Source organism: Burkholderia paludis (assembly GCF_000732615.1).
Taxonomy (GTDB): domain Bacteria; phylum Pseudomonadota; class Gammaproteobacteria; order Burkholderiales; family Burkholderiaceae; genus Burkholderia; species Burkholderia paludis.
Genome location: NZ_JPGL01000011.1, coordinates 1 through 227667 on the forward strand (window position 1 = coordinate 1; position 227667 = coordinate 227667).

A 227667-nucleotide genomic window follows, 5' to 3' on the forward strand; every position below is an offset into this window, starting at 1 on the left:
TACTGCCCGCGCGCCGCCTCGATGTTCAGCACCGACACGCGCAGGTCGCGGTTGTTCTTCAGCGCGATCTCGATCAGTCGCTGCAGGCGCGGATCGACGAAGAATTCGCGCCAGCCGATGGCGGTTGCCGCCTGGCCGTTCGCGCTGCGCGCGCCGGCCGCACCCGGCTGCGTCGCATAGACGCCGCTCGCCGGGTACGCCTGCGCGACGGGCGCGTCAGGCCGCTTGTAATGCGGCGCCATCGTGCAGCCCGTGGCGAACAGCGCGGCAGCCAGTGCGGCCGCGCTTGCAGTCAAAGCGTGTTTTTGCATCGTTAGTGCCCCTTCGAATCGTGTGCGTCGCCGCGATCGCGCTGCAGGTCGCCCTGCACGAGACGCCATGCGTCGTCGACGTTTTCCGTCTCGCCGCTGAAGATCGCGCGAACCCTCACGAAGAACATCGGGATCATGAAAATGGCGAGGAACGTCGCGGTAATCATCCCGCCAATCACACCTGTGCCGATTGCATGCTGGCTGGCCGAACCCGCGCCGTTGCTGATCGCGAGCGGCAGCACGCCCAGCATGAATGCGAGCGACGTCATCAGGATCGGGCGCAGCCGCAAGCGTGCCGCCTCGATCGCCGCACGCACCGGCCCCATGTTGTCCTTCGTCTGCAACTCGCGCGCGAACTCGACGATCAGGATCGCGTTCTTCGCGGACAGGCCCACGGTGGTCAGCAGGCCGACCTGGAAGAACACGTCGTTCTCGAGGCCGCGCAGCATCGTCGCGAGCAGCGCGCCGACCACGCCGAGCGGCACGACCATGATCACCGAGAACGGAATCGACCAGCTTTCATACAGTGCCGCGAGACACAGGAACACGACGAGGATCGAGATCGCGTACAGGATCGGCGCCTGCGAACCGGACTGGATTTCCTGGAACGACAGGCCCGTCCACGAATAGCCGATACCTTCCGGCAGCTTGCTCGCGAGCGCTTCCATCGCGGCCATCGCCTGGCCGGTCGACTTGCCCTCCGCGGCCTGCCCCTGGATCTCGATCGACGACACGCCGTTGTAGCGTTCGAGCTTCGGCGAACCGTACGTCCAGTGACCGGTCGCGAACGCGCTGAACGGCACCATCCCGCCCGCACTGTTGCGGACGTACCAGATGTTCATGTCTTCCGGCGTCATCCGGAACGGCGCGTCCGACTGCACATAGACCTTCTTGATCCGGCCGTCCGTATCGAGGAAGTTGTTCACGTACTGCGACGCCCACGCGATCGAGAACGTCTGGTCGATCGCGGCAGCCGTGACGCCCAGCGCATTCGCCTTCTCGCGATCGATGTCGACCTTGTACTGCGGCGTATCGTTCAGGCCGTTCGGACGCACGAGCGCCAGCGCGGGATCCTTCGCGGCCATGCCGAGCAACTGGCCGCGCGCGGCCATCAGCGCTTCGTGGCCGAGACCGGCGTTGTCCGTCAGCTCGAAGTCGAAGCCGGCCGCCGTACCGAGTTCGGGAATCGACGGCGGGTTGAACGGGATCACCATCGCGTCCTTGTACTGCGCATAGTGCGCGAAGGTCCGCCCGATCAGCGCCTGGACCTTTTGATCCGAACGCTGGCGATGCTCGTACGGTTTCAGCTTCACGAACACGAGCCCCGCGTTCTGGCCGCGGCCCGCGAAACTGAAGCCGTTGACCGTGAACACCGAATCGACCACGTCCTTCTCCCGGGTCGTCAGGTACGTGTTGATGTCGTCGAGCGTCTTGCCGGTCGTCTCCTGCGTGGAGCCGGACGGCGTCTGCACGATCATGAACATGTAACCCTGATCCTCGTCCGGCAGGAACGACTTCGGCAGGCGCACGAACATCACGCCGACCGCGACGAACACGGCCAGGTAGATCACGAGCCAGCGGCCCGAGCGGCGGATCACGTGATTCACGCCGCCCGTATAGCGATCGCGACTGCGATCGAAGGTCCGGTTGAACCAGCCGAAGAAGCCCTTCTTCTCTTCGTGATGCCCTTGCGGGATCGGCTTCAGGATCGTCGCGCACAGCGCCGGCGTCAGAATCAGCGCAACCAGCACCGACAGCACCATCGCCGACACGATCGTCAAAGAGAACTGACGATAGATCGCGCCAACCGAGCCGCCGGAGAACGCCACCGGCACGAACACCGCCGACAGCACCAGCGCCACGCCAACGAGTGCGCCGGTGATCTGGCTCATCGCCTTGCGGGTCGCCTCCTTCGGCGACAGCCCCTCCTCCGCCATCACGCGCTCGACGTTCTCAACCACCACGATCGCATCGTCCACCAGCAGGCCGATCGCAAGCACGAGGCCGAACATCGACAGCGTGTTGATCGAGAAGCCGGCGAGCCCCATGATCGCGAACGTACCGAGCAGCACCACCGGCACCGCGATCGTCGGGATGATCGTCGCCCGCAGGTTCTGCAGGAACAGGTACATCACGAGGAACACGAGCACGATGCCTTCGATCAGCGTCTTGACCACTTCCTCGATCGACAGGCGCACGAACGGCGTCGTGTCGTACGGATAGTGGACGACGAGACCGTGCGGGAAGTACTTCGACAGCTCGTCGATCTTGGCCCGCAGCGCCGTCGCGGTTGCCAGCGCGTTCGCACCGGTCGCGAGCTGAATGCCGAGGCCGGCCGTCGGCTGTCCCATGTACTTCGTGTCGAACGTGTAGTTTTCCGAACCCAGCGCCGCACGGCCGACATCCTTCAGGCGGACCTGGGACCCGTCCTGGTTGACCTTCAGCAGGATGTTGCCGAACTGCTCGGGTGTGCGCAGCAGCGTCGATTCGGTGATCGTCGCCTGCAGCACGGTGCCCGGTTTCGCCGGCGTGCCGCCGATCTGGCCGCCCGCGATCTGCACGTTCTGCTGCGTGATCGCGGCCGTCACGTCGGTCGGCGTGAGACTGTAGTTGGTCAGCTTGACGGGATCGAGCCAGATGCGCATCGAGAACTGCGAGCCGAGCAGCAGCGTCTGGCCGACGCCGTTCACGCGGCTGAGCGGATCGAGCACGTGCGACGCCACGTAGTTCGTCAGGTCCTCCTTCGACAGGCTGCCGTCCTCGGAGTTGAACGCGAACCACATCAGCCAGTTGCTGCTCGACTTCGTCACCTGCATGCCGAGCTGCTGCACGACCTGCGGCAGGTTCGGCGTCGCGAGCGACAGCTTGTTCTGCACCTGCACCTGCGCGACGTCGGGATTCGTGCCCGGCGCGAAGGTCAGCGTGATCGTCGCGTTGCCCGAGTCGTCGCTCGTCGACGACATGTACAGGAAGTTGTCGAGGCCGCTCATCTGCTGCTCGATCACCTGCGTCACCGTGTCTTCCACCGTCTTCGCGGAAGCGCCCGGATAGTTCGCCTGGATCTGGATCGTCGGCGGTGCGATCGTCGGATACTGCGCGATCGGCATCTTGAAGATCGATGCGACGCCGGCCAGCATCAGCACGATCGCGATCACCCACGCGAAAATCGGGCGATCGATAAAGAACTTGGCCATGAAACGGACTCCTTGTTATTGCGCGGCCGACGCGGCGGCCGAACTCGCAGCTGCATGGTCGGCCGTGCTCGCCGGCGCGACGCCGGACGCATTCGCGACGCCTGCCGGTGTACCGGCTCCGGCGTCCGGCGCGGACGCGAGCTGCGCGGGCACCGTCTTCACGGTTGCGCCCGGGCGCACCTTGTCGACGCCCTGCACGATCACGTGATCGCCCGCTTCCAGACCGCCTTCGACGACCCAGTTCTGGCCCTGCATGCCAACCGTCTTCAGCGGACGCGGTTCGACCTTGTTGCTCGCGTTCACGACCAGGGCGACAGCCTGCCCCTTCTGGTCATGCGTGACGCCGATCTGCGGCACCAGGAACGCGTTCTCGTTCACGCCTTCCTCAATCCGTGCACGCACGAACATTCCCGGCAGCAGCACCTTGCCCGGGTTCGGGAACACCGCGCGGATCGTCACCGAGCCGGTGGTCTGGTCAACCGTCACGTCCGAGAACTGCAGCTTGCCCTGCTCCGAATAGGTCTTGCCGTCCTCCAGGATCAGCGACACCTTCGCCGCGCCCGGGCCGGTCGTCTTCAGGCGCCCGCTCTGCACGTCCTGACGCAGCTTCAGCCCTTCGAGGCTCGACTGCGTGAGGTCGACATACACCGGGTCGAGCTGTTGCACCGTCGACATCAGCGTCGCCTGGCTCGCCTGCACGTACGCGCCCGGCGTTACCTGCGAGATGCCGACGCGGCCCGTGATCGGCGACACGACGTCGGTGTAGCCAAGGTTGATCTGCGCGGTATCGACCGCGGCCTGGCCGGCCGCGACGTCCGCCGCGGCCTGGCCTTGCGCGGCCACCGCGTTGTCGTAGTCCTGCTTGCTGACCGCGTTCGCCCCGACCAGCACCTTGTAGCGCGCAACCAGCGCGTTCTGCGTCGTCAGGTTCGCTTCAGCCTTCGCCAGCGTCGCCTTCGCGCTGTTCAGCGCGGCGATGTACGGCGCCGGGTCGATCTCGTACAGGCGCTGGCCAGCCTTGACGTCGGTGCCTTCGGTGAATTCACGGCGCAACACGATGCCATCGACCCGCGCGCGCACCTGCGCGACGAGAAACGCACTGGTGCGGCCCGGCAGTTCGGCGACGACCGGAACCGCTTGCGGCTGGACGGTGACGACGCCGACTTCCGGCGTTTGCGGCGGCGGCGCCGATTCTTTGTTCCCGCACGCGGCCAGGAAAACGGCGGCCGTTGCAGCAGTGATTAAGCGGTATGGAACCCGTTCGACGCGCATGGAGCGACCTCTCGCAAATAGACGACCTTCAATGGGAATCACCAGATCTCCTCGCGATCTGCACGCGCGGCCGGCATGCTGACGCTGCCCGTCCACCGCGAATGCCGATGCGTATTTCGGGCGTTCGATGCGCCCTGCGGAGCGTTCGTTTGCCGAACTGCTTCCGTATAAAACGAGCCGTGAGCACGCGGGCCGTCAGGCACGCGTTGCCGTGGAGGCCAACCGATCCGCTAGCTCGCGGGCCGGAACGCAGCGCCGGCGAATTCGACGAACGCGCGGGCGGCGGCCGGCATGCGCGCGATACGCGCATGCGCAAGCTTCAGCGTGACGGGCGCGAGCGGGCGAACCGGTGCGACGCGAACCAGCGTGCCGGCCGCCAGATCGGCGTCGACAAGATACGCAGGCAGCACCGCTGCGCCCATGCCGGCCACGGCCAGCCGCCGCGCCATCTCGAGATGCCCGACGCCCGGACTGCCGGGAGCCGTGTCGTGGCGAAGCGCAGCCGTCTCGCCGCCGGCTGCCGGCAGTTCGAGCCGCACGGTCGCGATATCAGGCCAGTCGACCGACGCAGCCGCACCCCCATGCGCGGCGACGTAACCCGGCGCCGCGACGCGCACGGATTCGTAGGCAGCCAGCGTATGCAGCGCATACGCACCGGAAACCGGCATGCCGTCGGTCAGGAATGCGACATCGACATCCTCGGAGGTCAGATCGACGTGCGCATCGGTCAGCGTCACGATCGGTCGCACGTCCGGAAACAGGTCGACGAAGCGATCGAGCAGCGCGCTCAATCGGCTCAGCCCGAACGCAACCGGCGCGGCAATGCGCAGTTCACCTTCGGGCTTGCTGCCCATCGCGACGAAACGACCGTCGATCTCGTCGATCGCGCCCAGAATCCGCTCCACGCGCACCAGATACAGCTCGCCGATTTCCGTCAGCGACTGATGGCAGGTGCTGCGTTGAAGCAGGCGTGCGCCGAGGCGCGTTTCCAGCGCATCGACCAGCCGGCTCGCCATCGCCGTCGACACGCGCAGCCGCGTCGCCGCCCGGCGAAATCCGCCTTCCCTTGCCACCGTCACGAATGCCCGAATCGATTGAAGTTGGTCCATTTGTCCGGATTTCCCTGCGCGGACGGCTGCCGCGACGCGCGCACCTGTCGCCACGTCGCGGCCGGCCCACAACGGTCCGGCCAATGCAGCGGCGCCGGCCCCGGCGACGCCGGGCCGGTCGACATGCTCGTGGCAGGCGCATACCGGCATGCAACGGACGCAAGCCGGCCTCGGTTGGCCCGATGCACGATCATTCGAATAGCAGTCCTGAATTCGTTCCAGCACATCCGACGGCAACACCGGCGGTGTCCGTCGAACCTGCGGCGTTCGTACCCGCACCGCCCGAGCGCACTGGAACACGTTTCTTTCAGCAGGTGCAATGGTATGAAAACCGCCGGAAAATGGCTTGCCCGATCCTGCGATTGTTTTGCCTTAATTTCCGAATTTGTGCGCCGCACACCGTGCATCGACGGGTCATGCACGCGTCGGCCATGCAGGTCAGGACGATCGGGCTAAATTCCGGCAGGTTTAGGCAATCGCGCGTCTGCGACTCGCCGTACGATGTGACCGCCTCACCGGCACCCCGGCCGCGCGCCCGACCGTGAATCGCGTTCGCGAGCCTTGCCCCGGCCACGCCGCCATCCGCTCACGCCATCTGGAGATTGACGCCCGAATGCCGCCGTTACCGCGCACCACGCCCGATCGCGACCCTCGGTCGCCGGTCCTGACGCCCTCGGTCCGGCTCGCGGACTTGATCGCCGCCTACGCGCCGCACGACGGCACGTTCGAACTCCCGGTGCGCGGCATGCGCATCGCGCGCGCATCGGCGTCGCCGCCGCACTGGCATCACGGCGTGCACCACGCATGCCTGAGCGTGGTCGGGCAAGGCGCGAAATCCCTGCGGGTCGGCGACAACGTCTATGCGATCGACGAATCGCGGATGATGGTCGCGACAGCGGACCTGCCCGTCACCGGCCGCGTCGCGCGCGGCGATCCGGCCGAGCCGTTCCTTTGCGTACAACTCGAACTCGACCCGGCCCGCATCGCGGCACTCACGCCGCGCGTGTTTCCGCGCGGGGTGCCGAGAGCCGTCGACTGCACCGCCCTCGACACGCACGACGCGCCGCCGGAAATCGTCGACGCGGTCATACGGCTGATGCAACTGATCGCACAGCCCGACGACATCGACCTGCTCGCGCCGCTGATCGTCGACGAGATCCTCATCCGGCTGCTGCGCGGCCCGTCGGGCGCGCGCGTCGCGCAGGTCGGCCAGGCCGACTCGACGACGCAACGCATCTCGCGCGCCGTTGCGTGGATTCGCGACCACTACCTCGATCCGATGACGGTCGACTCGCTCGCGCGCCAGGTGGACATGAGCCCGTCGACCTTCCATCATCACTTTCGTGCGGTCACGTCGATGAGCCCGCTACAGTGCCAGAAGGTGCTGCGACTGCAGGAGGCACGCCGCCTGATGTGCCTGTCGGCGATGGACGCGCGGCAGGCATGCCGCAGCGTCGGCTATGTGAGCGCGTCGCAATTCAGCCGCGAATACGCGCGCCTGTTCGGCGATGCGCCGGGCCGGGACGTCGTGAGGATGCGCGGCGAAGCGGTGCCGCTGCCCCGCGTCGCGCCGTAATCCGGCCGCGCGTCTGCCGGATGCCGGATGCCGGACGATGCTTGCGGCCGGCGGTGCCCGTCACGCGAGCGCGGGGGGCGCGGCCTGGCTGACGTCGACGCGCCTCGGCAGGATGCCGGCCTGGAAGAACACGTCCGCGATGCGCTGCTGATAGGCGAGCGTGTCGCGCGTGACAGGCTCGACACCGAAACGCGCGCGACGAAACGCGAGTGCCACAGCCGGCTCCGGAATCCCCCAAAGCTTCGAGAACTCGGCCGCGCCCTGTGCGCGGTTCGCATCGAGCCATCGCTGCACCGTCGTCAGCTCCGCCACCGCCACATTCAGCACGTCGGCATTGTGCTGCGCGTACGAGCGCGACGCAAAGTAATAGCCGCGATTCTCGACGAGCCCGGTACCGTCCGCGACGATGCGCGCGCCGAACGCTTGCTGAACCACCGCGAGAAACGGATCCCAGATGATCCATGCATCGACCGAACGGTTCTCGAACGCCGCTCGCGCGTCGGAAGGCGATAGCCAGACCGGCGTGATGTCCGCATAGCCGAGCTTCGCGGCCTGCAGCAGCCGGACCAGCAGGAAGTGCGTGTTCGATCCCTTCACCAGCGCGATGCGCTTGCCGCGCAGGTCGGCAAAGGTCCTGACCGGCGAATCCTTCGGAACGACGAGCGCCTCGGCTGCGGGGCCGGCCGGCGTCTGTGCGTAATAGACGAGCGGCGCGCCGGCCGCGAGCGCGAAGATCGGCGGCGCCTCGCCCACATCGCCGAAATCGATCGAGCCCGCGTTCAGCGCTTCGAGTTGCGGCGGCCCCGACGGGAATTCCGCCCACGTGACGTTCACGCCGAGTGTCGCAAGCTTGTCCTGCAGCGTGCCGCGCGCCTTCAGCAGGCTGAGCGGCCCTTTCTGGTAGCCGATGCGCAGCGTGCGCGCCCCGGCCGTACTCGCGAGCGCGAAGCCGGGATGCGCGGCGGCGCCCGCCGCGATCGCGAGGCCGGCCTGAAGGAGCCGGCGGCGATTGATGAATTGTCGATCAGCCATGTCGTGTCGGGTTCGATGACGGGGTGTGGCTTCGCGCGCAGGCATCCGGGGCGCGGTGAAGCGGGTCGAACCGATTCTAGGGGGTGGGCGCCGTGCATCGAACCAACGATGTCCGATATCGAAAGCAAGCCTGTTCATAAGGGCGCGCCGGTACGCGCGCACTCATGACGACACGACCGGCACCGGCTTCAAATGCAGGACTGCAGATTATTCGTCTCGACGAAGCGAAGCGGCGCACGCACCCGCCGTCGGTGCGTTCAGGAATGGCAGGAGGCGTGCAGCGCCGCCTCGTCGGCGGCCAGCATTTCAGGCACGCATTCGCGCAGGAAATCGACGAACGTACGGATCTTCGCGTCGAGATACTGCCGCGACGGATACAGCGTGTAGACCGTCAGCTTCTGCAGCCGGTAGTCGGGCAGCACGCGCACCAGCGCGCCGCTCGCCAGCGCGGGCACGGCAGACGACATCGGCAACGAACCGATCCCGAGGCCGGCGCGCAGCGCGGCGCCAAGCGCATCGGCGATGTTCACCTGGAAATCCGGCTGGGGCAGGTCGAATGTCTCGCGACCGTCGGGGCCGTCGAGATGCCAGCGATCGCGCGGGAACACCGGCGTGACGATCTGCAGACATGCGTGATTCGCGAGTTCGGCCACCGTGCGCGGCGTACCGCGCTCCTTCAGATACGCGGGCGATGCGCACAGCACGCTGTGCACGTCGCCGAGCCGCTGCGACACGAGCCCGGAATCGGGCAACTCCGTCGCGCTCAACTGCAGCGACACGTCGTAGCCTTCGTCGATGATGTCGGGCACGTGCTGCGACAGCGTCAGCTCGACCGCGACCGCCGGATAGCGCTGCCGGTATCGCACCACCGCCGGCACCACGTAGGCCTGCCCGAAGCTCGTGGTCGCGTGAACATGCAGCCGTCCTGACGGCTTCGCCTGGGCGTCGGCCGCCTCGGCTTCCGCTTCTTCGATATAGCCGAGGATGCGCTGGCAGCGGTCGAGATAGCGTTGCCCGGCATCGGTCAACGCGATGCGGCGCGTGCTGCGATTGAGCAGGCGTGTGCGCAGATGCGTTTCGAGCTGCGCGACCGACCGCGATGCATAGGCGGTCGTGATGTCCAGGCGATGGGCCGCGCTCGTGAAGCTCCCCTCCTCCGCGACCCGGACGAAAATGCGCATCATCTGTAACGTGTCCATCGACCTGTCCCCGGGATTGAGATCACGTCGCGCCACCGGGCGGCCATGGTGCCGGCGGCTCCGGCACTGGCCGGTCTGGCGCGAATTGTGCGGAACAGTACAGCAGCGTTGCCGGCATGTCCAGTTCGCCGTATGCAGCGTGATCCGGATGCCGAATCGTCTGGTCGAGCCGCCAGGCGTGCGGTATGTGGGCGCGACGCGAATGCGCCCGCAAGCGGGCGGCACCGGCTCGGCAAAAACGCCTTCGCGACCACGATGCCGCCCCGCGCTTCACATTCCTGTGTAGTGCATTACGAGGCGGGCGCTACGTCGAACGGATTGCCCGACACGATCGTGTCGTCGCGCTCCGCGCCGGTCGTGATCATCGACACCGGTGCGCCTGCGACCGCTTCGATACGTGCGATGAAATCCTGCGCGGCGCGCGGCAGCGCCGCACGCTCGCGGACACCCTTCACGGTGCCCTGCCAGCCGTCGAACTGCTCGTATACAGGCGTCGCGCGCGACTGCGTATCGAGGCTCGCGGGCAGATGATCGACCCGTGCGCCATCGAGCTCGTAGCCGACGCATAGCCGGATCGATTCGAAACCGTCGAGCACGTCGAGCTTGGTGAGCACCAGCGAATCGATGCCCGAGATCCTGACGGCCTGACGCAACTGCGCGGCATCGAGCCATCCGCAGCGCCGCGGACGCCCGGTATTGACGCCGAACTCTCCCCCGCGCGTGCGCAGCGTTTCGCCGGTGGCGTCGGACAGCTCGGTCAGGAACGGCCCGCCGCCGACACGCGTCGCATACGCCTTGGTCACGCCCAGCACGTGACCGAGCTTCGACGCGCCGAGCCCCGTGCCGGCTGCGGCCGCCGAGGCGACGGTGCCCGACGAGGTCACGAACGGGTACGTGCCCCAGTCGATATCGAGCATCACGGCCTGAGCCCCCTCGAACAGGATGCGCTCGCCGCGGTCGATGGCGTCGTTGAGGTCGGCCCAGACGGGGCGCACGAACGGCAGGATTTTCGGTGCGAGATCGACCAGCGTCGCCAGCATCGCGTCGCGCGAGTGCTCGGCAAGCCCCAGGCCGCGGAACCACGCGTTGTGATGGTCGACGAGCACATCGAGCTTGGCGGCGAGCCGGTCCGGCTCCGCCAGATCGGCGACCCGCAGGCCGCGACGCCCGACCTTGTCCTCGTAGGCCGGGCCGATTCCGCGCAGCGTGGTGCCGATGGGTTCCCCGCGCAGACGCTCCTGAGCCTCATCGAGCGCACGATGGATCGGCAGCACCAGCGTTGCGTTCTCCGCGATCGACAGATTGTGCGGCGTCACCGACAGCCCGAGCTCGGCAACCCGCCCGATTTCCGCGAGCAGCGCCTCCGGATCGAGCGCCACGCCATTGCCGATCACGCCGCGCTTGCCGCGGACGACGCCGCTCGGCAGCAGCGCGAGCTTGTACGTCTTGCCGCCGACGACCAGCGTATGGCCCGCGTTGTGGCCGCCGTTGTAGCGGGCGACCAGATCGGCCTGCGCCGCCAGCCAGTCCACGACGCGCCCCTTGCCTTCGTCGCCCCATTGGGCCCCCACGACCACCACGTTCGGCATGCTCTGTACTCCATGTGAGAAATTCAGACAGTCATTCGGCCAAGCCGGCCGTTTGTGTGCCATATTGGCAAAGCTGAAGCACCCGATCAAACGATTAAACCTGAACTCTCGTGTGAGTAAATTTCACGCGAAACGAATCGATGGCACGACGACTCCCTCCGTTGAACTCGCTACGCGCGTTCGAAGCGGCCGCGCGGCTCGGCAGCTTCACGCTGGCCGCCGACGAACTGTGCGTGACGCACGGCGCGATCAGCCGGCACGTTCAGCAACTGGAGGCGTGGCTCGGGCGGCCGCTGTTCGAACGCCACAACCGGCGGGTCGAGCTGACCGACGCGGGCCGCGCATACCTGGCCGAGGTCGGTGCTTCGTTCGACCGGATCGCGCTTGCCACGGCGCAGCACTTCGGCCACACACAACAGCGCGTGCTGCGCGTCAGCGCGCCGGCGACGTTTTCGTTGCGCTGGCTCGTGCCCAGGCTGTCGTCGTTCCAGGTCGCCCATCCGGCCATCGAGGTGCGCCTGTCGACGTCGAACGATCCGATCGACAAGCTGCGCGACAAGGTCGACCTGATCGTTCGCGGCGGCCCGCAGGCGATCGACGGCTACGTCGCCGAGGAATTCCTGTCCGAGGTGCGGCTGCCGGTGTGCTCGCCGAAGCTGCTGGACGGGCGCCCGTTGCTTACACCCGCCGATCTCGCCGGCTTCACGTTGCTGCACGCGGCAACCTATCCCGGCATGTGGCCGGAGTGGCTCGCGGCGGCCGGGCATCCGAATCTCGTGCCGCGACACGCGCTCACGCTCGAGCATTTCTACCTGACGCTGCAAGGCGCGCTCGACGGACTGGGCGTCGCGATGGGCCCGATCGCGCTCGTCGCGGACGACATCGCCGAAGGTCGGCTCGTACAGCCGTTCAGCGAACCGGCGCTGCCGCCGTGGCGCTACTTCACGTACGTGGCTTCCGCGCGCGCGAACGACGACGCCGTGCGGGCATTCAAGGACTGGCTGAAAGTGGCGGGCAATGCGGCTGCGTCGGGTGGGCGGAACTGACCGCATCGGCGGGCCGGTCAAGTACGCGAAGAAAGACAGGATGACGAATCGAATCACGCTTGCGTGAGAAACGCGTTTGTCTTCGTCGATGCGGGGGGAGACTGCTTGCGATCCGCGCGTTGGGACCAGGATGCACGAGGCAGGCCGCGGATCGAACCGCGGCCTGCCGCCGGACGACGGTTACTGGCTTGCGCCTACGCCGGCCTTTTTCTCTGCGTTCTGCAGGTTCTGCGGATAGTTCGGATCATTGGCCGCCGGCTTGTAACCGGCATCTTCGAGTTTCTTCAGCTCGGCAGTGTTCTTCGCACGCGCAGCCTTGTGCTCTGCCTTGCGCTGGGCCTTGGCCGCCTTGCGCGCCTGGCTCTTCGCCGCCTTGGCGTCCTGCGCAGCGGACGTGTCAGCGTCGGTCTGTGCAAAAGCAGGAACTGCCGCGCCGAACAGGAACGCGGCTGCGGTAGCAGCCAACGTGAGTTTTCTGATCTGGATTCGCATCGCTGAACTCTCTTTTCTGGTTTATCACGGATTGAAAGACCATCGAGATACCGCCCCTGTCCCGATCGGTTGTCATGTCGCGATCAGGACTTGTGCATCATAACCGCGTCGCGGAAAACCTGGCGCGAACGTGAAGACGCGATTGGGGATACACGTATGGGAGAAAACGTGGACGCCGCCCGACGGTCGGTCGGCGATGGCGCAGCGACGTGTCGCGTATCGGCGTGCCGTGCGACAGGCGCAAGCACCGACCGGTGTCGCGTGCGGATCGGTGCGGAGGACGGGTCATGGGCAGGCCGTGCGACGGAGCGTACCCGTGGTCGTCTCATGGGCGGTGTGATGTGGTTTGTCCGCACACGCGCATGCTTGGCGAGAGCCTCGCCCTGCGATGCATGCGCTCTGCAGCAGCAGGCAACCTGTGTGTCACGTTGCCGGTCGACCCGGTTCGGGCGACGGTTCCTCCCATAAACGGCCACGATTCGGTTCGAATGACGCTCAAGGCGATCGCATTGCATCGCCGTGATGCACGGTGGCCGTTCCTTAACCGGCCGCGGCATAGCTGCGCGACACGGAGGGCTATCCGGAGCCGTAAAACGCGTCGCAGGCAGATCCATGTGAGGAAAAGGACGGGCGCGTTACTTGTGGTGAGGATCCATGCCCGAATTGCGTCACGAATGTGCCAAGGGCACTCGGATGCCGCGACGCCTGTCTGGCTGGCCTCGTCCGTCGTGCGTTGCGGGAACCGCAAAGTAACACCTGTGAATCCAGCCGATGCAGTTCAAAAATGCATTTGGTCGCAACCCTGGGCACAGATTTCTGATTCGATGACTTCGTCCGCCATGCACAGCGTGCAGATCCTTTTGTGATCGTCGGGTCGGTGAGCCTTTACGGGATTCAAGGAAAAGGCGAAGGGTGAGAAGGTTCGGGATCGGCAAGCATGCTCGGTTGCGGTGAGTTCTTCGCCCTCCATCACTTCACGTTGCTCGACCGCGTCTACGAAATCGACCCATGAGCGTTTGGTTTGCTTGAGTGGCAGCGGATGCGACGGAGGTTTCCAGGGAGCCTGGTTGCCGGTTTTGGTGCCCCTGAACCACAGCATTTCCCTTCGGCTGATCCAAAGGTAGAAAGTTGGAGGACTCCGGGAGGTCGAAGCAGGTCGCTCCATTTTTCTCTGTGTACAGTCGACCGTCTGGATCTGGCATCGGGTGTGGATGACGCCTCGGAAAAAACTTGTTCGCGGACGCGACAGCACGAGTGCAAAAAACCATCCGCCTGCCGTCCGGGACGATTTCGAACTGCCGTGAGCGACACCGACGAGATTCGCATGTCAGGTAGACGATCTGTTTTGACGGTCGATCGCTGGGGCAAGCAAGGTCGAGGAACGTTTTCCTGGCTCCCATAAATGGGAACCTGTGCCTGAAAACGGTCGGTTTTCCCAGTTTTTCTCCCATAGGTTTATACGTATCAGCCGTTGTGAGTGTGTACTCACCTCTCTCGAGAGCCTTATCAGGCCTGAAGCGTGGGTGAAACAAGCCATCAGGCTGTGGATCTTCACGCGTTAGCAGGAGTATTCGCTCGCTTGCGGCACCAGAGACGGCTCCCTTTGGTAGCGGTTTATGGGGTTCGTCTTTCTGTGGCAGCACACGTGTGTTTACATCTTTTGTAAACCACGTTTACTTCTTTAACTACTTTTAGACGGCTCACAGCCTTATCAGACAAGGGTTTGGCAGGTGTTCGGTACCCATTTATGGGAGCACAGGTAGAAAGGTCTGGGGTTTCAGGTCTGTGGATTTGGGGTGAGGGGTACCGTGTTGTGGGGATTCAGGGTTGTGGATATGGGGAATGCGTAGCCGGTTATGGGAAATCAGCCCGGAAATGCATCAGGTAGCCGCCTATGGGAACGAAGACAGGTTGTCGTTTATGGGGCGTTCCTTGCGATCCATGAGCCGGCACGCGCACAGCGTTTTTCTTTCGGTAGCCGGTTATGGGATTCCGCACAGGTACCCGTTTATGGGTGCGAATTCTTGGCCTCCTGATTCCATTTTCCCGTTCCTCTCCGTCAGCACCTCCCATAGGCGGGATCGGTACCGCCCACAGGTGACCATGTATGGGGAATTTGATTGGTAGCCGGTTATGGGAGCGATTTCGAGCCACAGGTTCCAACTTGCAGTCATCGCCGAAGTAGAGGCGGATCGGAAGGTACCCGCTTATGGGAATCGATGAAGGTAGCAAGTTATGGGAGGGAGGCGCACTTCTGCTGCAGGGCATCACGAATCTGTCCGGCGATGGCGATTTCGTCCGGATGCTTCCCATGGATGGTTACCTTACCGGGTGCAAGCCACCGTCCGGTTTTTGTGTCCGGGGATGAAAGGTAGTGACTTGTGGGAGACGTTTTCGGCTAAAGGTAGATGGATATGGGGCTCCGAACAGATCGTTCGATCCTGAATTTCCCTTTTGTGTCTGAAGGTTAGCTGCGATAGTGCAAGTAGTGCTGGAGCAAGGGCGTTGCCCCTCGGCGAGAAAAGGTATAAAGTCCGCTATCAACAAGGTGACCTTATCCGGACATTACGATGCCGCGCAAGCCCGCAAGCAAAGGCTCAGACAAACAGGTTTCGCTGTTTCAGACACCAGAGCCTCCCGACTTGCTGCGCAAGGCGGTCCAGGCGATTCACATCGCGCCCAAGTCGGGGAAGATCGGTCTGCAGCAGCGCAAGATGTTCAGCTCGCTGATCAAGAACGCGCTTCGGCAGGAGGCGTTCGAGCCCGGCCGGACGAGCTTCTCGATCTCGATCGCGTCGCTTTCGCACGAGAGCGGCTTGAACAGCAACAACACGAAATACGTCAAGGATACGGTCAACTCGCTGATCAGTACCGTCGTCAACTGGGACTACCTGGCCGCGGACCGTTCGACCGTCTGGAAAGCGTCCGGCCTGCTGGCGGGTGCGGAGCTCGAGCAGTCGGTGCTGAAGTACAGCTTCTCCGACCAGATTCGCAGCGAGTTGCTCAACCCCGAAATCTACGCGCTGATCGACATGCGGATTGCCCGCGAATTCCGGCGGTCGCACTCGCTCGCGCTGTGGGAAAACACGGTGCGTTACGAAGGGATCGGCATCACCGCGAAGATCCCGCTGCCTAAATTCCGTGACCTCATTCTCGGCCAGGACAAGGCATCGCAATCGTACAAGGAATACAAGCTGTTCAAGAGCAAGGTCCTCGTGCCGTGCATTCAGGAGGTGAACGAAGTATCGGATCACACGCTCGAGCTGATCGAACACAAGTCCGGCCGGAGCGTGGAAGCCGTTCAGTTCAAGGTGACGCGCAAGCAGAGCGCCGACACGGTGGAGGACGGCGACGTCAAGAACGAAGCGCTGGTCGAGGAGGTCGCCAAGCTCGGCATTCCGCGTTCGGAAGCACGCAGGTTGATCACGCAATACGGCGTGCAGCGCATCAAGGCGGCGATCGCCTATACGCTCAATCGGACTACGAAGAAGAATGCTGCGCCGGTCGACAACGTGGCCGCGTATTTCCGCAAGGCGCTGACACACGGCTATACGCTGGCCGACGGGCAGGGAACGGAAGCGGCCGCTCCGGCGAAGGAGTCCGGCCAGAGCAAGCAGGAGCAGATTCGCGACAAATATCTGGCGGCGAAGGTCGAGGAAGCCGGCGCCTATTTCCGCGAACTGGAGATCGACGATCAGACCAGGCTGATCGAGCGCTACAACGAGACGGTGGCCGGCTCGAAGGACCTGACGCTGTCGCCGAAGAAGAAGGCGAGCAAGCTTGCGCAGACCAGTTTCTTCCGCTGGCTGGCGCTGGATACCTGGGGCGAACCGACCTCGGACGACTTGCTGGAATTCCTGCTCAAGAGCAGCCTCGCAGGCAACTGATCCAGGCCTCGCGGCCGGGTGAGCGTCGCGCGCCGGACGTCGTCGTCCGGCGCGCGGAGCAATCTCGACGCGAGGCCTTTGTCCGGTTGAGCGCTACTTTTGCGTGACCGTCGCCAGCTCGGCGACGTACGCGTCGATGACGGTCTTGAGCTTGTCGGCGAGCGCCTCCTGGTGCGACGCGTCGACGCCCTTGAGCTGCAGGTCCAGACGTCCGTCCGGATAGGTCTTCAATTGACCGATCGCTCGCGCGTCGAGCGCGAAGTCATGACGAACGCTGTAACGCGTCCGTCCCGTTTTCTTGTTGCCGTCGCTCTGCGCACGCAGGAAATTCTCGAGATCGCGGACCGATTTTTTCCGATCGATCACGGCGGTCAGCAGCCGGTCGGCCGTCGGCTCGCCCAGGCGTTCGAAGATCAGTTTCAGGAAGTACGCCGCTTGCAGGCCGACCACGTCGTTCGCGCTGGCCATCCGTTCGAGGAGTGCGTTCGGGAGCGCGTTGAGCGACAGCGTCTTGCTGATCGATGCCTTGTCCTTGCCGATTTTTTCCGCCAGCGTGTTCTGGTCGGCAAAGACCTTTTCGTCGAGGAGGCGCTTCCATGCGACCGCGTCGTCGAAGATTGTCTGGCGTTCGTGATCGTGGTTGGCCCGATATGCGATCGTGTAGAGCTGCTCGGGCGTGTGGTCCGTGCGGAACGTGGCGTTGATGGTTTCGTCGCCGTTGATGCTCGTCGCACGCAGCCGACGTTGCCCGTCGATCACGACGAGCTTGCCGGGAAACTCCGGAAGTCGCGTGACCTTGATCGGCTCGATCTGCCCTTCCCGTTTCAACGTCAGGGCGAGTTCGTGCAGGCTCGATTCCGAGTAGAACACGCGTGGGTTGAACGGGTTCGGAATGCAATCCTTGACCAGCACCTTCTGCGGCGCGCCGAGATCGGGCGTACCGGCAGGCGTGGCCGCAACCGGTGCGCTGACGGGCGCCGATTCGCCGGCGATGTTCGGTGCGGCTGCCGGCTCGGGCAGCCGCGTTTCGAGCGCTGCATTTTCCTGAGCGAGTCCGCGCAGCAGGCCGGCCGCCAGATGCAGGTTGCCGGCGGGCTTCTTGTCTTTCGATGTGTCCTTAGCCATGGGCGGCTCCGGTAGCGCGCGTCGACGCGATGTATTGGGCCATTTCCGTGACCAGCTTTTCGATCTCTGCGCGAGCTTCCTTGAGCCCCTTCAGATATCGATTGTGATGATGGATCGTCGTGCCGAGCGCGAACGTCTGACGATAGACCTCGCGTTGTGCGATCTGGCTGTCGAGCAGATGCTCCCCTATTTCTTCAGCTCTTAGAATTTTTAAAATTTCTTCACGCATTTTAGTTTTTCCATTGACACTATTCAGCATCAATGCGGAAGAAAGATTCGGGTTACGGACGGCTCGCATCGATTCGATCATGCGGATCATCGCGACGGTGCTGTACAGATCAGCCGGCGATGGAGACAGCGGTACGAGGCAAAAGTCAGCGACTTCGAGTACGGACGCAATGCGCGGATCTTCGAGGTTGCCTGGACAGTCGACGACGATCACGTCGAAGTTTGCATCCTGCTTCTTGATCTCGCCGCCGATGCCACGGCCGGCCGGTGCGAGGGAAAGAACCGTCATCGGCAAGGTGTTTTCACCACTCGTCACCCAGCGGACTGAAGTGCCTTGAGGGTCGGCATCGATCAGCGCGACCTTGTTGCCGCCGGCTTCGAACGCAGCCGCGATATTGACGGAGATGGTTGTCTTCCCGGTCCCACCTTTTTGATTGCTGACGGCGATCTTGAAAGCCATTAAATTCCTCCACGGATTTCTGCGTAATATATGCAGATATTACGAAAATGTCCAGAAAAGCCTTCGACGGGATGTATTTTTTGACGAGCGCTGTGGTTGTCACGTGACAAGTCCGCTGGATGGCCAACGAGTCCATCGCAAATGATCGTCGAATAAATACAAAAAGCATCTCCGATTCTGTTCAAAGGAGATCGTGAAAATTTGGATAGATTGAAACGGAATCAAACATCAGTGACGACATTCGAGCGTGGCGACTGGGCATCCCACTGCATCTTTTCTTCCGATTCCGCACACTGGAACTCAAGCAGTTTTAGTTCGTAGAGAGCATTCCAGGAAGCCGTTGTCACGTGACAACCGCATAAGAGCGCATGAGTTTGATCTGCGGCGCGCTATACGAGAAATGGCGTCCCGATCTCGACGGAAAGGCATCACGACACCAACTCGATATCCGATTGCGGTTCTGAGGCCCAATGGAATTATCGAGCAGCGAGGTGAGTTGTCACGTGACAATCGACTCGGCAAGCAGACCAACGTAGATGCCCGACTATTTTCAACAGGCTACTTTGGGCGAACAGTACCGTCACTGATCGGTGAGTTGAAGGAGCGATCAGGATAGGATTGGCGGACGATACCGAGTCGGTGCATTTGGTTTGCAGTGCGGGTTGGTTGTCGAGTTGTCACGTGACAACAGAAGCGCCGGATCCGGGAATCCAACTGAAAAGGTGGCCCGGGAAACCGTGTGCGAATGCATGGCTAGGTGGAGTAGCCGAAATCCCGATGGCTTTTCGGACTAATGCTCTCATTAGTGACCGCTGAATGCAGGATCAACGTAATACCCGGGATGCTCGTGAAAACATGCTCCGAGAGACCGTTGAATGATATGGCCCCATTAAAATGAGGTGCTCGGATCGGGGTTCTCACACGCCGCATTTGTCAGGGCAGGGGAGTCGCTACGATTTGAGAATTCCGTACCATTGCAAGAGTAGCCTGATGGCGCAAAGCGTCAGCCGCGCAAGCGGGCTTCAATTGACACGCAAATTTGCGCGTTAGGAACGTGTGTCTGTTCGGAGGGACCGGATCGTGAAACATTTGCGAAAAATGGGGCTCTCAAGTAAACCCTTATCTGGCAAGGGCTTGCGCGATCTTTCTCATGTTGTTTCACGGAAAGTGAGCCCGATTGCCTTCGGAAATGGGGGCGTATGGATGTGAGGCGCGTGCAGCTTGAGGATTGATGTGAATGTGGCGCAAAAGGGTTTATTTGATACGTATTTTGTGGTTTTTGATACGTAATATGGTTGAATTCACCTTCGAGGTCCATGGCTCGAGGGTGTTGTCCCAAATTTTTGCTCCCTGTCCGGTCATGGATGCGACGCGAGTTGTCACGTGACAACGCATGCTCCGGTTGATCGTTTCCTTGATCTGGCGAACCTCGCTGTATGCGGATCACCGGAAAATTCGGGGTAGACGGTTACGAGGTCGGCAAACGAGATGTGCTCTTTGAAGCAGGGCGTTGCGTCGCATATTCAAACTGGCCGGTGTGGGAGTGCCTGTCGAATGCGATGCTCGCGAGCCCGAGCGTGCGACCGACTTTGAGAGAGGGGCAACCGACGGTTCGGCAGGCACCGGTCGAAGGCACCTTTCCGGAAAGGCGCCGAGCAATCCGTCATCGAACGGCCGATTGCACGCAACTCGTCGCGCACCCTCGATTCAACCAGTTCAATCCGCTGCACGGGCGATCCGGCTATTCGGCCGGCTCCGACAAAGTCGGCACCCGATGTCTTCAGTGCGGCTCTCAGCGGTCAATAACTGGCAGCAATAGATAAGGCAGCGTCCGTCCCGCTCCGCAGACTGTCGATATCTCGTCGCGGTGAATTCCCGAACAACCGGCTGTATTCGCGGTTGAACTGGGTCGGGCTGGCATATCCGACCCTGAACGACGCGGACGCCGCGTCGAGTCTCTCCGACAGCATCAGTCGACGTGCTTCATTGAGCCGTATCCACTTCTGGTATTGCAGCGGGCTCATGCCAGTGAGCTGACGGAAGTGATGATGAAAAGTCGAACTGCTCATCTGAACCTGAGCGGCGAGATCGTCGACTCGCAAAGACTCGTCGAAGTGCATCCGCAACCATTGGATCGCCCGCGACACGCGGTGGCCCTGGCTACCGGCGGACGCAATCTGACGCAGACGAGCACCTTGATCGCTGGTCAGAAGCCTGTAGTAGATTTCCCTTTCGATATACGGCGCGAGAACGGCAATGGCGCCCGGCTCATCCAGCAACGCGAGCAGCCGGCTCAGTGCGTCGTAGAGCGGCTCGGTCATATCGCCGACGACGAGGCCACGACCCGCGGTGGCCTCATCGTGATCTGGCGCGACCTGCATCATCAGTTCGGCCATGACGCGAAAATCGAGTTTGAGCCCGAGACCGAGAAACGGCTTTTCGCGGCTGGCTTCAATGACCTGCGTCGAACCGGGCAAATCGAGCGACGTAATCAGAAAGCGGTTTGCATCGTAGATGTACATGTCGCCACTCTGAATAACCCGTTTCGCACCCTGGACGACGAGACCGAAGCTTGGCTCGACCATGCAGTCCATGGGCTGCGTCGGCGCCTCCCTGCGATGGAAGCTGAGGTTCGGAATGGCGGTGTTGAGGTGGTCGACGCCCTCGGTCCACCGCGCGACGCGCTCGGCGAGCGTCTGCCGCAGCGTGTTCTCCCGGCTGTGTCCGGGTGACTGGCGGATTGAGGAGGGGAGCGCAGCGATGGCAACGCTGCCTTGTGGGTGGGGGATGTATCGGGCAGAGGCCGGAGGCATGACTTCTTTATTCAGGTAATCGAATCGACGGGCAGGCCATCGACGAAAGGCCGGGCCGACAACGTGCTGCCGGGAGCCGGCGCGTCGCCGTGCTCCCGGAAGGCATGTGCTACAACGGGTGGAAGGGGGCTACTACTTCGTTGGCTGCGACTGGCAAAGCTGCCAGCGGCGCGATTGGGTTGCCGGCGCCGCCGCGCGTTCGTCCACCGTGCGCCACCATCGTTCGCCACGGTGCGGTTTGTCGAGGTCGAGGCGCTCGCCCATCCTGGGCGTCGACAACTCGATGCCGCGCACGAGCGCCAGCGCGGTGACGCGTTCGAACGGCTCCTGCCAGCGATGCATTGCGAGATCGAACGTGCCGTTGTGGATCGGGATCAGCCAGCGCCCGCGCAAATCGACGTGTGCCTGCACGGTTTCTTCCGGCTGCATATGCACGTACGGCCATTGCGCATCGTAGGCGCCTGTTTCGATCAGCGTGACGTCGAACGGACCGAGGCGCTCGCCGATCTCCCGGAAACCGTCGAAGTAGCCCGTATCGCCGCTGAAGAACACACGCAAGTCGTCGTCGACGATGACCCAGGATGCCCAGAGCGTGCTGTTGCCGTCAAACAGGCTGCGCCCCGAGAAGTGCTGGGCGGGGGTTGCGGTCAGCGTCAGGCCGGCCTCGTTGACACTCTGCCACCAATCGAGCTGGCGAACCTTCTTGGCGTCGATGCCCCATTCGACCAGGCGATCGCCGACGCCCAGCGTGGTCACGAACACGTCGGTGGTTGCCGCGAGCGCGAGCACCGTCTCACGGTCGAGGTGGTCGTAATGATCGTGCGACAGGATCACGCCGCGCAGCGGCGGAAGATCTTCGAGCGCAATGGGCGGCGCATGGAAACGTTTCGGGCCGATGCGCCGAAACGGCGACGCACGTTCGGCAAATACGGGATCGGTCAGCCAGAATTCGCCTCGCAGCTTGAACAGCAGCGTCGAATGGCCAAGCCGGTACAGGCTGCGATCGGGGGCCGCATCGAGATCCGCGCGGGTCAGAGGATCGACGGGCAGGCCGCCTGCAGGCACGGTATCGCGCGGCTTGTTGACCAGCATGTTCCATACGATCCCGAGCGTCTTGCCGAATCCTTCGACAGGACGCGGCGCGACATTGCTGAAGCGATGGCCATTGTGCTGAGGCGAACCGCCGGACAGCATGCGACCGCGCCTGGCGGCTGCAAAACCCAGAATGCGGTGAATCAAAACGAGAGGCGATGCCATGTCGGTTCGTCCGGAATAGAAAGTACACTAAACAGTGTAGTTTATTTTTTGGGGAAGTAAACTGCCCGGTGTAAAATTTCTGCATGGAAACCAGCACTCCCCCTCAGCGCCTCACCGATCGAAAGCGCGCGGCCATTGTCGACGCGGCCATCGAGGAATTTCTCGCCGCGGGGTACGACGCGACGAGCATGGATCGCATCGCCGCCCGCGCGGATGTGTCGAAGCGCACGGTCTATAACCACTTCCCTGGCAAGGAAACGCTGTTCGCCGCGATCCTGCAAAAGCTCTGGGATGCGACCCGGTCCGGCGGCTCGCCGGCCTATCGCGCCGACGTGCCGCTGCGCGAGCAACTGCTTGCGTTACTCGATCGCAAATTGCGCCTGATGACCGACGAGGCATTTCTTGCGCTCGCACGCGTCGCGATCGGCGCGGCCATCCATTCGCCTGACCGCGCGCGCGACATGGTCGAGCGTCTCAGCGAGCGCGAGGAAGACATGACGGTCTGGGTGCGTTCCGCTGCGGCGGCCGGGCGGCTGTCGGTCACCGATCCGGTGTTCGCCGCGCATCAGTTGCACGGCGTGGTGAAGGCGTTCGCGTTCTGGCCGCAGATCACGATGGGCCAGCCGCCGCTCGCGGCGCCGGAGCAACAGAAAGTCGCGGAATCCGCGGCGGATATGTTTCTCGCGTATTACGCGCGGCCGGACGACGGCGATGCATCGCACGCGGCACCGGGCTGACCGTGCACCGGGCATGCCGGCATGTATCGAGGCCGCGGTGCCATACGCACAACCCGTGCAGGACTCGATAAACGCAGCGCGCCGACGCGGCGGCAAAACCACCTGATCCGCGCCGGCGGGCGCGGAACCGGAACCCATGCTGGCCGGCTACCCGGCGTCGACCGGCGATACTGCCGATACACCTGAAGCCGAACGCGAGCGACGACGAATGAAGAGGCTGTTGATCGTCTACCACACGATGACCGGGGGCACGCATCAGATGGCCGAAGCGGCCGCCGGTGCGGCGCGCGAGCAACCCGGCGTCGACGTCAGGCTGCAGCGCGCGGACGCGACGAGCGCGGACGACGTGCTGGCCGCCGATGCATACCTGTTCGCGACGCCGGAGAATCTCGCGGCGATGTCCGGCCTGATGAAGGACTTTTTCGATCGCTGCTACTACGCGGCGCTCGACCGCGTGAACGGCCGCCCGTATGCGGCGATGATCTGCGCGGGCAGCGACGGGCAGAACGCGTTGCGCCAGATCGACCGGATCGCGACCGGATGGCGGTTGAAGAATGTGGCGCCGGGCCTGATCGTCTGTACTCGCGCGCAGACGCCCGAGCGCATCCTCGCGCCGAAGACGATCGACGACGACGATCTCGCCCGCTGCGCCGAACTGGGAGCGGGCCTTGCAGCGGGACTCGCGCTGGGCGTGTTCTGACGACCGGCACGGCGGTAGCGGCAACCGGGCGAGGGCGATATGGGCATACGACACATGCACGATCTCGTGCGGTACCGTTCCCATGAACACTGGGCCGGCCGAGTGCCGGAATCCTAGCTGCCTTTGACCGATCCTGAAGGCCGGTGGTATTCAGGCCAAAGCAATTTCACGAGATCGCGCGACGCGCCGTACGCATGGCAACTGTCGATCTTGAGCGGCTTTCCCGCGCTGTCGCGCTCCTCGAGCGACGACCGTCGCATGTCGACCATCGTCTGATAGGCCGTGGTGGCGATCGGGCCGAGCAATTCCTTCAGGTGCGTGCAGGTATCGCAGGACGGCAGGCGCTTGCGTACCTCGCTGTTCCAGCCGGCGCCGATGTTCAGCCCGACGAGCGCCTGTAGCGAGTCGCCGCCGCCCGGACACTGCGCATACGGATGCGACCTGAGGAACGTGGAGACGGCGCGCACCACCATGTCTGCGTCGAAAACCAGTGTCACGCCGAGATCGTGGATCGGCGCCAGCGCGGCAACCGTTCGCGTGCCGCCCGGCGGCGTGAAATCGCGGGTCTTGCGGTCCGCGAGGCAGGCCGTCACTTCGAACAGGCCGTCGCTGCGCCGATAGCCGCGCATGTCGATCTGCCGATGGTGAATCTCCTCGCGCGTGACGCCGTCATGCGAGATGTCTTGTGGGGGGACCATGTCACTGCTCCGTTTCGTACAACCGGTTCTTTTCGCAGGCAAGCGGATATCGTCGATTGACCGCACGCGCATTGAAACGGGCCGATGCGTGCAGCCGGCGACATCGATCCGGCCATACTACGCACTTTCCGGCATCCGCGTACGCAGCGGGATCGATGCGGACGCAACGAGTCGCGTACGGGTAGCGATGCGGTCGACACGCGTGGCGGCATATCGCGGGACGTTGTAACGAGCGATGGCCGTGTGCGTCACGTCGCCGCGATCGCCGGCCGGTGCGCAGTCGCGGCGGTGTCCGCGACCGGGGGCGCGGCCATGGCAGGCGACGCACGCACGCGTCACGATCGTTTTGCATTCGCTGCGCGCGGCACGCCAACATCCTGCACCGGACGTCGATGTGCGCTGCCGCCGGCGTAATCGATCCGCTTGCACGAGACTGTCCCGATTTTTGCCGATGACGGCGAACAGCGTGACTTCCGGGAGCGTATCCATATAATGCGCAACACGACCACGCGGACGCCTTTCCGGCACCCTGAATCGGGCCCATGCGGACCGGCGAGTCAGCCGGCTGTCGCGCGTACCGGTATACTTCCACTCCTGCCTTGTCCGGCATCGTGGCCGGGTGCCTGAAAACAGAGTGGCGTGTGCGATGCGGCCCCGTAGTGCTCCGCATCGGCGGCGGACGGGGTGCACGCAAGACGGCGCAGCTTTTGTGCCGCGTGGCCGCACGAACCACACCTTATATTCCTGGTGGATTGAATTTATGGGTTTTGAACAACTTGCCGAATTGCGGGCGCAGCTCGCAGCGAAGGCCAAGCAGGAGCGCAACGCAAAGCGGCCGGCAGCGCCGACGGACGCCGGCGCGAAGCCGAAGTCCGGCGACCAGCCGCGCCGCGACGCGAAGCCGCGTACCGGCACGAAGCCGGGTGCCGACGCAAAGGCGCCGCATCGCGCGAAGCCCGCTTCGGCGAAACCGTCGGCACCGGTCGATCCGGTGATCGTTGCGATCGGCAAACTGCAGCGGAAATTTCCGCGCGCGTTCCCGAAGAATCCGGCCCCCAAAGTGCCGCTCAAGGTCGGTATCTGGGACGACCTCGCACGCGAAGCACAGGCGGTCGGCCTCAACGAAGCCGAACTGCGCGAAGCCATGTCGACGTGGTGTCGCGGCAACCGTTACTGGTCGTGCCTCGTGGAAGACGCGGTACGGGTCGATCTGCAGGGTAACGAAGCAGGCCGCGTGACGCACGACGATGCGGCGCGGGCGCGCCGGTTGAAGGCACGTCGCCCCGGCAAGGGCGCGGCACAATCGGCCAAGGGTGCGCAACCGCAGCAGCCGAAGGCAGAGCAGCAGGCCGAAGCCGCTGACGCGCAGCAACCGGCGAACGCGGAAGTGCAGGCCGACGCGGCGCCGCAGGTCGAGCAGCAAACGGCCGGAAACGAGTAACGCAGACCGCGCCGTTGCGTACCGCACGGCGCGTGCCCGCATGCAGATCGCATGCGGCGAATTCCCCGACAGGCCGGCCTGCCTCGACAGAGGCGGGCCAGGACTGCTCCCGCCGGCGCCTGAGGCGTCGGACCTGCACAGACTCTCCCTCCATGCATCGCGCGGCTTGACGAAGCATATTCGTCGATCGGCACGACACATGCGATGTTTCGATCTTGCCCTTTGCGCATGACAGGGACACAGGTCTCGAGTGCAGCGATGCTTGATTTAATCAATTCGGTTTCCTGAAAATTTCATTGCAAGAATCGTTGATCGTTGCACGGGCGACCGTATCCGCGTGTCACAGCATCATGGCTCGATAGTATCGAGCGGATCGTCAGGCACCGCATACGTCGGTTCGTTCGAGCCTGCCTGCATTTCGAAAGTGACGGGGCCGTCACATAATCAGACGTCGCGGCCATCGCTCCTTACTGCCCCTTCCAACCGGATCAAGAATCCGAGACGTTCCTCTATTCTCGTCGCACACGCTGCCGCCGCACTGTTCGGCGCTACGACATCGCTTGCCAGGGCGCTGGTCGGCACGATGCCGCCGTTCATGGTCGCCGGCTTGTTTCAGCATCGGGCGGCACTTGCGCGAACGACACGCGCACACGCATCGGCATCGGCACGATCGACATCACCGGCATGCGCACGATTTTGCGTACGACGGCAATGAACCGCACACGCATCCGCATGTGCATCTGGCGATCACGCACAGCCATGCGTATTTTCCGGACATCCATCACCGTCATCGGTATTGACGGCATCGCGACGGCGACGATGCATATCGAAAGGTGACCATTTATGGGATGTGGGGCGCATCGCACGCACCCGCTTTCATCGTTGAGCGATCGCGACGGAGCGTGAGCAGGGCCCGTGCCACGGTTCGAATCCGCCGGATCAGCGAATCGCAACGAGCGATCAGGGCGCGAAGCGTGTTGCCCGGTGCTTCGCCTGTCGATCCGCATGCGCGCGGCCAGTCGATCGCTCGTATCCGGAATGCCGATACGAGCACGTCGTCGAACAGCGCATCGACATCGACAATACTCAAGCTGCAACCGATCCAGTTCGTCGCCTGCATCGAGGTCGGGATGCGGTCAGTTTGTCGCCAGGGCAACGGGTCGCTGCGCGTGACGATCGTCCAGTTCGTCATCGCGTCAGGCTTCGGCACAAGCCGGTTTTACGCAGAAGCGGGACATGGCTTCAAAACCGCATGACGGCAGGAGGGCGGAAGGTGGTTGCTCGACTGACGATGCGATGACGCACGTGGGCGGCACGGGCCGCCGCGGCGACTATGGCGCCGGGGGAAAGCAGAAACCGAAATCCTCGCAGCCGGGGCATCCCGGTGCGGGCCCTGGCGGGACGCCGAGCGCCGCTGCTGTTTCTTGCGCGAGGAATTTCTTCCAGCGCAGCCGAGCAACGTTGCGTGCGGCGAGCGCAGGAAAATGGCGAGCGAGCATGGCGGATACCGCTTCACGCCCGTCGAGACCGAGATCGCGCCACAGGTGATCGGGGCGCAGGCACGCATGCGCGATGATCGATGCGAGACAGTCGGCGTCGTCGCGGGCAACGGCGGGATTCGCGTCGTCCATCAGCCGCGTGTGCAGCGTCGTGACGAATGCCGCGTGAGCAGGCGGCAGCAATGCAATTGCGGCCATCGGCATGAGTGCCGACGCATCGGCGGACGACAGGTGCGGAAACTGCCGCGCAAGCAGGCCGGCGAGTTGCGCAGGGGACAGGCCAAGCAGCGGGAGTTCGTTGCGGCACGCGCGCGCCGCAACGAGCGCGCCGAACAGGCGCGCGTCGGGTGCATCGGCATTGGCCGCCGCGGACAGCAGCGACTGCAGCGCCCGTTGTTGTGCAGGATCGAACGCGACCGTCATCGCAAGCATCCGCATGACGGCCACGCCGTGCGAGCCGCGCGAACGCGCGACGCCAGACGGATCGCCATCGCGATCGTCACACGCTCATTCGACGCCGACGATGACGCTCGACGCCTTGAAGATCGCGGATGCGGCCGTGCCGCTCGCGAGGCCGAGGCGCGCGACGCTGTCGTTGGTGACGATCGCGACGATCTCGGCGCCGCCCGCGGCCTTGATCACGACTTCCGAATTGACCGCGCCCTTCTCGACCGTCGAGACGGTGCCCGCGACGCAGTTGCGCGCCGACACCTTGCTGCTGTCGACGTCGACCATCACGATGACCGACGACGCCTTGACGAGCGCGAACGCCTTCGTGCCGGCCGCGAGGCCCAGCGAAGCCGCGCTGCCGTGGGTAATCACGGCGACGATGTCGAGGCCGTCCTGCGTGCGGAGCGTGATTTCGTCGTTGACGGCACCGGGCTTGACGGCGCTGACCTGACCGGCGAAATGGTTGCGGGCGCTGGTTCGCATGATGGATCTCCGGAAATTGAGCCGCCCGGCGGGCGGAGAGTGAAAGACGGGAACAGCGAACCAGTTTACCGTCAATGCGCTCGCCGCGCGGCATCGGTTTGCGATGCCCGGCATTCCGGTTACGAACGACGGCGGGGCAGGCAGCGGCCCGGGCAAGGATCGTCCGACAGGCGGATCGGAGGCGGCGCGGTCTTGCCGAGAGCGTGCTGCACTGCGGGACCGACAGGAACCGCTGTGTGTCGCGAAACGCCCGCCCCGCCGTTTGGAGCCGGCGGCGCGGACCTTCGCCGCGGCGTCACTTGGCCGCAGCGGGTGTGACGGCCGGCGCACCGGCCGCCGACGTCTGCTTCGACGCATCGGACGTCGCGTCGCCCTCCCAGCCACCGCCCAGTGCGAGGAACAACCGCACCTGATCGGCCGCGACCTGTCCCTCGGCGGCCGCGACCTGCGCCTGCACGCTTGTCAGCGTGCGCGTGGCGTCGAGGTCGGAGATGAACGACTCGCGGCCGGCCACATAGAGACGATGCGTTTCGTCGGCGGAGTTGCGGGCCGATTCGTAGGCCGTGCGCAGTGCTTCCGTGCGCTGCACGTCGGCCGCGTAGGTCGCAAGGCTCGACTGCGTTTCGCGCAGCGCGTTCAGCACGACGCCGTCGAAGTGCGCGAGCGCGCCGCCGGTCGACGCTTCGGCTTCGCGCACGCGCGCACGCTGGCCGTTGACGGGGAACGACCAGCTGATCAGCGGGCCGAACGACCAGCGGTTTGTCGTCGACGAGAACAGGTCGGCGGCGACGCCGACCGAGCCGGCCGACGCACCGATGCTGACCGACGGATACAGCGCGGCGGTCGCCACGCCGATCCGCGCGGTCGCGGCGGCGAGCTGCCGCTCGGCTTCGCGCACGTCGGGGCGGCGGCGCAGCAGCGCGGCGCCGTCGCCGATCGGAATCGGCTGGCGCAGCCTCGGCAGGCGTTCGCATTCGGCGACGGCCTTCGGCAGGTCGGCCGGCGCACGCGCGAGCAGCGCGGCGAGCTGGTATTGCGCGACCTTGCGACGGCCTTCGAAGCGCGGGATGTCGGCGGCGAGCGTGCGCACCTGGGTCACGCCGCGCGTCACGTCGGTCTGGTTGCCGCGGCCGGCATCGCGCAGCCGCTGCGACAGCGCGACGCGTTGCTTCTGCAGTGCGAGCGACTGTTTCGCGACCGCCAGCTCGTCGCCGGCCGAACACGATTCGACGTACGCGCGCACGACGTCGGCGACGACCGTGATGCGCGCCAGATCGCCGGCGGCCTGGACGGCCTCGCTGTCCGCGCGCGCAGCTTCGACGCCGCGCCGCAGCTTGCCGAACAGGTCGATCTCGTACGACACGTTGATGCCGACCGCACCTTCGTTGACGACCGGCAGCTTGTTCTCGAGCAGGTACTGCTCGGCCGATTCCTGTGCGCGCTGCACGGCGGCGGTTGCGCCGCCCGAGAATCCGCCTTGCTCGTTCGCGACTTCCAGCGCCGCGCGCGAGCGCGCGAGGTTGGCCGCGGCGACGCGCAGGTCGGTGTTCGATTTCAGCGCATCGCGCACGAGCCCGTTGAGCACGGGGTCGTCGTAGAGCTGCCACCAGTTGCCGGGCACGGGATCGCGCGACACGAGCGTGCCGTTCGCGTCGTCGAGCGCATGGTTCGCGAGCGGCGCATTCACGTACGCCTGCTGCGGCAGCGTGTAATCGGGGCCGACGGACTTGCACGCGCCGAGCGCAAGCGCGAGCGGCGCGAGCGTTGCCGCGAGGCGCAGACCGTGGCGCTTCATTGCGATGCTCCCGCCGTGCTTGCGGCCGTGCCGGAAGCCGTCGATGCGGCCGATGCCGCCGCGCTTGCGCCGGCCGCCGGCTTCGCGTCGTTGCGGCGGCGCGTGTCGTCGTCGCGCATCGACACGGTCGCGGTGCGGCCCGCGATCATCCGGAAATCGTCGGGCACGTCGTCGAGCACGACGCGTACCGGCACGCGTTGCGCGAGCCGCACCCAGCTGAACGCCGGGTTCACGTTCGGCAGCAGGTTCGCGCCCTGCGTGCGGTCACGATCCTCGATCGCGGCGACGATGCTCTGCACATGGCCGCGCAGCGTGTGCGGCTCGCCCATCACGACGATGTCGACCGGCTGGCCGATGTGAATGCCGCGCAGCTTGGTTTCCTCGAAGTAGCCGTCGACGCGGAACGAATTGCGGTCGACGACCGACAGCACCGCGCGGCCGGCCGGCACGTATTCGCCGACGCGCGGCGCGCGGTCGTTCAGGTAGCCGTCCACGGGACTGACGATCGTCGTGCGCTGCAGGTTGAGCTTCGCGGTGTCGAGCGATACCTGCGCATCGGCGACGGCGGCCTCGCCCTGTTCGACGCGCGTGCGGCTTTCCTCGACCTGCTCGCTCGCGACCAGGTTGCCGAGCTGCAGGTTGCGCGCGTATTCGCGCTTCGCCTGGGCGAGCGTCGCGCGGCGCTGCGCGAGCGTGGCTTCGGCGAGCCGTTCCGCGAGCGTGTAGCGCGCCTGGTCGATCACGAACAGCACCTGGCCGCGCCGCACTTCCTGGTTGTCGGCGACCTGGACCGACGTGATGAGGCCCGTCACGTCCGGCGCGACCTGGATCACGTCGGCGCGCACGTGGCCGTCGCGCGTCCACGGCGAGAACATGTAGTAATTGACGATCCGCCACAGCACGACGGCGGCCACGACGACGACGATCAGGGTGAGCAGGATTTGCCCTGCCGAGAGCCAGGTTTTTTTCACGTTAGGTAGCCACGAGATGGTGGGAAACGATCACGACGGCGGCAAACACGAACACGTAGATGCCGAGGTCGAAGATCGAACGGTGCCAGACGAGGCGGTAGAAGCCGACGCGCTCGAGCGCGGCGCGCACGACGATGTTGATCAGGTACGCGATCAGCATCAGCACGAGCGGAGCCGGCACGAAGACGCCGAAGAGGTCGATTTCGCCGATCATGGTCGCACTCGGAAAGACGGGGTGGGGAACAGGATCATGCGTGTGCTCCGTCCTGCGCCTGCGGCGGTTGCCCCGCAGCGGCCGGATACAGCGACAGGCGCAGGCCGACGAGCGCGTGCAGCGTGTCGCGCAGCCGGCGATGCGTCGCAGGCGTGGCCGGTGCCGCAGGCGCGGCTTCGGCTTCGGCCGGCGTGGCGCCCGGCAGGGTGCGGCCGGCTACGCGGCGCAGCGCATCGTCGATCGTCGTGAGCAGTGCCGGCGGCGCGGGCTGGCGTGCGTTCGCGGCCGCGCAGCGGGCGTAGTGATCGGTGACGCCGGCCAGCACGCGATCGATCGCATCGGGCACGTCGCCCGACAGCCGGCGGCGCGAGCGGCGCAGGTCGAGCGCATTCAGCGCGATGCGCAGGTCGCGGAAGCTTTCGATGGACGGGTGGCGGTGGTCGTCGGATGCGCCGAGGCGCGGCAGCAACTGCGTGACGCGGTCGAGCATCCGCGATGCGTGATTGCGCTGGTCGTCGAGCGGCTGCGTCGATGCCGAGCGCGCGACATCCTCCCAGCCCGAGCGCAGCAGGCGCCGCACCGCGAGTTCCGCGCCGAACGGGCGCGTCGCGCGCGTCCACACGTAGGCAAACAGCAGCCCGGCGACACCCGCGAGATTGCTGTTCAGGAACACGAAGAAATCGGCGTCGTACGCACCCTGGATGCTGATGAAGGTGGCGGTGTTCACCGCGACGAGCATCGTTACCATGTTGAACTGCGGGCGCGGCAGCAGCGTGCCGATCAGGATGAACGGGCCCGCGAACATCACGACGAGCATCGCGAAATCGTGCACGTGAGGCAGCACGACGAACAGGTACAGGCCGGCGAACACGACGCTCGCGGCGGTCGACAGGAAGAACTTGAACACCAGCGGCGCCGGCTCGTCGAGCGCGGCGAAGAAGCTGCACGACACGGCCACGAGCGTGACGGCGGCGGCGCCGTCGTGCCAGCCGGACGCGATCCACAGCCAGCTCGCGAACACGATCGCGGCGGCGACGGTCAGCGTGGAGAAGAGCATCATCCCGCGATCGAAGAAGCGCTCGGTGCCGCCGAGCCGCCAGTGCCGGTAGCGCGGTTGCCAGACGCCCGATTCGTTGCCGATCAGCGCGCGCAGCGAGCGGCAGTCCTGCCAGATGTCGATGACCTGGCGCAGCCGCCACAGCGCGTTCGACAGCAGCGCGCCGTCCCAGCTCGCGAGCGCGTGGTCGGCCGGCTGCAGCGCGGCGATGCGTTCGCGCAGGCGTTCCGCGACGGGGTCGTCGATCAGGTCGCCGTCTGCACCGGACCTGACGGCGGGAAGCGGCGCATCGAACCATGTCGCGGCGTCGGCGAGCAGCTCGTCGAGCCCGGGCGGCCGGATGTGCAGGTCGCGCATCAGCGCGATCAACGGATCGGCGAGCGACGACATCAGCGGCAGGAACAGTTGCATCCGGCCCGCGAGCGCCTGCGCGCGCGCGAGGATGCGCGGGTGCGCGTGGTCGTAGCCCAGCTGGCTCAGCAGGAATTCGAGGCCCGTGATGGTCGCCGCGAGGCGTTGCCGGCATGCGGACAGCGCCTTGCCGGCAATGTGCCCGGACAGCGTTTCGCGGCCATAGAACGCGGCGTCCTTGAACCACGCGTCGGTGCGCTCGATCAGCGTCGGCGCGAGCCGGTTCGGGAAGATCGCGCTGCCGACCACGCTCGCGCACACGATGCCGAGCACGATTTCCTCGGTGCGCGCGATCGCGACGTCGAACACGGTGCCCGGATCGGTCACCGTCGGCAGCGCGATCAGCGGCATCGTGTAGCCGGCGAGCATGAACACGTAGCTGCGCGCGGTGCGGTCGGAGATCGCGAGATACAGCAGCGTGCCGCACCAGGCGGCGACGATGATCGCGAACAGCAACGGGGTCTCGACGAACGGCGGCACGAAGAAGATCGCGGCGGCCGCGCCGAGCGCGGTGCCGAGCGCGCGATACAGCGCCTTCGAGCGCGTGGCGCCGACGAACGGGTTCGACACGATGTAGACGCTCGCCATCGCCCAGTACGGGCGCGGCAACTGGAAGTACAGGCCGAGGTACAGCGCAAGCATCGACGCGGCGAACGTCTTGCCCGAGAACAGCCAGTCGCGAAGGCTCGGATAGGTCATGACGCGGGATCGGCGGCGGGCGGTGCGGGAGGTGCCGCTTCGGCGCTGTTGAACGCGTTCAGCACGCGCAGCGTCGCTTCGAGATCGGCGCGCGTGACGCCCTTGAGGACTTGCGCGCGCAGCACGCGCAGGTCCTGCTCCATCCCGGCGGTGACCGCACGGCCGGCGGCCGTCAGCGAGATCGTCTTCGCGCGGCGGTCATGCGGATCCTCGTCGCGGCGTGCGAGGCCGGCCGCGCACAGCTGGTCGAGCAGGCGCACGAGCGACGGCCCTTCGATGCCGACGTGTTCGGCGAGCGCGCCCTGCCGCACGCCTTCGCCGAGACGGCCGGCGATCAGCAGCGGCGTCGCGCAGGCCTCGGACACGTTGTACGCGTTCAGGACGCCGTCGCTGGTGCGGCGCCACTTGCGCGCGGACAGCACGAGCAGGCTGCTGACGGCGAGGCGGAGATCGTGCAGGTTGGTCATGGGCGAGATGATAGGGGCAAAAACATTCGATAGCAAACTATCGTTTTTGTCACCCGGACGACATCTCGCACGCGGTTCGGCCGGCCGGTCTGAAGCAATTTAGGCGGCGTGCCGGGGATGGTCAAGCTGTAAGCTTGCGGCCCGGAAGAACGGGCGGCCGCCGCGCTCGAATGGTCAGATGAAAGCCGTCCGGCGGGCGCGTCGAGCGGGTCAGGCGGATGCGAAGGCCGGGTTCGGGAAAACCGGCTTCGCGAAACGGCGCGCGGCGTGCATATTGTGGCTGTCGCAAGCATCCCGGAGACGCCGCACGTGACCCCCTCATCCTCGCAGTCCGCCGCCCCGGCATCGCTCGACGCATGGCTCGGCAAGACCGAAACCTTCGCCGACGACATTACCGCGTTCCCGTTGAACGCACTGGCCGCCACGCTAGACCGCCCGTCGCCGGGCGGGATCGTGCCGCCGATGTGGCACTGGCTTTACTTCCTGCCGGTCGCGCCGCTGGCCGAACTGGGCCCCGACGGCCACCCGAAGCGCGGCGGTTTCCTGCCGCCCGTGCCGCTGCCGCGCCGCATGTGGGCCGGCGGCCGCCTGACGTTCCATGCGCCGCTGCGCACGGGGCAGCGCGCGACGCGCGAATCGACGATCGCGCACCTCGAGGACAAGACCGGCCGCAGCGGCCGGCTCGTGTTCGTGACGGTGCAGCACCGGATCGAATGCGACGGCGCGCTGTGCGTCGAGGAGGAGCACGACATCGTCTATCGCGACGCGCCGCAGCCGGGCGCCCCCGCGCCGAAGCCGGTCGCGGCGCCGGCGGGCGAGACGTGGTCGCGCACCGTCACGGCCGATGCCGTGATGCTGTTCCGCTATTCGGCGCTGACCTTCAACGGGCACCGCATCCACTACGACCGCAGTTACGTGACGCAGGAGGAGGGCTATCCGGGGCTGGTCGTGCACGGCCCGCTGATCGCGACGCTGCTCGTCGATCTCGTGCACCGCGAACGGCCCGGCGCGACACTCGCGAGCTTCGCGTTTCGCGCGGTGCGCCCGACGTTCGACGGGCAGCCGTTCACGCTGTGCGGCAAGCCGTCGGACGACGGCACGACGATCGAGCTGTGGGCGAAGGATCGCGACGGCTGGCTGACGATGCAGGCCACGGCCACGCTGGCGTAACGCGGGCGTGTGATGCTCAACCAGGCAGCGCGGCAACGGCGAGCACGGCCTTGACGACTTCGTCTTCCATGCCCTTGATATCGGACGGGAAGCGGTTGCGCTGCGGGATGAATACGCTCAGCCCTTCGATCTGCGCGGTGATCAGCGCCGATCGGCGCGCGAGGTGCAGCGGCGACAGCCCGGGGTTGATCGCCGCGACGAAGCCGGCAATCATCTGGCGCTGGAACAGGTAGGCGTCCTCCATCGCCTGCCGCGCAAACTCGTGCGCGTGCGCGAGCGCCCAGAAGTTCACGAACAGGCTTTGCGTTCTCGGCAGCTTCGCATCCTCGATCAGCAGCCGCACCACCTTTTCCAGCCGCGCCTCCGGAGACAGCGCATCGTCGGTCCGGACGCTGTCGTAAGTCTTCGAATACTCCGCGATGGATTCGGCGATGATCGCCGCGTAGAGATCCTCGCGCGCGGGAAAGTAGTGTTGCAGGTTCGACAGCGCGATGCCTGCGCCGGCCGCTACCTTGCGCATCGTCAGGCCGCCGTAGCCGTCGACGAGGAAGATCTCGATCGCGCTCTCGAGAATGCGGCCCACCGTATTGCGGCCGCGCCGGGTCAGCGTGCGCGCACCGTCGGTTGCCTTCGTATCCGACGGGGATTCCGATCGACGTGGCGACGCGGGGTCCGCGCGAATGTCGTCAGGGTTCGTCGATTTCGGTTCCATCGAAGTCTCTCCTTCACGGGCAACGCGTGCCCGGCTCATCCAGATGTCAAGCTGATTGTAGGTTAAGCGACCTATCGGCTCAAGACGAACCGGTTTCGTGCGGGCGCGCGGCGGCCAGGAGACGTTGCCTGAGTTCGTTTGCGCGTGAGCTGTGCGAGATCTTTACGCGCATCGATACCTCGTTCGAGTGCCCCGATTTCCGTCTGTTTGCCGACCGGCATGCCTGTCATGCAGCCCGTTGCGACGTCATGTCGTTTGTAGGTCAATTAACCTAATAAGAAGGTAGAATGCGATGATCGGGTGTGCCGGTCAGATTTGGCGGTAACCACCTACAGCTTGCTGCGATCCGGATCAAGAAGAAAAGGCGCTCAAAATCCCGCTAAATATGCTGAATTCGATGTGACTTTTCCACGTGACGCATTGTGCCGGCGTGCAAGGGTTTCACCCGACTTGTGGCATTGAATGGCCATGCGTATAACGCTAAATAGGTCGAATGACTCAATTTAGAGGCGAGGGAGATGGCAGGGACGCAAATTCCCGGTGTGACCCGACGAACGGCGGCCGCGCTGTCGCTCGCCATGCTGCGGGCCGTCGCCAGGGCCGAACCCGGGTGCCTGCCCGATGCCGGCCGGCGCGCGTTCGGGATCGACAGTGCGATGTGCCATGCGATCGACAAGTCGCAGGGCGCGATTGTCGGCCCGAACCTCTTCGGCGTGTTCGGGAGGCCCGTCGGCAGGCTGCCGGGCTTGACGTACAGTCGGGCGCCGGCGGCGTCGACCGGCAAGTGGGACGTGCGGGAACTCGACCTGTTCCTGAAGGCGCCGGCCGTCGCGCGGCCCGGTACGTCGATGCCGTTTGCCGGCGTCGGGAACGACACGCAGCGCGCGTCGACGATCTGCTACCAGAGGGGAATGCGCTGACGCGCGTCCCGGCTGGGCCGTCAGCCAGTGGGGCGCGGTTCTCGCGACCGACGATGGCGGCGACACCTGGGTCACGCCGCGACTCGATACGCCGTAACACGCCTTTCACCAACGAGGACATTCATGTCGTTACTCAAAGACAATACCCCGCGCCGGGTGCTGCTGGTGCACGCTCATCCGGAACCTCAATCGTTCACGTCGTCGATGTTCCATGCGGCGCGCGATGTGCTGTTGCAGGCCGGCGACGAGGTCCGGACCTCGGATCTCTATGCGCTGGACTTCAATCCGGTGGCGAGCGCGTCGGATTTTGTCGCGCGCGACAACCCGGACTACCTCGTCTATGCGAAGGAGCAGCGGTCGGCGCGCGACAAGGGCGTGCTGGCGGCCGATATCGCCGAGGAAGTCGACAAGGTGCTGTGGGCCGATCTCGTGATCCTCAACTTTCCGATCTTCTGGTTCTCGACGCCTGCCATCCTGAAGGGCTGGATCGACCGCGTCTTTCTGTCGGGCCCGTTCTACGGCGGCATGCGCTTTTACGATCGCGGCGGGCTGAAGGGCAAGCGCGCGTGGGTCACGGCAACCCTCGGCGGCCGGCCGCACATGTTCGGAAAGGATGCCGTCCATGGGGAACTCGACGCGATGCTCGCGCACCTGCTGCGCGGCACGCTCGGCTACGTCGGCTTCGACGTACTCGAGCCGTTCTTCGGCTATCACATTCCGTATCTCGACGAAGCGGCGCGCGCTGAGATTTTCGATGCGTTTCGCGATCAGGTCGCGAACTGGCGCACGCGGCCGACGCTGTCGTTCCCGTCGCTGGACGATTTCGACGAACGCCTGTATCCGCGCACGGCATCGGGCGGGGCATCGCGCTGAATCGTGCGCAAGCACTGCCGTATCGCGGTGCATGCGGACCTCGACTTTCAACGTTCCCCGTACCGGAGCACATGATGTCCAGCAAGACCCCGCTCGACTCCGCGCGTTTCGCCGGATGGAGCGCCATCGTCGGCGCGTTGCTGATCTATGTCACGGCCGGCCTGTCGACGATGGCGACAGGTCTGGATACCGAACTCGTGTTCCGCGGCGACGACATGCTGGCGCTGCCCGCCGGATCCCTCGCCGCGTTCAGGTGGGCGATGGTGACGGACGTGTTCGGGTTCTATCTTTCGTTCCTGCCGGTCGGCGCGTGGCTGTGGCACGCGTTCGATCGGGAGTCCGCCGCGCAGCGGGTGACCGGCCTGGCCGCGCTGGCGATGTTCGTGACGCTCGGCGTGTGCGGCGCGGCGTTGCAGATGGCGGCGCTCGGTCCGCTTTCCGACATGTATGTGCGCGGTACGCCCGAAGCGAGGACGGCGGCGGCGGTCTCGTGGACGACGATCGCGCACGTCGCGCAACGCGGGCTCTGGTGGTTCGAAGGGCCGGTGATGGCCTTCTGGATGGCGACGACGGGCAGCCGCCTGAAGCAGGCGGCATGGGGCGGCGGCAGTCTGCTGCAGTTCCTGGCGGTGCTGGTCGGCGCATTCTTCGTGTCGGGCCTGTTTCCGCAGCTCAACGGCGTGACGGCGGGCCTCGAAATGGCCGTGGTGGTGATCCTGCCGCTGTGGATGATCCGGTTCGGCGTCGGGGCGCTGCGCCGGGCGGACGACCGCGCCATCGTCGACGGTTTCGCGCGGAGCGGCGGCCGGCCGTGATCCGTGCGTCGCCCGCCGTTCGGCGTCGAACGGTGGGCGACGAATGGGATGCCGTTTATGGGAGACCGAGTTTCGCCATGCCGTGCGCCGGCCCGACCGGGCGGCGACCGGCACGCGTTGCGGCGAACCGCTGTAAGCTGCATATCGGCCGCACACCGCACGCCGTTCGGCCAGCCCATCCACGTACTGATTCGGGAGCCCCCATCTTGGCCACCTACATTGTATTTACGCGGGAAAGCACGCAGGACCAGCATGAACTCGACGTCTACCAGAGCAAGGTCGGCGCGACGCTCGCCGGGCATCCGGTGAAGGTGCTCGCGGCCTACGGGCCGCAGGAAACGCTCGAGGGCGAGGGCCCGGAAGGCGTCGTGATCGTCGAGTTCCCGTCGAAGGAGGCCGCGCACGCGTGGTATCACGGCCCCGACTACCAGACCGTCGTCCAGCACCGGTTCAAGGGCGCGCGCTATCGCGCCGTGCTGGTCGAAGGCGTCTGAACGCCCGGCATCGGGCGCATCCTGTGGAGCCTTGCGACGCAGGACGTCCGGCCTGCCCATGAATCCATCGACTTCCGCCACCGCAGCCGTTCGCCCGCCGATGGGCCGCGCCGCGATTGCGCTGCTCGCGATCAGCGTCGCGTTGTATCTGGTTGCCATGTTTGCGGTGCCGTTCCGTACCGGCGCGCCCGATCCGCACCCATGGGCCGCCGGCTGGCAGGTGTTGCTGACCGGCTGGATGGGCGTGCTCGGCGGCATCTACGCATGGCTCGCGAATCCGCTCGTGTTCGGCGCATGGCTGCTGACGGCGAGGCGTTACCGGACGCAGGCGGTCGTACTGGCCGTGCTCGCGTTGCTGTTCGGGCTGAGCTTCCTGTCGCAGCACCAGATTGCGGTCAACGAAGCGGGAGACGTCGAACCCGTGCATCTCGACGCGATCGGCTATTGGTGCTGGCTCGCGAGTTTTACCGCGGCCGTGGTCGGCGCGGCGCTGTTGCCGGGGCGGAAGCGGTAGCGTGCGGTGCAGCCGCATGCGCTTCCACTTGTCTCATGAACGGGGCAACGCCCGAGAGCGGCACGCGGTCGGACCGCGTGCCGGATCCGCCGGTCGATCCACTGTCGCGCCTGTTCACGTGCGCAGACGAGCCGGTCGATCATGCCGGTCCGGCAATCCTCAATTGCATCCGAATCGATCGATTCGATACAGGATGTCGGCGACTACCTCCTTGTTCAGGATGTCTCCTTTCAAGGTGGAGGCTTTGACGGACGGCTGGAAATCGCGCCTGTGTTGATTGAATGATGCCGGCGCGATTTCGCGAAGCCCGCACATCGCATACAGCTTCGCTTCAACGGTTGCGTGCCTGGATTGCAGTGTCTCGACGAAGCGGGTTTGCGCGCCCGGCGTTGCCAGTATTTCCCGATAGATTTTTTCCTCCGGGCTGACGTGGCCCGCAAACCCTGTCGCTCCCAGGGAAAAGACACCGATTTCCTGGAAGCTCGCCTTCGGATCGGCTTGAGAGGGACTGGGCGCCGCAAGAATCGGGCTTGAAAGAGCCAGCAATACGACGAGAATTTTTTTCAAGGGCGGTGTTTGTTCCGTGCGGAAATATCGGAATTTCCGGTATGCCGCCACACCTCATGCGTCGACGTGTGGCGGATCAACCGTGCGCGTGCCCGCTTACCGCACGTGCGGCAGCAACGCCCGCAACCAGTACGACACCGCCACCGCGCCGCCATCCGGCGTGCCGATCGCGCGCTCGCCGAGATAGCTCGCGCGCCCCGCGCGCGGCGTCATGCGTGCGGTTTCCTGCGCGCCGTGCTCGGCCGCTTCGACAGCAGCCGCCCAGGCGCCCGCGGGTTCGCGATCGTTGTCGAGCCCGCGTTCGAACGCCGCGACGGCCGGCACCAGCGCATCGAGCATCGTCCGGTCGCCGGCGCGCGCGCCGCCCAGTTCGCTGATCGAATCCACCGCGCCGCGGAATGCCGCGGCCCAGTCGCGCGGCGACGGTTCGGCGAGGTCGGCCAGCCGGCGCGACGCGCGCAGCAGCGCGGTCGCATAGAACGGCCCCGAACTGCCGGCGATCGCGCGGCGCAACGCGGCGCCAAGCGCCGCGAGCGCACCGGCCGGCGTGCCGTACGCGGTCTCGGGCAGTGCGAGGATCGCCTGCGCGGCGCGCAGCATGCTTGCGCCGAGATCGCCGTCGCCGGCCGCCGCATCGAGATCGGTGAGCGTCTGCTCGTGATCGATCAGGGCCTGCGCGACCGCGTGCAGCGCCGGCTGCAGGCGGGCCGCCCATGCTTGCCCGGCCGCGTCGAGAGGCGTCGGCGGCGCGTCGTGCGCCGCGGCCGCCGCCACGCGGATCTGCGTATTCACGGCGCCGCCGCCGGGCCATGCGCGCGCCTGCGTCGGCGCGTCGAGCAGCGCCGCGCGTTCGTCGTTCAGCCGCAGCACCGAGATCGAACAGCCGGGCATGTTCAGCGCCGACAGGAACGTGCCGGCCCAGGCGCGCGCGACGACGATGCCGCGCCGGCTCAGGTTGTCGTACGCCGCGCGCAGCACGATCGCGAGTTCCATGTCCGGCGTCGCGCCGAGGCCGTTGACGAACAGCGCGACACGCTCGCCGCGGTCGAGTACGAGATCGGCGGCGATGCTCGACAGCAGCGTCTCGACCAGTGCGTCGGCGGGCAGCGGCGCGCGGCGTTCGATGCCCTTCTCGCCGTGGATGCCGAGGCCCAGTTCGATCTCGTGATCGGCGAGGCTGAAGCCCGATTTGTCTGCGCCCGGGATCGTGCAGCCGTCGAGTGCGACGCCCATCGTGCCGAGCTCGGCCGCGGCGTCGCGTGCGATCGCCGCGACGCGGGAGAGCGGCAGCCCGCGCGCGGCGGCCGCGCCGGCGAGCTTGTGGATCAGCACGGTGCCGGCGATCCCGCGGCGCTGGCCGCGTTCGACGCGGCCGCGCAGCGACACGTCGTCGGCGACGATGACCGTCTCGACCGGGATGCCTTCCGCCCGCGCCAGTTCGGCAGCGAGCCCGAAATTGAGCCGGTCGCCCGTGTAGTTCTTCACGATCAGCAGCGCGCCGTTCGGGCCGGCGCTCGCGCGGATCGCGGCGAGCACGGCGTCGGTGGACGGCGACGTGAAGACTTCGCCGCAGACGGCCGCGCTCAGCATCCCCTCGCCGACATAACCGCCGTGCGCGGGCTCGTGGCCGCTGCCGCCGCCGGAGAGGATCGCGACGGAGCGCTGGGCCGGCTCGGGCAGCGGCTGTCGGACGAGCACGTGCTCGTCGCCGAGGATCGCGAGATGCGGCGACTGTCGTGCGATGCCTTCCAGCATTTCGCGAACGACATCGGACGGGCGGTTGACAAGCTTTTTCATGGCCAGGGTTCCGGACGGGTGAACAACGCTCGACCGGGCCCGCTCGGGCGCCGGACGGCGTCGTGGTTTCGGAGGTTCGTACGGGCGCCCGAGTATCGGCATGGCCGGCATCGCCGGGCGCATGCGGCCACGCGGTGGAACACGGCAGGCGACGACGGGCGCGCGCGTTGCGCCACGATACATCAGGTTCGGATGTCGCGGCATGCGGTGGGGCACGATCACGGCAGGCGGCGGCCGGCCATGGCCCGCATGGCGCTACTTCGCGCTACTTCGCCGCCGTGATCGCCTTCGCGCGAATCAGCCGTGCGGCCTGGATCCGGTTCTTTCAACCCGGAAGAAAGACTTTGATTTCCTGAAGTCTTTCCTCCGGGTAGATTGATGGGCGTTGTTGCTGCAAAGATCGGGCTTGAAGGAGCGAACAATACGGGGCGACTTCTTTCACCCGCAAAGTTTCTTCCGTGCGGAAATTCCGGACGTTCCCGGGGCCGTGGGCGAAAGTGGAATCTGTATCGACTGTCTTTCTTTTCCGAATCGACGTCTGGGCGCACATGCTGTAGACAAGCTTTCCAGACGACCGAAGCGATAGCGCGGTCAGGTAAAGTCACCGACTTCGGCAGGAAAATCCCGAGCGGCTGTATGTTGCTCGATGAACATTGCGGAAGAACAGGATGCTCAAGAATCGATCGTCGGATCAGCGGCGCGAAGTGATCGAGGTCGCGAGGTTGTTGTTCGCACATGGCGCTTCGACATTCTCTTTCCGGGCGTTTCAGCTTCTATTTGCATGGATCGTGCTTCGTGGCGATGGTGCGGCCAAATATCTTGCGGCCGTGGTCGCGGCGTCCTGGATCGTCAATCTCGTGGCCTTCCCGCTGAGCGGGATGATGATCGACCGATATGGCGGGGTGAGGGCCCTGAGATTCTCGGTAACGGCATCGTTTGTGGCCGTGCTGGTGTTTTTTGGGCAGCAGCTATCGGGTGCGTTCAATCCGGTCGTTGCGGCTAGCGTATTGATAGCGATGTCTGCTCTCGACGGAATGATGTCAATTTCCCCGAATGCAATCATTGCAAGCTTTGTTCAAGGAAAGCAGCTAACCCGCTATCTTGGATACGCCGCCAGCGTAAACTCCTTGCAGGTCATCGTTGGCGCAATCATCGGGGGCGCTTCGGTCGTCGCGATCGGAGTGACGGGGGCGCTACTTCTGATTCTCGTGCTGTTTGCCGCCTCGGTATGTGCCGTGTGGTCGATGTCGTCAAGGAATTGTGTTCGGGATCGGAATGCGTCTGCTCGAGGGGTGCTCAGGGAAACTTTCATGGGGTTTCATGCGCTACTGAAAATAGACCCGGAAAAATGGCTGTGTGTTTCGTCGGTTGTAATCAATTTCGTGCTGACGCCATTTCTGTCAATAGTGATTCCGGTGTTTATAAAGTCCATGCTGCATGCACCGGTCAGCTATCTGGCCGCGGCCGAAATTCTGTTTGGCGCCGGAATGCTGCTTGGTGCATTTTCCGCGCCGAGGTTAATTGAATACGGTATGTCCCGATTGAAGATCATAATATCGGGGAATTCGATGGTGGGAGCCGGAATGGTGATCGTGATTTTCGTGAATTCCGATGCTATCCGGGGACTCGTTGTGACGACAATCGGATTCGCGCTGAGTCTCGGCAATGTTACCTGTGGCTCGCTCAGGGGATATGCCGCCCCAAATGACATTCGGGGACGGCTGGAAGCTGCAGTCTTTGCATGCTGCGTTGCGTCGATTCCGATCGGAAGCTGGGTGTTCGGATATTTCGTTGCGACCGGCTCGATCGTCTTCCTCGGGCGTGCGATGGCGATCGCAGGAGTTGCGATCATTCTGTCTCAAATCGGCTTGTTGATATCGAGGAATACAGTGCGCATATTGACAATGCCGGAGAGTGAGCTTCGAGGGCTGTATGGTCGAATGTATCCCGATGCCTTCAAGGGTTAAAGCGTTGGTGAATTCCATGAGGTGTTGATCCGACGTGCCATCGAGGATGTCGCGACACGCAGCGTGGGCGCGACTACGGCAGGCGGCGGCCGGCCGTGGCCCGCATGGCGCGACTTCGCGCTACTTCGCCGCCGTGATCGCCTTCGCGCGAATCAGCCGTGCGCGCAGCACGTTGCGGCTGATGCCGAGCAGCCGTGCGGCCTGAATCTGGTTGCGGTGGCTGAATTCGAACGCGACACGCATCACGGTGTCCTCGATGCGCTCGAACAGGTTGCCGTGATCCTCGTCGAACAGGTCGCGCAGCGCGCGTTCGAGCGCGGCCTGCGCGCCGGCGTCCGGCTCCGGCGCGCGCACGGCGTCCGGCGGCAAGCCCGGCGACGCGATGTGCAGGTCGGAGTCCTGCAGCGCATCGTGGCGGCTCACGAGCAGCGCGTGGTGGATCACGTTCTCGAGCTCGCGGATGTTGCCGGGCCAGCCGTGCGCCTCGAGCCGGCGCTCGGCGCGCGGATCGATGCTGCGCGGGCCGTAGCCGAGGCGGCTGCGGTAGTCGTCGAAGAAGTGGCGCGCGAGCGGCAGGATGTCGCCCGGACGCTCGCGCAGCGTCGGCACCGCGAGCTGCACGACGTTGAGCCGGTAGAACAGATCGCCGCGAAACTGCCCGGTCGCGACCGCCTGCTGCAGATCCACGTTGGTCGCGGCAACCACGCGCACGTCGATCGGCACGCCGGTGCGCGAACCGAGCCGCACGACCTCGCGCTCCTGCAGCACGCGCAGCAGCTTGACCTGCATCGACAGCGGCAGGTCGCCGATCTCGTCGAGAAACAGCGTGCCGCCGTTGGCAGCCTCGAACCAGCCGGGCTTCGCGCTGAAGGCGCCGGTAAACGCCCCCTTCTCGTGGCCGAACAGCTCGCTCTCGACCAGCGTCTCGGAGAACGCGCCGCAATTCACGGCGACGAACGGCCGGTCGCTGCGGCGGCTCAGGCTGTGCACGTGTCGCGCGATCAGTTCCTTGCCGGTGCCTGTCTCGCCGACGATCAGCACGTTCGCGTCGCTCGGCGCGACCAGGCGAATCCGTTCGAGCAGCGCGACCGAACGCGGATCGACGAATACCTGCGCGCGGGCGCGGATCGACGTCGCGAGCGCCGGGCGGTCGGGCATCGTGAGGACGGGCGCCGCAGCGGGCCACGCATCGGAAGGGGAATGGTTCATGAGTAGAAGCCCGGCGTCGGACAGGTTCGCTTGAGCGCCCATTCGCCAAGCTCGCGGAGCTTGTACGCGAGCGGGTCGTGGAGCGTGTGGGTGCGCAGGTTGCGCCAGTGGCGGTCGAGCCGGAGTGCGCCGTGCGTCGCGCGCGCGCCGGCGACGTCGAACATGCGCGTGCAGAGATCGAGCCCGGTGCGCGCGGCCGACACCTTCGCCGCGGCCGTCGCGAGCGCGACCTGGCCGCGCTCCGCGTGGGTGAGCGCGGTGTCGCGCGCCCATGCGGCATCGAGGCGATCGGCCGCGCGGTCGGCGAGCACGCGTGCGGCTTCGAGCCCGATCCAGAATTCTCCGTACTGGCCGAGGATGTAGGGATCGTCGCCGGTGCTCGCGACCTGCGCGGCGGGCCACGGCCGCGCCTCGTGCAGCGTGTAGTGCCGCGCGTCGTTGAACGCGGCTTCGGCGATGCCGAGATACACGTTCGTCAGCACGAGCTGCGCGACGAGCGGGCGCAGGCAAGCGAACGGCGTCGTCAGCGGGCCGGGGTCCGTCAGCAGTTCGTGACTCTCGACGCGTACCTTCTCGAACGTGACCGTGCCGCTGTCGGTCTGGCGCTGGCCGATGTTGTTCCAGTCGTCGGCGATCGCGATGCCGCTGCGCTGGGTCGGCACGGCCGCGATCAGGAACGCGCGCGTATCGGCATCGTGCGCGGACGCGATCAGCATCTGCGAATCGAGCGCTCCCGAGCAGAAGCTCTTCTGGCCGCTGAATTCGCGCCACGCGCCGTGCGAGCGGCTGATCGTGCGCTCGTCGAGCGGGTTCAGCGCATTGCCCCAGAACCACTGCTGCCGCGCGGTGCGCTCGAACCACGATTCCCATTGCGCGGGCGCGCCGAACAGCCGCACGGTCGCAAGCATCAGGTGATGGAAGCCGAACACGTGCGCGAGCGAGCTGTCGGCGGCCGCGAGCACGCGGACCACGTCGAGCGTCGTGCGCCAGTTCGCGCCGAGGCCGCCGTAAGCGGCCGGAATGCTGAGCGCGAGCAGGCCGCTGTCGCGCAGCAGGTCGCGCTCGGCCTTCGGCGTGCCGCCCTGCTGGTCGCGTTCGGCGGCGGTGCGCGCAAAGCCGGCCGCGAGGCGCTCGGCCGTCTGCAGGGCCCCGGCGTGGTCCGGTTCGTCGCGGGAGGGCGCGACGACGCGCAGGTCGGCCGCGCGTGGCGATACGGAAATGGATGTCATGGCGATGAGTGCGTCGGGTCGCTGCGCGACAACGGCCGGGCCGCGACCGGCGTGGCTGACCGGGTGCTGCGTGATCAGCAGAGTGTTCAACGTTTTGCGTAACGCTGGAAACATCGATTTCTGATAACCAATGCCGGATTGCTGCGCTGGACGCAGCGATGCGCGCCGCGTGCCTGCCGGAATCCGCGCCGAAGCGGAAAGGCGCGTGCGGCCCGCGCCGCGCTGCTGATCACGCAGCAGCGAATCAGCATGGCTGTTTCCCCGGGTTCATCTTCATGCGGAATAAGGTTGTGACGCGGCGGCTGGCACGCATATCCGCTCGCGACGATTCGCGAAAAGGCCATGACAGGCCGGCGATCGCGACGCATTTCGTCATGCAGACGATTGCCCCGGGGCCGCCGCGGACGGAGTGGCACGCTCCTTGCTGAACCCTGGCGTGACGGGTGCAGCGGCGCCCGACTCGACAATGGGAATGCAACCGATGAGCCAGACAATCAACGTGGTCGCGATATCCGGCGGCCTGCAACGACCGTCGCGCACGCTGGCGCTGACCGAGGCGATCGTCGCTTCGCTCGGCGCCGCGCTGCCGATCGACACGCGGCTGATCGAACTCGGCGAGATCGGCGGCCGACTGGGCGGCGCGCTCACGCGCGCGCAGGCGCCGGCCGACCTCGACGAGCTGATTCGCGCGATCGAGACGGCCGATGCGCTGGTTGTCGCGAGCCCCGTGTATCGCGCGTCGTATACGGGCCTGTTCAAGCATCTGTTCGATCTCGTGCATCACGAGGCACTGGCCGATGTGCCGGTGCTGCTTGCGGCCACCGGCGGCAGCGAGCGGCATGCGCTCGTGATCGACCATCAGTTGCGTCCGCTGTTCAGCTTCTTCCAGGCCCGCACGCTGCCGATCGGCGTATATGCGTCCGAAAGCGATTTCGACCGCTACCGGATCGCGAACCCGGCGCTGCGCGCGCGTATCGCGCTGGCCGTCGAGCGCGCCGTGCCGCAACTGCGCCCGCGCGCGCTTTCCGTCGCGGCCGCCTAGGCCGTCCGCGTTTTTCTTCCGACCAGGACACACTCATGAGCCATACCGACCCTTCCGCCGACGGCGTCAAGTTCGCCTACTGGGTGCCGAACGTCAGCGGCGGCCTCGTCGTCAGCACGATCGAGCAGCGCACCGACTGGAGCCTCGAATACAACCAGCAGCTCGCGCGCACGGCCGAGGCCGCCGGCTTCGAGTACGCGCTGAGCCAGATCCGCTTCACGGCCGGCTACGGCGCCGAATACCAGCACGAGTCGGTATCGTTCAGCCAGGCGCTGCTGCACGCGACGACCCGGCTCAAGGTGCTCGCCGCGATCCTGCCGGGGCCGTGGCATCCGGCCGTGGTCGCGAAGCAGCTCGCGACGATCGACCACATCTCGAACGGGCGCATCGCGATCAACGTGGTGAGCGGCTGGTTCAAGGGCGAATTCACCGCGATCGGCGAGCCGTGGCTCGAGCATGACGAGCGCTACCGGCGCTCGAAGGAGTTCATCCAGGCGCTGAAGGGCATCTGGACGCAGGACAACTTCACGTTCAAGGGCGACTTCTACCGCTTCAACGACTACACGCTGAGCCCGAAGCCGGTGCAGAAGCCGCATCCGGAGATCTTCCAGGGCGGCAGCTCGCGCGCGGCGCGCGACAACGCGGCCAGCGTGTCGGACTGGTATTTCACGAACGGCAATACGCCGGAGAACCTGAAAGCGCAGATCGACGACATCCGCGCGAAGGCGGCCGCGAACCACCATCGCGTGCGCATCGGCGTCAACGCGTTCGTGATCGCGCGCGACACCGAGGAAGAGGCGAAGGCCGTGCTCGACGACATCATCCGGCATGCGCACGTCGAGGCCGTCCACGCATTCGGCGATGCGGTGAAGCAGGCCGGCAGCGCGTCGCCGGAAGGCGAAGGCAACTGGGCGAAATCGACGTTCGAGGATCTCGTGCAGTACAACGACGGCTTCCGTACCAACCTGATCGGCACGCCGCAGCAAATCGCCGAGCGGATCGTCGCGCTGAAGGCGATCGGCGTCGATCTCGTGCTCGCGGGCTTCTTGCATTTCATCGAGGAGGTCGAGTACTTCGGCCGGCGCGTGCTGCCGCTCGTGCGCGAACTCGAGGCAAGGCGACAGGCGCTCGCTGCGTGACGCGGGGCGGGCGAAGGGGAGATGGGCGGCACGCACCGTTCGCATCCCCGGCTTGACGTTTCGGATATCGAAACAGGAGGCCGGCGGCAGCCTGCATGGCGTCGCCGGCCGGTTCATGGGCTTCACCGGACATTTCATGGCTACGGAAATCATCGAGGAAAACACGCAATTGCAGGCGGGCGCGACGCCCGTTCCCGTCATCGGCTCCGACGCCGAGGCGCTCGACGTCGCGCACCGGGTGGCGGCGCAACTGGCGGAGCACGCCGCGTTGCGCGACCGCGAGCGGAAGCTGCCGTTCGACGAGATCGAGCTGTTCTCGTCGAGCGGCCTGTGGGGCATCACCGTGCCGCGTGAGTACGGCGGCGCGGAAGTGTCGAACGTGACGCTCGCGGAAGTGATCGCGATCGTGTCGCAGGCGGACCCGTCGCTCGGCCAGATCCCGCAGAACCACTACTGCCTGATCGAGGACATCCGCCTCGAGGGCAGCGATGCGCAGAAGCGCTTCTTCTTCGACCTCGTGCTGAAGGGCACGCGCTACGGCAATGCGTTTTCCGAAGCGGGCGGCAAGGACGTGCTCGATATCCGCACGCGCGTCCGCCGCGACGGCGATGCCTTCGTGCTGAACGGCCGCAAGTTCTATTCGACCGGCACGCTGTACGCGCACTGGATCCCGGTGCTTGCGCTCGACGAATCGGACCAGGCCGTGCTCGCGTTCGTGCGGCAGGGCGCGCCGGGGCTGACCGTGGTGGACGACTGGAGCGGCTTCGGGCAGCGCACGACCGCGAGCGGCACGGTGATCGTCGAGAACGTGCGGGTGAGCCCGTTCGAGATCTTTCACACGCAGCGTTCGTACGATCGCCCGACCTTCGCGGGCCCGTTCGCGCAGATCACGACCGCCGCGATCGACCTCGGCATCGCGCGCGCCGCGCTGCAGGACACGATCGAGTTCGTGCAGCAGCACGCGCGCCCGTGGATCGACAGCGGCGTCGCGCGCGCGAGCGACGATCCGCTGACGGTCGCGCAAATTGGCGACATCGCATATCGCGTGCACGCGGCCGAGGCGCTGCTCGCGCGAGCGGGGCGCTTCGTCGACGCGGCCAAGCGCGAGCCGGACGAAGGAACGGTCGCGCAGGCGGCGATCGCGGTGGGGGAGGCGAAGATCGCGACGACCGAGGTGTCGCTGCTCGCCGCGAGCAAGCTGTTCGAGCTCGGCGGCAGCAAGTCGACGCTGGCGAAATACAACTTCGACCGCCACTGGCGCAACGCACGCGTGCACACGCTGCACGACCCGGTGCGCTGGAAGTATCACGCGATCGGCAACTACTACCTCAACGGCGTGAAGCCCGCGCGCCATTCCTGGAACTGACCGGCGCGCCGCGCACGGTTTTCCGATACGCACGGCGGCGCGCAGGCGCACATCGGCAGCGGCGACTGGCGCCGTCGCCGATGCCGCCGCCGCGCCGTTGCATTCCTGACAAGGCAGATCGATGAGTCATCCGGCAACTTCCACGCAGGCGCTGCCTGCGCACGACGCCGCACCGCAGGCGGGCGGCCTGCGGCGCAATTACCTGAGCCTGCCCGAGCTGATCGCGCAGTCGATCGGCCTCGTCGGCGTGTCGGGCGGGATCGGCGTGCTGATTCCCGCCGTGTTCGCGACGGCTGGCAACGGCACCTGGCTCGCCTACCTGTTCGCGATCGTCGCGCTGCTGTTCTCGTCGTGGAGCATCGCGGTGTTCGCGCGCGATTCCGCGTCGCCGGGCGCGCTGTATGCGTACGTGTCGGCCGGGATCGGGCCGATCTGGGGCGCCATCTGCGGCTGGTCGCTGCTGATCGCCTATGCGGTGGCCGCCGCGGGCATCCTGCAGGGGACGATCAACACGTTTCTCGTGCTCGGCCGCGAAACGGGGCTGCTCGGCGGCGCGACGCCGGTCGGCACGGTGCTCGCCCTCACGGTCGCGACCGCGTTCGCCGCGTGGTACATCGCGTTTCGCGACATCCGGCTCTCGACGCGCTTCACGCTGTTCGTCGAGCTGGCGACGCTGCTGCTGATCGCCGTCGTCGTGATCGCGACGATCGCGTTCGGCGGGCGTCCCGTCGACCACGCGCAACTGACGCTCGAAGGCGTGAAGCCCACGCAGCTCCAGCTCGGCATGGTGCTCGCATTCTTCAGCTTCACCGGCTTCGAGAGCGCGACCGTGCTCGGCGCGGAAGCGCGCGATCCATTCCGCGCGATTCCGCGCGCGGTGCTGATCAGCGTCGTCGGGCCCGCGCTGCTGTTCGTGATCGGCGCGTACGGGATGGTGAGCGCGTTCCACGGGCAGACGCCGCCGCTCGACCGGGTCGACGGCCCGCTCGCGGTGCTCGCGCATCGGCTCGGCGCCGGCTGGGTCGGCGTGCTGATCGACGCGGGCGTCGCGTTGAGCTTCTTCGCGGCGTTCTTCTCGTCGATCAACGCGGCGGCGCGCATCGTCTATACGTTCGGACGGCAGGGCGTGCTGCACGCGTCGACCGGGCGCGCGCACGCGCGGAACGCCACGCCGCACGTCGCGGTGGCGCTGATCGCGGCGCTGGCGCTGGCGACCGCGCTGGTGTTCACCGCGCGCGGCACGGCGCTGCTCGATGCGTACGGCTATCTCAGCTCGATCGCGACGTATGGCTGGCTGCTCGCCTACGTGCTGGTGGCGATCGGCGCGCCGCTCTACCTGCGCCGCCAGCGCAGGCTGCGCGCGCGGCATGTGGCGATCAGCGCGGTCGCGGTCGTGCTGCTCGCGATTCCGCTGGCAGGCAGCGTGTACCCGGTGCCGGACGGCGTCTATGCATGGCTGCCTTACGTGTTCGTCGCGCTGCTGGCGATCGGGCTCGGCTGGTTCCTGGTGCTGCGGGTGCGGTTTCCGGAGCGGTTGCGCGAACTGGAGGCCGACCTGTTGACGAAGTGACGGCGCGCGGCCGCCGGAGGCTTGCGGGCGGCCCGCGGCGGCGCCGGCCGGCGAGGGTGCCGGTCGGCCGTTTCGACGCCGCGCGGCGGGCTCACGCGCCTGCCGCCATCCTCGACGCCTCGACTGCCATCTGCACGCCGAGCCCGCCGAGCACGAGCCCCATCGCCCAGCGCTGCGCGAGCAGCAGCGTCGGGCGTCCCTGCAGGAACGTCGCGAGGCTGCCGGAGCAGATCGCCACCAGCCCGTTCGCGCAAGCGAACGCGGCGATCAGCAGCGAGCCGAGAAACAGCGACTGACCGAGCACGCTGCCGTTCCGGTAGTCGATGAACTGCGGCAGCAACGAAATGAACAGCATCGCGAGCTTCGGGTTCAGCACGCTGGTCGTCGCCCCCATCGCCAGCAGCCGGAGCGGCCGTTCGCCGGGCAGCGCGCGGATCTCGAACGGCGAGCGCCCGCCGGGCCGGACGGCCTGCCACGCCAGATACAGCAGGTAGGCCGAACCGATCGCGGCCAGCACGCTGCCCGCATGCGGCACGCTCATGAACAGCGTCGTGATGCCGAACGCCGCGCCGAACATGTAGAACAGGTATCCGATCATCACGCCGCCGAGCGAAATGAGCCCCGCCGTGCGCCCTTGCGCGATCGAGCGCGACATCACGTAGACCATGTTCGGGCCGGGCGTGACCGCGAGCATGCCGCCAATGACGAGAAATCCGTAGATCGATCCGGACGTATGCATGGTTCCGATTCCTGCAACGAGTAAGGGCTGACGGAATGGATTGTCCGGCCGTGGAGTCGAACAGTAAAACGGGATAAACTGAATTGATTGATCAGTTTTTCTGAATCGAATGAAAAAACTCGACCTCGATGTGCTCGCGATGGTGGTGGCCGTCGCGGAATCCGGATCGTTCGCGCAGGGCGCGCAGGCCGTGCATCGCTCGCCGTCGGCGGTGAGCATGCAGATCCGGGCGCTGGAGGAGGCGCTCGGCAAGCCGCTGTTCATCCGCGACACGCGCAACGTGACGGCGACCGACGACGGCCGGACGCTCGCCGAATACGGCCGCCGGATGCTGGCGATGCGCGACGAGGCGTGGGCGTCGGTGGTGCGCCCGGAGATCCGCGGGCGCGTGACGATCGGCGTGCCCGACGACTACATTTCCTCGCTGCTGCCGCAGGTGCTCGGCAAATTCGCCGCGATGCATCCGCGTGTGGAAGTGCGCGTGATCGGCCAGCCGAGCAGCGCGCTCGTGCCGATGCTGAAGGACAACACGGTCGACCTCGCGTGCCTCACGCGGATCAAGGGCGTGACCGGCGAGCTGATCCGGCTCGAGCCGCTCGTCTGGGTCGGCTCGCCGAAACGCAACGTGTGGGAGGAGCGGCCGCTGCCGGTAGCCTTTTTCACGCACGGCGGCAGCATGGCGCGCGATCACGCGGTCAAGGCGCTGAACCGGCACAACATCCCGTTCCGCATGTCGTACGAAAGCCCGAGCCACCTCGGGCTGCTCAGCATGGTGGAGGCCGGGCTGGCGGTCGCGCCGCTGGCGCGCTGCTGCATTCCCGATCATCTCGTGCAGTTGTCTGAAAGCCACGGGCTGCCGCCGCTGGGCGAACTCGAAGTCGTGCTTGCGCGCAGCGCGCAGTCCGCGCGCCCGCCGTGCGACTACCTCGCCGAGCAGATCCTGGGCGAATGGCGGACCTGACCGGCCCGGCGGCGGCGTATCAGCAGGATTCCAGCAGCCATTCGCGGAACGCGACGAGCGACGGCAGCGTTTCGTTCTCCGGCGGGTAGACGAGGTAATAGCTGCGCCGGCTGACGATCGCGTCGCCGATCGATACCAGCTCGCGGCGGCTCAGTTCGTCCTCCACCAGCACCTTCGGCACCAGCCCGATCCCGATCCCGGCGCGTACGGCCTGGATCAGGTGCGACGTCAGCTCGAAACTCGGGCCGATGCGCATCTGGCGATGGTCGAGCCGGTAGTGCGTGAACCATTCCGCCCACGCCTGCTGGTTGCTCGTCACGCCGAGCAGCGTCTGCTTCGCGGCCCACGCGGGCGTGTGGGCGTCGGCCTTGCGGCGGCTGCCGGCGTCGGGCGGCGCGATCGCGATCAGGAATTCGTTGTACAGCCGATGCGCGTGGAGGCCCGGCCAGTCGTCCGCGCCGACGGTGATGGCCGCGTCGAGCTCGTCGTTGAGGAAATCGATGCCGCCGATGCGCGAATGCAGGTGCACGGTCACGCCCGGATGCGCGGCGTAGAACCCGTGCAGGTGCGGCAGCAGCCATTTCGAGCCGAAGGTGGGCAGCGTCGCGAGCCGCAGCGTGCCGGCGCCGGCCTGGTGCGACATCGCCTGCAGCGTCGCGCCGCGGATGCGCCCGAGCGCGCCGCTCAACTCCGCGAAGTAGCGGCGCCCGACTTCCGTCAGCTTCACGGAGCGGCCCTCGCGCCGGAACAGCGGCACGCCGAGCTGATCCTCGAGCGTCTGGACCTGCCGGCTGATCGCGCTCTGGCTCAGCGACAGCTCCTCGGCGGCGCGCGTATAGCTTTCGTGCCGCGCCGCCGCCTCGAACACGAGCAGCAGCGACATCGACGGGGTGAGACGACGGTAATTCATGAGTTTTATGCAATATTCGCCGGGTGAGAATTCGTTTGTTCCTCGCGGAGATTCCAAAGATACTGGAATTCCCGGTCGCGTGGAAACTTGCTCAAAACTCATGTTTCGGTACGCGCGAATCCGCCGGCTCCACCCCTAATGCGCGTCCCTCCCATGTCGATCGCCCCGTTGCCCCGCCCCGCCAGCCCGCCCGCGAATGCTTACCGTGAGTTTCTCGCCGCGCTGCGGGCCGCCGGATTCGCCGGGGAAATTCGGACGGACCATGCGAACCGGACGGTGCAGGCCACCGACAATTCGATCTACCAGCGCCTGCCGCAAGCGGTGCTCTGCCCCGCGCATGCGGACGACGTCCGGCTGCTGGCGCGGCTGCTCGCCGAGCCCGCGCATCGCGACGTCGCGGTGGCGCCGCGCGGCGGCGGCACGGGCACCAACGGGCAGTCGCTGACCGACGGCGTGATCGTCGACCTGTCGCGCAACATGAACCGGATCCTCGAAATCGACGTCGAAGGCCGCTGGGTGCGCGTGCAGGCGGGCGTCGTCAAGGATCAGCTCAACGCGGCGCTGAAGCCGCACGGGCTGTTCTTCGCGCCGGAACTGTCGACGTCGAACCGCGCGACCGTCGGCGGGATGATCAACACCGACGCGAGCGGGCAGGGCAGCTGCACGTACGGCAAGACGCGCGATCATGTGCTCGAACTCGATTTCGTGCTGATGGGCGGCGAGCATCTGCACAGCGATGCGCTCGACGACGAGGAACTGGCGCGCCGCTGCGCGCGGCAGGATCGCGTCGGCAAGGTGTATCGCACCGCGCGGCGCATCAGCGACGACAAGGCGGCGCTGATCGACGCGAAGTTTCCGAAGCTCAACCGCTGCCTGACCGGCTACGACCTCGCGCACCTGCGCGAAGCCGACGGCCGCTTCAACCTGAACAGCGTGCTGTGCGGCGCGGAAGGCTCGCTCGGCTTCGTCGTCGAGGCAAAGCTCAACGTGCTGCCGATCCCGAAGTACTCGGTGCTGGTGAACGTGCGCTACGCGGGGTTCATGGACGCGCTGCGCGACGCGCGCGCGCTGCTCGAACACCGGCCGCTGTCGATCGAGACGGTCGATTCGAAGGTGCTGATGCTCGCGATGAAGGATTTCGTGTGGAGCGGCGTGGCCGAGTATTTTCCGCAGGACGACCGGCGGCCGACGCTCGGCATCAACCTGATCGAATTCAGCGGCGACGACGAACACGAAGTCGATGCGCGCGTCGGCGCGTTCGTCGCGCATCTGCGCACTGATACGAGCGTGGAGCGCCTCGGTCATACGCTCGCGGCCGGCGACGATGCTGTGAAGCGCGTCTATGCGATGCGCAAGCGCGCGGTCGGCCTGCTCGGCAACGTGCAGGGCGAGGCGCGCCCGCAGCCGTTCGTCGAGGACACCGCGGTGCCGCCCGAGAATCTCGCCGCGTACATCGCGGAATTCCGCGCGCTGCTCGACGGCCACGGGCTGCAGTACGGGATGTTCGGGCACGTCGATGCCGGCGTGCTGCACGTGCGCCCGGCGCTCGACATGAAGGACCCGAAGCAGGCGGCGCTGGTGCGGCCCGTGTCGGACGCGGTGGCGGCGCTCACGCAGCGGCACGGTGGTTTGCTGTGGGGCGAGCACGGCAAGGGCGTGCGCTCCGAATACGCGCCGGCGTTCTTCGGCGAGCTGTATCCGTCGCTGCAGCAGCTGAAGGCCGCGTTCGATCCGCACAACCAGTTCAACCCGGGCAAGATCGCGACGCCGCCCGACCCCGCGATGCGGCTGCTGAAGATCGACGAGGTGCCGACGCGCGGCGATCATGACCGGCAGATCGACGAGCGCGTGTGGCAAAGCTATGGCACCGCGATGCACTGCAACGGCAACGGCGCGTGCTACAACTTCGATCCGGACGACGCGATGTGTCCGTCGTGGAAGGCGACCCGCGAGCGCGTGCACTCGCCGAAGGGGCGTGCGTCGCTGATGCGCGAATGGTTGCGCCTGCAGGGGCAGGCCGGCGTCGACGTCGTCGCGGCGGCGCGCGCGCGCCAGCCGTTCCTGAGCGGCCTTGCCCGGCGCTGGCGCAACAGCCGCGCGGCGCGCGGCGGCGCAGCCGACTTCTCGCACGAGGTGTACGACGCGATGGCCGGCTGCCTCGCATGCAAGTCGTGCGCGGGGCAGTGCCCGGTGAAGGTGAACGTCCCGGAGTTCCGCTCGCGGTTTCTCGAGCTGTATCACCAGCGTTACCTGCGGCCGCTGCGCGACTACCTGATCGGCTCGCTCGAATTCACGATGCCGTGGATGGCGCGGGTGCCCGCGCTGTACAACGGGCTGATGCGTGCGGGATGGGTGCGCACGCTGCTGGAGCGGCACGTCGGCATGGTCGACAGCCCGCTCCTGAGCCGCTTCGATCTCGCAGCGGTGATCCACCGGTGGGGCGTGAAGTCGGCCGATCCGCACGCGCTTGCCGCGCTGGACGATGCGCAGCGCGCGCGCAGCGTCGTCATCGTGCAGGACACGTTCACGCGCTATTTCGACACCGAGCAGCTGGCGACGCTGATCGAGCTGGCCGCGCGCACGGGTTTCCAGGTGTGGCTCGCGCCGCTCGCGCCGAACGGCAAGGCGCTGCACGTGCAGGGCTTCCTGCGGGCGTTCGAACGGGCGGCGATCCGCAATGCCGCCCAGCTGGCCGCGCTGGCGCGCTCGGGCGTTGCGCTGGTCGGGCTCGATCCGGCGATGACGCTCACGTACCGGCAGGAATACCTGAAGGTGACGGGGCTTTCCGAGGCGCCGAAGGTCGCGCTGCCGCAGGAATGGCTGCTGGAGGCGCTGCCGGAGGCCGGGGCGGGCGGCGGCGTGCCGCGTGCGGCCGGTTCGTACCGGCTGCTGCCGCACTGTACCGAGAAGACCAATGCGCCGGACAGCGGCAAGCAATGGGTGCAGGTGTTCGCGCGACGCGGGCTGCGTTTGCAGGTTCAGGCGACCGGGTGCTGCGGGATGTCGGGCACCTACGGGCACGAGGCGCGCAATCTCGCGACGTCGAAGACGATCTATGCGCAGTCGTGGGCGGCGCACGTCGACGGGCCGGACGCGGAAGGCGAGGCGCTGGCGACCGGGTATTCGTGCCGCAGCCAGGTGAAGCGCCTGTCGTCGACGCGGGTGCGCCATCCGTTGCAGGCGCTGCTCGACCACGTTCGCGCGGCGGGGTGACGATCGGGCGGCGCGTAGCGCGCGGCCCGCGAGACGACAGCCATTCCGGCGTCGCGCGGCGGGCGTCCCGACGCGGCCGACGCATGGCCGGGCTCAGGCGTCGGCTTTTACCGTCTTGCGGGTGCGCGGCTTGTCCGCCGCGGGAAACACGCCGACGCCGCGCGGCCGTTTCGGTTCGATCCGCATCTGCCGGATCACGCGCCGGAAGTCGATCTCGTGCGCGGCCAGCGTGCCGATCAGTTTCGCGATGACCGCGAGGTGGGACGGGACGGTGCCCTTGCTCGAATAGTTGGTGATGGAACTTTCATTCATCCGGATCAGGCGGGCGAACTCGCGCGCCGTCAACTGTGCCTTCTTCAACTCCTGTTGAAATTCCGCATACGCCATTGCACACATGATGCTTCGTCTCCGTGAATCAGAAATCGGCCGGCGCGGCGCCGGCGCCGACGGGTGGCGTTCCCGTCGTGCCGGCGCCGCGGCGGATTACATCTTGACCTGGTCGAGGAAGGTCTTCTTGCCGCTCTTGTAGCCGTAGATCGAGATGATCCCGTGCGTCAGGTCGCCCTTCGAATCGAAGGTCGTCGTGCCGATCACGCCGTCGTACTTCGTCGCCGGCATCGCGGCGAGGATCCTGGCCGGATCCGTCGAGTTCGCGCGCTTCATCGCGTCGACCGCGATGTAGACCGCGTCGTACGCGAACGGTGCGTCGAACTTGATGCCCTGGTTGAAGCGCTTCTCGTACTTCGCGACGAACGCCGCGCCGCCCGGCATCTTCTCGAGCGCCGCGCCGGCTTGCGAGCACAGCACGTTGTCGGCCGCCGGGCCGGCCAGCTCGGCCAGCGAGTCGGTGCACACGCCGTCGCCCGACAGGATCTTCGCGCGCAGGCCGAGCTGCTTCGCCTGCTTCGCGAGCGGGCCGCCGGTGGCGTCCATGCCGCCGTACATGATCGCGTCCGGGTTCTCGCCCTTGATCTTCGTGAGAATCGCGCGGAAGTCGACCGCCTTGTCGTTGGTCGCGTCGTGCGACACCACCTTCAGGCCGAGCGCCTTGGCCTTCTTCTCGAACTCGTTCGCGAGGCCCTGGCCGTAGGCGGTCGAATCGTCGACCACCGCCACGCTCTTCACGCCCTTCGCCTGTGCGTAGCTCGCGAGTGCCGGGCCTTGCTGCGCGTCGGTGGCCACCACGCGGTACGTGGTCTTGAAGCCTTGCTGCGTGTAGGTCGGGTTCGTGGCCGACGGCGAGATCTGCACGATGCCCGCGTCGCTGTAGATCTTCGACGCCGGGATCGACGTGCCCGAGTTCAGGTGGCCGATGACGGCGACGACCTTGTCGTCGACGAGCTTCTGCGCGACCTGCGTGGCCTGGCGCGGGTCGGCCGCGTCATCCTGCGCGTCGAGCTGCAGCGTGACCTTCTTGCCGCCGATCGTGAGCCCCTTCGCATTGATTTCCTCGACCGCGAGGCGCGCACCGTTCTCGTTGTCCTTGCCGAGGTGCGAGATGCCGCCCGTCGTCGGTTCGACGCTGCCGATCTTGACGACCTGGTCGGCCATCGCGGTCGATGCGGCCGCGAATGCGGCTGCAGCCAGCGCGACGGTGATCAGGGGTTTGCAGCGCATGCCGACAGTGCTTCGTTCCATCTGCCATCTCCGAATTGAATGATCTTTCTCTTGACGTCTCGACCGGCCGACGGCGAGGTCGGGGCGATCGGACGCGTCTCCATACCCATCACGGGCTTCACTTGCACGGCGTTCCGCCGCACGCCGCGCCGCCCGGTCGAGCCGGTGGACGGGCGCCCGGCGCCGTGCAATTCGTATGAATATATATGAAGCCGGATTGGCGCGCTGCAGCGAATCGCGTCGCGAGGCGGCCACGGCGCGCCCGGCGCCCCGATGCAGTACGCGGCGGAGGCCGGAAATCGTGCGCCGCAGCGGACTGCAGGCTGCGATTCGCTGTCGGCGGCCTTACGGACGCATCCATTATTCGGCCGGTCGACGCGGCGAAGCCATGGACACTGACGCGCGGTCAATCCGGAACTGTTCGGTCGATTTGTCTGCACAGTTCGGACCCCACGATCGTGCCGCCGATGGCGCAGCCGCGTTTCATCGAGATCGATCTCCTGGTTTTATGCAACTAACGGTCAAATCCGGCCGTGCCTGCGAACGGGCGCGAAGCAACTGCCTGCGCGATGCATCCGGTCTTGCGGAAGCCGGGGTACACTTCGACCGCTCGCCGGCAAGGTATCGGGCAGCGATGGGGCCGGCCGCTGTCGCCGCGATCCTAGGAGCGTCCGCGCAACGCCACGAAGATCACGCCGGCGATCGCCAGCAGGCCGCCGCATACCGTCTCGATGCCGGGCCGCTCGCCCGTCAGCGCCATCGACAGGAGCGTCGCGACCGCCGGCGTCAGATAGAGGAAATTGGCGGCGCGCGCCGCGCCGAAGTAGCCGAGCGCGAAGGTCCACGTCGCGTAGCCCAGCGCGGCCGGAAAGATGCCGAGCATCAGGACCGCCAGCAGCGTGTCGCGCGATCCGCCGCCGAGCGCGACGAGCGCGCCGGGCAGCCACGGCGTGAGCAGCAGCGCACCGGCCAGCAGCGTGTACGCGGTGCAGGCCAGCGCGCCGTACACCGGAATCAGCCGCCGCTGCAGCACGAAGTAGCTGGCCGAGCACAGGGCCGCGCCGAGAATCAGCGTGCTGCCCGCGCCGAGCACCAGGCCGCCCGGCTGCCCGCTCGCGATCACCGCGATGCCGGCGAGGCTGACCAGCGAGCCGAGCCAGCCCCAGCGATTGAAGCGCTCGCCCAGAAACACGGATGCCAGCAGCGCCGTGAAGATCGGCAGCGTGTTCACGATGAAGCTGGCCGCGCCGGGCGACACGGTCTGCTCGCCGGTATTGAGCAGCGCGTTGTAGAGCGCGATGCCGAGAAAGCCGCACAGCAGGAAGCGCCGCGTGTCGCGCCGCGTCGGCAGGCTCGGCCGCCGCACCGCCAGCCAGACGGCGATCAGCACGGCCGCGGTGGCGAAGCGCGCCGCCGCGAGCTGGAGCGGGGTCAGGCCGTGCAGGCCGATCCGGATGAACGGGAAGGCGGACGCCCACGAGACGATCGTGAAGGCGACCGCGCCGGCCGCGGCCAGCGGCTGCCGCGCAGTGCGCGGCGAAGGGTTGGAGAGCGTGTTCATGCGGCCATGATGCGGCGCGGCGAGATGTTAAGCTAGCGCACAGATCAGCACACGGATATGACCATGATTCACAGCTCGAGCCGGCGGCCGGCCGGTGCGTCGGCCCGCGCGAAGCAGGGATCGGAGGCGGTGTCCGCCGCGGTGCCGGCGTCGGCGCCGGGCTCGCGGCCGCCGCTCGCGAGCCTGGAGACGGTGTGCACGGTCGCGCGCGAAGGATCGTTCCTGGCGGCCGCCGAAGTCGCCGGCGTCACGCACGGCGCGATCAGCCGCCGGGTGGCCGCCGTCGAGAACTGGCTTGGCCTGATGCTGTTCGAGCGGCATGCGCGCGGCGTGCGCCTGACACCGGACGGGCAGCGTTTCGTCGGCCGCATCGAGCAGGCATTCGCGATCATCGACAGCGCGGCCGATCAGTGGCGCTCGCCGCGCACGCCGCGACTGGTCCGGTTGAGCGTGGTGCCCGCGTTCGCGCAGCTGTGGCTGTTCGAGCGGCAGCATGCGCTCGAGCACGCGGCGCCCGCGTTGCGGATCGAGCTCGGCATCGAGCTTCGCAACGTGGATATCGCCGGCGGCGAAGCGGATCTGTCGATCCGGTACGGGCGCGGCAACTGGCGTAGGCTCGAGACGCGCGCGTTCATGCCCGAGCGGCTTTATCCTGTCGCGCATCCGCGGCTCGCCGCGCAACTGGCAGGGGAGCGCCGCCGTCGCGGCGATGCCGCGCTGCTCGACATGCCGTTGCTGCACGACTCCGACGTGACCGGCTGGCGCACGTGGTTCGATGCACTGGGGGTGCCGTTCAAGCCGCGCGCGCAGGACCGCCGTTTCGAGGACTACAACCTCGTGCTGGCCGCGGCCGAGGCGGGGCTCGGCGTCGCGCTGGCGCGCGTGCCGCTCGCCGACGCCTATCTCGCGCGCAGCGGGCTCGTGCGCGTGAGCCGGCACGAGGTCGATTCGGTGCTCCGGTATTACTTCGTGCATGCGAAGGGAGAAAACCGGCCGGAGGTGCTGGCGTTGATGGACAGGATGCGGGCGGCGTTGGGGAACGGCGGCTAGGCGCCCCGGCCGGGGCGCGGGAAACGGCGCGCAATGCGCGGCGCTAGGCTTGGGCCGCCGGATCGACGACAATGCGACCGCGAAAAACGATGAGGTGGAGAGAAATGAACGAGAATCGAACATGTTTGCAGCCGTGCGGATGCACGGGAGGTCAGCGATGAACAGGCCGGACAAGTCGTCGAAGGCGCGTGCGGCGCTCGACCAGCTGTTTTCGGGCATGGCGCCCGCGGAAGCGACGCGCGCGTCGCGGCCGGGCAATCCGTTCGAAACGGATGGCAACGTGGCGTCCGCCGGCCCGGGCGGGCGCCGCGGGGTTGACGTCACGCTGTCGACCCGGATCCAGCTGCGCGGCTATCCGAACGCGGACGCCTTCATGAAGCGCATGGCAGAAGCCTGGGGGCTGGAGTGGGGCATGTACGACAGCGTCAAGGCAATCGCCACGCTGCCGGCCGGATGGCGATCGCGCCGGCTGCCGGAAGTCACGCAGATCGTCGACACGCACGACGTGCTTCGCGCGGAGAGCAGCCTGCAGGGCGGCGAGATGTCGTATCTGAAAGTGCATCCGCGCTACTACATCGACGCCCGCAAGGGGTTCGGCTGGGGCAAGTCGTCGAAGGCGTCCGACGATCCGGATCTGGACGGCCCCGACTGGAACTGCTTCGTGGTCGATCGCGAAAAATCCATCGAAGTGCACGAACTGACCACCTCGTCGCTGAAGGCCGACATGGACAACGCCCGCGCGACGTTGCTGAAATGGCTGGACGAGAACTATCCGAAACATCGCGATCCTTTCGCGTACTGGACGGATTGCGAAGGCGGCGCGTAAGTTTGCGCGATCGCCCGATCCGGTATCGCGCGCGTACGCCGCGCGTTCCGGGCGAATGGGGCGCCTGCCGTTTCGATGCGGGTGCCGGTCCCGATGGGAGGATCCGTTGAAGCGGGCCGGTCCGATTCCGGTTCTCTGGGCTGCCTTCGGCGCCGCGACCGGATCGACCGTCGCCGAACTGCTGCTCTGGTCGGCCGTGGGCGACGACGCGATCGGGAACCTGTGGCGCGACACGCGCCTCACGGCCGCCATCGTGATGGGGCGTCACGTGCTCGTCCCGGCCGCCGGCCTCGATGCGTCGATCCTGGGCGCGGCGACCCTCGTGCATCTCGGCTTGTCGCTCGCCTATGCAGCCGTGCTGGCGACGATGATCCGCCGCCTGTCGCTAGCGGCCGCGCTACTCGCGGGCGGCGTGTTCGGCCTCGCGCTGTACGGCGTCAACCTCTACGGGTTCACCGCGATTTTTCCGTGGTTCATTCCGGTGCGCGGCGCGATCACGCTGGCGGCTCACCTGGTATTCGGCATCACGGCCGCGGCGGTCTGGCGTATCGCCGCGCGGCGGGGCACAACGGCGCTACAGGATCGACGCTAGCCTCGGCACGCGAAGCAGCAGGCCGGCAATCAGATGGCACGCGACGCACGCGATGCAGCCGGTCACGGCGAACTTCAGGAACGGGGCGGCCGGCACGGTTCTCCACGCGAGGGCGACGGCCACCAGCACGGGCGGATGGATGACGTAGACGGTGTAGGCGCGTCGCGACAGCGGTTGCCATACGCCCTTCAGCCGTTCGAAGCGGCGCTGGAAACGGCTGACGAGAAACAGTATCGCGCCCCACGCAACCAGCGGCTCCCAGAACGCATAGATCACCGCCTGCGGACGGCCGCGCAGCGCGGGCACGTGCTTCGCGAGCAGGTAGGCGAGCGGCAGGACCGGCAGCGCCAGCCACGCGATGCGCCACCACAGGGCGACCTGCCGCGCCGGAAAGCGCTCGATCCAGCGTCCGCCCGCCGTCCGGCAGCCGGCGGCGTACAACACGACGTAGCTGGCGAAGTACCCGAGCTGGAGCCCCGATACGTTGACGCCGACCGGCCATCGGGACCGCAGCGCCAGCGCCGCGCCTCCCGTCAGCAGGGCCGCCGCGGCTAGGGTCCGGTCCGACGGGAAGCGTGGCGGAGCGGGCCGGTTCGCACCGCGCGCCCCGGTGCGCGGGAACGCGGTGCGCCAGAGCGCCGCGGCCACGCTGAACATCAGCAACGCCTCGGCGAACCACATCGGGCCGTTCTCGAACGTGCCGCTGCGCCACAGGCGGCCCAGCGTCGCCGCGAACGGGTGCCCCGCGCCGGCTTGCGCCAGCGCGATCGTCGCGGGGCCGATCAGGAAGCCGTATGCCAGCAGGGGCAGGCCGAGCCTGAGGAACCGGTCGGCCAGGAAACGGGCGGGGCCCTTGCGCTCGAGGGAGCCCGTCGTGTAGTAGCCCGCGAGAAAGAAGAACAGGCCCATGAAGAACGCCTGGTTGATCGCGCAGAAGAGCGTCAGCAGCGCGGATTGCACCGACGGGCCCGCGGCGACCTCGTGGTAGTACCAGCCGCCGACCGCACCGTAGGTGATCGCGCAGTGGTGAAACACCACCAGCAACGTCAGGCAGGCGCGCAACGCGTCCAGCCCGGCGTTGCGAGACACGGCAACCAAGTTGTCCGGCCGGAAGACCGAATCGACCGCAAGATCCTGAGTGCGCATGGCATTGCCCGTAGTGGGGCGGGCCGGTCACGACCCGCATTGCGACGAGAGGTGTACATCCGGCGGGCGTCGCGCTCGGCAACCTGCGCCGCCGCCATGACGCCCCGTCGTTCGATGGCCGGCGCGATGCCTAGTCGAGCCGCCCGCGCAGGTCGTCGAACGGAATCATCACATGCGTGCGATACGCGGGCCGCGCCTGCAGTCGTTCGTACCATGCCTGCACGTGCGGGAGGTCCGGCCGGGCGATGTCGAGTTCGAAATAGCGATACAGATGCGTGCCGGCCGCGATGTCGGCGAGCGAGAGCGTGTCGCCCGCGAGAAACGCCTGCCCGGCCAGCGCCGCGTCGAGCTGCCGGAAATGCTGCGCGCACTGCGCGATGCTCTGCGCGACGCGCTCGGTGTCGCGCTGTTCGGGCGGCGTCCGGTAATAGCCGCGAAACACGCCGTTGAGGAACGCCGGCTGCAGCGTGGTCTGCGACCAGTCCATCCAGCGGTCGGCGCGCGACCGCTCGGCCGGGTCGGCGGGCCAGAAGGCGGGCGCGCCGTAGCGCGCGGCGAGGTAGCGCAGGATGCTGTGCGATTCCCAGACGACCGTGCCGCCGTCGTCGATCACGGGCACGCGCCCGTGCGGGTTCATCGCGAGAAAACCCGGCGTGTCGAGCTCGCCGAACGACCCGCCGGCCGGCACGTGCCGATGCGCAAGCGCGAGCTCGTCGACGAGCCACATCACCTTCTGGACGTTGAACGCGTTGCGGCGCCCCCATACGGTCAGCATTCGGGTCTCCTTGTGTTGTGCGGAACGGGAACGCCGACAGTGTAAACGCGACAGGCGCGCACCGAGGTGCGCGCCTGCCGGTTGTCGTCGTCGCGCGACGACGCGATCAGAACTTGTGGCGGATGCCGACGATCGCGAGTTCCTGCGTGTCGGTGCCGGAGTTCACGCCGTACGAGCCGACCGACGCGTCGGCCTTCACGAGCGCGCCGTTCGCGTTGAGTGTGTTGCCGCTCGCCTTCTGGTAGCCGAACAGGGCGTACAGGTCGGTGCGCTTCGACAGCGCGTAATCCGCGCCGAGGTTGACCTGGTTGTAGTGCGCGGAAGCCGGGCCCGTCAGCGACGTGTAGTTGTAGCCCACGCCCGCGCGCAGCGCCGGCGAGAACTGCCAGTTGAAGAACGCCGAGCCGTTGTTGAACTTCGCGTTCTGGGTGAAGGCCGACAGCGTGTCCGCGCCGTACTGCGTGTTCGAATACGCGAGGCCGAAGGTGGCCGGCCCGGCGACGTACTGGCCGGCCACGCGCACGATCTGGATCGACTTCGCGCTCGAGAAGCCCTGGTTGATCACGGTGTTGAACAGCGTGTCCGAGCTGCTCGACCAGGTGCGCACGCCATTCGTGACCGAGGAGCCGCCGTTCGCGTAGAAGAAGCCGGCGCCGAGCGACAGCGGGCCGTTCGCGTAACTTGCGCCGAAGCTGTACGTGCGGCCGCTGCCGGTCGCGCCCGCGACGCCGCCGAAGCCGTACAGGCCTTCGAACTGGAAGCCGGAGATCAGCGGGCTCGTGTATTTCACCGAGTTGCTGACGCGCAGGCTGTTGTCGTAGTTGTCGAGGTCGCCCGGCGTCGCGAACACGCCGCCGAAGTAGTTGTCCTGCGTGAGGCCCTGCACGAGATCGACGACCGGATCGTACTGGCGGCCGAGCGTGACGGTGCCGTACGTGCTGCTCGCGAGGCCGACGACGGCCTTGCGGCCGAATTCGCGGCCGCCCTGGCCGAGCGCGCCCGTGCCGATGTTGAAGCCGTTTTCGAGCTGGAACAGCGCGGACAGGCCGCCGCCGAGATCCTCGGTGCCGCGCAGCCCCCAGCGGCTGCCCGACAGGTTGCCGCTGCTGAACTTGACGAGGCTCGACGCGTTGCTGCCGTTCGCGTTCTGCGCGTTGTGCACGTATGCGATGCCCGCATCGGCGATGCCGTACAGCGTGACGCTGCTTTGTGCATGTGCGCCGGCGGCGAAGAGCGCGGCCGGCAGCGCGAGCAGTGCGAATGACCGGATTGGTTTCATTATCGGGTTCCCCTGTTGGTCGATGAGTCTGGCGAATCGGTGAACGATACGGATCGCGTATCGTCAAGGGAACCAATAAATTGTCGGATCGTTATGAGGCCGCGCGGGGATCGGTGCGCGCGCAACGGCATGACGCTGGCTGCCCGGTGCGAGCGTCGCCGGTTGCCGAGGCTGCCCGGCACCGCTCGGCGTGCTTCAATGCCGATCGCCCCTGGGCTCGTACAGACGCGGCTGCGCCGCGTTCAACGCATCGTCCGCACCCGGTTGCCCGGGAAACACCCCGTTGCGGTCGGGCCACAGCAACTGGACGCACGGGAACTCGTCGTTGCCGTAGAACCAGCGGTTCCAGCCGAGGTGCGCGGCGTAGTGCGCCTTCGCCACCGGCATCAGGAGCGCGTTCGCGTTGCCGTAGACAGCCGCCGTAACTTCTCCGATCGGCGGCGGTGTATCCGCCGCGATCATCCGGTAGACGTCCCACAGCACGTCGTGGACGATGCGCGCCGGCAACGAGAACACGATGATCTCCGGAAAGCCGTGGTTCACCCAGAACCCGGTCGTGAACGAGAAGCCCGGATTGTCCGCTTCCGCGAACACTTCGGTGCGGAACCATCCGTGCTCGCGGATCCGGCTCACGAAGCGTTGCTCGACGTCGTCGAGTACGGAATCGGGCGCATCCAGCGCAGTGGCGATATCCGGTCGCGTGGTCATGGCGTATTCCTTGATCCGTGTCGGTCGATATGAAACCGGGCGGCGGCGTGCGGCCGCCGGGCATGCGATCGCGGTCGGTGACGCCGCCGATCGACGTGCGCCATCTTGCCATGGCGGCCCGGGCGGCGCGGATCGCGCCGCTGGCTTGCTGCGCGGCCTCCCCGGTTTCGCGGGGGAACCCGCCCGCCGCGCGGGTGCGCCCACAGCGCCGCATGGATGCCGCCGCCCTTCAGCAACTGCCGGTGCGAACCTTCCTCGACGATGCGCCCTTCATCGAGCACGATCCTGCCGTCACGGCCGGCCCGGGATGAGGCGCAAGCACGGTCTTGTGCCTGCCCGTCGGTTCAAGTAGATGACCGGGGCCGGGGATTCAACGGGATTCTCCGATAAGCAAATCATAAAATTAAGCATGCCTAAGCAGTTGACATTTGAGCGAGGATTGTCGCTTTTATCGAGCAGGAATTGAAGAATTCGTTACGAACGTCGACGAAGTGACGACATTAATCGGGCCGGGTCGTCGATAGAGTGGTCACCCCAAGTGCCGGGCGCTTTGTGCAGCGGCACCTCGAGCCGACATTCCGGCTTTGCTCTACGGCCGGGGGGCACGTGGGCCTGCCAACACAACACGGGGTCTCTATGAAGTTTTCTTTGCAGGTGGCGTACGCCTGTCTCCTGGTCGCGACCGTCGGCCCGATCGCGGGGTGTGGGGGAGGCGACGGAGGAGACGGCAAGCCGCCGGCTGTCGTACCGACGAAGCCGGCAGATAGTGGGGGGAGCCCGACCCCTGTCGCTCCTGCGAATCCACCGACACCGCCTGCCGACGATACCCGCTGCGATGCCCAGGACCGGACGACTCCGGCGACTGCCACGGCGGATGTGGATCGACGCGCGACCGGCCTGATCGTGACGCTGCTGCCCACCACGGGAATGGGCCCCGGCGCCCGGGCGATGGCCACACTCGATCCGGCCCGTCGCTTCGACGCCGTGATCGCCCGGGTGATGTCGAGGACGACCGGCAAGAGCGTGAGCAAGCAGGTCTATGCCGCGACGAGAGCCAGTCCGGCGCCACGCGTGGCACGAATGCTGTTCGCGTCGACAGCGCTCATTGCCGTCGACGACGTCGTTTCCGCGGACCGTCTTGCGCCGCTCGCATCGGCGTTCGCGGCGGACCCGGACGTGGCCGGCGTGGAGCTTGACGACGCGATGACCGTGCGGGCGATACCGACGGACCCGGAGTTTGCAAGGCAATGGAATTTCATGAGCGGGGCGGCCGGCATCGATTTACCCGGTGCCTGGGACATTACGACGGGGGCGCCGAGTGTCGTGACCGCCGTGCTGGACACCGGATATGTTCCGCACGCCGATCTCGTCGGCAACCTGCTCCCCGGGTACGACTTTCTCACCAGCACGATCACCGGCAACAACGGTCACGGGCGCGGGCCGGACGCAACCGATCCCGGCGACTGGGTGACGAAAGACGAGTCCAACGATCCGACAGGCCCGTTCCGCAAGTGCGACCCGCACACGAGTTCCTGGCACGGCACGAGGGTGGCGGGCCTGATCGGAGCGAGCGCGAACAACGGCATCGGGATCGTCGGCGCGAATTGGTACGGCAAGATCCTGCCGGTTCGAGTGCTCGGCAAATGCGGCGGACCGACCAGCGACCTCATCGACGGACTTCGGTGGGCGGCCGGTATAGCCGTTCCGAACGTACCTGCGAATCCCTACCCTGCCAAAGTGATCAACTTGAGCCTCGGCGGCAACGGCCCATGCGGCGACGCACTCCAGCATGCGATCGACGATGTCGTCGCGGCCGGCTCGACGATCGTCGTCGCCGCCGGGAACGATGGTGTCCGGTCCGCCCGGGACCGACCGGCCAACTGTCGAGGGGTCATTGCCGTCGGGTCGACCGACAACACCGGCCGTCGTGCGTGGGACAGCAATTTCGGCCCGAACATCACGCTGAGCGCGCCCGGCGCCAACGTATGGTCGACCACGAATACGGGTACCAGCGTTCCCCGAAGCGACGCGTATAACGCGGGGAGCGGCGCCAGCTATGCGGCCCCCCAGGTTGCCGGGGTCGTCTCGCTGATGCTGACCGTCAACCCGGCCCTCTCGCCGGCAAGAATCGCGGACATCCTGAAGCAGACGGCCCGATCCGGGGCGGCAGGAGCGTCGCTGTCCTGTCGCGCCCGTCCGGCTGGTGCGGGTATCGTCGATGCGGCTGCTGCGGTGGCGGCGGCGCAAAGACAAGGCGCCGCCGTGCCCCAGGGGAACCTTCCAGGAGCGTCGGTCGGTGGCGCAGCAAGCGCGCCGGGCGCCGTTCCGGCGCAAGGCGCGACGGTATCGCACCCGATCGACGGCCAAACCGATACAGGCACTCATTACCTGGATAGTGTCGGAAACGTCATTGCGACTAAGCCGGGCGCGTGACAGGCCGGCATGGCGACCTCGCAGGGTGGCACTGGTTCCGGTCGACGGTAGCCTGCTGATCTACTTTGGTATGGCAGGAAGCGATGGCCAGGTCGCACGGTGTTTTTCCCGACCCGGCAGCTTGTCTGTCATGGCGCCTGGGGCCGGTGTTCCTGGACGTCGGGGCGACGGGAGCCGGGAGCCGTCTGCCCCGGTCAATCCGCGATCACTCGATTTGCGTTGTGTCGGCGGATGGCTGTCGCAAACCCGCTCGACGAAGGTAGCGGATGCGAGCGGAATTCGCAGTGGCGACCTCCGGGGCCGGCACACGGGCCGCTTCCGCGCGCAGAGGCGGATCATGTGTCGCACTCTGAAGAAAGTCCTTGACTGTCTATCTATGAGTAGATAAAGTTCGATCCATGGAACCGAAACCGACCGTCCGCGAACAGATTCTCGACCACGCGATCACGCTTATGATGCTGCGCGGCTACAACGGCTTCAGCTATCGAGACCTGTCCGACTTGGTGGGCGTGAAGACGTCGAGCATCCACTACTACTTCCCGTCGAAGGACGATCTCGTGCTGGAAGCGGTGGCGGTCTACAGCGACGAAGTCGTCGCGGCCATGCGGGCGATCGATCCGGCGTTGCCGGCCGACGTGAAGCTGAGCCTGTACACGAAGCTGTTCGGCCGGACGCTCGGCGACGGCGACCGCATCTGCCTGTGCGGGATGCTGGCGGCCGACATCGAATCGCTGCCGGAGAACGTGCGGCACGCGGTGCAGGCGTTTTTCAAGGCCAACGAAAGCTGGCTTGCGGAATTGCTGGCGCAGGGTGCGAAGGAAGGCACGCTGCAGTTCAGCGGCAAGCCCGAAACGGCCGCGCGCACGTTGTACGCGGCGTTCCAGGGCAGCGTGCTGGCCAGCCGGCTGTTCCATACGCGGGCGCGTCTCGAGGATGTCGAGGCTGTCTGGAAAACGCGGCCCTGACAGGCAGCGCAAGCGGTCGGGCGGTTCGCCGCCTTTTTTTGGGTTTGGTTGTCTATCTGTCGATAGATAGATGATTGGAGCAGGTGGATCGATCCCCTGCATTTTTTTGGGGCTGTTTATCTATCTATGAGTAGATAAACAAACGCGATGCCGGCGGCAGCGCCACCGGCAAGCGGCCCCGGGTTGGAAGGCTGTTTCACTCACTGATTGAAAAGGAGTCTGTCATGTCGATCGAAAAAGTGCTGTACCGCGCCCATGCAAAAGCCACCGGCGGCCGCGACGGCCGTGCGACGGTGCCCGAGAGCAACCTCGACCTGAAGCTGACCACGCCGCGCGAGCTGGGCGGCGCGGGCGGTGCGGGCGCGAACCCCGAGCAACTGTTCGCCGCCGGCTACAGCGCGTGCTTCATCGGCGCGATGAAGTTCGTCGCGGCCCGCGACAAGATCGCGATGCCCGCGGACGCCGCGATCGAAGGCAGCGTCGGTATCGGCGCGATCCCGAACGGCTTCGGCATCGAGGTCGAACTGAAGATCTCGCTGCCGGGCCTCGATCGCGACACCGCGCAAACGCTGATCGACCGTGCGCACGTCGTCTGTCCGTACTCGAACGCGACGCGCGGCAACATCGACGTCACGCTGACGCTCGCCTGATGTCACGTACTGCGAAACATCCATCGTCATTCACCTGTTGAGCCAAGGAATACCATCATGAAGATCGTCAAGCCGCTGCTGATCGCTGCCGCCGTCGCAGCCGCCCTGTCCACCGCCCCTGCCGCGTTCGCCGCCGGCGCCGACACCGTCCGGCCCGACGCGACGACGAGCGGGTTCCTCGCCGCGCTGAACGGCCAGAAGGGCCCGGGCCTCGAAACGCTGAGCCCCGCGAAGGCGCGCCAGGTGCTGGTCGACGCGCAGAACGGCGCGAAGGTGGATCTGTCCGGCATCGACGTGTCGAATCGCACGATCGAGCAGGACGGCCTGTCGGTGCCGGTCACGATCGTGCGCCCGCAGGGCGCGACGGGCACGCTGCCGGTGTTCATGTTCTTCCACGGCGGCGGCTGGATTCTCGGCGATTTCCCGACGCACGAGCGCCTGGTGCGCGATCTCGTCGTGCAGTCGGGCGCCGTCGCGGTGTTCGTGAACTACACGCCGTCGCCGGAAGCGCATTACCCGGTCGCGATCAACCAGGCCTATGCGGCGACGAAGTGGGTGGCCGCGCACGGCGCGGAGATCGGCGTCGATGGCAGCCGCCTCGCGGTGGTGGGCAACAGTGTCGGCGGGAACATGGCGGCCGTCGTGGCGCTGATGGCGAAGGACAAGGGCGGACCCGCGATCCGCTTCCAGGGGCTGCTGTGGCCGGTGACGGACCACAACTTCGACACGGGTTCTTACAACACGTATCAGCAGGGCCACTTCCTGACGCGGCCGATGATGAAGTGGTTCTGGGACGCCTACACGAAGAACGACGCGCAACGCAACGAGATCTACGCGTCGCCGCTGCGCGCGAGCACCGCGCAGTTGAAGGGCCTGCCGCCCGCGCTGATCCAGGTCGCGCAGTTCGACGTGCTGCGTGACGAAGGCGAAGCGTACGGCCGCAAGCTCGACGCGGCCGGCGTGGACGCGACGACCACGCGCTACGACGGCACGATTCACGATTTCGGTCTGCTGAACGTGCTGGCCGGCGATGCGCCGACGAAGGCCGCGATGAAGGCGATGGGCAATGAAATCGCGACGCGGCTGAAGTAACGCGGCGGGTTCGCGGCCGCGTTGTGGCCCGGGGCGGGTGCAGCGCGGCCGCGCATCATCGGAAGGCGGGCGGAGGCCCGCCTTTGTTGCATGCGGGCGGCGGGGTGGGCGTTTGATGCGGATTGCTTGCTGCCTGCAACCCGCAACCCGCAACCCGCAACCCGCAACCCGCAACCCGCAACCCGCAACCCGCAACCCGCAACCCGTGCGTGAGCGTGAGCGCCCACGCCTTTACGCCCCGGTGCGGCATCGCCATTACCTTCGTGAACGCCGCCGCGCCGGGCAGGGCAGGCACCGTGCGCGTGCCGGGTCGGCGTGGAAGCCGGCGCGTTCGACGGGCGCGGAATGGGGTTGAACGGCGTGCCGGCGGCCTTCGTCGTATCGATTCCGCTGGCGTGCTACCGTTGTCGCGCCGCGCTTGAGCACCGGTCGGGCGGGGCGTCCGGGCGTTATCGGTTTCCCGGATGGCGCGGACGCGGTGCCGAAACGGCGGCGCCGGCGGCGCGCACGTATCGGCGCCGTTATCGGGAGAATTCGGCAACGCACACGGACAATCTCGCGGCGATCGGCTAACGTTGCATCGGCGCCGTTGTCGCAGGCCGTCGCGTGCGCGCCGGTGTCTTACCCACAACCAACAATCGACAAGGAGATCCGGCCATGAAGCAGTCTCGCGTGGTTTCGGTAGCAGTGGCAGTCATGGCGTCGTGCGGTCTGCTGTTGACCGCCGCGCCGGCGGCGTACGCGCAGGACCCGGCGTCAGCGCCGACGCAGAAGCAGCTCGACAAGGCGCAGAAGAAGGCCGCCCGCAAGGCGGCCCGGGCGCGGCATGCATCGGACCTGAAGTCGATCGGCACGGGCAGCGGCTACCGGCTGACCAACGACCAGAGCAACTATCCGCAGAATGCCGCGCAGAAGGCGCCCGCGACGAAGGCGGCGCCCGCCGCGCCGGCGTCGGGCCAGTAACGGCCGGAAAGCCGCACAACGCGCAAACGGCGCCGGATCGACCGGCGCCGTTTGCGTTTGCGCTTGCGTGACGTGACGTCACATGGCGGGGTAGTGCGGCGTGTTACGACGCGAGCTTGCTCGCGAGCGTCGCGACGTGCTTGCCCTGGTAACGCGCGATATCCAGTTCGTTCGCGCTCGGCTGGCGGCTGCCGTCCGCGCCCGCGAGCGTCGTCGCGCCGTACGGCGTGCCGCCGGTGATTTCGTTCATGTTGACGAGCCCGCTGCAGGCGTACGGCACGCCCACGATCACCATCCCGTGGTGCAGCAGCGTCGTGTGGAACGACGTGATCGTCGTTTCCTGGCCGCCGTGCTGCGTGCCGGTCGACGCGAACACGCTGCCGATCTTGCCGACGAGCGCGCCCTTCATCCACAGGCCGCCGGTCTGGTCGAGGAACGTGCGCATCTGGCCGGCCATGTTGCCGAAGCGGGTCGGCGTGCCGAAGATGATCGCATCGTAGTCGGCGAGTTCGTCCACCGTGGCGACCGGCGCAGCCTGGTCGACCTTCACGCCGATCGCCTTTGCCTGGTCGACGGGAATCGTTTCCGGCACGCGCTTGAGCGTGACCTCGACGCCGGGCACCGACCGTGCGCCTTCCGCGATGTGTTGCGCCATCGTTTCGACGTGCCCGTAGGACGAGTAGTAGAGAACGAGTACCTTGGCCATGTTGCGAATCTCCGATTAAAAGGGCCCCGCTTCAGCGGGGCCCGGTTTCCCGAACGGGCGTCATGCCCATTCGGCCGTGACTTCGACCGGGCGCAGGTCGAACACCAGCACTTCGGCGTCGTCGCCGTCGGCGAACGTCAGCGTTCGTTCGCCGCGGATGCGTGCGCCGTCGCCCTCGCCGAGCGTCTTGCCGTTGACCGTCAGGCTGCCGCGTGCAACGTGCACGTAGGCAAAGCGGTCCGGCGCCAGGTCCAGCGTGGCGCGTTCAGCGCCGTCGAACAGGCCCGCGTAAATCCGCGTGTCCTGCCGGATCTTCAGCGAACCGGCGTCGCCGTTCGGCGACACGACCAGCGTGAGCTTGCCGCGCTTGTCGCCGGCCGCGACATTCGTCTGCTGATAACGCGGCTCGGCGCCCTTCTCGGCCGGCCCGACCCAGATCTGCAGGAAGTGGACCGGTATTTCCGGCGAGTGGTTGAACTCGCTGTGGCGCACGCCGGTGCCCGCGCTCATCAGCTGCACGTCGCCCGGCACGATCACCGAACCGGTACCCATCGAGTCCTTGTGTTCCAGCGCGCCGTCGAGCACGTACGACAGGATCTCCATGTCGCGGTGCGGGTGCGTGCCGAAGCCGCGGGCCGGTGCGACGCGGTCGTCGTTGATCACGAGCAGGTCGGAGAAGCCGACCTGCTTCGGATCGTAGTAATTCGCGAACGAAAACGTATGACGGGAACTGAGCCAGCCATGCTCCGCACGGCCACGTTGGTTTGCTGCACGGATTTCGATCATGATTTCTGTCCTTGAAGTCGCCGGACCTCGGAAGTGGGCCCGGCCGTTCGTTGAGATGAATCTTAGGTCAATCGATTTGACAAATAAATCGCCGTAGAGATAATGACTGTCGCTATGGAGTGGACAATATGGAACTCAACGACTTGCGGATCTTCGTTGCGACCGTCGACGCGGGCAGCTTCACGGCGGCGGCCGATCAGCTGATGCTGTCCAAGCAGTTCGTCAGCCGGCGCACGATGGCGCTGGAGGCGTCGCTCGGCGTGCGGCTTCTGCACCGCAATACGCGCAATCTCGCGGTGACCGAATCGGGGCAGGAGTTTTATGTGCGGGCCCAGCGGATCCTCGCGGAGATCGCCGACGCCGAGCAGGCGATGTCGGTGCGCAGCACCGAGCTGCACGGGTCGCTGAAGATCAGCGCGCCGTTGTCGTTCGGGATCACCCATGTGTCGCCGCTGATCGCCGAATTCCTGGTCGCGCATCCGGCCGTGCGGCTGAACCTCGACCTGACCGACCGGCGCGTCGACCTGATCGGCGAGGGTTTCGATCTCGTGCTGCGGATCGGCTCGCTGGAGGATTCGACGCTGATCGCGCGCCCGCTGGGTGCGTGGCAGATGATCGCGTGCGCGAGCCCCGCGTACCTGAAGCGGCACGGCACGCCGGCGACGCCGGCCGATCTGGCCGGCCACACGTGCGTGCTGTACGGGCGCGAGCGGCGCGTCGGCTGGGAGTTCCGCGTCGATGGCGCCGCGCGCACGTTCGACGTGCAAGGGCCGCTCGTCGCGAACAACGGCGAAGTCGTGCGCGACGCGGCGATCGCGGGGCTCGGCATCGCGCTGCTGCCGCACTTCATCGTCGGCGCGGCGCTCGACAGCGGCGCGCTCGTGCCGGTGCTCGACGCGTATGCGCCGTCGCCGATCACCCTCAATGCGGTGTTTCCGCAGCATCGGGAAGGGTTCGTCACGCTGCGCACGTTCATCGGGTTTCTCGCCGAGCGGCTCGGGAACGCCGCGCCGGCGGCGAAGGGCAGGGCGGGTCGGGCGCGGTAGCGGGCGGGGGCGCGGTGAACAGGGCGTCATTCTCCGCAGGATGTGTGGAGAATGACGAGTCGTGCGGTGAATCGGCGGGGGGATCTCCGCATCGTGCGCGGAGATTGCCGCTCCATCGGTTCGACGACGGCAACGACCGCATTGCGCGCGCTCGGGGATCGGGGCCTGGCGCGTGCCGCCCGCAGTCCGCAGCGCTTCCCCAGCCTGTCGGCGCGAATCCGGCGCGAGCGCAATGCGAATTGCGAACGACGTGCCGGAGCGTACGCAGCGCGGCGCGCCTGACGTCACGGAATGGCCCGCGCGGTTCCCGACCGCGCCCGGCAGGGCTGTCGATCACGCGCACACGGCGCTCGCGCCATCGGGTCAAGGCGCGCCTCTTCGATCGTTTCCGCACCGACCGGGCGGCAGACCACTGGCCCAAGCGATTGCCCGCGTCTGGCACTATCCCGCGCCTTTTTGTCTTCGAATACTGGATTCGACGCCGGATGCCGTTCAGGCGATATCCGCCGCCCCCGCGTACCGCCCTTCCGCACGAACCGGCTTTCGAGGAGACACGCATGCTCAGGTACCTGATCGGCATCGGTATTCCGTATCTCGGCGTGATGGGCGTGCTGCCCTGGGTCGCCGCGCAGGATCGCTACGTGCTGGGCGTGCCGTTCGTCTTCATGTGGATCTTCGCGTGGTTCGTGCTGACTTCCGGCTGCCTGTTCGCATGCTGGATGCTGTTCGATCGCCGCGCGGGCGGCGCCGCATAGCGCGCGCATCCGCTGTCCCGCGGCGCGCCGGCCGCACGGGCTTTCCGGCGAACCCCACGCTTTCCGTCCTTTGGCCGAGGTGCGCATGTCAACGATCGTCTTCGTCGCGCTGATCGCGCTGTCGCTCTATCTCGCCGTCCGGTCCGGCCGCGGCCGCGGCAAGCAGAGCGTGCACGACTTCTTCGTCGCGTCGCGCCAGTTCGGCACGGCGCTCGTGTTCTTCCTGACCGCGGGCGAGATCTACAGCATCGGCACGATGGTCGGCTTTCCCGGCGGCATCTACGCGAAAGGGCCGACCTACGGCGTCTGGTTTCTCGGCTACATCCTGCTCGCCTACCCGATCGGCTATTTCGTCGGCCCGAAGATCTGGGAGGCCGGCAAGCGGCACAACGCGATCACGCTGCCCGACCTGTTCAAGGGCCACTACCGCAGCCGCGGGCTCGAGCTTGCCGTGGCGTGCGCGTCGATCCTGTTCCTGATCCCGTGGGGGCAACTGCAGTTCACCGGGCTCGTCGCGGCGCTCAAGGGGCTCGGCTGGCAGGTCGAGCCGCTGTACCTGATCCTCGTGTGCGCGGCGCTGGCGTTCACCTATATCGCGATCTCCGGCGTGCGCGCGTCGGCGTATATCGCCATCCTGAAGGACATCCTGATGGTGCTCGCGATCGTCGTGACCGGCGTGGCCGTCGCGTGGCAGGCGGGCGGCGTGCACCCGGTGTTCGACGCCGCGAGCCGCCAGGTCAGCAACACGATGAGCGGCGCGCAACTGCGCTTCTCGATGAGCACGATGCTGTTCCAGTCGCTCGGCTTCTACCTGATGCCGTTCGCCGCGCAGAATTTCTTCACCGCGCGCGGGCCCGACGCGATCCGGCGTACGCAGGTGGCGATGCCGCTCTACATGCTGATGTATCCGTTCCTCGTGATCGCGTCGTACTACGCGATCACCGCGCACCTCACGCTCGCGTCGCCGAACGACGCGTTCTTCGCCGCCGTCATGCATCTGCTGCCCGGCTGGCTGATCGGCCTCGTCGCGGCGGGCGCCGCGCTGTCGGGGCTGCTCGTGCTGGCCGGCATCTGCCTCGCGATCGGACCCATCGTCACGCGCAACCTGATGCCGAACCTGCCCGAGTCGCGCCAGAAGCGCGCGGCGAAATACGTGATCGTCGGCTACCTGCTGCTGTCGATCGCGACCACGCTGCTCACGCCGAACCTGATGCTCACGCTGATCAACACCACGTACTACGGCGTCACGCAGTTCCTGCCGGGCGTGCTGATCCTGCTCGCGGGACGCCGGGTGTGGCCCGTCGCGGTGGGCGCCGGGATGATCTGCGGCCAGGCGCTCGCGATGGTCTTCTACGTGTTCCATGTGGGCTTCGGCGGCGTCAACCTCGGCCTCGTGTGCCTGGTCGTCAACGTGCTCGTCGTCGCGGCCGTGCATGCCATGCTGCACGGTCGTCCCGTGAAGCAATACGCCGTATCCTGACGCATCGGCGATCCGCCGCAAGGAGAGCAGCTTCCCATGCCAGCATCCGCTTCCCCGGGCGCCCCCGTGACGGTTTTCACGGCGCGCCGCATCCTGACGATGAATCCCGCGCAGCCGTCGGCCACGCACGTGGCCGTGCGCGACGGCCGCATCCTCGCGGTCGGCGAGGCCGCCGACGCGGCCGCGTGGCCCGCGCGGTTCGGCGCCTGCACGACCGATACGACGCTGCGCGACAAGGTGCTGATGCCGGGGCTCGTCGAAGGGCACTGCCACCTGATGGAAGGCGCGATGTGGGACGCCGTGTACGTCGGCTACTACGACCGGCGCGGCCCCGACGGCACGCTGTGGCCGGGCCTGCGCTCGCTCGATGCGGTGCTCGAGCGGCTCGCCGGCGCCGAGCGCGCGATGACCGACGACGGGCCGCTGCTCGCATGGGGCTTCGATCCGATCTTCTTCGGTACGGCGCGGCTGAGCGTGCGCGAGCTCGACCGCGTGTCGGCGCGCCGGCCGATCGCGATCCTGCATGCGAGCGTGCACCTGATGAACGTGAACGGCGCGATGCTCGCGCGGGCGGGCATCGACGAGGACACCGACGTCGACGGCGTGTCACGCGATGCCGACGGCCGCCCGACCGGCGAGCTGCAGGAGTTCGCGGCGATGTTGCCGGTCTATCAGGCGATCGGCGGCAAGCTGGCGATTTCGGCCAGCGAGAAGCCGCATGCGATCCGGAACTTCGGGCGCGTCGCGCAGCTCGCGGGCGTGACGACGGCTACCGATCTCGTCAACGACCTGTCGGCCGACGGCAACCGGACGCTGCACGAAGTGACCGCCGATCCGGATTACCCGGTGCGGATCGTGCCGGCGTTCGCGCCGCAGCGTAACCCGGCGCGCTCGGCCGACAGCGTGCTCGCGGAGATCGGGCGCAATACCGACAAGCTGCATTTCGGGCCCGTGAAGTTCATCGTCGACGGCTCGATCCAGGGTTTTACCGCGCGCGTGCGCTGGCCCGGCTACGCGGGCGGGCAGCCGAACGGGCTGTGGCTGATCCCGCCCGCGCAGCTCGTCGACGTGTTCGAGCCGTTCCATCGCGCGGGGTTGCAACTGCACGTGCATACCAACGGCGACGAAGCGACCGACGTCGTGCTCGACGCGATGACGACGCTGCTCGCGCGCCATCCGCGCCCCGATCATCGCCATACGCTGCAGCATTGCCAGATGGCGGACGCCGCACAGCTCGCACGCATTCGCGCGCTCGGGATGTGCGTGAACTTCTTCGCGAATCACCTGTACTACTGGGGCGATGCGCACTACAGCCAGACCATCGGCCCCGATCGCGCGAACCGGATGGACGCGGCCGGCTCCGCGCGGCGGCTCGGCATTCCGTTCGCGCTGCATTCGGATGCGCCGATCACGCCGCTGAACCCGCTGTTTACCGCGTGGTGCGCGGTGCAGCGCGAGACGGCGTCCGGGCGCGTGCTCGGCGAGGGCGAGCGGCTCGGCGTGGACGACGCGCTGCACGCGATCACGCTGGGCGCGGCGTACACGTTGCGGATGGATCATCTCGTCGGCAGCATCGAGGTCGGCAAGTTCGCGGATTTCGCGGTGCTCGAGGACGATCCGTCGCGGTGCGCGCCGGCACGCCTGAAGGAACTGGCCGTGTGGGGCACCGTGCTCGGCGGGCGCGTGTTCCGGTCGCCGCGATGAGCGCGACCGCCGGCATCGTCGAGCCCGCCGCGGCCGCGCGCGCGCCGATCGACCTCGCGGTGGTCGGCGGCTATCTCGGCGCGGGCAAGACGACCGTCGTCAACGCGATCCTGCAGGCGCCGCATGGCCGGCGCATCGCGGTGCTGGTCAACGATTTCGGCGCGGTGAACATCGACGCACGCCTCGTGCGCGCGCGCGGCGACGACGTGATCGAACTCGACAACGGCTGCATCTGCTGCACGATCGGCGGCGCGCTCGTCGATGCGCTGACGCGAGTCGCGACGCGCGAAATCAGGCCCGAGCTGCTGCTCGTCGAAGCGAGCGGCGTGGCCGACCCGGCGAAGATCGCGCAGATCGGATTGCTGAACGGCGCGTTCCGGCTGACGTCGGTGCTCGTCGTCGCCGATGCGCTCGCGTGGCGCGACACGCTCGCCGATCCGCTCGTCGGCGCAATGGCGCAGCGCCAGCTCGACGGCGCGGGCGCGATCGTCGTGACCAAGCTCGACCTGCTGGCGCCGGCGCGGCGCGATGCGGCGCTCGACGCGGTGCGCGCGGGTGCGCCGACCGATATCGTGGTCGCGGCGCGGCATGGCGAGATCCCGCTGGCGCTGTTGTTCGACGCGGCCGTGCCGGAGGGCCGCCGCGTGCCGGCCATCGCGCGTCCGCACCGGCCGATCGGGCACGATGCGATGCCGGCCTTCGCGAGCGTGACCGTCGCCGCGCCGGACGTGCTCGACAAGGTGCGGTTGCGCGCATGGCTGAAGGCGCTGCCGCGCACGATCCTGCGTGCGAAGGGCATCGTGCGCGTGGCCGATGCGCACGGCACGCCGGCCACGCGCGTGTGCCAGGTCGCCGCGCGGCGCATCCGCTTCTCGTCGCCGGAGGACGAAGGGCCGGGCGCGCACGACGGCGGCGGCGTCATGGTGTTCATCGGGATCCTCGATGCGGCGACGGAGGCCGCGCTGCGCGACGGCATCGCGCAATGCCGCGCGACCGACGCCACGGCCGCGCCGGCATCCACCGATCGATTGATCGGCGTCGCGCATTCGGGTTAGGCTTCGGCGAGCCCCGGCATGGGCCCCGTGCCGGGCCGGGCGTTGCCCCGTGGAATGCGGCCGCAGGCTGCGTTGACGGGCGCGCCACTCAGCGACGATCCAGACATGACTCTTCCGAACCGATCGAATCCCGGCGAGCAAGTCGCGATGCCTGCATGCGATGTGCGCCGCCCGCCACGGCGATCCGTCGCGGCATCCGCGCTGCTGATGCTGACGTTGTTGCCGCTCGCCGCGCATGCGGCCGGCTTCGACTGCGCGAAGGCGGTTTCGCCGGCGGAGAAGGCGATCTGCGCGGATGCCGGGCTGTCGAAGCTCGACGGCGAACTGGCGGCGGCGTGGCGGCAGGCGCTCGCGAAAGGCGGCGACACGGCCGCGTCGAAGGCCGCGCAACTGAAGTGGCTCAAGCAGCGCGACCGCTGCGGCGACGACGCGCTGTGCCTGGACGACCGCTACCGCGAACGGCTCGCGAGCCTGAACGGCACGCCGCTGGCCGCCGACCGCTGGCAGCAGACGTGGTACCGCGACAGCGGCAATCCGTCGTTCGGCGGCGTGCTGACGTTGACCGGTACGGCGCCGCATCTTCATTTCGAACTGAGCGCCAACAACGGCGCGAATGTCGGCGAGCTGGGCGGCGATATCGAACTGCACGGCAACCGCGGCACGTTCCGGCACGATCGATGCCGGCTCGATTTCAGCCGCACGGGCGCCCGCGTGCAGGTCGTGCAGCAGGGCGACGACGCCGATTGCGGCGCGGGCGCGGGCGTCGTCTACCTGGGCGACTACGTGACGGCGTCGCAGGCGCAGGCGAAGCCGCCCGCGGATCTCGTGAGCCTGGACGTGCTCGCCGACGCGCAGCAGAATGCGGCCGCGCACCGGCTGCTGGGCGCCGATTACCAGGCGCTCGTCGATACGGTCAATTACGGCGCCGACGAGAAGGATCTCGACGGGCTCGGCGCACGCGTGACGTCGTACTGGGTGCGCGGCATCGCGACCACGAATGCGGCGATCGTGATGCGCCGCGGCACCGGGCTGTGGATCGGGCTGCTCGTGTTCGATGCGCAGAGCAACGTACGGATGCGCTATTACTCGAACGTGCCCGCGTGGAAGCGGACCGTGCCGAAGACGATCCGTGCGTGGCACGACACGCTCGACAAGACGCTGCCGGTCGACCTGATGCCGTGAGCGGGCGGGGCGCCGCGCGCCGTCATTTCCTGGCGACCGCGCGTGTCTTCGGCAGCGGCCGCGCGGGCGCTGCGGCCGATGCCCGCGTCCGCAATTCGGGCAGGACGGCATGGCCGGCCCCAGTGGCGCCGTGCTCGAGCGCATCGAGCAGCGCGTGCGCGGCCTGGCGCCCGATCGCGTCGGTGTCGACCCACATCGTCGTCAGCGGCGGCTGGATCTCGCGCGCGAGCGCGATGTCGTCGAACCCGGTGACCGACAGTTGCGCGGGCACGTCGATGCCGAGCGCCTGCGCCTCGAGCAACACGCCGAGCGCGAGCGTGTCGTTGCCGCAGATCACGGCCGTCGGCCGCGTCGCCGCGTCGCTGCCGGCGATCGCGCGCAGGCTGGCCCGCCCGAAGGCGATGGTGGCCGGGCCCTCGTGCTGATGCACGGGGCGCACCGCGAGCCCGCGCGCGGCAAGCGTGTCGTGGATGCCGCGCAGGCGGGCCTGCACGCGGTCGTTGTCGGCCGACGGCTGCATGACGATCGCGAAATCGCGGTGGCCGAGGTCCAGCAGATGGGTGGTGAGCTGCGCGAACGCCGCGCGGTTGTCGAAGCCGACGCAGCAGTGCGGGCTGTCGTCGCGATACGCGTAGGTGACGACATACGGCACGCGATGCAGCGCGAGCAGTTCGAACAGTTCCGGCGGATACGCCTCGCCGACCAGCGACACGGCTTCCACGCCGCGCGACAGCATCGCGCGCACCTGCGCCAGCGCCTGCGCGGGATCGTAGTTCGAGCAGCCGAGGAACAGCGTGACGCCGTGCCCGGCCATGACCGCCTGCATGCCCGCGACCTGCGACGCGAACACCTGGTCGTCGAGCGTCGGGATGATCGCGCCCGTGATGTGGGTGCGGGTGGATGCGAGCGCGCGGCCGGCCGCATTCGGAATCCAGTTCAGTGCGCGCGCCGCGTCGCGCACGCGCTGCTGCACGTCGGCCGACACCTTGCCGGGATCGTTGTAGACGCGCGAGACGGTCGCGGTCGACACGCCGGCGAGCCTGGCGACGTCGCCGAGCACCGAGCGGCCGCTGCCGCGGCGCGTCCGGGTCGCGCCGCCGCGGGACGGAGGCGTGCTCATCGGCCGTCTCCCGGCGGGGCGGCGGCGCCGCCGCGCGTGATCAATTGCGTCATTGTTTACCCTCGATTCGTGGTGGCGACACTTGCATTCCCGTTCGCCCTTGTGAGAATGTAAGCGCTATCTTGACGTCGTTCCGCATGATGCCTGACATCCATTCTATCCATATCGTGAAATTTTCAGCGTTGAAGGCCGGTTCGGCCATTTTGTCCGTCGTTGATGTAAGCGGTTACATTCGATCATGACGCACTTTCATCCACCGCGAATCGCTGTCGTCGGCAGCGTGAACATCGACCTCGTCACACGCGCGCCGCGCCTGCCGGTGCCGGGCGAGACGTTGCTCGGCACGGATTTCCAGACCGTTCACGGCGGCAAGGGGGCGAACCAGGCGGTCGCGGCCGCGCGCCTGGGTGCGTCGGTCGCGATGATCGGCTGCGTCGGCGACGACGCGTTCGGCGCGCGCCTGCACGACGCGCTGGCGGCCGAGCGCATCGACGTGACGCACCTGCATCGCGTCGCCGGCACGGCGACCGGGGTCGCCGCGATCACGGTCGACGGCGGCGGGGCGAACAGCATCGTCGTCGTGCCCGGCGCGAACGCGTGCGTCGATACCGGCCGGATCGATGCGGCCCGCGAAGCGATCGCCGGCGCCGCGCTGCTCGTATGCCAGCTCGAGGTGCCGGTCGCCGCCGTGGCGCACGCCGTCGCCCGTGCGTGCGCACACCGCACGCCGGTGCTGCTGAATCCCGCGCCCGCGCAGCCGCTGCACGATGCGTTGCTGGCACGGGTCGACTACCTCGTCGTCAACGAAACCGAAGCCGAATCGCTGACCGGCATCGCCGTCGGCGACGACGCGTCGGCCGTGCGCGCGGCCGATGCGCTGTGCGGGCGGGGCGTCGGCAACGTGCTGGTCACGCTTGGCGCGCGCGGCGTCTGCTGGCGCGGCAGCGCGGGCAACGGCCGGCTGCATGCGATGGCGGTGGTCGCCGTCGATACGACCGCGGCCGGCGACACGTTCGTCGGCGGGTTCGCGGCGGCGCGCGCGGGCGGCGCGTCGATGGACGACGCGATCGGCTTCGGCCAGCGCGCGGCCGCGATCAGCGTGACGCGCCACGGCGCGCAGACCTCGATCCCGACGCGCGGGGACGTGGCGCGCCTGAATGCCTGAATTCCGCACGAGACGGACTGGCCGGAACCGGCCGACACCAGTGACATGGAGACATACGCAATGAACGACAACGCAACCGTTCCGCACGCACCGCCGCGCATCCGGCGCGGGCAACGCATCGCGCTCGCGCTGCTGATGGCGAGCGGCATCGTCAACTATCTCGATCGCGGCACGCTGGCCGTGGCAAGCGCGGCGATCCGGGGCGATCTCGGCCTGTCGCTCGCGCAGACGGGGCTGCTGCTGTCGGCGTTTTCGTGGAGCTATGCACTGTGCCAGTTCCCGGTCGGCGGGCTGGTCGACCGGGTCGGCCCGCGCCGGCTGCTCGGGGCCGGGCTGATCGTGTGGTCGTTCGCGCAGGCGGCGGGCGGCATCGTGTCGACGTTCGGCTGGTTCATCGTCGCGCGCATCGTGCTCGGCATCGGCGAGGCGCCGCAGTTCCCGTCGGCCGCGCGCGTGGTGAGCAACTGGTTTCCGCTGCGCGCACGCGGCACGCCGACCGGCATCTTCAATGCCGCATCGCCGCTCGGCACCGCGCTCGCGCCGTTGCTGCTGTCGATCCTCGTCGCGTCGTTCGACTGGCGCTGGGCGTTCATCGTCACCGGCGCGGCCGGGCTCGTCGTCGCGCTCGTCTGGTTTGCGCTGTATCGCGACCCGGTGCGCGCGCAACTGACCGCGGCCGAGCGCAGCTATCTCGACGCCGACGCACCCGCTGCGGTCGCGGCGCCGAAGCTGACCTTCGGCGAATGGCGCAGCCTGTTCTCGCACGGGTCGACCTGGGGGATGCTGATCGGCTATTTCGGCTCGGTGTACCTGAACTGGGTGTACCTGACCTGGCTGCCGGGCTACCTGACGATGGAGCGGCACATGAGCCTGATCCGCACCGGCTTTGCCGCGTCGGTGCCGTTCCTGTGCGGGTTCGTCGGCTCGCTGGTGGCGGGCTGGCTGTCGGATCTGGTCACGCGCCGCAGCCGTTCGCCGGTCGTGAGCCGGCGCAATGCGGTGGTGGTCGCGATGCTCGGCATGGTTGCGTTCACGATCCCGGCCGCGCTCGTGCAGAGCAACACGGTTGCGCTCGCATGCATTTCGGTCGTGATCTTTCTTGCCAACGCGGCATCGGCCTGCTCGTGGGCGCTCGCGACGGCGGCCGCGCCGCCGAGCCGTGTCGCGTCGCTCGGCGCGATCCAGAATTTCGGCGGCTTCATCGGCGGCGCGCTCGCGCCGATCCTGACGGGCCTCATTGCGCAGACGTGGTCGTTCGTGCCGGCGCTGCTGACGGCCGCGGCGATCGCGTTCGCGGGCGCGATGGCCTACCTGCTGCTGGTGCGCAAGCCGATTCCCGAGCAGGCCGCGAACGGCGCGCCCGGGCCGTTGCCGGCCTGAGCGCCTGGCCCGCCCCCCGCATTCACTGAAGGAAGGAGAAACAGATGCAACACCCGCAGCAATCGGACGTAACCATCGAGGGGATCGTCCCGGTCATGCTGACGCCGTTCGACGACGCCGGCGCGATCGACTACGCAGGGCTCGAACGCCTCGTCGAATGGTATCTGGCGCACGGCGCGGACGCGCTGTTCGCGGTCGCGCAATCGAGCGAGATGCAGTTCCTGAGCCTGGCCGAGCGCGCGGCGCTCGCGCGTTTCGTGGTCGAGCGGGTGGCCGGACGCGTGCCCGTCGTTGCGTCCGGGCACGTCAGCGACGATCTCGATGCGCAGGTCGCGGAGCTGTGCGCGGCGGCCGAATCCGGCGCGCAGGCCGTCGTGCTCGTGACCAATCGCCTCGATCCGCAGCGGCGGGGCAGTGCGGCGTTGCTCGACCATCTGCACCGGCTGCTCGCGCGCCTGCCGTCGGATCTGCCGCTCGGGCTGTACGAGTGCCCGGCGCCGTACCGGCGGCTCCTGTCAGACGACGAACTGCGTGCGTGCATCGACACGGGCCGGTTCGTGATGCTCAAGGACGTGAGCTGCGACCTGGAAACGGTGAAGCGGCGGGTCGCGCTGGCCGACGGCTCGCCGCTGAAGATCCTGAACGCGAACGCCGCGATTGCGTGGGATGCGATGAAGGCGGGTTCCGCCGGCTTCAACGGCGTATTCACGAACTTCCATCCGGATCTTTACCGGTGGTTGCGCACGCACGCACATACGAATCCGGCGCTGGCCGAGGAACTCTCGACGTTCCTGGTCGTTTCGGCGGTGTCGGAGGCGCTCGGGTACCCGGCGCTCGCGAAGCTCTATCACCAGCGGATCGGCACCTTCGCATCGATCCGTTGCCGCGCGATCGACTACGACGTGCGCGAGCGCTTCTGGGCGCTCGATGCGGTGCTCGACAAGATCGTGGCCGGCACCGAGCATTTCCGCCGGCGCATTGCCGCACGGTAAGTCACGCTCGCCGCGTGCCGCGGGGATCTCGCGGCGCGCGGCGGCCGGCTGCCTGTTTCAACCGCGCTGTCGGGTCCGCCTGACAGCCTGACGGGCGGTCAGTCGGGAGGCCGGGAGGTCGGTTCCGACACATCCGGCACATCCGGCACATCCGGCACATCCGGCACATCCGGCACATCCGGCACATCCGGCACATCCGGCACATCCGGCACATCCGGCACATCCGGCACATCCGGCACATCCGGCACACCCGGCACACCCGGCACACCCGGCGCTCCGCCGACACGCGGCGCCTTCTCTCGACGCTCCCCATCCCCGCCTGCCGCTCGCGATCCGTGCGTGCAGGGCCGTCGCGCGATGCCCTTCCGATTCGCCGCTGCCGGCCATTCTGCGCGTGTGTACGCAGCACGACAAAAGCACACAAATCTGATCAATCCCCCCCGTCGTTTCTTGTAACGATTCGTAATATTATGCCGCCCAGCGTTTTTTACCGACGAACCGTTGACTCCGCATCCGCTTCCCATGCAACAAGTGACGACGACAAGCCCGCAGCCGATCCTGGCGACGCCGGTTGATGCCATGCTGCACGCCGTGATCGACGAGGCCGTTCACCGGAGCGTGTCGGACGCGACGACGCGCAGCGGCTACATGCGGTGCGCCGACTACGCGATCGTCGGCGCGCAGGTGCTGACGCTGCTGACCGGCAAGCCTTACCGGCCGTACGCGGGGGGCGAAGTGCTGGATTTCGGCGAGGGCAACCTGTACGCGCTGTGCACGACGCGCGAGCGGCGTCGCACGGCGCGCCATCTGTCGCACCTGGCGCGATACCACTGCTGGATCGAGGCGCGTCACGAGGTTGGCGGCCTCACGCGCAAGGAGATCGTGGATTTTACGCTGCGTCACGACGAGACCGTCGCGAGCAATCTGGGGGTGCCGTTCGCCCGCGCGTACCGGGCGTACTTCTGGGGCTGGGACGACGAGCACGCGGTGCCGGCCGAATTGCACGACCATCCGGCCTTCGCGAAGCAGGGCCCCGTGTGGCGCTGGGCCGAGCGCGAATGCACGTCGCTGCTGCGCGCCTACGAGCGCGAGCGGCCAAGCTATTTCGGGCGTCAGGTGTCGCGTGCGATCGATTTGTTCGCCGATCGTGTGGAAGGGCTCGGCTGACGGGACGGCACGCCCGAAGGCGGGCGAACCGCAGGCGGAGAGCCTGCCGCGCTGGCGCGAACGGGGGCTGCGAACCCGGCGGGCGCCTGCGTGCCGCCGGGCATGACCGGCGGCGCCGGACGGGATGCCGCGCGCGGCGGCCGATTCGCCGAGCGGGGCCGCCGATGCGTGGATCGCGCGGCCCGTTCGTGTTACTTGTTCGCCAGCGTGCCGCTGCTGTTGGCGCCGCCGAACAGACGCGTCAGGTACTGCGTGTTCGAGTTCATCTTGGCCATCAGCGTATTGAGCGCCGTGAATTGCGCCTGGTACTGCTTGGTCAGCTGCGACGAGTAGTCGGCCAGATCCGCCTGCTGCTGCGTGACGCGCTTCAGGTCGGCGTTCAGCGCCTTCGTGCGCACATCGATCATCCCGTCCTTCTTCGTGAACGGCGCGATCTGCTCGGCCATGCGCGTGCCGATCCCGTTCGTCGTGTTGAACAGGCGCGCGACCCCCGACTGGTTGGTGGCCAGCGCGTTGTCGAGCTTCGCGGTGTCGATCTTCAGCGTGCCGTCCTTCTCGAGCGAGATGCCGATCGACATCAGGTTCGTGTGACCGTTGCCGCCGTCGTTGGCGACGCCGACCGAGACGGTCGATGCGAGCGCGTTGCGGATCGTGTTCAGCGTCGAATCGCCGATCAGCGCGCCCTGCGAGCTGGCCCCTTCGGTGTAGCTCGTCAGCGTGCTCATCGTCTTCACGACGGTGTTGTACAGGTTCACGAAATTCGTGATGGTCGACGCCTGCGCCTTCGCATCGGTGCTGACCGTCAGCGTCTGCGTATCGGTGGCGCTGACCGCGGCCGCCGACAGGTTCAGCGTGACGCCGTTCAGCACGCCCGACACCGCGTTGCTCGCGCTGGTCGATGCGATGCCGTTGAGCGTGAACTTCGCGTCCTGGGCGGCGGTGCTCTGCCGCCATGCGGCCGCGCTGTTGGCCGATTCGATCGTCGACGCGCCGCCGGACGTGTCGGCCTTGGACGTGACGCCGAGGCTCGACAGCCCGTTGTCGCCGGACAGGTTGCCCACCGCGACGTTGATCGCGTTCGCCGAGCCCGTCTTCGTCGAGGCGAGCACGAGGTGGGCGCCGTCGGTGCCGTTGATGACCGTCGCGCTGATCCCGGCGTTGTCCGACGCGTTGTTGATCGCGGCCGCGATGCCCGACAGCGTGTTGTTGTTGCTGCCGATCTCGACCTTGAAGGACTGGTTGCCGAGCGACAGCGTCAGCGTGCCGGTGCCGAGCGCCTTGCTCCCGTCGAAGCCCGACGAAGCCAGGGCCTGCGAGGTCGCGATCTGCGTGACGCCGACCGTGTAGGTGCCGGCGACCGCGCCCACGCCGGCCGTGGCGGTCAGGCCCTTGCCGCTTGCGGTCGCGTTGAACGTCGACTGCAGGCCGCCGTTCTTCAGCGACGTGAGGCTCGCCTCGAGCGCGCCCAGCGCCGACGACAGTGCGCCGAACGCGGAAATCTGCGTCGAGCTGGTGGCCTGCGACGACGCAAGCGCCGCGACCCGGCCGGCCGTCTTCGCGTTCACCAGCGTCTTGACGAGCGTGCCGACGTCCATCGACGAATTGCCGGTCGAGCCGTTGATGATCGATTGCGCCGCCTGTTGCATCAGGCTGTTTGCGGTCGCGCTGGTGTTCACAGCCGAATTCGTTGCCATGGGTGATCTCCGGTTGAAATGCGATCCCGTGGCGCGCGGCCGTCGAGGCGATCCGGGCGGCCTCGCGGCGATTCGCCTGCGTGCCGCCTCCGCTGCGACTTGTTCCGGGTACACGGGAATGTCGGGAAAACGTAAGAACGTGCGCTATCGTATAATCAATCCGGTATTAATTGGTAATTTTTTGTAATGGCTATTATGAAAAATGTAGCCGGAAGCGCAGTGAATCAACACACGCTAAAGATTTGCGATTTTTTGCCGTAAACACGCTGCCCCCTTTGAATCCATTCAGGGATCGCCGCCGCTATCGGAGATTTTCCAGGGGCGGAAATGGGGGGAAATCTCCCGCCCGTACTGCTCGATAGCGTTCGGGACCGCGACGGCCGGTGAATGCGCGCAGCGCGCACCGGCAGGCTGGCATTGCGCCGGAACCCTTGTGCGCCTGGCGATATCCGCGCGTCCGACATCATGTGCCTGCCCGTCGAGCGTTTTCGTTTTCCAATACCTGTTTTCGGGCCAGAATCCGGGCCGGGTGTCTTCACCTGAAGTCAATTACGCCGCGCATTGCAATACCGGTCGAATTGCGGAAATGAAGCGGGTCTTGCGCGACTCGCATATCGAACCGGTTGTGCAATGGCGGCCGCGATGCAATGTCTCGGCCGATTTGCGTCAATTGGCGATCGTAAATCCGATTCAATCGGATTACGCGAAAGAATCGGCGCGTTTCATTTTCTTGAAACACGGAATCGGGGAATTTGCAGGGTCCGCCGGCCGTTGCCTGCCGGACTCGCCGCCTCCAATTGTCCACTTTGGCGAGACAGCCAATCATGTTTTGACGGATTGATGATTTCTGGTGGGACAGTAGACTGCACCCGTGCTTCGCCAGAACCGATCCGGAGCGCGCAGGGGAAGGCGCGAACGGATGGATTCTTCGGCGGCGGGCCATGTGGCCTGCTGTCCGATTGCGCGACGCGTGATTCGCTGCCGACCTGGCGCGCCGATGCGGCGCGCATCGGCCGCGAATGCACCAAACCGTCAATTCAAGGGTGATTGCGATGCGTTACATTTCGCTGGAATCGAAGAAGGACGAGCTGCTGCTGGCCGCTCGCGTGCTGATGATGATCCTGTTCGTGCTGTTCGGCTGGCAGAAGCTGAACGGCTTCTCGGGCACGGTCGCGTACATGGCGTCGACGGGGAACCCGGCGCCCGAGCTGGCCGCCGTGATCGCGGTGGCGGTCGAGCTGGCCGGCGGCCTGCTGATCGCGGTCGGCTTCTACACGCGCCCGCTCGCCGTGGTGTTCGCCGCCTATACGCTCGCGACCGCGCTGATCGGCCATCGCTACTGGGCGCTGCAAGGGATGGAGCAGTACATGGCGATGATCAACTTCTACAAGAACGTGAGCATCATCGGCGGGCTGCTGTTGCTCGCGCTGACGGGGCCGGGACGGTATTCGCTCGACCGCAAGTAACGCCGGCGACGTTTCCGTCCGGCCTCGGGGGCCCGGCGCATGAAAGTGCGCCGGGCCTTTTTCGTATCGGCGGGCATGGCGCACTACGCCACGCCCAGGCCGACCCAGTAGCCGGGTTGATAGGGCACCGGCAGAAACCGCTCGTGCAGCTCGCGAAACGTGGCGTCGGGGTCGAGATCCGCGAACCGTTCCGGATGCAGCCAGCGGGCCAGGCATTGCAGCGCGACGAAGTCGTACGGGTTGTCGTAGAACGCATGCCAGATCGCGTACACGCGCCCGGCGGCGACCGCGCGCAAGGTGCGGTAACCGGGGCGTGTCATGAGCCGCCGGAGACGGTTGCGGCTCTCGGCGAGGTTCGCGCCCGGCCCGAGCTTGACCCAGTCTCCCGCGGGCGAATAGCGCGACCAGTTGGCCCCGGTGACGATCACGACGTCCGGCCCGGACGCGACGACCTGTTCCGGATGCAGCGCGCCGAAGCGCCGTTGCAGGAACCGGTCGCCGAGGTTTTCGCCGCCGGCGGCGTCGACGAGTGCGCCGAAGTTGCCGTGGCCGTAGCTGAGGCAGCAATCGCCGTACAGGCCCGCCGCTCGCTCGAGCATGACGAGCGGCCGGGATGCGATCGTTCGAACCGGCTCCGTCACCCGCCGTATCTGCGTGTCGCGAAACGCGAGGAATTCGCGTGCGCGCGCCTCGCATCCCAGCAGTTCGCCGACGATTTCGACGCTGCGCGCCGTGCTGGCCGACAGCGGCGTGCGGAAATCCAGGTAGATGACGGGAATCCCTGCGCGCGCCAGGTGCGTTTCCAGCCCCGACGATGCGGCGGCCGCGCGCGAGCTCAGGTTCAGCAGCACCGCATCGGGCGCGAGTGCGATCGCCTGCTCCGCACTCAGCGTCTCCGGCGTGCCGCCGGGAAATGCAGGAATGCTGCCTATTTCCGGAAAGCGCCGCAGATACGCACGGTAGCCGTCGAGATCGGCGTTGCGGAAGTTTTCGCCCCAGCCGACGACATCCTGGAACGGCGCGTTCGGACGCAGCAACGGCAACACGTACGCCAGTGCGCCGTCGCCCAGCAGCAGGCGGCGCACCGGGCGCCGCATGGCGATGGTGCGCACGGCGATGTCCTCGATGACGGTACGTCCGGCGGCGGCGCGTACCGCGGGAACGGACATCAGCAGCGCCGACGCAAGCAGGCCGTGCAGCAGCGTGCGGCGCGGCGGGGAAGGGTGAGTCAAGTTCTCGTCTCCCGACAATGGGCCGGCGCGCGATGCCACGGTCGTCCGGCAGCCTCCGGTGGACGCGCATCGCATGCGGGACGCGGCCGGTCGATGCGCCGGCCCGGCCTCGTCGCGCATGGGTGCGCGTGAAACGGGGCGAATCATCACACATTGACCGTCGGTCGGTCAAATGACTTTCTCCCGTTCCGAAAAATGCACGGTTGCCTCTTGCGCCGTAAATAAAAATGGTTATCATTCACATCGACCGGCGGTCGGTCGATGAAAATTCCGGCCGTCTCCTTCGCTTCCGCGGTCGTGCGAAGGGGGGCGCAGCCCGGCGCGTCCCGTTGAGGCGGCGCGCCGGCAGGCGGCATCGATGCCCGGCTGCGTCGCCGTCCGTCACGAACGATCCTTTGATTCGACACCACACCCGAACCCATGCAACGTCATTTCCGAATCCGATCCTGTCCGCCGGGCGGACGCGCCCGGCCCGGCCGCCGGGCCCTCTCGCACCACGGTTTCGCGCTGTCGCTGGCGCTGGCTTCCTGCACCGGCGTGACCGGCGCCTGGGCGCAGGCCGACGCGGAGGCGGGAACCGGCGCGGCGGCCGCGCCGATCCGTGACAAGGAGGAGGCCGCCACCCTGCCGGCCGTCGCCGTGACGGGGCAGCGCGTGACGGACGGCAGCGGGCCCGAGCGGGGTTACGTGGCGGAAACGTCCAGCGTCGGCGGCAAGGCGCCGACGTCCGTGCTGGACACGCCGCAATCGGTGTCCGTGGTGACGCGCCGACTGATGGACGAGCAGCAGCCGGGCAGCGCAAGCCAGGCGCTGCGTTACGCCGCCGGCGTCAACAGCGAAAGCTACGGCGGCTTCGGAACGCACCTCGACCTCACGCGCATCCGCGGAATCGATGCGGACTACTACCTGGACGGTCTGCGTGTCATCAGCAACACGTCGACCTGGACGCCGCAGATCGACCCCTACACGCTGGAGCGCATCGAAGTGCTGCGCGGGCCGGCCTCCGCGCTGTACGGGCAGGGTACCGGCGGCGGCGTGATCGATCAGGTCAGCCGCCGGCCGCAGCGCGACGCCGAGCACGAGATCGTGCTGCAGGCGGGCAGCTACGGGCACCGGCAGATCGGCGTCGACAGCACGGGCCCGCTGAACGCCGGGCGCACGCTCCTGTACCGCTTCACCGGCACCGGCCTGAGCGACGACGGGCAGGTGGAGGACGTGCGCCACAAGCGTGTCTATCTCGCGCCCGCGCTGACCTGGCGCCCGAACGACCGGTTGTCGTGGACCGTGCTGGCGACGCACGTGCGCGAGCCGGAGATGCCGGACTACAACAGCCTGCCCGCGACCGCGCTCGGGTTGAACGGCAGCCGCTACCCGCAGGTGCAGCGCAACCGGAACTACACCGACATGGATTTCGAGGGGTCGTCGCGCAAGCAGGACTCGGTCAGCTCGCTGCTGACGTACCGGCTGGGCGACGGCTGGCAGTTCAACAGCAACCTGCGCTACATGTACGTCAACTCGGACATCCGGCGCACGTCGATCTACGGGTATCGGGACCGGGGCGGGCATCTGTGGCTGGAGGGCACCTACGGCCTCGCGCCGGCCAGCTCGCATACGTTCCAGTTCGACAACAACGTGGCGGGCACGGTGCGCACGGGCGCGCTCGCCCATCGGTTGCTGATGGGCGTCGATTACGCGAAGGGGCGGTTGATCAGCGATTCCTACCGGATGGCGCCGGTACCGTTCGATCCGTACGATCCGGTCCACTATCGGCCGCACGCGACGCCGGATTTCAGCGACAGCCAGCTCAACTGGCCGTACAACGTGCGGCAGGATTTCCAGCGCATCGGCGTCTACGCGCAGGACCAGATCGCATACGGCGGCTGGCGGCTGACGCTCGGCGGCCGGTACGACCGCTCGCGCACCGACGATACGTCGCGCAGCTACTCGCCGGTCTGGAAGTCGGGCAGGCAGGAAAACAGCCGGTGGACGGGGCGCGTCGGGCTCGGCTACGTGTTCGGGAACGGCGTGGCGCCCTACGCGAGTTACGCGACGTCGTTCGATCCGCAACTGGGCGTCGACTACAAGGGCAACGCCTTCGTGCCGGTGGAGGCGAAGCAGGTGGAAGTGGGCGTGAAGTACCACCCGCCGGGCAGCGCGACGCTGCTGACCGTCGCGCTGTTCCAGATCAACCAGACGAACGTCAGGTCGAGCGACACGCTGCACCTCGGCTACTGGACGCAGGCGGGCGAACTGCGGGCGCGCGGGGTGGACCTGCAGGCGGTCACCCGGCTGACGCGCGACCTGAACCTGATCGCCGGCTATACCTACCTCGACAGCAGCCTGGTCAGGGATTCGCTCTATCAAGGCAAGACGCCCGCGGGGACCCCGCGCCATTCCGCCAGCGCGTGGCTCGACTACGGTTTCCGCGGCACGCTCGCCGGGCTGCGCATCGGCGGCGGCGTGCGCCATCTCGGCGCGACCTGGGGCAATCCGCGCAATACGTTCAGCGTCCCGTCGGCCACGCTGTTCGACCTGGCCGCCAGCTACGATCTCGGCCGCCTGATCGGGCGCGACGCGACGCTCTCGCTCAACGTGAGCAATCTGGCCAACCGCTCCTACGTGGCGAGTTGCACGTCGGAGATGTACTGCTTCATCGGACAGGACCGGGTCGTCAACGCAACGCTTTCGTACCGGTGGTGACATGGCGCACACGCAAGCGGTTCCCGCGAATCCCGACGGCAGCCGGCCGGCAAGCGACCCGGACGCGGCCCGGCCCGCGCCGGGCGTGCGGCAGCTGTACGCGGGCCTGGTGCGCCGCCGCCTGCTGCGGCTCGTGCTGCTGGCCCTGCTGGCGCTGCTGTGCTGCGCCGCCGATCTGGCGGTGGGGCCGGCGCATTACCCGGCGCTCGACGTGCTTGCGTCGCTCTGGCGCGCGGATGCCGGCGACGCCGTGCGGGTGGTGGTGCGCGACATCCGCATGCCGGCGGCGCTGACGGCGCTGGTGGTCGGCGCGAGCCTGTCCGTCGCCGGCGTGCAGATGCAGACCGTGCTGAACAATCCGCTGGCGAGCCCGTTTACGCTCGGGGTGTCGGCGGCGGCCAGCTTCGGCGCGGCGCTCGGGCTGGTGCTGGGTGTCAGCGTGCTGCCGGCCGCGTGGGTCCCGTATGCGATCCCGGTCAATGCGTTCGCGGTGGCCATGGGCGCGGTCTTGCTGATCGATCGCGTGACGCGTTGGCGCGGCATGAGCAGCGAGCTGATCGTCCTGCTGGGGACCACGCTGGTGTTTGCGTTCACGGCGCTGCTCCAGGGGCTGCAGTACGTGGCGCCGGACCAGGCGCTCGCGGCCGTCGTGTTCTGGAGCATGGGCAGCCTCGCCCGTACCGACGGCATCCGGGTCGCCATCATGGCCGGCGCGCTGGTGCTGACCTTCGTCGCCTTCATGCGCAACGCCTGGGCGCTGACGGCGCTGCGCCTCGGCGACGCCCGCGCCGGCGCGCTGGGCATTCCGGTCGCGCGGCTGCGCTTGCGGACCATCGTACTGAGCAGTTTCCTGGCGTCCGTCTGCGTCGCGTTCGTCGGCGCCATCGGCTTCGTCGGCCTGATCGGGCCGCACGTCGCGCGCATGCTGGTGGGCGAGGACCAGCGCTTCCTGCTGCCGGCCGCCGCACTGTGCGGGGCCGCGCTGCTGTCGGCGGCGTCGGTGGCCAGCAAGGTGGTGCTGGCCGGGCAGACGGTGCCGATCGGCATCGTCACGTCGCTGGTGGGCGTGCCGCTGTTCTTCGCGCTGATCGTGCGCAACGGGAGGCGGTGATGGCGTTGCTGCGCATCGAGAAGGTCGACGCGACGCTCGACGGCCGCACCGTGCTCGAGCAGGTCGACCTCGGCCCGTTGCCCGCCGGCAGCCTGACCGTGCTGCTCGGCGCCAATGCCGCGGGCAAATCCACGCTGCTGAGGCGCATCGCGGGCGCGCTCGACGGGCGCGGCGCGATCGAAGTCGACGGCCGCCCGGTGGCGAGCTGGCCGCCCCGGCATCCGAACCGCCCGGCGTTCGTTCCGCAGGACATCTTCGCCGGCGCCGCGTTGCGGGTGCTCGAGCTCATGCTGGTCGCGTGCCGGCAGCAGGGCGGCTGGCGCATCGCCGCGGACGAGCTGGACGCGGTGGCCGCGCTGCTGCGCCGGCTGCGGATCGACGCGCTGGCGGGCTGCGAGCTGCGCACGCTCAGCGGCGGGCAGCGCCAACTGGTGTCGATCGCCCAGGCGCTGATTCGCGCGCCGCGCATCCTGCTGCTGGACGAACCCACCAGCGCGCTCGATCTGCAGCGCCAGTTCGAGCTGCTGGCGCTGCTGCGCTCGCTCGCGCACGAGCACGGGCTGTGCGTGCTGATGGCCAGTCACGACCTGAACCACACGCTGCGATTCGCCGACCACGTCGCCGTGCTGCACGCGGGGCGCGTCCTGGCGTCCGGTGCGCCGCGGGACGTCATCACGCCCGCGCTGCTGGCGCGGGTCTACGGCGTGCGGGCCCGCATCGAACCTTGCTCCGAGGGGCAACTGCATGTCGTCGTCGACGGCCCGTGCGGCGACGCTGCCCCGCCATCCATTCACCTGTCATAGAGAGGATTCCGACATGATTCATGCCGACCCTGTCCACGCGCTCGCGAGCGCCGCTTCGTCGATCGCGGCCGCGGATGTCCCGCCGGACGCGATCGCGTTCCAGCGCCTGCGCCTTCTGGATCATCTGGCCTGCGTGGCCGCCGGCTACGATGCGGCCGGCGTGCCGCAGGCCATTACGTTCGCGCAGCGCTACAGCGGCTGCCGGGAGGCGAGCGTGCTCGGCTCCGACCTGCGGCTGGCCGCCGGCCAGGCCGCCTTCGTCAACGCGGTGCGTGCGCGCGCGCTGGATTATTGCGACGTCGTGTCGCCCGGCTGGCACCCGGGTTCGTCCGACCTGCCGGTGGCGTTCGCCATGGCGGAGCTGACCGGCGCCAGCGGGCGGGAGATGCTGGCGGCGCTGGCGGTGGGCCAGGATATCGGCCTGCGCATCAATCGCGCCGCTCAGGCCAACGGCTTCTTCTATCGCGGGTTCGACTCCAACGTGCTCGGCCTGTTCTCGGGCGCGGTCATCGCGGCGCGGCTGCTGCGGCTGCCGGCCGAACGCTACGTCGACGCGCTGGGGCTCGCGTTCGATTTCGGCATCGGCACGTTCCAGCATTACCAGGACAAGGTGCTGGCCGTGCGCTTCGGGCAGGGGTTCGTCGCGCGCCACGCGATCGAGGCGGTCATGCTGGCGCAGGCCGGCGTGACCGGGCCGCGCCGGATACTCGCCGGCGAAAACGGCTTCTTCAACCTCTATGCGCCGGGCGAGCCCGATCTGTCGCTGCTCGACGCGGAGCTGGGAACCCGCTTCCTCGGGCGCGGCGAAACCTGCTTCAAGGCCTACCCCCACTGCAGCATCCTGCTCGCGTTGACCGAGACGCTGCTGGCCGCGAGGGACGCCGTGCTGCGGCTGCCGCTCGACGCCTGCACGATCCGCATCGAGGCTTCGCCCACGATGCGCATGGTGTGTGGCGCGCCTTACGCGCCGTCGGCCACGGCGCAGATCGACGCGCAGTTCAGCGCACGCTACGTCGCCGCCAACGCGCTGCTGCGCGGGCGGGCGACGCCCCGCGAATTCGATGCGGATGCCGCGCGCGACGCGGCGGTCGTCGCGCTCGCGCAGCGCATCGAGCTGGTGGAGCGGCCGGATTTCGAGCGCTTCGACCAATGCCGCGTGATCGTCGCGGGGCCGCACGGCGCGCCCTTCACCGTCGACGCCGCGTACGGGAAGGGCTGGCCGGAGCATCCGCTGGAAGCCGCGGAGCTGCTCGACAAGTTCCGGACCTGCTGCACGCAATCGGCATGCGCCGGGTTCCGGAAGGGGCAGCGGGAGATCGCGGCAGCGGTCGACGTGCTGGCGCATGCGCCGAGCGTCGATGCGCTCGTGCGCGCGATGGCCTGCGGCGAATGACGCGCCGCTTTTTTTGTGCCGCGTCATTGACCGATGGTCGGTCAGTGGCGCGGCGTGTGATGAACGAAGGTTGAACGCAGCACCTTTTCCGACCGGGACCGACATGTACCGATATCGTCTTCATGCCCTGGTGGCCGCGGCCTATCTGGGAACGTTTCTCGCCTCTCTCGACATCAGCATCGTGAACGTCGCGCTGCCGACCCTGCAGTCGGCGTTGCATGCCGATCTGGCGGGGCTGCAATGGGTCGTCAACGTCTATGCGATCGCGCTGTCGGCCGTGATGCTGTCGGCGGGCCCGCTCGGCGATCGCTACGGACACAAGCGGGTATGGCTCGGCAGCGTGCTGCTGTTCGTGGCCGGATCGATCGCCTGCGCGGCGGCAAGCGGCCTCGACACGCTGCTGTGGGGGCGTGCGATCCAGGGTATCGCCGGCGCGCTGCTGATCCCGGGCGCGATGCCGATCCTCACGCACGCGTTTCCCGACCCGCGCCGGCGCGCCCGCGCCATCGGCGGATGGTCGGCGTTCAATGCGCTCGCGCTGATTGCGGGGCCGCTGCTCGGCGGGCTGCTGGTCGAGCATGTCGGCTGGGAGTGCGTGTTTCTCGTGAACGTCCCCCTCGGGATCGTCGCGGCCTTGCTGGGCGCGTGGGGGATCCCGGAGCGCAAGCACCCGGACCATGCGGCGTTCGATCCGGCGGGGCAGGCGCTCAGCATGGTGTGGCTGGGCATGCTCAGCTACGGCCTGATCGAGATCGGCGAACACGGCGCGTCGCCCGGCAAGGTGATGGTGCCGCTGAGCATCGCGCTGGCCGGCTTCGTCGCGTTCGTCTGGGTCGAAACGCGGGTGCGCCGCCCGCTGTTTCCGGTGCATCTGTTTCGCGATCGCGCGCTCGCGCTGGCGAACGTGGCGTCGTTCGCGCTCGGCTTCTCGGCGTACGGCAGCCTGTTCTTCCTGTCGCTCTATCTCCAGCAGGCGCGCGGCAGCACGCCGGCGCTTGCCGGATGGCAGCTCATGCCGCAGTTCGTCGTGATGGCCGCGACGTCGCTGTCGTTCGGGCGGCTGGCCGCCCGCGTGTCGCTGAAGTGGCTGATGGCGGCGGGCTACGGGCTGGTCGGGATGGCGATGTGCGCGATGGCGTCCTTCACGCCCTGGACGCCCGCCGCCGCGATCGGGATGGTGCTGGCCGTCCTGGGCCTCGGGATGGGGCTCGCGGTGCCCGCGACCGGCATGACGGTCATGGGGCTGGCGCCCGCGGAGTCCTCGGGCATGGCGTCGGCCACGATGAACGCGCTGCGGCAGACCGGCATGACGCTGGGGATCGCGTTGCTGGGCAGCGTGATGAGCGTGCGCGCGGTGCGCGAACTGACCGCGTCGGCGGCGGCGGCGGGCGCGCCCGATCCCGCGGGGCTCGCGCGGCGCGCGGTGCTGGACCACGTGTTGTCCGCGCCGCAGGCGGGGCTCGCCGGGCTCTACCGGTCGGCGATGGCCGGCGGCTTCGGGCTGGCCATGGCGTGCGCGGGCGCGGTGTGCGTGTCGATCGCGTGCGTGTTGCTGTACTTTCCCGTCGCACGGCGGGCAGCGGCGCGTGTGCCGGCGGGCCGGTAATGGCCGGTCGCGGGCGACGGGGCGGCTGCGGGGCCGCCCGCGCCCGGGGGCGCGTCAACGAACGGCGCGGGCGCTCAGGCGCGGCCGGCCGGCTGGCGCGCGCGGCGGCGCGGTGCGGGCGGCGGGCTGTCGTCCGTCACGCCGACCATGCGCAGGCAGACCGCGATGACGTCGCGGGCGAATCCGGCGCGATCGGTCGTCCGGCCCACGATCGCTTCGTCGGTGGCGCCGTGCACGCCCGCATAGATCAGCAGCGCGGTGATGCGCGGCTGCGCGAGCGTCCATGTCTGCGCGTGCGTGCCGCCTTCGAGAATGGCCTGCAACTGGTCGAGGATCGCGTTCTTCTCGGCATTGTTGCGGTCGTGATGATGATGGTTGGTATAGACGATGTCGTGCGTGCGATACGTGTCGACGTAGGCCTCGATGCTGGTGCGGATCCAGGTGCGCAGCTTGTCCAGCCAGTCGTCGTCGGCGCACGCGTCGACGGCAAGCTTCAGACGCGCGAGGAACTGCGCGGTGTAGCGCTGCCCCATGGCTTCCAGCAGCTCGTTCTTGGACGTGAAGTAATGGTAGAACGTGCCCTTGGCGACCTGGGCCAGCTCGACGATCTCGTTGATCGTCGTGGCCTCGACGCCTTGCTCCAGGAACAGCTTCTCCGCAGCCGCCATCAGTTCGTCCAGGCGGACCTCGGCTGGCTTGGTACGCGGCGTCTTGTGCGGTCCGTGCTGGCGCGGGGGGGTCTTGTTTCTCATCTTGCAGTTCGGAAGCGTGCCTGAAAAAGGTAGCAGTCTAGGTCATGAGCCGGTTCGCGCCCATGGCGTCGCCGTCGCGCCGGTGACGCATTGTGCATGAAAACCCGCGCCGCCGGCCGCCCGCGCGCCGATGCGGCGCACCCGCCCGGCCTCGCCGGGCCGCTGCCTCAGGCGCGCTGCGCCTGCGCCGGCAGCGAGCGCAGCAGGACGCCGGCGAGCGCGGCCGCCGCGACATTGAACAGCATGCTGCACGCGAACGCGTTCCGAAGCGGGAGAAACGGCCCATGGCCCGACAGCGTCCCGAGCGCGACCTGCATGATCGTGCTCACCGCGGTCACGCCGAACGCGGCGCCCACCTGCTGCAACGTGGCGAGCACGCCGGCCGCCATGCCCGCGAACGCGTCGCGCACGTTGGCCATCACGATGTTCAGGAGCGGCGTCATGACCATGCCTTGCGTGAGCCCCAGCGCGAACAGCGCGGGCACGAGCAGGCCCGGGCGCGTGCGGATCGGCGCATGCAGCACCACGATCGTCAACAGGACGAAGCTCGCCGCATACAGCGCCGCGCCGAGAAAGACGAGCCGGGCGCCGTGGCGGCCGACCAGCTTCGGCATCAGCACGGAGGACAGCGAAAAGCCGATGCTGGTGGCGACGTAGGTCATGCCGGCCTGCAGCGGGCTCATGCGCAGGCCGGACTGCAGCAGAATCGAGAACACGAGCGTGAACGAGCCCGCGGTCGCATAGAGGCACATCACCAGCAGCGATCCCTTCAGGAACGGCCGGTCGCGCAGCAGCGCCATGTCCACCAGCGGCGCGCGGCCGCTGCGCGCGTAGCGGCGCTCGTGACGGGCGAAGCAGTACAGGACGAGCCCGCCCGCCAGCAGCAGCGCGCTGCTCCGGATCCCCCAGCCCCATGCCGAGATCATCAGCAGCGGGAGCAGCGACACGGAAATCCCGACGCTCGACAGTGCAATGCCGAGCCAGTCCAGCGATTGCGCCGGCCGGACCCGGGCGGCGTTCAGCGGGCCGGACAGGCACAGCGCCGCGACGCCGACCGGGACGTTGACGAAGAAGATGGTGCGCCATTGCAGGTCGAGGAAGTCGATCGAGATCAGCAGGCCGCCCAGTACCTGGCCCGCGACGGCCGCGAGCCCGAGCGCCATGCCGAGGTAGCCGTAGGCCTTGCGCGCGTCCGCGCTGTCGAGATCCGCGCGGATGCTGGCGTAGACCTGCGGAAACAGGAGCGCGGCGGACATGCCCTGCAGGAAGCGGGCGGCGATCAGCATGCCGGCGTCGACCGCCAGCCCGCAGGCGACCGACGCGAGCGTGAACAGCAGCATGCCGATCCGGTACGCGCCGCGGCGCCCCCACAGGTCGCCGAGCCGTCCGCCCGGGATCAGGAAAATGCCGAACGACAACTCGTAGGCCACGATGATCAGCGTGAGCTGGAGGTAGCTCGCATGCAGCGTGCGTTCGATATTGACGATGGCGACGTTCACCACGAAGAGATCGAAGATCGTCATGAAGCCCGCGAGCAGCAGGGCGAGCAGATAGCGCCGCCGGTTCTTCATGCGCGCCTCGACGGAGACGGGCGGCGGGTCGGGCGATACGGGCAGGCATTCATCGGGAGGTCGGCAGGCGTGAGCGGTGCGGGCGACGGGTGCGGATTGAATTGACCGTCGGTCGGTCGATTGGATATTATAGGGAATGCGCGCCGGAGTACAGCGCGTGCAAGCCGAGGCCGACGTAAGGCGCGAGCGTCAGGCGCTTGCGCTCGAACCGGTCGCCGAGCGGGGCGATGCAGAACAGGCCGATCGCATCGCCGATCTGCGTTGCGCTGGCGACGAAGCCGACCGCAAGCGTCAGCGCCTGCGCGCCGAAGGCGTGCGCGATCTCGGGCAGCAGCGGCCGGTTGTAGTCGTTGTCGGCGACGGCGCCGCCGGCGCATACGGCCATCCGGAAGACGAGCGTGGGATCGAGCCACGCGACGTGACGCGTGGCCGTCGAGGGGGGAGAGAGGTCATGGGCGTGGGCCGCCGACGCGGCGACGAATGGCCGGCAACCGCCGCATTCTCGCGAGCAACGCGTTCCGGCGAAATGCCGGACGGCGCAAAGCGGCTTTGCGCCATTGCAATGCCGATCCGGGCTACATTCCCTGATCGGCGATCGCGGGCCGCGACGGGAGACGTCCGTCGGCCGGCATCGGTCGACCCGCGGCGTGGCGCGCGGGCAGGCTTCGAACGGCGGACGGGGCATCGACCGTCCCGTGCAGGAATACACGACGTACCTTCCGGGGACAACGCGAGTTCAGGATGAACCATTCAATTGACGACAACGCCGAAGGCCGTACCGTGAACCCGGTGACGCGCCACTACGACGGCCTGCTGGCCGCCCACTATTCGTGGATGCAGGGGGCGACCCTGGCCGACAAGGCGGCCGAGCAGGCGGCGCTGCTGGCGGCGCTGGGCCTGGGCGCGGAACCGGCGGGCATCGCCGTCGACCTGGGGTGCGGGCCGGGATATCAGTCGGTCGCGCTCCTGACGCTCGGCTACGAGCGCGTGATCGCCGTCGACACCAGCCGGGATCTGCTCGCGGAACTGGCCGCGGCCGCGCCGGGCGATCGCGTCGAACCCGTCCTGTCCGATCTGCGCGACCTGCCCGCGCTGGTCGAGCGCGGCTCGGCCGGTGCGATCGTCTGCATGGGCGATACGCTGACGCATCTGGAGCGGCACGAGGATGTCCTGGCGCTGTACCGCGACGCCTACGATGCGCTGAAGCCGGGCGGGCGCCTGGTCCTGACGTTTCGCGACCTCTCGCGGGAGCTGGCGGGGCTGGAGCGTTTCATACCCGTTCGGGCCGACGACACGCGCATCATGACGTGCGTGCTCGACTACGAACCCGACGGCGTCGTGGTCACCGACCTGATCCACGTCCGCGAAGACGCGGGCTGGGTGCTTCACAAGAGCAGCTACCGGAAGCTGCGCCTGTCGCCCGCGACTCAGGTCGCCGCGTTGCAGCGGATCGGCTTCGTCGTGGATCACGACAGGGCCGCCGGCCGCATGCACGCCATTTCGGCGCGGAAGTAGCCGGCCGCGGCGCGGCCCGCGACGGTGGGCCGCGCAGGAAAGATGCGATAGGCTCCGGAGAGTCCCGTTCCCTTTCAAGGTTGGCTATCGTGTCGCACCCGAACATCCTGCTGATCGGCGCCTCCGGCCTGCTGGGCCGCGCGGTTGCCGCGTCCCTGGCCCGCGAGGCGTCGCTGACCCTCGTCGCGACCGTCCGGAACCCGCAAGGCGCGGGCGCACGGCGTCTTGCGTTGCCGCCGGACAACCTCGCCGTACTCGACGTCCTCGACCAGCCGGCCCTCGAGCAGCTGTTCGCCACCCGCCGCCCGGCCGCCGTGATCGTCTGCGCGGCCGAACGCCGCCCGGACGTCTGCGAGCGCGACCCCGCCGGCGCCCGCGCGATCAACGTCGTCGCGCCCGCGCGCATCGCTGCGCTTGCCGCGCGCCACGGTGCGTGGACGCTCGGCATCTCCACCGACTACGTCTTCGACGGCAAGGCGGCGCCGTACCGGGAGGACGCCGCGCCGAATCCGCTGAACATCTACGGCCGCACCAAGCTGGAAGGCGAGGCGGCGCTGCTCGCCGCGTCGCCGCTGTCGTGCGTGCTGCGCCTGCCGTTGCTGTACGGCCCGGTCGTCGACTGGAGCGAATCGGCCGTCACGAGCCTCGTCCCGGCGATCGCCGCTTCCGCGCGCCCGGGCGCCGACCCGGTCGGCATGGACGCATGGGCGATCCGCTACCCGACCTACACGCCGGACGTCGCGCAGGTGATCCGCGACCTGACGCTGCGGCATCTCGCGGGGGCGTCCGTTACCGGCATCCGGCACTGGTCCGGCGAGGAGCCGATGACGAAATACGACATCGCGCGGCGGATCGCGGCCGCGCTCGGCATCGCGGCGTCGCTCACGCCGATCGACGCGCCGGCCGATGCGACGCCGCGTCCGTACGATTGCCATCTGGACGCATCGCGCGTGCGGGCGGCCGGGATCGATTACGCGACGCCGTTCGATACCGCGCTGCGCATCGTGCTGCGCGACGCGCCGCAGGTGCGGTAGGATCGGGCGCCCCGCGCGGCCCGTCCCGCACGAACCGCGTCCGTCCATGCCGGCCGCCGCGCCGCGGCGGCGGTTCGCGCGCGCCTTACCGCACTTCATCGCCCACCCAGGAGCCCAGCCATGCAACTGAAATGGCTCGAAGACTTCGTCGAACTCGCGCGCACGCGCAGCTTCACGCGCGCGGCGGAGAACCGCTTCGTCACGCATCCGGCGTTCGGCCGCCGCATCCGTTCGCTCGAGGAGTGGGTCGGCACGCGGCTGATCGCGCGCACCAAGCCGCTCGAGCTGACCGCGGCCGGCACCGTGTTCCTCGATGCCGCGTCGAACGCGCTCGACATCCTGCACGGCGCGCGCACCCAGCTTCAGGAAGCGGCGCCGGTGCTGGAGAACAACCTCCGGATCGCGACCGGCCGCACGCTGTCGGCCACGTTCTTCCCCGACTGGTATGACGAGACGGTCGCCCGCGCGGGCTTCTTCACGGCAACCGTGTCGACCGGCAGCGCGGAGGAGGCGATCCTGCAGCTCACCGCCGGCGACGCCGACATGCTGATCGTCTATTCGAGCCCGCACACGCGGCTGCTGATCGATCGCGACCGCTTCGACTGGCTGTCCGTCGCGCGCGAGGTGCTGGTGCCGGTCAGCGCGTTCGATGCGCGCGGCAGCGTGCGCTACCGGCTGCCGGCCGGGCAGGCGCCGGTGCCGTGGCTCGCATTCGCGCGCACGCTGACGCTGCGCGCGGTGCTGGCGCGCCATCTTGCCGAAATGCCGAACCGTCCGACGCTGCGGCCCGTGTACCAGGCCGACTCGTACGAGGCGATCCTGGCGATGGCGCGTCGCGGGCTCGGCCTCGCGTGGCTGCCGCAGCGGCTCGTCGCCGACGACGTGCGGCGGGGCGAGCTTGCGATCGTCGGCGGCGCCGACTGGCAGATCGGCTTCGACATCGCGCTGTACCGCCGCCGGAACGACCCGCACCCGGTGCTGGACGCGATCTGGCGCAACGCGCCGTCGCGTGACGGCGAGGACGGCTGACCCGGCCGGGCGGCGCATGCGGCGCCCGCGCGCCGATCGGCACGATTGCGTGCCGAAACGGCACGAACGCCCGCCCCGCGTTGCCTACACTCCGCGCTTGACTGGCCCGAACGGCCGCCGGCCACGCCGCGCGCCGTCTTTCAAAATCCTGACGGCCAGCATCACCGGAGGAGCACAAGGGATGACCCGCAATACGCACGCCGCGACGCCGGCGCCGCACAATCCGTGGCGCGAGATCTGCGCCGCGAGCATCGGCAACGCGCTGGAGTTCTACGATCTGCTGATCTACGGCTATTTCGCGATCCAGATCGGCCAGCTGTTTTTCCCCACGCACGACGCGGCGACCTCGCTGCTGCTGTCGGTCGGCACGTTCGGCATCTCGTTCGTGACGCGCCCGCTCGGCTCGATCGTGCTCGGCAGCTATGCGGACCGCGCGGGCCGCAAGGCGTCGCTGACGATGTCGATCGGGCTGATGATGCTCGGCACCGCGATGATCGCGTTCGCGCCGACCTATGCGCAGATCGGCCTCGCGTCGCCGCTCCTGATCATCGTCGCGCGCATGCTGCAGGGCTTCTCGACCGGCGGCGAATTCGGCGCGGCGACCGCGTTCATGGTCGAGCAGGCCGATGCGAAGCGCCGCGGCTTCTTCGCGAGCTGGCAGATGTCGACGCAGGGGCTCGCGACGGTGCTCGCGGCCGGCGTGTCCGCGCTGCTGAGCCTGCTGCTGACGACCGACCAGCTGCATGCGTGGGGCTGGCGCGTCGCATTCTCGGTCGGGCTGCTGATCGGCCCGGTCGGGCTCTACATTCGCCGCAACATCGACGAACCGGCCGATTTCCGCCGGCTCGGCGAGCAGGGCCGCGCGAAATCGCCGCTGCGCGACGTGTTCGCCCGCGATCGCGCGAACCTGCTGCTCGGCGCGGGCGTCGTCGCGACGGCCACCGCCTTCAACTACGTGCACAAGCTGTACATGCCGACCTACGCGGTCAAGCAGCTGCATATCCCGGCCACGTCGTCGTATCTCGGCGCGGTCGTCACGGGCGCGATGCTGATGGTCGCGGCGCCGGTCGTCGGGCACCTGTCGGATCGCTTCGGCCGCATCCGCGTGATGCTGATCGCGCTGATCCTGGTGGGCGTGACGACCTGGCCGCTGTTCGTCCTGCTGAACCGCTACCCGACGGTCGGGACGCTGCTCGCGGTGCAGGCGCTGGTCGGCCTGCTGATCGCGGTGAGCCTCGCGCCGCTGCCGGCGCTGCTCGCCGACATCTTCCCGACGAGCACGCGCGGCACCGGCCTCGCGCTGTCGTACAACTTCTCGGTGACGCTGTTCGGCGGCTTCGCGCCGCTGATCGTGACCTGGCTGATCGACGCGACGCACAACAAGCTCGCGCCGAGTTTCTACGTGATGGCGACGGCCGTGCTGGGCATCACGTCGGTGATCTCGCTCGGCCGCCGGATGCGCGGCGCGGCCGCCGACGCCACGCCGTCGACACGGGCAACCCGCGCGTGACGCGCCGGCCCCGCACCCGATTGTCGCGCGACCGGCGTTGTCCGGTTGCGCGTTTCCCGAACCCTGCTGAGCGATTCCGACATGACCACGCTTGAAGCCATCCGCGCCGCATTGCCGGCCTACCCGATCGAAGTGGCCTTCCCCGACATCGCGCGCTGGCGCGCGGGCAATACCGGCGTCGATTATCTGCACTCGTTCGACAGCGGCCGGCCCGGCAAGCACGTGATGATCCTCGCGCTGACGCACGGCAACGAAGTCAGCGGCGCGATCGCCGTGGACACGCTGCTGGCCGCCGGCCTGCGCCCGGTCGCGGGCCGCCTGTCGCTCGGGTTCGGCAACGTCGGCGCGTACGAGCATTTCAGCGCGGCGAACGCCGATGCGACGCGCTATCTCGACGAGGACATGAATCGCGTGTGGACGCCGGCCGCGCTCGACGGCGCGCGCGACAGCCGCGAGCTTGCGCGGGCGCGCGCGATGCGTCCGCTGCTCGATACGGTCGACCTGCTGCTCGACATCCATTCGATGCACGAGGCGTCCGCCCCGCTGATGATGACGGGGCCGCACGAGAAGGCGATCGCGCTGGCCGCCGCGATCGGCACGCCGGAGCACGTGATCATCGATCGCGGCCATGCAAACGGCACGCGGCTGCGCGACTACGGCGGCTTCGGCGATCCGGCGAGCGCGAAGAACGCGCTGCTGATCGAGACGGGCCAGCACTTCGCCGCGAGCGCGCGCGACGTCGCGCTCGACAGCGCCGCGCGCTTCCTGCTGCATGCCGGCGTTGTCGCGCGCGACGACGTCGCGGCCTTCCTCACGCAAGCCGCGCCGGTGCGGCAGAAGTTCGTCGAGATCACGCAGCCGGTCGTCGCGCGATCGATGGATTTCCGGTTCGCGCAACCGTTCACGGGGCTGGAGGTGATCGGGCAGGCCGGCACCGAGATCGCGCGCGACGGCGACGACACGATCGTCACGCCGTACGACAACTGCGTGATCGTGCAACCGTCGATGCGCCATCTCGGCGTGAACGTCACGATGATGCGGCTGGGGCGGCTGCTGGATCGCTGAACGCGGCGGGCGTCGCGCCGCCCGCCCGCTGGCCCGGGTCTCCTGTTGCCCGGGCGCGGCGATCGCGGGCCGCGCGCGTTGCCCGTCCCGGTTCTGAAAGGCGCTACACTGCGCGGGTTCCCGAGTGCATCGGGAGTGTCGGGACACCGGCCCCCCGTGCCGGGGCGGCGCCGTTCGACCGCCCGTGCGCCGCACGGCAGGGGCCCGCATCCCGACTCATTCGAACAAGATCACGAGAGAAAGAGAGGGCCCATGCTGACACGTCTTCGTATCGGACTCGATCGCGCGCGCGACCTGCGCGACGCAGGGCGACCGTCCCCCGTCCGGCCGCGTCCGCAGGCGAGCGAGCTGGTCGACCTGGACGCGAAGCGCGCGGTATGGCGCGTCGCCGTTCCGGGCCAGGCCGACTGCTACCTGGCGGCGGCGCCCGTCGAAACGGAACGTTACGTCGTGCACCTCGACGCGGAAACGTTCTACGGCCTGTGGCTCGGCACGAGCCCGCGCTTCCCGCAACTGAATTCGCAGGACTGCGTGCCGCGCCGCGCGATGCCGCTCGACGGCAAGTACGCGTCGGCCGCCGCCGCGTTCCGGGCCGGCCGCCAGGAACCCGTGACGCTGCCGCCGGTCGGCTACTGGCTCGAGGGCAGCGGGTACGCCGTCGCGATGAGCGACGGGATGACGCGCACCTACTGGCTGCTCGCCAATCGCGTGCGATCGTTTCCGGTGAGCGTCGACAACGCGACCTGGGCCACGATGCTGAACAACATGGCCGGCGTCGGCGTCGCGCCGATCGCGTACCGCGAACTGTTTTCCCGGCGCGGGCAGGCCGTGCCGCGCGACCCGGCCGCGCCGGGTCGCGCGCCGGTTTGACACGCCGCGCGTCCGGCCAGTAAAGTCGCAGCGCGGGCCGGTGGGTCAAGCACACGCCCGGAACAGGCAGCCGATGTTCCAGGACTACGGGGCTACCCCGTGGAGGAGATCGACACCCCGATGCATCGCAAGGGGCCCCGTTGCGCGTCGCGCAACGTCACCCCTCGCAGTACCGGTCACGTTGGCTCATCGTCCCGCCCATTCCTTTCCATGTACGCCACCCTGCGCGACACCACCCGCACGATTGCCGAAGCGATGCTGGCGGGCGCCCCCGAGCGCGCCGGCATCCTGTCGCGGATGGCGGCGGTGCTCGGCGTCGCGCCGCCGTGGGCCCATGAATTCGCGGATGCGGCGCTCGTGCGCTTCGGCGCGCAGTGGGCCGACGTCGGGATCGATGCGCTCGCGGCGGACCTGGCCGAGGCGCCGGCATTCGTGCTGGCGTGGTACGGCCACGATCGGCCCGCCGCGATCCGCATCGTGCGGCGGCCGCCGGTCCAGCGGCCATTGCCGGCGCCGCTCGCCGGCTGCGACGTGCCGCACTGGGCGACGCCCGGCGATCTTGCCGGCTGGCTCGGGGTGAGCGTGCCGGAACTCGACTGGCTGTCCGACCACTGGCGCGTCGACGCGCGCGGCGCCGCCGCGCCGCTGCATCACTACACGTACGTGGCGCACGACAAGCGCAGCGGCGGGTGCCGCCTGGTCGAGATCCCGAAGGGGCGGCTGCGCGAAGCGCAGCGTCGCGTCCTGCACGGCCTGCTCGATCGCATCGCGCCGCACGACGCGGCGCATGGTTTCCGCAGGGGGCGCGGGATCGTGTCGTTCGCGGCGCCGCACGCGGATCGCGATGTCGTCGTCCGCTTCGATCTCGCGGATTTCTTCGTATCGGTACGCGCCGCGCGCATTCACGCGCTGTTCGTCACGCTCGGGTATCCGGCCGAAGTCGCGCGCACGCTCACCGGGCTGTGTACCAATCGCGTGCCGTCCGCGCGTCTGCTCGCGCCCGACCTGCGCGACCGGTTCGACTGGATCGGCCGCCAGCGCTATCGCGAACGGCATCTGCCGCAGGGGGCGCCGACCTCGCCGGCGCTGGCGAACCTGAGCGCCTTCCGCTTCGACATGCGGCTCGCCGCGCTCGCGCGTTCGCTCGACGCCACCTACACGCGCTATGCCGACGATCTCGCCTTCTCGGGCGGCGGCGCGCTGGCGCGCGAGGTCGAGCGTCTGCAGGTCAGGGTCGCCGCGATCGCGCTCGAGGAAGGTTTCGCGCTGCAGTTGCGCAAGACCCGCGTGATGCGGCGCGGCGTGCGCCAGCAACTGGCCGGCGTGGTCGTCAACCGTCATCCGAACCTGGCCCGCGACGAGTTCGACCGCCTGAAGGCCATCCTGACCAACTGCATCCGGAGCGGCCCGGCGTCGCAGAACCGCGACGCGCATCCGGACTTCCGCGCGCATCTCGCCGGGCGCGTCGCGCAAGCCGCCGCGCTGAACGCGGCGCGTGGCGCAAAGCTGCGTGCGCTGTTCGACCGGATCGCGTGGCATGCCCGCGATTTCGACCGGTAGGCGGGCGGGCCCGCCGCGCCGCCGGCCGGCCCCTTTTTTCGGCATGACGCCCGGCACTGCTATCATTCGCGCCGTGCCGCACCAGTGCCATGGTGCGGCGCCGGCTTGCCGCAGCCGCCCGCCGTCCCTATGAGCGAGGCGAATTGCGCATTGCCGGCCAGGCGCAGCCGGTCATCGAGTGACGCGCGACGTCGTATCGTGCGCGTCGCGCAAGCCATGCCGGCCCGAACCAACGAATCATGGATCTGACAGCGCCGAGTGGCGGAACTTCATGGTAGGTTCCGCCATCGGAGGTTTTTTGCGGAAACATGCCCAAAGAGGATGAATACATGACCCAGGCCCTGCGGGAACTCGAAGCACAACTTCGGGACCTGAACATCAAGCTGTCTGATGCGAAGCAGAAGGAGAAGCAGGCCGCGCTCGCGGCATTCAAGGAACAGGTCGAGCTTCTGGGAATCACGCAGCAGGAAGTGCTGAGCGCACTCGGCTATATCGTCCAGCGCAAGCGCAAGGCGCCCGCCAAGTATTACGACCCGACGACCGGCCGCTCGTGGTCGGGTCGCGGCCCGCGGCCGAAATGGCTCGACGGCAAGGATCTCGATACGCTCGTCGTCGACCGCGAGGCCAAGACCTGGTGGCCCGGCGACGATCAGGGCTGAAGCCGGCCGGGTCGTCTGACCGCCCGGCGCCGTCCGGTTCGCGCACGCGGGCCGGCCAGCCGTCTTTCATCCGGTGTCCGGCCTGAGTGCGACATCGCCGGCTTTGCCCCGCCGACACCGGCTCGCCGTTTCCCCCGCTCGTTGTTCCCGGATTCCCGCGTCGCGTTCCGCAAGGGGAGCGACGCGCGCGCGGCGCGCCGCCGCCGCCGGCAGGTCCGCCCGCCCTTCGTCGGCGGGCGCAGGCCGTAGAATGTCGCCGGACCTTCGTGGCAGGACACCATGGCAGCAAACATGAAATCTTCGACGCTCGGCGGCCCGTCGGCCCCGCGCGTGGAACAGGTCGGCGCGTACGCTTGGAAAGCGCTGGCCGGATCGGCGATCGGCTATGCGATGGACGGCTTCGACCTGCTGATCCTCGGCTTCATGCTGCCGGCGATCACGGCGGCGCTGCAACTGACGCCCGGGCAGGGCGGCGCGCTGGTCACCTGGACGCTGATCGGCGCCGTCGCGGGCGGCATCCTGTTCGGCGCGCTGGCCGATCGTTACGGGCGCGTGCGCGTGCTGACCTGGACGATCCTGCTGTTCGCGATCTTCACCGGGCTGTGCGCGTTCGCGCGCGGCTTCTGGGATCTGCTCGCCTATCGCACCATCGCGGGCGTCGGCCTGGGCGGCGAATTCGGGATCGGCATGGCGCTCGCGGCGGAAGCATGGCCGGCGAGCAAGCGCGCACGCGTGTCGTGCTACGTCGCGCTCGGCTGGCAGGCCGGCGTGCTGCTGGCCGCGCTGCTGACGCCGTTCCTGCTGCTCCACGTCGGCTGGCGCGGCATGTTCGTGGTCGGCGTGCTGCCCGCGCTGCTCGCGTGGGGCATGCGCAACAGGCTGCACGAGCCGGAAGCGTTCGTGCAGCGCGCGACGCGGCCGGAGGCGAACGCATTTCGCCTGCTCGTCGCGGACGGCCGCACCGCGCGCATGAGCATCGGCATCGTGATCCTGTGTTCGGTCCAGAACTTCGGCTACTACGGGATCATGATCTGGCTGCCGACCTTCCTGTCGAAACAGATGGGCTTCTCGCTGACGAAGTCGGGGCTGTGGACGGCGGCGACGGTCGTCGGGATGATGATCGGCGTCTGGGTGTTCGGGCAACTGGCGGACCGCATCGGGCGCAAGCCGACGTTCCTGCTGTACCAGCTCGGCTCGGTCGCGACGGTCATCGCGTATGCGCGGCTGTCGGACCCGACGGCGATGCTGTGGGCCGGCGCGTTGATGGGCATGTTCGTCAACGGGATGGTCGGCGGCTACGGCACGCTGATGTCCGAAGGCTATCCGACGGCCGCGCGCGCGACCGCGCAGAACGTGCTGTGGAATATCGGCCGCGCGGTCGGCGGCTTCGGCCCGGTCGCGGTCGGCGCGCTTGCCGCGCACTACTCGTTCCAGACGGCCATTGCGCTGCTGGCCGGCCTCTACGTGCTCGACATGGTCGCGACGCTGTTCCTGATCCCGGAACTCAAGGGCGTCGAGCTCGAATGAGCGCGGCGAGCGCGCGCAACCCACGACTTCACTGGAAGCCACGATGCAGCAGAAGAACAGGACGATCGGCGTGATGGGTTCGGGGAAGGAGCCGTGGCTCGCGTATTCCGGGCCGCTCGGCGCGTGGCTCGCGCAGGCCGGGTTCAATCTGCTGACGGGCGGCGGCCAGGGCGTGATGCTGGCGGTCGCGCGCGCGTTCGCCGGCGTGCCCGGGCGGGCCGGCCGCTCGATCGGCATCCTGCCGACGCGGGGCGATCCGCTCGCGGGCTTCGTGCCGCTCGACGGTTATCCGCATCCGTTCGTCGACATCCCGATCCTCACGCCGCTGCCGCGCCGCGAACCGGACGCGGATCCGCACACGATCAACCGCAATTACGTGAACGTGCTCAGCAGCGACCTGATCGTCGCGCTGCCGGGCGGGCCGGGCACCGCCGAGGAGATTTCGCTCGCGCGGCGCTGGGGCAAGCCGCTCGTCTGCTTCGGGCCGGACGGTGCGTTTCGCGAGCTTGCCGCGGGCGCCGTGTGCACGTCGTCGCTCGACGACGTGATCCGGTTCGTGACGGACGCGTTCGCACACGCGCCGCGATAGTTCGCGCGGACGATACGGCCGGCGCCGTCGCGAGGCGGGTGTGCGTGCCGTCGTCGGCGTCGGCGTCGTGGCGCGTACTCCTGCACGTTCCGCGGCAGCCGCGCCGCCAGCGCGGACCGGCCGCCGGCGGCACGTGTCAGCTGCGCCGCGCGCCGTTCAGCGCCCCGTCTTCAACTGCGCCCACAGCCGGTTCTGCAAGCGACGGATCTCGGGCGGCATCGGCTTGAGCAGCGTCATCCTGCTCAGCACCTCGTCAGACGGATACACCGACGGGTCGCGCGCGATCGCGGGTTTCACGTACTGGCGCGCGGCCTTGTTCGCGGTCGGATAGAACACCGCGTTGGTGATGCCCGCGTTGACCTTCGGGTCCTGCAGGTAGTTGATCCACTTCAGCGCGGCGTCGCGGTTCGGCGCGTCCTTCGGGATCACCATCATGTCGAACCACAGCAGGCCGCCTTCCTTCGGATTCGCGAAGCGGATCTCGTACGGGCGTTTCGCCTCGGCGGCGCGGCGGTGCGCGATGCCGACGTCGCCCGAATAGCCGAACGACACGCACAGGTCGTTGTTCGCGAGATCGTTGATGTAGCCCGAGGAATTGAACTGCGTGATGTACGGGCGCACCTTCTTCAGGACCTCGTATGCGGCGCGGTAGTCGGCCGGGTTCGTGCTGTTCGGGTCCTTGCCCATGTACTGCAGCGTCGCGGCGAACACGTCGACGGCCTGGTCGAGGAACGACACGCCGCAGCCCTTCAGCTTCGCCATGTTGGCGGGATCGAACACCAGCGCCCAGCTGTCGACCGGCGCCTGGTCGCCGAGCGCCTTCTTCACGGCCTGCACGTTGTAGCCGATGCCGTCGGTGCCGTACGCCCAGGGCACGCCGTAGCGGTTGTCCGGATCGGCGTCGGCGACCCGTTTCATCAGCAGCGGATCGAGATTCGACAGGTTCGGCAGCTTCGACTTGTCGAGCGGCTGGTAGACGTTCGCCTGGATCTGCTTGGCCATGTAGTTCGACGTCGGCACGACGATGTCGTAGCCGGAATTCCCCGACAGCAGTTTCGCCTGCAGCGTGTCGTCGCTGTCGTAGTTGTCGTAGCGGACGTGCAGGCCCGTCTGCTTCTGGAAGTTCGGGATCGTGTCCGGCGCGATGTAGTCGGACCAGTTGTAGATGTTCAGTTCGCCGGCCGCCCGGGCGGACGTGCCGGCGGCCGCGGCCGTCAGCAGGGCGGCGGTTGCAAGGGTGCGGCGAAACGTTCGGATACGCATGACGGAGTCTTCCATATCGGTGCGCGTCGATCCGCGATGCGCGGGTCGGAGCGCGACGGTTCATCGGGAAACACGCGTGCGCGACCGGCGCCCGTGGCGGGCGCGGGTGTGCACGACGATCAGGAGTCCGTTCGATGCCGGGCCGGCTCATACGGCAACGAAGCGCGAGCGGGCGCTGTCGCCGGTCGGGCGACAGGACCGGCGGGTCGAACGGATGGACGGAACGACGGCGCGGCGCTAAGGCAGCAGCGAGGCGACGTCGTCGGTGCGGATCGCGACGGATGCGCGCGCGGCAACCGCGTTGTGGCGGCGAACGGAACGGCGGGACAGGATGGTGTAGACCGACAGATGCAGGCCAGGACTTTGCCAGCCGTCACTGTCGACGGTGGACGAGGCCGCGGCGCGCGGATGTCGCGCATCGCCTCGTCTCCACCGCACCAGCGGGCCACGGATTCTCACGATTACTCTCGACCGGGTTGTTGAAAGTATTGAACACCTGACGTCGTGCCGGCGACTGCGCGCTTCGCGTTTCGATCCTCGCGCTCCTTGCACCGGCCGCGTCGCGGCATCGGTTCGGCGGTGCGAATTGAAAGCATGGCGCGAGGCGGGATCGTTGCGGCATGACGCTTTCGTGAATCATCAGGTAAATCGCTGTAAGGATGTCTCCGGATTTTCCCTAGGGAGTCGGGGGCCCGCGCAGGCGACCGTCGTGAATGCCGGCGACGGGCAGGCCGTGCGCCCGACGCGGGTTGATCGGCCGGAATTCGCTGGAAGTGATGAGAATATTCGACGGCCTGCCGTGTGCATCGCATCCCGGGCGGGTGAGCGGCGCGCGTTGTGCCGCCGTGTCAGTCGGCGCCGATCCTGTCCGCGGCGAAGACGAGCTGTCGCAGGCGCGCGGCGGCTTCGTCGCGCATTTCGATCGCGACCTGCGGCTGCGTGCGGGCGGGATCGGCAGCCGGGTAGAGGGCGGTGATCAGCGGCGGCTGGGCGGCGACGAACGCCAGCCACGCCTGCGACGACACCTGCATGGTCGCGCGTGCCGCGCGCGGCAGGCGACGCTCGATCATGCCGGTCATGTCGTCGATATCCTGCCGGTACAGCGGCGTGGCCTGCGCGGCACAGCGGCCCATCGCGTCGAGGTCGGCGAGCGCCGCGCAATGCGTGCGCTCGAAACGCGCGCCGCGTTGCGGAACGGCTGCGATGCGCTCGGGTTTCGCGTCGGCCGCCGGCGGCAGTCGCCCGTTCAGGTCGAAGCCGTGCACGGCGCGATCGGACGCGAAGCGCTGCAACGTCAGCGCGCGTTGTCGCGTCAGTTGCATCACGTCGTTCGCGTTCATCGGCGCATACATCGTGCCGCGCGTGGTCGCGTAGACGGCGCCGATCAGCTTCAGGTCGGCGTCGCGGCGCGCGAGCCACGCGCGTTGCGCGTGCAGCAGCGCCGGGCGGTCGGCGGCGGGCAGCGATGCCTGCAGCGCGCGATAGCCGGCGTTGAGCCGCGCGTCCCATGCGCGGCCGGCGTCGTCGATGCAGGCGTCCTGGCCCGCCGTCGACGCGTGCTCCGGGGCGTCCAGGCACAGCGTCATGTTCCGGTCGATCGGATCGGCGCCGGGCGCGGCGTCCGCCGGCATGACGGCAGCGGCCGATGCGACGACGGCCGCGCGGAGCGCGAGGGTCGCGAGACGTTCGAACATGCCGGGCATCCTGGCGGGCAGGGTGGGCGTGCCGGGTCGAAGGACCCTCGGGGCAGGGGCGGCGCGGACGGTTCGTCGCACGTCAGCCGCCTGTCGGCCCCGGCCGGCTGAAGCGCTGTTCGACCACCTCGGTGCCCCACTGCGCGCCGGCGGATTCGCGGGTCAGCGTGAAGCCGAACGCTTCGTACAGATGGCGCGCCGAATCGAGCCCCTTGAACGTCCACAGGCAGGTTTCGCGAAACCGCAGCGCATCGACGAAGCGCATGGCTTCCGTCATGAGCCGCCGGCCGACGCCCGAGCCGCGCAACGCATCGTTCACGATGAACCAGCGCAGGTGCGCGACGCCGGTCGCCCTGTCTCCGTCGATCGCGAGCGACGCGAGCGTGCGCCCGTCGTCGCGGCAGAGCCAGAGCGCCTTGCCGTCCGCCGGCAGCGCGCCCGCGAACTCGGCCAGCTCGGTGGCCACGCGCTTTTCGAAGAACGCGCCGAATCCCCAGTTCTCCGAATAAAAGCGCGCGTGGAGGCTCACGATGTCGCCGATGCAGCCCGGTTGGTAGCCCTCATGGATCGACGGCGCGTCGGGCGCCGCGGCAGGCGCCCGGGTGGCGTTGTCCTGCGCGAGCGCATCGGCATACAGCGCCAGCGAACGCAGCAGTGCCTGCTGGTCGGCGGGTACCATGCGGCGCAGCGCATTCGACACCTGGTCCGTCGCGAACCGGTCGATGCGCTTCTGGAGTTTTTTCCCGTCGGCAGTCAGGTACAGCGCGGCCGCGCGCGCATCGTCGCTCGACACGCGCCGCTCCACGACGCCGGCCGCCTCGAGCCGCGCGAGCTGCCGGCTCGTGTTCGATTTGTCCAGCCGCAGGATGTGGCCCAGATCACGGGCGTTGATGCCGGGCGCCAGGCCGATCTCGAGGATCGCGTGAACGGCCGACGGCGCCCAGTCGCTGTCGGCCAGCGTGGCGCGCATGAAGCCAAGCTCGCGAACCAGCTTGCGGGAGAAGTCGCGAAGCTCGAGGATGGTCGCGTCGCGAGGCTTGGCGGGAGCGTCTATGAGATCCATGTCGGGCCTGGAAAGGTTGCATGTCGCAATCCATCGTAGTTGCGGATCGCAACTTGTTCAAGGCGAATTTCCACGCGATCCGGTCGCGCGGGAGAGCAGTGCCGGCGGCCGGTAAAAGGGTCGGACGAGGCGCCCGGGCAGCGGGCGCGGGTGGTGTTGGCGCGGATGGCGGCGCGCCGCGCAACGGACGCATACTGGGCGCATCCGGACGGCCCGCGATCCAGGCGCGGGTGTCGGCCGGACATCGATCCGCCGCCGCGGACAACGGAGTTCGCCATGCCCCCTCTGAAGCCGATGACGATCGTGTTGCTTGCCGGATGCGGCATCAGTGCCGGATCGCTCCATGCCGCCGGCGGCATGGCGGCGCCGCCCTGCGGTGCGGCGCAGGTAGCGGATCAGGACGGCGTCGCCGCGATGCCGGGCACGTCGGTCCGGAGTTTTTCGACGGCCGGGTGCTCGGGGGCGGTATTGCGGGGCGAACGGGCCACCGCGACGGTCAACGGCGACCGGGTCGAATTGCGGGACGGCGCGGTCTATGTGAACGGCCGTTCGTACGGCGCCGTCACACCCGCGCAGACGGTCGAATACGAGGCGACGAACGACCGGCGCACGTTGAAGGTCGACGGCCAGGTTCGCACGCCGGTGCGCTGAGTATCGACGCCGGCACGCGGCGGCGGCGGCGTCGCCGCCGCCATGCTCATTCGACCAGCGTCAGCCGGCCGTCGCTGAGCCGCACCTCGCGTCCGAGCCATTCCGCATCGACCCGCGGCAGCACGGCCGACGGTTTGCGCAACTCGCGCAGCAGCGTCGCGCCGTGCGACAGCCGGCCGCCCATGCGCGCGATCACGGCGCGCGCGGCCTGGTACTGCGCGTGGCGGCCCGGGTCGAGCGAATCTTCCAGCAGGATGTCGCGGCCGAGCACGCCCTGCGTGTGGCCCGGATAGATCATGAAGCCGGCCGCCTCGTCGGTGCCTTCGCCGCCGTCCTGCCAGAAGCTGCCGTTGCGCGCGCGCGGATCGGGATGAGGCGCGAACCACACGTCGCGGTCGGCGGCCGGCATCGCGTGGTGCAGGCGGAAGAACACGCGCATCAGGTTGTCGCGATACCACTCGCGCACCTGCAGATACCAGCCGCGCATGCCGGGCGCGCCGAGCGCATGGAGCGCGCGGACCGGCAGCGGCCAGTCGGGAAAAGGCTGCAGCGGCAGGTCGGCGGGTGCGGGCCGTGCGGTGCCCGGATCGGTTTCCCACGGCAGGCGGTGCGGGCTGTCGTCGAGCTGCCCGTACGCGGTCGGCGGTCGCCCCCACAGCGCGCCGCCGCTGCTCGCCAGCGATGACGCGATGCACAGGTTGCCCTGCACGACGAACACGTAGAAGCGCGTGAACCAGTCGGCCAGTTGCCGGCCGTCGGCGCGTTGCTCGACAAGCGTCGCGAGTTCCCGGTCGAAGCGCCGCAGGCCGCGTTCGAGCGTCGGCAGGTGGCCGCGCGCGGCGCGCAGCATGCGCCAGAACACCGGCAGCGCGCGCAGCAGCCGCAGCGGACGCCAGCGCAGCGGCGGCGTCGCCCCGCCGATCTCGCCGCTGTAGCTGGCGGCCGATACGCCCCAGTCGGCCAGGCGGGCGAGGAACAGGTCGTTGTTGATGTACGACGCGCCGTCATAGAGCGCGGTGAACGGTTCGTTGTCGCACAGGACGCGCGCATCCCAGCGCGCCATGACGGCCGGGATGCTGCCGGCGGCGCGCCGTTGCGCATACTCGACCAGCCGGCTCGGTTGCGGCGGCAGGATCTCGGCGATGTTCGCGGCGGTCAGGTGGCGGTGCCAGCCGTAGCTGCTGATCGGGCGGTACTGCAGCAGCCACAGCCGCGTGCCGTCCCATGCCCATTCGACGTCGCCCGGCACGTAGTGGAACGCGCGCAGCACGCGTTGCAGGAACGCCCACAGCTGCCGCGCGGTGAGGCCGTGCGCGGTCGGGAACGCGCCGCGCTGCCAGGGCGCGCCGAGCCGCGACAGGATCGCGCGCGACGGGCTCGTCTGCCCGTCGGCGAGCGCCTCGAGGTGGCCCTCCACCCATTCGACCTCGACCGCGAGATGCCGCACGAACGCGATGCCGGACAGCACGGGCGTGACGAAGCGCTGCACGACCGCTTCCTCGAGGCCGCCGTCGAGCAGCTCGGCCACGCGCGCGGCGGCCTGCGATGCGGGCTCGCGCAGGAACGTGGTGTGCAGGCCGGCGTTGGCCGCATCGGCCTGGTCCTCGCCATGGCTCGACGAACGGATCGCCCACACCGCGTCCGGCTGGCTCGCGAGAAAGCCGGGCAGGCGCGGATCGTCGGCGCGGGTCAGCGACAGCGCGGGCGGCACGGGCAGCCCGGCCATCGCAGCCAGCGCGAGGCGCCCGCCCTTCGTGTGCGCGACGAAACCCGTGTCGCCCGCTTCGAGCCACTGCACGAAGGCCGCGGGCGTATCGATCCACGGATAGTGTCCCCAGCCGGGCTGCAGCGTGACGGTGAGGTCGGCGCGCGCGAGGATCGCCGACCACGCGGCGGCCTGGCGCACGCCGAGCACGTTGTCCTGGTCGCCCCACACGAGCTCGATGCGATCGGTGATCCATTCGAGCAGCGGCAGCGCGGTATCGGCGCGCACGAGATCCCAGTGCGGCAGGAACGCGCGGCAGCGCGCATAGCCGGCGCCCATGCGCCGATACTGCGCGCGCGTCCAGGTCAGGTTCGAGAACTTGCGCGCGAACAGCGCCGGGTAGTGCCCGAGCAGCCAGTGGATCGTCTTGCGCAGCGGCTTCGGCGCCATCAGCTTCGGCAGCCGCCGTTCCCACAGAAACGCGCCCACCGGCGCGAGCAGCACGCTGCGGCCGAAGTGGCCGGGGCGGCGCTGCAACGCATGCAGCACCAGCAGCGCGTTCACGCCGACCGCCATGATCGCGTGGCCCGGCTCGGTCGCGTCCAGCAGCGCTTGCGCATACGCGGCGAGGTCCTCGCAGGGTGGCGCGGGGTTGTCGCCGAAGCCCGGCAGTTCCAGCGGTACGGGCCGGTGGTGGCGGAAGTGGGGCAATGCATCGTCCCACCAGTCGGCTGCGCTGCCGTTGCCGGCGAGGAGGTACAGGATCGGTTGGCTCATGGAGGCTGCGTCGGCGGATGCCACGGGTCTTGTTCGTGCCGTGCCGGTGCGAGTGGCATCGACGTTCGGCCCCGCCCGGCTTGATGATTGCGCGCATTCTACGCGAGTCGATTCCATTCGATATGCATTCCGGGGCGCGGATTTCCCGATGCGTCGTCGGCCGGCGCGGGCGGGTGCCGGGCGACGATCCGGATCGGGGCGTGTGCCGCGCATGAACGGAGAACGTAGAATCGGGCCGCCGGAATGGACCGGGCAGGATGCGAGGAACGAACATGAAGAAAGGCTGGATCGCGGGCGCGGTGCTCGCGCTCGTCGCACACGGCGCATGGGCCGCGAACTGGGTCACGCTCGGCGCCGGCCCGGCGATCCGGCTCTACGTCGATGCCGCTTCCGTCGAGCGCCATCCGGTCAATGCGTGGATTACGGTCAGGATCGTCTATGCGGAGCCGCATCGTTACTCGGCGCCGTTTCCGGTGCGGCAGATCGTCTCCGACTGGTCGTTCCTCTGCGAAGACAAGACCTGGGCGATGGGCAGGACCCGCATGACCGGAACGCAGCCGGGCCAGCACTACGTTTCTCGCGGCGATCCGGATGACTACAACCATGTCGAGCGCGATTCCATTCAGGAGATGGTCATGAATTACCTGTGCCGGAAGCCCTGATGCCGCGCATGAAACCGGCGTGCCGCCGTTCGTCCTGCTGACTGAACGGGCGCCGATCGCGCGTTACGCGCCGGAGGCCGCGCCCGCGCGCGGCGTGCGCCCGGTCCAGCGCCGATACGCGTGGCGAAAGCTGCGCGGTTCGCTGTAGCCGAGACGTTCCGCGATCGCCGCGACCGTCAGCGCGGGATCGTCGAGCAGCCGCGCCGCCTCGTCGCGGCGCACGTCGTCGAGCAGCGCCTGGAACGTGAGGCCGTCCTTGTCGAGCCGCCGGCGCAGCGTGCGCTCCGTCAGGTGCAGCGCGTCCGCGAGCGACGTCATCGACTTGAAGCGCACGAGGTCGCGCGCCATCAGCTCCTTCGCGCGATCGGCGAAGCGCGTGCCGACCGACGCGGCCCACTGCCGCTCGAGCGCCTCGCACTGGCCGTGCAGTGCATTGAAGCTGACTTCGTTGGCGAAACGCGGCGTTTCCGTGCCGTTCACGGCCGTGAACACGAGACGGTTGTCGCCCGCGTTGAACGCGATCCTGCAGCCGAAATGGCGCGCGTAGTCGGCCGCGTTGCGCGGTGTGCGGCGCGCGAGCTGCACCTGCGCGGGCCAGACCGGCTTGCCGACGAGATCGGACACGATCAGCCGCAGGCTCGACAGGCACATGTCGACCTGGAACACCTCGAGATCGGGCTCGCCGTTGTAGCGGCCGATGGTCACGCTCATGCCGTCCGCGTGCGCATCGATACGTACATCGAAATACAGCCCCATGAACAACGGAAACTGCCCCATGCACCGGAAGGCCTGCATCACGGAACCGCTGATCAGCATCGCGTAGCCGGCGAGGCCGAGCGTCGACACGTGCAGCCGCGCGCCGATCGCGAGCCCGATCGACGGCACGCCGCTGCGTTGCAGCAGGTTGCGGAAACAGCGCTGCTCCTGGCCGCGATTCACGTGCAGGTTCGGCGACGCGACCTCGGCCGCGCCGAGCCCCGTGCCTTCGAGCAGCGCGGCTCCGTCGATATGTCGCACGCGGCACTCGTCCAGCGCGACCGCGATCGCATGGACGGTGGCGGGAATGTCCTCCTGGCGCCCGGCCGGACGCGCGAGGCCGAGCGACGAGCGCAGGCTGCGTTCGGCACGGCTCGGGTTGCGGTCGGGGCGGCTGTCCATGGGGCGGGTGCGGCGACGGGGTCGCGTAGAACATAGCCGGAATGTCCGCAAAACGCCAGTGCCGCACAGCAGCATCCATGCATCGCCGGTGCGACGTGTCCGTCAATATCCCCCGATAACGTCCGCATTTCTCATTCGTGGCCGATTTTTTGGCGCACCACACTTTCCTTCATTCGCGCCCCGCCGGCCGTGCCGGGCGAACGCGTGTTGAAGTCATCGACGCCACCCACGTGAGGACCGCATGGACAACGACAGCCCTGCCCGATACGCATCAGCCGCCGCGACGCATGACGTCGGGGCGCACGCGATGCGGCACGACGCGGACGGACGCCGCCGGCCGCACCCGCTCGGCCTCGCGACGCTGGTGATCTTCGGCCTCGCCTACATGCTGCCGATGACGGTGTTCACGACCTACGGGCTCGTCACGAGCGAGACGAACGGGCATCTGACGGCCGCGTACGCGGTCACGCTGGTCGCGATGCTGTTCACCGCGCGCAGCTACGGGTACATGGCGCGGCTGATGCCGAGCGCCGGGTCGGCCTACACGTTCGCGAGCCGCAACTTCGGCACGTCGGCCGGCTTCATGGTGGGCTGGGCGTTGCTGATGGACTACCTGTTCATCCCGATGATCAGCTACCTCGCGATCGGCATCTACATGAAGCAGATGTTTCCCGCAGTGCCGGCCGGCGTGTGGATCGTCGGCAGCATCGCGCTGGTCACCGGGCTGAACATCGTCGGCATCCGGCTCGTCAATCGCGTGAACCTGATCCTGATCGCGAGCCAGCTCGTGTTCATCGCGATCTTCGTCATCGCATCGGCGCGGGTGGCGGCCGGCGAAGGGCTGTCGATGGCCGTCGCGCTGCCGTCGTCGGGCGATGCGCGCGCGATCTTCGCCGGGGCCGCGATCCTGTGCCTGTCGTTTCTCGGCTTCGATGCGGTCACCACGCTGTCGGAGGAAACGCGCGAGCCGACGCGCACGGTGCCGCGCGCGATCCTGCTCTGCACGCTGGCGAGCGGCGCGCTGTTCATGCTGGTCGCGTACGTCGGCCACGTGGTGTTCCCGGACTGGCGCGCGTTCAGGGATCTCGATTCGGCCAGCCTCGAACTGATGCGGCGCATCGGCGGCGGCACGCTGTCGGCGCTGTTCGTCGCGGTGTACGTGGCCGGCTGCTTCGCGAGCGCGATGGCCGGGCAGGCGAGCGTGACGCGCGTGCTGTTCGCGATGGGCCGCGACCGGGTGCTGCCCGAGCGCGTGTTCGGCCACCTGCATGCACGGCTGCACACCCCGGTGCGCGCGACGCTCGCGGTCGGCGCCGTGTCGCTGTCGGCGCTGTTCATCACGCTCGATCTCGCGTCGACGATGATCAGCTTCGGCGCGCTCGTCGCCTTCGCGGTCGTGAACCTGTGCGTGATGCGCAGCTATCTGGGCCGCCCCGAGCATCGTCGCTTCGCGGGCTGGATCGCGTTCGGCGCGCTGCCGGCGCTCGGCTTCGCGATGAACGTCTGGCTCTGGTCGGGACTGTCGCGCCAGACGTTCTACGTCGGCCTCGGCTGGCTCGCGCTCGGACTCTGCCAGCTCGTGTGGCTGACGCGCGGCTTCACGCGCCCGGCGCCGACGCTGTCGATGCACTGAACCGCCGGCCGCGCCGGTTTCGAAACCCTGAAGGAGGAGTGACCCATGAATGCTGTTGACGTCAATCTCGACGCGGACCTGCAGGCGCTCGGCAAGCGCCACCTGCTGATGCACTTCACGCACGCCGATGCGTATCGCGACCGCGCGCTGACCGTGTTCGAGCGCGGCGAAGGCTGCTGGCTCGTCGACCGCAACGGCAAGCGCTACTTCGATGCGCTGGCCGGGCTGTACTGCGTGCAGGTCGGCTACAGCCACGGCGCGGAAATCGGCGACGCGATCCGCGAGCAGATGGTCAGGCTGCCGTTCGCGACCAACTGGGGCGCCGGCCACGAGCCGGCGATCCGCCTCGCGCAGACGCTCGCGGCGCTCGCGCCGGAGGGCCTGAACCGCGTGTTCTTCACATCGAGCGGCTCGGAATCGAACGAGGCGGCGATCAAGCTCGTGCGCCAGTATCACCAGTCGCGCGGCGAGCCGCAGCGGCGCAAGTTCATCGCGCGGCGCGTCGCCTATCACGGCACGTCGTTCGGCGCGCTCGCGCTGAACGGGATGACGAATTACCGCAAGCATTTCGAGCCGCTGATGTCGGGCGTGCGGCACGTGGGCAACACGAAGCGCTACGGGCGCCCGGAGGGCGAGACGGAAGCGCAGTTCACGCGGCTCCTGCTCGACGAGATCGAATCGCTGATCGTGCAGGAAGGGCCGGATACGGTCGCCGCGATCGTCGTCGAGCCGCTGCAGAACGCGGGCGGCAGCCTGACGCCGCCGGCCGGCTATGCGGCCGGGCTGCGCGACATCTGCGACCGGCACGGCGTGCTGCTCGTCGCGGACGAGGTGATCTGCGGGTTCGGCCGGCTCGGCGAATATTTCGGGTCGGCGCGCTACGGGCTGAAGCCGGACCTCATCACGTTCGCGAAGGGCATCGCGTCGGGCTACGTGCCGCTCGGCGGCGTGATCGCGAGCGACGCGGTGGTCGACACGGTGCTGGACGGCCCGCAGCAGATGTTCCTGCACGGCGCGACGTACGGCGGCCATCCGGTCGCATGCACGGCCGCGCTCGCGAACCTCGCGATCATGGCGCGCGAAGGCGTGCTCGAGAACGTCCGCGACAACGCGGCGGTGTTCCGCCGGACGCTCGACGGCCTGCTGGAGCTGCCCTGCGTCGGCGACGTGCGCGGCGACGGCTACCACTACTCGCTCGAACTCGTGACCGACAAGGCCGCGCGCCGCTGGGCGGCCGGCATCGACGCGCAGGCGTTCGTGTCGACGCTGCTCGCACCCGCGCTCGTCGACGCGGGGCTGCTGTGCCGCGCGGGCGTCGATCACGAGGGCACGCCGATCGTGCAGTTCTCGCCGCCGCTCGTGATGTCGCGCGACGAGATCGTGTGGTTCGTCGCGCGGATCCGCGACATCCTTGTCGACACCCATGCGCGGGCGACGCGCTGAGCGCGCCGCCGGCACCCGTCACACCAGGAGCATTCGATGCGAACGTCACAACAGTCCTATATCGACGGCCAGTGGCTCGACCCGGCCGGGGTGAAGCCGATCGACGTGATCGACCCGAGCACGGCGCGCCCGTATGCGCAGCTCGGGATCGGCGGCGCGGCCGACGTCGACCGCGCGGTCGGCGCGGCGAAGCGCGCGTTCGACACGTATTCGTGCTGGCCGGTCGACGAGCGCGTCGCGCTGCTGCGGCGCGTGCTCGAGATCTACCGGCGCCGCTACGAGGAGGTCGCGCAGACGATCAGCCAGGAAATGGGCGCGCCGATCGCGTTCGCGCGCGCGATGCAGGCCGCGGTCGGCACCGCGCACCTCGAACAGACGATCCGCGCGCTGCAGTCGTTCCGGTTCAGCACGCAGACCGACTCGCTGCAGGTGTCGTACGAGCCGATCGGCGTGTGCGCGCTGATCACGCCGTGGAACTGGCCGATCAACCAGATCGTGTGCAAGGTCGCGCCGGCGCTCGCGGCCGGTTGCACGATGGTGCTCAAGCCGAGCGAGATCGCGCCGTTCAGCGCGATCCTGTTCGCGGAAATCCTGCACGAAGCCGGCGTGCCGCCCGGCGTGTTCAACCTCGTGCACGGCTACGGGCATGAAGTCGGCGATGCGCTGTCGCGGCATCCCGACGTCGACATGGTGTCGTTCACGGGGTCGACGCGCGCGGGTGTCGAGGTCGCGAAGGCGGCGGCGGATACCGTGAAGCGCGTGCACCAGGAACTCGGCAGCAAGAGCCCGAACCTGATCCTGCCCGATGCCGATATCGACGACGCGGTCACGCGCGGGGTGCGCAGCTGCTTCAGCAACAGCGGCCAGTCGTGCAATGCGCCGACGCGCATGCTCGTGCATGCCGATCACCTGGCGCAGGCCGAACAGGCCGCGCGCCGGGAAGCGGAGCGGACCGTCGTCGGCGATCCGCGTTCGGCCGAAACCGGCATCGGGCCGGTGGTCAGCCGCACGCAGTTCGACCGCATCCAGCACTTCATCCGGCTCGGGATCGACGAAGGCGCGACGCTCGTCGCCGGCGGCCCCGGGCGGCCGGACGGGCTCGGCGACGGGTTCTACGTGCGGCCGACGGTGTTCTCGAACGTCACGCCGGGCATGACGATCGCGCGCGAGGAGATCTTCGGGCCGGTCCTGTCGATCATGACCTACCGGACCGAAGAGGAAGCGATCGCGCTCGCGAACGATTCGGTGTACGGGCTCGCGGCCTACGTGCAGTCGAAGGATCTCGAGCGCGCGCGCCGGGTCGCGGCGAGGCTAAGGGTCGGCAACGTCCATATCAACTACCCGCCGTGGAACCCGGCCGCGCCGTTCGGCGGCTACAAGCGTTCGGGCAACGGTCGCGAGTATGCGGAGTTCGGCCTCGTCGAATATCTGGAGACGAAGGGGACGACGGGGTACGCTTGAGCGACGTGCGCCTCGGCTCCGGTTCGCGATGGCAAGCGAACCGGCGGGCCGCGGTGCAATTCCGGCGACGGCGCGCCGCGCGCGCCGCGCCGTTTCATCATTTCATCGTTTCACCGATTGCGAGGAACTCGACGATGCGGGTGGCTGAGACGACAGCGGGCCGATGCGATTCGGCCGCGAACGCGGAGGGAGGGACACGATGAAGATCCTGATCGCCCGGATGAACCACGAGACGAACTCGTTCTCGCCGGTGCCGACGCCGCTCGCCGCGTTCGGCCGCGACGGCCCCGACTGGGGCGACGACGCGTATCGCGCGAACCGCGGGATGCGCACCGCGATGGCCGCGTTCATCGATGCGGCGGAGCGTGAGGGCGCCGAGATCGTCGCGCCCGTGTCGGCGGCCGCGAACCCGAGCGGGCCGGTCGCGGCCGACGCGTATGCGGCGATCTGCGACGCGATCGTCGCGGCGGCGCCCGGCTGCGACGCGGTGATGCTCGACCTGCACGGCGCGATGGTCGCCGAGCAGAGCGCGGACGGCGAGGGCGACCTGCTCGCGCGCGTGCGCGCGGCGCTGCCCGCCGCGCCGATCGCGGTCGCGCTCGACCTGCATGCGAACGTCACGCAGAAGATGATCGATCACGCGGACGTGATCGTCAGCTTCAAGACCTACCCGCACGTCGACATGTACGAGACGGGCGAGCATGCGGCGCGCCTGCTGCTCGACCGGCTCCACGGCCGTGCGCGGCCCGTGCTCGCGTGGCGGCAGCCGCCGCTGATGACGTCGACGCTGCGCAGCGCGAGCGCGGAGGGCGCGATGCGGCGCGCGGTGGAGGCCGCGCAGGCGGCCGAGGCGGACGGGATGCTCGCGGTCTCGGTGCTGCCCGGCTTCTCGCTCGCGGACATTTCCGCGCCGTGCATCAGCGTGGTGGTGGTGGCCGACGGCGACCGGGCCGCGGCCGACGCGGTGGCCGAGCGCATCGCGCGGCAGATCTGGGACGCGCGCGACGCGTTCGTCTATCGCAGCGCGCCGCTCGCCGAATCGGTCGCGCAGGCCGCGGCGCTGGCGCGCGGCGCGGACCGGCCCGTGCTGATGCTCGATCACGGCGACAACTGCATGTCGGGCGGCCCGTGCGACACGATGGATCTGCTCGAGGCCGCGCTCGCGCACGGGCTCGACGGCATCGTCAGCGGGCCGCTGTGCGACCCGCGGGCCGTCGCGGCGCTGATCGACGCGGGGGTTGGCGCGACCGTCACGGTGCCGGTCGGCAACCGGCTGCCGTCGCACGGCGGCGTGCGGCGCGAACCGTTTCGGGCGACCGGCGTCGTGCGCGCGCTCACCGACGGCGAATACGTGATCACCGGGCCGACCTACACGGGCCAGCGGGCCTACATGGGCCGCGCGGCCGTGCTCGATACCGGCGCGGCCACGCTCGTCGTCACCGAGCGGACGCAGGAGCCGTGGGATCTCGGCGTGTTCGAGAGCGTCGGGGTCGATCCGCGCCGCGCGCGCTTCCTGCTGCTGAAATCGCGCATGTATTGCCGGCCGGTGTTCGTGCCGATCGCGGCCGCGCTGGTCGAATGCGACAGCCGCGGCGTGACGGGTTCGGACTACGGGCTGTTTCGCTACGAGCGGCTCGTGCGGCCGGTGTATCCGCTCGACGACGTCGTCGGATGGGAGGGCTGACGGAAAGCAACCGGGCGCGAGACGCCGGACACGCCGGCTTTCGGGCATCATGCGGTGGCTTCGACCCGTCGAGCCGCAGGGTCGAGCCATTCCAATGCGTCCGCAACCGATCCGGAGAACCGACCGACATGCAACCGATTTCCTTTCGCCCGCGCAGCGCGCGCCTGCTCGCCGCGCTGACCCTCGCCACGACGGCCGTTGCCGTGCACGCCGCCGACTGGATCGTGTCCGGCAACGACGGCAAGTACCAGCGCGTCGAGGGCCGCGACACCTACCTGGCTTCGCCGCCCGCCGACACGCTGACGCTGCTCGACGCCAGCACGTTCCCGCCGAAAGTCGCCCTGCAGGTCGACGTCGAGAACGGCATCCAGGGGCCGCCGCAGGCCGTCGCGATCACGCCCGACGCGAAGCTCGCGCTCGTCGGCGCGCCGACGCGCTACGACACGGCCGCGAAGCAGCTCGTATACGACACGTTCCTGCAGGTCGTGACGCTCGACGCCGCGCCGCCGGCGGTCACGCGCATCGAGCTTGGCGCGCATCCGCAGGGGATCGCGATCGACCGGGCCGGCCGGCTCGCGCTCGTCGCGAACGTCGACGGCAGCGTGTCGATCCTGCGCATCGACGGCACGCAGGTGACGCTCGACGGCAGCCTGAAGATCGGCAAGAAGCGGCTGGCCGGGATCAGCTTCACGCACGACGGCAAGCATGCGCTGGTGTCGCTGCGCGACGAGCAGGGCGTCGCGGTGCTGAACGTCGACGACGGCAAGGTGACCGACAGCGGCGCGCGCCTGAGCACGGGCGTGGCGCCTTACACGATCGACGTGTCGAGCGACAACCGCTGGGCCGTCGTCAGCAACGTCGGGCTCGCGGGGCTGCCGGGCTATACCGGCACGCTCGCGGGCGACGCCGATTCGATCGCGCTGATCGACGTGTCGCGCGTGCCGTTCCGCACGGTCCAGTATCTGACGGTGCCGTCGTTGCCGGAAGGCGTCGCGATCTCGCCGAACGGCAAGTGGATCGCGGTTCAGGCGATGGACGGCTCGAACCTGACGCCCGACAACCCCGGCCGCCACAAGATCGGCAAGGTGCTGCTGTTCGAGATCCGCGGCGGGCAGGCGGTGAAGGTGAGCGAATTGCCGGGCGGCGAAGCCGCGCAGGGCATCGTGTTCACCGCGGACAGCCGGCACGTGATCGTGCAGTTCAACGTCGAACGGCAACTGGCGCTGTATGCGGTGGAAGGCGGCAAGCTGCGCGATACGGGCAAGCGGATCGCGCTGACGGGCGGGCCGTCCTCGTTGCGCACGCTGCCGCGCTGACGCGCGGGTATCGGTTCGACCGGGCGCGGCGGCCTGCCGGGCCGCGACGACACGGGCGCGGCGCGCGATGAACGCGGCAGCGCGGTCGTGTACCGGAGCCGGTGTGCCCGCGTTCCCGTGCCACCGCGCCTCGGTGTCCCGGCAACGCGCCGCCGCCGCGCCGCGCGATTGCGCGCGGCGCCCGCTTCATGCCGGGTGGCCGGAGCCTGCCGTTAAGGATTGAGAAACCTGGCGAGCCAGCGCGGTGTCGCCGTACGGTCGAACACCACGTGCAGCTCGGGACTGAACGCGCCGTATTCGAGCCCGTGGCGCTGCGCAAGCAGCGTCAGGGAACGGGTCGTGTGAAACGAGATGTGGCCGTTGCGCGGCACGCAGTACCACCACTGGTCGATGCCGCGCGCGATGATCTCCGGGGTGATCAGCGACGTCTGGAACAGCAGTGCGCCGCCGGGCTTCCGGTAGCGCATGATCTGGTCGAACAGGTCGAACGGCGCCGGATGATGCTCGAACACTTCGAACGACAGGATCGTATCGAACGTGCCTTCGGGGGGAACGGGGTGCGAGAACGGATCGTACGACGTGACGTCCGTGAAGCCGCGCGACGTCAGCTTCCGTTCCAGCAGGCCCAGGCCCGAGCCGAAATCGAGAACCCGGCTTTCGCGCATGTCCGGGAAGCTGTTGCAGAGCAGGTCGGCGTGCTGTTGCGGACGGATCTCGAGATACTCGGGGTCGTGGCGCGCGTAGTCGGCGTTGTACACGTGCCGCGCAAAATCGTCGTGCGTCCAGCTGTCGAACGCGGGCGCCCACGTGAAACCGCATTGCTCGCACGCGTGGTAGTAGATCGGGACGCCCGCATACGGGTCGACTTTCTTCCCGGCAATGATGTCGGCGCCGCAGCGCGAAAAATCGACCAGGCCGCAGAGACGTGCGGGGGCCGCACACACCTTGCAGGCGATGGGCGCCGGGGGGCGGTTCAGGTCGTGATTCAAGTTCCCGTCTCCTGCTCGCCGGCGAGGCGCACGCGTGATGGATGGTGCGGGAAGGCTATCACAGTCGCGTCGGCCGTCACGACCGTGCACGGCGCCGCCGCGCGGCGCGCTTACGGACGCAGCAGGTCGAATCCGCCGAAGACGACGACACCGCTCAACGCGATCATGGCGACGGAGTGCTGGCCGAAGTAGAGAATCGCGGCGGCAAGCCACGTCGTGATGCAGAAGGCGCCGATGCGGGCCATCGTGGGTTCCTCGAATGCGTGATGAAGCGGGCGCGCGCTGCGCGGCGTCGGCCGCTCGAAACGGCGGGCGATGCGTGCAGGCGGGCGGACAAGGCGGCCGCGAAGCCGCGACCGCGGCGCCGGCATGCGCGGCATGCCGGGCCCGCCCGGGCGGGGCCGAGCCGGCGACGGCGTGCGCCATTTGCCGGCAAAACCGCGATTTTACCAGTGCCGCGATACCCCGAATCTGGCCCTTTCGTGGCCGAACGGCGACGATCGTCGGGGAAACCGGTCCGGCTCCACCATTCAAGTTTCGTGTGACGAATGCCGTAAACGCGATGGAAGGCAGTTCCTGCCCTTCTTGTCACGACTACAGACCAACAACATACGGACCGACACGATGCAGATCGACTTCTCCACGACCACGCACGCCTCGTTGGCGACCGGCAGTCAGACCGCAAGCGCGTCGTCGGGCGCCGCGGCGACGACGCCGGCTACGACCGCCGCAACATCGTCCACCGGCGGCGCGACGGATGCGTCGGGCGCAACGGGCACGAACGGTACGACGGGCACCACCGGCACCTCCGGCGCGCAGGGCGCGACCGGCGCCACGGGCGAGACGCTCGGCGGGTCCGGCGCGTCGTCGGTCAGCCCGGCGGTCAGCCAGTTGAAGGAGCTGATCGACCGGCTGCAGAAACAGCTGGCCCAGATCGAGCAGCAGATGGCGAGCGCGGGCCAGCGCGCGAAGGAGGACCCGGCGGCGGCGATCGAGCAGCAGTCGCTGAGCGCGGAAGCGAGCGAGATCTCGGCCGCGCTGTCGAGCGCGGTTTCGCAGCTCGCACAGGCGCTCGAGAAGTCCGGCGGCTCGTCGACGGGCGGGCTGGTGTCGACGCAGGCCTGATCGCATCCTGCCGCGTCGGCGGCGCGCATTACAATCGCAGGCACGTCTCCCTTGCCAGGACGGTAGCCCGATGAATGCGGAACTCGACGACGACGACCTCGCCCGCTTCGACGCACACGGCGGCCCGCCGCTGCCGGCGGCCGACGCCGAAGGCTGGCTGGAACACGACGGCGCGCGCATCCGGCACGCGTCGTTCGGCCAGGGCCCGCCGGTCGTGCTGCTGCACGGCGGCCTCGGTCATGGCGGCAACTGGGGCAACCAGGTGCCGGCGCTGCTCGCGGCCGGCTACCGGGCGATCGTGATCGACAGCCGCGGCCACGGCCGCAGCACGCGCGACGAGCGCCCCTATTCCTACGAACGCATGGCGTCGGACGTGCTCGCGGTCATGGACGCGCTGCGCATCGGGCGCGCGCGTTTCGTCGGCTGGAGCGACGGCGCGTGCATCGCGCTCGTGCTGGCCGGCCGCGCGCCGGAACGCGCGGCCGGCGTGTTCTTTTTCGCATGCAACATGGATCCGGGCGGCACGAAGGAACTGGCGCCGAGCCCGCTGCTGGACCGCTGCTTCGCACGCCACCGCAAGGACTACATGCGATTGTCCGCGACGCCCGAGCGGTTCGACGCGTTCGTCGCGGCCGTCAGCGAAATGATGCGCACGCAACCGGACTACAGCGCTCGGGATCTGGCGGCGATCGCCGTGCCCGTGACGATCGTGCTCGGCGAGCACGACGAATTCATCCGGCCCGAGCATGCGGCGTATCTGGCGCGCACGATCCCGGGCGCGACGCTGACGATCCTGCCGGGCGTGAGCCATTTCGCGCCGCTGCAACGGCCCGCGCGATTCAACGCGGTCATGCTGGCGTTCCTCGACCGGCTGCCGGGCTGACGTTCGCGGGCGGGCCGCCGCGCGCGCACCCGGCCCGCCCCGCGCTCACACCATCGCGTTGTCGCCGCCGGGGATCTCGTGCGCCTTGATCCGCTTGCGATGCATGTTGTACAGCAGCCTGCCGAGCACGCCGTCCTCGTGGTATGCACGCGTCATGTTGCGCACGTATTCGTCGTCGGGCGCGACGGCCTGGGCGCCCATGATCCAGCGCACGCTCTCGCGGTAGTTGTAGAGCGTCTTGTCGCGGCCGTCGCAGAGCATGCCCGACAGCGCGGCCATGGCCGCCGGATGACCGCTTTCCGCGTGACCGCGCAGTTCGTCCAGGTAGCGATGGCGGGACGGAATGTCGTCGAGATCGCCGATGAACATCAGCAGGCATGCGAGGCCGTCGGTATGCCCCATCTCGTGCGCCTTGCGCGCCGCCTCGACGGCTTCGATCTTCATGCGCTTGCGTTCGGCGTCGTCCCTGCTGGCCTGGGCGATGTGGTGATACGCGTAGCCGAGCTTGTAGGCGCCCATGTTGCCGCCGCTTTCCATCGCCTGGCGGTAGTAGTGCGCGGCCTTGTGCAGATCGATCCCGACGTGCACGCCCTCCTCGTGGAACAGGCCGAGCAGGTACTCGCACGAATCGCCGCCGGCCTCGTAGCCGAGCTCGCAGATCGCGAAGGCATCCTCGCTGCGCCGGCCTTCGCTGCATAGCGCATACGCGAGCTGGTTCCAGGCCGGCGAGGCCGGTTCGTTGGCGCGCGCGGCGGCCAGCCACGCCGCGCCGCGCGCGTCGTCGCGGGCGAAGCCGAATGCGCCCGCGCGATGTCCGTAGCCGCGCAGGATCATGGCCGCCGTGCATGCGCGGGCGTCGGATGCGCGCTCGATCGCGCCGGTCAGCCAGTTTCCGTGCGGATCGGCATCGAGCGTCAGGCGGATCGCGATCTCCATCGCGGTGTTGTCGTCGATCGGCTGGTGGCGCTCGGCGTCCTGCAGGCGTGCATACCCTTGCGCGGCCTCGTCGCGCATGTAGTGCGCGTGGGCCAGCCAGTACTGCGTCTCCCAGCGATGATACGGATGCAGCGCCGCGTCGGCCCGCGCCAGCGTGGCGGCCATCGCGCGCCGGGCGTGCTCGGAGTCGTCGTCCGGACCCAGCGTTTCGCCGTGGTATTCGTCGTGCCAGATCTCGTGGAGCAGCCGGTCCTTCTCGACCGCGTCGAGGTGCGCGCACGCGGGGGATTCGACGAACGCGCGAATCTGGTCCTGCGAGCCGCCCCAGCGCGGCAGCATGTACCAGACGAACGTGCGCATCGGGACGTACTGGTGCGGATGAAGATGCAGCGTCGCGTCCATCCAGTACCACTTGCCCTTGCGCAGCTTCCTGCCCTGCGCGGGGCCCGGCAGCGCTTCCGGAAAGGCCGTCGGGCACGCGATCGGCACGTCGGGCGTCAGCCCGGACCGCGCGAGTATGCGCTGCAGCTCCGCGCGCGTGGCCGTGTCGTCGGCGGCGATGCCGAGGTCGGTCTCGACGCTCAGGTGCAGCTCGGTCACGGGCCAGCGGCGCTGCCGCACGAGCTGCGCGAGCCATTCGGGCTCGTAGACCGCCGACGCCATGCTCGCGAAGACGATGTTCGGCGCGCTCCACATCGTCGGCGCGAGCGTCAGCGCGCGCAGCGCGGCGACGATCGTCATCGTGGCGCACGCGTATGCGCAGATCCAGCCGGCCGCGGTCACCGTGTCCGCCCAGTCGGCGTCGTGGTATTCGGACGCCCAGTGGTGCCAGTAATGCGCTTCGCACAGCCATGCATGGGCGGATTGCGGGCGGGCCGCCTGCCACGCGCGCAGGCGCGCGAGGCCCTCGGCGCCGGCCTCGATGCAGGGCAGTGCGTCGGCCGGCAACGCGTCGACGTAGCGCGCTTCGGCCGCGCGGTCGGTCAGGCTCGCGGCGAGCGCCGCGTCGAGTTGCGCGTCGAGCGCGGCATGCTCGCCCGCGCGCAGCAGCGTGTCGACGTCGCAGATGAGCCAGCGCGGCTTCACGGGCGGAATCAGGTCGGCGGGGGCGGAGGGCATGTCGGTGTCGGTGGTCATGACGAAACGGGTTGGGGATCGAAGATGCGGTAGCCCTTCCACGGCAGCGAAAGCCAGTTTCCGGACGGATCGCGCAGGTGCTCGTGCACTTCCTGCGTGGCGCGCGACGACGCGGGGCCGTCCTGGCCGCTGCCGCGCAGCCAGTGCTGGCGGGCGCGCGCATACGCGAGCCCGAAGTCTTCCCAGCTGTCGAAGCTGTCCTGCGCGCGCTGCGCATTGAGCAGCAGCACGACCCACGCCTGCGGTTCGGGCGCCCAGCCGAGCAGCGCGATGCAGCGCACGAGAAACGCGGTGCGCGCGCAGTCGAACGCCAGCGCGTCGCGCACGCGGCCTTCCTGTGCGAGCTGTTCGTAGAAGCCATCGTGCGAACGGCCGACGCCGCCTATCCAGCCCGCGAGGATCGCCGGCACGCGCTGCACGACCTGCGACTCGGGCAGGTCGGCCGGCAGGTCGAGTTCGCGCCGCAACTGGCTGGCGAGCTTGTCGCGCTGCGCGTCGGGCAGCGCATGGACGAGGTCGTCGCAATCGCAGCGCAACCCGTTGCGGATCAGCAGGATGTCGGCGAGCGCCAGCGACCAGCGGCGGCGGTTCGGCGGCGTCTGGTCGGTGCGCGTGCGCGATACCGGCGTGGCCTGCGGGGCCGGGTCCGCGCGGTCGGTGCCCGCCGCCCGGCCCGCGTCGGCTTCGCGCATCGTGCGCCCGGCGGACAGGAGCGAACGCCACAGGAGCCGCGCGAGCCACAGCACCGCGATGCCGATCAGCAGTTTCAGCATGGCGGGCTCCCGTCCGCCGTCGCGGGAAACACGAGCGCCGCGCACAGCGCGGGATCGATCGGGATGCCTTCGATCGCGAAGGCCGTCGCGCCGGCCGCCGGTGCGTCCGGTGCCGCACCGGACAGCGCGGCGGCCGGCAGCGCGTGCCGCGCGGCCGCCGCCACGGCCGGGTCGATCTGCTTCAGCCGGTCGAGCGCGTAGGGCGCGTTGCGCAGCAGCAGCCATTGCAGCACGGCGGGCGGCTGCGGGAAATGCTCGATCAGGTGGAAGTTCTCGCTCATCACGCTCAGCAGATGGTCGGGCGAGCGCAGGTCGGTGACGAAGGTCCATTCGCCGACGGTCGCGCCCGGCGCCTGCGGCTCGAACACGAGCCCCATGCCCTCGCAATCGGGATGGCGCTCGCCGCGCGGCGAGAGCGCGCGCAGGAAGCGGCGGACGTCGTCGGCGTAGCGGCGCACCGGATGACGGTTCTGCTTGCCCTTGATCTGGCCGATGCGCAGGCCGTCGCCTTCGACCGACAGGCTGATCGTCACGTGCGGCTGGTTGCCCGCGCCGCGCAGCGTGAACAGCCGCAGCCGGCCGTCCTGCACGGCTTGCGCGTACTGCTCGCCGTATCCGCCGCGCAGCCGGCGGCGATCCGCGAACTGGCCGAGGCAATGCTGCATGCGGTACGACTCGTAGGCCAGCTCCTCGCGCAGCGCCGCATGATGGCCGTCGAACTCGAAGACGATCCCGTTCGGCGTGCGCAGCACCTCGCGCAGCGCGAGGCCGCTGCTCGGCGCCCAGCCCTTGTCGCGGCGCGCCTGCATCCGCTGGTGCTCGCGTTCCCACATGTCGAACGCCATCGCGCACGTGATGCGCTGCAGCTTCCGCGCATGCCGCGTGCCGGCGCGCGCGCGCAGGAATTCGACCAGCACGCGCTCGCGATCGAGCAGCAGCATGTGCTCGGGGTCGATGAAGTAGAGCGGCCGCGGCTCGGCCGCGGACGTCGGCTGCGTCAGGAACCGGCGCACGAGCCAGTCGGGCGCCGGCCGGTCGGCGCCGGCGAGCGCGCGGTAAGCGGCGAGCGAGTCGAGCGGCTGCGCGTGCCCGAACGCGCCGACGACCCAGCGGAAGAAGTGGTTGCCGAGCCACGCGAGGATCTCGGCCGGATCGCCGCGCTCGACGCTGCGGCGTGCGATGGCCGCCTTGATGTCGGGCGCATTGACGACATCGCGCGGCCGATAGGCGGATTCGGCCAGGGTTTCGGTCACGGGGGCACTCTCCGGTCAGGCAGGGCGTGCGCGGGCGGTGTGCGCGGGACCCTGAAAGTTCTTTCGGCTCATGGATGAAACGGCGGACGTGCGCGCCGGCGGTGCGCGGCTTCGTCGCGTATTCCCGATGCGGGACGGTCGATGCGTCGAATTACGCGACCAGGCGACGGCCCATGATGCGGGAGCGGGCGATCAGCGAATGGCGATTCATTATTTCTCTCGGGATGGCGCTTGTTTTTCTGGTTTCGCGAGTCTACTGCGAGATGCGCGGGTGAAGCAATCGCGCGACATGTCGACGCATGCGGATGTGCCGGGGCCGATCGCTTTTCCTGGCGATTTTCGTTATCGCTTGATTCGCGCCGCTGATTGAACGCGGTTGAAACTAGCGGCATGGCCGGCCGTCCGGCCCAGGGGCGGCGGATTGCGCCGGCGCAACGCGGCCTTGCGCGCACCTCATAAGTTTTTCTTTAGGCTCGCGCAACATATCGTCGATTGTTGGCGAACGGCCAGCAGGAGATAGTCCTGCCTCGACAGGCCGGTCGCCGTGATCGTTGCGCGGTGCGGCCGGATCTGTTGTTCACGCAACCATCAGAAATCAAAGGAACCGCAACCATGCGATTCAACGCGACACGCTTCGCCGCGACCCTGCTGGTCGCCGCGTGCGCCGCCGCCACGGCCGGCCGCGCGGCCGCCGCCACGCAGGACGATCTCCACGACACCGTGACCCGCCACATCGCGCCGCTGATGAAGCAGTTCGCGATTCCCGGCATGGCGATCGGCGTCGTCGCCGACGGCAAGCCGTACGTGTTCGACTATGGCGTGATGTCGACGCAAACCGGCAAGCCGGTCGACGGCGACACGCTGTTCGAAATCGGCTCCGTCAGCAAGACGCTGACCGCGACCCTCGCGGCCGACGGGCAGGAGGGCGGCGAACTGTCGCTCGCGGACCCCGCCGCGAAATACCTGCCCGCGCTGCAGGGCAAGCCGTTCGGCGTCCTGACGCTGCTCAATCTCGGCACCCACACGCCCGGCGGGATGCCGCTGCAGGTGCCGGACAGCATTCACGACGACGCGAGCCTGATCCGCTATCTCGACGCGTGGCGGCCCGCGTATGCGCCGGGCACGTACCGCACGTACTCGAACGTCGCGATCGGGATGCTCGGGTGGCTCACCGCGAAGGCGATGCACAAGGATTTCGCGACGCTGATGGAGCAGCGGCTGTTTCCGTCGCTCGGCATGACGCACACGTACATCAACGTGCCCGCCGCGGCCCAGGCCGACTACGCGCAGGGCTATACGAAGGACGGCAAGCCGATCCGGATGACGGCCGGCATGCTGTGGCAGCCGGCGTACGGCGTGCGGACCACGGCGGCCGACCTGCTGCGCTTCGTGCAGGCGAACATGGGGCTGGTCGGCACCGCGCCGCGCCTGCAGCGCGCGCTCGAACGCACGCACACCGGCTATTTCCGTGCGGGGCCGCTGACGCAGGACCTGATCTGGGAACAGTATCCGTATCCGGTCGCGCTGCCGACGCTGCTCGACGGCAACGCGCCGAAGATGCTGTACGACGCGGTGCCGGCCAGCGCGATCAAGCCGCCGCTCGCGCCGCGCGCCGATACGTGGATCAACAAGACGGGCTCGACCAGCGGCTTCAGCACCTATGTCGCGTTCGTCCCGTCGAAGCGGATCGCGATCGTGATGCTCGCGAACCGCAGCTTTCCGATCGAGGATCGCGTGAAGGCCGCCTACGGCATCCTCGGGTCGATCGACGGCCAGCGCTAGCGTGCGCGGCCGGCTCTACCCAAAAAATCTGATAGCGGTATCGGCGTGCTTCTGCAAAACGAAATACGCGCATCGCATCCCCTGAGCAGAATCCGGGCATATTTCCGGGCGTGTCCGGACATTCCAGTCAGGGGGAAACATGAGGAAGACAACTCTCGCGCGGCTGCTGTGCGGGCTGACCTTGGTCGGCGCGCTCGGCGCGTGCGGCGGCAACATGGACGGCACGGGCGGCGCCGGGGGCTCGCCGGCGACCGCGGCAGGCGGCACCGACAACGGTAGCGGCAATGGCAACGGCGGCACGCCGCCGGGCCAGCCGGCCGCGAATCGTGCGCTCGTGATCGAGCTCGACGGCGTGACCTACGCGGCGCTGACCGCCGGCATCGCCGGCGGCACGCTGCCGAACCTCGCGAAGCTGCACGTCGCGCCCGCGTACAGCGGCGGTGTCAACGGCCTGCCGTCGCAACAGCCGAACCTCGACACGCCGAGCTGGGCCACGCTGCTCACCGGCGCCTGGGGCAACCGCCACCAGGTGCTGTCCGACGCGCCGAACCAGGCGCTGCAGGCGCCGACCGCGTTCGATGCGCTGAAGACCGCGAAGGCGGGCCTGCTCGGCGCGGCCGTCGGGTCGCCGGCGCTCGCGTCGCTGCTGGCCGCCGGACGCAACGCGGGCTCGCTCGACACGCTCGCGAACTGCGCGGCGGTCGACAACTGCGTCACGCAGCAAAGCACCGCGATGATCCAGCAGGGCTATTCGCTCGTCGTCGCGCAATACCACTCGGCGCAGGACGCGGCGCTGAACTACGGCCTCGGCGCGTCCGCATACGCGAACACGCTGCGGCAGCTCGACGCGGCGGTCGGCGCGCTGGTGGCCGAGACCGCGAAGCGCGGCAAGGAGAACTGGCTGGTCGTCGTCACCGGCGGCCACGGCCTGAATGCGGCGGGCGGCAGCGACGGGCTGCCGCTGCTGTCCGAATCGACGACCTTCGTCGCGATGAACCAGGCCGACAACGGGCGGCTGGGCAGCGCCGCGCAGCCGGCGTCGCTGGCCGACCTGCACACGCGGGCCAGCATCGCGGACATCGCGCCGACCGTGCTCGCGCAGTTCGGCGCGCTGCCCGCGCCGGCCGCATATGAAATGGACGGCGGCGAGCTGATCGGCGCGCAACCGGTGTCGCAGCTCGCCGGTGCGGCCAGCGCCGACGGCCACAGCGTGGTGCTGACGTGGGCCGCGCCCGCGAGCGGCGCGATCGCGGTGTACCGCGCGGGCCAGCAGATCGCGACGCTGCCCGCCGGCACGACGACCTACACCGACAGCAATCTCGGCCTGAGCGCGGCCGGCACCTACAGCTTCGACTACGTGGTGACGGCCGGCGGCGCGCCGCTCGGCAGCATCGCGCGGATCGCGTACGTGCCGCCGCCGCCCCCGCCGCCCCCGCTCGCAACGTCGCTGAAGAACGGCCTCGCGTCGTATTATCCGTTCGGCGCGCTGCCGGCCGTCGATGCGCTGAACGCCGGCACGATGGGCCCGTTCTCGGCCGCCGCGAACGGCGGGTCGCTGAGCGCCGATCCGTTCGGCGGACAGGGGCTGCAGGTGACGACGCAGATCGTCGACACGAACGGCTACGACGGCTACAGGATCGTGCAGAACACCGATATCGCGACGCAGGCGCAGTTCACGATCGGCATGTGGGTGAAGACCCCATGTACCGACGTGGTCGGCTTCGGCACGCCGGTGTTCGCGAACAAGAACTGGCAGAGCGGCAAGAACGCGGGCATCGCGATCGGGCTGTTCCCGCAGGCGTCGGGCGCGCCGTCGGGCACCTGCAACATCCAGTACAACGCGGGCGACGGCTCCAACCGCAACGACCTGAAGACGATGAACGTGACCGCGAACCAGTGGGTGTACGCGGCATTCGTGATCGACACCGTCGGCAAGACGATGACGGCCTACACGTTCGACCCGGTGCTCGGCGAGCAGAAGCAGAGCACGCCGCTCACGGTGTCGGTGGCCGCGCTGCCGGGCCTCGGCACGAAGACCTTCGGCGTGAACGAGGACGGCACCGGCCAGTACCACATGCTCGCGTGCGGCTATCCGGCCAGCCACTACAGCGGCGGCTATACGGTGAACGCGTGCACGACGGTCAAGCCGAACGTGGAAAGCTTCTCCGACGTCGCGATGTGGAACCGCGTCGTCACCGAAACCGAATTGCAGTCGGTCGCGGGCTCGGGCAAGCCGCTGTCGACGATCCTTCACTGACGGAGTGCCGACATGAACACGATTCACCTGCGCCGCGTGCGCGTCGCGCTCGCCGCCTGCGTGCTGAGCGCGCTGGTCGCCGGATGCGGCGGCGACGATTCGGGCGGCGCGGCCGCGAGCGCCGCGAAGGCGAACGCCGCGCCGGCCGGCGCGGGCGGCGCGAGCGCGCCCGTGCCGATCGTCGCGATGCCGGGCGCCGGCCCGTGCCCCGCATCGGGTACGGCCGCGCTGCAATCGCCGTCGCTGAATTCGCAGCTGCGCTGCGCGCCGTGACGCGCGCGCCTTTCCGGGACGACCTTCCTTCTCGATCATGACTTCCATCGACCGCCGTTCGTTTCTCCGTGCCGCCGCCGCCGGCACGGCCCTCTCGATGTTCCCGCCGGCGATCCGGCGCGCGCTCGCGATTCCCGCCAACAACCAGACCGGCACGATCAACGACGTGCAGCACGTCGTGATCTTCATGCAGGAAAACCGCTCGTTCGACCACTACTTCGGCACGATGCCCGGCGTGCGCGGCTTCGGCGACCGTCTGACGATCCCGCAGCCGGGCGGCGCGCCGGTCTGGCTGCAGAACGACGGCAAGCGCCCGGTGCTGCCGTTCTACCTCGACAGCACGAAGGGCAATGCGCTGCTGGTCGGCGGCGCGCACTCGTGGACCGATTCGCATTCGGCGTGGGACAACGGCCGGATGACCGCGTGGCCCGCGTCGAAGGGCGACGCGTCGATGGGCTACCTGCGCCAGTCGGACCTGCCGTTCCACTTCGCGCTCGCGAACGCGTTCACCGTGTGCGACGCGTACCACTGCTCGCTGCACGGCGGCACGAACTCCAACCGGATCTTCCTGTGGACCGGCACGAACGGCCCGACGGGTTCGAACACGGCCGTCGTGAACAACGACGGCTGGGACGGGCTCGCGTCGTCGAAGACGGGCCTCACGTGGACGACCTACCCGGAGCGCCTGCAGGCATCCGGCGTGAGCTGGAAGGTCTACCAGAACATGCCGGACAACTACACCGACAACCCGCTCGCCGGCTTCGCGACGTTCCGCAAGGTCAACGAGACGGTGCCCGGCTCGCCGAACGCGCCGTACACGCCCGCGATGGAAGCGCTGTCGCCGCTGTACAAGGGGATCGGCAACACGATGCCCGACGGCGGGTTCCTGCAGTCGCTCGCCGACGACATCGCGGCGAACCGGATGCCGCAGGTGAGCTGGATCGTGTCGCCCACCGCGTACTGCGAGCATCCCGGCGCGTCGACGCCGGGGCAGGGCGCGTACTACCTGCAGCGCCTGCTCGACACGCTGACCGCGAACCCGGACGTGTGGAGCAAGACCGTGCTGTTCGTGAACTACGACGAGAACGACGGCTTCTTCGATCACATGCCGCCGCCGAACCCGCCGTCGCGCAACACGGACGGCACGTATGCGGGCAAGTCGACCGTGACCACGCAGTACGAGTACTTCACGCTGCCGAACCCGCCCGGCGATTCGTCGCCGCTCGCGCCGGACGGCCGCCCGTACGGGCCCGGCCCGCGCGTGCCGATGTTCGTCGTGTCGCCGTGGAGCACGGGCGGCTGGGTCAACTCGGAAGTGTTCGACCATACGTCGGTGCTGCGCTTTCTCGAGCAGCGCTTCGGCGTGCAGGAGCCGAACATCAGCCCGTGGCGCCGCGCGGTGTGCGGCGACATGACGTCGGCGTTCAACTTCAGGAACCCCAACGGCAACCCGACGACGTCGCTGCCGGCGCCGACCAAGGCCGCGGCCGACGCGCAGCATCTGCAGCAGAGCCTGCAGGGCGCGGTGCCCGTGCCGTCGGTCGGCGCACAGCAGATGCCGGTGCAGCCGCAGGGCGCGCGGCCGTCGCGCGCGCTGCCGTACGAACTGCATGCGAGCGCGAACGCCGACGTGTCGGGCGGGCTGCTGTGGCTCACGTTCAGCAACACGGGCTCGGTCGGCGCGGTGTTCCACGTGTACGACAAGCTGCATCTCGATCGCATGCCGCGCCGCTATACCGTCGAAGCAGGCAAGCAACTGTCGGATTCGTGGACGGTGGTGGCCGACGATGCGGGCAACTACGACCTGTGGGTGCTCGGGCCGAACGGCTTCCTGCGCGAATTCCAGGGCAACGTCGCGAAGGCCGCGAGCGGCCCGGCGCCGGAAATCCGCGTGTGCTACGACCCGGCGAACGACGCCGTGTACCTGACGATCATGAACGTCGGCAACGCGGCGAGCCAGGTCACGGTCACGTCGAACGCGTACCGCACCGACGGCCCGTGGGGCTACGCGGTGCCGGCCGGGATGCAGGTCGAGCCGTACTGGACGCTCGTCGCGTCGAGCGGCTGGTACGACTTCACGCTGTCGGCCGAGAACGGTCTCGTGCGCCGCTTCGCGGGCCGCGTCGAAACCGGCAAGGACGGCATCAGCGATCCGGCGATGGGCGTGTCCGGCTGACAGGCGCCGGCCGGGCGGCCGGCGTCGCATCCCCGGTAGCCGCCGGCGTGCACGACCCGCGCCGGCGGCCTTGGTGCGCGGCCTCGCATCGGCGGGGCCGCGCGTTTTTCATTCCTCCCCGATCACACGACGTTTCATTCGATGACGCAACTCGCGCTTTTCGATCTCGACTTCACCCTCATTCCGTTCGACAGCGACCAGGCCTGGGGCCGTTTCATGGTCGAACACGGCCTCGTCGACGCGGCCGAATTCGCCCGCATCGACGCGGCCTTTTCGGCCGGCTACGCGGCCGGCATGCTCGATATCCACGCGCATCTGCGCGACATGCTCGCGCCGCTCGCCCGCTTTTCGCGGGAGCGGCTCGCGCACTGGCATGCGTGCTTCATGGCCGACGTCGTGCGGCCGGCGATTGCGCCGGCCGCGCTCGACCTCGTGCGCCATCATCGCGCCCGCGGCGACCTGTGCTGCGTCGTGACCGCGACGAATGCGTTCATCACGCGGCCGATCGCGCGCGCGTTCGGCATCGACGCGCTGATCGCGTGCGAACCCGAGACCGTCGACGGGCACCCCGAGTCGCGCTATACGGGGCGTCCATGCGGCGTGCCGAGCTATCGGGAGGGGAAGATCGTGCGCACCGACGCGTGGCTCGCATCGCTCGGCCTTGCATGGTCGGACTTCGAACGCAGCTGGTTCTACAGCGATTCGCACAACGACGTGCCGCTGCTCGAGACGGTGACCGATGCGGTCGCGACGAATCCGGACGAACGGTTGCGGGCGGTGGCGCTGCAGCGCGGCTGGCGGATCGTGGAGCTGTTCGAGACGGCCTGAGCGCGGGCGTCGTCAGGCGTGCGCCGGCATGCGCGCGTCGCGGCCCCCGACGTTGGCCATGAACGCGGCGATCAGCCGCGTCCCGGCGCGCGCGTCGAGGTAGTAGAGGTATTCGTGCATCGGCGGCATGTCGTCGGCGAGCGGGACCGCGCGCAGCTCGGGATGCAGGCCGACCTCGCCGCGCGGCATCAGCGTGCAGCCCATGTCGTGCCGCACCGCCTCGCGGATCGCCTCGCGGCTGCCGAGCTCGATCGCGCTCGCCGGTACGTGGATGCCTGCGTGCCGCAGCACGTGTTCCATCAGCGCGCGCGTGCGCGAGCCGGCCTCGCGCAGCAGCAGCGTCTCGCCGGCCAGCGCGGCGAGCGCGACCGACGCGCGCGCGGCGAGCGGATGCGAACGGTGGACGACCAGCACGAGCGGATCGTTCGCGATCGTATGGCGGACGAAACGCGGATCGTCGTCGCGCTGCGACGACACGGCGACGTCGACGCGAAAATCGACGAGCGCGTCGAGCACCTGCTGCGAGTTGCCGATCTCGACGCTGATCTTCACGGCCGGATACTGGCGCCGGAACGCGGCGATCGCGGGCAGGATGTAGAACGGGCCGGTCGTGCCGACGCGCAGGTTGCCCGTATGCAGTTCGCGCTCGTTGCGCAGCGCGAAATCGATGTCGTTCTCCATCTGCAGCATCTGGCCGATCATCGGCATCAGCGACGCACCGGCGTCGCTGAGATCGAGACGATTGCCGCGGCGATGGAACAGCTCGACGCCGTAGTGGCGTTCGAGTTGCTGGATGCGCGACGTGATCGTCGGCTGGCTGACGTCGAGACGCTTCGCGGCCGCGGTCACGCTTCCCTGGCGGGCGGTTTCGTAGAAGGCGGCGAGAAGCAGGGCAAGCATGGCGACACACGGGACGGGACGAGCGGAAATTACCGGCCGCGTGTGTCAATGCCGTGTCATCGCCGTGGAATGCCGTGGCAAATTGGGGCGCACTGTTGCGCATGCAACGGGCGTGGGGCGCTTACTCCGGCGGCTGCTCGTCGTATGCGACGAAGATCTTCCGCGTGTGCTCGACCACTTCCCATGTGCCGCGAAAGCCCGGCGGAATCACGAAGCGGTGGCCGGCGCGCAGGGTCTTGCGGTTCCCGTCGAGGTCGGTGATCACCGATATGCCTGCGAGGATCTCGCAGTATTCCGCCTCGGTGTACGCGACGTGCCAGCAGCCGGGCGTGCTTTCCCAGATGCCGGTCGAGAAACGGCCGCACGGGCTCGCGAAGCCCGGCGTGAGCGTGTGCAGCGGATCGCCGGAAATCAGCTTCTCGGGCGACACGCGGTACTGCGTCGGCTCGCCGCTCGGGGCGAACGCATCGGTGATGGAGGAAACGTCGATCATGATGGACCTGCTTCGTCGGGTTGGGGGGAACGGGGCGCGCCGGCGGCGACGCGCGATCCCGCGCCCGACATCATCGCAGATCGACGCGCCGGTGCGCCCGGCGGCCCCCCCGGCAGCCCGATTCCGGGCCGGGCGATGCCGGCCCGGCGAAGCGCCGCGCGACCGGTCAGGCGAGCGTTGCGTCCGTCGCCGCGACGGCCTCGGCATCGCGCGCGGCCGCTGCCGAAGCCGCGGCGCCCGCGAGCCGCCGGTAGCGCGCGAGCGCCCACAGCGGGAAGTACGCGGTATAGCCGTGATACTTCAGGTAGAAGATGCGCGGGAAGCCCGGCGCGTTGTGCGAGCGGTGCCACCAGAAGCCGTCGTCCTGCTGCACCGATTGCAGATACGCGATGCCGCGCTTCACCGATTCGGATTCGAAGTCGCCGAACGCCATCTGCGCGAGCAGCGCCCACGCGGTGAAGTTCGACGTGCTCTCGCCGCCGTTGGTGCCGGCCAGCCGCGGGTCGATATAGCTGTCGTTCGTCTCGCCCCAGCCGCCGTCCGCATGCTGCCGCGCGCGCAGCCAGTCGATCGCGCGTGCGATGTACGGCTGCGACCGGTCCTCGCCGGCGAGCGCGAGGCCGGCCAGCACGCTCCACGTGCCGTAGATGTAGTTCGTGCCCCAGCGGCCCCACCAGCTGCCGTCAGGTTGCTGCGTGCGCTTCACGTAGTCGATGCAGCGCGCGAGCGACGCGCGCTCTTCCGCGCGTTTCGTCACGCCGAAGCACAGCAGCACGCGGCCCGACACGTCTTCGGTCGGCGGATCGAGCAACGCGCCGTGATCGGCGAACGGGATCGCGTTCAGGTACATGCGGTCGCAGTCGGCGTCGAACGCCGCGAAGCCGCCGTTGCGCGACTGCAGCCCGCGCATCCAGTCGAGCGCGCGCGCGACGCGCGGCGCATGCGGGTTCCGGCCGTGCGCGTCGGGATGCGTGCGGCCGCGGCGATCGAGCATCGCGGTGACGACCGCGGTGTCGTCGATGTCGGGGTAGTACGGATTCGCGTACTGGAACGCCCAGCCGCCCGGCTCGGTTTCCGCCGGTGCGTTCTCGATCCAGTCGCCGCGCAGGTCGTTCACCTGGCGCACGGCCAGCCAGTCGTACGCGCGCGCGATGCGGGCGTCGAGGTCGCGCAGCGTGTCGTCCGGCTCGCCGGCCTGCGGCGTGGCGACGCCGCGCGCCTGTTCGAGCGCCATCGTGCTCCACGCGGTGTCCCACACCGGCGACAGGCACGGCTGGCAATACATGCTGCCGTCCGGGCGCGTGACCAGCAGCTTTTCCAGCGCGTTCTCGCAATCGCGCCGCAGCGGATGGTCGTCCGGGTAGCGGAGCACGTCCATCATCTGGTAGCTGTAGACGATCGGCGGGAAGATGCCGCCGAGCCCGTCCTCGCCGTTCATGCGCTCCGCGCACCAGGCTTCCGCATGCCGGATCGCGCGCTGCCGCAGGCGCTTCGGCATCAGCGGCTCGATGTGGCGGACCGTGCGGTCGAGCGCGAGGAACAGCCGGCGCATGCCGCGCGCCGGAGGGAAATAGTGGCGCTCGTCGTCGGGCGCCGTGACGAACAGCTCGCGGATCGAGACGTTGCGCGGATTGCGCGCGCGCGCCTTGAGCGAGCACAGCACCAGGAGCGGCACCATCGTCGTCCGCGCCCAGTATGCGACCTTGTACATCGAGATCGGCACCCACTTCGGGAACAGCACGAATTCGATCGGCATGAACGGCGCCGCGCGCCACGGCACCTGGCCGAAGGTCGCGAGCAGGATGCGCGTGAACACGTTCGCGCGCGCCGCGCCGCCGAGCTTCAGGATCGCGTCGCGCGCGCGGACCATGTGCGGGGCGTGTTCGCTGTCGCCGGCCGCCTTCAGCGCGAAGTACGCCTTCACGCTGCACGACACGTCCGGGTCGCCGTCGACGTACAGCGCCCATCCGCCATGCGTATCGAGCCGCTGGTTGGCGCGCAGGTAGCGCGCCATCCTCTCCTGGCGAAGGTCGTCGATCTTGTCCATGAAATGCATCATCAGGATGTATTCCGCGGTGATCGTCGCGTCGGATTCGAGTTCAAAACACCAGCTGCCGTCGGGCTGCTGAAGACGCAGGAGCGCGTCGCGTCCACGGGCGATCGCGGTGTCGAGCGCGGACCAGGAGGAGGGGGCGGGTTTGTTCATGCGGCGGATCATACCATCCAGCCGGAATGTTTATATCGAGACGCCCGGGTGCTACCATCCGCCTCATGAAAAAACGCCTCGAACCCGCTTCGCACGATGTGTCCGCGCCTGTCGGGCCGGCCGAAACCGCCGCCGCACGGGCGTCTGACGGTGCGGCGGCGCCGGCTGTCGCCGCCGGCGTGCGGCGAAAAAAAGCGCCGGACCAGGTGCGCGCGCAGCTGCTGGCGGCCGCGTCGGACATCGCGACGCATCACGGCGTGGTCGCGTTGACGCTCGATGCGGTGGCCGAGCGGGCCGGCGTGACGAAAGGCGCGTTGCAGTACCACTTCGCGAACAAGCAGGGGCTGCTGGATGCGCTGTTCGGGCAGGCCACCGAGCGGTTCGCCGTGCAGATGGCCGCGCGGATGGCGGCGGATTCCGCCGGCGACGGCGCGGCGGCGCGCGCCTACGTGCACGCCGTGCTCGACGAGTCGCACCCGGCCGCGAGTACCGATGTGCTGCGCGTGCTGGTCGCGTCGATGATTACCGACCAGGACACGCGCGCGCGCTGGTCGGTGCCGATGCGCGAATGGGCGCGCCCCGATCCGGTGCCGCTCGAGCAGGCCGCGACGCTGATGATCTGCCGGCTCGCGGCCGACGGGCTGTGGATTTCGACGCTGCTCGACAGCGTCGAGATGCCGGCCGAATTGCGTGCGGAGATCGTCCGGCAACTCGACGCGATGAGCCGGAACGCGGCGCGCGGATGACGCACGGCACGGCCCCGCCGTCGCCGGCGGCCGGAATGCGCGCCGGCCTCAAGCGGGCAGGCGGACGGACGCCGCCCGAATCCGCTTGCCCGCGATCCGGCCGTTGGCTATGCTGGCACGCATGAACCGATCGCCTGTCCGCCCGATTATTGACGCCGCAAGTGTGCCGGCGGGGTAGCGATCGACAGGATGCATATCGTCAAAACCCGCCCGGAAGGCGGGTTTTTGCTTTTCGGGCATGCCATGGAGAACCTGAACATGCAGACCGGGAAGCCGTTTCACGCGGCGGCATCGAACGATGCCGCGCTGCTCCACATGGTATGCGGCAAGATCGCATCCGGAAAATCGACCCTCGTCGCGCGGCTCGCGAGCGCCGGGCCGAGCGTGCCGATCAGCGAGGACGTCTGGCTCGCCCACCTCTATCCGGACGAGATCCTGTCGATCGAAGACTATGTCCGCTGCGCGGCGCGCGTCAGGCACGTGCTTGCCGATCATGTCCGCGCGCTGCTGCGGGCCGGCGTGTCGGTGGTGCTCGACGTTCCGTTCAACACCGTCGCCGCGCGCGCGTGGGGGCTCGACGTGGCGCGGGCCGCCGGCTGCGACCATCGGCTGCATTACCTCGACGTCGACGATGCGGTCTGCAAGGCGCGCCTGCACCGGCGCAATGCGCGCGGGGACCATCCGTTCCAGGCGACCGACGCCGAGTTCGAACGGATCACGCGCTACTTCGTCGCGCCGGATGCGGCGGAAGGGCTGAACATCGTCGCGTATGACGAAGCGGGTTCCGTCAGGCCGTCTGCGTGACGTGCGACGGCGTGGCGAACGATGCGTGGCTCGACGCCGGCCGGTTTTGCGGGAGGTTGTCGACAGGGAGAAGGGGGCTTCGCCGCGACGTGGCGTGGCATGGCGTGGCGGGGGCCGTGCGATGCGTCACGGCCAGGTCGGCGTGTCATGCCGGCTCCGCCCGGCGCGCGGCGACGAAGCCGTTCGCCGTCGCGCGGACGTCGTTCGACGCGGAGGCAAGGCAACCGTGGCCGACGCCTTGCCTCCGGGCAGCACGCGACGCGTCAGACCGCGGCCGTCGCACTGAACTCCACCAGCAACTCCGGCAGCCCGAGCGTGGCCTGCACCGTGCAGCGGGCCGGCAGGTGGTGCGGGTCGACCCAGCCCTGCCAGACGGCATTCATGCGATCGAACAGCGCCATGTCCTTCAGGTAGATCGTGACCGACAGCAACTGCTGCCGGCTGCTGCCCGCCTGTTCCAGCAAGGCGTCGATGCGCCCGAGCGCCTCGGCGGCCTGTTCCTCGATCGTGTGCGCATCCGGTGCGCCCGACGACGTCTGTCCGGCGAGAAAGAGAAGATTGCCCGCGCGCACCATCTTGCTCATGCGTGCGTTGCCTGCGGTTCTGACGATAGGGGTGTGATTCATTTGGGTGCAAACTCCGTCGGTTTGGCTGCTTCGGGATCGGGGACGTGAGACGCGGCAAGATCGCCGAGACTCACCGGCTTGATGGGCGGCCGGATGCGGTAGTAGCCGACTTCCGCCACGGGCTTCGCGTGCGCCTCGGCGAGCAGTTCGGCGACCGTGAGGCCGCACAGGCGACCCTGGCACGGCCCCATTCCGCAACGGGAGAACGACTTGCTCTGGTTGGGCCCGGTACAGCCGAGGCGGGCCATCGCCCGGATCTCGCCCGCGCTGACTTCCTCGCAGCGGCAGACGATCGTCTCGTCGGCCGGGCGGCGAAAGGCGTCCGCCGGACGGTACAACGTGTCGAGGAAAGGACGCACGGCGCGGTGCCGGTCGAGATGCCGCCGCAGCGGGGCGGCCTGCCGGTCGAGCGCATCGCGGCTCAGCGCGCCGAGCCGGTGGCACACGGTCAGCGCGGTCAGCGCACCCGCGGTGCGGGCCGCGAGCGCGCCGTGGATCCCGGCGCCATCGCCCGCAATGAAGAGGTTGGGCACCGTGGTCTCTCCCCATGCGTCGGTGCGCGGATGCCAGCAAAGCTGGGCTTCGTCCCAGCGATGCTCGCAGCCGATCGAACGCGTGAGCTGCACGTTGGGCACCACGCCCTGATGCAGCAGGACGACGTTCGCCTGGAGCGTCGACGTGCGTCCGCCCGCCGTGTATCGCACCGACTCCGCACGGCCGTCGCCTTCCACGGACAGTTGCGTCACGTGGCGAATCCGCGGAATGCCGCTGCGCCGGATCGCACTCAGCAGGCGGCGGCCCTTGAGCAGGTACGCCGGCGTACGCAACGCGCCGGGCAGGTCCGCGAGCGCGCGCCAGTAGTTGCGGGCAGGCGTCGTATCGAGGAGCGCCGCCGGCGGCCGGTTTGCCTGGATGAGCTGCCACGCGAACAGATACATCAGCGGCCCGCTGCCCGCCAGCACGACCGGCCCGGCGGGCAGCAGGGCCGACGACTTCAGAAGCGTCTGCGCGGCCCCGACGCCCATGACGCCGGGCAGCGTCCAGCCCGGGACCGGGCAGGGCCGCTCGTAGGCGCCGTTGGCGATGACCACGGCTTTCGCACGGATCTGCCCGCTCACCGTGGTGGCGCCGCGCCGCGTGAAGCTGATCTCCAGCGTGCGCGTGATCTGCCACACGAGAGTTTCGGGCCAGTAACGCACGCCGGATTGCAGGAAGCGCACGACGAGGTCGGCGCCCTGGGTATAGTCTTCACCGAGCAGCGTCGAATCCGGCAGCGGCGAATAGCCGACGTTCCGATAAATTTGGCCGCCGGGCGTCGGGTTCTCGTCGAGTACCAGCACGCCGAGGCCCGCACGTGTCGCGTCGAGCGCACATGCCATGCCGGCCGGGCCCGCGCCGACGATGATGAGGTCCACAGTTTCGATTGTCATACGAGTGCCCTCGCGCCGGCCATGGCCTTGACGATCATCCCGTCGCGCACGCGCACCATGCAGGCCTGTTGGTTAGGCATGCCATCGATTTCGACCAGGCAATCGAAGCACACGCCCATCATGCAATACGGCGCGCGCGGCGCGGCGCCTACCGGGGTATGACGGAACACCGTGACGTCGGCGTACAGGAGTGCGGCCGCCACGCTGGCATATTCCGGCACGTCCACCTCGCGCCCGTCGACGACGATCCGCACGGTGCGCGGCCTGGTGCCGTCGATCTGACTAAACAGCGAATCGTTTTGCATAGAAGTAGTCCAGAAGAGAAGGGCGTTGACCGCCGAGCAGCCAGCCGACCAGCAACTCGCAATGCGCGGCGGCGAGCGTCACGCCGCTGTGGCAGGTGGCGATGAACGCACCGGGGTGCGTGACGGATTCCTCGTAGACGGGCATGCTGTCCGCCGTCATCACGCGCAGGGCGCCCCATGCGCGCACGACGCGGACCCCTTTCAGCAGCGGGAACTGCGTCACGGCCTTGCGGGCGATGTGCGCGACGATCTCGGGCGTGACGCCGTCGTCCATGCCGACGTCCTCCGCGGATTCGCCGAGCAGGAGCGATCCCTCCGCCGTCTGACGCACCGAGAGCGTCGGATACCTGAGGAACGGGCGCACGCGCTCGGTCACGAGGATCTGGCCGCGCAGCGGCACGACGGGTGCGCTCAGCCCGACCATGGGCGCGAGTTCCCGGTTGCCGAGGCCCGCGCACAGGACGACGCGCCCGGCCTCGACCGTGCGCTTGCCGGTATCGATGCGAAAGCCGCCGTTCGCGCGCTCGATCGAGCGGGCGGGCGCCTCCGGCACGTAGTCGCCGCCGGCCCGCTCGAACGCGAGGAACAGCGCCCGCAGCGTATAGAGCGGGCTCACGTGGCCGTCGTTTTCCGAGTAGACCGCGCCGGCCACGCTCGGGCCGATCTCCGGGATGCGTTCCGCCAGCTGCCGGCGATCCAGGACGTCGTACGTGAGGCGCGCGTCCTGAGCGTGTATATGGCGTAGCGTATCCACGCTGCCTGCCAGCGCTTCGTCGGTCATCGCGATGTTGATGCCGCCCGCGCGGGAGTAGCCGAGACTGAGCGAGGACGCCTCTTCGAGCTCCGCCGCGAACGCCGGCCACAGCAGCGCCGATTCGAGCGACCAGCGACCGTAGTCGACCTGCTTCCGGCCCTTGCCGGACACCCAGATCAGGCCGAAGTTTCCGCGCGCCGCACGCACGCTGGAATCCTCGCCGTCGAGCACGATCGTCTTCTGGCCGCGCTTGGCGAGCCCGTAGGCGATCGCCATGCCGACCAGGCCGCCGCCGACGATCGCGAAGTCATATTCCTGTTTCATCCCTGTTTCCCCATAAGAACCTTGTCGAGCCCGACGAGCCGGTCGAGCGCGAACATCAGGCCCAGCGTGACGGCCATGATGACCGTGGCGACGGCCGCGACCATCGGATCGACGGTCTCCGTCATGCTCATGTAGATGCGCACCGGGAGCGTGATCGTGGTCGGCGCCGCGATGAAGATGGTCGCCGTCAGTTCGTCGAAACTGCTTGCGAAACCCAGCACCCAGCCGGCGGCGATGCCCGGCACCAGCGCGGGCAGCGTGATGCGCCGGAAGGTGGTCCACGCGCTTGCGCCGAGCGAGATGGCGGCGTGTTCCGCATCCCGCGTCGTCACGACCAGCGAAGCCATGATGAGGCGCAGGCAATACGGGAACACCAGCATCACGTGCGCCATCACGAGCGACACGAACGACCCGGAGACGCCGATGCGCGTGAACAGCTGCAGCAATGCGACGCCGATCACGACAGGCGGAATCATCAGCGGCGAGAGCAGCAGCGACTGGATCGCGTCGCGGCCGGCGAAGCGGTAGCGCGTCAGGCCCAGCGCCGCCGGTACGCCGAGCATCGCCGCCAGCGTGGCCGAGAGCGTGGCGAGCCACAGGCTGTTCCCGAACGCCTGGGTGAAATCCGGATCGCTGACGAGTGCATGGAACCAGCGCGTCGAGAAGTGCACGGTCGGCACGCTGAGGAGATTGCCCGGCGTGAACGCGACGAGGCAGACGATCGCCAGCGGCGCGATCAGAAACACGGTGAAGAGGGTATGGAAGCCCAGTGCGAAAGGACCGTTCCGGTTCATGATGTGGCCTCTCCAAGACGGCGCTTGACGCGTCGCTCGATCACGCGACTGTAGAGCGCGACGACGCCGAGATTGAGCACGAGCAGGCAAACCGCGATCGCGGCGCCTGCCGGCCAGTTCATGCTGTGCAGGAACTCGTCGTAGGCGGCGGTCGCGACCACCTTGAGGCGTCGCCCGCCGATCAGCGCCGGCGTTGCAAACGCGCTCGCGGTCAGCGCGAACACGATCAGGCTGCCGGACAGGACGCCGGGCAGGGTCTGCGGCAGGACGATGCGGCGCCATACGGTGAACGGGCTCGCGCCGAGCGACACGGCCGCGTTGGCGATCTGGGGATCGAGGCCTTGCAGCGAGGTCCAGACCGACAGCACCATCAACGGAACCAGTGCGTGAACCAGCACGACCACCACCGCGGGAAACGTGAACAGCATCTGCGGCGGCGTATCGACCAGGTGCAGGCCGGTCAGCACCTGGGCGACGACGCCCTGACCGTCCAGCAGGATCGACCAGCCGAGCGTGCGCACCACGGCCGAAATGAACAGCGGCCCCAGCGTCAGGATCAGGAAGAACGACCGCCAGCGAGCCGACATGCGGAAGATGAAGTAAGCCTCGGGGACACCCAGCACGATCGTGCCGACGGTGACGCTGAGCGCGAGACCGAACGTGCGCAGGAAGATCCCGTGATAATACGGATCGCTGACGATCTGCACGTAGTTGTGCCAGGAGTAGACGTCGAGCACGCCGCCCGACGCCGCGTCGAAGCCCTGCAGGCTCAGCATGCCGACGAGTGCCATCGGCACGATGAGCAGCAACGCGAAGAGCAGCGAGACGGGCGCGACGAGGAGCGGGCCGGCCGGCCGCCGGCGGCGCTTCGCATCCGGTCGCAGCGGCGGGATCATGGGGCGGGAAGTGCTCATCGCGGGCCCTCCGCGGCAGGCGACGCGAGCGGGCGCAGTGCCGTGTCGTGCCAGTAGAGGCCGACCGCATCGCCGACCTGTGCCACTGCGTTGCCGCTGTTCGCCAGCTGGACCTGCAGCTCGCCGATCCCGGTGCTGACGTTGACCGACCAGCAGTTGCCTTGAAACGCGCACGCGCTGACCTGCCCGTCGACGTGACCCGTGCCGCTCTCGACCAGCGCGATGCGTTCGGGACGCAACGAGAACGCATGCTCGCCGCACGGGTGCGGCGCATCGAGCGGCAGGCTCGCCGGCCCCACCTTGAGCACGTGCTGCGTGCCGTCGTAGGCGACCTGGCCGCGCAGCACGTTGGCGCGACCGATGAAGTCGGCCGCGAAGAAGCTGCCGGGGTCGTCGTAGACGCCGGTCGGCGTATCGAAGCGGACCACCGTCCCCTGATTGAGCAGCGCGACGCGATCGCTGATGGCCAGCGCTTCCGCCTGATCGTGCGTGACCATGACGGTCGTCGTGCCGACCTTCCGCTGGATGGCCCGCAGTTCGGCCTGCATGTCGTGACGCAGTTTCGCGTCGAGGTTGGAGAGCGGCTCGTCGAGCAGCAGCAACGGCGGCTCGATGACGAGTGCACGTGCGAGCGCGACGCGCTGGCGCTGGCCGCCCGACAGTTCACGCGGGTACTTCGACGCGTGACGGCCCAGCTGAACGAGGTCGAGCGCGGCGAGGCTCTGGCGCTTGCGCGCGGCGCGGTCGACGCGCCGCATCTGCAGGCCGAACTCGACGTTCTCCGCGACCGTCATGTGGGCAAACAGCGCGTAGCTCTGGAACACGATGCCGAGGCCGCGCTTGGCAGGCGGCACGCCGACCAGCGAGCGGCCCTCGAGGATAATGTCGCCCGCCGTCGGTTCGACGAAGCCGGCGATCATCTGCAGCGTCGTCGTCTTGCCGCAGCCCGAGGGCCCGAGCAGCGAGACGAACTCGCCGCGCGCGACGTCGATGCTCAGGCCGTCGACCACGACAGTCTCGCCGTACCGCTTGTTCAGGCGTTCGATCCGTAAATAGCTCATGACTCTTTAGACCTTCGAAATACACCGGCGACCGGGAAAGGGCACCTGGCGGCGTCGCCTGCCGCCTTCAGGTGCCTGCCGCGGCTCAACGCTCCACGTTGCGGTTCCATTCCTGGGTCCAGGCGGCGCGCTTGTCGTTGACCACGTCCCAGTCGACCTTGAGCATCTTCGCGACGGCATCCGGCGTGGAGACGCGCGCGGCGACCGCCGGGGGCAGATGGGTCAGCTTGTTGGCCGGCGCGACGCCTTCTTCTTCCGCGTACATCGCCTGGATGGCCGGCGACAGCGAGAACTGCACGAACTTCTGCGCGAGTTCGTTCGGTGCGTCGTGCTTGACCGGGCACATGCTCAGACCCAGAACCACCGCGCCTTCCTTCGGCGCCACGAACTTGACCGGCACGCCCTGGTTGCGCAGCGCCTGCGTGCGGCCGTCACCCCATGCGGCAAGCGCGATGCTGTCCGTCTGGAACAGCTCGGAGATTTTCCCGGGCGACGGATCGAACGACAGCACGTTCGGCGCGATCGAGGACGTCATCTTGTCGAAGCCGGGCTGGATGTTCTGCTCGCTGCCGCCGTTCAGGCGGGCGAGCACGATGAGGGCCTGCAGGCCGTAGCCGTTGCTGATGTTCGGAAACACGACCTTGCCCTTGTAGCGCGGGTCGGCAAGATCGCGCCACGAGGTCGGCGGCGCCCATCCCTTCGCCGCGAACAGCCGCTCGTTGTAGACGAGGCCGGTGGCGTTCATCCCGATCGTCACGGCCTTGTTGCTCTTGAAGCGGGCGACGTCGTAGAGGTTCCGGTAGACGGGGGCGTCGGTCAGCGTGTCGCAGAAACCGAGCTGGATCGCCTGGTACATCGGGCCGTCGTCGAGAAACACGACATCGAGGCTTTCCTTGCCCTTTTGCGCCTGAAGGCGCGCCATGGTCGTGGTCGAGTCGCCGGGGACGACCACCACCTTGACGTTGTTTGCTTTCTCGAACGGCGGGATGATCTTTTCCCGCAGCAGTTGTTCGAAGGATCCGCCGAAGGCGCCGACGTAGAGCGTCGTTTCGGCATGGGCCTGCGCGGCGAAAGCGCCGGCGAGCAGAATCGGGACGATACATTTGCGCATCAGAGTCTCCATCCATATTGAAATGTTATGCTGCGATTCACCCGGTGCGATCCGGGTTACTTGTAGTTTTGTTTGCCAGAACCATGCCGTCAAATCAGTAATTCATGGCGATGAATGCATGAATGTTATGGGGTAGGAGATGAAGAGCCGTCAGCTGGAAGCGTTCCGGGCGGTGATCCTGCGGCAGTCGATTACGCGGGCTGCCGAGATGCTGCACATCACGCAGCCGGCCGTGACGCGCCTGATCCTCGATCTGGAGTCGGAAATCGGCTTCAGCCTGTTCACGCGCGAGAAAGGCAGGCTTTTCCCCACCGCGGACGCGTTGCTGCTCTACCAGGAAGTGGAGCGCTCGTTTGTCGGCGTCGAGCGGATTGCCCAGGCGGCGCAGCAGATCCGTTCCCTCACCCGGGGATCGCTGAACATCGCCGCGGCGCCGGCGCTGGCGTTGAACCTGCTGCCGGAGTGGATTACCGATTTCACGCGGGAACACGAAGGCGTGGCCGTGTCGCTGCTCATCTACGGGACGAGGCTGGTCGGCGAACTCGTGGCGAGCGAGCAGTGCGACATCGGCCTCGTGACGTACACGACGTGGCAGCCGGGCGTGAGGCTCGAGGCGCTGTTCAAGGCCGACATGAAATGCATCGTGCCCAAAGGGCACCGGCTTGCCAGCAAAGGGGTCATCACACCTGAAGACCTGGCGGGCGAGAAGTTCATCTCGTTTCCGCGCGAGCTGGATACGCGCCGCATCATCGACGAAATCTTCGCCGCGCAGCGGATCGAGCGGGTGATGAGCGCCGAGTGTCAGTTGTCGGCCGCGATCGCGACGTTTGTCGCGCGCGGCGCCGGCGTGTCGATCATCGATCCGGTTTCCACCGATTACGTGACCGACGAAGTCTCGGTGCATGACTTCGTGCCGGCGATCCCGTTCGAATACGGCATCGTCACGTCCGACCGGCAGCCGCCTTCGCGTCTTGCGTCCGCTTTTCTGGCGTTCGTGCGCGAGAGGGTCAACGATCGGATGCGCGAGCGGCGTATCTGAGCGAAGGCGGGCGGGGGGCGGCGCCGAACGGGGGGCGTGAATGCTTCATTGGGCTGGCCGGACAGTGAGCGTCTGGCAATCAGGTTCGGGCCGCCGGCAAACCCGTGCGGCCAAAGCGGCTTCTTCCGCGTCGCATGGCAATCCGCCGACCATTGCGCTTGCCGACGTCGTTCCGCTGCGGCTCAGGTTTCCATGACGCACCGTTGGATTTCAGGATCTGCCGCTACCGGCCTGTCGGATTTGATAAATTGGCTCCCGCTTTGCTGATGCTCGCCAGCATGAGTCTCCGAACCGACAAGCGTTCGGTCGCTGCGCGTTGATCCCGGATCGATCGAGGCCGGCCCGGTGCTTTGGTCCGTTCCTCGGCCGTCAACCCGGTTGAAAAGGGAGGGCGCCAGTCTTGCGAGCGGTGCTCGAAGTGCGGCAGCATGGACGTCTTGTCGATCGTGCCGGTGAAGGCGCTGGAGCCGCGAACGCCTGGCTGCGCAAGATGAATGTCGAGGAGATGCTCAAGGCCGGGATCGTAGGGGCGTCGCCTGCAACAAGGACCGGGATGCTGCCGGCATGAGATGTCCGTGCATGCCGCGTCCAGCCGGGGCTCGGCGATCCGGCCGGCACGCCGGATCGCCGAAAACGCGCACATGCCATAATTCGCCGGTTCCTGAGCTACCGGACGCATTGTGTCTTACGCGAAATGATTTTGATCAGATCTCTTGCTGCCGCCTGCCTGTTGCTGGCCGGATGTATTGCCACGGCGCACGCCGAGACGTACCCGCCGGAAGTGTCGAGAAACATCGACAAACTCCAGTCCAAGTGTGCCGGCAAGTCCAACGACCCCAAGGCGCCAGCCTGCATCGAATACAAGGCCACGTTGGCACGCACCATTCCACCGGCCGTCCAGGCATTGATGCATCAGGAAGAAATGGCCGACGACAAATGCCGGAACGGCCCGGCGCCGCAACTACTGCCTGACGGACAATACGCGCCGGGAAGCGCGTGCGCGCGGCGCGAACAGGTGATGAAGGCCATTCACCAGCACGGCTGGTGCTGGGGGCACACGGACATGGATAGCTACCATCCGGGTTGGGTGATCTGTCATCTCGGAGAATGGCAGTAAGGCCGGTTGAGTTCATCGCCGGTTTCGGCCAGTCGGCGCTGCCGATGGCGGACGTCCGGCTGTTGACTCGCGTGCCCGATGCAAGACCGGGCCAGATTGGCCGGCGTCATCGACATCCTCGGGCAAGGTCGCATCGGCGAGCGACACTTGCAGGTGCCTATCATGTCGAAGGGGTTGTTTTCGGCGCTTTTGTTGGCCGAGTCCAATGCGCCTTCCAGGCCGGCTACCGCCCCGCGCGGTGCAGGCACGGTCGTTGAGGCGGAGCGTCTGCCGGACCAGGCTAGAGGTATTTGAATTTGGTGACCTGGATGGCGCCGTTGAATCGACCGACCTTGAACTGAATCGGCTCCGTCGTATTTGCCGTGGTGCGCTCCATGATCCACGGAATCGGTCGATACGTCAGTTTCCTGTCTTTGATAATCAAATCCAGGATTTCGTGCTCTTCGATATAGGCGCCGATCGGAGACTGTCCGGTGGGTCGCCATGCCCAATGAGCCGGCACGACGCGCTTTGTCATGACGCTGGCCGTTCCGGTCTGCGTTCCCACACCCGCAAAGTTGGCGATTTTGAACAGTGTCGTGACAAGACCGGCGGCGACCAGCGCGTAGAAGAAAAGCGTGCCCGCGGCACCGAAATAGCCGCTGCTCGCGAACGCGAATGGAAGCGACGCAATGTGCTGCATGGACACGGACGATCTCCTGTTCGAAAACGGGGGCGCTTATCAGTCGGATTATCGAATATCCATTGTGGCTGGCGCAATTGTCCGGCATCCCGACTCACATACTGGGCATCCGTTCGGGACGCGCAACTCCCCGGAAGCAGGCATCGGGATCAATAGGATTCGCCGTTCTTGTGCTCGAAGACCCACTGTCCGTTTGAGCCCATCACTGCAACGAGATCGTCCGCTGCATAGCTCACGGCGTCGCCGGATACCCGACTGCCGACCTCGATGATCGTGGCATCGCCTGTCGAGTTGTTTTGCAGGTGGTGCGGCATGCCGTTCGCGTGAAACCCCGCGCACATGCCAGGCCGCATCAGATAGCTTTCCTCCCCGACATGGAGCGTGACCTCGCCGCTGAGGACATACACCCACTCGTCCTGCTTCGAGTGCCGATGGTGGAGGGCAGACACCGCGCCGGGGCTCAATGTCGTCAGGTTCACACCAAACTGGCTCAAGCCGAACGGATCGCCGAGCGGTTGCTTCTGCCGTCCCTTCATGCGGGACGCGAACGGCTCCGGGTAGTTTGAGGGTTTGGTGCGCGGTGTCGCATCGGCGGCGACCATGCAGGCTTTGGGCTGATCCATTCGCAATCCTCATTCCATCAAGATGGCCATGAGAAATTGTGTAAATTCACGCGGGAACCGTCAATATTGATTCGAATAATCAACCTGTTTTCAAATTGACCGTGCACCGCGGTTGCTTCGAGCGCCTTGGGTTGCGTCTGCGATCGCCGACGATTCTCGCGTCAGACCGGGTGTCGCGTGGTTGCGTTGGGTCGAGATGCGGGCGGATGGCGCGATCGCGCTGTGCCGGTTAAACAGCGTCGGCGCGCGAACTCACGCGCCTGCCCGCTTCACCGTGCGCATCGCACGGACTGCACGGCCTGTCGCCGGCGGGTTGAAAACGCCGTCAGGCCACTTCCACCGGCCCGTGATCGTCGCAATGATCGCCATGCGGATGATGAAGGTGTCCGTCGACCAGATAGTCGACGTGATCGCCATGCGGTACCGCTTCGTGCCCGCAACCGGGCCCATGGACGTGACCTGCCTCGTGGCCACCGCAGCCCGGCGTACACCGGTCCGGGTTTTGCGCGCTGACCTCGATCCTGTGTTCGTCGATGTGATCGCCGTGCGGATGGTGCAGATGGCCGTCGTGCAGGTAGTCGACGTGGTCGCCATGCCGGATGGCGGTGTGACCGCAGCCCGGAGCATGCTGATGGTCGTGGTGGGCATGATGGGGTTCGTTGCACGTGCTCATGCGTATCTCCTCGATCTGCAGGGTGCCAGCCCGTGAGGACAGTCTAGTACACGCAAAACGGGGATTTCGACGACGCGCGCAAGCGCGATCGACGCCCACTTCCCGGCCATCGACAGGGCGGTTGTGCACGAGAAATGCAATGTTATATCATCTCGAATCCGGCGCGATGCGCCGTCATTCCGCGTGCTCGTGCCGGCAGCAGCCTTGCCGTCGACGGCAAAAAGTGCACTGTAAGTGATATGTTATATCATATCAATTGCGGTGAGGCGGCATTTTTGGATGCGCTTCTGCGGGAACACGCGATCTCCACCCCAAACCGCACAATGAAAATCAATCGTTCGCTGCTTTCACAGGTCGCCATGCTGGCATTTGCCGCGGCCGGTCATGGTGGTGCATTCGCCGCCGACGCCGGCGCGACGCTGGCCGGCACCGTGGCCGATACCCACGGCCATGCGCTCGCCGGCGCCCGGATCGTGCTTCAGGATGCCGGCGGCCACGCGGTGGCGCACGCCGAGTCGGGCGCCGACGGCCGCTTCCGGATCGAGCACCTCGCCCCCGGCACGTACGCGGCGGTGGTCGATGTGCGCGGTTATGCGACGGACACGCGCATCGCAACGGTTGCCGAAGGGCAAGCGCCCGCGGCGCTGGACGTCAGGCTCGGCGGCGCCGACGTGATGGAGGTCACCGTCAGCGCGAAGCGGCTCGATCGTGCGCGCAACGGGCTGCAGCCCGAGACCGGCGCGAGCGTCTACCGGTTCTCGCAGGCCGATATCGACACGTTGCCGCAAGGCGACAACACGCCGCTCAACCAGGTGCTGCTGCAGGCGCCGGGCGTTGCCTACGATTCGTTCGGCCAGCTCCACGTACGCGGCGATCACGCGAACCTGCAATACCGGCTGAACGGCATCATCATCCCCGAGCCGATCAGCGGCTTCGGCCAGTCGCTCGACTCGCGCATCGTCGAGCAGATGAATCTCGTGACCGGCGCGCTACCCGCGCAATATGGCTACCGCACGGCCGGTGTGGTCGACATCCGCACGAAATCGGGCGACACCGGCAACGGCGGCACGATCGACGTCTACGGGGGCAGCCATCAGACACTCCAGACGAGCGCGGACGTATTCGGCTCGAACGGCCCGTTCAGCTACTACTTCTCGGGCACGCTCGGCGAGAACAACCTCGGCATAGAAGCCCCGACCTCGAACGGCAATCCGCTGCACGACCACACGCGGCAGGGCAACGCGTTCGGCTACATGTCGTTGCTGCTGAATCCGCTCACGCGGGCAAGCGTGATGTTCGGCACGACGAGCAATCGATTCGAGATCCCGAACACGCCGGGCATCGCGCCGGCATACACGCTGGCCGGCCAGTCGACATTCGATTCCGCCGCGCTCGACGAGACGCAGGCGGAACTGAACAACTTCGCGGTGCTTGCGCTGCAGGGTACGAACGGCGGCGCCCTCGATTACCAGGTCGCGCTGTTCACGCGCTACACGCGCACGAAATTCAACGCCGATCCGGTGGGCGACCTGATCTTCAACGGCGTCGCATCCGACGATTTCCACAGCAATCGCGCGAACGGCGTGCAGACCGACTTCACGTATCGCCTGAACGATCGCCACACGTTGCGCGCGGGCCTGATGTTCGAGCGCGAGCATGCGGTGTTCGACGACGATGTCACGGTCTTTCCCGTCGATGCGAACGGCAACCAGCTATCGGACGTGCCGACCACGATTCCGGATTCGCACGACCAGTCCGGCTACCTGTTCAGCCTCTACGCGCAGGACGAGTGGAAGATCACGCCGAAGCTGACGCTGAACTACGGGCTGCGCTACGACCGCATGGACGAGTACGTGCAGGCCGGCCAGTTGAGCCCGCGCATCGGCGTCGTCTATCAGGCGACCGGGTCGACCGTGCTGCACGCGGGCTATGCGCGCTATTTCACGCCGCCGGCGTTCGAGCTCGTATCCGATTCGACGATCGGCAATTTCGCGGGGACGACGAACCAGAGTCCGAGCGCGCAGAACGATCCGGTCAAGCCCGAACGCAGTCACTATTTCGACATCGGCATCACGCAGCGGCTCACGCCCTCGGTGACGGTCGGGCTCGACGCGTACTACAAGAAGGTGTCCGACCTGCTCGACGAAGGCCAGTTCGGCAACGCGCTGATCTTCACGCCGTTCAACTATCAGGACGGGCGCGTGTACGGCCTCGAGTTCACGTCGAGCTACAGGCATGCCGACGTATCCGCATACCTGAACGTCGCGTACAGCCGCGCGCAGGGCAGGAACATCGAATCCGCGCAGTTCAACTTCACGCCCGGCGAACTCGCGTACATCGCGAACAACTGGGTCTACCTCGATCACGACCAGCGCATCACCGCGTCGTTCGGCGGCGCGTACACGCTCGGCAGGACGACGTTCAGCGCCGACGGCATCGTCGGCAGCGGCTTGCGGCGGGGCTTCGCGAACACCGACCGCCTGCCGTGGTACACGCAGGTCAATCTCGGCGTGGTCGAGCGCTTCGACGAGCCGATCGTCGGCCGGTTCGACGCGCGCGTGTCGGTCGTCAACACGTTCGGCCGCGTCTACGAATTGCGCGACGGCTCGGGGATCGGCGTCGGCGCACCGCAGTTCGGCCCGCGGCGCGCGATCTATGCGGGATTGTCGAAACACTTCTGACCGCCGGTTGCCGGCGCGGGAAAGGACACACGATGAATGAATGGGAAGGTTTCGCCGATGCGTTGCGCGTCGGCGGCTGGGTCGTCTATCCGTTGAGCGTGCTCGCGATCGTCGCGCTCGCGATCATGCTGGATCGTGCGTACGTGTTCTGGCGCTTCGGCAGGGGCGGGCGGGGCGCCACGTCGCATGAGCTGCCGGGCGGGCATGCGGTGCAGCGGCTCGCCGCGATCCTCGACGACGGCGACGCGCCGCTATGGCACGTCGAGGCGAAGGTCGAGGCGGCCGCGCAGCAGATCGAGCGCGACATGAGCCGCGGCCTGTGGCTGCTCGAGACGATCGTCACCGCCGCGCCGTTGCTCGGATTGCTCGGCACGATCGTCGGCATGATGCGGTCGTTCCGGCTGATCGGCGGCGACGGGCTCGTGAGCCCCGCGGGCGTGTCTGGCGGCGTCGCGCAGGCGCTCGTCGCGACCGCGATCGGCCTCGTGATTGCGCTGGCCGCGTTGTTTGCGTTCAATTATTTCTCGCGTCGCGTCGACGGGCTGATGGACGAGCTCGAAGCGCTCGCGAACGAACGGCTCGCCGAACTGCGCCTGGCGCGCGAGCGGGCCGGAGCGGCGTCATGAAACTGCGTCGCTCGCGCGCGTCGAAACGCGGCCGCATCGAGATCATCCCGATGATCGACGTCATGTTCTTCCTGCTCGCGACGTTCATGCTGACGTCGCTCGCGATGCAGCACCTCGATGCGGTCGGCATCGACCTGCCGCGCGGGCGTGCACGGCAGTTGCAGGCGGACCGGCCCGTGACGCTGGCGGTGAACCGGGCGAACCAGATCTTCGTCGATCGGCAGCCGGTGCCGCTCGCGCGCGTCGGCGACGCCGTCGCGCATGGGCTCGGACACCATCGCGACGTCGTCATCGCGGCGGACGACGGCGCGGCGCATGGCGTCGTCGTCCTGGCGATGCTTGAAGCGAAGCGGGCCGGGGCCGAGCATTTTCTCGTCGCGGTCCATCGTGACTAGACGCGGCTCGCCACTGTACGCCGGGCCGGAGCGACCCATGCGCAGGTTCGCGGTGGCGGTCGTGTGTGCCGCCGCACTCTGGAGCGCGTTCCTCGTCGACGCGATGCGGCTGTTCCCGGGCGATGGCCCGATGCCGCACGCGCCGGAGACGCTCCAGATGCAGTTGGTCGAAATGCCTGCACCCGTGCAAGCGGCTCCGCCTGCGCCTGTGCACAGCGTTGCGCCGAAGCCGGCCCCGGTACGTCGGGCGATGCCGACGGTGCGGCCTGCGGCACCGGCGAAGGGGAGCACGGCGGCGCAACCGGTCCGTCAGCCGGTCGCGCCGACGCAATCGCAAGCGGCGCATCCGGCGCCCGACGAGGTGAGGGCGGCGTCGGGCGCGCATGCGGAGTCGGCGGCCGCGCATCCTTCCGGGTCGGGCAGCGCCCAGGCCCGCCTGCTGTCGCAACCGCTGCCCGTGCTGCCCGACGATCTTCGCGAAGAGGGCTATCAGGCGGTCGCGGTCGCGCGCTTCCTCGTTCACGCGGACGGCACGTTCGATATCGACCTGGTGAAGCCGACGCCCAATCCCCGGCTCAATCAGATCCTGCTGGAGACGCTGCGCCGCTGGCGCTTCTTTCCGGCGACCGATGACGGTCGTCCTGTCGAGAGCCGGCAGGACGTACGCGTTCATTTCAACGTGGATTGAGCACGGTGGAGTCGCCGCGACCGAGTCGAGCGCGCGCGATGGTCTTGGCGATCGTCCCGACGCACCGGCGTTGCCTCAGCCCGTTGTCTTAACGAGCACGTCGATCCATGAATGGACGCCGCTCACATGCGGCGCGGCACCCGGACCTCGCGCAGCAAGCCAGCCGGCGATTCGCAACGGCTCGAACGATGACGCCTGAGGTAAGGCGGGAAGCGCATGCACCGACGAGTGCAATCCTGCTTTCCGGCGCAGGGCAGGACATCGCCGCTCACGTGTTCCGGATCAGCACATCGGGCGTCAGGCCACTGCAGCGATCCACGCCCAGCATCGCCATGTTCCGGTCGACTTCGTCGCGCAGCAGGCCGATCGCATGCAGCACGCCGGCCTCGCCGGCCACCGCGGCCGCGTAGTTGAACGGCCGGCCGACGAACACCATGCGTGCGCCCATCGCCACCGCTTTCAGCACGTCCGATCCGCGGCGAAAGCCGCTGTCGATCATGACCGGATAGTCGGCGCCGAGTGCGCCGACCACGTCAGGCAGGATGCGCATCGGCGAGACCGCGCCGTCCAGCTGGCGGCCGCCGTGATTGGACAGGATGATCGCGTCGGCGCCCACGTCGCGCGCGATCACGGCATCGTCGACGCTGAGAATGCCCTTGATGACCAGCTCGCCTTGCCACATCCGGCGAATCCGCTCCAGGTGCTGCCAGTCGAGGTGATCGCGCGCGGAGAAATCCCGCAACACGCTGGACGACAGGATCGGCGCGCCGCGCGTGGCGAAGGAGTTTTCGAAGTGCGGCATGCCGTGCGTCAGCAACGTGCGCGCGAAGGTGCCCGCCAGCCAGCGCGGCCGCGTGATGCCGTCCCAGAACAGGCGCGGCCCGGGGCGCAGCGGCGTGGTGAAGCCGGTGCGCACGTTGTTCTCGCGATTCGCGGACACCGGGATGTCGACCGTGATCACCAGCGTCCGGTAGCCGGCGCGTGCGACGCGTTCGAGCAATGCGGAGATGCGCGCGTCGTCGCCGGGCAGATACGCCTGGAACCAGGTGCCCGGTGCGGCGGCGGCGACGTCTTCCAGCGGAATCAGCGACGAGCCGCTCATGATCGACGCGATTCCCGCGTGGCGTGCGGCACGCGCGAGCACGACGTCGCCGCGATAGGCCGACAGCGCATGGATGCCCATCGGCGCGATGCCGAACGGCGATGCATAGCGCCGGCCGAACAGCTCGACCGTCTGCTGCCGCTGCGACACGTTGCGCAGCACGCGCGTCACGAAACCGTATTCGTCGAACACGGCGCGATTGTCGTCGCGCGTGCGGTTGTCTTCCGCCGCGCCGTTCACGTAGCCGAAGATCGGGCGCGGCAGCACCCGGCGCGCCCCGGCTTCGAAATCGTGCAGGCTCAGCATCTTGCGCAGCACGCGCGGCGGCTTGCGCGTCGCGGCCGCGGTGTCGTTTTTCCCGGGAATGGATGACGCGGATGAGTTCATGTCGACAGCCTTGTTTCGAATCGGTGCGGGAATTTTATGCAGGCGCGAGCGCCATAAAAAGCGATAATCTTCCAAGGAATTTGTTCGATAAAAGCGAAGAACCATGGCGACCCCGACCCTCAAGCAACTCGACGCCTTCTACTGGGCGGCGACCTGCGCAAACTTCTCGACCGCGGCGCAGCGGCTGCATCTGTCGGTTTCATCGCTGTCCAAGCGCATCAACGAACTCGAGCAGGTTGTCGAGCGCACGCTGTTCGATCGCAGCGGCCATCGCGCCGTGCTGACCGACGACGGCGAAGCGCTGCTGCCCGCGGTCGTGCGGGTGCTCGAGTCGGTCGCGGCGTTGCAGGATTCGGTGGCGAAGGACGAAGGATTGAGCGGCCGGCTGCGGTTCGGCGTCGGCGAGCTGTCGGCGCTGACGTGGCTGCCGCGTTTCGTCGCGGCCGTGCAGAAACTGCATCCGAAACTGGCGCTGGAGCCGTACGTCGACGTCGGCGCGGCGCTCGAGGAGAAGGTGGATGCGGGCGAACTGGACTTCGCGGTGATCGCGGGCCGTTCGTCGCGCAGCAGCGTGCTGTCGCAGCCGGTGGCCGAAACGCGGTTCGCGTGGATGGCGGCCGAGGCGCTGGTCGGCGACGAGCGGGTGCTGACGCCGGCGCTCGTCGCCCGTCATGCGCTCGTGCTGTTGCCGTCCGGGTCGGGCGTGACGCGCATTCTCGACGACTGGCTGCTCGCGAGCGGCCTCAACCATCCGCGCCGGATCGCCTGCAACAACTGGAGCGCGGTGGCCGGCATGTTGCGCGAAGGCGTCGGCATCGGCTTCCTGCCGGTCGACTGGGCCGGCGCGCGTTTCGGCGGCGATCTCGTGCAGTTGACGAGCGAACCGCCGCTGACGCCGCTTCCCTATGCGTTCCAGTGGCGGCGCGGCGACGTGCGCGGCCTGATTCCGTCGATGCTGTCGCTGGTGCGCCAGTACGCGGATTTCCGCTGACGGGATGGGCGCCGCCCCGTGTCAGGGCGGGGCGGCGGCGGGAGCGGACGCCATGCTCACGCTTCGTCGATGCGCGACACGCGCTTGGGATCGGGCATCCACAGATAGCAGACCAGCGAGACGAGCACGCACGCCGACACGTAGTAGAAGAACCACGCTTCGTGCCCGATGCTCTTCATCCACAGCGCGACATATTCGGCCGTGCCGCCGAACAGCGAGACGGTGATCGCATAAGGCAGGCCCACGCCGAGCGCGCGCACGCCGACCGGAAACAACTCGGCCTTCGCGACCGCGCTGACCGACGAATACAGGCTGACGATCAGCAGCGCGACGACGATCAGCGCGAGCGCGCTGCCGGTGCTCCGGACCCCGCGGAGTTCCTGGAAGATCGGCACGGTGCAGAGCGTGCCGAGCACGCCGAACGCGATCAGCAGCGGACGGCGACCGATGCGGTCGGACAGGCTGCCGAAGATCGGCTGCATCACGACGAACGCCAGCAGGCTGATCACGGAGACCATCGACGCATCCGCCTTGCTCATCCCCGCGCTGTTGACGAGGAATTTCTGCATGTACGTCGTATAGGCGTAGAACGCGACGGTGCCGCCGAGCGTCAGGCCGGCCACGATCACGCATTCGCGCTTGTGGCGGAACAGGTCGGCGATCGACGCGTGACGGCGCTTGCTCTGGCGATGCTGCTCGAACGATTCCGTTTCCTTCATGTTGCTGCGCAGGAAGATCGCGCTGCAGGCCAGCAGCGAGCCGAGCAGGAACGGCACCCGCCAGCCCCAGCTTTCGAGCTGCGCGGTGGTCATGAAGCACTGCTGCAGCACCACCAGCACGCCCATCGCGAACAACTGGCCGAGCGACAGCGTCGCGAACAGGAAGCTCGAATAGAAGCCGCGGCTGGACGGGTCGGCCATCTCGCTCAGATAGGTGGCCGAGCTGGCGTATTCGCCGCCGAGGCTGAGCCCTTGCAGCAGGCGCGCGACGATCAGCAGGACCGGTGCGGCGATCCCGATCGTGTCGTAGCCGGGCGTCAGGCCGATGATCAGCGAGCCGGCGCACATCGCCAGCACCGATACGAGCAGCGCGGCCTTGCGGCCCTTGCGATCGGCGTACATGCCGACGAGCCAGCCGCCGATGGGGCGCATGATGAAGCCGACCGCGAAGATGGCCGCCGTGTTCAGCAACTGCGCGGTCTGGTTGCCGTTCGGAAAGAACGCCTTCGCGAAGTACAGCGAAAACGCCGAATAGACGTACCAGTCGTAATACTCGATGAGATTGCCTACCGATCCGCTGAAGATGGACCGCAGGTTCGCGAAGGTTCCGGTCGGCCGGGAATCCGTGGCCGTTGCAAGAGGGCTGACGCGCGACACGTAATGTCTCCGTTTCGATTGTGCTCGTTATCCGTGCGAGCGCTGGCCGTGGGTCGGCCGCTCGCGATCGGGTTCGGCAAGGTTAGAAGAGGCGTCGCATCGTAGAAAGCGAATTAATGACAAGGAGCCTGTTCGCTTTATGGAAACGTCGGCTGGTCGGCCGCCGACCCATTGCCGGCGCGGCGGGAAACCGGTCTCATCGGTGCTGTTTCAACGCACCTTGCGGCGGAGCGGGATGGTGCGCGGCCCGACCGTGCCGCTATCGGTCGAAGCGGCTGAGCGCAGAGCGCCATATCGGCGTGGTGGTGGTGCCGCACGACATCAACATGGCGAGCCGCTTCTGCGACGAACCCATCGCGCCCAAGAGCGGCAGCCATGCTCGCGCATGGCCTGTTCGCCGAACCGATGCGCGCCGACATGCTCTGTGCGATCTACGGTAATCCGATGGGCGCGGTCGCGCATCCGCCCGACGGCATGCCGATCAGCTTCGCGCATTGAGCGCGTGCGACGGGCGGACGTGAATCTCGCCCGAGCCCGTGTGCGCCGCTGGTACACTCGGGCCGCCACGCGGCTTTTCGCGATCTCGTGAGTGTCGCGGGCCACTGCGGCGCGTGTCATCGCCACTTCAATGATGCACGGGTTTCCACGCCTCGCCGGGCAAAGCTCAGGTCGAGGCGCTTTGCCGCGATCGCCTCGCGCCGACGGACTTCAGGATTTGCCGTGACGCGCGTGCAGCGGTAGTCGAACGGGTTCGTCGCTGCCGGCAGCCCTGATCGAATCAACGCATTCCGGGACGGATATATTGAACAAGAAAATTGCCATTCTGACGGTTGCCATGCTCGCTTCGATACAGGTCCATGCCGAGGCGGATTGGCGCATCGTGGGGCAGACCGATGGCGCCGAGCATGCGTTGCTCTATGACAAAAGCAGCATCCGTCATTTGTCCGACGGCAAGATCGGACTCTGGACGCGAATGCTTTTCAGGGATCGTCAGGCTTACGCCAAACAAACCTACCAGCAGACGACCACGCATGGCGTTATCGACTGCGCCTCTCTGGACTGGACGATCGACTACTTCGTCCATTCAGGCATCGATGGCGATGTCGTCTTCAGTGGCCCGTTGAAGCCGCCGGCACAGTTGCCCGATCAGGCCGGTTCAATGCAGGAGCAGCTGGGGCACGTGGTGTGCGAAGACGGAAAGCAGTCGGAGTCGGCGACCACGATGACCAGCCTCGCCGATCAGGCGGTTGTCGAGGGAATGGCGAAACGGTTCATGCGGGGCGGGCAGGCTTCCCAGCCACATCAGTGATTCCGCGATGTCATGGCGGCCGGAGAGCGCGTCGACTCGTCTCGCTATCCTCGAGTTTCCGTCGATTTCGATAGTGCGGATTCGACCCATCGATCGTCCGCACGTGCCGATGTCCCCGGCGATTGATCGCTGCGTGTTGAAGGTGCTTCGGACGATGCCGGTTCTCATGAGCCGGTCGTCATCCGGATCCGTCGTCGCGAAGCCTTTCGCCTTCCGGCAAGTTGGCGGAGAGTGGTCAGATCATTGATCCGACGGGCTTTTCCCTGGCGTACACGTCGTCACCGATGCCGCGGGGATCGGTGATGCCTGCCGGCCCCGAAGCATGTGGGCGTTGGAATACGTGCCAACCGGGCGGCCGCGACGCTTCGATGTAGAAAGCCGGTTCGCCGCGAGTCGGGGAATCGGACGAGCGCCGGGAAAATCAAAGGCGCGATGATCTGCAATTACCTCGACCAGAAGATCGCTACCGTGAAATACCGGCCGGACCCGGAATCGAACCAGGTTTTTCATGGCTCGTTGATCTGCTTCCGTATACCGGTGTCGACCGACCGATCATGGCCGGCCTCCGACGACTTTGCGTGACCGAAAAATTGCTGATGCATCTTCGAGAATGCAGTCGGGGTTGGTCGACTTTGTAACCATGCCAGTACGGATTGGCCGCAATCGATCGCGTTTGAAGACGACGTGTCCACGACGTGATCGTAGTGCCGGTGAGCATGGATCGAGTTGAATTGAGACCTGGCTAACCCGACCTTACGGTCGCCACGAGCCCGCTCACGCTCGATCAAAATTTCGAGCGAACAAAAGACACCGACGATGAAGGCCGGGAGATCGACCAAGTCTTCGAGCATGTAGTGCCATGCGTCGGTTGAGAGGACATGATCAACGATCACTGCCTGACCGTGCCTGGAAAAAGTCGAGGCAGTGGCATTTATTGCCCGGCATAACGCGGCCACGCGAACCTGTGTTGTCTGCTTCCCGACTTCCCAGTAGTTTGCGGGCTCCATGTTTCGAAACACGTCCAGCTCGACGTGCAAATGATGCTCAGTCGAGCTCTCGCACAAGTACCTGGCAAGCGTGCTTTTGCCGACACTGCTCGGACCGTTGAGCACGATAATGGTCCCGCATGGTATCTGGGGAATGTCCGTGATCGGCATCGAGGTACCCGTCGGTGGTCTGCGAATTCGGGAAGCGGTTCAATTGTCGGCGAATTGCGACTCGATGTCGAACGGCCGCTCGTGGCCGGCCTCCGACCGTCGGCGCGGTCGCTCCGGGCGGCCGGGCCTGCGCCCGGCGGCGGCGGGCACCGTCCCGTTGCTGCCAGGCGGACCGTCGCTATTCCAGCGATGGGTGCCGGGGCGCAACTGTCCCCGCGCCCGGCGCGAATCGACACCCCGATGGCAAGCCATGGTCAGAGATCCCCACGGACTTCACTGGCTCCCAACTCGCTCCGCTGCCGGTAGACTTCCGCCTGACGCTCATCTCTGTCGTCATTGCGCAGTTGGACCATCCAGTCCGGGTGATCGTCGGTCACGCCGGAGTATTCCACGGTTTCCCGGTGAACCGCATCGACGAGCTGCGCGTATTGCGGAGATGCCTGAGCCTGCGCGAGCAAGGCGTCATACGCGGCATCGTCCGCGCTGATATTCGGTCAACGCTCCTGAGGCTCATGTCGTTGTGAGCGAAGAAGGTGTCAGGCGCAGAATATGCTGGGACGCCCGATGGTCGCAAGAGACGATACGGAGGGCTTCGTTTTGCCGCAGTGCATCAGGCCGGTTACCCGCTTCCTGCTTCGGAGGATTTCATCTTGTTGAGCCGCCGCGCGATCCTGAGCTTACCGGCCGCCTGTTGGCTGGTACGCTACTCACCTCTATTTGCCGCTTCATTGCCTGACAGCCCAACCTGGCCGGGAGTTGAGTGGAGTCAGACGACGCCCGGGCAGGCCGGCTGGAATCCGGAACTGATGTCGGAGGCGAGGCGCTATTCCGCAAGCATTGGCACCGCGAGTTTCATGGTCGTTCAGAATGGCGTGGTGATCGATAGCTGGGGCGATATCGACCGTAGGCTCGAGTTGCACTCGATGCGCAAGAGCCTGCTTAGCGCGCTGATCGGCATTGCCGTCAAGGAAGGAAAGATCACGCTCGACGCAACGCTCGCGTCGCTGGGGATCGACGACAATCCCCCGGGATTAACGGATGCCGAAAAGCAAGCGACTGTCCGGCAACTGTTGCAGGCGCGATCCGGCGTATATCACCTCGCCCTCTACGAGACCGAAGGCGAAAAGCGAAGGCGGCCGGCCAGGGGTAGCCACGCACCGGGCACCTTCTGGTACTACAACAATTGGGATTTCAACGTGCTGGGCACGATTTACGAGCGTGCCACCGGCGCCTCGATCTTCGACAGCTTCCAGCAACGTATCGCGACGCCGCTCGGCATGCAGGACTACAGGCCCGGCGACGGGCGCTATATCCGGGGCGCCGATTCGATGCATCCGGCCTACCCGTTCCGCATGACTGCGCGCGACTTGGCTCGATTCGGGTTACTTTTCTTGCGGTCCGGGCGGTGGCGCGATACGCCGGTGGTACCTGCGTCATGGGTCCAGGAGAGCACGACCGCCTGGTCCGAAACGTATCTCCACTCCGGGTACGGCTATATGTGGTGGACCGGTTTCCCGGATCGGCGAGTCCGCGTAATGAACTTGTCGCCAGGCGGCTTCTGGGCAGATGGTCACAACGGACAGTATGTCGTGGTCGACCCGGCGAATGATCTGGTCGTGGTTCATCAGACTGCCAAGGGCAAGGTTGTCGAGCGACAAATGGGCCACTTGATGTGGCTGGTTCTACGCGCCGCGAATGTTGCAAACGCAGGGGACGATCCGATGGTCGGGGCGGTCCCGCCGGGGGCCGACATGACGCCGTAAGGGGGCGGGGTGTCCGTACTGGCACGGATGCTTCCGGATGGATTGCCGCCCCCGGCGTTGTCGTCGTTCGCATGTCTCAGCCGGTTTCATTTTCGGCCGGCGTGGCTCTGGCTACAAACGCTTTTGTCGTCACGCCCGGAAGCGTCGGTTCGACGGGTTGTCGCGAGTGACGCGTGATGAGCGGCTACCGCTCGATGTGGCAGGCCGCACGCCATCCTGAGCGGCCTTGCGCCTATTTGAGTACCGCTTTGAGGAAAGCCGCGACTTCAGCAGGCGATTGCGCCTGTGCCTCCGGGTCGCCGCCCAGGGTGACGCCCGTGGTCAGGCAGCGCTTCGACTCAGCGGTGGCGGCGGCGCCGGATAGCGTCTGGCCATCCCGAACCATTGTGAACTTCCGGCGATCGAGATCATAGGAGCCGTGGCATTCTCGCGCGCTCGTTGCGAGTGGTACTGAATGCAACGGCGTGGGTCGGTCGAAACCATGCCAGGCATCCGGATACTCTTTCAGCGTGACCTGCGCGCCTTTCGAACGGAGCGTTGCTGCATAGGCAATGCAAGGGCCTGCCGGCGTATAGTTATCCTTACCGCCAACAAGCATCAGGACGGGAGAGCCGTCCAGATGCGCCGCGTCGTAAGAGATGCCACAGGACGGATAGAAAGCGACGTGAGCAGCAAACCGCAGATCGCCTTGAGTCGCAGCCAGGCGGAAGGGCTCGAGCGATGAATAGAGCGCCGCCACGCCGCCGCGCGAAAAGCCCATGACCGTGATCCGCTCCTTGTCGATACGAGGATCGGTCGCCAGCAAACGCAAGGCGGCGTAGGCATCGGCGATATCGGCGGTCATCGAAAGCTGCGTCTGATCCTTTTCAGTGTTCCTGATACCGCGTCCGGTAAAACTGTCCACGACGAAGCTGGCATAGCCGAGGGCGTTCATGCGCTGAGCCCAAACCCGTTCACCCCGATTCACGCCGCTACTGCCATGCAGGATGATGACCGCGGGTACGATGTGTGGCCCCTTGCCGGGTATGCTCAACTCCCCGGAGATGACGGCCTTTTCGCTGCTGGCGGAATGCGAGAGAAATTCCCCGGTGCTCCTGGGAGTCACCGATTCGAACGTCACGATTCCGCTACGACCGTCGCCAAGCGAGTTCGTGATCGGCGGGCCAATCGTGGCAGGTGAACTGCACGCCGCTATCGCGCTCGCGGCGATAGCCGGCAACAGGCTTCGAGTGATGTGACGAACAATCCCTGGATACATTGTTGGCGCATTCCCTGGTTTCGAAGCGACGCGTCCTGGATTGTCGCCAATCCAGGACCGGTTGTCGAACGGCACATTTTGACGGCGGATTCAACCTGTCGATGCGGAATGAATGGCCGGTCCACCGCGAGCCAGCGGGCGTCCGACCCGGAGCGATCCATTCACACCGTTGGAGCGAGACGGTCGACCGTCAGCTTCGGGCGCGAGATGTGTCGATCACGATGTCCGAAGGGCGGGCAGCCTTCGCGAGCGTGCCAAGACGCTCGATCGCCGTCCCGAGTTCGCTAGTCCATCGATAGCCGGCATTCACGCGAAGGCAATCGTCATAAGCGGTTCCCTCGCCAAACAGATGTCCGGGCGCGATCCCGATCCCTTCCCGGCGCGCCTGTTCGAACAGCGGCCGCGTGCTGACGCTGTTTCCATCGATCTGTGGGAGCCGGACCCAGAGCACAAACCCCCCGGCCGGGCGGCTCACTTCAGTGCCAGCCGGAAAGCTGCGCACAATCGTGTCGCGAAGACGCGCTTGCTGATCCTGAAGCGCTTTCTTGAGCCGCCTGAGGTGCAGCGCGTAGCCGCCGCCCGCGAGCATTTCGGCAACGGCGACCTGTTGCAGCTCGACGGTCGCCATGCTGGTCGCGTACTTCAGCGCCTTTACCCGTTCGGTGAATCGACCTGCCGCGATCCAGCCCAAGCGTAGTCCCGGACTCAGGCTTTTCGAGAATCCCCCGCAAAGAAGAACGTTGCCGTTGCTGTCGAAGGCGCGTACCGGCCGTGGCCGGGTTTCACCAAAGCAGACATCGCCGAAGATGTCGTCCTCGATCAGGGGAACGTTCCGGTCCTTGAGCAGTTTGACGAGCGCACGCTTGGCGGAGTCGGATGCAACGCTGCCTACGGGATTGTTGGCGTTGGCGATGGTGACCACCGCTTTGACCGGTGCCCGATCGAGCGCCTCTTCCAGCATGCCGAGATCCATGCCGGTATTCGACAGACAACGCACCGGCAGTGCGGTCAACTCCAGCGACCGCAACATTTGCAAGAGCACGAAATACGTCGGCGACTCGACGGCAACGACGTCGCCGGGACGCGTTACCGCCCTGAGCGCAAGATTGAGCGCTTCGGTACATCCGTTGGTCACCACCACTTCTTCCGGGTCGAGGTCACAGGGGTACTGCATCGCCTGGCGGACTATCTCGCGCCGAAGATCCGGATGACCCGTGCCCCGAACATAGGAGCCGACAAGGGTGTTTTGTTGATAGGCGAAACGCCGGAGCAGGACGCTGAACCGATCGATTGGGTAGAGAGACGGCTCGCCCGCCGCGAGGTCGAGCTGGACGCTGCACGGTGAACCGACCATGGCGAGATGATCCCTGGCTTGCGCATCCAGTTCCGGCTGAGGAGCGGTCCACGTGTTCCGCCTGCCCGCTGCCGGGCGTGCGGCCGACCGCGCCACGAAATAGCCAGAACGCGGGCGGGCATAGATCTTCCCTTGCGTCTCCAGCCAGCGCAACGCCTGTAACGCCGTCGTGAGACTCACACCATGCTGCACCGCGAGCATTCGCACCGACGGCAACCGGTTCCCGGCCTTGAGCCCGGCCTTCGCGATTCCGTCCAACAAGCTGTTTGCGAGCTGCCGGTAGCGAGGTAACGCGGACTCTGTAGCGTGCATTTTGACCATCCACTCAGGCAAATCTGTTATGTAACAGATTCGTCGGTGTTGTGCATAGGCCGTTGCCAGTCGGCGTGCCACGATGAATGCTCTTTTTGCGGAGGCACCACGACATGAAGGCCGAGAATTTCACGCTGCAACAATATTTCGAGCGGATCGGATTTGCACCCTCGTCGAGGGCCGATATCGCCACCGTCGCCGAAATGATGAGACGGCAGTTGTTCTCTGTCCCGTTCGAGAATCTGGACGTGCAGGACAAGAAGATTGTCTCCCTCGTTCCCGAAGACATCGTCGAGAAAATTCTTCAGCGAAACCGGGGCGGGTACTGCTACGAGGTGAACGGGATATTTGCGATGGCTTTGCAAGCGCTTGGACTGACCTACCAGTTCGTCGCGGCAAGACCGATGTTCTATGCGGTCAAACGACCCAGGACCCATATGGCCATCGTGCTGACCTTGAATGGGGAAAGCTGGCTGTGCGATCTCGGCTTCGGCAGCTATGGAATCCGAGCCCCACTTCGACTCGACGCAATCGACGTGGAAGTCAGGCAGGACGCCGACACGTTCATGCTGAGCAAGATAAGCGAGCGGGATTATCTGCTGAAGGCGCTGGTCGACGGACAATGGGCGAATCAATACGCGTTCGACCTGTCTCCGCAGGAATGGATCGATTTTGCTCCCGCCAACTATATGAATTCGACCCACCCTGATGCGATCTTCGTGCAAAAGATGTTGGTGATTCTCCACAATGAGAGCGGTCGAAAAGTCCTGATCGGCGACACCTTGAAAACCGTCCGAAACGGACAAACCGAGCAACACGTGATTTCGACGGAAGACCGTCGATCGATTTTGTCGCGAGAGTTCGGCCTTGCGTTGGCGAGTCATTGAGCGGCACGTGTGGTTCGTGCGCGTCAATAGCTGATGTGGGGAGAGGGGGCGACTAGCGGTCGTTCGACTTGGTATGCCGTGTGTTTCTTCATGGCCGATTGCCGCCCGATGTGGCAGACCGCAGCCGACCCGGAGGAGCCTCTTGGCTTACTGGTTAGCGGACGATCACGCGCAACGAATCGGATCGTTCGTTCGGCGCGAGCCAGCCATTCAGCCAGCTTCGCCAGGTTGATATACTGTCTTCGCTGCGTGGGGAAGGACACCCCGTCAGGGGCACCAGTGGGTAATGCCGACCGCGCCCAGGGTCTTGGGCACCGTCTGCGTAATAGTCAGGCGCAGGCCTTGCCACGCAGCATATATCCTGCAGGACACCAGTATTGATATCCCTTGTGATGGAAGCGCTCAATCCCGACGATCAAAGACGCATCTACTTTGCGCGAGTCAGCTGTGCTGACTCCCCGTATCTCGATGCAGTCGAAATCGAGGGTTGCGGGTTGGGCGTTTTGCTAATTCGTTATTTTGCCTACGAGAGCGGGTCAATCGAAGGCGACCACTGGTACGAAAATGCCGCGGTTGCGAGACGGGAAGCCGAGTCGGAGTTCGGAATCAGACCGGAAAGCTGGATCGTGCGAGACGTCCCATGATGTCGGACGGCTGCGTCGGACGCTTTTCCTGGTGCCGGGGATCAGTTCAAACCAACGGTTGATTCTCGACGAATGCACTATCCGACTGCGGATCGTAGACTACCAGCGAATGGTCTCTTAGCAAGCGGTGAATGAAAGCACCCACCTCCGCGGCTTTGCTGAAAGTCATACTGATTACAAGATGGTGAGTTCCAAGGTCGAAGTCACATGACCATGGGCTGTCATCCAGTTGATCGTCTTGCAGTGCGGAAAGCTGTGGATACTGCCGCTCTAATGCAGCAACGAAGCTCTCGAGCGTGGCATCGGTGACGCCCTCGTTGGTCAAGTCGCCAGCGCATGCCTCATGATATGCCGTTCGGACATCATGAAGTGTCTGGCCGTCTCTGTATGTGAAGAAGCCCAAGTCGTAGCTCACACCAGGTTCCCTTTATCTGAATTGCGAGATTGATCGCTACTTTCCGCGTCACCGATTTTCAACTATTCAGGTTCAGCGGTCTTTCGCCATTCCCCGGAGCCGCCGCACTGAAGCGCTCAACGAGCGCTGCAGATTCGACGAATGGTAGAGTAAATGACATGGCTACCGCGCTCCATCATTGGGAACGGCCGGCAACGCATCGTCGCCCCGAGCGCAAAGACTCCACGGCCTTCGCAAGCGACAAGATGGAGATCCCCGCATTTATCGCATTGGCCAAATCGAACGTAGCTTGATCGAGTACGCAGAATGATGGGTTCCCGTCACGATGCCGGCAATGTTCCGTCGCTTGGCAAGCACTGGTTCGGATAGGGTAGTGTATCCGAAGACTGGTGCCAGACAGACTGGTCGCCACGGTGAAGTTCGTGAGCGTATTTCGACCTGAGTCGTTCAATGTCCGACGCCGCCAAAAGGTTCCCTGAAGAACTGATCGACTCTCCGCTCGTAAGAAATAGATAGACTGCAGCCAACTCTTCCAATTCCGGAGAGTCTGATGTGATTGAAAAGATGGCGGGATCGGTTTTGGTTGCTGAAATCTCGACACAAGGGGCGTTGCTTTCCCTGTCACGTATGTACAAGCGCGTCCAGAGTCTGCTGTTGACCGGATACGAGTTCCCATCCGTGTCTACATTTCGATCGCGACCGTACAGGAGATCGATGAAACATCGAAAATCCGGGCGATTTCGGACAATATTGACGGTATGCATCAGGCCTTGGTTTTCCCGCTTCACGGTAGATGGTTGGAGGCGGTGATTCTGAAATCACGATATCACGAATGCATCGTCGGATGCGCCTACGGCAACGATGCAAATCGTCGATGATCCAGGCGATCGAGTCGATTGGCCGACTGCCGCCCGATGTGGTGGACCGCAGTCGACCCGAAGCGGTCTGTCAGTGTTCCGAGCCGACGCCGACTCATGCTGGTTCCGATGAGACATTCGTGAGAGTACTGAAGTGCCGGAAAATTCAACGCAGGTGGCTGTAATCACTTAGCCAATTCGCCAGCCTCCATTGACGGAAATCACAGCACCGGTCACGAAACTCGCAGCTTCCGATGCTAGCCAGAGCACCGCAGCGGCAACATCGTCCGGCGTGCCGGGCCGGCCAACAGGCGTCTCAGCGACGATGGCAGCGACGCGCTCTTCGGGCCACGACCCGGTGAATCCGGTCCCCGCGATGAAGCCAGGAGCGATCGCGTTGGCCGTGCAGCCGTGCGGTGCCAATTCTCGCGCGAGCGCAAACGTCAGGCCGTGCAAACCGGCCTTCGCTGCAGCGTAGGCTAGCCCCCCCGGGCGGCTACCGCCTGTTTGCGCGCCGATCGAACTGATGTTGACGATCCGCCCACCCGGACGAGGCAGCCGTCGCGCGACACTGTGCGCCATTAAAAAACTACCCTTGAGGTTAGTCTCGATCACGGCGTCCCACTCCACTTCTGCTTGGTCGAGCGCGCTGTCTAGGCTTACGGGACGTATAAACCCTGCTGCATTAACCAGCAGATCTACGCAGCCAACGCCAGCAAGCGCGGTCTCGACATCCGAGCGCTTTGCAATGTCGGCACGTTGGTAGGTCGCAGTGGGCCCCAGCGTCGCGATGGCTTCTTGAAGCCGTTGGACGTTTCGCCCGATGATCGTCACACGATAGCCAGCGCTGACGCATGCGCGCGCGATGCCCAAGCCTATGCCACTCGCACCGCCTGTCACGATTGCATGTTTTTGCTCCGCCATTTTTTGCCTCCGTTCGATTCCGTACAAATTAAAGCTGGAAGCGCGATACGTCCAATACGATTGAATGTGTCCTCTGATACTCTTGTCGTATGGCTATCCTCACCCTTCGACAACTCGAACAGTTCCTGGCAGTCGCGGAGACTATGAATTATCGGCTCGCCGCCGAGCGACTCAACATGGCCCAGCCACCACTGACGGCGGCAATCAGGCAAATGGAATCACTATTGGGCGCACGTTTGCTGGAACGCGGCAATCGTGTAACGTCGTTGACTGCGGCAGGCGAGGTTTTCCGTGAAGAGGCGCGCAGAACGCTGGAGCAGGCACAGCGAACCGTCGAGCTCACGCGGCGGGCGGCGCATGGGCTTATCGGTTCCATCAGGATCGGTTTCGTGGCGAGCGCTACGCGGCACGTGCTGCCGCCCTTGATTTCGCGCTTTCGACAGACGCATCCCAGTGTGGCACTTGATCTGACTGAGGCGACTACCAGACAGCAGTTGACTGCGCTCGACGAAGATCGCCTCGACGCCGGGATCGTGGTGCTACCTCTTGGCTCGGAGTTTGGACTGCGGATTGCACAGCGCAAGCTGTTGAAGAGTCGCATGGTTGCCGTCATATCTACGGAACACTCTCTGGCCAAGCCGTCTGGACGCCCCATATCACTCGCGTCGCTTGCACGCGAGCCATGGATACTTTTTCCTCCCACGGAGGGGCCTGGCTTGTACGCAACGATCCTCAACGCGTGCGCTATAGCCGGATTCACTCCGCGTGTTGTACAACGTGCGATGCAAATGGACACGATTATCGGGCTCGCGGCGGCGAAGCTCGGTGTTGGGCTTGTGCCGGAGCCGCTCGCGACAGCGGAGGCGGGTGGCGTGAGTTTCAGGCGACTCGTCGGCAGCGGGACGCCGGTGCCATACGACGTCTCATTGGTGTGGCGGAAGGCAGACCACAATCCTACTGTGGCTGCGCTAGTCAATTCATGCTTAGGTTAAGACCCCTGGTCGATCATTGCGACTGCAATGGAACGAGATGATGTTCCTGTCATATAGCGGGTACGCGTTGCTTATCTATTGTCCGCTATGGGTCCCGGAGGTGACATGCAACTGCCGATTCAACAGAAGGTGCGAGTGACGCTTCCTGGCCGATCTCTGCCGGTCGCGGCATTGCTTGCGACCCACAAAGGATGGTCGTGTTTTCGCAAAACGGACGTTCAAAGCATTCGCCACGAACGTTGCACTGTATAGCGGGCCTATCCCAGTGTTAGCGCGTTAAAGCTTCCATGGTTTGAACAATACGGCCGAATTTGTCATTGCCCTCAAAGGCCGCACAGGTTTGGGCGTATACCTGTTCCTTCCCGTTACTCTTGGAAAAAAATGCCTCCGCGCAATCACAGCGTAAGGTTGCCACCTTTGTGTGAGTCCGAGTATCGCGTAACGTCGCGACCCAGCAACTATCGGCACATCCACAGCTACCGTAGGAAAGTACTTGATGGCTTCGGTGCCAAGGCAACGTCTCGGTCCTCACGCCTTGCGCTCCAACCTTTGGCAAGAATAAGAGCGCGAGCAAACACACGGCCGTGCGCGTTCTATTGCAGTTTATGTTTATAACCGTCGAAATTTGGTTTTACCAGTAGCTTGGAGTGCCGGAGCCAGCTTTTAACGACACCGAACTCCAGTGTATTTTCGACTTCGGCGTCAACCTAACAATACCCGAACAGCCTTCAAATCGCTTACGCAGAACACCAATCAATGTGAGTACCCCGGTGGAAACTTGCCGTTCCAATTGAAGGGGTCAAAGCTGTTTTTCGTCCCGCAGGTGTTGCTCATGCGCGTGGCAAAACTCTCGCTGCCAAACTGACTATATGTGCGGTCGGCGTATGCAAGATGAATCAGCCGCTTAAGCCGGCCCCAATCAACTTCATCCTCGTCTTCGCCCCCCTGCCACGTTGGAGAAAGTTGCTCGAATGCCTGGTCGGGCGTCATTCCGTTCCCATGGTCGATATTCGCAAGAAACAGAACGGTCACGTCCCCTTTGCAATCCCGGCCCGCATCCGCAGCGTAGCTGGACGTCACAAACCCAAACATCGCAAAGCCCGTAATCAGTACGCGAACAAGCAGCTTCAATTTTCCATCAATAATCATGGTCAATTCTTTTGTCAGTTGGGCGGTGCAAGGCAACAGCGATTGCGGCGGTTTCGGAGCACTCCTAGATCTTACGCGACTACCTCAAAGCGATTGTCAAATCTGGTGTGCGCGGACTGGTTCGCATGATCAGGCGGCCAGCGGTTGAGGAGCTGGCGTGCTCTCGATCACAGGGATTCCGTCTTTGAAGGGCGCGCCCTTCAGGAGCAGCTCGATCCTGTCGGCACTGAGAATTTTCAGCCACGACTGTTCAGTTGCTTCGATCAGCATGATCGGCACGCCAAGGAACGTCGCGCGCGACAGGCAGTTGCGCGTGCGCGACGTGCTGTGACGTACCGTCGCGAACGTCGACTCGATCGGGTTCGTGGTCCGCACGTGCTGCCAATGCTCGGCCCGGAAGTCGTAGAACGCGAGCAGCGAGGCACGACCCTTTGCCAGCTTCTCGATGGCCCTCGGATATTTGGCCGCATAGGTGTCGACGACCTGGTTAAATGCGATGATCGCGTCTGCGCGCGTCGCCGCGTTCCAGATCTCTGCGAGCGCTGCCTTGGCATGCTGCGATTTCGGCATGACGTTGAGCACGTTGCCGATCTTGTGGAACCAGCAACGCTGATGACGGACCTGCGGGAACACCTTGTCGAGCGCCACCCACAAATCCATCGCGCCGTCGCCAACAGGGGCGGTGCCAGTGTCTGTGTCGAATGGCCGCATCTGGCCGAACCCGGAAGTTCGGCCGACGCCCATTAGCCGCCTGCCCGATCTCGACGCGAACTTCCCTTGTCGACCCGATTGCGTCATTGACGGTCCCGCAAAACAGCCGTTCAAATACGCAACTCTGCCGTGAATGCAGTCACAAATAATGTGAGTCAGTCTGCACGACTTGCGCCACACGCGGCACAAAAGCTCGCGATAGGCGTGCGAAGCGGTTTACCGCAAGCAGTGCATGCAGGACCGTATAGCTTAAGGCGGTGATGCATCAATGCGTTTGCATTGCTCTCACGGAATCCTGTAATGTGTTCGTAGGCCACCAGAGCCGGAAGACCCGTGTTGTTCCGATAGGCCTCCGCTAAAGATGCCCCCGTCTCTCTTCGATATTGCTTTATCTGCTCAAGCAACGCTTCCGGATTAGCCAACTGCCACTCGTCTTCGGTGAGCATCGGTACATCCATTTTGCAGCGCCAACAGTAGATCGTTTGTGGCATCTTTTTATCGTCGCTCCTCGAACCAAGGTTGGTTGCCGATACGATCAAAACGTGCCAGATATTGTCGACGATTTTGCTCAACGTGTCGAAGGGCCGATATTGGCCGATCGCAGCCGGCCGCCACTCTGAGACGCGCGTCGCGTCTGAGGCGGACAAGCTGTGAACCCGCACGATCGTCACTGATAGCGAGCCGAGCGACTGGGACTGCGCGATCGTCGAGACGCAGTTGAACCGGAAAGCAGGAGCAACCAATGAAGCTACCGGAACAGTCGCTCACTTCCACCGGCGGCTCACGCAGCAATGGCTCGTACCCGGATGCGGCCCGAATTTTGTGGCGCACTTTCAATGCCGCTAACTCCCATTAGCGGCATTGCACTTCTACCAGGTGCTGCGGCGCTGGGGCGACGACCAATACGGCTTTTGAGTGCGTCGTCACCGAATCTCTACATGCAAACAGAGAGACCTATGACGAATCCGACCTACGAACAAATCACGAAACGTGCCGAGCGCGAAATCCACCACGTTTCTCCTCAGCGCGGAGCGGACCATACATTTTTGATGCAACGTCCTGCAAGATGGCCTTGTCCAAGCTCAGTTCGGCGACCAGCCTCTTCAGCCGCGCGTTCTCTTCCTGCAGCTGCTTAAGTTCGCGCACTTGATCAGACTGCATCCCGGCGTATTGCTTCTTCCACCGACAGAACGTCTGTTCCGAAATACCGACCTGCCGAATCACATCGGCCACCGGCATGCCCAGTTCGGCTTGCTTCAGTACCGCCACAATCTGTTCGATCGAAAAGCGTTTCCGTTTCATGACAAACCACCTCCTGGTTCAGGGTCAAGTTTGCCGCAAAACTCGCGCTCGGATCGGTCCAGAATTCCTAAAGCGGATCACGTCGACTCCGCCGTGCCGGAATGTGCCAAGTGCAAAAAAGCCCGATGTTCAATCATGACGGAGTTCGGCTCGAGTGAGCCGGGTGCGGATTGGCGAGCGTCAAAGACCGCGTCCACCGCACCCGGGCCACACTCAGATCTGCTGCTGGCCGCCATCGACAAACAATTCGATGCCGTTCACGAAGCTCGCGTCGTCCGAGGCCAGGAACAGCGCCGCGCTTGCGATCTCGCCGGGCTCGCCGAGGCGTCCCATCGGGATCTGAGCTGCCAGGTAATCGGCAAGCCCCTGGCGCTGGGCAGCATCGTCACCGGCAAGATCGAGCAGGCCGGGCGTGCGGGTCGCGCCCGGGCTGATCGTGTTCACGCGGATCTGGCGATCCTTGAGGTCGAGAATCCAGTTGCGTGCGAACGAGCGCACCGCAGCCTTGGACGCCGAGTACACGCTGAACGCCGCCGTGCCCGCGCTGCCTGCCGTCGAACCCGTGAGAATCACCGACGCGCCCTTGGCCAGCAGCGGCAGTGCCTTTTGCACCGTGAACAGCACGCCCTTCACGTTGCGGTTGAAGGTGTCGTCGAAGTGTTCTTCGGTGATGTTGCCGAACGGCAGCATCGAACCGCCGCCTGCGTTGGCGAACAGCACATCGAGGCGCCCCTGTTCTTCCTTGATCTGCGCATACAGCGCGTCGAGCTCGTTCAGCTTCGTCGAATCGACGCGTACGCCGGTCGCCTCGCCGCCCGCTTCGCGGATGCTCTTCACGGCGGCGTCGAGTTCGGCCTGACGACGGCCCGTGAGGTAGACGTGCGCGCCTTCGGCGGCGAAGCGCTGGGCGGTGGCAAGGCCGATGCCGCTGGTTGCGCCGGTAACGAGTGCGATCTTGTTGTCGAGTTTGCGTGTCATGGTAGTGCTCCTTTCGTTTCGTTCGGTAGAAGTGGGCGTTGGCTGGTTCGGTGTTGCGTGCTGCGATGTGAGAAGAATATCGACGGCCCAATCCTTTCGAAATAGAATTGATTGCAATCCAACGTTGCATAAATGAAAAGATGAGGGGACATGCCGAGACTGCCGGATTTCGAAGGACTCGCGATGTTCGCGAAGGTCGCCGAGGAGGGATCGTTCGCGGCGGCGGCGCGTGCGATGGGGGTGTCGGTGGCGACGGTCTCGCGCGGCGTGGCCCGTCTGGAGGACCGGCTGGGCGCGCGGCTGTTCAACCGCACGTCGCGCCAGCTTTCGCTGACCGAGTTCGGCCGCTCGATCTGCGAGAAGGCCGGCGAGATCTACCGCCAGGCGGAAGAAACGGAGAACTCGGCGCGCGAAATGTCGGTGCAGCCGCGCGGGCTGGTGCGCCTGGCGGTGCCGATGTCGTTCGGGCTGCGCTGGGTCGCGCCGCTGCTGCCGGGGTTCTTTCGCGCGTATCCGGAGGTGTCGATCGACCTGCATCTATCGGATGCATCGGTCGATCTGGTCGCCGATGGCTTCGACGCCGCGCTGCGCATTGCCGCATTGCCCGATTCGTCGCTGGTGGCGCGGCGGCTGTGCCCGGTGACGCAATATGTGGTGGCGTCGCCGGAATATCTGGAGCGCGAGGGGCGGCCCGCTCACCCGCGCGAACTGGCGGACCGACCCTGCCTCTCGTACGCGTATCGCGCGCGTAGCGATGTCTGGCGCTTCACGAACGACGCGGGCGAGGAGGAACCGGTGATGCCGACCGGCCCACTGCGCGTGACGAATTCCGATGCGTTGGTGCCCACGTTGCTGGAGGGCCTGGCGATCGCCGAGCTGCCCGAATTCATCGCGGGCGAGTATCTGGCCGATGGCCGCCTCGAAGCGATCCTCACGGACTGGTCGCTGACAAAGGGCGGTCTGTACTTCGTCACGCCGTCGGCGCGTGCACGGCCTGCGAAGGTGGCGGCGCTATCCGATTACTTCGCCGAGCATCTTTCCGATCCCGCGTGGCGATGGTCAAAGCCGCAATGAAGCGGCCACCCATCATTGCAATTGTGCAATGGTGGGTTTCGAACACTTCCAATTCGTAAATATCTCCCTGTTCGTATTCTCCTTTCCATCGGCTGCACGACATCACGTCGCAAGCCGCTCAACCACCCGGAAAGGAGAAGCACGGCGACCATGCAAGCCCACCTGAACACGCCCGCCCGCAGTCCGTCCGCATCGACATCGAGTGAGATCATGAAAAAAGGCACCACTGCGTCCTCGTGCCTGATTTATGCGACAGCGCCGTGCAAAAGACACGATGTAAACACGTTTCATCGAATGTAGGCAGGCCTTGGGAATAGGCGATTTGGCATGGTGACGGAGATTCGATAGCCGGGAGTAGAAGATTTTATGCAAAATAGAACGTGCGATAATTAACAAAACCAAATACAACCATAGATCATCGATTTGGATAATTGTTCGATTATTGGAAATGACATCGAACATTGCATCTCGTCTTTCTCGAATGTTGCCTTATGTCCCTACGTAAATCACTGATTCTGCCCCAATCTATCGGGCGGATTTGATGGTGGGCAAGTAGGTCCCACGGCCGCGCCGGAATGCTGCCAATGGTGGCAGCAAAATTGCTCGCCTTCGAAACTTCGCGTACGCAGTGGTTTTGCGCATACCCGCTCCGCAGCCCGGAGTTGTCAGGCTTGTGCGAGAGCGCACGCCAACTTCCAGTCCGTGACACTCAATTGCAGCCGGTAACTCTATAGAAGATTTTAGGGCGAAAACCGGGTCGATCAGCCCCTAAAATAGTGGTTCACCGGTTTAATCAAAAATCACTGGATTTCATCAGTGTCACGCTTGACTATCTGGATTCCAAATCACACAGTGTGAGTGCTTTTAGTGTCATCGCGTCACAAAAACGTATCAGATTGTCCGGGCAACATTTCCTGTAAATAATGAAGTCGATACCATATCAATGGTAAACAATAAGGATGACGAATCATGAGGAAATATTTCTCCAGTCTGTCGGGGCGTAAGGAGTCGAGCGTATGAGGCACGAAGCGCTAGCACGTCATTTGCAGTTGCCCGCGGGCCTTCATAAAGCGTCCGGAGCCATTCTGACTCTTGCCGAATGCCGGCGGGATCCGAGCGCCGTACTGCCCCCTGCGCAGTTGTCAGTCGCCCAGAAGATTGCCCTCGTAAAAGCCCGTTGGCTTGCGGGGGAATGGAGCGACATCGTTTACGGAACCGAGGGCACCGTCGATCGCGACAAAGCGATTCGAGAGCTGGAAGCCCAAAGCGATATTGGCCGGCATCTCATGGAAGTTGAGTTGCGCGCCATTGAGATGACTCACGAAGAAGCCGCACAGCAAGGGAACCCATAACATGTATCGTGCACACCTCGTGGCCGGCGCCTCTCTTCAGACTGCGCCGAGCGAAGCTTTCAATTTTGGAACCGGTGACTTCACCGTCATGACCATGATCAGTTCGGTCAAAGGCGGAACGGCTGTCGCGCGGAAGGGCGCCGCGGGTGGTTCGGGCAACGGCGGGTTCCTGCTTGTCGTCAATCCGGACGGCTCGGTGAAGTTTGCGACCGACAACGGCTTCGGCTATTACCAGGTCGTTTCCGCTCCGTCGTCGATTCTGGATGGAGACTGCCATACGATCGCAGGGATTCGAACCGGTGCGCAGCTTTCCATCTTCATCGATGGAGTCGCCGTTTCGGTGACGGCCTCCGGCAACGCAGCGCCGCCGTTGAACGTCAACAACAACCTGCCGCTCACAATCGGTTGTACTCAGCAGTATCAGGAGCCGCACAATCAGTTCCTGGGGAATCTGATGAACGTGAGCGTTTGGAATACCGCGCTAAGGGGCGACCTGCTTGTTAGCGCCGCATTTGCCCGGATTACCGGCTCGGAGGCAAATCTTCAGGGTTACTGGACACTCGATGACACGACGGCCGACCTGTCGCCCCATCGGAATTCGGCTCGCAGTGTGGGTGCTGTCACCTATGAGTATTGCCTGCACTGCATGTGGGTAGCGGGGGACAATGCCTATACGTTCTGCTCCATCGCAAATATGCCGGACCAGAACACGCCGGACATGACGGTGACGCTTGCTCGTGATGTATCAGTGCCAACCGGCTCGCGTTCCTTCGGCATGTCGATTCTGGCAAACCAGGACGTTCCCGCCTTTCCCGGTGGGGCGCAGGTGGTCCTCACCGATCCGCTCGGGAATGCCTACAACCAGGACGCGAACACGGACGGCCTGTTTGTCCTGACCCGCAACGGCCAACCTTGGGCCGTCATGGTTACGAACCCTATAGCCGGAAAATGGACTGTGCGGGTAACCGCTCCGTCCAAGACGGCATTTCATCTTTTCACGCAAACGGTCCCGACCTCCCGTGTGGTGCAAACGTGTGAGCAGACGCTTGCGCCGTTGTTCCAGGGCGTGAGTGGACATGGGTACGCGGTAACGGATGGGATGACTGCGCGGGCGCAACTTTCGTGGAGTTTGTGGGATACGATCGCTGCGGTCGCCGTGGGCGTTATCACTGGTGCCGTCGTGGCCGGTGTGATCGTAGCCTCCGGTGGTGCTGCCATACCTGCCGTATTAGCCGGCCTCGTGGCCTTTACGGGCGTTGAGGCCAGTCTTGCAAATCAGGCTCTCACCGTGTTCGATACAGGCAATCTTCCTGTTGCCACTGCACAGACCGCCGGGATGGCCGGCTTCGTGGTCGCCGCGGGCAAGTTGCTGCTGATGGACGCCAACGTTGAAGCCGATCGGGCAACGCAACTCATATACAAGCAACGCAAGAAGAAGCTTTACCCGGTGGTTACCGCGAGCACCTTCAACAAGGTTCAGCAGCAGTTGGTGGGCGAACAGATGAAACGCGCCAAAGTCGCCGACGCGATGTCGGGCTTTGCCCAGGGGTACGTAAGTGGCGCCGGGCACGGCAAGCCGACCTACCTGATGGGCTGGTATGTGAGCGGGAACGATGGTCCGCTTGAGGAGGTACTTGCGACGTTCGGTGCGGCGAAATTCTCCGCACAGGAAGTCAGCGGGAGAATCATCCACTTCTTCGCCTGCAATACCGGCGCTGCGGGAACAGATTCGTCTCCCGGCCTGGGAAGGGCAATGGTGACTGCAGGTGCCGTGGCATTTTTTGGGTACAACTTGCCGTTTATCATCAACGTAGAGGAATCACCGGCGTTCTGTGACTGCGACATCGCGATTGACCTGGCCATGATCGCCGGGAATACCTGCGAGGTAGCCTACAACAAGTCCATCGCGCTTTACGACTCCACGATCAAAAGGCTGAAGGCTAATGGGAACACGCAGGCTGCCGCACAATTGGAAAGCAATCGCAATGCGTTGGTGTCACCGGTGACGAGTTCCATGTACGGGAACAAAGACGCGTATCTCACGATCAGTGGGTGACGCTGTACCGGTGATGCGACGGACGGGCCACGGCAAGTGGCCCGTCACCGAAGTCATCGCCAGGGATCAGCCGAGCCGGTGGCAACTTCCGACCATGTATGACTATTCGACGTTCTCGTCAGTGGACATACACGGCAGGCTTGGTCCGATCCGAGTCATTTGCAATGTGAGCGCCCTAGTCATATTTCTCCAGGCAATGGAACTCCTCCGTCCGGATCTCGAAGCACGCTCGACTCTGAATCTGCGAAGTCAGGCGAAATCCACATCTTTCGGCTACGCGAACAGAGGCTTGATTCTCGACCGAGCACCAGGCTGTCATCCTCGTGATTCCACCTGCACCAAACGCAAGCATGAGTAGCTCACGAACTGCCTGCACCGCATAGCCTTTTCCCCAATAGGCCGGTAACAAGAACCATCCACAATCAGCCGCATCCGAACCGCGAAGCGTATACCCAACACTTCCAATCATCTCGTTCTCGTACGGACATTCAACGGCGTAGAAGAACCTTGCGCGCTTCACGGATTGCTGCCGCGCTATTGCGTCGGCCAGAGCTTTCTTGCATTCCTATCTTGCTCGCGGAAGCCATGACACATAGCGTGCTACCAGAAAATTCATCTGAAATTCGCAAAACCGGTCAACATCAGTCTGTAAGTGCTCACAAAGTCGAAGGCAGCATGAATTCATGTCGATATGCTAGTCGCTCAAGAAACCACATTGTTCACGCTTCGAGTCCTGTCGCCTAATTACGGCTGCGGGTGTGCGGCGAGAATCCGCGACTTCTGAATAGACGCTCCGAAGCTACATTGCCGTTGGTAATCATTGCACTGCATTCCGAATGGCCGAGCGCGGATAGTTTTGCCAATGCGGCGTCAAGCAACGCTCCGGCTGCGCCCAACCTCTGGCTGCCGGGGGCGCTGGCTATGACAGCGACAACCGGACATCCATAAGCCTGATAGTCGCAGACAAGGCATGCCGACTGAAGGCCACCCGTATGCTCAACGGTCCACGATGCCTCGGAGATCCATTGGCCGTACTGTCCCGCAAGGATCGCCGTGGCCTTTGACGCATACTGAGCTTCCGTCTGCCCGATATCGTCGATCGTGCCGTGAAACGCCGTAAAGAAAAGCAGCCCAAGCGCCGATGCGTCACCATGCTGTATGTGGCGCAAATCGGTCGACTGGGCGATAGCCCGGTGGGCGCAGTCGGACAGCGCGAGCTTCCAAAGCTGCGCACTACGTTCGCGGGTCGCGCTTGACATCCCTGGATCCGTTCGTCTGAGCGGTTGCGTTGACGACTCCCGGATTGTCGACGATGTGGCAGATGTCGTCGATTGTCTCTTCATGGCCGGGCTGCGTCCGTGCGCCGTTAGCAGCTCCGGTCGATGGACTTCATGCACGACCAACCGCCGACGGACGCCGTATCCGGCTGTTCAACATGATCGACGACTTCAACCGCGAGGTGCTCGGCATCGAGATGGACCTCATTGCCACCGGAACGCGTGATCGGTGCGCTGCGGCAGATCGTTGGATGGCGCGGCTGACCAAAAGCGATTCGGTGCGGTAACGGGCCTGAGTACCTGAGCGCGGCGATCATCGAATGGGTCCGGCAGTACTGCATCAGGCTCGAATACATCCAGTCGGGCAAGCCCCAGCAGAACGCGTATGTCGAGTGAGCTAACCGGACCGTGCGGTACAAATCGCTATCGCAGCCCCACCGGGAAGAGTTGAACCACGTCCTGCGCTTCGCGACGGATTGGATGCGGACTTACTCACGAGCGCCCGGACATGGTCTTGGGCGGATGTACGCCAACGCAGCGGTTGGCCATGGCCGTTTGGTTTCTACTTCCGAACCTCGCGGAAAACCGGCGGGAAACCGTCAAGCATGGCCGACCGGTTACCCATCAGGCCTGGCGGATGGGGAATGTTGTTTCAAAACAAAACGACTCAAAGTGCTGGTCAATTATCAACAAATAAAACATAAAAAGCTTATTTTCATAAAATTATTTTATGTTGATATTCGGGTATTACGATACTTTTTCGAAGTAATACAAATAACCTTCATTAATCTTTCGCTCAGAAAGACAAATTGTTAAATTGTGTTAGATGTGAATTAATTCATGTTTAAATCAATGATCTGCGGTTACATTCTGAAACATATGTGCTGAGGTCGATTTGCTGGTTTGATAGTTTAAATAGAAAGAAATTACTCGGTGGTGTATTTGTAGTACGAAATGTAGAGATTGGGTTGTAATAAAAAATCTCACATACATCGAATTGGGGGCTTGGGTGAATCCGGATATCGCTTTACATATGCTCGGGGAAACTTTCTGGACCGGGTTGCTGGTTTGCGCGCCGGTGTTGGGGAGCGTATTGCTGGTTGGGCTGATCGTCAGTGTTTTTCAGGTCGTCACACAAATCCAAGACATGTCTTTGACATTCATTCCGAAACTCGTCACGGCGATGCTGGTCCTTACGACGATTGGGGCATGGATGTTGCGGGAGATGGCCCAGTTTTCGTCGCGCCTTTGGATAAGTATTCCCAGTCTCTTCTGAGCGCGGACGATAATCATGTCGAATACCCTGTCCGCCTGGGGGCTGAGTAGCGATTGGCTCGTCACAGTGACGTTACTGTCGATTCGCATCGGCGCCGCATTTCTGTTTACGCCTTTGTTGACCGTAGTCAACGTGCCGGGGCCGGCACGTCTGCTGATTGTGATCGGTCTGGCCACGGGATTGACTTCTGCCTCACCGGGTGTGGGTGCGCTCACGCCAAGCGGTTCCTCGGCAGCCGACGCTATTCGTGGCGATATTGTATTCGGCTGGATTCTTTCGGAAATGGCATTTGGGGCGACATTGGCCGTTGCCGTCCACCTGGCGTTCGCCGTATTTTCTCTTGCCGGCCGGATTCTGGACATTCAGATCGGCTTCGGTCTTGCACAAGTCTTTGATCCAAGCACCAATGCAGTCGTGCCGGTGCTGACGACGATATTCAATCAGGCTGCAGTCATCGTTTTTTTTCTCGTAGACGGTCATCACATGCTGTTGAGGGGTATTGCCTACAGCGTGCGTCGATTTCCACTCGGGGCGCCGTGGCCGCTGGATGCGGCTGTGACTCCCATTCTGGCCCAGGCGGCCGAAATACTGGGTCTTGCCTTTTCGCTGGTCTCTCCGATCGTTTTTTGCATGCTGATTATCGAGTTCGCGCTTGCGTTGTTGTCGCGCAGCGTTCCGCAGATGCACATGCTGTCGATGGGGTTGCCCGTGAAGATCCTGATCGGGCTGGCTGTCCTGTCGTTCTGGATCGTGGGAAACGGCGCAGCGATGTTGCGTATTTACGGGACGCTTTATCACACGTGGGACGAATGGTTTGGCGCCGTAAGCGTTGATGGGGGCTTACATGGCCGACGCTGAACAAAATCGCAGCGAAGCCGCGACGCCTCATAAGCTGAAGAAGGCGCGTGAGCAAGGACAGGTTGCGAAGAGTCGCGACCTGTCGCTGGCAATCGTGCTGATTGCGACAATGCTGTATGCATCGTCGCAGGCTTGGCCGGTTTGGCGCCAGGTGTTCGCATTTGCCCGGGGACTGATGGTCGAGGCCGGTTCCGGCGGGCTGGATCCGGCATTGCTCGTGACACTCCTGGAGCGGATGATTCGCATGTGTATGGTTGCCGCGACCCCGTTTCTGGCTGTCGTGGTGATTGCCGCGATCATCGGCAACCTGTTGCAGGTTGGGCCGCTGGTTGCGCCAGCGACCATCGAACCGAATTTCGAACGGTTGAATCCGGTCGAGGGCATCAAGCGCTTGTTCTCCCTCCAGTCGATCTACCAGGCACTCAGACTGCTGCTGAAGCTCGTGTTGTTGGCGATCGCGGTTTATTTCGCTATCAAGAAACTGTTGCCGCAGTTTTATCTGCTGATGGGCCAGGGCGCCATGCGCCAAACGAAGACACTGCTCGACGACATTTCTTCGCTTGGTCTGAAGGTCGGTGCGGTGTTTTTCCTGCTTGCGATGTTCGACTGGCTGTCGGCGCGCCGGCGTTTCGCGAAGCGGATGAGAATGAGCCGCCGTGAGGTCAAGGACGAAGTGAAGCAACGCGAAGGCGATCCGCGTATCCGCGGACGCTTGCGCGAACTTCGACGTGACGTGCTGAAGCGCAGTCTCGCCGTCAGTCATACACGCAGTGCCGACGTGGTCATCACTAATCCTGTCCACCTGGCCGTTGCGTTGCGTTATGTCGAGGGTGAAATGTCGGCCCCGCAATTGGTCGCGAAGGGACGCGGTTTGATGGCGGCGGTGATGCGAAGCATCGCGTCCCGTCATGGTATCCCGATTGTCCCGAATCCCCCGCTTGCTCGCGCGCTATATCGTGAAACGGAGATCGATCAACACATTCCTCCGGCGATGTACGCAACCGTAGCCCGGATCATCGTCTGGGTATTCGCGCGGCGGCGAGCCGCGCACGAAACCGGCGTCATGCAGGCGCCACTGCGGAGCAGCCGATGAACGCGTTGAAGCGCATCCTCGGCGGACATGCCGACGTCGTGATGGTCCTGCTTGTCCTCGGCGTGCTGGTGGTGTTGTTCGCCCCGATTCCAGCGGGCGTGCTGGATTTCCTGATCCTCACGAATGTCAGCTTTGCTCTACTGGTCTTGCTTCTGACCTTTTACATGGAGCGGCCGGTCGAGTTTTCGACGTTCCCGTCGTTGTTGCTGATAGCAACGCTGTTCCGCTTGTCGCTCAACGTGGCGGCGACGCGTCTGATTCTGTCGTCGGGAAACGCGGGCAAGGTGATATCGGCGATCGGCGCGTTTGTCGTTGGCGGCAACTATGTCATCGGGTTGATCGTCTTCCTGATCCTTATTGTTGTGCAGTACGTGGTCGTGACCAACGGTGCGCAGCGCGTTTCCGAAGTTGCCGCACGTTTCACGCTGGACAGCATGCCCGGGCAGCAGATGAGCATCGACGCGGACCTGAACATGGGGTTTATCGATCAGGCGGAAGCACAGCGCCGGCGCAAGAACCTCGAGAAGGAAGCGGCCTTCTACGGCGCGATGGACGGGGCGAGCAAGTTCGTGAAGGGCGACGCGATTGCCGGTATTCTCATCATGCTGATCAACATCGTCGGCGGGCTCGTGATCGGCGTGATGCAGCAGGGCATGCCGTGGGGCGAGGCCCTGCAGACATATACGCTGCTCACGATCGGGGACGGGATTGTCACGCAGGTTCCGGCGCTCGTGATCGCAGTGGGGACCGGCATTATCGTGACGCGCTCCGCAAGCGATGCGAACCTGAGCGCCGAAGTCGCGCGACAGATCACGTCGTTTCCGAAGACGCTGTTACTCGTGGCGGGCGCGTTGGGCGGGCTGATTCTGTTGCCCGGCATCCCGCCGCTTCCGGCTGCGGTGCTCTCCGGCCTTGCGTTGACCGTAGCGGTGCTGCTCTATCGAGCGGCGCGCCGGCGTGAAGCGTCATTGCCGCCCGAATCCGCGGACCAGCCGGGCGACATGCGCGATGCTCGCGGTACCGAGACCGATCCCTATGCCCAGCTCGCGGTCGAACCGATCGAAGTTCATCTCGGCGCGTATTGGGCCAGGCAGGCCGATCAGGCGGACAGCTTTCTGAACGAGCGAATTGCGGCATTCCGCAATCAACATGCATTCGAATTGGGTCAGGTGTTGCCGCCCGTTCGATTCAAGGCGAATGGCAAGCTCGCTCCCGATCGTTACGAGATTCTGGTGGACGGCGTCCCTCGCGCGAGGGGAGAGGCGCGTGTCGAGCGCTTGCTCGCCATTCATCCGTCGGGCGACGTGCGATCGGTACCCGGTGAGCCGACGCGGGACCCCACATATGGCCTGCCTGCGATCTGGATCGAGGAAAGGCAGCGCGAGGTCGCGCTTGCCGCGAAGTTCACACTCGTGGACGGCGGCACGGTTCTGATTACCCACCTGTGCGAAATACTGCGCCGCGAATCCGCGACCTTGCTTACCCGCGGCGAGACCGAGCGTTTGCTGTCACGTGTCCGAAGTGCGCAGCCCGGCCTTGTCGAAGAACTGGTACCGACGGTCCTGGCGCTGAGCGACATTCAGAAAGTACTGCAGAGCTTGTTGCGCGAGAAGGTACCGATTCGAAATATCGAAGCGATCGTCGAGACGCTCGCCGATGCGGCGCGTTACAGCAAGGACGTGGGTCAACTGACAGAACTGGTGCGACGCAGGTTAAGTCACGCGATTTGTCATGGACTGGTCGGTGACACCAACGCACTTCATGTGCTGACACTCGATCCCGCGATCGAGGGCGAGATTCTGAGTGGCTTTCAGGCAGTGCGTGAGGCGCCGGATGGGACGCCGCAGCCGTTTGCGATCGATCCGCGCCTCTCGGAGCAACTCATGACGCGTCTTGTGCAGCAGGCCGAACGCATGATGAAAGGAAACCTGCAGCCGGTGCTGCTTTGCGCTCCCGATCTACGACGCCATCTCCGTGCTCTGTCCGAACGCGTCGTGCCGCATTTGCGTGTGCTGTCGATGGCCGAGATTCCGCAGTCCGTCGAGCTGAAATCGTGGGGAATCGTGAAGCTGTAGTGCTGTAGCGACAAAGACTTGACTGAAAAGCGTCGCAGTACCCCTTGTTTTGAAAAAAAGGCCAAACACGGACATGGACGACATATTTGCGATTGGATTGATTGGCATGCAGCAGGATCTGGCCAAGGTGGATCGAGTCGCGGCGAATATCGCGAACGTATCGACACCCGGCTATCGACGCGAAGTGCTTGGCGCAGCGCCGTTCGCTGACGTCGCGCGGCTGGCAGCCGGCGACCGCCCGGGCCCGGCGTCTTCCGCGGTGGGAGCGGGGTTCGAGCAGGCAAACATGCGTGTTCTGCTCGATACGCGTCCCGGCACACTCAAGGTGACGGGCGAGCCGCTGGACGTGGCCCTTACTTCCGATGGATTTTTCGAAGTAGAAACGGCCAATGGAACGGCTTATACGCGGCAAGGCAACTTCAGTGTGGATAGCCGCGGCAGGCTCGTCACCGCTCAGGGCGATCCGGTGATGGGGCGTGGCGGGGAGATCCATCTGAACACGACGACACCTGTGATCGATCGGCAGGGCAATGTCACCGAGCCGGCGTCGTCCAGCGCGTCCGCAGCGGCATCGCGTTCGCCGGTGGCACAGTTGAAGATCGTCACGTTTGACGATCCGCAGTCGTTGACGAAGATCGGCGACGGCCTGTACGCCGCCGGGAACGGTATGAAAGTGATAACGGACGGAACGGAGGTGCGGCAGGGCGCACTCGAGAATTCGAACGTAAACGCGATGCGGGAAATGATGCAGCTCATGCAGACGACGCGCCATTTCGAGTCGATGCAGAAAATCGTTCAGAACTACGACGGGTTACTGGACACGGCCATTCACAAGCTCGGCGATCTGTCGTAACGCCATGACCGGAACAGGGAACAGCAAATCATGCTAGACGCTCTTTATGTCGCGGCAACCGGCATGCAGGCCCAGCAGCTTGATGTCGACACCATTGCGAACAACCTCGCCAATCTCAACACGACGGCATTCAAGAAATCGAGGATCAGCTTTACCGACCTCGTCACGCTGGAGCGCGTCCGGCAAACGCACGTGGTGGGAAACGGACGAGGTGGCGGCATCGACGAAGCCGGGCCGCTCGCCGCCGTGCCGCGCATGGGAGCGGGTGTCGGTATCGCCAGCGTGGCCAAGCTGTTCGATGCAGGGGTGATTTCGCAGACCAACTCGCAGTGGGACGTCGCGATCAACGGTGATGGCTTCCTGTCCGTGTCGATGCCGGACGGGTCGACTGCGTATACCCGGGGCGGCACGCTGATCGTCAATGGTGACGGACTGCTTGCGACTCAAAGCGGGCAACCGCTCAAGCCCGGTCTTGCCGTACCGGCGAATTCGACCGGGATGACGATCGGCAGCGACGGCAGCGTGTCGGTCACGGTTCCTGGTCAGAGCGGACCGGTGAAACTCGGTCAATTGCAACTCGTGAGGTTTTCCAACCCGGCTGCCTTGCTCGCACAAGGCGACGGACTCTACAGCGAAAGCGACGGTTCGGGCGAGCCGATCTCGGGCGATGCGGGACAGGACGGCATCGGAACCCTGCAGCAGGGCTCACTGGAGGGATCGAATGTGCAGATGGTCGACGAGATGGTCAACCTGATGGTCGCGCAGCGAGCCTACGAGGCGAGCGTGAAGGTCGCTCAGGCATCCGACGAACTGCTTGGCCTGGTCAATAACCTGCGCAAGTGAACCGACATGATGCTTGACAGCGTTCGAGTGGGTCCGCATACGTCGAAGTCCGTGCACCGGAGTGCGCTGACGCTCCTGGCTGTGCTGTCGTTCAATGCTCACGCAGGACAGGACGATGTGGTCCGGATCGACTTGCGCGGCGACGTTGAAGTGACTCACCGCAATGTCTCGCTGGGCGACATAGCCGTCGTTCGCGACAGCGATGACACGAGAAGTCGTCGCCTTGCCGCATTGCCTATCGGGTCGGTACCGCAGTCAGGCGTGTCCGTCGTCGTGCCTCGTGTCGTACTGGGCGCATGGATCGAGAAGCGCCTGGGGCTTCGAGCCGGACAGATCGAATGGAGCGGAGAGGCGTCGAGCCGCGTGCATCTTGCCGTGTCGAGGGTGCGAGGCGACCTGATTGGTCAACGGGCCGAGGCCGCGCTGCGGGCCGAGCTCGAGACGCGCGGGATGCATTGCATGATTTCGCTCGCACGTACGCCGGTCGACGTCGACGTTCCGGCAGGCGCGCTGACGATGGACGTACGCCAGATCGCGCCCCCGGCGATCCAGGATACGGCGGGAGACCGCTTCGTTTCGAAACATCAGTCAGCATGGGTGGATCTTCGCGTCGACGGGATTTTCGTGCGAACGGTACCGGTGGATTTCGACGTGAGTGTTTTTGCGCCGACCTATGTTGCTGCACGGGATCTGCGCGTCGGTCAGATCCTTGATCCGACGCGGCCCGATCCGGCCCAGGTGAAGATCGAGGAACGAGAGTGGAGCGGTCGACCGACGCCGCCGCTCCGTGTGGCGACGGCGCTCGATCCGGCACGGAAAGTCGAGTCGGTTGATGCCGGGGACGATTCGATGATGCGCGTGCGTCGCCCGGTCCAGGCGGGGCGCGTCCTGTCGAAGGCCGATGTCGAGCCGCTGCCCAAGGTGGTGCGTGGTGACTATGCGACTTTGCGCGAAGTTGACGGTCCGATCGCGCTGGAAAGCCGCGTAGAGGTGATGGAGGACGGTCAGGTAGGCGATGCCGTGCGCGTCAGGCAGACCGGTGCGTCGGATACGGTCGTGGCGCGCGTGACCGGGCCGCATGCGGTGGAGGTACAGCGATGAACCTGCTCCGCCTGCCCGTTTCCGCCGTGCTCGGCATGCTGATCGCCGTCGCTTCGCAATGCGCTTCGGCCGAAAGCCTGTATCGCGAAGAGACCTATCGCGCCCTGACGAGCGATCAAAAGGCCTATCGAGCCGGTGACCTGCTCACCGTCAAGGTTTACGAGCAATCGTCGGCGACGACGAGCACCGACACGTCGACGCAGCGGACGAACGGCCTCAACGGTTCGATTTCCATCTTGCCGAGCGGCCGGCAACTCGGCGGATCGCTTGCTCAGGGTGGTACGTTCGACGGAGGTGGTACGACCCAGCGTGCGAACAAGCTGCTTGCGACGCTTAGCGTGAACGTCAAGGATGTGCTGCCCAACGGCGATCTCGTTGTGGCGGGAGAGCAGACCTTGACCGTCAACAACGAACAGCACAAGGTCAATCTGACCGGTCGGGTCAGACCGCAGGACATATCGAGCGACAACGTCGTCTTATCGACGCGCCTTGCCGATGCGCATATCGACTACGTCGGCGAAGGCGATCTGTCGGATCGCCAGAAGCGCGGCTGGTGGCGCAAGGTGCTGGATTGGCTGGGGCTATGATGAATCGAGCATCGTATCTGAGCGCCGGGACGGCATACGCCGTCGCATGCGGCACCCGTATCCTCGCCGCCGTTGCTTTGGGCGTTGCGCTGGCCGCGACTGCATGCGCGGCCGAAGGCACGACGCGTGTGAAGGATCTGGGCAAGCTGCGTGGTTGGCGCGACAACGCGCTGGTCGGCTACGGCATCGTCACGGGCCTGGCAGGAACGGGAGATTCGCCTACCAATGCGACGACGCGGCAGGCGCTGTCGAACGTATTTGCGCAATTCAATCTGACCATCCCCGCGTCGCAAGTCCAGAGTCGCAACGTCGCGGTCGTAATGGTGTCGGCCGAGATGCCGCCGTTCGCGCGCGCTGGCGATGCGCTGGACGTGACGGTGTCCTCGACCGGCGACGCACGGAGCCTGGTCGGCGGCACGCTGCTTGTCGCGCCGCTCAAGGCAGCCAACGGACGCACGTATGCCCTGGCAGAGGGCGCGGTCGACGTCGGAGGATACCGCTACGACGCCAACGGTAACGTGGTGCAGAAAAATCACCCGACAGTGGGATCGATTCCGAACGGCGCGAAAGTCGAAGTGGGCGTGACGGCGCAAATGGTTGCTCCCGACCAGACCATCACGTTCGACCTCGCCGATCCCGACTACACGACGGCGAGCCGGATTGCCGCGGCCATCAACGCGAGACTCGGTGCGGGCGTGGCGCGTGCGCGCGACGCAGAGGGTGTCGAAATATCGGTTCCGAACGATCAACGCGACCAGCTCGTATCGTTCGTGTCGCGCATCGAGGCGGTTGGTGTCGAGCCGGATCGCCGCGCACGCGTCGTGATCAATGAACGCACGGGTACGGTCGTTTCGGGCGGCGATGTCCGCATCTCGCCGGTGGCGATTTCGCAAGGCGATCTGAAGATCTCGATCTCCAGCTACAACAGCGTATCGCAACCGATCGGCATTTGGGGCGGCCATTCCGGCGCGCGTACGGCGCTTGTCACTAATTCGACGATCGACGTGGACGAGCAGCTCGGTCCCGGCTATGTCGGACCGCGGAGCAATACGGTTGCGGATCTCGTGCAGTCGCTGGCGCGACTCAAGACGAATACCCGCGACATGATCTCGATTTTGCAGGCAATCAAGGCGGCAGGCGCGCTGCATGCCGAGCTCGTGGTGCAGTGAACGATCAACAGGAGAACGCAGTGACGGAAGGAATGGAGGCGATCACAAGCGCAACACTGGGGCTGGCGCTGGATGCCGCGAGCCTGCGGCAGCAGGCGATTGCCGCGAACATCGCGAATGCGCAGACCGATGGGTATGTTCCGCTGGGTGTCGATTTCGAGCGGCAATTGACAGACGCACGACAGACGTGGGCCAGTTCCGGCAGTGTCGATGCCGAGTCTTTGCGCGGCGTGGCGCCGCGTCTCGTGCGTGTCGTGTCGCAAGACGGCATGCAGTCGGGACTCGACATGCAGGTTGCGGCACTGGCGCAGAACGGCGTGCATTTTCAGACGTTGCTGAAAGCGTTGTCGAAACACTATGCGTTGCTTGAAGAAGCGGTCAGCGACGGCAAGAAGTGATTCCTTGAGGAGATGTCCGATGGACTATCAGCAGGTGTTTGCGATCAGTTCGGCCGGCATGACGGTCGAGCGCACGCGCGTGGACGTTGCGGCACTGAACCTGGCCAACGCCAACACGATGCAGGGCAGCGGCGGTGTGCGCTACCAGCCGTTGCGGGTCGTCGCGACGAGCGTGCCGGCATCGTATGCGACAGGGACCTTTGGCGCGCGATTCGATGCCGAGATGGCGCGAGCGCAAATCAACGGAACGTCAACCTTCAGCATGCCGACCGCGGTCGTCGTGCCGGGTGAATCGTCACCCCGTCGCGTCTATGAGCCTGACAATCCGTTCGCCGACGACAAGGGGTTCATCGAATATCCCGGCGTCAATCCGGCGCAGGAGATGGTCGGAATGATGGGGGCGATGCGCGCATATGAGGCCAACGTCGCGGCGATGAACATGGAAAAGACGCTGGTATTGCGCACGCTCGATATCGGTGGGGCGCAATCATGAGCGGCATCGATGCAATCACGGCCGCCGCGTCGGCTGCCACTGCCCAGGTACCGATTCCCGGCCCGGAGACAGGCGCCGTCCCGGACGCCGGTGCGCAACCGTCCGCGTCGTTCGGCCAGTTCGTCGGTGACGGGGTGGAACAGGTGAATCAGGCGCTTCTCGCGTCGCAAAGCGATTTGCAGTCCCTCGCGCTGGGGAATGCGCAGAATCTGCATCAGATCATGATGCGCCTCGAGGAAACCCGCCTGTCGTTCGAGCTGATGATGCAGGTGCGTTCACGCGTGCTCGAGGCGTATCAGGATGTGATGAAGATGCAGATCTAGTCGAGGATTCGATGCGCGGATATGAAGCGGCGGTCCGGTACGACCGCGACGTACGAGATACCAGTAGGAGTGCGACCTGATGTGGCAATGGTGGAACAAACTGGGTGAATCGGTCGGAGGCGCTGCGCGCGCCGGCCTGATGGGGGTTGTCGTCGTCGTTGCCCTGTTGATGGGCGGAAGCGCCTATTGGTTGCTGCGGTCGACGCCCCAGGTTCTGTTCGGCGACCTTTCCCCGCAGGATACGGCCGCGATGACGGCGGAGCTGGACAGGATGAAGGTGCCCTATACGCTCGCGGAGTCCGGTGGCGATGGCGGCACCAAGATTCTCGTGGACGGGGTAGACGTCTACAAAACGCGCATCAAGCTGATGGGCAAGGACATTCCACTTCACGGCGCGGTAGGCTTCGAGCTGTTCAACGGCAGCGACTTCGGCATGACCGAGTTTGCGCAGAAGATCAACTATCAGCGTGCATTGCAAGGCGAACTGACACGCACCATTCTTTCGCTGGCGGAAGTGCGCGACGCACGTGTGCTGCTCGCATTCCCGGAGCAGAGCGTGTTTCGTCAGCCGACCGGTAGCGCAAAGGCGTCCGTGACGCTGACGCTCAAGCCGGGCCGGGAGCTCGGCGCCGATCAGGTGGCCGGTATTCAGCGACTCGTCGCCGCTTCGGTTCCGGGCATCGTTGCGCAGAATGTGACGATTGTCGACCAGAGCGGGGTTGCGTTGACGCGGTCGCCGGTCGATGCCGACGCAGGCGCTTCCGGATCAGCCGTGCTCGAACTGAAGAAGGACGCCGACCGCTATTTTTCCCGCAAGGTCAATGACGTGCTTACCCAGGCACTTGGCGCCGGGCGCGCGCTCGCAAGCGTTGACGTGACGCTCGATATGGAGCGCATGCAGAGCAGCCTGGACGAACCCGTGTCGCCAGTCGGCCGCACCGGCGTGCCGACGGGGGTCGTCGTGCGCGAACATGAGACGAACAGGGGCGTGCCGCTGCCTGACAGTAGTCATGCTGGCGGAGAGGGTGCGGATACCGGTGGAAGCGATCAGCGCGACGTCGAATACGCGATCGGGCATCGCGTCGAACAAGTAGTCAGCCAGCCAGGATCGATCCGGCGCATCCAGGTCGCGGTAGTAGTCAATTCGCCGCTTGCCGCCGATCAGGCCGATCACTTGCAGAAAGTGATCGCGGCGAGCGTCGGTGCGTCGGCCGAACGCGGAGATGTCGTCGTCATTCAGACGCTGGACGCTTCTCAGTCCCCGGCGTCTTCGGCGGGCATCGCGACGCCAGGCGGACCCGAAGCCGCCCCGGTTGCCGATCGCCGCGCGACGGATCCGGCGCGTGCGCCACGCGGCATGGAGCATGTATCGATCATCGAAGCGGTCGTGGCGGGTCTCGCAGTCGCGGTTGTCGCTGCGTTGCTGTTCGGGATCGCACGTCAACGCGGAACTCGCGCCGAGCTCCCGCGATATGGCAAGCCGCTGACCGATGAGCAGCGCGTGGCTGCGCTCGCGCAATTGCACGGCTGGCTGCGTGGCGGCGGGCCGGATCTTCAACCCGCAGCGGCACTGCAGGGCCAAAGCGGCGTGGCGGGCGGCCTGCTGCAGCCTCGCGCGAAAGGAGACGGCGGTGCGGGAGTCCGGCATGGATGATGACCTGCTGATCGGGGCGGTTCCTGCAGCCGACGACGATATCCGGAAAGCGGCGTTGTTGCTGCACACGCTGTCAGGAGCGGATCGTGACTGGATGCTTGCCAGGCTCCCGGCGGAATACCGTCGGCAATTGCTCGATCTGGTCGAAGAACTGCGTGAACTGGGGATCCCTCCGGTCCGCTCGATGCTTGATGCGATGAAGGACGGTACCGCTGCTCGCCGCGCGTCGGCATCGACACCGGCCGACGACAGTTGGGAGGCGTGGTGTGCTGAAATCGATCGCGCCAGCCCGTCCATGGTATGGCCGATCCTGCGGGCGGAGCCGGAGCAATTGATTGCGCGTGTGCTGTCGTTGCATGACTGGCGCTGGGCCGCCGGAATTTCGCAATGGCTCGATCCCATGCGGCGTACCACGGTGCGGGTACTGCTCGAGCGGAACAGCGAGTCGCGGCATGAGGACGCGCGGGCGCTTGACGCGTATCTGCTATCGGGGTTGGGCACGCGTATTCGCGCATTGCCGGCGGAGGTTCACCCGTCGGAGCGGCTGGCCGAGCAGGATGAACCGGTATCGCGGCGAGCGGTCTGGCAGTGGCCGATTTTTGGCCGTCAACGGGAGCGAGGTCGATGAACCGGATCAGACCAGGCGTGCTGCGCGGCGTCACCGTTGTGCACGACGCCCATGTGTTGCTTCGACCCGGCGCGGCAATGCAGCGGCGCGGCGAGACTACGCCGGCCGGAGAGGCCGCGGGCTGTTCGTTGCCGGTGTTGCCGGACAGCGTCGGGACATCGCACGGGCGTGAACGGGAGGACGAACGGGCAAGCGGGATCGCGGACGGCTACCGGGAAGGGTTCCGGCAAGGACATGATGAAGGTCGGGCAGCGGGGCTGCTTCAGGGGATGGAAGAAGGCCGGGCGGAAGCATTGACCCACGCCAGGCGGGAAGCGGAAGCGCGTGAGCAGGTCGAGCGCATCGCACATGCCGAGCAGGTCGATCGGTTCGGTATGTGGCTGGGAGAAATCGCCACCGGCCTGGCGCACCGATTGAGCGAATACGCACGCCGGTCCGAGGAAGACATGATCGCGCTTTGTCATCGCGCGCTGTGCCGGGTGTTCGGTGAAACCGTCACCCATCCGGACAGTACCGCGTCGATCGTCAGACAGGCAGTCGCGGAATACTGCGCTGTCGAGGTGGCCAGTACGCTGGCGACGCTGTTGACGGTGCGGGTGCATCCTGCGGACGCCGAACGCCTGGAGGCGGACGTCGATCTGGCATCGGCGATACGGCGTCACGGTGTGCAGCGTGTGGCGTGGATCGGCGATGAACAGGTCGGGCCGGGAGGCTGCATGATCGACGCCGATCACGGCAGGCTCGATGCGCGACTCGAAACGCAGTTGATCGCGCTGACTGCATTGCTGTCGCGCAGCGCACCTGCTGCTGCGGCGGAGGATGCATGAATCGCGACCGCATGAATCGGGTCATGGAGAACGGGGGGAGCACCGGATCGTCCATTGCACGCGCGGTCGCGGAGCTTCGCGGTGCATCGCTCACGATGCGTGTGGGTATCGTGCGGGGCATTCAGGGACTCGCGGTCGAAGCCTCCGGACCGCGTGCGCGCATCGGTGAGCTGTGCGCGATCGTGCCGCCGGGTGTCGCGCCGCAACTCGACGTCGGGATGCTGCTGGTCGATCGGTCCGGGGAGGCTGACCCGGGTGCGGCCTCGCGCATGCCGATCCTTGCCGAGGTCATCGGCATTCAGCCATCGCACGTCATGTTGATGCCGTATTGCGACGTTCGCGCGGTGACGGTCGGTAGCACCGTTGTCGCCCTCGGGGATCGCTCGGAGATCGGTGTCGGCGACGAACTGCTGGGCCGGGTGATCGACGGCTTCGGCCGCCCGCTGGACGGACTTCCGGCACCCGTCACGCGGGCTTCCCGCGCAGTGCAGGGAACGCCGACGAATCCGATGGAGCGCCCGGGCATAGACACAGTGCTGGAAACCGGGGTGCGCGTGATCGACGGCTTGCTGACGATGGGCCGCGGCCAGCGTGTCGGCATCTTCGCGGGGAGCGGCGTCGGCAAGAGCACGTTGCTCGGCATGATCGCGCGCCATGTGCGCGCCGACGTCAACGTCATCGCCCTGATCGGCGAGCGAGGTCGCGAGGTGCGCGATTTCATCGAACGGCAACTGGGGGCAGAGGGCTTACGCCGATCGGTCGTCGTCGTTGCGACCGCCGATCAGCCGGCGCTCGGTCGGATTCGGGCGGCGCATGCCGCATTTGCGATCGCCGAATCGTTTCGAGACGCTGGCCGGCAGGTCGTACTGACGGTCGATTCGATCACGCGTCTCGCGATGGCACGCCGCGAGGTGGGGTTGTCCGCCGGAGAACCGCCGACGGCGCGTGGCTATCCGCCGTCGGTATTCGCGGAATTGCCGAGGCTGTGCGAACGATGCGGAACCGCGTCGTCCGGCGGGGCGATCACCGCGTTGCTGACCGTACTGGTCGAGGGCGACGACTTCAACGAACCGATCGCGGATACGCTGCGTGCGGTACTCGATGGCCATATCGTTTTGTCCCGCGATCTCGCAAATGCAGGCCGTTATCCGGCCATCGACGTGCTCAAGAGTGCGAGCCGGTTGCTGACCGAGTTGACGGGGCCTGCCGAGCGGGAACTGATTCGTGAAGCGGTGCGGGTGCTGGAACTGCTCGAACGCAATCGCCAAATGGTGGAACTGGGCGCCTACGAACGGGGCACGAATCCGGTGCTCGACGCGGCGTTGGGCGTGCAGACGGAGCTTGAAGGCTGGCTGCGCCAGCACGACGGAGGCGAGTCGAGACGACAGGCGCTCGAAGCATTGCGCGCGATTCTCACGCCGCAAGATGTCGATGCGCCGGTTTCGGAGAAAGGCAGTCGCGCGTTTTCGATACGTGGCGCGGCGTCCCACGCGAGGATCGTGTCATGAGCGTGGATCTCAGGGGGTTTCGATATCGACTGGAGCCTGCCCGCAGGCTCGCCGACTGGCGACTTGCAGCGGCAATTGTCCGCCTCGGCGAAGTGCAGCGGGCCATCGACGAGGTGACGCGGCAAATCGGCGATCTCGACGCCGCGTGCGAGACGCAGGCGCAGCGACTCGCAAGCCGGATGGTGGCCGGATGTGATCCGTCGGGCTACGCGTCGGGCCTGGCATGGATTGCCGGACTGCACCGTGAACGCAATGCTGCCCGGGCCGTGAAGGATGAATGGCTGGAGCGCCGTCGTGGGGTTCGAAGTGAACTCGCGATGCTGCAGGCCAGGGTGGATGCGTTCGGTGCACATCGGGACGTCTGCGAAACGGCTTACGCGAGTGAGGAAGCCTTGCGCGAGGCCGCGGAGGCTGACAAGGACTGGCTTGCGCGTACGGCAATGCGGGCGCGAAACCTCGCGCGGGGAGGGTCATATGGAAAATGATCGCGTGCTGCTGTCGCTTTCTCTGCGCATCGCGCAGGCGGCAAATGCCGACGCGCGTCGGCAGACTGATGTACCGACCGGTGATCAGACGCTGGCGTGGCAACGTGAGTTGGCGCAGGCGCAGGCCGACGGATTTGCATCGTGGTTTTCGCCGGTCGCCGCGTCGGCGCATGTGCCGGTTGCCCCGCTGTCGCATGGTGTACCGGATACCGGAATGCCGGCCGATCGTGCGCAGGGCGCGAAATACACCGGGTCGGCAGGATCCGCGCCGATTGCGGGGGCTGGCCGGAATATCCGGTCCGTGCAAGCTTCCAGGGAGCGCGTCGATCTGGAGAACCGTTCCGTACCTCGGCTCGACGCGTTTGCAACGTTGCCGGTCACGGGAAGCGTGCCCGCAACGCTTGTCCCGTCGCTATCGCCGCCCCCTGACCCGGTCACCATATCGACGGCAGGGCTGCCATCGACGCCCTCTTCGCTGCAGGCGTGGTTGACGGCATCCCTCGGGACACCGGTCGAGCGAGTCGATGCGCCGTCCGAGACGCTACGCGCGGTAGTGCATGCGGCACCTGACGACGATGGCACGGAAGCAGACCCGGACCCGGAACCGCTTCAGTCGACGGAGCCCCAGCGCGGCGCGCCGAGGCCGCCGGATCCGATGCGCGTTTATGCCGAATGGAGCGAGGACGGCGTGCGCGTCTGGCTTGGTGCCGATACCGAACGACTGGCGGACGTTGCTCGGGTCGCACGCATCTTGCGCGATCAACTCAGGCAGCAGGGAGTCCGTCTGCACGCCGTCGTCTGCAACGGTACCGACATTTCCCTATGCGACGGAACCGCGGCGGAGACAACCGCCGGATTTTCCCCATTGACCGATTCGTCTCGTTTTTGAACAGGAGGAGCTATGACAATCACCGCAACGAGTGGCGTGAGTAGCGCAGGCTCGAACAGCACGCTGTCCTTGCAAGACTTTCTGCAAGTCCTGATGACGCAACTGACGTATCAGGACCCGCTGAATCCGATGGACAACGAGCAGTTCATGGCGCAAATCGCGCAGTTTACTTCGCTCGAGGAGACGCAGCAGATGAACACGAGCATCCAGACGCTCGTCAGCAACCAGGCTGCACAGCAGTCGGTCGGGCTGATCGGCCATACCGTCAACTTCACCACGCAGTCGGGACCGTTGTCGGGGACGGTGCAGAGCATCGATCTGTCGGGCTCGACGCCGCAGCTCAGTATCAATACGAGCAGCGGTGTCGTGAGCGGCGTGAGCATCAGCCAGTTGACGTCCATCCAGTGAGGTCGGCGCGATGATCGATTCCATTACGATTGCCGAATCCGGCCTGCTCGGTTTCGAGGCAGGGCTTCGCACCATTTCGAACAATACGGCGAACCTCAACACTCCGGGCTTCAAGGGTTCTTCGACCCAGTTCGCCGACCTTTTCTATTCAGACAGCAGTCTTGAAAGCGACGGGTCGCCGGGCGTCGGGGAGTTCGGGTACGGACTGAATACGCTCGGCACCACGCTGAACTTCACGCCAGGACAGCAGTCGAGCACCGGCGACCCGCTTGACGTTGCGGAGAACGGTCAGGGCTACTTCGTGCTGAAGAACGCCAACGGCGAGCTGCACTACACGAAGGACGGTGAATTCAAGTTCGATTCCAGCGGCACGCTTGTGTCGGCGACGACGGGCGAGACGGTCATGGGGGTCGACGCCAACGGCAATCTCGTTCCCATTACGCTGACGAACATGGGGACCAACGCGCCGAAGGCGACGACGACCGTGACGTTCAGCGGCAATCTGTCATCGACGACCACGTCCGATACGGTCAATAACGTGACGGTGATCGATGCCGCCGGGACAACGCATACGTTGAGCGTCGCGTTGACGGCGGTTAGCGGTCAGACCGGCACGTGGAACGTGGCATTGATGGACGGAACGACTCAGGTCGGCAATGGCACGATCGCGTTCAGCGGCGGCAACGTCGTGTCGGGCAGCAGCAAGGTCGCACTGACCTACACGCCGACGGGCGGGCAATCGATGCCGTTGACCCTCGATTTTTCCAGCAACGTGACGTCGTTCGACTCAGGCACCAGTTCGACGCTGGCGTTTGCCCAGCAGGACGGCTATGCGTCGAGCAGCCTGACCGGCGAATCGTTCGATTCGACCGGGACGCTGATTCTTGCGTATGCGAACGGCCAGACTGCCAAAGGGCCGCAACTCGCGCTGGCGCAGTTCAGCTCGCCGGATCAGGTGCAGTCGATCGGTGGCAACGAATTCGCCGCGCAGGGTTCGAGCGGCTGGACGATCGGCACGGCGGGAGCCGGCCAGTTCGGCACCGTGGCGGACGGCGAGGTCGAGGGATCGAACGTCGATCTGTCGACGGAATTCAGCAACCTCGTCGTGATGCAGCGCGGCTATCAGGCATGTTCGCAGGTCATATCGACAGCGAGCGACATGTTGAGCACGTTGTTCGGCATCTGGGGGAAATAGAGTGAACGAGACCGATACGCAAACGCCGGGCCGGAGAAGCGGCGCCGCGCCGCGTCGCGGAGAACTCGTGCCGGTCGAGCGTGCACGACGCGATGCGCATCCTGTACGGGCCCTGCGCGATGCCGCGCGCGTGAGCCTCGCCACGACTGCTGACACATTGCTGGCCCGTTGGTGTCGTGACTGGGGCGTGTCTGAGGATGCGCGACCCGTTTCTGTCCAGTGTGTTCCGGCCTGGGATGCCCCTTCGGAATCGGCAATGCGGAATGCCGTGTGGCGTCGGCTGGCCGTCGAAGAGTCGGCCATGTCGATCTGGTGGCGCTGGCAGGCAGGCAACGCGAGGCAGGCCGTGCCGGCGGACGCGACCGGCCCGCTCGGCATTGTGCAGACACTGTTGTTCGGTGGCCGCGGTGCGGTGGGGGGGCTGGCGGCAGACACGGCCGCCGCCGCGTGGAGCGACTGGTGTCTGCGAATCGCACGGCAATGCGGTGCGACCCACGTTGCGCACCGGGATGTTTTCTCGTGCGACGAGGGGCAAACGCTACCGGAACTCTTTTCACGGCACTGGACAGGTGCGGTGTTGCTGCGCTGGACCGTCGGCGAACAGATCCTGTGGCTCGCTCTCGACGCGACGGCCGCCGAGGGCTGGCTGCGTACCGATGGATTCGAAATGGCCGCGCCGGTTGCCTGTCGCGCTGCGCCACTCGCCGCGCTCCCGGTTGCGCTTCGCGACGCGACGGTCAACGTGAATATCGAACTGCGGCCGGTCGAGGTTGCCCTTGGCGATTTGATGGCGCTTGCGCAAGGCGACGTCATTCACACACAGCACGCAGTCGACGCGCCGCTGCAGATTCTGGTGAGCACGGTCGACGGTGCGTCGACCGCGCCGCTTTGTCACGCTTACCTCGGGATGCGCGACGGCGCGCGTGCGGTCGTGCTGGCGAAACCCGCCGGTTGAGCCGGTACCGTTCCCGGGATTTCCCGTCACCTTTTCGATTCAGATGAAACATGCTTAACCAGCCAACCAGTTTGATGAACGAACCGTCGCTTGACGTGGCCGATTCGACCGATCAACCCGCTCGCGCAAATCTCGTGCAACTTGTGGAATTGCCGTTGGGCGGCCACGATGGCGCGCCGTTGCCTTTCGATGCCGGCAAGGGCGGCGCGACCGCCAATCCCCTGATGCAGGTCAGGGCGGCCGTGACGGTACGCGTCGGAACCGCGGAGTTGACCGTCGGCGAATTGATGAGCGTGCGCGAGGAACAGGTGCTACGTCTCGACCAGTCGGTCGAGAGTCCGGTTGACCTGCTGGTCGGTGGCGAGGTCATCGCACGCGGCACGCTGGTCGTCATAGACGGCTGCTTCGGGGTACGTCTGACCGAATTGCCGCGTCCGCTGCAACCATGACCCGGCACAATCTTGCATCGCGAGGCCGGCGAGCGGCATGCATGGTGTGGCTGGCCGGGTGGTTGATGGCGGCGCCGGGGGCGAGGGCCGCCGAGTACGCCATACCGGCTGGCGGAGCGTGGCGGCAAGACACCGATCTGCCGGACCGGTCGCATGTCGTTCGCGCGGCTGCCGCCGTCGTACTGACGCTTGCGGTCGGAACCGTCTGGTTCGTCTCGAGACAGCGCCGTGGCCGAACGGCAGGCCCTGGCTGGGCGCGCTTCACGTCGCGCATGACCCGCGCCGGTGGCGGGAGCGATGGTGTGGTCGTCAGGCAGTCGTTCAGGCTGGGCGGCGCGGCGACCCTGCACGTAGTGACCTGGGGCGAGCGCGAGTGGCTGATCGGTTGTTCGGCGGCCGGGTTGACGGTGGTTGCCGAGCAGCCCGTGCCGAGCGACGCCGGCGCAGTGCCTTCCGGGGAGGCGCAACGATGAGAGTCGATTGCCTGTCGGTTGCGCGCGAGCTGGTGTTGACCCTGTTCGCTGTACTGATGCTTGTCTTGACCTGTTCGCCGGCTGCTCGGGCCGAATCGCAGCATGTAGGGCCTGCAGGGGCATGGAGCGCTATCGATGGAATGACCCGGCCGTCCGCTGCCGGCACAACGGGCACGCGCACCGGGACGCAGGCGCCGGCACCGGAGGCGACTGCCCAGCCGATTCGCATCGTGCTCGGCCTGACGATACTGGCAATCCTGCCGGCGCTGCTGATATGCACGACGTCGTTCCTGCGCATCATCATCGTGTTGTCGATGTTGCGCCATGCGCTGGGCATGCAGGAAACGCCGCCGAACAGTGCGCTGATCGGGTTGGCGCTCTTCCTGACGTTGTTCACGATGTCGCCCGTGGTGCAGGAGGTCGACCGTGCCGCGTTCCAGCCGTTCATGCAGGGAACGTTGTCGATGGAGGACGCTTACAGGAAGGGCGTGACGCCCGTACGAGCGTACATGATCCGTCAGACGCGCGAGCAGGATGTCGCCTTGATGATCGAGTTGTCGAAGGCGCCGCAGCCGTCCTCGATCGACGACGTCGGCAATGTGCAACTTGTGCCCGCGTACATGCTGTCTGAACTGCGCGCGGCATTCCAGATCGGATTCGTCATCTTTTTGCCGTTTGTGCTGATCGATCTCGTCGTAGCGTGCATCCTGATGGCTCTCGGCATGATGATGATGCCGCCGACGACGATCAGCCTGCCGCTCAAGATCCTGATGTTCGTGCTGATAGATGGCTGGAGCTTGCTGTTGAAGGCGCTCATCGGGTCATTTCACTGAGTCGGCCGGAATGAGTTCGCGTGAATTTTCCCCGTACGGTGCGTCGGAACTCGGCGGCCTGGCCGCGAGGGCAGGTCGCGGTACGCCGCGAGCGTACGATCGGAACGAACTGGCGGTGGCGGAGTTGTGGCGACAGCATGTCGAGGCACGCGACGCCGGCGCCCGCGAAGCGCTGATCATGATGCACCTGCCTTATGCGCGGGCGGTCGCCGCAGGGTTGTACGGCAAACATGTCAATCACGAGGCCGAGTTCGACGAGTACATGCAGTGGGCTACCCTCGGCCTCATCGAGGCGCTGGATCGTTACGATCCGGGGCGCGGCGCACAGTTCACGACGTATGCCTTCGTGCGGATACAGGGCGCTATTCGCGATGGCCTCGAGCATATCAGCGACAGGCAGGAGCAGTTGAGTCTGCATCGCAGGCTGATGGCCGAACGGGCAGCCGCGGTGGAGCGGAGCGTCGCAACGGAGCTCGGAACCGATGGCGAGGCGTTCGATCGGCTCGCGAGGGTTAGCGTGGGCTTGATGCTGACTTTCTTTCTCGACGGAACCGGCATGATTCATGACGAGGACGGCGCGTTGCCGGATGCCTGTTATGGCACGCTGGTGTTGAAGCAATCGCGCAAGCAGGTGCGGGAGCTGATCAGCTACCTCACGCCACGCGAACAGTCGGTGGTGAAGCTGCATTACCTTCAGGGGCTGACCTATAGCGAGATCGGAAGCGTGCTGAACATCACGCGGGGACGGATTTCGCAATTGCACGAGCAGGCCCTGACCCGGCTGAGACGGCTGTTCGCGGGGCGTGAGACGATTGCCGCGAATGCGCCGACGAGTCCGGATTCTTCCCCGGGTCCGGACAACCATGAATGACCTGACGACTGAAGAGGATCCTATGCTGCCTGACGTCGATGCGGAGCGACTGGAGCGGTTGATGTCCTACCTGTCCGACGATTCCGACAATGAATCGTTGCGACGCGACGCCTTTGATCTCGCATTGTCGTGTGGCCGCCGCGACGTGGCGGACGAGCAGCTTCGCTGGGCGTCGGCACATCATCCCTCCAGCGCGCCATGGCGGCATCGCCAGGCTCTGCTGGAGCTTGCCCGGGGGCAGTGGGCCGCGGCAGAGATGCTGCTGCGCGAATTGATCGACGAAGGATATTCGGCGCCGGCCGTTGTGTTCAATCTCGCAGTTGCACAGTTCCGGCAAGACAGGTTCGATGTGGCGGTCGAACGGACGCACCAACTTCTCGATCCGGCGGGGCCATTGTTTCGTGATGCGTTGCAGCTGACACTGGGGTGCATGCACCGGCAGCATCTGCTGGATGGCGCGATCGAACTGCTCGATCGCTTCGAATCGAACGATCCCGGCGCGGGAAGCCTCGGTGCAGGCAGCCTCATTGCTCTGGACCTGGGCGATCTGGGACGGGTCGAGCGATGGGCTGGTCGGGCGTTGGCGGTCGATCCCAACCAGCATGAGGCGCTGGTTGCGCTTGGCAGCCTGCTGGTGGCGCGTCGGCAGGTCGACGGTGCGCTGCACTGCCTCGGGCTGGCGGTGCAGCGTCATCCTGACGATGGCCGGACGCTCTCCGCGTTGGGAATGGCGCAGTTGTTGACAGAAAATCTCGGCGCGGCGCGCGATACGTTCCTGCGGGCTGCACATTTCATGCCTGGCCATATCGGAACCTGGCACGGGCTCGCGTGGGCGTGCGTACTCCAGCAGGATCTGCAAGATGCGCGCAATGCATTCGAACGAGCGCTGGCGCTGAATCGCGGCTTCGGGGAGAGTCATGGCGGGCTTGCGGTCGTCGAGGCGCTGGCTGGGGAGCGCCACGCGGCACAAATGTCGGTGGAACGGGCGCTTCGTCTTGACCCGCTTTGCTTGTCAGCACGTTACGCCGAGGCGGTGTTGAACGGCGACGCCGGTGACCCGGAACGCTTTGCCAGACTGGCCCGACGCGTGCTGAGTGCGAGACGTGATGTCGAGGGGCGAGCGTTGTCGGATGTGGTTCTTGTACGCGAATCTGGTGGATCTTCGGCGCAGTGACGAGCGAAGGGTGTAATTGAACGGGAGTCGTGGATCTACCGAACCATGGTCCGGAGCTCATCAGGATCGAAGTGGCCAGACAAGGTCTGAAATACGGCTGGCGATGCTTCGTCACCTGGACCGAAGAAACCATCGACGCCAGACTCACCGATTTACTTGTCGGATACGACGTTAGATTTAAAAATAATTTAAAGCGAACGCTGATGAATTCTGACCTCGTTTCATTTCACTCCATCCTGTTGATGCACCCGGCCGATGCCGTGCTCAACAATCATCGCGCTTACTGCGCTCGCCATGGGTATATTCATACGGCGCACGCTATCGGCAGCCCGGGAAACAGCGATCGCGTTCGCCTTCTGTACAAGTACAGTCTCGCCAGGAAAATAGTGGTAGAGGCTCCAGCCGAAAGCCTATTGATTATAGCTGACGAGTCGGCGGTGGTGTACGAGCCGCTTGCTGCCGACTGCGTGATCGGCGACGCACCGAGCTGGATTGCGCAATGTGCGATCCATAATCGTCCGGATGGATGTTTTTTCATGCTTAGGGCAGGCCCGGCGGCATTGCAGTGGCTCGACAGGGTTCTCAATACGCTGCGCGACCACGATATTGATTCATGCGTGAGTCGCTGGAGTCATTTCGAGCTGGAGGGTATTCCAGCGACACCGTATGACCAATCTCTGGAGGGTGCTGAATGTTGTAGTCTCCTCTTTACCCCATTCGGTCACAATCTTCCTGAACACTCGGCCTTCGTATTGTCTCTTAATCCCACGGTACACAAGAACGTCCATGATGATCGAGTCGCGAGCCGGTTTGTCGAGTATCTTAATTCGGTCCAGGCACGTGCCGGTCGTCTGTATGACGATATCGATTTAACACCGATTGTCGGAGAGTCTTTCGAAGTCGTAAATCCAGGCCGGCCGGTTGCGCTGATTACGAGCTACACGCCGAATATTGCAGCATATGCAGCTTTTTCAGAGCGCAATGTCTCAGCATACTGCCGACGTCATGATTATACGCACTACATTTACCGAGATACACCGGCACATTTGAACCGCAACATAACGGGAAACTGGAACAAGGCCGAATTGCTACTTCAGCATTTCGGTTCTCATGCATACGTGGGATGGATTGACGCAGATATACTGATTCATTCTCAACAACGTCCACTTCACGAAAGTGTATTTCAGCAGCCGTTCACGCTGGTGCGCGATATTGCAAATCATCGATTGAACAGCGGCTTCATGATTTTTTCTGATGCGCCGGAATGCCGGAAATTTCTTGAGCAGGTCCAGAACATCATTGATGCTGTTCCGGACAAGTTTGGTATCTACGCTTCAGGCGGAGATCAGGCGGCATTTGTGTCAACATGGGATTCATTTGGTGGGGAAATCGCGATCCCGCTTTCCGATTGCGTATCCTTGAACTCGCATCCATCTCTCTACGATGCGGATAGTTTCATGATTCATTATATGGGTTATCCGGAGCGATTTCGGGCAATAGTGATGCGGGCTGACTCGCTTGAGATCGATCGACGAAATGCGTTGTAAGTCAATTTGATGACGTTGAATTTTTAGACATGATTGACTGTCAGGAAAAGCGAGGAAAATGGACCACTCTCGGTATTTCAATTAAAGTTCGATTCAAGCCGCAAATCTTCGTCTGCACTATCTGACACAGTTGCTGCGTGAGCAGACGGGCTCGATTGTCCAGTACGGCATACTTCGCGGGTTTTCAATCGGCATCGGCGACTGGGCGGAGGTCGGGGTCGGCAGGCTTCCTGCTTGGCACCTACGAAATCGCCGTCTGCGCCATTCTTGAGGCGCTTGGGTCTCCCCAAAAGACACGGGTTGATCTGGGAGCCGCCGACGGGAATTTTGGCATCGGGCTGGTCCGTAACACTGTCTTTGGTCGCAGCCTGTGTTTCGAAATGGACGAGAAGCGCCGCAGGATTATCGAGCACCGAGCTGCGGAGATGGGGCTGGCGGATCGGAGCGGTCGACGTCGATTGCGTGCGCAAAATAGCGGAGATTGGGGAACTCGGATGCGGGGAACCCGCGTCGAGCTACTGCCGACGCATGGTTGTGAATCCCGGCGTGCGTTTCCAGCACGCCGCCTTCACGGATCTGCGCTGCGGTTCTCGTCGCCGAAGGGCGCACTACGGCGACATGCCCTTCGGCATGCCCGGCAGCGCTTTTCGGCCGGAAGTAGCCGAAGATCACCAGGTAACCCCGATTAGCCAGCGCTTGAGCCTGGGCCGGAGTGTCCACCCTGAACCACCCGGCCTCGCGGCCCGCGCGCGACTCGAAGAAATCCAGCTGTGTGTGCGACAGGAAGTTCTGACTGTCGCGCGGCGGGCGGGGCAAATAGATGCCGACGGCGTTGCCGACTGCTGCCGTGAAAAGCGAGCAGTGCGTATCGGGCCCGAGAACCGGCGAAGACGGATCGCCGACCGGTTCGCCTGTATCCCAGCGTACCTCGCGATTGGCCGGCCAGTGATGCTCGACGTCGAGCCTGTCCAGTGCGCGGAGCAACTGCTGCCCCTGAGCGGTCACAGGACCGCAACACGGACCGTCGCCAGCAATTGGAAGCGGTGCAATGGTCTGCAACGGTGAGTCGGTCGGCGTCATACATGCCGACAGCGCAGCCACAACGGCAATCGTCGCGATCTTTGCGACCGGTTTCGCGGCTTTCATCTGATATCGGGATGCGGTGGATGGAAGACCCGGCGCGCACGGTGTCGCGACAAGACGTGTCGTGAAGCTTCCGCGGGTGTGGGGATTCATGTCGTTGTCGGTAGGAATTCTTGTAGCAGTGGGCGCATGCCGCGCTATCGTGCGACGAGCGGGTAATCGCCTGAATTCCTGATTTCCTCGGCGTCGATGATTTTCATGTCCGAATCACGGGGAAAGCCGATCATGTTGAACGCCGAAATACCGGGGTACCGATTGTTGGTATTGCTGCGGAAGTTGTCAGGATTGAACAGTGGTGTGATATGCCACCAGAGCCGATAATCGAGTTCCCAAAGATACTCGATGAGTGCACGCGAATTGTCGGCACGGTCGTTCTCGATATAAATGGCTGGCCTGCTTCGCATGATCGTCTGGCGTGCGCCCGCCAAAACGTGAAGTTCGAAACCTTCGACGTCGATTTTCATGAGCTGAACCTCCTTCTTGCTCAGCATGTCGTCGAGACGAATACACGGGACTTCGACTCTCGTCGCTGAAACCCCGGGTTGCATTGATACGGCCCCGAAATTCCCGGCGCGGTGATAGTCCGGGAGAGTGAATCCGAGTGTGCCGGGTTCCGATCCACACGCCATCGGCCAAGCGGTGACATTGGAGATGGCATTCAGAGCCAGATTCGCACACAGATTCTGGAACACGAAAGGCTGCGGCTCCAGCGCTACGACGTCGGCGCCGACTGCTTTTGCCGCAGCAGCCAACGGAACGGTCTGGCTGCCGATGTTCGCGCCCACCTCCACGATCGTGCCGGGCCTCCTGATCAGTTGAAGCAGGAACTGCGTCTCCAGCTCCGAGTATTCGCCGTAGTCGATCAGCGCGTTGCCGATATAAATATCGTGCCGATTGACGAGCATGGGGCCGTGACGCGTTTCGACGAGTAGATAAGGTTCGGCTAGCTGAATGATCATTTCGTTGAATGTGTTTACAGGTAGCAGCGGATGGCGATATTCGTCTTGCCGCCAGTTTCGAATGTCCGATGGCAACCCGGATGCGCCTGTGTCAGGCCCGCTCGAATGCGTCGAGCAGCGTCGCAAGAGAACGACCGCCAGACGTGTGCTCGAACAGGGCGTCTATGGCAGTATCCACGTCCGTTTGAAGTGAGGGTATCTGTTCAATGCTCGTGATGATTTGATCGATCAAGATCGGGAAGTTCGCATCGCTTCCCGCTTCTTCGCCAAGACGGCTGATCAGGCCGTATTCGATGTATAGCCGGAACGCTTGACGTCGCCTTTGCGGATGATCCGGGTCGATCGCCTGGATACGCTGGGCGAGGCGCGCCGCCAGCCCATCGCGCTTTTGCGCGCTGGCATCGCCAATTGATTCCTTGCGTGAACCCGAGGTAGCCGCGGTAGCGGTCTTTACTTGGCCGACCGGAGCGGACTGGCTCTGTATCGTCTGGAAGAGCCGGTCGAGCGGCGAGATGGGGCTCATTGTCTAGCGCTGTATGTATGACGCAATCAGAAGATGCGTCGATGGCTCCGGCTCGACAGGTGCATCTCCTTGCGCCGGGCCGGATTCTTGGTCTGGTCGGTCGGCATCAGCACCGCCTGTGTCGAGCAGGGAGAGTTTCTCCAGCAGCGCGGCCATGTCCGCGTTCAGCGGCGCATTTTCGCGGCTAACCTGCAGGCCTTGCCGGATCCAGGCCTCGGCATCGACCCGGTCACCGTGCAGGATCGCGAGCATCGCTCGTGCGAAACACGAGAGCGGATGCCGTGTCGTCAATAGCGGCGCCCACACTGAACGCGCCGCATCCGGGCGTCCGGTTGTCATATAGAGCAGGCCGAACTGGAAACGTGCGATGGCGAGGTGCGGTGCGAGCGAGAGGCAGGCCAGAAATTCAGCTTCGGCAGCTTGGACATCACCCATCGCGGCGAGATTCGCCGCGCGCAGATAGTGCGGCTCCGGCGCTTCCGGACGGAGTTCGGCGGCCGCGGTCAATAATGTCGACGCTTCCGACCATTGCGCATCCTGGCTTAGCGTCACGGCCTGTTCCAGCAGGGCATCAAATGGCATGTGCATGTCGAACGTCTCTCCGTATCAATCAAGGTTGTTGCCGGACGGGGAACCCCTGGCGCTCGAGAAATTCCGATACCACTGGCTCCCAGACGTCGACGCCGTGCGCAAACAGCATATGCCCGTTTTTCTCGAATGGCGGAAGCAGCCGATAGTCTGCGTTGCCGCCAGCGCGAACGAATGCATCGTGCCAGGCGCCACTGTATGTCGGACTGAAGTACTGGTCATTTTCCGTATATATCCATAGCATCGGAACGCGAGCCGTTTTGCCGAATCGTGAATACATGGCTTCCAGTCGTTCGCCCTGGCACGGCACACCGGGATGCTCGACCGGATCGCCACCGGAACCACCCGCGAAGTTGATTGCTGCGACCACGCCGTCCGGATTCTCAGCCGCCATCGCCGTCGTGACGAAGCCACCGACCGATTGGCCGGCGATGACGATTCGATGCGAATCGACATGAGGCTGCCGCCTCGCGTAGTCCAGTACGGCGAGATCTTCGGTGCGCGCCGCATCGATCATCGGGGCATAGTCCTTCTGACGACATGTGCCGCTATATTCCGGATCGAATTGCGTGCCGAGTTGACCATAACCGATGCGCGTCGGCTCAAATACGGCAAAGCCGCGTTTCAGGAAAAAGGCGACCTGCCGGGTGAAGCGGAAACGTGGCGGCGTCCCGCGATCCGTGGGGCTGCGTCCGTGATTGAGAATCAGGATCGGGAATGGTCCGTCACCGTCTGGAAAGAACTGCGTGATCACCACCTTGCCCGCTTGTGCCGTCCCGTAAAAATCCTTGACCGTCACGTCGATGGTCGAAACGGACTCGTGCAGATCCGACCTGAGTTGTTCGGCACGAACATCGGAGATCGGGAGCAGGAGCGGGAGGCAAATCGAAAGCAGACGTGCGGCTGTTGTCAAAGTGAACGGCATGTCGAGGGTACCGATGGATTAGGTAGGGCGTCAACGTGGAAATGGCACGACCATGCAGGGAGGCAGTGCCACATGAGCGAAGATCAGAACTGCCCGGTGCGCGCTTCGTCTCCACGCATCGATTTCGCCAGAGAATCCAGTTCGAGCCCGATCTCGCGGACGTCCGATAGTGTCTTGATCGCTTCTATCCGGGCGAGCAAGCGGTCTTTTCGCACCTCGGTGCCAATCAGAACCTGCTGCGCTTCTTCCGCAGCACCGAGCATCAGGCGCGCGGCGTCCTCGAGACTGAGGTTGCGGGCTGCCGCGTAGCTTTCAATGAGCTGTAAATCTTGCCCCGCCGCACCAGCACCGCCGTTCAGTATCTGATTGGCTAGCGTTGTTTTGTACTGCGTCAGCAGATCGTTGCCAGCATAGTGGCCGAGTACGCGTGCACGCCGCTCGTTGACGATCTGCCGAAGCTGGCCCTGCAGTCGCACGATTTCGTTTGCGCGTTGTACGGCCCCCAATGGCGTGTGCCAATCGGCCGGATTCATCGGCGGCGACACTGGCGTAGTCGTGATCGGAGTCTGCCAGCGCTCGCTCAGAAGGTTGCGGCGCAACCGGATCAGTTCGTCCTGATTTGTCGCGTTTCGAATGGCCTGTGAATAGTGCTCGCGGATCTGTTCGCTGTGCGTGAGAGACTGGAGCATTTCACGATCGAGGCGCAGGATCAGATCGGCCGCCTCGTCCAGCGTGACCCCGTGCGCAACGGCGACCGAACGCAAAAGGTCGAAATCGTCGTCCCGTTCAACCGATTCCGGTTTCGATGCCGCGGCGCGGTAGCGTCGCGCTTCCTCCAGCTTTCGTTGACGCAGCATGCCGCCCATCGAACAGGTCGGTGCCCAGCGCGCGCGCGTCTGATCGACCTTCTGCCGCAACAGAGTGAATAGTGCGCGACGATTGCTTTCCAGCAGTGCCTCGTGCGGTTCCCTGGCGACAGGCTCGCGAGCGTCCGTGAACTTGCCGCCGTTGAAACGCCAGCCCCAACAGTTCGCGAGCGTCATGCCCTCGGGCATTTCACCCAGGTAATGCGTGACGAAATACCAGTCTCCATCGGACGCAGGGGTGTAGTCGGGATCGTCGGTGAAGTAGACGATGCGATTGCACTTGACCTGGGTCACGATGAACCAGCCGGATGCAATCACGCCTGCCTGATCGACCGTGGGTTGACTGCGCGCTGATTGAAGAAGGGAGTTCATGACGGAGCGGAATCGTAATAGGGATGGATGCGGAATACCTTGAAACCGGCATTGTTGCTGGCGCACGCCAGCAACGGGATACCGTTGGCGTAGCCCGCCGCCGGCGCCTGGCGAAACGTACCGCCGATCTGGCCTTCCCAGAGTTTGATTTCCCGAGTCGGATCGAATACGGCGAGATGCCCATTGCGGGACAGAACGATCAAATATTTGCCGAATGCCAGCGGGCCCCACACGCCCGGACTACGTAATCGGCTCATCCATCGAATCTGGAACGTATCGATGTCGAATGCCGTCAGATGCCAGCGATTGTCTAGTGCGTAGACGACGCCGTCGGCGACGTGCAGAAATTGATGAAGCAGGCCGGGACCGTGCCGGCGGGTCAGCAGGCAGGCGCCGGTTTCGATGTCGAAACTCTGGAGCTGTCCTTCTTCCGTCGCGACGAAGACCCGCCCGCGATGCACGGCCGGCTTACCTCGAACCATGCCGGTCGTTGATGCCTTCCACCGCAAGTGTCCGGTATCCGCATCGACGCAGACAAGCGACTGGTCGTTGCAGGTCGCAACGACGGCATTGGCTTCCTCACTGTAGTGAGGAGAGGCGGGCGGCCAATAACCGTGCTCGTATCGCCAGATCACGCGGCCGCTTTTCCAGTCCAGCGAGTACAGGTGACCGATCGGGGCGCCTGCGTTGTATTGCTCGGTATTGACGAAGAGTCGCTCATGCCGGAGGTCGACCTGTGGCGTTGCATGGACGTGCGAGTCGGGACGCCAGCGCCAGATGATCTCGCCGTCGTCCGCGTCGAGCCGAGTCACGGTCCCGTCGTAGCAGCCGAATACGACGCTGCGGTCGACCACCTGCAATTGCTGGACGATGCCCTTGTATGGCTGTTGCAGGCTGGCACGATTCCAGACCGTCTCACCCGTCGTGGCGTCGAAGCGCCATATCCTCGCGCGGTCGTCTGCGCCGAATATGCCGTTTTCGGCAACCGCCGGACTGGACTTGAAGGGTGGCGTCACACCGTGGTTGAACTCGAAGCGCCACCACAGCGGCTGATCCACGAAAGGCGGCGCGCTGCCTTTCATCTCCGGAGGTCGGGCGTCGTAACTATCCCGCGACAGACCGATATCGTGGCGTCTGAAAACCGAGACGACCGGAAAGCGGCTGACGGACAGTTGCCGCGAACCCGTCGGGCTCCAGCAATCGAACAGTGCCGCGAGGCCGCACACGTGCAGGTCGCGCTTGTCCGCCCGCAAGGCCTCATCGACGAGTTGAACTGCTGTGCCCTTTCCGAGAAAGTCGTCCACGATCACCGCGCGGGCGCCCGGCGGACATGGCGCGCCCTCAACCCAGCGCTTGCGATAGTACGTCTTGCGCTGGTCTCGCACCATCAGCAATGTGAGATCCAACCCGTCCGCCTGCAGGGCGGCGAGCGCGACCGCATACAGCAGCGGCGCGCCCCCGAAACCCGGCCCGATCAGAACCTCCGGGCGCATAGGGCGAATTCGTTCCCACAGCAACCGGCCTGCGACACGAGCCTGTCCCGCATGCGACAGCAAGTCCTTGAAGTCGAATGTGACGTCCTTGCCTAGCAGGATGACCTGACTGTAGATAGCGCGCCGCAGTTGTTCCCGCTCGGCGTCCAGGGAATCGGTGGGCGGATGCGCGATTTCAGCTGCGAGCATGATCAACCGCCGTCGCCGCCGCCGTCACCACCGCCGTCGCCACCCTCTCCGCCTTCACCTTCGCCTTCGCCTTCTCCTTCTCCATCGCCTTCACTATCGCCTTCGCTTTCGCTTTCACTGGATTCCGCGGCGCCTTCGCTGGAGTCGCCGTCGCCGCCAGATCCGCCGAAGTGGTAGATCGTCTTCGCTACGACGGATTGGTCGACCGATGGTGCGCTGATCGGCGCAACAGGAAAAAGTGGTGCCGCGTGGATGAACAGCCTCGGGAAGGCGACATCGTCGAAATCCGTATCTGGCATGGTGTTCCTCTCGATTGAGAAAATTAGTCGGCGCTTTGAGGTGCCGGTTGACGTACTGTTGAAGACGACCGACTCGTCGGTTCAGCACCGAGATTGGCGACGAGAGCGGGATAGGCCAAAGGATGCACGGCCGGGTGACTGTTCATTTCCAGCCACCAAAAGTGTTGCCCGTCATAGATTGCGTCCGCCGTGAATAACGTATCGCGACGCGATTCCGTCGGAATGGCTGAATACAGTACCGGTCCCGCCGCGCGGAGCTCGTCCCAGCGAGGATTCACATTGGTGCGCATGTCCAGCAGGAGTCGGCCGCGCGGGTGCATGAGCGGTGAGCCGTAGCGAAATTCCACGAGTTGGCGGGCGCCACGATCGGGAACGTCATCGAGAGCGTGACCAAAAAAGCGCAGCGTGACCGCGCAGCGATCGATCTGGTGAGAAAGTTCGGATGGTTCGATCTTCTGCATCAGGTTGGCGCGTTCCTCGATCAGCTTGCGAAAGGTCGCTCGCCCGTTGCCGGTCACGCGCGGCATCGTGTCGCGTTCAGCGCAGACGGGCGCGTCATTCCAGAACCAGACCTTGAATATTTCGCCGTCGACGAACCGTTCGTAGTATTCACTGCGGGACGGCTCGATCGGGTATTGCGACGAAGAGCGGAACGGCCCTTCGATCTGTGCGCCGAATGACGACGCCGCTTGCTTCACCACCACGTTTGCCATGTCGTCCGAGGTCGAGCTTCCGTAAGCCGGAACCCTCAATCCGGCTTGCTGCGCCCATTGCTTGAACGCCAGCTTGTCGCTTGCGGCGGGCCAGCGCTTGCTTCGGTCTGGCAGCCAGCCGGCAAAGTGCGTGACTTCGTCGATCAGGGCAGGCGTGTATTGCGCAATGCCGTTCACCTTGGCGAGGAACCGCGGTTGCAGAGTCCAGTACCGTTCGCCGCGGCGCAGCAGCGCCTGCAGGCTCTCGCCGGCGATGATGAGTTCGAATCCTGCATCCAGCGCCGCCTGACGCAACCACCTGACGTGATCGAAGAAATTGTTTTTGGATGCGGCCAAGAAGACTCCTGATCGTGATGGGCGACGCTTCTTTGCCGAAGTCGTCGCAATGAATGCAGGCACACGGCGCAAGCTCATGGGGTTCGACGAACTGCCGGCATCGCGACTCGACGAACGCTGCAGGTCGACGCATGACAAGTCTTCGCCTGCCGATGCCAAAATGTTTAGAGGTGCGGCGAATTTTTTACATGGGAGACCGACCGTGCCGGATTGTCGGCCCAGCGACGAGCTGCGGCATGGAACGCGCTCGATGTCGCCGATTTTGGAGTCGCCGTCGGGGTGGGCCGGTCTCCTACCGTACGCCTGGTACTTCCCCCCGATTTCCGCAGACTGCTGGCGTACCTTTTGCCCACATGTTCGATGATAGCGAGAACGATGTTGAGCGCACGTGATGAAACCATCCGGCGGGCAGATACAGCATTTCCCCGGCTTTGAGCATGCATTGGCAGCCACTGGCAGCTTGTGCAAGCGGAAACTTGGAGAAATCAGGTGCTTCCGGATTGAATCTGGAGCCGAACAGGACGGGGTTGGACTCCCACAAGTAGAGGTTCTCGGCATAGTGCGGCGGGAACAGCAGAATGCGCTTCGTTCCCCAAACTTGCGCCAGCAAATTGTCGTCGTAGTCGCAATGGAGCGGCGTGACCGTGTCCGACGGACCGATCCAGATCTTCAGATCCTTGAAGTGCGTGAAATAGTGCGGCCACCGGCAAAGGGCATCGAGTTCAGGGAGTTTCTGATTGCCGAGATAGGGTGGCAAGCCAGGCGTGCCGTGTTTCAGCAGGGAGAAATACTCCGCCAGCGACATTTCCTTGCTTTCGCGTTTCTTCGAGAATGCGGCGCTCACGTAGTCGCCGATCCTGGCACGTACACGCAAGCCGGAGAAGCGCTCGACCAGCCCGTCAGGCGTCAGCGCGTGGAGTGGCCAGGTTGACACGATGCCTACGATGATGAACGGCAGGCCCGCGGCCGCGAATGCGCTGAAGACGTTCGGCTCGAGCGGACTGACGCGCGGTACGGAGGATATGTCGCCGACCAGACGGCTCGCCGCCATGATCCGTTGACGAATGTTTTCCATTGCCAGATGGATGAGTAAGCGCTGCAGGCGGAGCGCGCCGGTTTCCTTGTAGACGGCTGCGAGGTGACTCGTACACGCCGTAGCCGGGCCCGGATGATCCGCGGATAAACAAGTTATCGCGCTTCGACATCAAACTGTTTAGGGGGAACGCCGAAAAAAACTCTTCGACATCGCTCCCGGTCCCGAGGGGGGCACGCCTGGATCTTCAACAAGCCTGATTTTTTCGAGGCCGCGCTGGTGGCACATAAAAATTATTTCGCAACCACCCTAAACAAATCGCGTTTCCGATCGGATGACTTGAGCAACTACGCAACGATTCCAGGCTAGGGAGTGTCTCCCGCTGGGAAGTTGGTGACGGACAACACATCCAAACGGAACACGACATGGTCGCGATCGTCAGCGGAAACAATCTGGGCCTCAATCTCGGTTCACTCGCGGTTCTGGGCTCGAATGGCAAGATCGGAAACGCCGTGCAGGGGCGGAGCGGCGAAAGCGCGTACGTGAATGTCTCGAACGGCAATCTCGTACTCCAGGATAACGACGCGCTGTTGATGGGCCTGGGGCTCGACATCAGTGATCTGCGAACCTACAACAGCCAGGGGTCGGCCAACTTCACGAATGGTGACGGCTGGCAAACGGGACTCTACAAATCGGTTGTCCGCCAGAGCGACGGTACGCTCGAGCGTACCGACAGCGACGGCTCGACTTCGATTTACGCCTGGGATGCGACTAGTCAGTGTTACGTCGAGACGACCAGTGCCGGTTCCGCCCTGAGCACGATCAGCGTCAACGCGGATGGCACGTTGACGTGGACGAACGGCAGCACCGGAACGACGGAAACCTATGAGGGCAGCGGCGCGGGCCTGTTGTTGTCGTCGACGGATACCGATGGCAATACGCTGGCTTACAGCTACGACAGCAACAACCTGCTTACGCAAGTAACCGATGCGAGCGGCGAGGCCCTGAATTTCACGTACGCCGGACAAAACCTGGTCCAGTTGAGTACGACGCTCGCGTCGGGTCAGACGATCAACGAAATTTCCTACGGCTATGACGCGCAGAACCGGCTTACGTCTGTTTCGGTAAATCTCGATCCGACAGGCACGGTTCCCACCGGGGCCGATGCGCAGGCGAGCTACGTCACCACCTATAGCTATGACGGTCCGAGTGATCGTATTGCGGGCGTCCAGCAAAGCGACGGGACCAGCCTTGCATTTACCTATGTTCTCTCCGACGGGCAGTACAAGGTCGCCTCGGTAACGGACGGGCTCGGCAATACGACATCGTTTTCCTACGATAGCGATTCGGGCACGACGAGCGTTACCGATCCGCTCGATTGCACGTCGGTTTACCGTTACGACGCCAACGGGCAACTGATTCAGGCGAGCAGCGGGGTGACGGCGGCCAATGCCGAAGGTCTGACGCAGGCTTACTACACGTACAACGACCTGGGCGATGTGACCGGCATCACGGACGGTGCGGGTCACACGGTGAGCATGCAATACGACGATCGCGGCAATCTGGTGAGCCAGGTCGATGCCGCGGGCGACACGCGGACACTGACCTACAATGCCGCCAACCAGGTCCTGACGAGCACCGTCTATGCCAATGCGGCATCGGGGCTGGAAGCGGCGAGCGATCCCCAGACGACGCGCTACGTCTATTCGGCGACGCAACCCACCCAGTTGCGATTCGTGATCGCGCCGCAAGGCAACGTCACCGAGTACCGTTACAGCACGAATGGCCTGCGAACCTCGACGATCGCCTATACCGGGTCCACTTACGATGTCAGTGCGTTCGGGCAGACGCAGGTTCCCACCGAAAGTCAACTGGAACAGTGGCAGGCGGCTCAGGATCTGACGCAGACGGAGCGTACCGACTATACGTACGATTTCCGGGGGCAACTGCAGACCAGCACGACATACGCAAATATCGGATCGAACGGCGTGGGCGTGACGAGTGGCGAACAGGCCACGCACTATGTCTACGACCAGTCCGGGCGCCTGTTGCAGACCGTTTCGCCTGCCGGAAGCGTCACGCAGTATGTTTACGACGGGCTGGGGCGCGTCGTGAGCACGAGCGCGCCGTCACTTGACGGCACTACGCCGAACGTTACGTTGACCCGCTACGACGATGTCAGCGGCACAACGACGGTGACCCTTGCCAACGGGCTGTCGACTGTCTCGAGTTACGATCGCGCAGGCCATCTGGTGAGCGTCACGCAGCTCTCGGCGACCTCATCCGCGTTGGGGACGACCCGCTACTGGTATGACGACGATGGACGTCTCGTCATGACGCAGGATCCGACGGGGGCGCGTCAATGGACGATGTACGACGAAGCGGGCCGCAAGATTGCCGACATCGATCCGACTGGCGCGTT

At 66.1% G+C, this 227667-nt stretch carries 205 protein-coding genes and 7 pseudogenes (1 of these 212 only partly in view); 117 read left to right on the top strand and 95 right to left on the bottom strand.

Annotated features, from left to right (window positions below; translation table 11 throughout):
• The 4 genes and pseudogenes from GQ56_RS0107285 to GQ56_RS0107300 form a co-directional block, all read right to left on the bottom strand.
• A pseudogene (locus GQ56_RS0107285) lies at positions 1 to 311 on the bottom strand (multidrug transporter); the annotation flags it as partial.
• A 2-nt stretch (positions 312 to 313) separates the two neighbouring features.
• Positions 314 to 3505 (bottom strand): efflux RND transporter permease subunit, encoded by a 3192-nt coding sequence (locus GQ56_RS0107290; protein ID WP_031398022.1) that lies wholly within the window; start codon positions 3503 to 3505, stop codon positions 314 to 316.
• Between the two features lie 15 nt (positions 3506 to 3520).
• Positions 3521 to 4777: an efflux RND transporter periplasmic adaptor subunit gene (locus tag GQ56_RS0107295; protein ID WP_031398023.1), complete on the bottom strand. Its 1257-nt coding sequence runs from the start codon at positions 4775 to 4777 to the stop codon at positions 3521 to 3523.
• A gap of 230 nt (positions 4778 to 5007) precedes the next feature.
• The gene (locus GQ56_RS0107300; protein ID WP_031398024.1) at positions 5008 to 5886 is read right to left on the bottom strand and encodes a LysR family transcriptional regulator; all 879 of its coding nucleotides are present in this window, start codon (positions 5884 to 5886) and stop codon (positions 5008 to 5010) included.
• A 613-nt stretch (positions 5887 to 6499) separates the two neighbouring features.
• Between GQ56_RS0107300 and GQ56_RS0107305 the strand changes: the two genes are divergently transcribed.
• Positions 6500 to 7462 (top strand): AraC family transcriptional regulator, encoded by a 963-nt coding sequence (locus GQ56_RS0107305; RefSeq protein WP_235212654.1) that lies wholly within the window; start codon positions 6500 to 6502, stop codon positions 7460 to 7462.
• Between the two features lie 60 nt (positions 7463 to 7522).
• Here GQ56_RS0107305 and GQ56_RS0107310 read toward each other — a convergent pair whose 3' ends face one another.
• The 3 genes from GQ56_RS0107310 to GQ56_RS0107320 form a co-directional block, all read right to left on the bottom strand.
• Complete coding sequence (locus GQ56_RS0107310) at positions 7523 to 8494, bottom strand: aliphatic sulfonate ABC transporter substrate-binding protein (protein ID WP_031398026.1); 972 nt, start codon at positions 8492 to 8494, stop codon at positions 7523 to 7525.
• Positions 8495 to 8751: 257 nt separating this feature from the next.
• A complete protein-coding gene (locus GQ56_RS0107315; RefSeq protein WP_031398027.1) occupies positions 8752 to 9693 on the bottom strand; it encodes a LysR family transcriptional regulator in 942 nt (313 codons plus the stop codon).
• A gap of 290 nt (positions 9694 to 9983) precedes the next feature.
• On the bottom strand, positions 9984 to 11282 hold the full coding sequence (locus GQ56_RS0107320; protein ID WP_031398028.1) for an adenylosuccinate synthase: 1299 nt from the start codon (positions 11280 to 11282) through the stop codon (positions 9984 to 9986).
• A gap of 140 nt (positions 11283 to 11422) precedes the next feature.
• Here GQ56_RS0107320 and gcvA point away from each other — a divergent pair, with 140 nt between their 5' ends.
• On the top strand, positions 11423 to 12328 hold the full coding sequence (gene gcvA, locus GQ56_RS0107325; protein WP_031398029.1) for a transcriptional regulator GcvA: 906 nt from the start codon (positions 11423 to 11425) through the stop codon (positions 12326 to 12328).
• A gap of 180 nt (positions 12329 to 12508) precedes the next feature.
• On the opposite strand, the gene GQ56_RS0107330 is transcribed toward gcvA, so the two are convergent.
• Positions 12509 to 12820 (bottom strand): hypothetical protein, encoded by a 312-nt coding sequence (locus GQ56_RS0107330; protein WP_031398030.1) that lies wholly within the window; start codon positions 12818 to 12820, stop codon positions 12509 to 12511.
• A gap of 778 nt (positions 12821 to 13598) precedes the next feature.
• On the bottom strand, positions 13599 to 13919 hold the full coding sequence (locus GQ56_RS44055) for a hypothetical protein (protein ID WP_152601677.1): 321 nt from the start codon (positions 13917 to 13919) through the stop codon (positions 13599 to 13601).
• 1471 nt (positions 13920 to 15390) lie between these two features.
• Between GQ56_RS44055 and GQ56_RS0107335 the strand changes: the two genes are divergently transcribed.
• The gene (locus GQ56_RS0107335) at positions 15391 to 16707 is read left to right on the top strand and encodes a replication initiation protein (RefSeq protein ID WP_031398031.1); all 1317 of its coding nucleotides are present in this window, start codon (positions 15391 to 15393) and stop codon (positions 16705 to 16707) included.
• Positions 16708 to 16800: 93 nt separating this feature from the next.
• Here the strand turns inward: GQ56_RS0107335 and GQ56_RS0107340 are convergent, their stop codons facing one another.
• The 4 genes from GQ56_RS0107340 to GQ56_RS0107355 all read right to left on the bottom strand — a co-directional run bounded on the left by GQ56_RS0107340 (position 16801) and on the right by GQ56_RS0107355 (position 22590).
• Positions 16801 to 17832, bottom strand: coding sequence for a ParB/RepB/Spo0J family partition protein (locus GQ56_RS0107340; protein WP_031398032.1), 1032 nt, complete (start codon positions 17830 to 17832; stop codon positions 16801 to 16803).
• On the bottom strand, positions 17825 to 18520 hold the full coding sequence (locus tag GQ56_RS0107345) for a ParA family protein (protein ID WP_031398033.1): 696 nt from the start codon (positions 18518 to 18520) through the stop codon (positions 17825 to 17827). The genes GQ56_RS0107340 and GQ56_RS0107345 overlap by 8 nt, the downstream gene beginning before the upstream one ends.
• A gap of 1799 nt (positions 18521 to 20319) precedes the next feature.
• Complete coding sequence (locus GQ56_RS0107350) at positions 20320 to 21333, bottom strand: AraC family transcriptional regulator (protein WP_031398034.1); 1014 nt, start codon at positions 21331 to 21333, stop codon at positions 20320 to 20322.
• Positions 21334 to 21465: 132 nt separating this feature from the next.
• Complete coding sequence (locus GQ56_RS0107355) at positions 21466 to 22590, bottom strand: MBL fold metallo-hydrolase (RefSeq protein ID WP_031398035.1); 1125 nt, start codon at positions 22588 to 22590, stop codon at positions 21466 to 21468.
• A gap of 83 nt (positions 22591 to 22673) precedes the next feature.
• Here GQ56_RS0107355 and GQ56_RS0107360 point away from each other — a divergent pair, with 83 nt between their 5' ends.
• A complete protein-coding gene (locus GQ56_RS0107360; protein WP_031398036.1) occupies positions 22674 to 23327 on the top strand; it encodes a TetR/AcrR family transcriptional regulator in 654 nt (217 codons plus the stop codon).
• 208 nt (positions 23328 to 23535) lie between these two features.
• On the top strand, positions 23536 to 24027 hold the full coding sequence (locus GQ56_RS0107365; RefSeq protein ID WP_031398037.1) for a flavodoxin family protein: 492 nt from the start codon (positions 23536 to 23538) through the stop codon (positions 24025 to 24027).
• Between the two features lie 113 nt (positions 24028 to 24140).
• Here GQ56_RS0107365 and GQ56_RS0107370 read toward each other — a convergent pair whose 3' ends face one another.
• Positions 24141 to 24725 (bottom strand): DUF2889 domain-containing protein, encoded by a 585-nt coding sequence (locus GQ56_RS0107370; RefSeq protein WP_031398038.1) that lies wholly within the window; start codon positions 24723 to 24725, stop codon positions 24141 to 24143.
• A 760-nt stretch (positions 24726 to 25485) separates the two neighbouring features.
• Here GQ56_RS0107370 and GQ56_RS0107380 point away from each other — a divergent pair.
• Together GQ56_RS0107380 and GQ56_RS46440 are read left to right on the top strand one after the other, a co-directional pair.
• Positions 25486 to 26166, top strand: a complete 681-nt coding sequence (locus GQ56_RS0107380) for a ProQ/FinO family protein (protein ID WP_031398040.1) — start codon at positions 25486 to 25488, stop codon at positions 26164 to 26166.
• Positions 26167 to 26792: 626 nt separating this feature from the next.
• A pseudogene (locus GQ56_RS46440) lies at positions 26793 to 26966 on the top strand (EamA family transporter); the annotation flags it as partial.
• Positions 26967 to 27007: 41 nt separating this feature from the next.
• On the opposite strand, the gene GQ56_RS0107390 reads toward GQ56_RS46440, so the two are convergent.
• From GQ56_RS0107390 to GQ56_RS0107425, 8 genes are all read right to left on the bottom strand, one after another.
• Positions 27008 to 27358, bottom strand: a complete 351-nt coding sequence (locus tag GQ56_RS0107390; protein ID WP_152601678.1) for a hypothetical protein — start codon at positions 27356 to 27358, stop codon at positions 27008 to 27010.
• A gap of 139 nt (positions 27359 to 27497) precedes the next feature.
• On the bottom strand, positions 27498 to 28097 hold the full coding sequence (locus GQ56_RS0107395; protein ID WP_407638583.1) for a nitrogen fixation protein NifQ: 600 nt from the start codon (positions 28095 to 28097) through the stop codon (positions 27498 to 27500).
• A 75-nt stretch (positions 28098 to 28172) separates the two neighbouring features.
• On the bottom strand, positions 28173 to 28598 hold the full coding sequence (locus GQ56_RS0107400) for a TOBE domain-containing protein (protein WP_031398043.1): 426 nt from the start codon (positions 28596 to 28598) through the stop codon (positions 28173 to 28175).
• A gap of 295 nt (positions 28599 to 28893) precedes the next feature.
• Positions 28894 to 30393 carry an efflux transporter outer membrane subunit gene (locus tag GQ56_RS0107405; protein WP_031398044.1) on the bottom strand — a complete coding sequence of 500 codons (1500 nt, stop codon included), beginning with the start codon at positions 30391 to 30393 and terminating at the stop codon, positions 28894 to 28896.
• Positions 30390 to 31364 carry an efflux RND transporter periplasmic adaptor subunit gene (locus tag GQ56_RS0107410; RefSeq protein WP_031398045.1) on the bottom strand — a complete coding sequence of 325 codons (975 nt, stop codon included), beginning with the start codon at positions 31362 to 31364 and terminating at the stop codon, positions 30390 to 30392. Before GQ56_RS0107410 ends, GQ56_RS0107405 begins: the two co-directional genes overlap by 4 nt.
• A 1-nt stretch (position 31365) precedes the next feature.
• Complete coding sequence (locus GQ56_RS0107415) at positions 31366 to 31578, bottom strand: DUF1656 domain-containing protein (RefSeq protein WP_031398046.1); 213 nt, start codon at positions 31576 to 31578, stop codon at positions 31366 to 31368.
• Positions 31579 to 31612: 34 nt separating this feature from the next.
• Positions 31613 to 33745: an FUSC family protein gene (locus tag GQ56_RS0107420; protein WP_031398047.1), complete on the bottom strand. Its 2133-nt coding sequence runs from the start codon at positions 33743 to 33745 to the stop codon at positions 31613 to 31615.
• Entirely contained in the window at positions 33742 to 34212 is a 471-nt protein-coding gene (locus GQ56_RS0107425; protein WP_031398048.1) for a MarR family winged helix-turn-helix transcriptional regulator, read from the bottom strand. The genes GQ56_RS0107420 and GQ56_RS0107425 overlap by 4 nt, the downstream gene beginning before the upstream one ends.
• A gap of 309 nt (positions 34213 to 34521) precedes the next feature.
• On the opposite strand from GQ56_RS0107425, the gene GQ56_RS0107430 reads away from it, so the two are divergent.
• Positions 34522 to 35382, top strand: a complete 861-nt coding sequence (locus GQ56_RS0107430) for an FAS1-like dehydratase domain-containing protein (protein WP_031398049.1) — start codon at positions 34522 to 34524, stop codon at positions 35380 to 35382.
• 16 nt (positions 35383 to 35398) lie between these two features.
• Here the strand turns inward: GQ56_RS0107430 and GQ56_RS0107435 are convergent, their stop codons facing one another.
• Positions 35399 to 36094: a TetR/AcrR family transcriptional regulator gene (locus GQ56_RS0107435; RefSeq protein ID WP_031398050.1), complete on the bottom strand. Its 696-nt coding sequence runs from the start codon at positions 36092 to 36094 to the stop codon at positions 35399 to 35401.
• 542 nt (positions 36095 to 36636) lie between these two features.
• Between GQ56_RS0107435 and GQ56_RS0107440 the strand changes: the two genes are divergently transcribed.
• The 5 genes from GQ56_RS0107440 to GQ56_RS0107460 all read left to right on the top strand — a co-directional run bounded on the left by GQ56_RS0107440 (position 36637) and on the right by GQ56_RS0107460 (position 39710).
• On the top strand, positions 36637 to 37014 hold the full coding sequence (locus GQ56_RS0107440; RefSeq protein ID WP_052007212.1) for a c-type cytochrome: 378 nt from the start codon (positions 36637 to 36639) through the stop codon (positions 37012 to 37014).
• Between the two features lie 123 nt (positions 37015 to 37137).
• On the top strand, positions 37138 to 37887 hold the full coding sequence (locus GQ56_RS0107445; protein ID WP_031398052.1) for an NAD(P)H-dependent oxidoreductase: 750 nt from the start codon (positions 37138 to 37140) through the stop codon (positions 37885 to 37887).
• 74 nt (positions 37888 to 37961) lie between these two features.
• Positions 37962 to 38702 carry a hypothetical protein gene (locus GQ56_RS0107450; protein WP_063934562.1) on the top strand — a complete coding sequence of 247 codons (741 nt, stop codon included), beginning with the start codon at positions 37962 to 37964 and terminating at the stop codon, positions 38700 to 38702.
• A 206-nt stretch (positions 38703 to 38908) separates the two neighbouring features.
• Entirely contained in the window at positions 38909 to 39196 is a 288-nt protein-coding gene (locus GQ56_RS0107455; protein WP_031398054.1) for a DUF1330 domain-containing protein, read from the top strand.
• A 58-nt stretch (positions 39197 to 39254) separates the two neighbouring features.
• Entirely contained in the window at positions 39255 to 39710 is a 456-nt protein-coding gene (locus GQ56_RS0107460) for a hypothetical protein (RefSeq protein ID WP_152601679.1), read from the top strand.
• A 159-nt stretch (positions 39711 to 39869) separates the two neighbouring features.
• Here the strand turns inward: GQ56_RS0107460 and mchS3 are convergent, their stop codons facing one another.
• Entirely contained in the window at positions 39870 to 40277 is a 408-nt protein-coding gene (mchS3, locus tag GQ56_RS44065) for an MchS3 family protein (RefSeq protein WP_152601680.1), read from the bottom strand.
• 96 nt (positions 40278 to 40373) lie between these two features.
• Positions 40374 to 42074: a dihydroxyacetone kinase family protein gene (locus tag GQ56_RS0107465; RefSeq protein WP_031398056.1), complete on the bottom strand. Its 1701-nt coding sequence runs from the start codon at positions 42072 to 42074 to the stop codon at positions 40374 to 40376.
• 668 nt (positions 42075 to 42742) lie between these two features.
• Here GQ56_RS0107465 and GQ56_RS0107470 point away from each other — a divergent pair.
• Positions 42743 to 44041, top strand: coding sequence for an MFS transporter (locus tag GQ56_RS0107470; RefSeq protein ID WP_081894853.1), 1299 nt, complete (start codon positions 42743 to 42745; stop codon positions 44039 to 44041).
• 120 nt (positions 44042 to 44161) lie between these two features.
• Here the strand turns inward: GQ56_RS0107470 and GQ56_RS0107475 are convergent, their stop codons facing one another.
• Together GQ56_RS0107475 and GQ56_RS0107480 are read right to left on the bottom strand one after the other, a co-directional pair.
• A complete protein-coding gene (locus tag GQ56_RS0107475; RefSeq protein WP_031398058.1) occupies positions 44162 to 45250 on the bottom strand; it encodes a sigma-54 interaction domain-containing protein in 1089 nt (362 codons plus the stop codon).
• A complete protein-coding gene (locus tag GQ56_RS0107480) occupies positions 45247 to 46479 on the bottom strand; it encodes an acyl-CoA dehydrogenase family protein (protein WP_407638582.1) in 1233 nt (410 codons plus the stop codon). Before GQ56_RS0107480 ends, GQ56_RS0107475 begins: the two co-directional genes overlap by 4 nt.
• Positions 46480 to 46960: 481 nt before the next feature.
• On the opposite strand from GQ56_RS0107480, the gene msuE reads away from it, so the two are divergent.
• From msuE to GQ56_RS0107500, 4 genes are all read left to right on the top strand, one after another.
• Complete coding sequence (msuE, locus tag GQ56_RS0107485) at positions 46961 to 47521, top strand: FMN reductase (RefSeq protein WP_031398060.1); 561 nt, start codon at positions 46961 to 46963, stop codon at positions 47519 to 47521.
• 35 nt (positions 47522 to 47556) lie between these two features.
• Positions 47557 to 48660 carry a dimethylsulfone monooxygenase SfnG gene (gene sfnG / locus GQ56_RS0107490; protein ID WP_031398061.1) on the top strand — a complete coding sequence of 368 codons (1104 nt, stop codon included), beginning with the start codon at positions 47557 to 47559 and terminating at the stop codon, positions 48658 to 48660.
• 136 nt (positions 48661 to 48796) lie between these two features.
• Complete coding sequence (locus tag GQ56_RS0107495) at positions 48797 to 50026, top strand: SfnB family sulfur acquisition oxidoreductase (RefSeq protein WP_031398062.1); 1230 nt, start codon at positions 48797 to 48799, stop codon at positions 50024 to 50026.
• Positions 50027 to 50147: 121 nt separating this feature from the next.
• A complete protein-coding gene (locus tag GQ56_RS0107500; protein ID WP_052001163.1) occupies positions 50148 to 51596 on the top strand; it encodes an APC family permease in 1449 nt (482 codons plus the stop codon).
• A gap of 91 nt (positions 51597 to 51687) precedes the next feature.
• Here GQ56_RS0107500 and GQ56_RS0107505 read toward each other — a convergent pair whose 3' ends face one another.
• A complete protein-coding gene (locus GQ56_RS0107505; protein ID WP_031398064.1) occupies positions 51688 to 52335 on the bottom strand; it encodes a LysE family translocator in 648 nt (215 codons plus the stop codon).
• 109 nt (positions 52336 to 52444) lie between these two features.
• Here GQ56_RS0107505 and GQ56_RS0107510 point away from each other — a divergent pair, with 109 nt between their 5' ends.
• Positions 52445 to 53296, top strand: coding sequence for a LysR substrate-binding domain-containing protein (locus GQ56_RS0107510; protein WP_031398065.1), 852 nt, complete (start codon positions 52445 to 52447; stop codon positions 53294 to 53296).
• 19 nt (positions 53297 to 53315) lie between these two features.
• Here GQ56_RS0107510 and GQ56_RS0107515 read toward each other — a convergent pair whose 3' ends face one another.
• Positions 53316 to 54206: a LysR substrate-binding domain-containing protein gene (locus GQ56_RS0107515; RefSeq protein WP_031398066.1), complete on the bottom strand. Its 891-nt coding sequence runs from the start codon at positions 54204 to 54206 to the stop codon at positions 53316 to 53318.
• Between the two features lie 153 nt (positions 54207 to 54359).
• Between GQ56_RS0107515 and ydiJ the strand changes: the two genes are divergently transcribed.
• Positions 54360 to 57419: a D-2-hydroxyglutarate dehydrogenase YdiJ gene (gene ydiJ / locus GQ56_RS0107520; protein WP_031398067.1), complete on the top strand. Its 3060-nt coding sequence runs from the start codon at positions 54360 to 54362 to the stop codon at positions 57417 to 57419.
• 93 nt (positions 57420 to 57512) lie between these two features.
• On the opposite strand, the gene GQ56_RS0107525 is transcribed toward ydiJ, so the two are convergent.
• From GQ56_RS0107525 to GQ56_RS0107535, 3 genes are all read right to left on the bottom strand, one after another.
• Entirely contained in the window at positions 57513 to 57815 is a 303-nt protein-coding gene (locus GQ56_RS0107525; protein WP_031398068.1) for a hypothetical protein, read from the bottom strand.
• An 87-nt stretch (positions 57816 to 57902) separates the two neighbouring features.
• Entirely contained in the window at positions 57903 to 59057 is a 1155-nt protein-coding gene (locus GQ56_RS0107530; RefSeq protein WP_031398069.1) for a branched-chain amino acid ABC transporter substrate-binding protein, read from the bottom strand.
• A 640-nt stretch (positions 59058 to 59697) separates the two neighbouring features.
• Entirely contained in the window at positions 59698 to 60597 is a 900-nt protein-coding gene (locus GQ56_RS0107535) for a DMT family transporter (RefSeq protein ID WP_031398070.1), read from the bottom strand.
• Positions 60598 to 60654: 57 nt separating this feature from the next.
• Here GQ56_RS0107535 and GQ56_RS0107540 point away from each other — a divergent pair, with 57 nt between their 5' ends.
• The 3 genes from GQ56_RS0107540 (at position 60655) to GQ56_RS0107550 (ending at position 63065) form a co-directional block, all read left to right on the top strand.
• Positions 60655 to 61647, top strand: coding sequence for a LysR substrate-binding domain-containing protein (locus GQ56_RS0107540; protein WP_031398071.1), 993 nt, complete (start codon positions 60655 to 60657; stop codon positions 61645 to 61647).
• A 157-nt stretch (positions 61648 to 61804) separates the two neighbouring features.
• The gene (locus GQ56_RS0107545) at positions 61805 to 62473 is read left to right on the top strand and encodes a hypothetical protein (protein WP_031398072.1); all 669 of its coding nucleotides are present in this window, start codon (positions 61805 to 61807) and stop codon (positions 62471 to 62473) included.
• Between the two features lie 106 nt (positions 62474 to 62579).
• Positions 62580 to 63065: a hypothetical protein gene (locus tag GQ56_RS0107550; protein ID WP_031398073.1), complete on the top strand. Its 486-nt coding sequence runs from the start codon at positions 62580 to 62582 to the stop codon at positions 63063 to 63065.
• On the opposite strand, the gene GQ56_RS0107555 is transcribed toward GQ56_RS0107550, so the two are convergent.
• The 4 genes from GQ56_RS0107555 to GQ56_RS0107570 form a co-directional block, all read right to left on the bottom strand.
• Entirely contained in the window at positions 63048 to 64154 is a 1107-nt protein-coding gene (locus GQ56_RS0107555) for an acyltransferase family protein (RefSeq protein ID WP_235212655.1), read from the bottom strand. The genes GQ56_RS0107550 and GQ56_RS0107555 overlap by 18 nt on opposite strands.
• A 187-nt stretch (positions 64155 to 64341) precedes the next feature.
• Complete coding sequence (locus GQ56_RS0107560) at positions 64342 to 64986, bottom strand: glutathione S-transferase family protein (protein ID WP_031398075.1); 645 nt, start codon at positions 64984 to 64986, stop codon at positions 64342 to 64344.
• Between the two features lie 106 nt (positions 64987 to 65092).
• Positions 65093 to 66265, bottom strand: coding sequence for a porin (locus tag GQ56_RS0107565; protein ID WP_031398076.1), 1173 nt, complete (start codon positions 66263 to 66265; stop codon positions 65093 to 65095).
• 195 nt (positions 66266 to 66460) lie between these two features.
• Positions 66461 to 66973, bottom strand: coding sequence for a DUF4262 domain-containing protein (locus GQ56_RS0107570; protein WP_052007213.1), 513 nt, complete (start codon positions 66971 to 66973; stop codon positions 66461 to 66463).
• Between the two features lie 77 nt (positions 66974 to 67050).
• Between GQ56_RS0107570 and GQ56_RS45845 the strand changes: the two genes are divergently transcribed.
• The 6 genes from GQ56_RS45845 (at position 67051) to GQ56_RS0107605 (ending at position 73076) form a co-directional block, all read left to right on the top strand.
• Positions 67051 to 67284 carry a hypothetical protein gene (locus GQ56_RS45845; RefSeq protein ID WP_152601681.1) on the top strand — a complete coding sequence of 78 codons (234 nt, stop codon included), beginning with the start codon at positions 67051 to 67053 and terminating at the stop codon, positions 67282 to 67284.
• A gap of 325 nt (positions 67285 to 67609) precedes the next feature.
• Complete coding sequence (locus tag GQ56_RS0107580) at positions 67610 to 69406, top strand: S8 family peptidase (RefSeq protein WP_081894854.1); 1797 nt, start codon at positions 67610 to 67612, stop codon at positions 69404 to 69406.
• A gap of 398 nt (positions 69407 to 69804) precedes the next feature.
• Positions 69805 to 70371, top strand: coding sequence for a TetR/AcrR family transcriptional regulator (locus GQ56_RS0107585; protein WP_031398080.1), 567 nt, complete (start codon positions 69805 to 69807; stop codon positions 70369 to 70371).
• A 224-nt stretch (positions 70372 to 70595) separates the two neighbouring features.
• Positions 70596 to 71021, top strand: coding sequence for an organic hydroperoxide resistance protein (locus GQ56_RS0107590; RefSeq protein ID WP_031398081.1), 426 nt, complete (start codon positions 70596 to 70598; stop codon positions 71019 to 71021).
• Between the two features lie 57 nt (positions 71022 to 71078).
• On the top strand, positions 71079 to 72113 hold the full coding sequence (locus GQ56_RS0107595) for an alpha/beta hydrolase (protein WP_031398082.1): 1035 nt from the start codon (positions 71079 to 71081) through the stop codon (positions 72111 to 72113).
• 657 nt (positions 72114 to 72770) lie between these two features.
• Positions 72771 to 73076 (top strand): hypothetical protein, encoded by a 306-nt coding sequence (locus tag GQ56_RS0107605; protein ID WP_031398084.1) that lies wholly within the window; start codon positions 72771 to 72773, stop codon positions 73074 to 73076.
• A gap of 103 nt (positions 73077 to 73179) precedes the next feature.
• Here the strand turns inward: GQ56_RS0107605 and wrbA are convergent, their stop codons facing one another.
• Complete coding sequence (wrbA, locus tag GQ56_RS0107610) at positions 73180 to 73782, bottom strand: NAD(P)H:quinone oxidoreductase (protein WP_031398085.1); 603 nt, start codon at positions 73780 to 73782, stop codon at positions 73180 to 73182.
• A 60-nt stretch (positions 73783 to 73842) separates the two neighbouring features.
• A complete protein-coding gene (locus tag GQ56_RS0107615; RefSeq protein WP_031398086.1) occupies positions 73843 to 74568 on the bottom strand; it encodes a pirin family protein in 726 nt (241 codons plus the stop codon).
• A 128-nt stretch (positions 74569 to 74696) separates the two neighbouring features.
• Here GQ56_RS0107615 and GQ56_RS0107620 point away from each other — a divergent pair, with 128 nt between their 5' ends.
• From GQ56_RS0107620 to GQ56_RS0107645, 7 genes and pseudogenes are all read left to right on the top strand, one after another.
• Complete coding sequence (locus GQ56_RS0107620) at positions 74697 to 75614, top strand: LysR family transcriptional regulator (RefSeq protein ID WP_031398087.1); 918 nt, start codon at positions 74697 to 74699, stop codon at positions 75612 to 75614.
• Positions 75615 to 75724: 110 nt separating this feature from the next.
• Positions 75725 to 75966 (top strand): annotated as a pseudogene (locus GQ56_RS46445) (DUF4172 domain-containing protein); the annotation flags it as partial.
• Between the two features lie 205 nt (positions 75967 to 76171).
• On the top strand, positions 76172 to 76369 hold the full coding sequence (locus GQ56_RS0107625) for a DUF3311 domain-containing protein (RefSeq protein ID WP_031398088.1): 198 nt from the start codon (positions 76172 to 76174) through the stop codon (positions 76367 to 76369).
• Between the two features lie 85 nt (positions 76370 to 76454).
• On the top strand, positions 76455 to 77849 hold the full coding sequence (locus GQ56_RS0107630) for a sodium:solute symporter family protein (protein WP_031398089.1): 1395 nt from the start codon (positions 76455 to 76457) through the stop codon (positions 77847 to 77849).
• Between the two features lie 36 nt (positions 77850 to 77885).
• Positions 77886 to 79553, top strand: a complete 1668-nt coding sequence (locus tag GQ56_RS0107635) for an amidohydrolase (RefSeq protein WP_031398090.1) — start codon at positions 77886 to 77888, stop codon at positions 79551 to 79553.
• A complete protein-coding gene (locus GQ56_RS0107640; RefSeq protein WP_052007214.1) occupies positions 79550 to 80608 on the top strand; it encodes a CobW family GTP-binding protein in 1059 nt (352 codons plus the stop codon). Before GQ56_RS0107635 ends, GQ56_RS0107640 begins: the two co-directional genes overlap by 4 nt.
• A 147-nt stretch (positions 80609 to 80755) precedes the next feature.
• Positions 80756 to 81790, top strand: coding sequence for a lysozyme inhibitor LprI family protein (locus GQ56_RS0107645; protein ID WP_031398092.1), 1035 nt, complete (start codon positions 80756 to 80758; stop codon positions 81788 to 81790).
• Between the two features lie 22 nt (positions 81791 to 81812).
• Here GQ56_RS0107645 and GQ56_RS0107650 read toward each other — a convergent pair whose 3' ends face one another.
• Positions 81813 to 82910 (bottom strand): LacI family DNA-binding transcriptional regulator, encoded by a 1098-nt coding sequence (locus GQ56_RS0107650; RefSeq protein ID WP_031398093.1) that lies wholly within the window; start codon positions 82908 to 82910, stop codon positions 81813 to 81815.
• 238 nt (positions 82911 to 83148) lie between these two features.
• On the opposite strand from GQ56_RS0107650, the gene rbsK reads away from it, so the two are divergent.
• Genes rbsK through GQ56_RS0107665 form a run of 3 tightly spaced genes read left to right on the top strand, consistent with a single transcriptional unit; the run spans position 83149 to position 86447 of the window.
• Entirely contained in the window at positions 83149 to 84075 is a 927-nt protein-coding gene (gene rbsK, locus GQ56_RS0107655; protein WP_031398094.1) for a ribokinase, read from the top strand.
• A 60-nt stretch (positions 84076 to 84135) separates the two neighbouring features.
• Entirely contained in the window at positions 84136 to 85455 is a 1320-nt protein-coding gene (locus GQ56_RS0107660; RefSeq protein WP_031398095.1) for an MFS transporter, read from the top strand.
• Between the two features lie 44 nt (positions 85456 to 85499).
• Entirely contained in the window at positions 85500 to 86447 is a 948-nt protein-coding gene (locus tag GQ56_RS0107665) for a dihydrodipicolinate synthase family protein (protein WP_031398096.1), read from the top strand.
• Between the two features lie 98 nt (positions 86448 to 86545).
• Here the strand turns inward: GQ56_RS0107665 and GQ56_RS46450 are convergent, their stop codons facing one another.
• On the bottom strand, positions 86546 to 86713 hold the full coding sequence (locus GQ56_RS46450; RefSeq protein ID WP_235212656.1) for a hypothetical protein: 168 nt from the start codon (positions 86711 to 86713) through the stop codon (positions 86546 to 86548).
• A gap of 256 nt (positions 86714 to 86969) precedes the next feature.
• Here GQ56_RS46450 and GQ56_RS0107670 point away from each other — a divergent pair, with 256 nt between their 5' ends.
• The gene (locus GQ56_RS0107670) at positions 86970 to 87614 is read left to right on the top strand and encodes a hypothetical protein (protein ID WP_031398097.1); all 645 of its coding nucleotides are present in this window, start codon (positions 86970 to 86972) and stop codon (positions 87612 to 87614) included.
• A gap of 191 nt (positions 87615 to 87805) precedes the next feature.
• Here GQ56_RS0107670 and fliD read toward each other — a convergent pair whose 3' ends face one another.
• Complete coding sequence (fliD, locus tag GQ56_RS0107675) at positions 87806 to 89308, bottom strand: flagellar filament capping protein FliD (protein ID WP_031398098.1); 1503 nt, start codon at positions 89306 to 89308, stop codon at positions 87806 to 87808.
• 1052 nt (positions 89309 to 90360) lie between these two features.
• Between fliD and GQ56_RS0107680 the strand changes: the two genes are divergently transcribed.
• A complete protein-coding gene (locus GQ56_RS0107680; protein ID WP_031398099.1) occupies positions 90361 to 90774 on the top strand; it encodes a DoxX family protein in 414 nt (137 codons plus the stop codon).
• A gap of 83 nt (positions 90775 to 90857) precedes the next feature.
• Here GQ56_RS0107680 and GQ56_RS0107685 read toward each other — a convergent pair whose 3' ends face one another.
• Positions 90858 to 92006: an ABC transporter substrate-binding protein gene (locus tag GQ56_RS0107685; RefSeq protein WP_235212657.1), complete on the bottom strand. Its 1149-nt coding sequence runs from the start codon at positions 92004 to 92006 to the stop codon at positions 90858 to 90860.
• A 537-nt stretch (positions 92007 to 92543) separates the two neighbouring features.
• On the opposite strand from GQ56_RS0107685, the gene GQ56_RS0107690 reads away from it, so the two are divergent.
• The 5 genes from GQ56_RS0107690 (at position 92544) to GQ56_RS0107710 (ending at position 99619) form a co-directional block, all read left to right on the top strand.
• Complete coding sequence (locus GQ56_RS0107690; protein WP_235212658.1) at positions 92544 to 94706, top strand: TonB-dependent siderophore receptor; 2163 nt, start codon at positions 92544 to 92546, stop codon at positions 94704 to 94706.
• 1 nt (position 94707) lies between these two features.
• Positions 94708 to 95817 (top strand): FecCD family ABC transporter permease, encoded by a 1110-nt coding sequence (locus GQ56_RS0107695; protein ID WP_081894856.1) that lies wholly within the window; start codon positions 94708 to 94710, stop codon positions 95815 to 95817.
• Positions 95817 to 96620, top strand: coding sequence for an ABC transporter ATP-binding protein (locus tag GQ56_RS0107700; protein WP_052007215.1), 804 nt, complete (start codon positions 95817 to 95819; stop codon positions 96618 to 96620). Before GQ56_RS0107695 ends, GQ56_RS0107700 begins: the two co-directional genes overlap by 1 nt.
• A 13-nt stretch (positions 96621 to 96633) precedes the next feature.
• Positions 96634 to 98013 carry an MmgE/PrpD family protein gene (locus GQ56_RS0107705; protein ID WP_031398104.1) on the top strand — a complete coding sequence of 460 codons (1380 nt, stop codon included), beginning with the start codon at positions 96634 to 96636 and terminating at the stop codon, positions 98011 to 98013.
• 103 nt (positions 98014 to 98116) lie between these two features.
• Positions 98117 to 99619, top strand: a complete 1503-nt coding sequence (locus GQ56_RS0107710) for a DHA2 family efflux MFS transporter permease subunit (RefSeq protein WP_031398105.1) — start codon at positions 98117 to 98119, stop codon at positions 99617 to 99619.
• A 74-nt stretch (positions 99620 to 99693) separates the two neighbouring features.
• Here GQ56_RS0107710 and GQ56_RS0107715 read toward each other — a convergent pair whose 3' ends face one another.
• The 3 genes from GQ56_RS0107715 to GQ56_RS44080 form a co-directional block, all read right to left on the bottom strand.
• Positions 99694 to 100371 carry a TetR/AcrR family transcriptional regulator gene (locus tag GQ56_RS0107715; RefSeq protein ID WP_052007216.1) on the bottom strand — a complete coding sequence of 226 codons (678 nt, stop codon included), beginning with the start codon at positions 100369 to 100371 and terminating at the stop codon, positions 99694 to 99696.
• A 167-nt stretch (positions 100372 to 100538) separates the two neighbouring features.
• Complete coding sequence (locus GQ56_RS0107720) at positions 100539 to 101942, bottom strand: MFS transporter (protein WP_031398107.1); 1404 nt, start codon at positions 101940 to 101942, stop codon at positions 100539 to 100541.
• 127 nt (positions 101943 to 102069) lie between these two features.
• Entirely contained in the window at positions 102070 to 102627 is a 558-nt protein-coding gene (locus GQ56_RS44080; protein ID WP_152601684.1) for an MFS transporter, read from the bottom strand.
• Positions 102628 to 102683: 56 nt separating this feature from the next.
• Here GQ56_RS44080 and GQ56_RS0107730 point away from each other — a divergent pair, with 56 nt between their 5' ends.
• From GQ56_RS0107730 to GQ56_RS0107775, 10 genes are all read left to right on the top strand, one after another.
• Positions 102684 to 103457 (top strand): class I SAM-dependent methyltransferase, encoded by a 774-nt coding sequence (locus GQ56_RS0107730; RefSeq protein WP_052007217.1) that lies wholly within the window; start codon positions 102684 to 102686, stop codon positions 103455 to 103457.
• An 89-nt stretch (positions 103458 to 103546) separates the two neighbouring features.
• Complete coding sequence (locus GQ56_RS0107735) at positions 103547 to 104491, top strand: dTDP-4-dehydrorhamnose reductase family protein (protein ID WP_031398110.1); 945 nt, start codon at positions 103547 to 103549, stop codon at positions 104489 to 104491.
• Positions 104492 to 104611: 120 nt separating this feature from the next.
• Entirely contained in the window at positions 104612 to 105520 is a 909-nt protein-coding gene (locus GQ56_RS0107740) for a LysR family transcriptional regulator (protein WP_031398111.1), read from the top strand.
• 181 nt (positions 105521 to 105701) lie between these two features.
• The gene (locus tag GQ56_RS0107745; protein ID WP_031398112.1) at positions 105702 to 107030 is read left to right on the top strand and encodes an MFS transporter; all 1329 of its coding nucleotides are present in this window, start codon (positions 105702 to 105704) and stop codon (positions 107028 to 107030) included.
• 81 nt (positions 107031 to 107111) lie between these two features.
• Positions 107112 to 108095, top strand: coding sequence for a M14 family metallopeptidase (locus tag GQ56_RS0107750; RefSeq protein ID WP_031398113.1), 984 nt, complete (start codon positions 107112 to 107114; stop codon positions 108093 to 108095).
• Positions 108096 to 108347: 252 nt separating this feature from the next.
• Entirely contained in the window at positions 108348 to 108965 is a 618-nt protein-coding gene (locus tag GQ56_RS0107755; protein WP_052007218.1) for a plasmid fertility inhibition factor family protein, read from the top strand.
• A gap of 210 nt (positions 108966 to 109175) precedes the next feature.
• The gene (locus GQ56_RS0107760; protein WP_031398115.1) at positions 109176 to 110525 is read left to right on the top strand and encodes a reverse transcriptase family protein; all 1350 of its coding nucleotides are present in this window, start codon (positions 109176 to 109178) and stop codon (positions 110523 to 110525) included.
• 329 nt (positions 110526 to 110854) lie between these two features.
• On the top strand, positions 110855 to 111184 hold the full coding sequence (locus GQ56_RS0107765) for an H-NS histone family protein (RefSeq protein ID WP_031398116.1): 330 nt from the start codon (positions 110855 to 110857) through the stop codon (positions 111182 to 111184).
• 279 nt (positions 111185 to 111463) lie between these two features.
• Positions 111464 to 112711, top strand: a complete 1248-nt coding sequence (locus tag GQ56_RS0107770) for an MFS transporter (RefSeq protein WP_031398117.1) — start codon at positions 111464 to 111466, stop codon at positions 112709 to 112711.
• Positions 112712 to 112754: 43 nt separating this feature from the next.
• The gene (locus tag GQ56_RS0107775) at positions 112755 to 113300 is read left to right on the top strand and encodes an SLOG cluster 4 domain-containing protein (protein ID WP_043301210.1); all 546 of its coding nucleotides are present in this window, start codon (positions 112755 to 112757) and stop codon (positions 113298 to 113300) included.
• A gap of 156 nt (positions 113301 to 113456) precedes the next feature.
• Here GQ56_RS0107775 and GQ56_RS0107780 read toward each other — a convergent pair whose 3' ends face one another.
• From GQ56_RS0107780 to GQ56_RS0107790, 4 genes are all read right to left on the bottom strand, one after another.
• Positions 113457 to 114563: a polyamine ABC transporter substrate-binding protein gene (locus tag GQ56_RS0107780; protein WP_031398119.1), complete on the bottom strand. Its 1107-nt coding sequence runs from the start codon at positions 114561 to 114563 to the stop codon at positions 113457 to 113459.
• A gap of 237 nt (positions 114564 to 114800) precedes the next feature.
• A complete protein-coding gene (locus GQ56_RS40825; RefSeq protein WP_075122889.1) occupies positions 114801 to 115022 on the bottom strand; it encodes a hypothetical protein in 222 nt (73 codons plus the stop codon).
• Between the two features lie 389 nt (positions 115023 to 115411).
• Positions 115412 to 116257: a lysozyme inhibitor LprI family protein gene (locus GQ56_RS40040; RefSeq protein WP_161788554.1), complete on the bottom strand. Its 846-nt coding sequence runs from the start codon at positions 116255 to 116257 to the stop codon at positions 115412 to 115414.
• 82 nt (positions 116258 to 116339) lie between these two features.
• A complete protein-coding gene (locus GQ56_RS0107790) occupies positions 116340 to 117320 on the bottom strand; it encodes a bifunctional helix-turn-helix transcriptional regulator/GNAT family N-acetyltransferase (RefSeq protein ID WP_031398121.1) in 981 nt (326 codons plus the stop codon).
• A gap of 276 nt (positions 117321 to 117596) precedes the next feature.
• On the opposite strand from GQ56_RS0107790, the gene GQ56_RS0107795 reads away from it, so the two are divergent.
• Positions 117597 to 117971 carry a S26 family signal peptidase gene (locus tag GQ56_RS0107795; protein ID WP_031398122.1) on the top strand — a complete coding sequence of 125 codons (375 nt, stop codon included), beginning with the start codon at positions 117597 to 117599 and terminating at the stop codon, positions 117969 to 117971.
• 46 nt (positions 117972 to 118017) lie between these two features.
• On the opposite strand, the gene GQ56_RS0107800 is transcribed toward GQ56_RS0107795, so the two are convergent.
• Positions 118018 to 120453 carry a PEP-utilizing enzyme gene (locus GQ56_RS0107800; protein ID WP_031398123.1) on the bottom strand — a complete coding sequence of 812 codons (2436 nt, stop codon included), beginning with the start codon at positions 120451 to 120453 and terminating at the stop codon, positions 118018 to 118020.
• A 272-nt stretch (positions 120454 to 120725) separates the two neighbouring features.
• Between GQ56_RS0107800 and GQ56_RS0107805 the strand changes: the two genes are divergently transcribed.
• Positions 120726 to 121115 (top strand): surface-adhesin E family protein, encoded by a 390-nt coding sequence (locus GQ56_RS0107805; RefSeq protein WP_152601686.1) that lies wholly within the window; start codon positions 120726 to 120728, stop codon positions 121113 to 121115.
• 63 nt (positions 121116 to 121178) lie between these two features.
• On the opposite strand, the gene GQ56_RS0107810 is transcribed toward GQ56_RS0107805, so the two are convergent.
• Positions 121179 to 122273: an AraC family transcriptional regulator gene (locus GQ56_RS0107810; protein ID WP_031398125.1), complete on the bottom strand. Its 1095-nt coding sequence runs from the start codon at positions 122271 to 122273 to the stop codon at positions 121179 to 121181.
• A 241-nt stretch (positions 122274 to 122514) separates the two neighbouring features.
• Between GQ56_RS0107810 and GQ56_RS0107815 the strand changes: the two genes are divergently transcribed.
• The 5 genes from GQ56_RS0107815 (at position 122515) to GQ56_RS0107840 (ending at position 129810) form a co-directional block, all read left to right on the top strand.
• The gene (locus GQ56_RS0107815) at positions 122515 to 123906 is read left to right on the top strand and encodes an APC family permease (protein ID WP_031398126.1); all 1392 of its coding nucleotides are present in this window, start codon (positions 122515 to 122517) and stop codon (positions 123904 to 123906) included.
• Between the two features lie 45 nt (positions 123907 to 123951).
• The gene (locus GQ56_RS0107820) at positions 123952 to 125349 is read left to right on the top strand and encodes an aspartate aminotransferase family protein (protein WP_031398127.1); all 1398 of its coding nucleotides are present in this window, start codon (positions 123952 to 123954) and stop codon (positions 125347 to 125349) included.
• Between the two features lie 36 nt (positions 125350 to 125385).
• Entirely contained in the window at positions 125386 to 126810 is a 1425-nt protein-coding gene (locus GQ56_RS0107825) for an aldehyde dehydrogenase family protein (RefSeq protein WP_031398128.1), read from the top strand.
• A gap of 199 nt (positions 126811 to 127009) precedes the next feature.
• Complete coding sequence (locus GQ56_RS0107835; protein WP_031398129.1) at positions 127010 to 128494, top strand: M81 family metallopeptidase; 1485 nt, start codon at positions 127010 to 127012, stop codon at positions 128492 to 128494.
• Positions 128495 to 128622: 128 nt separating this feature from the next.
• Positions 128623 to 129810, top strand: a complete 1188-nt coding sequence (locus GQ56_RS0107840; protein WP_031398130.1) for a YncE family protein — start codon at positions 128623 to 128625, stop codon at positions 129808 to 129810.
• A gap of 212 nt (positions 129811 to 130022) precedes the next feature.
• On the opposite strand, the gene GQ56_RS0107845 is transcribed toward GQ56_RS0107840, so the two are convergent.
• Both GQ56_RS0107845 and GQ56_RS46895 read right to left on the bottom strand, forming a co-directional pair.
• Positions 130023 to 130799, bottom strand: coding sequence for a class I SAM-dependent methyltransferase (locus GQ56_RS0107845; protein ID WP_031398131.1), 777 nt, complete (start codon positions 130797 to 130799; stop codon positions 130023 to 130025).
• A 110-nt stretch (positions 130800 to 130909) separates the two neighbouring features.
• The gene (locus tag GQ56_RS46895) at positions 130910 to 131044 is read right to left on the bottom strand and encodes a hypothetical protein (protein ID WP_006405345.1); all 135 of its coding nucleotides are present in this window, start codon (positions 131042 to 131044) and stop codon (positions 130910 to 130912) included.
• A gap of 379 nt (positions 131045 to 131423) precedes the next feature.
• On the opposite strand from GQ56_RS46895, the gene GQ56_RS0107855 reads away from it, so the two are divergent.
• Positions 131424 to 131924, top strand: coding sequence for an AI-2E family transporter (locus GQ56_RS0107855; protein ID WP_031398132.1), 501 nt, complete (start codon positions 131424 to 131426; stop codon positions 131922 to 131924).
• Positions 131925 to 131994: 70 nt separating this feature from the next.
• A complete protein-coding gene (locus tag GQ56_RS0107860; RefSeq protein ID WP_031398133.1) occupies positions 131995 to 132807 on the top strand; it encodes an alpha/beta fold hydrolase in 813 nt (270 codons plus the stop codon).
• 45 nt (positions 132808 to 132852) lie between these two features.
• Here the strand turns inward: GQ56_RS0107860 and GQ56_RS0107865 are convergent, their stop codons facing one another.
• The 3 genes from GQ56_RS0107865 to GQ56_RS0107875 are packed head-to-tail and all read right to left on the bottom strand — an operon-like array spanning position 132853 to position 136906.
• Positions 132853 to 134880: a DUF4034 domain-containing protein gene (locus GQ56_RS0107865; RefSeq protein WP_031398134.1), complete on the bottom strand. Its 2028-nt coding sequence runs from the start codon at positions 134878 to 134880 to the stop codon at positions 132853 to 132855.
• The gene (locus GQ56_RS0107870; RefSeq protein ID WP_031398135.1) at positions 134877 to 135653 is read right to left on the bottom strand and encodes a DUF1266 domain-containing protein; all 777 of its coding nucleotides are present in this window, start codon (positions 135651 to 135653) and stop codon (positions 134877 to 134879) included. Before GQ56_RS0107870 ends, GQ56_RS0107865 begins: the two co-directional genes overlap by 4 nt.
• A complete protein-coding gene (locus GQ56_RS0107875; protein ID WP_031398136.1) occupies positions 135647 to 136906 on the bottom strand; it encodes a hypothetical protein in 1260 nt (419 codons plus the stop codon). Before GQ56_RS0107875 ends, GQ56_RS0107870 begins: the two co-directional genes overlap by 7 nt.
• 70 nt (positions 136907 to 136976) lie before the next feature.
• On the opposite strand from GQ56_RS0107875, the gene GQ56_RS44090 reads away from it, so the two are divergent.
• The 6 genes from GQ56_RS44090 to GQ56_RS0107905 all read left to right on the top strand — a co-directional run bounded on the left by GQ56_RS44090 (position 136977) and on the right by GQ56_RS0107905 (position 144222).
• Entirely contained in the window at positions 136977 to 137276 is a 300-nt protein-coding gene (locus tag GQ56_RS44090) for a hypothetical protein (protein WP_152601687.1), read from the top strand.
• 242 nt (positions 137277 to 137518) lie between these two features.
• Positions 137519 to 138688 (top strand): class C beta-lactamase, encoded by a 1170-nt coding sequence (ampC, locus tag GQ56_RS0107885; protein ID WP_031398137.1) that lies wholly within the window; start codon positions 137519 to 137521, stop codon positions 138686 to 138688.
• A gap of 139 nt (positions 138689 to 138827) precedes the next feature.
• Positions 138828 to 140945 carry a hypothetical protein gene (locus tag GQ56_RS0107890; protein ID WP_031398138.1) on the top strand — a complete coding sequence of 706 codons (2118 nt, stop codon included), beginning with the start codon at positions 138828 to 138830 and terminating at the stop codon, positions 140943 to 140945.
• 12 nt (positions 140946 to 140957) lie between these two features.
• Positions 140958 to 141218 (top strand): hypothetical protein, encoded by a 261-nt coding sequence (locus GQ56_RS0107895; RefSeq protein ID WP_031398139.1) that lies wholly within the window; start codon positions 140958 to 140960, stop codon positions 141216 to 141218.
• 37 nt (positions 141219 to 141255) lie between these two features.
• Positions 141256 to 143394: a phosphocholine-specific phospholipase C gene (locus tag GQ56_RS0107900; protein ID WP_031398140.1), complete on the top strand. Its 2139-nt coding sequence runs from the start codon at positions 141256 to 141258 to the stop codon at positions 143392 to 143394.
• Between the two features lie 141 nt (positions 143395 to 143535).
• Positions 143536 to 144222: a histidinol-phosphatase gene (locus GQ56_RS0107905; protein ID WP_031398141.1), complete on the top strand. Its 687-nt coding sequence runs from the start codon at positions 143536 to 143538 to the stop codon at positions 144220 to 144222.
• A gap of 12 nt (positions 144223 to 144234) precedes the next feature.
• Here the strand turns inward: GQ56_RS0107905 and GQ56_RS0107910 are convergent, their stop codons facing one another.
• The 3 genes from GQ56_RS0107910 to shc form a co-directional block, all read right to left on the bottom strand.
• The gene (locus GQ56_RS0107910) at positions 144235 to 145122 is read right to left on the bottom strand and encodes a LysR substrate-binding domain-containing protein (protein ID WP_031398142.1); all 888 of its coding nucleotides are present in this window, start codon (positions 145120 to 145122) and stop codon (positions 144235 to 144237) included.
• 121 nt (positions 145123 to 145243) lie between these two features.
• Positions 145244 to 145615, bottom strand: coding sequence for a cupin domain-containing protein (locus GQ56_RS0107915; RefSeq protein WP_052001143.1), 372 nt, complete (start codon positions 145613 to 145615; stop codon positions 145244 to 145246).
• A gap of 166 nt (positions 145616 to 145781) precedes the next feature.
• A complete protein-coding gene (shc, locus tag GQ56_RS0107920; protein WP_031398144.1) occupies positions 145782 to 147833 on the bottom strand; it encodes a squalene--hopene cyclase in 2052 nt (683 codons plus the stop codon).
• A gap of 53 nt (positions 147834 to 147886) precedes the next feature.
• On the opposite strand from shc, the gene GQ56_RS0107925 reads away from it, so the two are divergent.
• Positions 147887 to 148567 (top strand): TetR/AcrR family transcriptional regulator, encoded by a 681-nt coding sequence (locus tag GQ56_RS0107925; protein WP_031398145.1) that lies wholly within the window; start codon positions 147887 to 147889, stop codon positions 148565 to 148567.
• A 258-nt stretch (positions 148568 to 148825) separates the two neighbouring features.
• Positions 148826 to 149371 (top strand): AAA family ATPase, encoded by a 546-nt coding sequence (locus GQ56_RS0107930; RefSeq protein WP_031398146.1) that lies wholly within the window; start codon positions 148826 to 148828, stop codon positions 149369 to 149371.
• A gap of 263 nt (positions 149372 to 149634) precedes the next feature.
• Here the strand turns inward: GQ56_RS0107930 and GQ56_RS0107935 are convergent, their stop codons facing one another.
• From GQ56_RS0107935 to GQ56_RS0107970, 8 genes are all read right to left on the bottom strand, one after another.
• Positions 149635 to 149997 carry a RidA family protein gene (locus tag GQ56_RS0107935; RefSeq protein ID WP_031398147.1) on the bottom strand — a complete coding sequence of 121 codons (363 nt, stop codon included), beginning with the start codon at positions 149995 to 149997 and terminating at the stop codon, positions 149635 to 149637.
• On the bottom strand, positions 149994 to 151427 hold the full coding sequence (locus GQ56_RS0107940; RefSeq protein ID WP_031398148.1) for an NAD(P)/FAD-dependent oxidoreductase: 1434 nt from the start codon (positions 151425 to 151427) through the stop codon (positions 149994 to 149996). Before GQ56_RS0107940 ends, GQ56_RS0107935 begins: the two co-directional genes overlap by 4 nt.
• Positions 151424 to 151732, bottom strand: a complete 309-nt coding sequence (locus tag GQ56_RS0107945; RefSeq protein ID WP_031398149.1) for a (2Fe-2S)-binding protein — start codon at positions 151730 to 151732, stop codon at positions 151424 to 151426. Before GQ56_RS0107945 ends, GQ56_RS0107940 begins: the two co-directional genes overlap by 4 nt.
• Complete coding sequence (locus GQ56_RS0107950; protein WP_031398150.1) at positions 151710 to 152810, bottom strand: NAD(P)/FAD-dependent oxidoreductase; 1101 nt, start codon at positions 152808 to 152810, stop codon at positions 151710 to 151712. Before GQ56_RS0107950 ends, GQ56_RS0107945 begins: the two co-directional genes overlap by 23 nt.
• Positions 152807 to 153604: an ABC transporter permease gene (locus GQ56_RS0107955; protein WP_031398151.1), complete on the bottom strand. Its 798-nt coding sequence runs from the start codon at positions 153602 to 153604 to the stop codon at positions 152807 to 152809. Before GQ56_RS0107955 ends, GQ56_RS0107950 begins: the two co-directional genes overlap by 4 nt.
• Positions 153601 to 154500, bottom strand: coding sequence for an ABC transporter permease (locus GQ56_RS0107960; RefSeq protein WP_052001141.1), 900 nt, complete (start codon positions 154498 to 154500; stop codon positions 153601 to 153603). The genes GQ56_RS0107955 and GQ56_RS0107960 overlap by 4 nt, the downstream gene beginning before the upstream one ends.
• Before the next feature lie 14 nt (positions 154501 to 154514).
• Positions 154515 to 155579, bottom strand: coding sequence for an ABC transporter ATP-binding protein (locus tag GQ56_RS0107965; protein WP_031398153.1), 1065 nt, complete (start codon positions 155577 to 155579; stop codon positions 154515 to 154517).
• Between the two features lie 85 nt (positions 155580 to 155664).
• Positions 155665 to 156690, bottom strand: a complete 1026-nt coding sequence (locus tag GQ56_RS0107970; protein WP_052001139.1) for an ABC transporter substrate-binding protein — start codon at positions 156688 to 156690, stop codon at positions 155665 to 155667.
• A 139-nt stretch (positions 156691 to 156829) separates the two neighbouring features.
• Between GQ56_RS0107970 and GQ56_RS0107975 the strand changes: the two genes are divergently transcribed.
• Complete coding sequence (locus GQ56_RS0107975) at positions 156830 to 157729, top strand: LysR substrate-binding domain-containing protein (RefSeq protein ID WP_031398155.1); 900 nt, start codon at positions 156830 to 156832, stop codon at positions 157727 to 157729.
• Between the two features lie 694 nt (positions 157730 to 158423).
• Complete coding sequence (locus GQ56_RS0107980; RefSeq protein ID WP_031398156.1) at positions 158424 to 158846, top strand: hypothetical protein; 423 nt, start codon at positions 158424 to 158426, stop codon at positions 158844 to 158846.
• 280 nt (positions 158847 to 159126) lie between these two features.
• Here the strand turns inward: GQ56_RS0107980 and GQ56_RS0107985 are convergent, their stop codons facing one another.
• Positions 159127 to 159534: a hypothetical protein gene (locus GQ56_RS0107985; protein ID WP_152601688.1), complete on the bottom strand. Its 408-nt coding sequence runs from the start codon at positions 159532 to 159534 to the stop codon at positions 159127 to 159129.
• A gap of 143 nt (positions 159535 to 159677) precedes the next feature.
• Entirely contained in the window at positions 159678 to 160151 is a 474-nt protein-coding gene (locus GQ56_RS0107990) for a cupin domain-containing protein (RefSeq protein WP_031398158.1), read from the bottom strand.
• A gap of 181 nt (positions 160152 to 160332) precedes the next feature.
• On the opposite strand from GQ56_RS0107990, the gene GQ56_RS46215 reads away from it, so the two are divergent.
• The 5 genes from GQ56_RS46215 to GQ56_RS0108015 all read left to right on the top strand — a co-directional run bounded on the left by GQ56_RS46215 (position 160333) and on the right by GQ56_RS0108015 (position 165214).
• Positions 160333 to 160860: a hypothetical protein gene (locus GQ56_RS46215; RefSeq protein ID WP_200877977.1), complete on the top strand. Its 528-nt coding sequence runs from the start codon at positions 160333 to 160335 to the stop codon at positions 160858 to 160860.
• 287 nt (positions 160861 to 161147) lie between these two features.
• The gene (locus GQ56_RS0108000; protein WP_031398160.1) at positions 161148 to 163505 is read left to right on the top strand and encodes a TonB-dependent receptor; all 2358 of its coding nucleotides are present in this window, start codon (positions 161148 to 161150) and stop codon (positions 163503 to 163505) included.
• A gap of 32 nt (positions 163506 to 163537) precedes the next feature.
• Positions 163538 to 164131, top strand: coding sequence for a MotA/TolQ/ExbB proton channel family protein (locus tag GQ56_RS0108005; protein ID WP_031398161.1), 594 nt, complete (start codon positions 163538 to 163540; stop codon positions 164129 to 164131).
• On the top strand, positions 164128 to 164526 hold the full coding sequence (locus GQ56_RS0108010; RefSeq protein ID WP_031398162.1) for an ExbD/TolR family protein: 399 nt from the start codon (positions 164128 to 164130) through the stop codon (positions 164524 to 164526). The genes GQ56_RS0108005 and GQ56_RS0108010 overlap by 4 nt, the downstream gene beginning before the upstream one ends.
• A complete protein-coding gene (locus GQ56_RS0108015) occupies positions 164519 to 165214 on the top strand; it encodes an energy transducer TonB (RefSeq protein WP_235212659.1) in 696 nt (231 codons plus the stop codon). The genes GQ56_RS0108010 and GQ56_RS0108015 overlap by 8 nt, the downstream gene beginning before the upstream one ends.
• A gap of 268 nt (positions 165215 to 165482) precedes the next feature.
• On the opposite strand, the gene GQ56_RS0108020 is transcribed toward GQ56_RS0108015, so the two are convergent.
• On the bottom strand, positions 165483 to 166808 hold the full coding sequence (locus GQ56_RS0108020) for an alpha-hydroxy acid oxidase (protein WP_161788555.1): 1326 nt from the start codon (positions 166806 to 166808) through the stop codon (positions 165483 to 165485).
• Between GQ56_RS0108020 and GQ56_RS0108025 the strand changes: the two genes are divergently transcribed.
• Entirely contained in the window at positions 166807 to 167694 is an 888-nt protein-coding gene (locus GQ56_RS0108025) for a LysR family transcriptional regulator (RefSeq protein ID WP_031398165.1), read from the top strand. The genes GQ56_RS0108020 and GQ56_RS0108025 overlap by 2 nt on opposite strands.
• Positions 167695 to 167750: 56 nt before the next feature.
• Here GQ56_RS0108025 and GQ56_RS0108030 read toward each other — a convergent pair whose 3' ends face one another.
• On the bottom strand, positions 167751 to 169070 hold the full coding sequence (locus GQ56_RS0108030; RefSeq protein WP_031398166.1) for an MFS transporter: 1320 nt from the start codon (positions 169068 to 169070) through the stop codon (positions 167751 to 167753).
• Between the two features lie 375 nt (positions 169071 to 169445).
• On the opposite strand from GQ56_RS0108030, the gene GQ56_RS46900 reads away from it, so the two are divergent.
• Entirely contained in the window at positions 169446 to 169568 is a 123-nt protein-coding gene (locus tag GQ56_RS46900; RefSeq protein WP_265183109.1) for a hypothetical protein, read from the top strand.
• 304 nt (positions 169569 to 169872) lie between these two features.
• On the top strand, positions 169873 to 170379 hold the full coding sequence (locus GQ56_RS0108040) for a surface-adhesin E family protein (protein ID WP_031398167.1): 507 nt from the start codon (positions 169873 to 169875) through the stop codon (positions 170377 to 170379).
• A gap of 506 nt (positions 170380 to 170885) precedes the next feature.
• Here the strand turns inward: GQ56_RS0108040 and GQ56_RS0108045 are convergent.
• Entirely contained in the window at positions 170886 to 171536 is a 651-nt protein-coding gene (locus tag GQ56_RS0108045; RefSeq protein ID WP_031398168.1) for a chloramphenicol phosphotransferase CPT family protein, read from the bottom strand.
• A 254-nt stretch (positions 171537 to 171790) separates the two neighbouring features.
• Positions 171791 to 172018: pseudogene (locus tag GQ56_RS0108050) on the bottom strand (ATP-dependent protease); the annotation flags it as partial.
• 168 nt (positions 172019 to 172186) lie between these two features.
• Here GQ56_RS0108050 and GQ56_RS0108055 point away from each other — a divergent pair.
• Entirely contained in the window at positions 172187 to 173299 is a 1113-nt protein-coding gene (locus tag GQ56_RS0108055) for a serine hydrolase domain-containing protein (RefSeq protein ID WP_235212660.1), read from the top strand.
• Between the two features lie 232 nt (positions 173300 to 173531).
• On the opposite strand, the gene GQ56_RS0108060 is transcribed toward GQ56_RS0108055, so the two are convergent.
• Both GQ56_RS0108060 and GQ56_RS0108065 read right to left on the bottom strand, forming a co-directional pair.
• Positions 173532 to 174419, bottom strand: coding sequence for a dienelactone hydrolase family protein (locus GQ56_RS0108060; protein ID WP_161788556.1), 888 nt, complete (start codon positions 174417 to 174419; stop codon positions 173532 to 173534).
• A gap of 328 nt (positions 174420 to 174747) precedes the next feature.
• On the bottom strand, positions 174748 to 176223 hold the full coding sequence (locus tag GQ56_RS0108065; RefSeq protein WP_043301222.1) for an aminotransferase-like domain-containing protein: 1476 nt from the start codon (positions 176221 to 176223) through the stop codon (positions 174748 to 174750).
• Positions 176224 to 176336: 113 nt separating this feature from the next.
• Here GQ56_RS0108065 and GQ56_RS0108070 point away from each other — a divergent pair, with 113 nt between their 5' ends.
• Positions 176337 to 177110: an arylamine N-acetyltransferase family protein gene (locus tag GQ56_RS0108070; protein WP_031398173.1), complete on the top strand. Its 774-nt coding sequence runs from the start codon at positions 176337 to 176339 to the stop codon at positions 177108 to 177110.
• Positions 177111 to 177800: 690 nt separating this feature from the next.
• On the opposite strand, the gene GQ56_RS0108080 is transcribed toward GQ56_RS0108070, so the two are convergent.
• Together GQ56_RS0108080 and GQ56_RS0108085 are read right to left on the bottom strand one after the other, a co-directional pair.
• A complete protein-coding gene (locus tag GQ56_RS0108080; RefSeq protein ID WP_052001127.1) occupies positions 177801 to 178169 on the bottom strand; it encodes a hypothetical protein in 369 nt (122 codons plus the stop codon).
• A gap of 1046 nt (positions 178170 to 179215) precedes the next feature.
• On the bottom strand, positions 179216 to 179950 hold the full coding sequence (locus GQ56_RS0108085) for an SDR family NAD(P)-dependent oxidoreductase (protein ID WP_031398176.1): 735 nt from the start codon (positions 179948 to 179950) through the stop codon (positions 179216 to 179218).
• Positions 179951 to 180039: 89 nt separating this feature from the next.
• Here GQ56_RS0108085 and GQ56_RS0108090 point away from each other — a divergent pair, with 89 nt between their 5' ends.
• Positions 180040 to 180942: a LysR family transcriptional regulator gene (locus GQ56_RS0108090; protein WP_235212661.1), complete on the top strand. Its 903-nt coding sequence runs from the start codon at positions 180040 to 180042 to the stop codon at positions 180940 to 180942.
• A 753-nt stretch (positions 180943 to 181695) separates the two neighbouring features.
• On the opposite strand, the gene GQ56_RS0108095 is transcribed toward GQ56_RS0108090, so the two are convergent.
• The 5 genes and pseudogenes from GQ56_RS0108095 to GQ56_RS0108115 all read right to left on the bottom strand — a co-directional run bounded on the left by GQ56_RS0108095 (position 181696) and on the right by GQ56_RS0108115 (position 185082).
• On the bottom strand, positions 181696 to 182091 hold the full coding sequence (locus tag GQ56_RS0108095; protein ID WP_031398178.1) for a hypothetical protein: 396 nt from the start codon (positions 182089 to 182091) through the stop codon (positions 181696 to 181698).
• Positions 182092 to 182220: 129 nt separating this feature from the next.
• A pseudogene (locus GQ56_RS0108100) lies at positions 182221 to 182766 on the bottom strand (IS256 family transposase); the annotation flags it as partial.
• Between the two features lie 191 nt (positions 182767 to 182957).
• Entirely contained in the window at positions 182958 to 183545 is a 588-nt protein-coding gene (locus GQ56_RS46220; RefSeq protein WP_200877979.1) for a hypothetical protein, read from the bottom strand.
• 301 nt (positions 183546 to 183846) lie between these two features.
• Positions 183847 to 184104: pseudogene (locus GQ56_RS0108110) on the bottom strand (transposase); the annotation flags it as partial.
• A gap of 213 nt (positions 184105 to 184317) precedes the next feature.
• A complete protein-coding gene (locus GQ56_RS0108115; protein ID WP_031398181.1) occupies positions 184318 to 185082 on the bottom strand; it encodes an SDR family NAD(P)-dependent oxidoreductase in 765 nt (254 codons plus the stop codon).
• A 150-nt stretch (positions 185083 to 185232) separates the two neighbouring features.
• On the opposite strand from GQ56_RS0108115, the gene GQ56_RS0108120 reads away from it, so the two are divergent.
• Positions 185233 to 186156, top strand: a complete 924-nt coding sequence (locus GQ56_RS0108120; RefSeq protein WP_031398182.1) for a LysR family transcriptional regulator — start codon at positions 185233 to 185235, stop codon at positions 186154 to 186156.
• Between the two features lie 1142 nt (positions 186157 to 187298).
• Here GQ56_RS0108120 and GQ56_RS44095 read toward each other — a convergent pair.
• Complete coding sequence (locus GQ56_RS44095; RefSeq protein WP_152601690.1) at positions 187299 to 187511, bottom strand: hypothetical protein; 213 nt, start codon at positions 187509 to 187511, stop codon at positions 187299 to 187301.
• Between GQ56_RS44095 and GQ56_RS39225 the strand changes: the two genes are divergently transcribed.
• Positions 187510 to 189564, top strand: coding sequence for a LamG domain-containing protein (locus GQ56_RS39225; RefSeq protein WP_081894859.1), 2055 nt, complete (start codon positions 187510 to 187512; stop codon positions 189562 to 189564). The genes GQ56_RS44095 and GQ56_RS39225 overlap by 2 nt on opposite strands.
• 175 nt (positions 189565 to 189739) lie before the next feature.
• On the opposite strand, the gene GQ56_RS47200 is transcribed toward GQ56_RS39225, so the two are convergent.
• Together GQ56_RS47200 and GQ56_RS44100 are read right to left on the bottom strand one after the other, a co-directional pair.
• The gene (locus tag GQ56_RS47200) at positions 189740 to 190114 is read right to left on the bottom strand and encodes a GNAT family N-acetyltransferase (RefSeq protein ID WP_081894860.1); all 375 of its coding nucleotides are present in this window, start codon (positions 190112 to 190114) and stop codon (positions 189740 to 189742) included.
• Positions 190115 to 190304: 190 nt separating this feature from the next.
• The gene (locus tag GQ56_RS44100) at positions 190305 to 190823 is read right to left on the bottom strand and encodes a hypothetical protein (RefSeq protein WP_152601691.1); all 519 of its coding nucleotides are present in this window, start codon (positions 190821 to 190823) and stop codon (positions 190305 to 190307) included.
• Between the two features lie 111 nt (positions 190824 to 190934).
• On the opposite strand from GQ56_RS44100, the pseudogene GQ56_RS46455 reads away from it, so the two are divergent.
• From GQ56_RS46455 to GQ56_RS43010, 28 genes and pseudogenes are all read left to right on the top strand, one after another.
• A pseudogene (locus GQ56_RS46455) lies at positions 190935 to 191394 on the top strand (integrase core domain-containing protein); the annotation flags it as partial.
• 456 nt (positions 191395 to 191850) lie between these two features.
• A complete protein-coding gene (locus GQ56_RS0108145) occupies positions 191851 to 192117 on the top strand; it encodes a flagellar biosynthetic protein FliQ (protein ID WP_031398184.1) in 267 nt (88 codons plus the stop codon).
• A gap of 15 nt (positions 192118 to 192132) precedes the next feature.
• A complete protein-coding gene (locus GQ56_RS0108150) occupies positions 192133 to 192975 on the top strand; it encodes a flagellar biosynthetic protein FliR (RefSeq protein WP_063934616.1) in 843 nt (280 codons plus the stop codon).
• Positions 192962 to 194068 carry an EscU/YscU/HrcU family type III secretion system export apparatus switch protein gene (locus GQ56_RS0108155; RefSeq protein ID WP_052007230.1) on the top strand — a complete coding sequence of 369 codons (1107 nt, stop codon included), beginning with the start codon at positions 192962 to 192964 and terminating at the stop codon, positions 194066 to 194068. The genes GQ56_RS0108150 and GQ56_RS0108155 overlap by 14 nt, the downstream gene beginning before the upstream one ends.
• Entirely contained in the window at positions 194065 to 196143 is a 2079-nt protein-coding gene (locus GQ56_RS0108160) for a flagellar biosynthesis protein FlhA (RefSeq protein ID WP_031398187.1), read from the top strand. Before GQ56_RS0108155 ends, GQ56_RS0108160 begins: the two co-directional genes overlap by 4 nt.
• A 73-nt stretch (positions 196144 to 196216) precedes the next feature.
• On the top strand, positions 196217 to 196996 hold the full coding sequence (locus GQ56_RS0108165) for a flagellar hook-basal body protein (protein ID WP_031398188.1): 780 nt from the start codon (positions 196217 to 196219) through the stop codon (positions 196994 to 196996).
• Between the two features lie 30 nt (positions 196997 to 197026).
• Entirely contained in the window at positions 197027 to 197839 is an 813-nt protein-coding gene (flgG, locus tag GQ56_RS0108170; RefSeq protein ID WP_031398189.1) for a flagellar basal-body rod protein FlgG, read from the top strand.
• Between the two features lie 6 nt (positions 197840 to 197845).
• Complete coding sequence (locus GQ56_RS0108175) at positions 197846 to 198940, top strand: flagella basal body P-ring formation protein FlgA (RefSeq protein ID WP_081894861.1); 1095 nt, start codon at positions 197846 to 197848, stop codon at positions 198938 to 198940.
• Positions 198937 to 199527 carry a flagellar basal body L-ring protein FlgH gene (locus GQ56_RS0108180; RefSeq protein WP_031398191.1) on the top strand — a complete coding sequence of 197 codons (591 nt, stop codon included), beginning with the start codon at positions 198937 to 198939 and terminating at the stop codon, positions 199525 to 199527. The genes GQ56_RS0108175 and GQ56_RS0108180 overlap by 4 nt, the downstream gene beginning before the upstream one ends.
• Positions 199524 to 200696 (top strand): flagellar basal body P-ring protein FlgI, encoded by a 1173-nt coding sequence (locus GQ56_RS0108185; protein WP_031398192.1) that lies wholly within the window; start codon positions 199524 to 199526, stop codon positions 200694 to 200696. The genes GQ56_RS0108180 and GQ56_RS0108185 overlap by 4 nt, the downstream gene beginning before the upstream one ends.
• The gene (locus GQ56_RS40055; protein ID WP_235212662.1) at positions 200693 to 201094 is read left to right on the top strand and encodes a flagellar basal body protein; all 402 of its coding nucleotides are present in this window, start codon (positions 200693 to 200695) and stop codon (positions 201092 to 201094) included. The genes GQ56_RS0108185 and GQ56_RS40055 overlap by 4 nt, the downstream gene beginning before the upstream one ends.
• A 19-nt stretch (positions 201095 to 201113) precedes the next feature.
• The gene (gene flgC, locus GQ56_RS0108195; protein WP_031398194.1) at positions 201114 to 201587 is read left to right on the top strand and encodes a flagellar basal body rod protein FlgC; all 474 of its coding nucleotides are present in this window, start codon (positions 201114 to 201116) and stop codon (positions 201585 to 201587) included.
• A complete protein-coding gene (fliE, locus tag GQ56_RS39235) occupies positions 201584 to 201910 on the top strand; it encodes a flagellar hook-basal body complex protein FliE (RefSeq protein ID WP_063934615.1) in 327 nt (108 codons plus the stop codon). Before flgC ends, fliE begins: the two co-directional genes overlap by 4 nt.
• 79 nt (positions 201911 to 201989) lie before the next feature.
• Positions 201990 to 203564, top strand: a complete 1575-nt coding sequence (gene fliF, locus GQ56_RS0108205; RefSeq protein WP_152601693.1) for a flagellar basal-body MS-ring/collar protein FliF — start codon at positions 201990 to 201992, stop codon at positions 203562 to 203564.
• A complete protein-coding gene (locus tag GQ56_RS0108210) occupies positions 203557 to 204192 on the top strand; it encodes a hypothetical protein (RefSeq protein ID WP_031398197.1) in 636 nt (211 codons plus the stop codon). Before fliF ends, GQ56_RS0108210 begins: the two co-directional genes overlap by 8 nt.
• Positions 204189 to 205019 (top strand): FliH/SctL family protein, encoded by an 831-nt coding sequence (locus GQ56_RS0108215; RefSeq protein WP_081894863.1) that lies wholly within the window; start codon positions 204189 to 204191, stop codon positions 205017 to 205019. The genes GQ56_RS0108210 and GQ56_RS0108215 overlap by 4 nt, the downstream gene beginning before the upstream one ends.
• Entirely contained in the window at positions 205016 to 206527 is a 1512-nt protein-coding gene (locus tag GQ56_RS0108220; RefSeq protein ID WP_235212663.1) for a FliI/YscN family ATPase, read from the top strand. The genes GQ56_RS0108215 and GQ56_RS0108220 overlap by 4 nt, the downstream gene beginning before the upstream one ends.
• A complete protein-coding gene (locus GQ56_RS0108225; RefSeq protein ID WP_031398200.1) occupies positions 206524 to 207012 on the top strand; it encodes a hypothetical protein in 489 nt (162 codons plus the stop codon). Before GQ56_RS0108220 ends, GQ56_RS0108225 begins: the two co-directional genes overlap by 4 nt.
• A complete protein-coding gene (locus GQ56_RS44115; RefSeq protein ID WP_152601694.1) occupies positions 207002 to 207901 on the top strand; it encodes a hypothetical protein in 900 nt (299 codons plus the stop codon). Before GQ56_RS0108225 ends, GQ56_RS44115 begins: the two co-directional genes overlap by 11 nt.
• A 12-nt stretch (positions 207902 to 207913) precedes the next feature.
• The gene (locus GQ56_RS0108235; RefSeq protein ID WP_031398202.1) at positions 207914 to 208309 is read left to right on the top strand and encodes a flagellar hook capping FlgD N-terminal domain-containing protein; all 396 of its coding nucleotides are present in this window, start codon (positions 207914 to 207916) and stop codon (positions 208307 to 208309) included.
• Between the two features lie 10 nt (positions 208310 to 208319).
• The gene (locus tag GQ56_RS0108240; RefSeq protein WP_031398203.1) at positions 208320 to 209504 is read left to right on the top strand and encodes a flagellar hook protein FlgE; all 1185 of its coding nucleotides are present in this window, start codon (positions 208320 to 208322) and stop codon (positions 209502 to 209504) included.
• Between the two features lies 1 nt (position 209505).
• Complete coding sequence (locus tag GQ56_RS0108245) at positions 209506 to 210459, top strand: FliM/FliN family flagellar motor switch protein (protein WP_152601695.1); 954 nt, start codon at positions 209506 to 209508, stop codon at positions 210457 to 210459.
• A 50-nt stretch (positions 210460 to 210509) separates the two neighbouring features.
• On the top strand, positions 210510 to 210908 hold the full coding sequence (locus GQ56_RS40060) for a FliM/FliN family flagellar motor switch protein (RefSeq protein ID WP_081894864.1): 399 nt from the start codon (positions 210510 to 210512) through the stop codon (positions 210906 to 210908).
• A gap of 41 nt (positions 210909 to 210949) precedes the next feature.
• On the top strand, positions 210950 to 211381 hold the full coding sequence (locus GQ56_RS0108255; RefSeq protein ID WP_031398206.1) for a hypothetical protein: 432 nt from the start codon (positions 210950 to 210952) through the stop codon (positions 211379 to 211381).
• The gene (gene fliP, locus GQ56_RS0108260) at positions 211378 to 212214 is read left to right on the top strand and encodes a flagellar type III secretion system pore protein FliP (protein WP_235212664.1); all 837 of its coding nucleotides are present in this window, start codon (positions 211378 to 211380) and stop codon (positions 212212 to 212214) included. Before GQ56_RS0108255 ends, fliP begins: the two co-directional genes overlap by 4 nt.
• 10 nt (positions 212215 to 212224) lie before the next feature.
• The gene (locus GQ56_RS0108265) at positions 212225 to 213085 is read left to right on the top strand and encodes a sigma-70 family RNA polymerase sigma factor (protein WP_031398208.1); all 861 of its coding nucleotides are present in this window, start codon (positions 212225 to 212227) and stop codon (positions 213083 to 213085) included.
• A complete protein-coding gene (locus tag GQ56_RS40065) occupies positions 213078 to 214259 on the top strand; it encodes a tetratricopeptide repeat protein (protein ID WP_052001558.1) in 1182 nt (393 codons plus the stop codon). The genes GQ56_RS0108265 and GQ56_RS40065 overlap by 8 nt, the downstream gene beginning before the upstream one ends.
• A 29-nt stretch (positions 214260 to 214288) precedes the next feature.
• Positions 214289 to 215806 (top strand): glycosyltransferase family protein, encoded by a 1518-nt coding sequence (locus GQ56_RS43010; protein ID WP_081894866.1) that lies wholly within the window; start codon positions 214289 to 214291, stop codon positions 215804 to 215806.
• Positions 215807 to 216208: 402 nt separating this feature from the next.
• Here the strand turns inward: GQ56_RS43010 and GQ56_RS45535 are convergent, their stop codons facing one another.
• From GQ56_RS45535 to GQ56_RS0108320, 10 genes are all read right to left on the bottom strand, one after another.
• Positions 216209 to 217042, bottom strand: coding sequence for a hypothetical protein (locus GQ56_RS45535; RefSeq protein ID WP_161788557.1), 834 nt, complete (start codon positions 217040 to 217042; stop codon positions 216209 to 216211).
• Positions 217043 to 217086: 44 nt separating this feature from the next.
• The gene (locus GQ56_RS0108280) at positions 217087 to 217983 is read right to left on the bottom strand and encodes an FkbM family methyltransferase (RefSeq protein WP_235212665.1); all 897 of its coding nucleotides are present in this window, start codon (positions 217981 to 217983) and stop codon (positions 217087 to 217089) included.
• A gap of 16 nt (positions 217984 to 217999) precedes the next feature.
• The gene (locus tag GQ56_RS0108285; RefSeq protein WP_031398212.1) at positions 218000 to 218431 is read right to left on the bottom strand and encodes a hypothetical protein; all 432 of its coding nucleotides are present in this window, start codon (positions 218429 to 218431) and stop codon (positions 218000 to 218002) included.
• Between the two features lie 3 nt (positions 218432 to 218434).
• Positions 218435 to 219013, bottom strand: coding sequence for a tetratricopeptide repeat protein (locus tag GQ56_RS40070; RefSeq protein WP_152601697.1), 579 nt, complete (start codon positions 219011 to 219013; stop codon positions 218435 to 218437).
• 28 nt (positions 219014 to 219041) lie between these two features.
• On the bottom strand, positions 219042 to 219944 hold the full coding sequence (locus GQ56_RS0108295) for an alpha/beta hydrolase family protein (RefSeq protein WP_052001554.1): 903 nt from the start codon (positions 219942 to 219944) through the stop codon (positions 219042 to 219044).
• A gap of 83 nt (positions 219945 to 220027) precedes the next feature.
• Positions 220028 to 221182 carry a hypothetical protein gene (locus GQ56_RS0108300; RefSeq protein ID WP_031398215.1) on the bottom strand — a complete coding sequence of 385 codons (1155 nt, stop codon included), beginning with the start codon at positions 221180 to 221182 and terminating at the stop codon, positions 220028 to 220030.
• Positions 221179 to 222864: an outer membrane protein assembly factor BamB family protein gene (locus GQ56_RS0108305; protein ID WP_075122897.1), complete on the bottom strand. Its 1686-nt coding sequence runs from the start codon at positions 222862 to 222864 to the stop codon at positions 221179 to 221181. Before GQ56_RS0108305 ends, GQ56_RS0108300 begins: the two co-directional genes overlap by 4 nt.
• Positions 222865 to 222866: 2 nt before the next feature.
• On the bottom strand, positions 222867 to 223163 hold the full coding sequence (locus GQ56_RS45540; RefSeq protein ID WP_161788558.1) for a hypothetical protein: 297 nt from the start codon (positions 223161 to 223163) through the stop codon (positions 222867 to 222869).
• Between the two features lie 23 nt (positions 223164 to 223186).
• Positions 223187 to 224212, bottom strand: coding sequence for a hypothetical protein (locus GQ56_RS0108315; RefSeq protein WP_152601698.1), 1026 nt, complete (start codon positions 224210 to 224212; stop codon positions 223187 to 223189).
• A 292-nt stretch (positions 224213 to 224504) separates the two neighbouring features.
• Positions 224505 to 225287: a cupin-like domain-containing protein gene (locus tag GQ56_RS0108320; protein WP_081894867.1), complete on the bottom strand. Its 783-nt coding sequence runs from the start codon at positions 225285 to 225287 to the stop codon at positions 224505 to 224507.
• Between the two features lie 383 nt (positions 225288 to 225670).
• Between GQ56_RS0108320 and GQ56_RS0108325 the strand changes: the two genes are divergently transcribed.
• The coding region annotated (locus GQ56_RS0108325; RefSeq protein ID WP_031398219.1) for an Ig-like domain repeat protein crosses the window boundary (this coding region is incomplete at its 3' end): on the top strand, positions 225671 to 227667 show 1997 of its 3425 nt. The annotated region continues 1428 nt past the right edge of the window.

What these genes read in the sequence shown, in the direction of transcription:
- GQ56_RS0108150 (WP_063934616.1), top strand. Translation starts at nt 192,133, where the DNA reads ATGTCGAATACCCTGTCCGCCTGGGGGCTGAGTAGCGATTGGCTCGTC.
- GQ56_RS0107420 (WP_031398047.1), bottom strand. Translation starts at nt 33,745, where the DNA reads ATGACCTATCCGAGCCTTCGCGACTGGCTGTTCTCGGGCAAGACGTTC.
- GQ56_RS0107540 (WP_031398071.1), top strand. Translation starts at nt 60,655, where the DNA reads ATGACCATGATTCACAGCTCGAGCCGGCGGCCGGCCGGTGCGTCGGCC.
- GQ56_RS0107505 (WP_031398064.1), bottom strand. Translation starts at nt 52,335, where the DNA reads ATGCATACGTCCGGATCGATCTACGGATTTCTCGTCATTGGCGGCATG.
- fliD (WP_031398098.1), bottom strand. Translation starts at nt 89,308, where the DNA reads ATGGCAACGAATTCGGCTGTGAACACCAGCGCGACCGCAAACAGCCTG.
- GQ56_RS0107475 (WP_031398058.1), bottom strand. Translation starts at nt 45,250, where the DNA reads ATGAACCATTCCCCTTCCGATGCGTGGCCCGCTGCGGCGCCCGTCCTC.
- GQ56_RS0107390 (WP_152601678.1), bottom strand. Translation starts at nt 27,358, where the DNA reads ATGACGAACTGGACGATCGTCACGCGCAGCGACCCGTTGCCCTGGCGA.
- GQ56_RS0107615 (WP_031398086.1), bottom strand. Translation starts at nt 74,568, where the DNA reads ATGATCGAAATCCGTGCAGCAAACCAACGTGGCCGTGCGGAGCATGGC.
- GQ56_RS0107495 (WP_031398062.1), top strand. Translation starts at nt 48,797, where the DNA reads ATGGCTACGGAAATCATCGAGGAAAACACGCAATTGCAGGCGGGCGCG.
- GQ56_RS0107580 (WP_081894854.1), top strand. Translation starts at nt 67,610, where the DNA reads ATGAAGTTTTCTTTGCAGGTGGCGTACGCCTGTCTCCTGGTCGCGACC.
- GQ56_RS0107870 (WP_031398135.1), bottom strand. Translation starts at nt 135,653, where the DNA reads ATGCTGAAACTGCTGATCGGCATCGCGGTGCTGTGGCTCGCGCGGCTC.
- GQ56_RS40065 (WP_052001558.1), top strand. Translation starts at nt 213,078, where the DNA reads ATGAATGACCTGACGACTGAAGAGGATCCTATGCTGCCTGACGTCGAT.
- GQ56_RS0107835 (WP_031398129.1), top strand. Translation starts at nt 127,010, where the DNA reads ATGAAGATCCTGATCGCCCGGATGAACCACGAGACGAACTCGTTCTCG.
- GQ56_RS0107630 (WP_031398089.1), top strand. Translation starts at nt 76,455, where the DNA reads ATGTCAACGATCGTCTTCGTCGCGCTGATCGCGCTGTCGCTCTATCTC.
- GQ56_RS0107950 (WP_031398150.1), bottom strand. Translation starts at nt 152,810, where the DNA reads ATGAAACAGGAATATGACTTCGCGATCGTCGGCGGCGGCCTGGTCGGC.
- GQ56_RS0107865 (WP_031398134.1), bottom strand. Translation starts at nt 134,880, where the DNA reads ATGACCACCGACACCGACATGCCCTCCGCCCCCGCCGACCTGATTCCG.
- GQ56_RS0107470 (WP_081894853.1), top strand. Translation starts at nt 42,743, where the DNA reads ATGCTCAAGAATCGATCGTCGGATCAGCGGCGCGAAGTGATCGAGGTC.
- GQ56_RS0107970 (WP_052001139.1), bottom strand. Translation starts at nt 156,690, where the DNA reads ATGCGCAAATGTATCGTCCCGATTCTGCTCGCCGGCGCTTTCGCCGCG.
- GQ56_RS0107305 (WP_235212654.1), top strand. Translation starts at nt 6,500, where the DNA reads ATGCCGCCGTTACCGCGCACCACGCCCGATCGCGACCCTCGGTCGCCG.
- GQ56_RS44080 (WP_152601684.1), bottom strand. Translation starts at nt 102,627, where the DNA reads ATGCCCCGTCCGCCGTTCGAAGCCTGCCCGCGCGCCACGCCGCGGGTC.
- GQ56_RS0107990 (WP_031398158.1), bottom strand. Translation starts at nt 160,151, where the DNA reads ATGGATCAGCCCAAAGCCTGCATGGTCGCCGCCGATGCGACACCGCGC.
- GQ56_RS0107750 (WP_031398113.1), top strand. Translation starts at nt 107,112, where the DNA reads ATGACCACGCTTGAAGCCATCCGCGCCGCATTGCCGGCCTACCCGATC.
- GQ56_RS0107960 (WP_052001141.1), bottom strand. Translation starts at nt 154,500, where the DNA reads ATGATCCCGCCGCTGCGACCGGATGCGAAGCGCCGCCGGCGGCCGGCC.
- GQ56_RS0108180 (WP_031398191.1), top strand. Translation starts at nt 198,937, where the DNA reads ATGAACCTGCTCCGCCTGCCCGTTTCCGCCGTGCTCGGCATGCTGATC.
- GQ56_RS39225 (WP_081894859.1), top strand. Translation starts at nt 187,510, where the DNA reads ATGTATCGTGCACACCTCGTGGCCGGCGCCTCTCTTCAGACTGCGCCG.
- GQ56_RS0108010 (WP_031398162.1), top strand. Translation starts at nt 164,128, where the DNA reads ATGAAACTGCGTCGCTCGCGCGCGTCGAAACGCGGCCGCATCGAGATC.
- GQ56_RS44055 (WP_152601677.1), bottom strand. Translation starts at nt 13,919, where the DNA reads ATGCTGTGGTTCAGGGGCACCAAAACCGGCAACCAGGCTCCCTGGAAA.
- GQ56_RS0108225 (WP_031398200.1), top strand. Translation starts at nt 206,524, where the DNA reads ATGAGCGTGGATCTCAGGGGGTTTCGATATCGACTGGAGCCTGCCCGC.
- GQ56_RS0108155 (WP_052007230.1), top strand. Translation starts at nt 192,962, where the DNA reads ATGGCCGACGCTGAACAAAATCGCAGCGAAGCCGCGACGCCTCATAAG.
- GQ56_RS0108210 (WP_031398197.1), top strand. Translation starts at nt 203,557, where the DNA reads ATGGATGATGACCTGCTGATCGGGGCGGTTCCTGCAGCCGACGACGAT.
- GQ56_RS0108090 (WP_235212661.1), top strand. Translation starts at nt 180,040, where the DNA reads ATGGCTATCCTCACCCTTCGACAACTCGAACAGTTCCTGGCAGTCGCG.
- GQ56_RS44090 (WP_152601687.1), top strand. Translation starts at nt 136,977, where the DNA reads ATGGATGAAACGGCGGACGTGCGCGCCGGCGGTGCGCGGCTTCGTCGC.
- GQ56_RS0107500 (WP_052001163.1), top strand. Translation starts at nt 50,148, where the DNA reads ATGAGTCATCCGGCAACTTCCACGCAGGCGCTGCCTGCGCACGACGCC.
- GQ56_RS0107860 (WP_031398133.1), top strand. Translation starts at nt 131,995, where the DNA reads ATGAATGCGGAACTCGACGACGACGACCTCGCCCGCTTCGACGCACAC.
- GQ56_RS0107840 (WP_031398130.1), top strand. Translation starts at nt 128,623, where the DNA reads ATGCAACCGATTTCCTTTCGCCCGCGCAGCGCGCGCCTGCTCGCCGCG.
- fliP (WP_235212664.1), top strand. Translation starts at nt 211,378, where the DNA reads ATGAGAGTCGATTGCCTGTCGGTTGCGCGCGAGCTGGTGTTGACCCTG.
- rbsK (WP_031398094.1), top strand. Translation starts at nt 83,149, where the DNA reads ATGACGCACTTTCATCCACCGCGAATCGCTGTCGTCGGCAGCGTGAAC.
- GQ56_RS0107605 (WP_031398084.1), top strand. Translation starts at nt 72,771, where the DNA reads ATGAAGCAGTCTCGCGTGGTTTCGGTAGCAGTGGCAGTCATGGCGTCG.
- GQ56_RS0107620 (WP_031398087.1), top strand. Translation starts at nt 74,697, where the DNA reads ATGGAACTCAACGACTTGCGGATCTTCGTTGCGACCGTCGACGCGGGC.
- GQ56_RS0107565 (WP_031398076.1), bottom strand. Translation starts at nt 66,265, where the DNA reads ATGAAACCAATCCGGTCATTCGCACTGCTCGCGCTGCCGGCCGCGCTC.
- GQ56_RS0107545 (WP_031398072.1), top strand. Translation starts at nt 61,805, where the DNA reads ATGAACAGGCCGGACAAGTCGTCGAAGGCGCGTGCGGCGCTCGACCAG.
- GQ56_RS0108285 (WP_031398212.1), bottom strand. Translation starts at nt 218,431, where the DNA reads ATGAGCCCCATCTCGCCGCTCGACCGGCTCTTCCAGACGATACAGAGC.
- GQ56_RS0108265 (WP_031398208.1), top strand. Translation starts at nt 212,225, where the DNA reads ATGAGTTCGCGTGAATTTTCCCCGTACGGTGCGTCGGAACTCGGCGGC.
- GQ56_RS0107625 (WP_031398088.1), top strand. Translation starts at nt 76,172, where the DNA reads ATGCTCAGGTACCTGATCGGCATCGGTATTCCGTATCTCGGCGTGATG.
- GQ56_RS0107395 (WP_407638583.1), bottom strand. Translation starts at nt 28,097, where the DNA reads ATGCTTGCGATGACGGTCGCGTTCGATCCTGCACAACAACGGGCGCTG.
- shc (WP_031398144.1), bottom strand. Translation starts at nt 147,833, where the DNA reads ATGATCCGCCGCATGAACAAACCCGCCCCCTCCTCCTGGTCCGCGCTC.
- GQ56_RS0107935 (WP_031398147.1), bottom strand. Translation starts at nt 149,997, where the DNA reads ATGAATCACACCCCTATCGTCAGAACCGCAGGCAACGCACGCATGAGC.
- GQ56_RS0107295 (WP_031398023.1), bottom strand. Translation starts at nt 4,777, where the DNA reads ATGCGCGTCGAACGGGTTCCATACCGCTTAATCACTGCTGCAACGGCC.
- GQ56_RS0107650 (WP_031398093.1), bottom strand. Translation starts at nt 82,910, where the DNA reads ATGAGCACGCCTCCGTCCCGCGGCGGCGCGACCCGGACGCGCCGCGGC.
- GQ56_RS0107855 (WP_031398132.1), top strand. Translation starts at nt 131,424, where the DNA reads ATGCAGATCGACTTCTCCACGACCACGCACGCCTCGTTGGCGACCGGC.
- GQ56_RS0107775 (WP_043301210.1), top strand. Translation starts at nt 112,755, where the DNA reads ATGCAGCAGAAGAACAGGACGATCGGCGTGATGGGTTCGGGGAAGGAG.
- GQ56_RS0108000 (WP_031398160.1), top strand. Translation starts at nt 161,148, where the DNA reads ATGAAAATCAATCGTTCGCTGCTTTCACAGGTCGCCATGCTGGCATTT.
- GQ56_RS0108215 (WP_081894863.1), top strand. Translation starts at nt 204,189, where the DNA reads ATGAACCGGATCAGACCAGGCGTGCTGCGCGGCGTCACCGTTGTGCAC.
- GQ56_RS0107590 (WP_031398081.1), top strand. Translation starts at nt 70,596, where the DNA reads ATGTCGATCGAAAAAGTGCTGTACCGCGCCCATGCAAAAGCCACCGGC.
- GQ56_RS0108295 (WP_052001554.1), bottom strand. Translation starts at nt 219,944, where the DNA reads ATGCCGTTCACTTTGACAACAGCCGCACGTCTGCTTTCGATTTGCCTC.
- GQ56_RS0107290 (WP_031398022.1), bottom strand. Translation starts at nt 3,505, where the DNA reads ATGGCCAAGTTCTTTATCGATCGCCCGATTTTCGCGTGGGTGATCGCG.
- GQ56_RS0107820 (WP_031398127.1), top strand. Translation starts at nt 123,952, where the DNA reads ATGAATGCTGTTGACGTCAATCTCGACGCGGACCTGCAGGCGCTCGGC.
- GQ56_RS0107965 (WP_031398153.1), bottom strand. Translation starts at nt 155,579, where the DNA reads ATGAGCTATTTACGGATCGAACGCCTGAACAAGCGGTACGGCGAGACT.
- GQ56_RS44100 (WP_152601691.1), bottom strand. Translation starts at nt 190,823, where the DNA reads ATGTCAAGCGCGACCCGCGAACGTAGTGCGCAGCTTTGGAAGCTCGCG.
- GQ56_RS45540 (WP_161788558.1), bottom strand. Translation starts at nt 223,163, where the DNA reads ATGCCAGATACGGATTTCGACGATGTCGCCTTCCCGAGGCTGTTCATC.
- GQ56_RS0107670 (WP_031398097.1), top strand. Translation starts at nt 86,970, where the DNA reads ATGCAACAAGTGACGACGACAAGCCCGCAGCCGATCCTGGCGACGCCG.
- GQ56_RS0107645 (WP_031398092.1), top strand. Translation starts at nt 80,756, where the DNA reads ATGCCTGCATGCGATGTGCGCCGCCCGCCACGGCGATCCGTCGCGGCA.
- GQ56_RS0108115 (WP_031398181.1), bottom strand. Translation starts at nt 185,082, where the DNA reads ATGACACGCAAACTCGACAACAAGATCGCACTCGTTACCGGCGCAACC.
- msuE (WP_031398060.1), top strand. Translation starts at nt 46,961, where the DNA reads ATGAGCCAGACAATCAACGTGGTCGCGATATCCGGCGGCCTGCAACGA.
- GQ56_RS0107340 (WP_031398032.1), bottom strand. Translation starts at nt 17,832, where the DNA reads ATGGCTAAGGACACATCGAAAGACAAGAAGCCCGCCGGCAACCTGCAT.
- GQ56_RS0107560 (WP_031398075.1), bottom strand. Translation starts at nt 64,986, where the DNA reads ATGCTGACCGTATGGGGGCGCCGCAACGCGTTCAACGTCCAGAAGGTG.
- GQ56_RS0107805 (WP_152601686.1), top strand. Translation starts at nt 120,726, where the DNA reads ATGAAGAAAGGCTGGATCGCGGGCGCGGTGCTCGCGCTCGTCGCACAC.
- GQ56_RS0108085 (WP_031398176.1), bottom strand. Translation starts at nt 179,950, where the DNA reads ATGGCGGAGCAAAAACATGCAATCGTGACAGGCGGTGCGAGTGGCATA.
- GQ56_RS0107895 (WP_031398139.1), top strand. Translation starts at nt 140,958, where the DNA reads ATGAACACGATTCACCTGCGCCGCGTGCGCGTCGCGCTCGCCGCCTGC.
- GQ56_RS40070 (WP_152601697.1), bottom strand. Translation starts at nt 219,013, where the DNA reads ATGCCATTTGATGCCCTGCTGGAACAGGCCGTGACGCTAAGCCAGGAT.
- GQ56_RS0108095 (WP_031398178.1), bottom strand. Translation starts at nt 182,091, where the DNA reads ATGATTATTGATGGAAAATTGAAGCTGCTTGTTCGCGTACTGATTACG.
- GQ56_RS0107535 (WP_031398070.1), bottom strand. Translation starts at nt 60,597, where the DNA reads ATGAACACGCTCTCCAACCCTTCGCCGCGCACTGCGCGGCAGCCGCTG.
- GQ56_RS0107825 (WP_031398128.1), top strand. Translation starts at nt 125,386, where the DNA reads ATGCGAACGTCACAACAGTCCTATATCGACGGCCAGTGGCTCGACCCG.
- GQ56_RS0107680 (WP_031398099.1), top strand. Translation starts at nt 90,361, where the DNA reads ATGCGTTACATTTCGCTGGAATCGAAGAAGGACGAGCTGCTGCTGGCC.
- GQ56_RS0107810 (WP_031398125.1), bottom strand. Translation starts at nt 122,273, where the DNA reads ATGGACAGCCGCCCCGACCGCAACCCGAGCCGTGCCGAACGCAGCCTG.
- GQ56_RS45535 (WP_161788557.1), bottom strand. Translation starts at nt 217,042, where the DNA reads ATGAATCCCCACACCCGCGGAAGCTTCACGACACGTCTTGTCGCGACA.
- GQ56_RS0108160 (WP_031398187.1), top strand. Translation starts at nt 194,065, where the DNA reads ATGAACGCGTTGAAGCGCATCCTCGGCGGACATGCCGACGTCGTGATG.
- GQ56_RS46900 (WP_265183109.1), top strand. Translation starts at nt 169,446, where the DNA reads ATGCTCGCGCATGGCCTGTTCGCCGAACCGATGCGCGCCGACATGCTC.
- GQ56_RS40040 (WP_161788554.1), bottom strand. Translation starts at nt 116,257, where the DNA reads ATGTTCGAACGTCTCGCGACCCTCGCGCTCCGCGCGGCCGTCGTCGCA.
- GQ56_RS0107330 (WP_031398030.1), bottom strand. Translation starts at nt 12,820, where the DNA reads ATGCGAATCCAGATCAGAAAACTCACGTTGGCTGCTACCGCAGCCGCG.
- sfnG (WP_031398061.1), top strand. Translation starts at nt 47,557, where the DNA reads ATGAGCCATACCGACCCTTCCGCCGACGGCGTCAAGTTCGCCTACTGG.
- wrbA (WP_031398085.1), bottom strand. Translation starts at nt 73,782, where the DNA reads ATGGCCAAGGTACTCGTTCTCTACTACTCGTCCTACGGGCACGTCGAA.
- GQ56_RS0107945 (WP_031398149.1), bottom strand. Translation starts at nt 151,732, where the DNA reads ATGCAAAACGATTCGCTGTTTAGTCAGATCGACGGCACCAGGCCGCGC.
- GQ56_RS0107890 (WP_031398138.1), top strand. Translation starts at nt 138,828, where the DNA reads ATGAGGAAGACAACTCTCGCGCGGCTGCTGTGCGGGCTGACCTTGGTC.
- GQ56_RS0108185 (WP_031398192.1), top strand. Translation starts at nt 199,524, where the DNA reads ATGATGAATCGAGCATCGTATCTGAGCGCCGGGACGGCATACGCCGTC.
- flgG (WP_031398189.1), top strand. Translation starts at nt 197,027, where the DNA reads ATGCTAGACGCTCTTTATGTCGCGGCAACCGGCATGCAGGCCCAGCAG.
- GQ56_RS0107510 (WP_031398065.1), top strand. Translation starts at nt 52,445, where the DNA reads ATGAAAAAACTCGACCTCGATGTGCTCGCGATGGTGGTGGCCGTCGCG.
- GQ56_RS0107745 (WP_031398112.1), top strand. Translation starts at nt 105,702, where the DNA reads ATGACCCGCAATACGCACGCCGCGACGCCGGCGCCGCACAATCCGTGG.
- GQ56_RS0108235 (WP_031398202.1), top strand. Translation starts at nt 207,914, where the DNA reads ATGACAATCACCGCAACGAGTGGCGTGAGTAGCGCAGGCTCGAACAGC.
- GQ56_RS0107800 (WP_031398123.1), bottom strand. Translation starts at nt 120,453, where the DNA reads ATGAGCCAACCGATCCTGTACCTCCTCGCCGGCAACGGCAGCGCAGCC.
- GQ56_RS0107815 (WP_031398126.1), top strand. Translation starts at nt 122,515, where the DNA reads ATGGACAACGACAGCCCTGCCCGATACGCATCAGCCGCCGCGACGCAT.
- fliE (WP_063934615.1), top strand. Translation starts at nt 201,584, where the DNA reads ATGAGCGGCATCGATGCAATCACGGCCGCCGCGTCGGCTGCCACTGCC.
- GQ56_RS0107635 (WP_031398090.1), top strand. Translation starts at nt 77,886, where the DNA reads ATGCCAGCATCCGCTTCCCCGGGCGCCCCCGTGACGGTTTTCACGGCG.
- GQ56_RS0107525 (WP_031398068.1), bottom strand. Translation starts at nt 57,815, where the DNA reads ATGTGTGCAATGGCGTATGCGGAATTTCAACAGGAGTTGAAGAAGGCA.
- GQ56_RS0107665 (WP_031398096.1), top strand. Translation starts at nt 85,500, where the DNA reads ATGCAACACCCGCAGCAATCGGACGTAACCATCGAGGGGATCGTCCCG.
- GQ56_RS0108025 (WP_031398165.1), top strand. Translation starts at nt 166,807, where the DNA reads ATGGCGACCCCGACCCTCAAGCAACTCGACGCCTTCTACTGGGCGGCG.
- GQ56_RS0107345 (WP_031398033.1), bottom strand. Translation starts at nt 18,520, where the DNA reads ATGGCTTTCAAGATCGCCGTCAGCAATCAAAAAGGTGGGACCGGGAAG.
- GQ56_RS0107770 (WP_031398117.1), top strand. Translation starts at nt 111,464, where the DNA reads ATGGCAGCAAACATGAAATCTTCGACGCTCGGCGGCCCGTCGGCCCCG.
- GQ56_RS0107905 (WP_031398141.1), top strand. Translation starts at nt 143,536, where the DNA reads ATGACGCAACTCGCGCTTTTCGATCTCGACTTCACCCTCATTCCGTTC.
- GQ56_RS0107300 (WP_031398024.1), bottom strand. Translation starts at nt 5,886, where the DNA reads ATGGACCAACTTCAATCGATTCGGGCATTCGTGACGGTGGCAAGGGAA.
- GQ56_RS0107450 (WP_063934562.1), top strand. Translation starts at nt 37,962, where the DNA reads ATGTCCAGCAAGACCCCGCTCGACTCCGCGCGTTTCGCCGGATGGAGC.
- GQ56_RS0107415 (WP_031398046.1), bottom strand. Translation starts at nt 31,578, where the DNA reads ATGATCGGCGAAATCGACCTCTTCGGCGTCTTCGTGCCGGCTCCGCTC.
- GQ56_RS0108300 (WP_031398215.1), bottom strand. Translation starts at nt 221,182, where the DNA reads ATGAACTCCCTTCTTCAATCAGCGCGCAGTCAACCCACGGTCGATCAG.
- GQ56_RS0108305 (WP_075122897.1), bottom strand. Translation starts at nt 222,864, where the DNA reads ATGCTCGCAGCTGAAATCGCGCATCCGCCCACCGATTCCCTGGACGCC.
- GQ56_RS0107660 (WP_031398095.1), top strand. Translation starts at nt 84,136, where the DNA reads ATGAACGACAACGCAACCGTTCCGCACGCACCGCCGCGCATCCGGCGC.
- GQ56_RS0108165 (WP_031398188.1), top strand. Translation starts at nt 196,217, where the DNA reads ATGGACGACATATTTGCGATTGGATTGATTGGCATGCAGCAGGATCTG.
- GQ56_RS0108320 (WP_081894867.1), bottom strand. Translation starts at nt 225,287, where the DNA reads ATGGAAAACATTCGTCAACGGATCATGGCGGCGAGCCGTCTGGTCGGC.
- GQ56_RS0107320 (WP_031398028.1), bottom strand. Translation starts at nt 11,282, where the DNA reads ATGCCGAACGTGGTGGTCGTGGGGGCCCAATGGGGCGACGAAGGCAAG.
- GQ56_RS0107980 (WP_031398156.1), top strand. Translation starts at nt 158,424, where the DNA reads ATGATTTTGATCAGATCTCTTGCTGCCGCCTGCCTGTTGCTGGCCGGA.
- GQ56_RS0107445 (WP_031398052.1), top strand. Translation starts at nt 37,138, where the DNA reads ATGTCGTTACTCAAAGACAATACCCCGCGCCGGGTGCTGCTGGTGCAC.
- GQ56_RS0108240 (WP_031398203.1), top strand. Translation starts at nt 208,320, where the DNA reads ATGATCGATTCCATTACGATTGCCGAATCCGGCCTGCTCGGTTTCGAG.
- GQ56_RS0107380 (WP_031398040.1), top strand. Translation starts at nt 25,486, where the DNA reads ATGGGTTTTGAACAACTTGCCGAATTGCGGGCGCAGCTCGCAGCGAAG.
- GQ56_RS0107365 (WP_031398037.1), top strand. Translation starts at nt 23,536, where the DNA reads ATGAAGAGGCTGTTGATCGTCTACCACACGATGACCGGGGGCACGCAT.
- GQ56_RS0107355 (WP_031398035.1), bottom strand. Translation starts at nt 22,590, where the DNA reads ATGGCATCGCCTCTCGTTTTGATTCACCGCATTCTGGGTTTTGCAGCC.
- GQ56_RS0107695 (WP_081894856.1), top strand. Translation starts at nt 94,708, where the DNA reads ATGGCGCACACGCAAGCGGTTCCCGCGAATCCCGACGGCAGCCGGCCG.
- GQ56_RS0108045 (WP_031398168.1), bottom strand. Translation starts at nt 171,536, where the DNA reads ATGCCGATCACGGACATTCCCCAGATACCATGCGGGACCATTATCGTG.
- GQ56_RS0107790 (WP_031398121.1), bottom strand. Translation starts at nt 117,320, where the DNA reads ATGGATCTCATAGACGCTCCCGCCAAGCCTCGCGACGCGACCATCCTC.
- GQ56_RS0107335 (WP_031398031.1), top strand. Translation starts at nt 15,391, where the DNA reads ATGCCGCGCAAGCCCGCAAGCAAAGGCTCAGACAAACAGGTTTCGCTG.
- GQ56_RS46895 (WP_006405345.1), bottom strand. Translation starts at nt 131,044, where the DNA reads ATGGCCCGCATCGGCGCCTTCTGCATCACGACGTGGCTTGCCGCCGCG.
- GQ56_RS0108220 (WP_235212663.1), top strand. Translation starts at nt 205,016, where the DNA reads ATGAATCGCGACCGCATGAATCGGGTCATGGAGAACGGGGGGAGCACC.
- GQ56_RS0107765 (WP_031398116.1), top strand. Translation starts at nt 110,855, where the DNA reads ATGACCCAGGCCCTGCGGGAACTCGAAGCACAACTTCGGGACCTGAAC.
- GQ56_RS44095 (WP_152601690.1), bottom strand. Translation starts at nt 187,511, where the DNA reads ATGTTATGGGTTCCCTTGCTGTGCGGCTTCTTCGTGAGTCATCTCAAT.
- GQ56_RS0107780 (WP_031398119.1), bottom strand. Translation starts at nt 114,563, where the DNA reads ATGCGTATCCGAACGTTTCGCCGCACCCTTGCAACCGCCGCCCTGCTG.
- GQ56_RS0107435 (WP_031398050.1), bottom strand. Translation starts at nt 36,094, where the DNA reads ATGGAACCGAAATCGACGAACCCTGACGACATTCGCGCGGACCCCGCG.
- GQ56_RS0107405 (WP_031398044.1), bottom strand. Translation starts at nt 30,393, where the DNA reads ATGAAGCGCCACGGTCTGCGCCTCGCGGCAACGCTCGCGCCGCTCGCG.
- GQ56_RS0107910 (WP_031398142.1), bottom strand. Translation starts at nt 145,122, where the DNA reads ATGCTTGCCCTGCTTCTCGCCGCCTTCTACGAAACCGCCCGCCAGGGA.
- GQ56_RS0107975 (WP_031398155.1), top strand. Translation starts at nt 156,830, where the DNA reads ATGAAGAGCCGTCAGCTGGAAGCGTTCCGGGCGGTGATCCTGCGGCAG.
- GQ56_RS0108065 (WP_043301222.1), bottom strand. Translation starts at nt 176,223, where the DNA reads ATGCACGCTACAGAGTCCGCGTTACCTCGCTACCGGCAGCTCGCAAAC.
- GQ56_RS0108175 (WP_081894861.1), top strand. Translation starts at nt 197,846, where the DNA reads ATGATGCTTGACAGCGTTCGAGTGGGTCCGCATACGTCGAAGTCCGTG.
- ydiJ (WP_031398067.1), top strand. Translation starts at nt 54,360, where the DNA reads ATGTCGATCGCCCCGTTGCCCCGCCCCGCCAGCCCGCCCGCGAATGCT.
- GQ56_RS0108020 (WP_161788555.1), bottom strand. Translation starts at nt 166,808, where the DNA reads ATGGTTCTTCGCTTTTATCGAACAAATTCCTTGGAAGATTATCGCTTT.
- GQ56_RS0107570 (WP_052007213.1), bottom strand. Translation starts at nt 66,973, where the DNA reads ATGACCACGCGACCGGATATCGCCACTGCGCTGGATGCGCCCGATTCC.
- GQ56_RS0107595 (WP_031398082.1), top strand. Translation starts at nt 71,079, where the DNA reads ATGAAGATCGTCAAGCCGCTGCTGATCGCTGCCGCCGTCGCAGCCGCC.
- GQ56_RS0107370 (WP_031398038.1), bottom strand. Translation starts at nt 24,725, where the DNA reads ATGGTCCCCCCACAAGACATCTCGCATGACGGCGTCACGCGCGAGGAG.
- GQ56_RS0107925 (WP_031398145.1), top strand. Translation starts at nt 147,887, where the DNA reads ATGAAAAAACGCCTCGAACCCGCTTCGCACGATGTGTCCGCGCCTGTC.
- fliF (WP_152601693.1), top strand. Translation starts at nt 201,990, where the DNA reads ATGTGGCAATGGTGGAACAAACTGGGTGAATCGGTCGGAGGCGCTGCG.
- GQ56_RS0107310 (WP_031398026.1), bottom strand. Translation starts at nt 8,494, where the DNA reads ATGGCTGATCGACAATTCATCAATCGCCGCCGGCTCCTTCAGGCCGGC.
- GQ56_RS0107730 (WP_052007217.1), top strand. Translation starts at nt 102,684, where the DNA reads ATGAACCATTCAATTGACGACAACGCCGAAGGCCGTACCGTGAACCCG.
- GQ56_RS0107585 (WP_031398080.1), top strand. Translation starts at nt 69,805, where the DNA reads ATGGAACCGAAACCGACCGTCCGCGAACAGATTCTCGACCACGCGATC.
- GQ56_RS0107710 (WP_031398105.1), top strand. Translation starts at nt 98,117, where the DNA reads ATGTACCGATATCGTCTTCATGCCCTGGTGGCCGCGGCCTATCTGGGA.
- GQ56_RS0107705 (WP_031398104.1), top strand. Translation starts at nt 96,634, where the DNA reads ATGATTCATGCCGACCCTGTCCACGCGCTCGCGAGCGCCGCTTCGTCG.
- GQ56_RS0107915 (WP_052001143.1), bottom strand. Translation starts at nt 145,615, where the DNA reads ATGATCGACGTTTCCTCCATCACCGATGCGTTCGCCCCGAGCGGCGAG.
- GQ56_RS0107700 (WP_052007215.1), top strand. Translation starts at nt 95,817, where the DNA reads ATGGCGTTGCTGCGCATCGAGAAGGTCGACGCGACGCTCGACGGCCGC.
- GQ56_RS0107530 (WP_031398069.1), bottom strand. Translation starts at nt 59,057, where the DNA reads ATGGAACGAAGCACTGTCGGCATGCGCTGCAAACCCCTGATCACCGTC.
- GQ56_RS40060 (WP_081894864.1), top strand. Translation starts at nt 210,510, where the DNA reads ATGCTTAACCAGCCAACCAGTTTGATGAACGAACCGTCGCTTGACGTG.
- GQ56_RS0107720 (WP_031398107.1), bottom strand. Translation starts at nt 101,942, where the DNA reads ATGAAGAACCGGCGGCGCTATCTGCTCGCCCTGCTGCTCGCGGGCTTC.
- GQ56_RS0107740 (WP_031398111.1), top strand. Translation starts at nt 104,612, where the DNA reads ATGCAACTGAAATGGCTCGAAGACTTCGTCGAACTCGCGCGCACGCGC.
- GQ56_RS0108070 (WP_031398173.1), top strand. Translation starts at nt 176,337, where the DNA reads ATGAAGGCCGAGAATTTCACGCTGCAACAATATTTCGAGCGGATCGGA.
- GQ56_RS0108255 (WP_031398206.1), top strand. Translation starts at nt 210,950, where the DNA reads ATGGTGTGGCTGGCCGGGTGGTTGATGGCGGCGCCGGGGGCGAGGGCC.
- GQ56_RS0107955 (WP_031398151.1), bottom strand. Translation starts at nt 153,604, where the DNA reads ATGAACCGGAACGGTCCTTTCGCACTGGGCTTCCATACCCTCTTCACC.
- GQ56_RS0107400 (WP_031398043.1), bottom strand. Translation starts at nt 28,598, where the DNA reads ATGCGAACCAGCGCCCGCAACCATTTCGCCGGTCAGGTCAGCGCCGTC.
- GQ56_RS0107315 (WP_031398027.1), bottom strand. Translation starts at nt 9,693, where the DNA reads ATGGACACGTTACAGATGATGCGCATTTTCGTCCGGGTCGCGGAGGAG.
- GQ56_RS44115 (WP_152601694.1), top strand. Translation starts at nt 207,002, where the DNA reads ATGGAAAATGATCGCGTGCTGCTGTCGCTTTCTCTGCGCATCGCGCAG.
- GQ56_RS0107930 (WP_031398146.1), top strand. Translation starts at nt 148,826, where the DNA reads ATGCAGACCGGGAAGCCGTTTCACGCGGCGGCATCGAACGATGCCGCG.
- GQ56_RS0108005 (WP_031398161.1), top strand. Translation starts at nt 163,538, where the DNA reads ATGAATGAATGGGAAGGTTTCGCCGATGCGTTGCGCGTCGGCGGCTGG.
- GQ56_RS0107900 (WP_031398140.1), top strand. Translation starts at nt 141,256, where the DNA reads ATGACTTCCATCGACCGCCGTTCGTTTCTCCGTGCCGCCGCCGCCGGC.
- flgC (WP_031398194.1), top strand. Translation starts at nt 201,114, where the DNA reads ATGGACTATCAGCAGGTGTTTGCGATCAGTTCGGCCGGCATGACGGTC.
- GQ56_RS0107460 (WP_152601679.1), top strand. Translation starts at nt 39,255, where the DNA reads ATGAATCCATCGACTTCCGCCACCGCAGCCGTTCGCCCGCCGATGGGC.
- ampC (WP_031398137.1), top strand. Translation starts at nt 137,519, where the DNA reads ATGCGATTCAACGCGACACGCTTCGCCGCGACCCTGCTGGTCGCCGCG.
- gcvA (WP_031398029.1), top strand. Translation starts at nt 11,423, where the DNA reads ATGGCACGACGACTCCCTCCGTTGAACTCGCTACGCGCGTTCGAAGCG.
- GQ56_RS0107465 (WP_031398056.1), bottom strand. Translation starts at nt 42,074, where the DNA reads ATGAAAAAGCTTGTCAACCGCCCGTCCGATGTCGTTCGCGAAATGCTG.
- GQ56_RS0108120 (WP_031398182.1), top strand. Translation starts at nt 185,233, where the DNA reads ATGCCGAGACTGCCGGATTTCGAAGGACTCGCGATGTTCGCGAAGGTC.
- GQ56_RS0107640 (WP_052007214.1), top strand. Translation starts at nt 79,550, where the DNA reads ATGAGCGCGACCGCCGGCATCGTCGAGCCCGCCGCGGCCGCGCGCGCG.
- GQ56_RS0107940 (WP_031398148.1), bottom strand. Translation starts at nt 151,427, where the DNA reads ATGACAATCGAAACTGTGGACCTCATCATCGTCGGCGCGGGCCCGGCC.
- GQ56_RS0107715 (WP_052007216.1), bottom strand. Translation starts at nt 100,371, where the DNA reads ATGAGAAACAAGACCCCCCCGCGCCAGCACGGACCGCACAAGACGCCG.
- GQ56_RS0107360 (WP_031398036.1), top strand. Translation starts at nt 22,674, where the DNA reads ATGGAAACCAGCACTCCCCCTCAGCGCCTCACCGATCGAAAGCGCGCG.
- GQ56_RS0107755 (WP_052007218.1), top strand. Translation starts at nt 108,348, where the DNA reads ATGCTGACACGTCTTCGTATCGGACTCGATCGCGCGCGCGACCTGCGC.
- GQ56_RS0107425 (WP_031398048.1), bottom strand. Translation starts at nt 34,212, where the DNA reads ATGACCAACCTGCACGATCTCCGCCTCGCCGTCAGCAGCCTGCTCGTG.
- GQ56_RS0107350 (WP_031398034.1), bottom strand. Translation starts at nt 21,333, where the DNA reads ATGCCTCCGGCCTCTGCCCGATACATCCCCCACCCACAAGGCAGCGTT.
- GQ56_RS0107760 (WP_031398115.1), top strand. Translation starts at nt 109,176, where the DNA reads ATGTACGCCACCCTGCGCGACACCACCCGCACGATTGCCGAAGCGATG.
- GQ56_RS0107480 (WP_407638582.1), bottom strand. Translation starts at nt 46,479, where the DNA reads ATGACATCCATTTCCGTATCGCCACGCGCGGCCGACCTGCGCGTCGTC.
- GQ56_RS0107515 (WP_031398066.1), bottom strand. Translation starts at nt 54,206, where the DNA reads ATGAATTACCGTCGTCTCACCCCGTCGATGTCGCTGCTGCTCGTGTTC.
- GQ56_RS0107795 (WP_031398122.1), top strand. Translation starts at nt 117,597, where the DNA reads ATGCCCCCTCTGAAGCCGATGACGATCGTGTTGCTTGCCGGATGCGGC.